Annotated in this window: 194 protein-coding genes, 1 tRNA gene, 2 pseudogenes and 1 riboswitch (1 of these 198 cut by a window edge); of the genes and pseudogenes, 89 read left to right on the plus strand and 108 right to left on the minus strand. The window is 59.6% G+C overall.

Annotated elements, in window-relative coordinates; translation table 11 throughout:
- Window positions 1-133: 133 nt before the first annotated feature.
- The 9 genes from MO767_RS14085 to MO767_RS14125 all read right to left on the minus strand — a co-directional run bounded on the left by MO767_RS14085 (window position 134) and on the right by MO767_RS14125 (window position 9,447).
- On the minus strand, window positions 134-847 hold the full coding sequence (locus MO767_RS14085; protein WP_282480993.1) for an ABC-type transport auxiliary lipoprotein family protein: 714 nt from the start codon (window positions 845-847) through the stop codon (window positions 134-136).
- A 176-nt stretch (window positions 848-1,023) separates the two neighbouring features.
- Window positions 1,024-3,291 (minus strand): DNA topoisomerase IV subunit A, encoded by a 2,268-nt coding sequence (parC, locus tag MO767_RS14090; RefSeq protein WP_282480994.1) that lies wholly within the window; start codon window positions 3,289-3,291, stop codon window positions 1,024-1,026.
- A gap of 7 nt (window positions 3,292-3,298) precedes the next feature.
- Window positions 3,299-3,823, minus strand: a complete 525-nt coding sequence (locus MO767_RS14095; protein ID WP_282480995.1) for a TIGR02281 family clan AA aspartic protease — start codon at window positions 3,821-3,823, stop codon at window positions 3,299-3,301.
- Complete coding sequence (locus MO767_RS14100; protein WP_282480996.1) at window positions 3,820-4,809, minus strand: esterase-like activity of phytase family protein; 990 nt, start codon at window positions 4,807-4,809, stop codon at window positions 3,820-3,822. The genes MO767_RS14095 and MO767_RS14100 overlap by 4 nt, the downstream gene beginning before the upstream one ends.
- Window positions 4,809-6,713, minus strand: a complete 1,905-nt coding sequence (parE, locus tag MO767_RS14105) for a DNA topoisomerase IV subunit B (protein WP_282480997.1) — start codon at window positions 6,711-6,713, stop codon at window positions 4,809-4,811. The genes MO767_RS14100 and parE overlap by 1 nt, the downstream gene beginning before the upstream one ends.
- A gap of 55 nt (window positions 6,714-6,768) precedes the next feature.
- Window positions 6,769-7,377 (minus strand): YqiA/YcfP family alpha/beta fold hydrolase, encoded by a 609-nt coding sequence (locus MO767_RS14110; protein WP_282480998.1) that lies wholly within the window; start codon window positions 7,375-7,377, stop codon window positions 6,769-6,771.
- 88 nt (window positions 7,378-7,465) lie between these two features.
- Window positions 7,466-8,281 carry a 3',5'-cyclic-AMP phosphodiesterase gene (gene cpdA, locus MO767_RS14115; protein WP_282480999.1) on the minus strand — a complete coding sequence of 272 codons (816 nt, stop codon included), beginning with the start codon at window positions 8,279-8,281 and terminating at the stop codon, window positions 7,466-7,468.
- Between the two features lie 105 nt (window positions 8,282-8,386).
- Window positions 8,387-8,839 (minus strand): DUF1249 domain-containing protein, encoded by a 453-nt coding sequence (locus tag MO767_RS14120; RefSeq protein WP_008153350.1) that lies wholly within the window; start codon window positions 8,837-8,839, stop codon window positions 8,387-8,389.
- Entirely contained in the window at window positions 8,830-9,447 is a 618-nt protein-coding gene (locus MO767_RS14125) for an NUDIX domain-containing protein (RefSeq protein WP_149630063.1), read from the minus strand. Before MO767_RS14125 ends, MO767_RS14120 begins: the two co-directional genes overlap by 10 nt.
- Before the next feature lie 228 nt (window positions 9,448-9,675).
- On the opposite strand from MO767_RS14125, the gene MO767_RS14130 reads away from it, so the two are divergent.
- On the plus strand, window positions 9,676-10,422 hold the full coding sequence (locus tag MO767_RS14130; protein WP_282481000.1) for an RsiV family protein: 747 nt from the start codon (window positions 9,676-9,678) through the stop codon (window positions 10,420-10,422).
- Here the strand turns inward: MO767_RS14130 and cytX are convergent.
- Together cytX and thiC are read right to left on the minus strand one after the other, a co-directional pair.
- Window positions 10,391-11,683, minus strand: coding sequence for a putative hydroxymethylpyrimidine transporter CytX (cytX, locus tag MO767_RS14135; RefSeq protein ID WP_282481001.1), 1,293 nt, complete (start codon window positions 11,681-11,683; stop codon window positions 10,391-10,393). The genes MO767_RS14130 and cytX overlap by 32 nt on opposite strands.
- Window positions 11,684-11,849: 166 nt before the next feature.
- Window positions 11,850-13,739: a phosphomethylpyrimidine synthase ThiC gene (thiC, locus tag MO767_RS14140; RefSeq protein WP_282481002.1), complete on the minus strand. Its 1,890-nt coding sequence runs from the start codon at window positions 13,737-13,739 to the stop codon at window positions 11,850-11,852.
- Between the two features lie 163 nt (window positions 13,740-13,902).
- Window positions 13,903-14,008, minus strand: a riboswitch (TPP riboswitch).
- 192 nt (window positions 14,009-14,200) lie between these two features.
- Here thiC and MO767_RS14145 point away from each other — a divergent pair.
- Complete coding sequence (locus tag MO767_RS14145) at window positions 14,201-15,634, plus strand: TolC family outer membrane protein (RefSeq protein WP_282481003.1); 1,434 nt, start codon at window positions 14,201-14,203, stop codon at window positions 15,632-15,634.
- A 99-nt stretch (window positions 15,635-15,733) separates the two neighbouring features.
- On the opposite strand, the gene waaA is transcribed toward MO767_RS14145, so the two are convergent.
- Both waaA and MO767_RS14155 read right to left on the minus strand, forming a co-directional pair.
- The gene (gene waaA / locus MO767_RS14150; protein ID WP_282481004.1) at window positions 15,734-17,011 is read right to left on the minus strand and encodes a lipid IV(A) 3-deoxy-D-manno-octulosonic acid transferase; all 1,278 of its coding nucleotides are present in this window, start codon (window positions 17,009-17,011) and stop codon (window positions 15,734-15,736) included.
- An 11-nt stretch (window positions 17,012-17,022) separates the two neighbouring features.
- Window positions 17,023-17,925 carry a LysR family transcriptional regulator gene (locus MO767_RS14155; protein WP_282481005.1) on the minus strand — a complete coding sequence of 301 codons (903 nt, stop codon included), beginning with the start codon at window positions 17,923-17,925 and terminating at the stop codon, window positions 17,023-17,025.
- Window positions 17,926-18,028: 103 nt separating this feature from the next.
- On the opposite strand from MO767_RS14155, the gene MO767_RS14160 reads away from it, so the two are divergent.
- The 4 genes from MO767_RS14160 (at window position 18,029) to MO767_RS14175 (ending at window position 21,458) form a co-directional block, all read left to right on the plus strand.
- The gene (locus MO767_RS14160; protein ID WP_008146221.1) at window positions 18,029-18,361 is read left to right on the plus strand and encodes a multidrug efflux SMR transporter; all 333 of its coding nucleotides are present in this window, start codon (window positions 18,029-18,031) and stop codon (window positions 18,359-18,361) included.
- A gap of 111 nt (window positions 18,362-18,472) precedes the next feature.
- Entirely contained in the window at window positions 18,473-19,648 is a 1,176-nt protein-coding gene (locus MO767_RS14165; RefSeq protein ID WP_282481006.1) for an FAD-dependent oxidoreductase, read from the plus strand.
- Window positions 19,645-20,457 (plus strand): aldo/keto reductase, encoded by an 813-nt coding sequence (locus MO767_RS14170; RefSeq protein ID WP_282481007.1) that lies wholly within the window; start codon window positions 19,645-19,647, stop codon window positions 20,455-20,457. The genes MO767_RS14165 and MO767_RS14170 overlap by 4 nt, the downstream gene beginning before the upstream one ends.
- A gap of 32 nt (window positions 20,458-20,489) precedes the next feature.
- Window positions 20,490-21,458 (plus strand): metal ABC transporter ATPase, encoded by a 969-nt coding sequence (locus tag MO767_RS14175; protein ID WP_282481008.1) that lies wholly within the window; start codon window positions 20,490-20,492, stop codon window positions 21,456-21,458.
- A gap of 84 nt (window positions 21,459-21,542) precedes the next feature.
- Here the strand turns inward: MO767_RS14175 and hldE are convergent, their stop codons facing one another.
- Window positions 21,543-22,967, minus strand: a complete 1,425-nt coding sequence (hldE, locus tag MO767_RS14180; RefSeq protein WP_282481009.1) for a bifunctional D-glycero-beta-D-manno-heptose-7-phosphate kinase/D-glycero-beta-D-manno-heptose 1-phosphate adenylyltransferase HldE — start codon at window positions 22,965-22,967, stop codon at window positions 21,543-21,545.
- 123 nt (window positions 22,968-23,090) lie between these two features.
- The gene (gene msbA / locus MO767_RS14185) at window positions 23,091-24,893 is read right to left on the minus strand and encodes a lipid A export permease/ATP-binding protein MsbA (protein ID WP_282481010.1); all 1,803 of its coding nucleotides are present in this window, start codon (window positions 24,891-24,893) and stop codon (window positions 23,091-23,093) included.
- Between the two features lie 115 nt (window positions 24,894-25,008).
- Between msbA and MO767_RS14190 the strand changes: the two genes are divergently transcribed.
- Window positions 25,009-25,650 carry a toluene tolerance protein gene (locus MO767_RS14190; protein WP_282481011.1) on the plus strand — a complete coding sequence of 214 codons (642 nt, stop codon included), beginning with the start codon at window positions 25,009-25,011 and terminating at the stop codon, window positions 25,648-25,650.
- 42 nt (window positions 25,651-25,692) lie between these two features.
- On the opposite strand, the gene MO767_RS14195 is transcribed toward MO767_RS14190, so the two are convergent.
- The 16 genes from MO767_RS14195 to glnE all read right to left on the minus strand — a co-directional run bounded on the left by MO767_RS14195 (window position 25,693) and on the right by glnE (window position 44,507).
- Window positions 25,693-26,820, minus strand: a complete 1,128-nt coding sequence (locus MO767_RS14195; RefSeq protein WP_282481012.1) for an O-antigen ligase domain-containing protein — start codon at window positions 26,818-26,820, stop codon at window positions 25,693-25,695.
- A gap of 25 nt (window positions 26,821-26,845) precedes the next feature.
- Entirely contained in the window at window positions 26,846-27,613 is a 768-nt protein-coding gene (locus MO767_RS14200; protein WP_282481013.1) for a glycosyltransferase family 2 protein, read from the minus strand.
- Between the two features lie 39 nt (window positions 27,614-27,652).
- Entirely contained in the window at window positions 27,653-28,609 is a 957-nt protein-coding gene (locus MO767_RS14205) for a glycosyltransferase (RefSeq protein WP_282481014.1), read from the minus strand.
- A complete protein-coding gene (locus tag MO767_RS14210; protein ID WP_282481200.1) occupies window positions 28,606-30,036 on the minus strand; it encodes a PIG-L family deacetylase in 1,431 nt (476 codons plus the stop codon). Before MO767_RS14210 ends, MO767_RS14205 begins: the two co-directional genes overlap by 4 nt.
- Before the next feature lie 8 nt (window positions 30,037-30,044).
- Window positions 30,045-30,941: an antimicrobial resistance protein Mig-14 gene (locus MO767_RS14215; RefSeq protein WP_282481015.1), complete on the minus strand. Its 897-nt coding sequence runs from the start codon at window positions 30,939-30,941 to the stop codon at window positions 30,045-30,047.
- Complete coding sequence (locus tag MO767_RS14220) at window positions 30,941-32,071, minus strand: glycosyltransferase (RefSeq protein WP_282481016.1); 1,131 nt, start codon at window positions 32,069-32,071, stop codon at window positions 30,941-30,943. Before MO767_RS14220 ends, MO767_RS14215 begins: the two co-directional genes overlap by 1 nt.
- Window positions 32,055-33,812, minus strand: a complete 1,758-nt coding sequence (locus tag MO767_RS14225; protein WP_111449307.1) for a carbamoyltransferase — start codon at window positions 33,810-33,812, stop codon at window positions 32,055-32,057. Before MO767_RS14225 ends, MO767_RS14220 begins: the two co-directional genes overlap by 17 nt.
- Before the next feature lie 172 nt (window positions 33,813-33,984).
- On the minus strand, window positions 33,985-34,320 hold the full coding sequence (locus tag MO767_RS14230) for a YceK/YidQ family lipoprotein (protein ID WP_282481017.1): 336 nt from the start codon (window positions 34,318-34,320) through the stop codon (window positions 33,985-33,987).
- A 237-nt stretch (window positions 34,321-34,557) separates the two neighbouring features.
- Window positions 34,558-36,009 (minus strand): lipopolysaccharide kinase InaA family protein, encoded by a 1,452-nt coding sequence (locus MO767_RS14235; protein ID WP_282481018.1) that lies wholly within the window; start codon window positions 36,007-36,009, stop codon window positions 34,558-34,560.
- Window positions 36,009-36,761 (minus strand): lipopolysaccharide kinase InaA family protein, encoded by a 753-nt coding sequence (locus MO767_RS14240; protein WP_282481019.1) that lies wholly within the window; start codon window positions 36,759-36,761, stop codon window positions 36,009-36,011. The genes MO767_RS14235 and MO767_RS14240 overlap by 1 nt, the downstream gene beginning before the upstream one ends.
- Entirely contained in the window at window positions 36,758-37,492 is a 735-nt protein-coding gene (locus MO767_RS14245) for a lipopolysaccharide kinase InaA family protein (protein ID WP_282481020.1), read from the minus strand. The genes MO767_RS14240 and MO767_RS14245 overlap by 4 nt, the downstream gene beginning before the upstream one ends.
- A complete protein-coding gene (gene rfaP / locus MO767_RS14250; RefSeq protein ID WP_282481021.1) occupies window positions 37,492-38,298 on the minus strand; it encodes a lipopolysaccharide core heptose(I) kinase RfaP in 807 nt (268 codons plus the stop codon). Before rfaP ends, MO767_RS14245 begins: the two co-directional genes overlap by 1 nt.
- On the minus strand, window positions 38,298-39,419 hold the full coding sequence (locus MO767_RS14255) for a glycosyltransferase family 4 protein (protein ID WP_282481022.1): 1,122 nt from the start codon (window positions 39,417-39,419) through the stop codon (window positions 38,298-38,300). Before MO767_RS14255 ends, rfaP begins: the two co-directional genes overlap by 1 nt.
- Window positions 39,419-40,480, minus strand: coding sequence for a lipopolysaccharide heptosyltransferase I (gene waaC / locus MO767_RS14260; protein WP_282481023.1), 1,062 nt, complete (start codon window positions 40,478-40,480; stop codon window positions 39,419-39,421). Before waaC ends, MO767_RS14255 begins: the two co-directional genes overlap by 1 nt.
- A gap of 1 nt (window position 40,481) precedes the next feature.
- Window positions 40,482-41,516 (minus strand): lipopolysaccharide heptosyltransferase II, encoded by a 1,035-nt coding sequence (waaF, locus tag MO767_RS14265; RefSeq protein ID WP_033055457.1) that lies wholly within the window; start codon window positions 41,514-41,516, stop codon window positions 40,482-40,484.
- A gap of 51 nt (window positions 41,517-41,567) precedes the next feature.
- On the minus strand, window positions 41,568-44,507 hold the full coding sequence (glnE, locus tag MO767_RS14270) for a bifunctional [glutamate--ammonia ligase]-adenylyl-L-tyrosine phosphorylase/[glutamate--ammonia-ligase] adenylyltransferase (protein WP_282481024.1): 2,940 nt from the start codon (window positions 44,505-44,507) through the stop codon (window positions 41,568-41,570).
- A 383-nt stretch (window positions 44,508-44,890) separates the two neighbouring features.
- Here glnE and aceE point away from each other — a divergent pair, with 383 nt between their 5' ends.
- The 5 genes from aceE (at window position 44,891) to msrA (ending at window position 54,802) form a co-directional block, all read left to right on the plus strand.
- A complete protein-coding gene (aceE, locus tag MO767_RS14275) occupies window positions 44,891-47,536 on the plus strand; it encodes a pyruvate dehydrogenase (acetyl-transferring), homodimeric type (RefSeq protein ID WP_282481025.1) in 2,646 nt (881 codons plus the stop codon).
- Between the two features lie 11 nt (window positions 47,537-47,547).
- On the plus strand, window positions 47,548-49,521 hold the full coding sequence (gene aceF / locus MO767_RS14280; RefSeq protein ID WP_282481026.1) for a dihydrolipoyllysine-residue acetyltransferase: 1,974 nt from the start codon (window positions 47,548-47,550) through the stop codon (window positions 49,519-49,521).
- A gap of 281 nt (window positions 49,522-49,802) precedes the next feature.
- A complete protein-coding gene (locus MO767_RS14285; protein ID WP_282481027.1) occupies window positions 49,803-51,197 on the plus strand; it encodes an alkaline phosphatase D family protein in 1,395 nt (464 codons plus the stop codon).
- Between the two features lie 194 nt (window positions 51,198-51,391).
- Window positions 51,392-54,085 (plus strand): GGDEF and EAL domain-containing protein, encoded by a 2,694-nt coding sequence (locus tag MO767_RS14290; RefSeq protein WP_282481028.1) that lies wholly within the window; start codon window positions 51,392-51,394, stop codon window positions 54,083-54,085.
- Between the two features lie 69 nt (window positions 54,086-54,154).
- Window positions 54,155-54,802 carry a peptide-methionine (S)-S-oxide reductase MsrA gene (gene msrA, locus MO767_RS14295; RefSeq protein WP_134419969.1) on the plus strand — a complete coding sequence of 216 codons (648 nt, stop codon included), beginning with the start codon at window positions 54,155-54,157 and terminating at the stop codon, window positions 54,800-54,802.
- 126 nt (window positions 54,803-54,928) lie between these two features.
- Here the strand turns inward: msrA and rlmJ are convergent, their stop codons facing one another.
- The 9 genes and pseudogenes from rlmJ to putP all read right to left on the minus strand — a co-directional run bounded on the left by rlmJ (window position 54,929) and on the right by putP (window position 67,881).
- Window positions 54,929-55,765, minus strand: coding sequence for a 23S rRNA (adenine(2030)-N(6))-methyltransferase RlmJ (gene rlmJ, locus MO767_RS14300; RefSeq protein ID WP_282481029.1), 837 nt, complete (start codon window positions 55,763-55,765; stop codon window positions 54,929-54,931).
- Window positions 55,766-56,017: 252 nt separating this feature from the next.
- Window positions 56,018-56,341: pseudogene (locus tag MO767_RS14305) on the minus strand (hypothetical protein).
- Window positions 56,342-57,256: 915 nt separating this feature from the next.
- A complete protein-coding gene (locus tag MO767_RS14310; RefSeq protein ID WP_008149669.1) occupies window positions 57,257-57,673 on the minus strand; it encodes a hypothetical protein in 417 nt (138 codons plus the stop codon).
- Window positions 57,639-58,076: a hypothetical protein gene (locus MO767_RS14315; RefSeq protein ID WP_282481030.1), complete on the minus strand. Its 438-nt coding sequence runs from the start codon at window positions 58,074-58,076 to the stop codon at window positions 57,639-57,641. Before MO767_RS14315 ends, MO767_RS14310 begins: the two co-directional genes overlap by 35 nt.
- A gap of 161 nt (window positions 58,077-58,237) precedes the next feature.
- On the minus strand, window positions 58,238-58,612 hold the full coding sequence (locus tag MO767_RS14320; RefSeq protein ID WP_282481031.1) for a hypothetical protein: 375 nt from the start codon (window positions 58,610-58,612) through the stop codon (window positions 58,238-58,240).
- On the minus strand, window positions 58,605-63,272 hold the full coding sequence (locus MO767_RS14325; RefSeq protein ID WP_282481032.1) for an RHS repeat-associated core domain-containing protein: 4,668 nt from the start codon (window positions 63,270-63,272) through the stop codon (window positions 58,605-58,607). Before MO767_RS14325 ends, MO767_RS14320 begins: the two co-directional genes overlap by 8 nt.
- On the minus strand, window positions 63,272-64,009 hold the full coding sequence (locus tag MO767_RS14330) for a DUF4123 domain-containing protein (RefSeq protein ID WP_282481033.1): 738 nt from the start codon (window positions 64,007-64,009) through the stop codon (window positions 63,272-63,274). Before MO767_RS14330 ends, MO767_RS14325 begins: the two co-directional genes overlap by 1 nt.
- A complete protein-coding gene (locus MO767_RS14335; protein ID WP_282481034.1) occupies window positions 63,999-66,017 on the minus strand; it encodes a type VI secretion system tip protein VgrG in 2,019 nt (672 codons plus the stop codon). Before MO767_RS14335 ends, MO767_RS14330 begins: the two co-directional genes overlap by 11 nt.
- A gap of 379 nt (window positions 66,018-66,396) precedes the next feature.
- Window positions 66,397-67,881 carry a sodium/proline symporter PutP gene (gene putP / locus MO767_RS14340; protein WP_282481035.1) on the minus strand — a complete coding sequence of 495 codons (1,485 nt, stop codon included), beginning with the start codon at window positions 67,879-67,881 and terminating at the stop codon, window positions 66,397-66,399.
- Window positions 67,882-68,344: 463 nt separating this feature from the next.
- Here putP and putA point away from each other — a divergent pair, with 463 nt between their 5' ends.
- A complete protein-coding gene (gene putA / locus MO767_RS14345; protein WP_282481036.1) occupies window positions 68,345-72,298 on the plus strand; it encodes a trifunctional transcriptional regulator/proline dehydrogenase/L-glutamate gamma-semialdehyde dehydrogenase in 3,954 nt (1,317 codons plus the stop codon).
- A gap of 260 nt (window positions 72,299-72,558) precedes the next feature.
- Window positions 72,559-74,361 (plus strand): acyl-CoA dehydrogenase, encoded by a 1,803-nt coding sequence (locus MO767_RS14350; RefSeq protein ID WP_282481037.1) that lies wholly within the window; start codon window positions 72,559-72,561, stop codon window positions 74,359-74,361.
- 222 nt (window positions 74,362-74,583) lie between these two features.
- On the opposite strand, the gene MO767_RS14355 is transcribed toward MO767_RS14350, so the two are convergent.
- Window positions 74,584-76,521, minus strand: coding sequence for a methyl-accepting chemotaxis protein (locus MO767_RS14355; RefSeq protein WP_282481038.1), 1,938 nt, complete (start codon window positions 76,519-76,521; stop codon window positions 74,584-74,586).
- A 252-nt stretch (window positions 76,522-76,773) separates the two neighbouring features.
- On the opposite strand from MO767_RS14355, the gene MO767_RS14360 reads away from it, so the two are divergent.
- On the plus strand, window positions 76,774-77,130 hold the full coding sequence (locus MO767_RS14360) for a hypothetical protein (protein ID WP_282481039.1): 357 nt from the start codon (window positions 76,774-76,776) through the stop codon (window positions 77,128-77,130).
- 68 nt (window positions 77,131-77,198) lie between these two features.
- Here the strand turns inward: MO767_RS14360 and MO767_RS14365 are convergent, their stop codons facing one another.
- Window positions 77,199-77,504 carry a cell division protein ZapA gene (locus MO767_RS14365; RefSeq protein WP_282481040.1) on the minus strand — a complete coding sequence of 102 codons (306 nt, stop codon included), beginning with the start codon at window positions 77,502-77,504 and terminating at the stop codon, window positions 77,199-77,201.
- The gene (locus MO767_RS14370) at window positions 77,501-77,731 is read right to left on the minus strand and encodes a hypothetical protein (RefSeq protein WP_008149645.1); all 231 of its coding nucleotides are present in this window, start codon (window positions 77,729-77,731) and stop codon (window positions 77,501-77,503) included. The genes MO767_RS14365 and MO767_RS14370 overlap by 4 nt, the downstream gene beginning before the upstream one ends.
- A 275-nt stretch (window positions 77,732-78,006) precedes the next feature.
- Here MO767_RS14370 and MO767_RS14375 point away from each other — a divergent pair, with 275 nt between their 5' ends.
- From MO767_RS14375 to selO, 4 genes are all read left to right on the plus strand, one after another.
- Window positions 78,007-79,632 carry a methyl-accepting chemotaxis protein gene (locus tag MO767_RS14375; RefSeq protein WP_282481041.1) on the plus strand — a complete coding sequence of 542 codons (1,626 nt, stop codon included), beginning with the start codon at window positions 78,007-78,009 and terminating at the stop codon, window positions 79,630-79,632.
- A gap of 223 nt (window positions 79,633-79,855) precedes the next feature.
- Entirely contained in the window at window positions 79,856-81,598 is a 1,743-nt protein-coding gene (locus tag MO767_RS14380; protein ID WP_282481042.1) for a potassium/proton antiporter, read from the plus strand.
- Between the two features lie 34 nt (window positions 81,599-81,632).
- Window positions 81,633-84,983, plus strand: a complete 3,351-nt coding sequence (mscK, locus tag MO767_RS14385; protein ID WP_282481043.1) for a mechanosensitive channel MscK — start codon at window positions 81,633-81,635, stop codon at window positions 84,981-84,983.
- Window positions 84,984-85,031: 48 nt separating this feature from the next.
- Window positions 85,032-86,495: a protein adenylyltransferase SelO gene (gene selO / locus MO767_RS14390; RefSeq protein ID WP_282481044.1), complete on the plus strand. Its 1,464-nt coding sequence runs from the start codon at window positions 85,032-85,034 to the stop codon at window positions 86,493-86,495.
- Window positions 86,496-86,501: 6 nt separating this feature from the next.
- Here selO and MO767_RS14395 read toward each other — a convergent pair whose 3' ends face one another.
- A complete protein-coding gene (locus MO767_RS14395) occupies window positions 86,502-86,903 on the minus strand; it encodes a helix-turn-helix domain-containing protein (RefSeq protein WP_282481045.1) in 402 nt (133 codons plus the stop codon).
- Window positions 86,900-87,196 carry a type II toxin-antitoxin system HigB family toxin gene (locus MO767_RS14400; protein WP_134419711.1) on the minus strand — a complete coding sequence of 99 codons (297 nt, stop codon included), beginning with the start codon at window positions 87,194-87,196 and terminating at the stop codon, window positions 86,900-86,902. The genes MO767_RS14395 and MO767_RS14400 overlap by 4 nt, the downstream gene beginning before the upstream one ends.
- A gap of 195 nt (window positions 87,197-87,391) precedes the next feature.
- Here MO767_RS14400 and trxC point away from each other — a divergent pair, with 195 nt between their 5' ends.
- Window positions 87,392-87,826, plus strand: a complete 435-nt coding sequence (gene trxC, locus MO767_RS14405) for a thioredoxin TrxC (RefSeq protein WP_282481046.1) — start codon at window positions 87,392-87,394, stop codon at window positions 87,824-87,826.
- A gap of 34 nt (window positions 87,827-87,860) precedes the next feature.
- Here trxC and MO767_RS14410 read toward each other — a convergent pair whose 3' ends face one another.
- Window positions 87,861-88,631 carry a ParA family protein gene (locus tag MO767_RS14410; RefSeq protein ID WP_282481047.1) on the minus strand — a complete coding sequence of 257 codons (771 nt, stop codon included), beginning with the start codon at window positions 88,629-88,631 and terminating at the stop codon, window positions 87,861-87,863.
- 332 nt (window positions 88,632-88,963) lie between these two features.
- Between MO767_RS14410 and MO767_RS14415 the strand changes: the two genes are divergently transcribed.
- From MO767_RS14415 to MO767_RS14510, 20 genes are all read left to right on the plus strand, one after another.
- On the plus strand, window positions 88,964-89,689 hold the full coding sequence (locus MO767_RS14415) for a beta-ketoacyl synthase chain length factor (protein ID WP_282481048.1): 726 nt from the start codon (window positions 88,964-88,966) through the stop codon (window positions 89,687-89,689).
- Window positions 89,665-90,474 carry a lysophospholipid acyltransferase family protein gene (locus MO767_RS14420; protein WP_282481049.1) on the plus strand — a complete coding sequence of 270 codons (810 nt, stop codon included), beginning with the start codon at window positions 89,665-89,667 and terminating at the stop codon, window positions 90,472-90,474. The genes MO767_RS14415 and MO767_RS14420 overlap by 25 nt, the downstream gene beginning before the upstream one ends.
- Window positions 90,455-90,715 (plus strand): phosphopantetheine-binding protein, encoded by a 261-nt coding sequence (locus tag MO767_RS14425; protein WP_008149626.1) that lies wholly within the window; start codon window positions 90,455-90,457, stop codon window positions 90,713-90,715. Before MO767_RS14420 ends, MO767_RS14425 begins: the two co-directional genes overlap by 20 nt.
- Before the next feature lie 9 nt (window positions 90,716-90,724).
- Window positions 90,725-90,979: an acyl carrier protein gene (locus tag MO767_RS14430; protein WP_028622164.1), complete on the plus strand. Its 255-nt coding sequence runs from the start codon at window positions 90,725-90,727 to the stop codon at window positions 90,977-90,979.
- Window positions 90,976-91,521, plus strand: a complete 546-nt coding sequence (locus MO767_RS14435; RefSeq protein ID WP_282481050.1) for a hypothetical protein — start codon at window positions 90,976-90,978, stop codon at window positions 91,519-91,521. Before MO767_RS14430 ends, MO767_RS14435 begins: the two co-directional genes overlap by 4 nt.
- Entirely contained in the window at window positions 91,518-93,200 is a 1,683-nt protein-coding gene (locus MO767_RS14440; RefSeq protein ID WP_282481051.1) for an acyl-CoA synthetase family protein, read from the plus strand. The genes MO767_RS14435 and MO767_RS14440 overlap by 4 nt, the downstream gene beginning before the upstream one ends.
- On the plus strand, window positions 93,193-93,927 hold the full coding sequence (locus tag MO767_RS14445) for a glycosyltransferase family 2 protein (protein WP_282481052.1): 735 nt from the start codon (window positions 93,193-93,195) through the stop codon (window positions 93,925-93,927). Before MO767_RS14440 ends, MO767_RS14445 begins: the two co-directional genes overlap by 8 nt.
- Window positions 93,924-94,865: a glycosyl transferase gene (locus MO767_RS14450; protein ID WP_282481053.1), complete on the plus strand. Its 942-nt coding sequence runs from the start codon at window positions 93,924-93,926 to the stop codon at window positions 94,863-94,865. Before MO767_RS14445 ends, MO767_RS14450 begins: the two co-directional genes overlap by 4 nt.
- Window positions 94,846-96,390, plus strand: a complete 1,545-nt coding sequence (locus MO767_RS14455; RefSeq protein ID WP_282481054.1) for an aromatic amino acid ammonia-lyase — start codon at window positions 94,846-94,848, stop codon at window positions 96,388-96,390. The genes MO767_RS14450 and MO767_RS14455 overlap by 20 nt, the downstream gene beginning before the upstream one ends.
- Entirely contained in the window at window positions 96,383-96,808 is a 426-nt protein-coding gene (locus tag MO767_RS14460; RefSeq protein ID WP_149631049.1) for an acyl-CoA thioesterase, read from the plus strand. Before MO767_RS14455 ends, MO767_RS14460 begins: the two co-directional genes overlap by 8 nt.
- 155 nt (window positions 96,809-96,963) lie before the next feature.
- A complete protein-coding gene (locus MO767_RS14465) occupies window positions 96,964-97,533 on the plus strand; it encodes an outer membrane lipoprotein carrier protein LolA (protein WP_282481201.1) in 570 nt (189 codons plus the stop codon).
- Entirely contained in the window at window positions 97,517-99,856 is a 2,340-nt protein-coding gene (locus MO767_RS14470) for an MMPL family transporter (protein ID WP_282481055.1), read from the plus strand. The genes MO767_RS14465 and MO767_RS14470 overlap by 17 nt, the downstream gene beginning before the upstream one ends.
- Window positions 99,853-101,013 carry a sodium:proton antiporter gene (locus MO767_RS14475; protein WP_282481056.1) on the plus strand — a complete coding sequence of 387 codons (1,161 nt, stop codon included), beginning with the start codon at window positions 99,853-99,855 and terminating at the stop codon, window positions 101,011-101,013. The genes MO767_RS14470 and MO767_RS14475 overlap by 4 nt, the downstream gene beginning before the upstream one ends.
- A complete protein-coding gene (locus MO767_RS14480) occupies window positions 101,000-102,247 on the plus strand; it encodes an NAD(P)/FAD-dependent oxidoreductase (protein ID WP_282481057.1) in 1,248 nt (415 codons plus the stop codon). The genes MO767_RS14475 and MO767_RS14480 overlap by 14 nt, the downstream gene beginning before the upstream one ends.
- Entirely contained in the window at window positions 102,244-102,969 is a 726-nt protein-coding gene (locus MO767_RS14485) for a class I SAM-dependent methyltransferase (RefSeq protein ID WP_282481058.1), read from the plus strand. The genes MO767_RS14480 and MO767_RS14485 overlap by 4 nt, the downstream gene beginning before the upstream one ends.
- Window positions 102,969-103,451 carry a hypothetical protein gene (locus MO767_RS14490; RefSeq protein ID WP_282481059.1) on the plus strand — a complete coding sequence of 161 codons (483 nt, stop codon included), beginning with the start codon at window positions 102,969-102,971 and terminating at the stop codon, window positions 103,449-103,451. Before MO767_RS14485 ends, MO767_RS14490 begins: the two co-directional genes overlap by 1 nt.
- Window positions 103,448-104,644, plus strand: a complete 1,197-nt coding sequence (locus tag MO767_RS14495) for a beta-ketoacyl-[acyl-carrier-protein] synthase family protein (RefSeq protein ID WP_282481060.1) — start codon at window positions 103,448-103,450, stop codon at window positions 104,642-104,644. The genes MO767_RS14490 and MO767_RS14495 overlap by 4 nt, the downstream gene beginning before the upstream one ends.
- On the plus strand, window positions 104,641-105,102 hold the full coding sequence (locus MO767_RS14500) for a hotdog family protein (RefSeq protein ID WP_008149597.1): 462 nt from the start codon (window positions 104,641-104,643) through the stop codon (window positions 105,100-105,102). Before MO767_RS14495 ends, MO767_RS14500 begins: the two co-directional genes overlap by 4 nt.
- On the plus strand, window positions 105,099-105,827 hold the full coding sequence (gene fabG, locus MO767_RS14505) for a 3-oxoacyl-ACP reductase FabG (RefSeq protein WP_282481061.1): 729 nt from the start codon (window positions 105,099-105,101) through the stop codon (window positions 105,825-105,827). Before MO767_RS14500 ends, fabG begins: the two co-directional genes overlap by 4 nt.
- The gene (locus tag MO767_RS14510; protein ID WP_282481062.1) at window positions 105,827-107,053 is read left to right on the plus strand and encodes a beta-ketoacyl-ACP synthase; all 1,227 of its coding nucleotides are present in this window, start codon (window positions 105,827-105,829) and stop codon (window positions 107,051-107,053) included. The genes fabG and MO767_RS14510 overlap by 1 nt, the downstream gene beginning before the upstream one ends.
- 48 nt (window positions 107,054-107,101) lie before the next feature.
- On the opposite strand, the gene MO767_RS14515 is transcribed toward MO767_RS14510, so the two are convergent.
- The 3 genes from MO767_RS14515 to MO767_RS14525 form a co-directional block, all read right to left on the minus strand.
- Window positions 107,102-107,389 (minus strand): addiction module antidote protein, encoded by a 288-nt coding sequence (locus MO767_RS14515; protein WP_007943750.1) that lies wholly within the window; start codon window positions 107,387-107,389, stop codon window positions 107,102-107,104.
- Window positions 107,386-107,691 carry a type II toxin-antitoxin system RelE/ParE family toxin gene (locus tag MO767_RS14520; protein ID WP_282481063.1) on the minus strand — a complete coding sequence of 102 codons (306 nt, stop codon included), beginning with the start codon at window positions 107,689-107,691 and terminating at the stop codon, window positions 107,386-107,388. Before MO767_RS14520 ends, MO767_RS14515 begins: the two co-directional genes overlap by 4 nt.
- A gap of 93 nt (window positions 107,692-107,784) precedes the next feature.
- The gene (locus tag MO767_RS14525) at window positions 107,785-108,687 is read right to left on the minus strand and encodes a LysR family transcriptional regulator (protein WP_282481064.1); all 903 of its coding nucleotides are present in this window, start codon (window positions 108,685-108,687) and stop codon (window positions 107,785-107,787) included.
- 118 nt (window positions 108,688-108,805) lie between these two features.
- Here MO767_RS14525 and MO767_RS14530 point away from each other — a divergent pair, with 118 nt between their 5' ends.
- Complete coding sequence (locus MO767_RS14530; protein ID WP_282481065.1) at window positions 108,806-110,080, plus strand: MFS transporter; 1,275 nt, start codon at window positions 108,806-108,808, stop codon at window positions 110,078-110,080.
- A 156-nt stretch (window positions 110,081-110,236) separates the two neighbouring features.
- On the opposite strand, the gene hemE is transcribed toward MO767_RS14530, so the two are convergent.
- From hemE to MO767_RS14585, 11 genes are all read right to left on the minus strand, one after another.
- On the minus strand, window positions 110,237-111,304 hold the full coding sequence (gene hemE, locus MO767_RS14535; RefSeq protein WP_282481066.1) for a uroporphyrinogen decarboxylase: 1,068 nt from the start codon (window positions 111,302-111,304) through the stop codon (window positions 110,237-110,239).
- Window positions 111,305-111,554: 250 nt separating this feature from the next.
- Window positions 111,555-112,973, minus strand: coding sequence for an FAD-dependent oxidoreductase (locus MO767_RS14540; protein WP_282481067.1), 1,419 nt, complete (start codon window positions 112,971-112,973; stop codon window positions 111,555-111,557).
- A gap of 33 nt (window positions 112,974-113,006) precedes the next feature.
- Complete coding sequence (gltB, locus tag MO767_RS14545) at window positions 113,007-117,452, minus strand: glutamate synthase large subunit (RefSeq protein ID WP_282481068.1); 4,446 nt, start codon at window positions 117,450-117,452, stop codon at window positions 113,007-113,009.
- Window positions 117,453-117,802: 350 nt separating this feature from the next.
- Window positions 117,803-119,398, minus strand: a complete 1,596-nt coding sequence (locus MO767_RS14550) for an AAA family ATPase (protein ID WP_282481069.1) — start codon at window positions 119,396-119,398, stop codon at window positions 117,803-117,805.
- Between the two features lie 10 nt (window positions 119,399-119,408).
- A complete protein-coding gene (gene aroB / locus MO767_RS14555; protein WP_282481070.1) occupies window positions 119,409-120,509 on the minus strand; it encodes a 3-dehydroquinate synthase in 1,101 nt (366 codons plus the stop codon).
- A 151-nt stretch (window positions 120,510-120,660) separates the two neighbouring features.
- Window positions 120,661-121,179 (minus strand): shikimate kinase AroK, encoded by a 519-nt coding sequence (gene aroK, locus MO767_RS14560; RefSeq protein WP_010464421.1) that lies wholly within the window; start codon window positions 121,177-121,179, stop codon window positions 120,661-120,663.
- Window positions 121,180-121,183: 4 nt separating this feature from the next.
- The gene (gene pilQ / locus MO767_RS14565; RefSeq protein ID WP_282481071.1) at window positions 121,184-123,271 is read right to left on the minus strand and encodes a type IV pilus secretin PilQ; all 2,088 of its coding nucleotides are present in this window, start codon (window positions 123,269-123,271) and stop codon (window positions 121,184-121,186) included.
- A gap of 13 nt (window positions 123,272-123,284) precedes the next feature.
- The gene (locus tag MO767_RS14570; RefSeq protein ID WP_282481072.1) at window positions 123,285-123,812 is read right to left on the minus strand and encodes a pilus assembly protein PilP; all 528 of its coding nucleotides are present in this window, start codon (window positions 123,810-123,812) and stop codon (window positions 123,285-123,287) included.
- Window positions 123,809-124,432, minus strand: coding sequence for a type 4a pilus biogenesis protein PilO (gene pilO, locus MO767_RS14575; RefSeq protein WP_282481073.1), 624 nt, complete (start codon window positions 124,430-124,432; stop codon window positions 123,809-123,811). The genes MO767_RS14570 and pilO overlap by 4 nt, the downstream gene beginning before the upstream one ends.
- Window positions 124,429-124,995 (minus strand): PilN domain-containing protein, encoded by a 567-nt coding sequence (locus MO767_RS14580; protein ID WP_046045617.1) that lies wholly within the window; start codon window positions 124,993-124,995, stop codon window positions 124,429-124,431. Before MO767_RS14580 ends, pilO begins: the two co-directional genes overlap by 4 nt.
- Window positions 124,995-126,059, minus strand: coding sequence for a pilus assembly protein PilM (locus MO767_RS14585; protein WP_282481074.1), 1,065 nt, complete (start codon window positions 126,057-126,059; stop codon window positions 124,995-124,997). Before MO767_RS14585 ends, MO767_RS14580 begins: the two co-directional genes overlap by 1 nt.
- A gap of 215 nt (window positions 126,060-126,274) precedes the next feature.
- Here MO767_RS14585 and MO767_RS14590 point away from each other — a divergent pair, with 215 nt between their 5' ends.
- Window positions 126,275-128,719: a penicillin-binding protein 1A gene (locus tag MO767_RS14590; protein WP_282481075.1), complete on the plus strand. Its 2,445-nt coding sequence runs from the start codon at window positions 126,275-126,277 to the stop codon at window positions 128,717-128,719.
- A gap of 265 nt (window positions 128,720-128,984) precedes the next feature.
- On the opposite strand, the gene MO767_RS14595 is transcribed toward MO767_RS14590, so the two are convergent.
- The 3 genes from MO767_RS14595 to rpmE all read right to left on the minus strand — a co-directional run bounded on the left by MO767_RS14595 (window position 128,985) and on the right by rpmE (window position 131,482).
- Entirely contained in the window at window positions 128,985-130,253 is a 1,269-nt protein-coding gene (locus MO767_RS14595) for a malic enzyme-like NAD(P)-binding protein (RefSeq protein WP_282481076.1), read from the minus strand.
- 183 nt (window positions 130,254-130,436) lie between these two features.
- Entirely contained in the window at window positions 130,437-131,237 is an 801-nt protein-coding gene (locus tag MO767_RS14600; protein WP_282481077.1) for a thermonuclease family protein, read from the minus strand.
- Between the two features lie 14 nt (window positions 131,238-131,251).
- Window positions 131,252-131,482 (minus strand): 50S ribosomal protein L31, encoded by a 231-nt coding sequence (rpmE, locus tag MO767_RS14605; protein ID WP_008080648.1) that lies wholly within the window; start codon window positions 131,480-131,482, stop codon window positions 131,252-131,254.
- Window positions 131,483-131,652: 170 nt separating this feature from the next.
- Between rpmE and MO767_RS14610 the strand changes: the two genes are divergently transcribed.
- From MO767_RS14610 to MO767_RS14655, 10 genes are all read left to right on the plus strand, one after another.
- Window positions 131,653-133,872 (plus strand): primosomal protein N', encoded by a 2,220-nt coding sequence (locus MO767_RS14610; RefSeq protein WP_282481078.1) that lies wholly within the window; start codon window positions 131,653-131,655, stop codon window positions 133,870-133,872.
- A 148-nt stretch (window positions 133,873-134,020) separates the two neighbouring features.
- The gene (argS, locus tag MO767_RS14615; protein WP_282481079.1) at window positions 134,021-135,757 is read left to right on the plus strand and encodes an arginine--tRNA ligase; all 1,737 of its coding nucleotides are present in this window, start codon (window positions 134,021-134,023) and stop codon (window positions 135,755-135,757) included.
- 1 nt (window position 135,758) lies between these two features.
- Window positions 135,759-136,463 carry an SPOR domain-containing protein gene (locus MO767_RS14620; RefSeq protein ID WP_033055354.1) on the plus strand — a complete coding sequence of 235 codons (705 nt, stop codon included), beginning with the start codon at window positions 135,759-135,761 and terminating at the stop codon, window positions 136,461-136,463.
- Between the two features lie 296 nt (window positions 136,464-136,759).
- Window positions 136,760-137,290: an ATP-dependent protease subunit HslV gene (hslV, locus tag MO767_RS14625; RefSeq protein ID WP_007899242.1), complete on the plus strand. Its 531-nt coding sequence runs from the start codon at window positions 136,760-136,762 to the stop codon at window positions 137,288-137,290.
- 55 nt (window positions 137,291-137,345) lie between these two features.
- Entirely contained in the window at window positions 137,346-138,686 is a 1,341-nt protein-coding gene (hslU, locus tag MO767_RS14630) for an ATP-dependent protease ATPase subunit HslU (protein WP_149631026.1), read from the plus strand.
- Between the two features lie 45 nt (window positions 138,687-138,731).
- Window positions 138,732-139,112 (plus strand): DUF971 domain-containing protein, encoded by a 381-nt coding sequence (locus MO767_RS14635; RefSeq protein WP_033055352.1) that lies wholly within the window; start codon window positions 138,732-138,734, stop codon window positions 139,110-139,112.
- Window positions 139,113-139,369: 257 nt separating this feature from the next.
- Window positions 139,370-141,049: a class II poly(R)-hydroxyalkanoic acid synthase gene (gene phaC / locus MO767_RS14640; RefSeq protein WP_282481080.1), complete on the plus strand. Its 1,680-nt coding sequence runs from the start codon at window positions 139,370-139,372 to the stop codon at window positions 141,047-141,049.
- Window positions 141,050-141,111: 62 nt separating this feature from the next.
- The gene (gene phaZ / locus MO767_RS14645; RefSeq protein ID WP_282481081.1) at window positions 141,112-141,966 is read left to right on the plus strand and encodes a poly(3-hydroxyalkanoate) depolymerase; all 855 of its coding nucleotides are present in this window, start codon (window positions 141,112-141,114) and stop codon (window positions 141,964-141,966) included.
- Between the two features lie 114 nt (window positions 141,967-142,080).
- Complete coding sequence (gene phaC / locus MO767_RS14650; protein ID WP_282481082.1) at window positions 142,081-143,763, plus strand: class II poly(R)-hydroxyalkanoic acid synthase; 1,683 nt, start codon at window positions 142,081-142,083, stop codon at window positions 143,761-143,763.
- Between the two features lie 27 nt (window positions 143,764-143,790).
- Window positions 143,791-144,408 carry a TetR/AcrR family transcriptional regulator gene (locus tag MO767_RS14655; protein WP_282481083.1) on the plus strand — a complete coding sequence of 206 codons (618 nt, stop codon included), beginning with the start codon at window positions 143,791-143,793 and terminating at the stop codon, window positions 144,406-144,408.
- Window positions 144,409-144,476: 68 nt separating this feature from the next.
- On the opposite strand, the gene MO767_RS14660 is transcribed toward MO767_RS14655, so the two are convergent.
- The 3 genes from MO767_RS14660 to MO767_RS14670 all read right to left on the minus strand — a co-directional run bounded on the left by MO767_RS14660 (window position 144,477) and on the right by MO767_RS14670 (window position 146,264).
- Entirely contained in the window at window positions 144,477-145,307 is an 831-nt protein-coding gene (locus MO767_RS14660) for a phasin family protein (RefSeq protein WP_282481084.1), read from the minus strand.
- A gap of 10 nt (window positions 145,308-145,317) precedes the next feature.
- Window positions 145,318-145,740, minus strand: coding sequence for a phasin family protein (locus MO767_RS14665; RefSeq protein ID WP_282481085.1), 423 nt, complete (start codon window positions 145,738-145,740; stop codon window positions 145,318-145,320).
- Between the two features lie 248 nt (window positions 145,741-145,988).
- Window positions 145,989-146,264 carry a polyhydroxyalkanoic acid system family protein gene (locus tag MO767_RS14670; RefSeq protein ID WP_282481086.1) on the minus strand — a complete coding sequence of 92 codons (276 nt, stop codon included), beginning with the start codon at window positions 146,262-146,264 and terminating at the stop codon, window positions 145,989-145,991.
- A gap of 155 nt (window positions 146,265-146,419) precedes the next feature.
- Between MO767_RS14670 and ubiE the strand changes: the two genes are divergently transcribed.
- The 10 genes from ubiE (at window position 146,420) to MO767_RS14720 (ending at window position 154,609) form a co-directional block, all read left to right on the plus strand.
- Entirely contained in the window at window positions 146,420-147,190 is a 771-nt protein-coding gene (gene ubiE / locus MO767_RS14675; protein ID WP_007948968.1) for a bifunctional demethylmenaquinone methyltransferase/2-methoxy-6-polyprenyl-1,4-benzoquinol methylase UbiE, read from the plus strand.
- A complete protein-coding gene (locus MO767_RS14680; RefSeq protein ID WP_282481087.1) occupies window positions 147,190-147,813 on the plus strand; it encodes an SCP2 domain-containing protein in 624 nt (207 codons plus the stop codon). The genes ubiE and MO767_RS14680 overlap by 1 nt, the downstream gene beginning before the upstream one ends.
- Window positions 147,810-149,414 (plus strand): ubiquinone biosynthesis regulatory protein kinase UbiB, encoded by a 1,605-nt coding sequence (ubiB, locus tag MO767_RS14685; protein WP_282481088.1) that lies wholly within the window; start codon window positions 147,810-147,812, stop codon window positions 149,412-149,414. Before MO767_RS14680 ends, ubiB begins: the two co-directional genes overlap by 4 nt.
- A 79-nt stretch (window positions 149,415-149,493) precedes the next feature.
- Entirely contained in the window at window positions 149,494-149,895 is a 402-nt protein-coding gene (gene hisI, locus MO767_RS14690) for a phosphoribosyl-AMP cyclohydrolase (RefSeq protein WP_282481089.1), read from the plus strand.
- Window positions 149,888-150,220 (plus strand): phosphoribosyl-ATP diphosphatase, encoded by a 333-nt coding sequence (locus tag MO767_RS14695; protein ID WP_007899279.1) that lies wholly within the window; start codon window positions 149,888-149,890, stop codon window positions 150,218-150,220. Before hisI ends, MO767_RS14695 begins: the two co-directional genes overlap by 8 nt.
- Before the next feature lie 25 nt (window positions 150,221-150,245).
- Window positions 150,246-150,518 (plus strand): twin-arginine translocase TatA/TatE family subunit, encoded by a 273-nt coding sequence (locus tag MO767_RS14700; protein ID WP_223519914.1) that lies wholly within the window; start codon window positions 150,246-150,248, stop codon window positions 150,516-150,518.
- 10 nt (window positions 150,519-150,528) lie between these two features.
- Window positions 150,529-150,990: a Sec-independent protein translocase protein TatB gene (gene tatB, locus MO767_RS14705; RefSeq protein ID WP_282481090.1), complete on the plus strand. Its 462-nt coding sequence runs from the start codon at window positions 150,529-150,531 to the stop codon at window positions 150,988-150,990.
- A complete protein-coding gene (gene tatC / locus MO767_RS14710; protein WP_169372009.1) occupies window positions 150,987-151,781 on the plus strand; it encodes a twin-arginine translocase subunit TatC in 795 nt (264 codons plus the stop codon). The genes tatB and tatC overlap by 4 nt, the downstream gene beginning before the upstream one ends.
- Window positions 151,778-152,485 (plus strand): 16S rRNA (uracil(1498)-N(3))-methyltransferase, encoded by a 708-nt coding sequence (locus tag MO767_RS14715; protein WP_282481091.1) that lies wholly within the window; start codon window positions 151,778-151,780, stop codon window positions 152,483-152,485. Before tatC ends, MO767_RS14715 begins: the two co-directional genes overlap by 4 nt.
- 207 nt (window positions 152,486-152,692) lie before the next feature.
- A complete protein-coding gene (locus MO767_RS14720; RefSeq protein ID WP_282481092.1) occupies window positions 152,693-154,609 on the plus strand; it encodes a methyl-accepting chemotaxis protein in 1,917 nt (638 codons plus the stop codon).
- Between the two features lie 106 nt (window positions 154,610-154,715).
- Here the strand turns inward: MO767_RS14720 and mdoH are convergent, their stop codons facing one another.
- From mdoH to hutC, 18 genes are all read right to left on the minus strand, one after another.
- Window positions 154,716-157,286 carry a glucans biosynthesis glucosyltransferase MdoH gene (gene mdoH / locus MO767_RS14725; RefSeq protein ID WP_282481093.1) on the minus strand — a complete coding sequence of 857 codons (2,571 nt, stop codon included), beginning with the start codon at window positions 157,284-157,286 and terminating at the stop codon, window positions 154,716-154,718.
- A complete protein-coding gene (locus tag MO767_RS14730; RefSeq protein WP_282481094.1) occupies window positions 157,279-159,099 on the minus strand; it encodes a glucan biosynthesis protein G in 1,821 nt (606 codons plus the stop codon). The genes mdoH and MO767_RS14730 overlap by 8 nt, the downstream gene beginning before the upstream one ends.
- 320 nt (window positions 159,100-159,419) lie before the next feature.
- Window positions 159,420-159,857 carry a D-aminoacyl-tRNA deacylase gene (gene dtd / locus MO767_RS14735; protein WP_123366967.1) on the minus strand — a complete coding sequence of 146 codons (438 nt, stop codon included), beginning with the start codon at window positions 159,855-159,857 and terminating at the stop codon, window positions 159,420-159,422.
- Entirely contained in the window at window positions 159,854-160,825 is a 972-nt protein-coding gene (pip, locus tag MO767_RS14740) for a prolyl aminopeptidase (protein ID WP_282481095.1), read from the minus strand. The genes dtd and pip overlap by 4 nt, the downstream gene beginning before the upstream one ends.
- Window positions 160,826-160,938: 113 nt before the next feature.
- The gene (locus MO767_RS14745) at window positions 160,939-161,859 is read right to left on the minus strand and encodes an alpha/beta hydrolase (protein ID WP_282481096.1); all 921 of its coding nucleotides are present in this window, start codon (window positions 161,857-161,859) and stop codon (window positions 160,939-160,941) included.
- Entirely contained in the window at window positions 161,859-162,806 is a 948-nt protein-coding gene (locus MO767_RS14750; protein WP_282481097.1) for a choline ABC transporter substrate-binding protein, read from the minus strand. The genes MO767_RS14745 and MO767_RS14750 overlap by 1 nt, the downstream gene beginning before the upstream one ends.
- Before the next feature lie 206 nt (window positions 162,807-163,012).
- Window positions 163,013-163,816, minus strand: coding sequence for an N-formylglutamate deformylase (gene hutG / locus MO767_RS14755; RefSeq protein WP_282481098.1), 804 nt, complete (start codon window positions 163,814-163,816; stop codon window positions 163,013-163,015).
- 10 nt (window positions 163,817-163,826) lie between these two features.
- A complete protein-coding gene (gene hutI / locus MO767_RS14760; RefSeq protein WP_282481099.1) occupies window positions 163,827-165,032 on the minus strand; it encodes an imidazolonepropionase in 1,206 nt (401 codons plus the stop codon).
- A 17-nt stretch (window positions 165,033-165,049) separates the two neighbouring features.
- Window positions 165,050-166,459 carry an amino acid permease gene (locus MO767_RS14765; RefSeq protein ID WP_129439215.1) on the minus strand — a complete coding sequence of 470 codons (1,410 nt, stop codon included), beginning with the start codon at window positions 166,457-166,459 and terminating at the stop codon, window positions 165,050-165,052.
- 110 nt (window positions 166,460-166,569) lie between these two features.
- The gene (gene hutH, locus MO767_RS14770) at window positions 166,570-168,102 is read right to left on the minus strand and encodes a histidine ammonia-lyase (protein ID WP_282481100.1); all 1,533 of its coding nucleotides are present in this window, start codon (window positions 168,100-168,102) and stop codon (window positions 166,570-166,572) included.
- A gap of 126 nt (window positions 168,103-168,228) precedes the next feature.
- Window positions 168,229-169,752 (minus strand): histidine ammonia-lyase, encoded by a 1,524-nt coding sequence (gene hutH / locus MO767_RS14775; protein ID WP_282481101.1) that lies wholly within the window; start codon window positions 169,750-169,752, stop codon window positions 168,229-168,231.
- 164 nt (window positions 169,753-169,916) lie between these two features.
- On the minus strand, window positions 169,917-170,747 hold the full coding sequence (locus tag MO767_RS14780) for a glycine betaine/L-proline ABC transporter ATP-binding protein (RefSeq protein WP_282481102.1): 831 nt from the start codon (window positions 170,745-170,747) through the stop codon (window positions 169,917-169,919).
- Complete coding sequence (locus tag MO767_RS14785; protein WP_282481103.1) at window positions 170,744-171,595, minus strand: proline/glycine betaine ABC transporter permease; 852 nt, start codon at window positions 171,593-171,595, stop codon at window positions 170,744-170,746. Before MO767_RS14785 ends, MO767_RS14780 begins: the two co-directional genes overlap by 4 nt.
- A gap of 70 nt (window positions 171,596-171,665) precedes the next feature.
- Complete coding sequence (locus tag MO767_RS14790) at window positions 171,666-172,634, minus strand: ABC transporter substrate-binding protein (RefSeq protein WP_282481104.1); 969 nt, start codon at window positions 172,632-172,634, stop codon at window positions 171,666-171,668.
- Between the two features lie 69 nt (window positions 172,635-172,703).
- On the minus strand, window positions 172,704-174,176 hold the full coding sequence (locus MO767_RS14795; RefSeq protein WP_282481105.1) for a cytosine permease: 1,473 nt from the start codon (window positions 174,174-174,176) through the stop codon (window positions 172,704-172,706).
- A gap of 44 nt (window positions 174,177-174,220) precedes the next feature.
- Window positions 174,221-175,909, minus strand: a complete 1,689-nt coding sequence (hutU, locus tag MO767_RS14800; protein WP_282481106.1) for a urocanate hydratase — start codon at window positions 175,907-175,909, stop codon at window positions 174,221-174,223.
- 456 nt (window positions 175,910-176,365) lie between these two features.
- On the minus strand, window positions 176,366-176,935 hold the full coding sequence (locus MO767_RS14805) for a HutD family protein (RefSeq protein WP_282481107.1): 570 nt from the start codon (window positions 176,933-176,935) through the stop codon (window positions 176,366-176,368).
- Window positions 176,932-177,642: a histidine utilization repressor gene (gene hutC, locus MO767_RS14810; RefSeq protein WP_177326944.1), complete on the minus strand. Its 711-nt coding sequence runs from the start codon at window positions 177,640-177,642 to the stop codon at window positions 176,932-176,934. Before hutC ends, MO767_RS14805 begins: the two co-directional genes overlap by 4 nt.
- 146 nt (window positions 177,643-177,788) lie before the next feature.
- Between hutC and MO767_RS14815 the strand changes: the two genes are divergently transcribed.
- On the plus strand, window positions 177,789-179,153 hold the full coding sequence (locus tag MO767_RS14815; RefSeq protein ID WP_282481108.1) for a formimidoylglutamate deiminase: 1,365 nt from the start codon (window positions 177,789-177,791) through the stop codon (window positions 179,151-179,153).
- A 120-nt stretch (window positions 179,154-179,273) separates the two neighbouring features.
- On the opposite strand, the gene MO767_RS14820 is transcribed toward MO767_RS14815, so the two are convergent.
- The gene (locus tag MO767_RS14820; protein ID WP_282481109.1) at window positions 179,274-179,843 is read right to left on the minus strand and encodes a lipocalin family protein; all 570 of its coding nucleotides are present in this window, start codon (window positions 179,841-179,843) and stop codon (window positions 179,274-179,276) included.
- Between the two features lie 31 nt (window positions 179,844-179,874).
- Entirely contained in the window at window positions 179,875-180,129 is a 255-nt protein-coding gene (locus tag MO767_RS14825) for a lipoprotein (RefSeq protein WP_033055306.1), read from the minus strand.
- A gap of 30 nt (window positions 180,130-180,159) precedes the next feature.
- On the opposite strand from MO767_RS14825, the gene MO767_RS14830 reads away from it, so the two are divergent.
- Together MO767_RS14830 and MO767_RS14835 are read left to right on the plus strand one after the other, a co-directional pair.
- Window positions 180,160-180,336 (plus strand): hypothetical protein, encoded by a 177-nt coding sequence (locus MO767_RS14830; protein WP_165353246.1) that lies wholly within the window; start codon window positions 180,160-180,162, stop codon window positions 180,334-180,336.
- A 74-nt stretch (window positions 180,337-180,410) separates the two neighbouring features.
- Window positions 180,411-182,303 (plus strand): methyl-accepting chemotaxis protein, encoded by a 1,893-nt coding sequence (locus MO767_RS14835; RefSeq protein ID WP_282481110.1) that lies wholly within the window; start codon window positions 180,411-180,413, stop codon window positions 182,301-182,303.
- Window positions 182,304-182,421: 118 nt separating this feature from the next.
- Here the strand turns inward: MO767_RS14835 and MO767_RS14840 are convergent, their stop codons facing one another.
- The 5 genes from MO767_RS14840 to MO767_RS14860 form a co-directional block, all read right to left on the minus strand.
- Complete coding sequence (locus MO767_RS14840) at window positions 182,422-183,024, minus strand: DUF924 family protein (RefSeq protein ID WP_282481111.1); 603 nt, start codon at window positions 183,022-183,024, stop codon at window positions 182,422-182,424.
- A 3-nt stretch (window positions 183,025-183,027) separates the two neighbouring features.
- A complete protein-coding gene (locus tag MO767_RS14845) occupies window positions 183,028-184,038 on the minus strand; it encodes a class 1 fructose-bisphosphatase (protein ID WP_282481112.1) in 1,011 nt (336 codons plus the stop codon).
- Between the two features lie 160 nt (window positions 184,039-184,198).
- The gene (locus MO767_RS14850) at window positions 184,199-185,572 is read right to left on the minus strand and encodes a DUF3999 domain-containing protein (protein ID WP_282481113.1); all 1,374 of its coding nucleotides are present in this window, start codon (window positions 185,570-185,572) and stop codon (window positions 184,199-184,201) included.
- A complete protein-coding gene (locus MO767_RS14855) occupies window positions 185,569-189,153 on the minus strand; it encodes a DUF2339 domain-containing protein (RefSeq protein ID WP_282481114.1) in 3,585 nt (1,194 codons plus the stop codon). The genes MO767_RS14850 and MO767_RS14855 overlap by 4 nt, the downstream gene beginning before the upstream one ends.
- A gap of 102 nt (window positions 189,154-189,255) precedes the next feature.
- Window positions 189,256-191,706, minus strand: coding sequence for a glycogen/starch/alpha-glucan phosphorylase (locus MO767_RS14860; protein WP_282481115.1), 2,451 nt, complete (start codon window positions 191,704-191,706; stop codon window positions 189,256-189,258).
- A gap of 255 nt (window positions 191,707-191,961) precedes the next feature.
- Here MO767_RS14860 and MO767_RS14865 point away from each other — a divergent pair, with 255 nt between their 5' ends.
- Window positions 191,962-192,405, plus strand: coding sequence for a YkgJ family cysteine cluster protein (locus MO767_RS14865; RefSeq protein WP_123366988.1), 444 nt, complete (start codon window positions 191,962-191,964; stop codon window positions 192,403-192,405).
- Between the two features lie 113 nt (window positions 192,406-192,518).
- Here the strand turns inward: MO767_RS14865 and typA are convergent, their stop codons facing one another.
- Window positions 192,519-194,339, minus strand: coding sequence for a translational GTPase TypA (gene typA, locus MO767_RS14870; protein WP_282481116.1), 1,821 nt, complete (start codon window positions 194,337-194,339; stop codon window positions 192,519-192,521).
- 139 nt (window positions 194,340-194,478) lie between these two features.
- The gene (thiI, locus tag MO767_RS14875) at window positions 194,479-195,933 is read right to left on the minus strand and encodes a tRNA uracil 4-sulfurtransferase ThiI (RefSeq protein ID WP_282481117.1); all 1,455 of its coding nucleotides are present in this window, start codon (window positions 195,931-195,933) and stop codon (window positions 194,479-194,481) included.
- A 330-nt stretch (window positions 195,934-196,263) separates the two neighbouring features.
- Between thiI and glnA the strand changes: the two genes are divergently transcribed.
- The 5 genes from glnA to ntrC all read left to right on the plus strand — a co-directional run bounded on the left by glnA (window position 196,264) and on the right by ntrC (window position 201,745).
- A complete protein-coding gene (glnA, locus tag MO767_RS14880) occupies window positions 196,264-197,670 on the plus strand; it encodes a glutamate--ammonia ligase (protein WP_140668136.1) in 1,407 nt (468 codons plus the stop codon).
- 196 nt (window positions 197,671-197,866) lie between these two features.
- Entirely contained in the window at window positions 197,867-198,376 is a 510-nt protein-coding gene (locus MO767_RS14885; protein ID WP_282481118.1) for a DUF4124 domain-containing protein, read from the plus strand.
- Complete coding sequence (locus MO767_RS14890; RefSeq protein WP_282481119.1) at window positions 198,373-198,996, plus strand: DUF4124 domain-containing protein; 624 nt, start codon at window positions 198,373-198,375, stop codon at window positions 198,994-198,996. Before MO767_RS14885 ends, MO767_RS14890 begins: the two co-directional genes overlap by 4 nt.
- A gap of 230 nt (window positions 198,997-199,226) precedes the next feature.
- Complete coding sequence (gene glnL / locus MO767_RS14895; protein ID WP_282481120.1) at window positions 199,227-200,312, plus strand: nitrogen regulation protein NR(II); 1,086 nt, start codon at window positions 199,227-199,229, stop codon at window positions 200,310-200,312.
- Window positions 200,309-201,745, plus strand: a complete 1,437-nt coding sequence (gene ntrC / locus MO767_RS14900) for a nitrogen regulation protein NR(I) (protein ID WP_046052178.1) — start codon at window positions 200,309-200,311, stop codon at window positions 201,743-201,745. Before glnL ends, ntrC begins: the two co-directional genes overlap by 4 nt.
- Window positions 201,746-202,296: 551 nt before the next feature.
- Here the strand turns inward: ntrC and MO767_RS14905 are convergent.
- Window positions 202,297-202,737, minus strand: coding sequence for a hypothetical protein (locus tag MO767_RS14905; protein ID WP_282481121.1), 441 nt, complete (start codon window positions 202,735-202,737; stop codon window positions 202,297-202,299).
- Between MO767_RS14905 and MO767_RS14910 the strand changes: the two genes are divergently transcribed.
- Window positions 202,736-203,191, plus strand: a complete 456-nt coding sequence (locus MO767_RS14910; RefSeq protein WP_007949025.1) for a tRNA (cytidine(34)-2'-O)-methyltransferase — start codon at window positions 202,736-202,738, stop codon at window positions 203,189-203,191. The two genes, MO767_RS14905 and MO767_RS14910, sit on opposite strands and share 2 nt — an antisense overlap.
- A 121-nt stretch (window positions 203,192-203,312) precedes the next feature.
- On the opposite strand, the gene secB is transcribed toward MO767_RS14910, so the two are convergent.
- The 3 genes from secB to MO767_RS14925 are packed head-to-tail and all read right to left on the minus strand — an operon-like array spanning window position 203,313 to window position 204,515.
- The gene (gene secB / locus MO767_RS14915; protein ID WP_201115337.1) at window positions 203,313-203,804 is read right to left on the minus strand and encodes a protein-export chaperone SecB; all 492 of its coding nucleotides are present in this window, start codon (window positions 203,802-203,804) and stop codon (window positions 203,313-203,315) included.
- A gap of 41 nt (window positions 203,805-203,845) precedes the next feature.
- Window positions 203,846-204,100, minus strand: coding sequence for a glutaredoxin 3 (gene grxC / locus MO767_RS14920; protein WP_008149430.1), 255 nt, complete (start codon window positions 204,098-204,100; stop codon window positions 203,846-203,848).
- A 1-nt stretch (window position 204,101) separates the two neighbouring features.
- Complete coding sequence (locus tag MO767_RS14925; protein WP_282481122.1) at window positions 204,102-204,515, minus strand: rhodanese-like domain-containing protein; 414 nt, start codon at window positions 204,513-204,515, stop codon at window positions 204,102-204,104.
- Between the two features lie 153 nt (window positions 204,516-204,668).
- On the opposite strand from MO767_RS14925, the gene gpmI reads away from it, so the two are divergent.
- From gpmI to MO767_RS14950, 5 genes are all read left to right on the plus strand, one after another.
- On the plus strand, window positions 204,669-206,198 hold the full coding sequence (gene gpmI / locus MO767_RS14930) for a 2,3-bisphosphoglycerate-independent phosphoglycerate mutase (protein ID WP_282481123.1): 1,530 nt from the start codon (window positions 204,669-204,671) through the stop codon (window positions 206,196-206,198).
- 181 nt (window positions 206,199-206,379) lie between these two features.
- Window positions 206,380-207,672, plus strand: coding sequence for a murein hydrolase activator EnvC (locus MO767_RS14935; protein WP_282481124.1), 1,293 nt, complete (start codon window positions 206,380-206,382; stop codon window positions 207,670-207,672).
- A gap of 34 nt (window positions 207,673-207,706) precedes the next feature.
- Entirely contained in the window at window positions 207,707-209,026 is a 1,320-nt protein-coding gene (locus tag MO767_RS14940; protein ID WP_033058280.1) for a S41 family peptidase, read from the plus strand.
- A gap of 1 nt (window position 209,027) precedes the next feature.
- Window positions 209,028-209,810: a divergent polysaccharide deacetylase family protein gene (locus tag MO767_RS14945; protein ID WP_282481125.1), complete on the plus strand. Its 783-nt coding sequence runs from the start codon at window positions 209,028-209,030 to the stop codon at window positions 209,808-209,810.
- Between the two features lie 197 nt (window positions 209,811-210,007).
- Window positions 210,008-211,519, plus strand: a complete 1,512-nt coding sequence (locus MO767_RS14950; RefSeq protein WP_282481126.1) for a serine protease — start codon at window positions 210,008-210,010, stop codon at window positions 211,517-211,519.
- On the opposite strand, the pseudogene MO767_RS14955 reads toward MO767_RS14950, so the two are convergent.
- Window positions 211,500-211,721: pseudogene (locus MO767_RS14955) on the minus strand (amino acid ABC transporter substrate-binding protein); the annotation flags it as partial. The gene MO767_RS14950 and the pseudogene MO767_RS14955 overlap by 20 nt on opposite strands.
- An 82-nt stretch (window positions 211,722-211,803) precedes the next feature.
- On the opposite strand from MO767_RS14955, the gene MO767_RS14960 reads away from it, so the two are divergent.
- Window positions 211,804-213,264: a serine protease gene (locus MO767_RS14960; RefSeq protein WP_282481127.1), complete on the plus strand. Its 1,461-nt coding sequence runs from the start codon at window positions 211,804-211,806 to the stop codon at window positions 213,262-213,264.
- Here MO767_RS14960 and MO767_RS14965 read toward each other — a convergent pair.
- From MO767_RS14965 to MO767_RS14995, 7 genes are all read right to left on the minus strand, one after another.
- Entirely contained in the window at window positions 213,261-214,016 is a 756-nt protein-coding gene (locus tag MO767_RS14965; protein WP_282481128.1) for an ABC transporter substrate-binding protein, read from the minus strand. The genes MO767_RS14960 and MO767_RS14965 overlap by 4 nt on opposite strands.
- 77 nt (window positions 214,017-214,093) lie before the next feature.
- On the minus strand, window positions 214,094-214,864 hold the full coding sequence (hisF, locus tag MO767_RS14970; RefSeq protein WP_007897430.1) for an imidazole glycerol phosphate synthase subunit HisF: 771 nt from the start codon (window positions 214,862-214,864) through the stop codon (window positions 214,094-214,096).
- A 9-nt stretch (window positions 214,865-214,873) separates the two neighbouring features.
- Window positions 214,874-215,611, minus strand: coding sequence for a 1-(5-phosphoribosyl)-5-[(5-phosphoribosylamino)methylideneamino]imidazole-4-carboxamide isomerase (gene hisA / locus MO767_RS14975; RefSeq protein WP_007897434.1), 738 nt, complete (start codon window positions 215,609-215,611; stop codon window positions 214,874-214,876).
- A gap of 42 nt (window positions 215,612-215,653) precedes the next feature.
- Window positions 215,654-215,911, minus strand: coding sequence for a DUF2164 domain-containing protein (locus tag MO767_RS14980; RefSeq protein WP_008024930.1), 258 nt, complete (start codon window positions 215,909-215,911; stop codon window positions 215,654-215,656).
- A complete protein-coding gene (hisH, locus tag MO767_RS14985; protein ID WP_282481129.1) occupies window positions 215,912-216,550 on the minus strand; it encodes an imidazole glycerol phosphate synthase subunit HisH in 639 nt (212 codons plus the stop codon).
- A complete protein-coding gene (hisB, locus tag MO767_RS14990; protein WP_003218037.1) occupies window positions 216,550-217,143 on the minus strand; it encodes an imidazoleglycerol-phosphate dehydratase HisB in 594 nt (197 codons plus the stop codon). Before hisB ends, hisH begins: the two co-directional genes overlap by 1 nt.
- A gap of 263 nt (window positions 217,144-217,406) precedes the next feature.
- Window positions 217,407-219,071: an OFA family MFS transporter gene (locus MO767_RS14995; protein ID WP_282481130.1), complete on the minus strand. Its 1,665-nt coding sequence runs from the start codon at window positions 219,069-219,071 to the stop codon at window positions 217,407-217,409.
- 221 nt (window positions 219,072-219,292) lie between these two features.
- On the opposite strand from MO767_RS14995, the gene MO767_RS15000 reads away from it, so the two are divergent.
- The 5 genes from MO767_RS15000 to MO767_RS15020 all read left to right on the plus strand — a co-directional run bounded on the left by MO767_RS15000 (window position 219,293) and on the right by MO767_RS15020 (window position 223,504).
- Window positions 219,293-219,697, plus strand: a complete 405-nt coding sequence (locus MO767_RS15000; RefSeq protein WP_282481131.1) for an acetyl-CoA sensor PanZ family protein — start codon at window positions 219,293-219,295, stop codon at window positions 219,695-219,697.
- Between the two features lie 78 nt (window positions 219,698-219,775).
- Window positions 219,776-221,992, plus strand: a complete 2,217-nt coding sequence (locus MO767_RS15005; protein WP_282481132.1) for an AsmA family protein — start codon at window positions 219,776-219,778, stop codon at window positions 221,990-221,992.
- Window positions 221,989-223,056: an A/G-specific adenine glycosylase gene (mutY, locus tag MO767_RS15010; RefSeq protein ID WP_282481133.1), complete on the plus strand. Its 1,068-nt coding sequence runs from the start codon at window positions 221,989-221,991 to the stop codon at window positions 223,054-223,056. The genes MO767_RS15005 and mutY overlap by 4 nt, the downstream gene beginning before the upstream one ends.
- Window positions 223,053-223,325, plus strand: a complete 273-nt coding sequence (locus MO767_RS15015) for an oxidative damage protection protein (protein ID WP_008149405.1) — start codon at window positions 223,053-223,055, stop codon at window positions 223,323-223,325. Before mutY ends, MO767_RS15015 begins: the two co-directional genes overlap by 4 nt.
- 103 nt (window positions 223,326-223,428) lie before the next feature.
- Window positions 223,429-223,504 (plus strand) — tRNA-Phe (locus tag MO767_RS15020).
- Between the two features lie 105 nt (window positions 223,505-223,609).
- On the opposite strand, the gene MO767_RS15025 is transcribed toward MO767_RS15020, so the two are convergent.
- Window positions 223,610-224,059, minus strand: a complete 450-nt coding sequence (locus tag MO767_RS15025; RefSeq protein WP_282481134.1) for a carboxypeptidase regulatory-like domain-containing protein — start codon at window positions 224,057-224,059, stop codon at window positions 223,610-223,612.
- Window positions 224,060-224,318: 259 nt separating this feature from the next.
- Between MO767_RS15025 and MO767_RS15030 the strand changes: the two genes are divergently transcribed.
- The 4 genes from MO767_RS15030 to MO767_RS15045 all read left to right on the plus strand — a co-directional run bounded on the left by MO767_RS15030 (window position 224,319) and on the right by MO767_RS15045 (window position 227,333).
- Complete coding sequence (locus tag MO767_RS15030) at window positions 224,319-225,377, plus strand: PDDEXK nuclease domain-containing protein (RefSeq protein WP_282481135.1); 1,059 nt, start codon at window positions 224,319-224,321, stop codon at window positions 225,375-225,377.
- 69 nt (window positions 225,378-225,446) lie between these two features.
- Window positions 225,447-226,421, plus strand: coding sequence for an alpha/beta fold hydrolase (locus MO767_RS15035; RefSeq protein WP_282481136.1), 975 nt, complete (start codon window positions 225,447-225,449; stop codon window positions 226,419-226,421).
- A gap of 37 nt (window positions 226,422-226,458) precedes the next feature.
- Entirely contained in the window at window positions 226,459-226,875 is a 417-nt protein-coding gene (locus MO767_RS15040) for a hypothetical protein (RefSeq protein ID WP_282481137.1), read from the plus strand.
- Between the two features lie 5 nt (window positions 226,876-226,880).
- Window positions 226,881-227,333, plus strand: coding sequence for a hypothetical protein (locus MO767_RS15045; RefSeq protein WP_046045548.1), 453 nt, complete (start codon window positions 226,881-226,883; stop codon window positions 227,331-227,333).
- A 237-nt stretch (window positions 227,334-227,570) separates the two neighbouring features.
- Here the strand turns inward: MO767_RS15045 and gabP are convergent, their stop codons facing one another.
- The gene (gene gabP, locus MO767_RS15050) at window positions 227,571-228,962 is read right to left on the minus strand and encodes a GABA permease (RefSeq protein WP_282481138.1); all 1,392 of its coding nucleotides are present in this window, start codon (window positions 228,960-228,962) and stop codon (window positions 227,571-227,573) included.
- Window positions 228,963-229,178: 216 nt separating this feature from the next.
- Window positions 229,179-229,400, minus strand: coding sequence for a hypothetical protein (locus tag MO767_RS15055; RefSeq protein WP_282481139.1), 222 nt, complete (start codon window positions 229,398-229,400; stop codon window positions 229,179-229,181).
- Window positions 229,401-229,515: 115 nt separating this feature from the next.
- Between MO767_RS15055 and MO767_RS15060 the strand changes: the two genes are divergently transcribed.
- Both MO767_RS15060 and MO767_RS15065 read left to right on the plus strand, forming a co-directional pair.
- The gene (locus tag MO767_RS15060) at window positions 229,516-230,289 is read left to right on the plus strand and encodes an ABC transporter ATP-binding protein (RefSeq protein WP_027922189.1); all 774 of its coding nucleotides are present in this window, start codon (window positions 229,516-229,518) and stop codon (window positions 230,287-230,289) included.
- Window positions 230,290-230,302: 13 nt separating this feature from the next.
- Window positions 230,303-230,686 carry the 5' portion of an ABC transporter substrate-binding protein gene (locus MO767_RS15065; protein WP_282481140.1) on the plus strand. It continues 363 nt past the right edge of the window, so the window shows 384 of its 747 coding nt (coding positions 1-384); it begins with the start codon at window positions 230,303-230,305; its stop codon lies beyond the right edge, outside the window.

Raw genomic sequence — 230,686 nt, forward strand, 5'->3', positions numbered from 1 at the left:
GTTGTCTGGACGGTCGCGGTCAATGTGGGAGCGAGCTTGCTCGCGATGAGGCCAGGACAGACAGCAGAGATCTCCAACCTGCAGAAACAACAAAGCCCGCACATGGCGGGCTTTGCTTTGGATTAATCCAGGCTTAGAACCTGAACACTTCCATATCCGTACGAATCGGCGAAGCCATCGGGATCTTCGGTTGCTTATCCTGTTCTGCCGCAGGCGCCACAGGCTTGGCTGCAGGCTTTTTTGGCGCTTCAGCAATCGGAGGCTGATTAGCCAGCGGCTTGAGCGCCACCGACAACTGGTCGGCCAGACGCTGCAGCAATACACCCTGAGCCTGTACCTGAGCCGCCGTGCCACCGGCATGCTGTTCCTGCAGGTGAACGATGCGGTTATCACGAACCTGGCCACGACGGTCGATCAGACGCCATTGCGCATCAAGGATCGCCGGTTGCGCCTCACCCGAGTCCAGTCGAGTAATCGTCAGAAGAACCTGCACATCCGGCGTGAAGCCCACTGTCGCTGGCGCCAGCACCACGCGCTGGCTGTCCAGATGACCGGCGACCTGACGCAGCAACAGCTGATCGATATCCGACGACAGGCTACCCGCCCAACGACCATCAGCCGAAGCTTGCAGGCTGCCATCCGGCTGTCGCTGCAACAACGTTTCGCGCTGCAGGTAGTCAGCGACCGTTACCGGACCCAGCAATACAGCCATTCCCGCGCTTTGCGCAGGCTGAGCCGGACTTCCGCTGTCCAGCTGATACAGCGACACCGGTTGGTGTACGCTGCAACCCGCCAGGCCAAGAACGCCAGCGAGCATCAAAATAAAAGGAAGGCGCAGAGCAGTCATCGTCCCATCCAGGTGGTTGCCACAAGGCTCGCCACAGTGAAAATACTCAATAAATATGAAGAACGCTCGGCCACGCCGGCGCTTGAAAGGCCATATCATCCGTGAATATGCGTTCCGACTCCAGCGCCAAAGCGTCGATCTACGCGTTAAATCGTAGATCGAGCGCTCTAGGACGCTTAGTTGAGGTTTTCGACGAGCAGCGCATCTACCCTCTGAAAGCCACGTGGCAATTTGTTACCACGACGTCCACGCTCACCTTTGTAGTGTTCGAGGTCGTCTGCTTTCAGTGACAAGGTACGTTTTCCGGCCTGCAACACCAATGTGGCGCCATCCGGCAATACGGCGATGTCCGTGACATATTCTTCGCGGCTGGCGACACGCTCACCGGAGATCCCGATGATCTTGTTGCCTTTGCCCTTACCTAATTGTGGCAGATCGCTGATTTTGAAGATCAGCAGCCGACCTTCGGTGGTCACCGAGGCCAGCCAGTTGTTCTCGCGATCAGCCACCGGGCGCGGAAGTATGACCTTCGAGTTGTTCGGCAAGCTCAGCAAGGCTTTACCCGCCTTGTTCTTGGCCTGGAAGTCTTCACCCTTGACCACGAAACCGTAACCGGCGTCAGAGGCGATCACGTACAGCGAATCGTCTTCCGGCATCAGCACGCATTCGAAGCTCGCCCCTGGCGGCGGCGTCAGACGACCGGTCAGGGGTTCGCCCTGACCACGGGCCGATGGCAGCGTGTGCGCGGCCACCGAATAGCTGCGACCGGTGGAATCGATAAACACCGCAAACTGGTTGGAGCGACCGGGCGCCAAGGCCTTGAAACCATCCCCCGCCTTGTAGGAAAGCCCGGTGGCGTCGATTTCGTGCCCCTTGGCAGAGCGAACCCAGCCTTTTTCCGACAGAACGACGGTCACTTTCTCATTCGGCAGCAGATCGTGCTCGGTCAGGGCCTTGGCTTCTGCGCGCTCGACGATTGGCGAGCGGCGGTCGTCGCCGTAAGTTTCGGCGTCCTTGATCAGCTCGGTGCGTACCAGTTTTTTCAGCTTGGTTTCGCTGCCCAGCAGGGCTTGCAGCTTGGCCTGTTCCTTGAGCAGTTCATCCTGCTCGGCACGCAGCTTCATTTCTTCCAGTCGCGCCAACTGACGCAAACGGGTGTCGAGGATGTAGTCGGCCTGGATTTCGCTCAGGGCGAAACGCTCAATCAGCGCGGCTTTCGGGTGTTCCTCGGTGCGGATGATGTGAATCACTTCATCCAGGTTGAGGTAGGCAATCAACAAACCGTCCAACAGGTGCAGGCGACGCTCGACCTTGTCGAGGCGGAATTGCAGGCGACGACGCACGGTGTTGACGCGGAACTCAAGCCATTCCACCAGCAGCGCACGCAGATTTTTCAGCTGCGGCTTGCCGTCGAGGCCGATGATGTTGATGTTGACCCGGTAGCTCGACTCCAGCTCGGTGCTGGCGAACAGGTGTGTCATTAACGCATCGTGGTCAAAGTTTTTGCGTGCGCCCGGAATGATCACGATCCGGCACGGGTTTTCGTGGTCGGATTCGTCTCGCAGGTCAGCGATCTGCGGGGCTTTGGACGGTTTGGCCTGCATCATGGCCGCGATCTGCTCCAGCACCTTGGCGCCGGAGACCTGATGCGGCAGCGCGGTGACGATGATGTCGCCGTCTTCGATGTGGTAGACGGCGCGCATGCGCACCGAGCCCTTGCCGGTTTCGTAGATTTTCAGCAGATCGGCACGCGGCGTGATGATTTCCGCTTCGGTCGGGTAATCCGGGCCCTGAATGTGTTCGCAGAGCTGTTCGACCGTGGCCTTGGGCTCATCGAGCAAACGCACGCACGCTGTTGCGACTTCGCGCAGGTTGTGCGGCGGCACGTCGGTGGCCATGCCCACGGCGATGCCGGTGGTGCCGTTGAGCAGGATGTTCGGCAAACGCGCCGGCAACACCAGCGGCTCGTCGAGCGTACCGTCGAAGTTCGGGCCCCAGTCCGCAGTGCCCTGCCCCAGTTCGCTGAGCAGCACTTCGGAATAACGCGACAGCCGCGCCTCGGTGTAACGCATGGCGGCGAAGGACTTGGGATCATCCGGCGCACCCCAGTTACCCTGGCCGTCGACCAGCGTGTAGCGGTAACTGAACGGCTGGGCCATCAGGACCATGGCTTCGTAGCAGGCCGAGTCGCCGTGCGGGTGGAACTTGCCGAGCACGTCACCGACGGTACGCGCCGACTTCTTGTGCTTGGAATCGGCGTCCAGCCCCAACTCGCTCATCGCGTAGATGATGCGCCGCTGTACCGGTTTCAGGCCGTCGCCGATATGCGGCAAGGCACGGTCCATGATCACGTACATGGAGTAGTTGAGGTAGGCATTTTCGGTGAAGTCAGCCAGTGACCGGCGTTCTACACCGTCCAGGCTGAGATCAAGGGAGTCGCTCATGCGGGCCTCATTGGTTCGTTGTCTGGCGCAGCAGCATGGTGCCACCGCGCTGGGTAAATTCAAGTTTGTTCAGCGCGCTCATACCGAGCAGCACTTGCTTGCCATCCAGGCCTGGCACGACGAGGGCGCGCACATCACGCAGCACAATGTCGCCCAGTTGCAGCCGGTCGACGCGGGTTCGGTAACCCTGGGTGCGACCGTTGGCTGTGCTCAGGGTCACCCCAGAGCCTTTTTCCAGTTTTAGCCGTTCGGCCATTTCCGCCGGGATCGACACGTCGGTCGCCCCGGTATCGAGCATGAAATCCACCGGCTGGCCGTTGATCTGGCCGCTGGCGACGAAGTGACCCTGTGTGTTGCTGGCCAGTTTCACTTCGATAAAACCTTCGCCCTGCTCAGAGCTGACGACGGTGTTGGGGTTCTGCTGACGCGCCTCCCACTGACCGAAAAAACGCGTCGCCAGAAACAGCGCCGCGCACCAGGCCAGCACCATCAACACTCGACCGGCGCGCTTGCCCGGCGGCTGCTGACTCACGGCTTGGCACTCCAGCCACCTTCAGGTGCGGCAAAGCGCCAGACGATCGGACGCTCCTCGCCATCGGCGCGGGCATCGTTGTTGTTGTCGGTGCCAATCCACGCGCCCTCGGCGTCAACAATCAACGCTTCGGTCAGGCCGTAAGGGTTTGAATAGCGGCGATGCGCCTGCAAGGCTTCATCGGCAAACGACCAGCAGCGCTCGACCTTGGCCGTCACCGGATCACGGCGGCAGATCTGGTAAGCGTTGCGCTCAAGGGTAAACAGCTTGCCGTTGAACAGCGACAGGTCGGCAAAGTCTCGGGACACGGCTTTGGCTCGGGGAAACTGCACCGGCTGCATTTCTTTCCCGGCTTCGCTCAGCAACACACAGCCACCCTCGCAATCCCATACCGTTTGTTTGCGCTTGATCAGCAACAATCCACGGCTTTGACGCTCGGCGGCGAGCCACAATTGATCACCCGCCGGATTGATCGCCAGGCCCTCGAACAGCGCATTGAAGTGCAGCAGCATGCCGCTGGCCCGGGCTTCGCGAATCAGAATCGGCGAGATCTTCAGCCAGGACGATGGCCCAACGGGCGGCACTTGCAGAATCGCGGCATGGGATTCGCTGACGATGTAGCGATTACCGGCGCTGTCGCAGGTGATGCCTTCAAAATCCAGATCCCCGCCACGGACAAAAGACGCCACCCAGGTTCGCGAACGCAAACCCCAAGGCAAACCGCTGTCTGGCACCGGTGGCACGCCGATGCCCACGGCTTCGGCTTGCCATACCCTGTCGCGGGTATCGAGCCGGTAAATCTGATCGTCGTCGCGATCCGACACCGTCCACAGATCCTTGCCGCACTGGGCCAACCCTGACAGGTTGCCGCCGCGCATGCCGTCAACGGGATGCTCGGATAACAGGCGCAGTTCCGGCACCGGTTCGGCAAACACCGAAACCGAGGTCAGAAGTAACGCACACGCCAGGGCAAAGCCAACCCGCATCAGCCAAGAACCTCGGCCAGGTTGCCTTTGGATTCCAGCCAGGACTTGCGGTCACCGGCACGTTTTTTCGCCAGCAGCATGTCCATCATTTCCGAGGTCGCTTCAAAATCGTCCAGCGTCAGCTGCACCAGACGCCGAGTGTTCGGGTCCATGGTGGTTTCGCGCAGCTGCGGCGGGTTCATTTCACCCAGACCTTTGAATCGTGTGACCTGCGGCTTGCCGCGTTTCTTCTCCGCCACCAGACGATCGAGGATGCCATCGCGCTCGGCCTCGTCCAGGGCGTAGTAAATCTCTTTGCCCAGGTCGATACGGTACAGCGGCGGCATCGCGACGTAGACGTGACCGGCATCCACCAACGGGCGGAAATGCTGGACGAACAACGCGCACAGCAACGTGGCGATGTGCAGACCGTCGGAGTCGGCGTCGGCGAGAATGCAGATCTTGCCGTAACGCAGCTGAGCGATGTCCGCCGAGCCCGGATCGACACCGATGGCCACGGCGATGTTGTGCACTTCCTGGCTGGCCAGCACTTCGCTGCCGTCGACTTCCCAGGTGTTCAGAATCTTGCCGCGCAACGGCAGGATCGCTTGAAATTCTTTGTCTCGCGCTTGCTTGGCGGAACCGCCGGCGGAATCACCTTCCACCAGGAACAGCTCGGAACGCATCGGGTCCTGCCCGGCGCAGTCGGCGAGTTTGCCCGGCAGTGCCGGCCCGGCGGTGATGCGTTTGCGCTCGACCTTTTTGCTGGCCTTGAGGCGACGGCCGGCGTTGTTGATCGCCAGTTCCGCCAACAGCATGCCGGTTTCCGGGTTAGCGTTGAGCCACAGGCTGAAGGCATCCTTGACCACACCGGAAACGAATGCAGCCGCTTCACGGGACGACAGGCGCTCTTTGGTCTGGCCGGAGAATTGCGGCTCTTGCATCTTCATCGACAGCACGAAAGCAATGCGTTCCCAGACGTCTTCCGGCGCCAGCTTCACGCCGCGTGGCAGCAGGCTGCGGAACTCGCAAAACTCGCGCATCGCGTCGAGCAAGCCCTGACGCAGACCGTTGACGTGGGTACCGCCCTGCGCCGTCGGGATCAGGTTGACGTAGCTTTCCTGAACGCTGTCGCCACCTTCCGGCAACCACAGCAGGGCCCAATCGACCGCTTCTTTGTTACCGGCCAGGCTGCCGCAGAACGGCTCGTCCGGCAGGCGTTCGAACTCGTTGACCGCGTCGACCAGGTAGGAACGCAGGCCGTCTTCGTAATGCCACTCGACTTTCTCTCCGGTGGCCTTGTCTTCAAAACTGACCAGCAGCCCCGGGCACAGAACGGCCTTGGCCTTGAGCACGTGCTTGAGGCGGCTGATGGAGAATTTCGGCGAATCGAAGTATTTCGGGTCCGGCGCGAAGAATACGCTGGTACCCGTATTGCGCTTGCCGACGGTACCAATGATTTCCAGCTCGGTTTTCTTGTAACCGTCTGCGAAAGTCATCTGGTATTCGTTGCCGTCACGCTTGACGCGCACCCGGACTTCGTTCGACAAGGCGTTGACCACGGAAATACCCACCCCGTGCAGACCGCCGGAGAACTGGTAGTTCTTGTTGGAAAACTTGCCGCCCGCATGGAGTTTGGTGAGGATCAGCTCGACGCCCGACACGCCTTCTTCGGCGTGGATATCCACCGGCATGCCGCGGCCGTCATCGCTGACTTCCAGGGAGTGATCGGCGTGCAGGATGACCTGCACCGAGGTCGCGTGCCCGGCCAAGGCTTCATCGACGCTGTTGTCGATGACTTCCTGGGCAAGGTGGTTCGGCCGACTGGTGTCGGTGTACATGCCGGGGCGTTTACGCACCGGGTCGAGGCCCGAGAGGACTTCGATGGCGTCTGCGTTATAAGAGCTAGCGCTGGGAGTGGCCATGGGGTCTCGTCGTCCGCCTGTAAAAAGAGTGTTCATTGAAAATAGGGGCGAGGACTCACAGTGCAGTGAAATCGATCGCCTGATACAAATCTGCGCCAATACCGGCAAAACTCAGCATTGCCGGAAGTTGCGTGGCAAAACCCTGGAAACTATGGTCGCCGCCGGCCTGGATGCGCAAGGCACAGGCCCGGTAGTACTGCTGGGCGAGGCGATAGTCCAGCGTTTCGTCGCCGGTCTGCAACCACACCTGATACCGCTGCGGGTCCTGGGGCGCCGGCACTTCCAGCTCGGCCAGGGCCGTCACGTGGTCGTGGGTCAACTCCCAGGCCTCATCGGTATACAGGTTTTTCTGAATCCCCAGATACCCGTCGAACATCCGGTGCGGGCTGACGGCGGGGTTGATCAACAGGGCCTTGAGGCCATGGCGCTCGGCCAAGTGAGTCGCATAGTAGCCGCCGAGTGAGCTGCCGACCAGCAGTGGCCGCCCAAGCTCCTCAATCGCCTTGTGTAGCTGACCGATGGCCTCACGCGGATGGTGATGCAAGGCCGGGACGCGCAATTGATCGCTCAAGCCCAGACGTTCCATTACTTGTACCAACTGCGTGGCCTTTTTAGACGAAGGCGCGCTGTTGAAACCGTGGATATAAAGGATCGAACCAGACATTTGAGCTCCCTGTGCGTCGGTAAAGAAGGCGCAGTTTACTGTAGGAGCTGTCGAGTGCAACGGAATGGGGACATCCGCAGGGGTAGTGTCAGTAGCCGTTAGAGCCGTAGTCGACCTGAAAGTCGAAGCCGGTAACGCGTTCCACGCCGGTTTCAATCTGGCCATCCGGCAAAAGTCGCAACCAGCGATACCCCGGCGCCTGGTCACTGACCTTGAAATCATCACTGCCCGGTTCGAACTGAATACACGTCGAAGGCGAGGCAATCAGCCGCACACCCTTGCGAACCTGGTCGATCTCTTGATGCACATGCCCCCATAAAACTGCACGCACCTGCGGAAAACGATCCAGCACTGCAAACAAAGCGTCTGGATTGCGCAATCCAATCGGCTCCATCCACGCACAGCCTATCGACACCGGATGATGGTGAAAGCACACCAGATGATGGCGCTCCGGCGCCTCACTCAACGAACGGGCCAGCAACTGTAGCTGCTCATCTTGCAAATACCCCGGCACCGAACCCGGTACGGCCGAATCGAGCAACGTGACGCGCCAGTTACCGACATCCACCACCGGCTCCAGCAACGCGCTTTGCACGGCAGCTTCGGCCATGATCCGCGGCTCATCATGATTACCGGGAATCCAGCGCGCCGGCGCATCGAGCTGCCGCGTCAGGTCGCGAAACAGCTCATAGGACTCCAGCGTCCCGTCCTGAGAAAGATCGCCACTGGCAATAATCAGGTCGATCTGCGGCTGCTGCAGCCGCACCAGCTCGATGACTTTTTGCAGGCTGTCCCGAGTATTCATGCCCAACAACGTCCCGTCCGTCTCGGCAAACAGATGACTGTCGGAAAGTTGCACCAGCAACGCAGAATCGGCGGTGGTTAAAGTGGATACGCTCGGCAAGGCGTTCTCCCAGGGCTGAATCACGGGATTGGATGAGTGCCGCAATTATGCTGGGGGATGATCAAAAGGGGAAACCTGTGAACCTGACGCAGTTCACATCTACCGCTACCGCACAACCGCGTACTCGTGTCCGCAGGCCAGGCAATGGCTCAGCCATTCACCCAAGAACATATTCAGCTGGGCCTTTTCGTCCGGCTGATGCATTGAGGCATTCGGGTAAGGATAGATGCCGCGAAAGCGTCGTGCATGTTCGGCGCTGACGACTTCGGCCATGCACGCGTCGTGATAGACCTGAACTTCCAGTTGCGGCACCGGCAGCCACGGCAGGCTATGTTCCTGGCGCACTTGCAGGGTTGTGGTGTACGGACAGACCTGCAGCACTTCGAGGGCCAGTACGCCGAGCATCTGATCGCCGTGGGTCACCGCAATGCGCCGCGCCTCAGGCTCGTTGCGCATGTCCGGCAGCAGTCGCATCAGGCGCGCGTAGTTGGCCTCGCAGGAGGCTTGCAGCCCCACGAGGTCGACCCGATAGCGATCGCGCAGTTTGTTTACGACCATAACCCCCTCACTTCAGCGCGGTTCAAAGCTAACCATTGCAAGGCAATGATGCTGGCCGCGTTGGCAATTCGTCCGTCGCGTACGGCCTGTAGGGCATCTTCGAACGCCCAGACCGTGACGCGGATATCTTCTGCCTCTTCCTCCAGCCCATGCAAGCCGCCGACGCCGGTGCTGTCGCAACGTCCCAGGTACAAGTGCACAAATTCATTGCTGCCGCCCGGCGATGGAAAGTATTTGGTCATCGGCCAGAGCGCCCCGAACACAAGCCCAGCTTCCTCCTGCGCTTCGCGGTGAGCAACTTCTTCCGGCACTTCATCTTTGTCGATCAGACCGGCGACCAGTTCGATCAGCCATGGATTGTCAGTCTTGCCCATGGCGCCGACGCGAAACTGCTCGATCAACACCACTTCGTCACGCTGCGGATCGTACGGCAGCACGCACACCGCATCGTGGCGAACAAACACTTCACGATTGATCTCGCGGCTCATGCCACCGGCAAACAATTCGTGGCGCAAGTGCACACGATCGAGCTTGTAGAAGCCCTCGTAGCACCTTTCGCGCCGGACGATATCAACGGCGGTCGGAATGGCGTTGGCAAAATCAGTCATGACAATCCTCTTTACTGCAAATCCGTTACGAGGCTCCTTTTTGTTACTTGCAACCTCGACTTCGCGCCATCCTAACGCGCCCGCGACCTTTGATGCAGCCCCTTTCCAGTCAGCGGGATAGACGGTGAGGGTGAAACCAACTCTAATTAGCTTAGTGGCGAACTGACTGCTTAGTTGAGAGTCGAAGCGGATAACTTTTTGCCTTTCCCTGTTTTATGAAGGACGCCCATGTCGCTTTTTAAAATCGCCTCCATGGCCGCAATCGCCCTGACCCTGGGCGCCTGCCAGAGTTTGTTCCAACCCAACTACCGGACGCCGCTGGAAACCACCCGCGACGCTTCCGAACAGCTGAAACCGGGTTGCACAACCCCTGATTGCCCGCTGGTGAACATCGATACGCTGCGCTTCCCGGCCGAACCACAGCTGGACGGCATTATCGAAAAACGCCTGCTGCAAATGACCCGCACCTCGCCCGATGCCCCGGTAGCGCCGACGCTGGCAGCGTATCGCGAGCAGTTTTTGAGCAGTGCCGGCCCGCGCTACAGCAGTTACCTGCAAGCCAAGGTACGTGAGCAGCATGACGGCTTGGTGATCGTTGAATTTTCCAGCTACCTGGACACCGGCGGCGACCATGGCACGCCGGGCCGCAGCTTCATCAACTATTCGCGCCAGCAGCACAAAGTGCTGACGCTGTCGGATATTGTGGTGCCGGGGCAGGAAGAGGCGTTCTGGAAAGCCGCGCAGGTGGCGCACAACAGTTGGCTGATCAGCACCAAGCTCGATCAGGAGCCGGAGTTTGTGAAGAGCTGGCCCTTCGTCAAAACCCAGAACGTGGCGCTGACGTACGGCGGGGTGATCCTCAAGTACGAAGTGAGCACCATCGCGCCTTACGCGCTGGGTCACGTCGAACTGAAGATCCCTTACCCACGCCTGAACGGCATTATCAAGCCCGAGCTGTTTCCTGGCCGTAACTGAAGGCCCGACCCAGTACGAGTTGCAGCAGCCCTGCCAGAATCAGTGATGGCAGGGTTGCGCCGATGTCCGGATACAGATTAGCCAGCAAATGATAGGTGCTCACCCCGCCCAACCAGGCGAGCAACGCCGGCCAGCGCAATGCGGCTGACGCCACGCGAGCACTGCGTTTGCGCAAGATGAAGTGATCCACCAGCACCACGCCAAACAGCGGCGCAAACACCGAACCGATCAACAGCAGGAAGTTCTGGTACTGGGCCAACGGCGCCAGACACGCGATCAGCGTGCAGATCACGCCAATCGCCAGCGCAAGATGCTCAACTTTCAAGCGCAGCAAAATCCCGCTGGAAACGGCTGCCGAGTGAATGTCGGCGAATGCATTTTCCGACTCGTCCAACAGGATCAGCAGCAGCGGAATCCCGAGGCCGGCACCCGCCAATGCCAACAGCAAGGCATTCACTTCACCGCTCGGCGCAAACGCCAAGGTGTAGGCCACGCCCAGGCTCATCAGCCAGAAGTTACCGATGAAGAAACCCACCGCTGTACCGCCGAACACGTTTTTCGCACGCTTGCCGAAACGCGAGTAGTCGGCAATCAGCGGCAGCCAGGACAGCGGCATAGCAATCGCAATGTCGAAGCCCACGGCGAACGGCATCGAACCATCACCGGCCTGCGCCCACAACGCCGCCAGATCGGCTTTGGCGAACAGGTTCCAGGTCAGCCAGATGCACGCGGCGAGCAGCAACCAGATGCCCCACTTGCGCAGGATCTGACGAACGAATGTCAGCGGACCACTGACGGCCAGCAAGGTCGCCAAACCACCAAAGAACACGGTCCACAGCAGCGGATTGGACAGCAGGCTGCCTTCGCTGAACGCCCGCGCGCCGAGCAGGCTGGCGGCATCACGCATGACGATGATTTCGAACGAGCCCCAACCGATCAATTGCAGCAGGTTCAATACAGCCGGCAGGCTCGCGCCTTTTGCACCGAGGCTGAGTTTGAGCGCGGCCATCGATGACAGGCCGGTGTCGCTGCCGATTACGCCGACCGCGGCCAGCAACAGAACACCGACCAGCGTGCCGAGGAAAATTGCCAGCAGCGAGCCGGACAGGCCCAGACCGGGCGCGAGCAGAGCGCCGGTCTGCAGGACCATCAGGCCAATGCCAAGGGAAAACCACAGGGAAAACAGATCGCGGCCGCCGAAGACACGTTTGTCTGTGGGCACCGCGATATCAGGGGAATAAGTGCTGGGTTGAATGCTCAAGGGTGTTATCTCAGAGGGACATTTGTTGTTCTTTTGATCGCCATCGTCGGATCGCCGCCCGGAGCAAGCTCGCTCCCACAGGGGACTTGCAGCGCTCACAAATCCCTTGTGGGAGCGAGCTTGCTCGCGATGGCGGCGGTGCAAGCACCGCCGACCTCAGGTCAGATCAAACCTTCTTGTACAGCTGACTGCCTTCCTGTTTGAACCGCTCGGCCTGGTCCGCCAATCCCTGGGCGACTTCGGCGTCGACGGTTTCGATGCGCTGGTTGGCCGCGTATTCGCGGACTTCCTGAGTGATCTTCATCGAACAGAATTTAGGCCCGCACATGGAGCAAAAGTGCGCGACCTTGGCCGAATCCTTCGGCAGGGTCTCATCGTGATACGAACGAGCAGTGTCCGGATCGAGGCCCAGGTTGAACTGGTCTTCCCAACGGAATTCGAAGCGCGCCTTGCTCAAGGCATTGTCGCGGATCTGCGCGCCCGGATGCCCCTTTGCCAGATCGGCGGCATGCGCGGCGATCTTGTAGGTGATGATCCCGGTCTTCACGTCATCCTTGTTCGGCAGACCCAAGTGCTCCTTCGGCGTCACGTAGCAGAGCATCGCGCAACCGAACCAGCCGATCATCGCCGCACCGATACCCGAGGTGATGTGGTCGTAGCCGGGCGCGATGTCAGTGGTCAGCGGGCCGAGGGTGTAGAACGGCGCCTCGTCGCAGCATTCCAACTGCTTGTCCATGTTCTCTTTGATCAACTGCATCGGCACATGGCCCGGGCCTTCGATCATGCACTGCACGTCGTGCTTCCACGCGATCTTGGTCAGCTCGCCGAGGGTTTCCAGCTCACCGAACTGCGCCGCGTCGTTGGCGTCGGCAATCGAGCCCGGACGCAGGCCATCGCCCAGCGAGAAGCTGACGTCGTAGGCCTTCATGATTTCGCAGATGTCTTCGAAATGGGTGTAGAGGAAGTTCTCTTTGTGGTGCGCCAGGCACCACTTGGCCATGATCGAACCGCCACGGGACACAATACCGGTCACGCGCTTGGCGGTCAGCGGCACGTAGCGCAGCAGCACGCCGGCGTGGATGGTGAAGTAATCGACGCCCTGCTCGGCCTGCTCGATCAGCGTGTCGCGGAACAGCTCCCAGGTCAGGTCTTCGGCAGCGCCGCCGACTTTTTCCAGGGCCTGATAAATCGGCACCGTACCGATCGGCACCGGCGAGTTGCGGATGATCCATTCGCGGGTTTCGTGAATGTGTTTGCCGGTGGACAAGTCCATGACCGTGTCCGAACCCCAGCGAATGCCCCAGGTCAGTTTCGCCACTTCTTCTTCGATGGACGAACCCAAGGCGCTGTTGCCGATGTTGCCGTTGATCTTCACCAGGAAGTTACGGCCGATGATCATCGGTTCCAGTTCGGTGTGGTTGATGTTGGCCGGAATGATCGCGCGACCGCGGGCGATCTCTTCACGGACGAATTCGGGGGTGATGATTTTCGGCACGCTGGCACCGAAGCTATAGCCGGCGTGTTGCTGGTCCAGCAGGCCGGCGGCGCGCGCCACTTCAAGCTTCATGTTTTCGCGGATGGCGACGTATTCCATCTCGGCGGTGATGATGCCTTTGCGGGCGTAGTGCATCTGGCTGACGTTGGCACCGGCCTTGGCCCGGCGCGGGTTGTTCACGTGAGCGAAACGCAGCTTGGTCAGCTCCGCATCGGCGAGGCGTTCCTGGCCGAAGTTGGAACTCAGACCCGGCAGGCGCTCGGTGTCGCCACGGGATTCGATCCACGACGAACGCACATCGGCCAGGCCTTTGCGCACGTCGATGATGACGTTGGGGTCGGTGTACGGGCCCGAGGTGTCGTATACAACCACTGGCGCGTTGATCTCGCCGCCGAAGTCGGTCGGGGTCACGTCGAGGCTGACTTCGCGCATCGGCACGAGAATGTCAGGGCGGGAACCCTGGACATAAATTTTTTGCGAGCGGGTAAACGGCTGAACCGATTGCTGATCGACTTGGGCCGAATCACTCAGGTTCGTCGTATTTTTTAGTTTTATCGTCATCACGGGCTCTCCAAACACATCCAGGCAGTGGATTTTTGTCGGAGCGAACCTGTAATCGAATGGACGCACGGGCGCTGGGAAAACCAGCAGTGCTGTGCTCAGTGCTCGAGGGGTGTTCGATTGTCGAACAACATCCCGGACGAAGCACAAGAGGACTCGCCGGGTGACGAGAAATCTTGTTCCCTACGCAGGCGCTAACCTGATCAGGTTCAACGGGATCCGAAATTATTCGATCTCAGCCTCATAGCAAGGCACCCCGACAAGAACCCGGTCAGTCTAGACACAACTGGCAAAGAACGCCAACACCGCGGTAAACACCATGATGAATGGCGCAATTGCAGGATTGTTGCCGAACGTGGGCGCAACTACACTCGCCAAGCCATACCGCGCCTTGACGCTGTATGAGCCGCGCCGTAGCCTTGGCGCTCAAATTATCAGCGTAATTTTTTAGGGATGGCCTCATGCTGCGCAAACTCTCACTGGCCCTTGCCGTGTCTTGTGCGTCCAATGGAATGGCCTGGGCAGCAGAAGCGCCCTTATCGACCAAGAACGACCTGGTCAGCGTGTATCAGGAAGCGGTGGACAACAACGCCGATCTCGCTGCGGCCATCGCTCAATATGGCGCCCAGAAAGAAGTCGTGCCCCAGGCCCGCGCCGGGCTGCTGCCTAATCTCTCGGGCGGCGCTGAACTAGCCGCCGTGCGCACCGCGATTGATCAGCCATCGGCGACTGCCAACCGTAACGCCCATTCCTATCAAGCGACCCTGGCTCAACCGCTGTTCCGTGCTGATCGCTGGTTCCAGTTCCAGGCCGCCAAAGACGTTAACGAACAGGCTGCGTTGCAGCTCTCGGCAACCCAGCAAAACCTGATCCTGCAAACTGCCGTCAGCTACTTCAATGTCTTGCGTACCCAAGACAACCTGGCCTCGACCAAAGCCGAGGAAGCCGCGTTCAAACGCCAGCTCGATCAGTCCAACGAACGCTTCGATGTCGGTCTCTCGGACAAGACTGACGTGCTGCAATCGCAAGCCAGCTACGACACCGCTCGCGCCAACCGAATCGTCGCGCAGCGCCAGGTAGATGATGCGTTCGAAGCCCTGATCACCCTGACTAACCGTCAGTACAACTCGATCTGGGGCATTTCGCATACCTTGCCGATCCTGCCGCCAGCACCGAATGACGCCAAAGCCTGGGTCGATACGGCGGCGAAGCAAAACCTCAATCTGTTGGCCAGCAACTACGCCGTCAGCGCCGCCGAAGAAACACTCAAGCAGCGCAAGGCCGGCCATGCACCGACCCTCGACGCCGTGGCGAAGTACGAGAAAGGTGACAACGATGCCCTGGGCTTCAGCAACCCGAATGGCTTCTCCCAACCGTACGGTGGCAACGTCGAGCAAACGACAGTGGGCCTGCAACTGAATATCCCGATCTACAGCGGCGGCCTGATCAGTTCCCAGGTGCGCCAATCGTATGCACAACTCGACCAGTCCGAGCAGCAACGTGAAGCTCTGCGCCGGCAAATCGTCGAAAGCACCCGCAACCTGCACCGCGCGGTGAACACCGACGTCGAGCAGGTGCAGGCGCGCAAGCAGTCGATCATCTCCAACCAGAGTGCGGTGGAAGCGACCGAAATCGGTTATCAGGTGGGTACACGAAACATCGTCGACGTACTGGATGCCCAGCGTCAGCTGTACACCTCGGTGCGCGACTACAACAACACGCGCTACGACTACATCCTCGACAACCTGCGCTTGAAACAGGCCGCGGGCACGTTGAACCCGGGGGATTTGCAGGACCTGGCGCGTTACCTCAAGGCCGACTACAACCCGGATAAAGACTTCCTGCCGCCGGATCTGGCGAAGGCTGCGGCGGAGCAGCTCAAAGCCCGGCCTTAAAAGCAAAAGATCGCAGCGCTGTGACAGCTCCTACATTGGAATGCGTTTCCTTGTAGGAGCTGCCGCAGGCTGCGATCTTTTCGTTACGGGCGCCCCGGTCTATCGGTCGATCAACCGCCCCAACCCATCCAGCAACCGCTGCAACGCACCCTGATTGGTGCGCATCACTTTCAACCCCGCCTCTGCCATCCGCTGCGCATCTCGTGGCAACTCGAACAGCCGCTGCACCGCCAGCGCCAGACCTTCGGCATCCTCCACTTCCTGCAACGCTCCGGCACTGCGCAACTGCGCGGCGATTTCGAGGAAGTTAAACAGGTGCGGCCCACTCAACACCGGTTTGGCCAAAGCCGCCGGCTCCAGCAGGTTGTGCCCGCCGTTCGGCACCAGACTGCCGCCCACAAAAGCGCTGTCGGCCAAGGCATACAGAAACAGCAACTCACCCATGGTGTCGCCCACCAGCACTGAAGTCTGCGCGGTAACCGGGTCGCCAGTGGACCGACGGACCGTGGCGAAACCCTGCTGCCGACACAACTCGAACACCGGGTTGAAACGCTCTGGATGACGCGGCACCAGAATCAGCAACGCATCGGGATGATTGGCCAGTAACTGACGATGAGCCGCCAGCACTACCTCGTCTTCACCTTCGTGCGTACTGGCAGCAATCCACACCGGACGCTCCTGCGCCTGCCATTGCGCACGCAACTCGGCGGCACGCTGAAGCAGTGCCGGGTCGATGGTCAGATCAAACTTGATCGAGCCGGTCACTTCCACAGTTTGCGAACGCGCACCCAAATCGCGGAAGCGCTGGGCCTCGGCCTCGGTCTGCACCGCGAACAGGCTCATCTCGGCGAGCATCGGCTGGGTCAGCTTGCCGAAGCGGCCATAACCCTTGGCCGAACGTTCGGACAATCGAGCGTTGGCCAGGGCCACGGGAATCCCGCGCCTGGCGCACTGATGGATATGGTTCGGCCAGAGCTCGGTTTCCATGATCACCGCCAGTTTCGGCTGGACCCGATCAAGGAATCGCTTCGCTGCGCAAGGCAAGTCGTAAGGCAAATAGCAGTGCTGGATGCGCGGCTCATTGGCGAACAGCGCCTGGATGCGCTCCGACCCGGTCGGGGTCATGCAGGTCACGGTAATGGGCAGCTGTGGATAACGTTGCAGCAATGCGCGAATCATCGGCGCCGCGGCAATGCTTTCGCCCACCGACACCGCGTGCACCCAGATGCCGCCCGTTTTCATCACCGGCAGCCCGAGGGAGAAACGTTCGCCAATGCGCTTGGCGTACGCTGGCGCCTTGCGCGCCCGCAGCCAAAGCCGAATCGCTACCAGTGGCAGCCCCAGGTAAAACAGCGCGGTGTAGAGAGTTCTATTCATGGCGGCGGAGTTTATCGGCTTTTTTCACCGATCGCCTGCAAGTGCACGGCAAAACGTTCCGCCAGCCAACGAGCCGCCGGCCCCAGAGGTTCATCGCGGCGCCAGACCAACTCCACCACCAGCGCTGGCGGGGTCCATTCGCTGACCAGTTCGACCATCAAATCCTGATACGCCGGGTACTGCACCACGTGGCGCGGCAGCCAGGCCCAACCGAGGCCACGCACCAGCCATTCAGCCATCACGTAAAAACTGTCGGCCCGCCAGACTTGCGGGCTGGCCGGCTCACTCCCGGGATAGACACTCGACTGTGTGGACATCAGCAACTGTCGATGCTGCGCCAGTTGCTGGCAATCGACCCGGGGCTGTTTCGCCAGGGGATGGCCGACGCCACACACCGTGACCATTTCGACGCTGCCCAACACCCGCCGCTCGAGCGCTTCGGGAATCTGGTCGTGATAAAACAGCAACCCCAGGTCGGCCCGCCGCTCCACCAGTTTGCGCGCGACATCGCCTTGAGCGGCGCTGGTCAGCTGCACTTCAAGGCTGGGAAATTGTTGAGCCAGGGCTTCGAAGCTTTCGATGATCGGCTGATAGGGCATCGCCTCATCCTGAGCCACACGCAAACGCGCCTCCTGGCCACGCATCATGGCCAGCGCCCGACCGTTCAGGCGTTCGCACTGGCGCAACACTTCCCGCGCCTCATCCAGCAATGCGTTACCGGCCTCGGTGAGTTTCGGTTGGCGGCCGCTGCTGCGGTCGAACAGGCTGACGCCCAGGTCCTCTTCCAGCAGCGCAATCGAACTGCTGACCGCCGACTGCGCCTTGCGTTGATCCCGCGCTACCGCAGAAAACGAACGTTGCTCCGCTACGCTGACAAACAGCCGCAGCTGCTCCAGATTCCATTGTGTGTTCATGGCTCAACCCATCTTCAGAACAGATAGGTAATGACTTTACCGCATCTGGAGAATCTCTAAAATGCCGACCTCAGAAAGCAACACTTCACACGAGGATGCACCCATGACCGCTTACTACTACCTGGCCATTGCCATCTGCGCCGAAGTGATCGCCACCGTTTCGATGAAAGCGGTCAAAGGCTTCAGCACCCCACTGCCGCTGATTCTGGTTATTGTCGGTTACGGCATTGCCTTCTGGATGCTCACGCTGGTGGTGCGCAGCGTTCCGGTGGGCGTGGCTTACGCGGTGTGGGCCGGCATGGGGATCGTGATGGTCAGCGTTGCGGCACTGTTTATCTACGGGCAGAAGCTGGATGTGCCGGCGATGATGGGGATGGCGTTGATTGTGCTGGGTGTTGTCGTCATTCAGCTCTTCTCCAAGACTGCGGGGCATTAAGACCCGAAGCTCCACACACAAGGTTTTGCATTTGCCCTGTTGATCACCGACAAATCCCCTCTTCGTCGAGTCTGTATACTGCGCCCTCGTCTTGAACACTGAGGTCGCTGCATGCCATCCGTTATTTCCACCGACGTACTGATTGTCGGCGCTGGTGTCGCCGGCCTCTGGCTGAATGCGCGCCTGCGCCGCCAGGGTTTTTCGACCGTGCTGGTGGAAAGCGCCAGCCTCGGTGGCGGGCAAAGCGTGAAATCCCAGGGCATCATCCATGGCGGCGCCAAGTACGCACTGCATGGCGCCTTGACCGGCGCCTCGGAAGCCATCGCCGACATGCCTCGGCGCTGGCGTGAAGCCCTGGCCGGTGACGGCGAACTGGACCTGACCGGCGTGCGCCTGCTGTCCGAAGCCCATTACCTCTGGTCCCCCGGCACAATCGCAGGCAACCTCACCAGTTTCTTCGCCAGCAAGGCTGTGCGCGGCCGTGTCGATCAGGTCAAGGGCGAGCAATTGCCGCCCGCCCTGCAAGACAAGCGCTTCAAGGGCAAGGTCTATCGCCTGGCGGAGTTGGTGATCGACGTGCCGGGCCTGATCCAGCGCCTGGCCGATCTGGCGGGTGATGGCCTGCTCGCCGGTCAGAACATCGAACCGTTGCTGGAGGGTGGAAAACTGGCCGGCCTGAAGGTCGACGAGCGCGAGATTCGCGCCCAGCGCATCGTCTTGAGCGCCGGCGCCGGTACGGCAGCGCTGCTCGAAGCGCTGGGATTGAGTCAGCCCGCCATGCAAAGCCGGCCGTTGCACATGATCATCGCCAAAGGCCCGGGCCTCAAACCGCTGTATGCCCACTGCCTGGGCGGCGGCACCAAACCGCGCATTACCGTGACCACCCATCCGGCCGCCGATGGTCAATGGGTCTGGTATCTGGGCGGCGATATCGCTGAAGCCGAAGGTGTCGCCCGCGAACCCGCCGAGCAAATCGCCACCGCGCAGAAAGAACTCGGCCAGTTGCTGCCATGGATCGACCTGAGCACAGCGCAATGGGCCACCCTTCGAGTGGATCGCGCCGAGCCACTGCAATCGGGACTGACCCGTCCTGACAATGCATTCCTTGCCGAAGAAGGCCGGCTGCTGGTCGGTTGGCCAACCAAACTGGCGCTGGCTCCAGACTTTGCTGATCGCGTCATCGCGTCCTTGCAGCGCGACGGCATCCAGCCAAGCCATCCGGCGCCGCTGCCCGACCTGCCAAAACCGCCGATGGGCGTCTCTGCCTGGGAGCAACTGCTGCCATGAGCCAACCGACCTTGCACGACCTGCATCGCCCGCTGGGCAGCACCGGCCTGCTGGTTTCACCACTGGGCCTGGGCACCGTCAAACTCGGCCGTGACCAAGGCGTGAAATATCCCAACGGCTTTCAGATTCCCGATGATGACGAAGCGCGCATGCTGCTAAAACTCGCGCGCGACCTGGGCATCAACCTGATCGACACTGCCCCGGCCTATGGCCGCAGCGAAGAACGCCTCGGTCCGTTGATGCGAGGTCAGCGTCAGGGCTGGGTGATCGTCAGCAAGGTCGGCGAGGAGTTTGCCGACGGTCAGTCGAGCCACGACTTCAGCTCCGCCCACACCCGGCGTTCAGTGGAACGCAGCCTGCAACGGCTGGAAACGGACTTCATCGATCTGGTGCTGGTGCACTCCGACGGCAACGACCTGGCGATCCTCAATGACAGCGAGGTCTACGCAACCCTCGCGGCGCTGAAGAGCGAAGGCAAGATTCGCGGCTTCGGTTTTTCCGGCAAAACCGTCGAAGGCGGCTTGAAGGCTCTGGAACAAGGTGATTGCGCGATGGTCACCTACAATCTGAACGAGCAGAACGAGAAGCCGGTCATTGACTATGCTGCTGCTCACGGCAAAGCCATTCTGGTCAAAAAAGCCCTCGCCAGCGGTCATGTGTGCCTGAGCCCGGGCGTGGACCCTGTTCGCGCCAGCTTCGAGTTGTTGTTTGAACATCCGGGCGTTGCCAGTGCTATTGTCGGGACCATTAATCCGCTGCACCTCGCCCATAATGTCGCGACCGTTGCCCAGGTCCTACGTAGTAACTGATGCCGCCCATGCGGCCTTAAGCAGGAGCCGACATGCCGCGTACGCTCATAAGAAAGAACCCGAGCAACTTCAAGACCCTGCCGTTATTCGTCGAAGCGACTCCCGAAGGCCTGAGTTATCAAAGCGTCGGGATGCCTCTCAATTTCTCCCAGACGCTGCAACGTCGCCGTCCGGTGACGGTGGCCGACACACAGCGATTTTCGCTGGAGCTGGCCAACCTCGGGGTCTCGGTGCGCCTGACCCTGCATTGGCAGAACCGCGATTACTGGGTGTTAGTGCGTCAACGTCGGCAAGACCGTGGCGACGTGGTGCTCAAGCTGATCTCCGGCTACGTGCCCGCCCATGAGCTGAACCTGCCGCTGCACACGGCGATTCAGGAAATTGCCGAAGAGTGCCTGCTGGAAACCCCGGAAGGCTGGCTCGGCGGGCGTTTCAATGACACTTGGCTGCCGGCGCCCTACTCGTCCGCGCTGCATTATCGCGAAGCCCTGCCGTTTCGCCTGACGCCGCTGTCCGGTTCGGCGCGGCCGGTGCGTTGCGCCAAGATGCAGTTGATCGAACGCCCCCGGGCTTACGTGCATTTGCCGACGGCCTCGCTGCAATTGATCTATGACTTGCGCCTGGACGTGCCCAAGGAAGCCAAATCCCTGAGCCTGTTCCATGTCGACGAACGACTGGAAGGCGATCAACTGGTGGCCCGACTCGATCGAAAACGTCCCGACTTGTACTTGATGCCGCTGCAGGACGGCCAGCCGATGGCCGAGCTCTATACCTTGAAAAAGGATCAGCTGTACCCGGCGAGTACTCGCGGGTTGTTCCTGGCAGAGAGTTTTGCCCAGCAGGAAGGCTGGCTGGTGCGGGATGAGCGAATTCGCTGGAAGGATTGGGTGCGGCAGCAGGGCTTGAGCCCGCCGGGCAAAGATTCAGGTTTGGCGCGGTTGCGTGGGAAGGCGAAGCAATTGCTGAAGAAAATTGTGCCGCGTAAGAAAGTCAGCTCTTAAAAGCAAAAGATCGCAGCCTCATTTCACTCGACAGCTCCTACATTGAAATGCGATTCCCTGTAGGAGCTGCGATCTTTTATGACTTCACTCGGACTTGCGGATCTTCTCGACAATCGCGGTCGTCGAGCTGTTTTCCACCAGCCCCAACACTTTCACAGTGCCGCCGTAAGCGGTCACGATGTCCGCACCGACAACCTGCTCGATTCCGTAGTCCCCGCCCTTGACCAGCACATCCGGCTTGACCTCGCGCAGAAGGTTTTCCGGGGTGCCTTCAGCGAAGCTGATCACCCAATCCACCGCACCCAGACCTGCCAGTACGGCCATGCGACGGTCGACGCTGTTGATCGGACGACCCGGGCCTTTGAGGCGGCTGACCGACGCATCGTCATTGACCGCAACGATCAAGCGATCGCCCTGAGCTCGTGCCTGCTCAAGGTAGGTCACGTGGCCGGCGTGCAAAATGTCGAAGCAGCCGTTGGTGAAGACGATCTTCTCTTTGTGCGCACGCGCATCATCGACCGCCAGCAACAGCTGCTCAAGACCCAGCACACCGCGCTCCGAACCTTCTTCACGCTGGATGGCACGACGCAGTTCCGGTGCACTGATGGCTGCCGTACCCAATTTGCCAACCACAATACCCGCCGCCAGGTTGGCCAAGGCCACCGCGTGCGGCAGTTCTTCGCCAGCGGCAATAGCCGCCGCCAGGGTGGAAATCACCGTGTCGCCGGCACCGGTCACATCGAACACTTCACGGGCACGGGCCGGCAGGTGCAGCGCCGGATGATCCGGACGCAGCAGGGTCATGCCGTGTTCGCCGCGGGTCACCAGCAATGCGCCGAGGTCGAGGTCGTGCATCAACTGCGCACCCTTGTTCGCCAGCTCGTGCTCATCGGCGCAACCGCCGACGATGGTTTCGAATTCGCTGAGGTTCGGGGTGATCAGGCTCGCACCCCGATAGATCGAGAAATCCTTGCCCTTGGGATCGGCCAGCACCGGAATGCCACGGGCACGGGCCGCCTGGATCAGCATCTGATGGTTTTTCAACGCGCCTTTGCCGTAGTCGGACAGCACCAGCACCTTGATGCCTTCGAGCAATTCGTCGACTTGCTCGCCCAACGCCAACGCGTCGGTAGCGAAAGGTTCTTCGAAGTCGATACGCAGCAGTTGCTGGTGACGGCTCATGACCCGCAGCTTGACGATGGTCGGCTGGTGCGCGATGCGCTGGAACAACGCCCGTACGCCTGCACCTTCGAGGCTATTGGCCAGGCTGTCGGCGGCTTCATCGTCGCCGGTCACGCCGACCAGCGAGGCCGGGGCGCCGAGGGCGGCAATGTTCAACGCAACGTTGGCGGCACCGCCCGGGCGGTCCTCGATTTGCTCGACCTTGACTACCGGTACCGGCGCCTCAGGGGAAATCCGTGAGGTACCACCATGCCAGTAACGGTCGAGCATGACATCGCCGACCACCAAGACAGGGGCTTGATCGAATCGCGGCATGGACAACTTCATGGAGCAACCCACATACAAAATGAACAGGGGCGCGATATTAACACAGGGTTGGCGTGGGCTTGCGCATGGCATTAATGAGAGGATTTTTTGCGGCCGCCACCCCTCGGTGGCGGCCAGCGGGGGTCAGGCGATACCCGCAGTAACCGGCTCGTCCAGGCCCATCGCATGCAAGCGCGAGTAGTAGCCGTTTTGCGCCAGCAGTTGAGCGTGGGTGCCGCGCTCGACGATTTCGCCATGGTCCATGACCAGGATCAGATCGGCTTTCTCGATGGTCGACAACCGGTGAGCAATCACCAGTGTGGTGCGACCTTTCATGACCTGATCCAGTGCCGCCTGAATATGCCGCTCGGACTCGGTGTCGAGAGCCGACGTTGCCTCGTCGAGAATCAGCAACGGTGCATTCTTCAACAAGGCCCGGGCAATCGCCAGGCGCTGACGCTGGCCACCGGACAGCAACACGCCGTTTTCCCCGACCTGGGTGTCCAGGCCCTGCGGCATCTCCGTGATGAAGTCCATCGCGTATGCATCCGTGGCGGCCTTTTCGATGTCGGCACGTGGTGCGCCGGCCAGGTCACCGTAAGCGATGTTGTTGGCGATGGTGTCGTTGAACAGGGTCACATGCTGCGTCACCTGCGCCACGTGCCGACGCAGATTGCGCAGACGATAGTCTTCGATTTCCACGTCATCGAGCATGATTTCGCCGGTTTCGTGGTGATAGAAACGCGGAATCAGGCTGGCCAGGGTCGACTTGCCGCTACCCGAGCGACCGACCAGGGCGATCATTTGCCCCGGCGCTGCCGTGAAGCTGATGTTCTTCAGCACTTCACGCTCGGTCCCTGGATAGGTGAAGCTCAGGTTGCGCACTTCCAGGTGACCGCTGACGCGATCGCGCTCGACGGTACCCTGGTCAATCTCTGGCTCGACGTCCAGTTGCTCGAAAATGCTCTCGGCACCGGCAACGCCTTTCTGGATTGTCGAGCTGACTTCCGACAGCTGCCGAATCGGCTTGGGCAACAGGCCCGCCGCGGTGATGTAGGCCACCAGGTCACCGGCGGTGGCATCACCGCGCAGGAACAGCACCAGAAACATCAGCACCGCCATGGCGGTATAGATCACCAATTGCAGCATGGGCGTGTAGACCGCACCGGTCTTGGTCATGCGCAGTTGCTTGTCGGTGTTGCCCTGGCTGGCTTCGGCGAAACGACGCTCTTCATAGCTCTCGCCGCCGAAGCTGCGCACTACGCGATAACCCTGGATGGTTTCGGAGGCCACGTGAGTCACGTCGCCCATCGCCACCTGGATTTTCTTGCTCTGCTTGCGGAATTTTTTGCTGGTGCTGCTCACCATAATCGCGATGATTGGCAGGATCGCCAGCATCACCAGGGTCAGTTTCCAGTTCATCCACAACAGGTAAGCAAACAGGAACACCACGGTCAGGCCTTCACGAATGACCACTTTGATGGCGTCCGTGGCAGCACCGGTGACCATGGTCACGTTGAAGGTGATGCGCGAAATCAGGTGCCCGGAGTTATGGGTATCGAAATAACGGTTGGGCAATACCAGCAACTTGTTGAACAGCTCCACACGCAAGTCGTGAACCAGCCCCAACGATACTTTGGCCAGGTAATAGTTACCCAGGAAAGACCCCAGACCTTGCCAGGCGGCGATCAGAATGATCAGCAGCGGCACGGCCATCAGCAACTGCAAGTCTTGCAGATAGGGGACAGTCGGGAAGAGCACCGCTTCGGGGTTGCTCAGGCCATCGACGAAGTATTTGAGAATCCCTGCGAGCATTGGCTGCGTCGAGGCAAAAATCACGAAGCCGACGATACTGATGGCAAACATGCCCCAGTACGGGCGCACATACGACAGCAGGCGCAGGTAAATCTTCAAGCTCGACGGCGCAGGCGAATCAGGGCTGGTCATGAGAACCCGTTGTATGAGAAAAGAGCCCGCGAGTGTAACACAGGCCATTTTAGTCTCTGAGCTGCGGTAACATGGCCGGCTATCCATGCCTCACGGCACCCAACCCGGAGTATTGATGCAAGCGCTTGATCACACCCGATATCTCGCCCTGCGCGAGGGAGCACAAGTCCTTGAAGCGGATGGTTCGGGGGACAAGGTTTTGCGGTTGACGGACGGTTCAATACTCAAACTGTTTCGCCGCAAACGCCTGCTGACGTCGGCCGCGTGGTACCCGTACGCCAAACGCTTTGCCGACAACTGCGATGCGTTGCGTGAACGGCACATCCCCTGCCCGTCGATTCGTCAGGTTTACCGTATTGCGAGTATCGAGCGCGATGCCGTGCACTACGACCCACTGCCGGGCCAGACCCTGCGTCAGCTGCTGGACATCCAGGGCGATGCCGATCCGTTGCGCGGTCAATTGGGGGTCTTCATGGCCACTTTGCATGAGCGAGGGATTTATTTTCGCTCGGCACACTTGGGCAACATCGTGCTCACACCTGAGCATCAGTTGGGCCTGATCGACATTGCCGACATGCGAGTGTATCGCCGTCCGTTGCGCAAGACCCTGCGGCTGCGCAACTTCAAGCATATGGTGCGCTACCCGCAAGATCGGCAATGGTTGCTCGACGGTCGCGGCGAAGTCTTCATGCAGAATTATGCCAAGACCCAGAGCATCTGCTCCCCGGAGGAGCTGAGCGTCGCCCTGCAAAAATGATCTGATGGCCTTCGCCCCCGGGGAGGAGGCGAAGGTCAGGCATTACGCCAGCGCGGGTTGCCGCGCCCTCAGTACGCGAGACAGGATCATCGCGGCGGGCAGCAGCACCAGTGGCCACAACTCGTCAGGGTTACCAATCAGCAAACTGCCATCGAAGTTCAGCATCACCAGCGCACACGCCAGGTACATACCCCACACGTCGCGTAGACGCCAGGCCTGCCAAAGGGAGGCGGCCATCAGCGCTACGAACAACACCAGCGCGACCCCGCCGCTGTACAGTCCCAGCGCTACGAAAATGTTGTGCGGATGCTGAATCGGCATCCAGCCATCGAGTACCTGGGCGGTGTGAAAGCCGATGCCGCAGCCCAATACCCAGCCGCAGTTGCGCCACTCGCCGACCATGATATGGAAAATCTCGATGCGGTATGAATCACCTCGGTTCCAGAGAGACTGGTACCAGGCTTCGTTGTGCACCGCCAGGAACACCAGGCCTAAAACGATTGCGCAAATTACCACCGCACTGCCTACCAGCCGCGGCTTGTGGTAAATGCCGTAAAGCACCCAGAGACCAAACAGGAACACAGCCCCCACAAACGCAGTACGCGTCTGCAGGACGAAGGCTACCGCGAACACCGACAAAACGATGGCCAGGCCAGCCTCGATGTACTTTCGCGTCCTGAGCCAGATTGGCAGCGCCAGCGCCAACGAACAGAACAGCCAAATGCTGGCGTAGATGACGTTCTCCAGGCGTGCCGGAAGCAGGGCCACCCGGCTGCCGACGGCAAATTCACCGGTTGCCCAACCGTAGAGCGCGCTGCTGAAGATGTACAACGTCAGAATCCAGAACTGAGCGCGGACAAACGCCGCACTGCGGAAGAACTGCGGATCGGTGAAGGCACCGACCACCATGACGAACATCAGTACATAGAAGACGTGTTTGTAGAACTGCATCTGCCCTGCAATCGTCGCAGGCACCAGAAACCATAGAATGAACGCCAGCCAACCCCACGCCAGCGGCTCCTTGAGCAAGCCTGCACCGCGCTCCTTGATCAGGAAGACCAGCCCTGGCAATGCCATCAGGGCGTAGAACAGGTTGTTGGTCCACTTCGACGACCAGCCCACCACAAAGCTCAAAAGAAACAGACAGAGCACCGTTCCGAAATACGCCATGGTGTTCTTTCCTGACCGCATGCCGCTAAATTCCATGTAACACCCAACCTATTGCCAGACCCAAGATAAGAGCTGCGATCAGCTTCAGCCGATCGAGACGTTTACGCCGTAATTTGTTCACCCGCTCCTTGGGAACTACCACATGCTCACCGAAACCGGTGTGCAATACCGCGTCATTTTCCAGAATCAACGCATAGCGGTTTTCGCCAGCATACCGACGCGACAGGTCTTTTTCCCCGGAAAATTCGGAATACGGTGCATGCGTCAAGTAATCCGCGCGACGACGCAGCCCTGGATTAAAGGAAAAACCTTGCCACTCGGCTTTTTGCGAGCCAAGTACGTAAAAAGGAATGCCATGGCTGACTTTGCGCTCGCTCAGGAACACGTAAGGACTGTGAACCATCAGGTCATGATTGAAGCTGCGCAGCCACACCTGCAGTGCCTGCGGATCTTCCTCCAGCAGGCATTGGGACTCTTCGATGAACCCTTCGCGGTAAAAGTCCCAATCGTCTTCACAGTGAAAAATCCACGATGTCTGCACTTGAGCATAAGCGGCATCGATAGATCGCAACTGCCCCAGGCGCGGCTTGTTGATGAAGAACTGGGTATGCGCCCTCCAGTGTTCTGGAATACAGGTCTCTACGGCGCTGTCGCCGGAGTCCTCTGTAATGAACACTTTACGGATGGGCGCCGTGTTGAACCGGTCGAACGTCTCGAGGGTACGCTTCAACAGATCGAAGCGACCGCAACTAGTAATTACTACCGAAATGTCGCTAGTCTCGCTGAACAGCATTTATTTGCACCGCACCATTGGTTGGTTAATCGCCCGGCTTCACAGCCCCAGCGACAAGCGTAATTTTTCTTTCCAGCCCAGCGGGACATGCTCGCGCAGCGGCGCACGCAGGGCCTCGACAATCGCATGCCCGACAGCCCGGAACGTGTAACGCTGTTCTACCAACGCCTGGCCGGCCAATGAAATGGCCTCAGTCAGCTGTGGGGACTCGCGCAACACCGCCAGCTTTTCCCTGAGTTCGTCGCGGGTTCGATAGAGCACGATGTTGTGCATATCGACAAACCCCAGCGCGCGATTCTCTGCTTCCCCTTGATCGTAAGCAAACAGCACACAACCACAGGCCATGGCCTCGAAGTTCTTGATCATGTATTCGCCCATGCCGACGTCAGCACTCACGAAGTAACGGATCCGGCTCAACGTCTCGCAGTATTCCTCACCCGACTTGGTGCGGGTGATCAGCAGGTTCTCCACTTCAGCCACGGACTCGAGCATGGCCTTGCGTCCGGCATACGCAACACTATTTAGACTACCGACAAAACCCAGCTCGATATCCCGTTCACGCTGGCAGTTTTGCAACAGCGCCTGATCGTAACCCTTGGGCACGAAATGCGCGTCAAACCCTTCATCACGCAAGCGCTGGCTGACCATGAAGCCCGAGCTGATCACCCGCGCCCAAGGCAGCTTGCGGTAATGGGCGCTGAACTTGCCGGTGTACTTGCACGGGATGTAATTCTGGTACGCATCGTGCTCCAGAATAACCAGATTGGGCAGGGTTTGTATGAACCTCACCTGTCTGATTTCTTTTTTGAACCGCAGAAAAAAAACAATCCGGTCGTAGCGGGTCACATCGACATGCTTGCGAAAATACCCACGCAAGTCGTCCTGCTCCGCGCTGGTCAGCTCGCGCTTGTCGCAGTCGCAGTGCTCGGCAATACCGTCATACAGTCGATCGAGGATCGCTCGCTGCTCTTTCTGCACCAGAAACAGAACTTTCAATTGGTCTCTCTCTTTCCAGACAGCTCTTGGACCCAGAATAATTCGTGGCGTCGCACCGCTTTACGGAAGAACTCGTTTTCGCCGAAAGCCGGCCAGTGTCGGGCCGCCAGACAACGCTGTATCGCCCGGCGAAGTAGACGTTTGAGGGGAAGTCGGGGCTGAAGGTCGTGCATCATGCCCAACGACATAGCCTTGTGCCTCTGTTTTTCGGTCGACAGACAAAGCGCCCAGGGCCGCAACGGTTCGTGATCATTGATCTGTGGTGGCAGTGTCACGCCGGTGCTGGCATCACCCATTGGCCAGCGATCGTTGTCGTGTAGATGATTGGCGTAATGCAACAAGGTTTCGGGTTGCCAGGCTGTACCGTTCAGTGCCTGCATCACCGCTTGCTGTGAGCTTAGATGGTCTGGGTGCGGGTCGAAACGCGGATGTGGCAAAACGATGACCTGGGGCTGGATACGCTCGATCAACTCACTCAGGTCGGCCAAAAGGTTGTTCCAGGACGGTATGCCATCGACGTCACTGCCCAGCGCAAACGGATTGAACCGTCGAAAATATCGGGTATCGCCAAGCTGTGCCTCACGGGAAGCCACGGCCTCGGTCGGCGCGCTTTGCATGGCGGACAATTGCAGGCAGAAATACCCCAACTGAATACAGCGTTCCTGAGGTACGCCGCCCCACAGCGGTACGCTGATGCTGTCCCAGGCGCGAAGCGAGCCTTTCAACCGGGACGCTTCGACGCCATTGAGCCCCATTTGCTGATAGTGCCCGGCCTCGATTTCACCGGCGGTCAAGGTCACGATCCAGCTTTGACTGGCGCTGCTGTACAAACCGAATGCGGCCAACTCGGCATCGTCGGCGTGGGGCGCGATCACCATCACCCGTTGACGGCTGTAATCCGGATGCTCGAACGCCCTGAGCACCGGCTCACCCAGCAGTCGGCAGAAACGCCCACGCAGACGTAACTCACCTTGCGACAGAACCTGCGCCTGACCACTGAGGTTGAGGTAACGCAGGCCGTTCACACCACGCTCGAAGGTTTGTCGGTCCGGGTTATCCCCCCCCGCCAACTCGACCACGGGATCGATGAAGCGTCCCAGCCAGGTGCTTTTTATCCGCAGCGCCAAAACCAGAGTGACGTCGTCGACCAGCATGACGCCGTCGTCCAGGCGCAAACGCTCACCGTCAAGGTGAACCTTGGGCTGCTGGGTGTACGGTGGAAAGCTGTATTGATAATCGTCTTTGGGTGAATAAAACAAATGGTCGGCAAACCATGCCTCGTGGGCAATCCAGCCCAGAACCGCGAGCACCAACGGCAGCCACCAGGTCACCAGCACCCCCATGGCAATCAATAGCACCAGCGCGACGAGCAGACCAATGCGTTTGTTGCGCCGATGGCGCTTGAGCAATTGCTGTTTGCGGTTCATGGGCTGACTCATACGGTGAACACCGGCACAGGATTGCACCAGCGATCCTTGTATTCACGGTCGGCGCGACCGAAAGAAAAGCGCAACGGTTTGTCCAACGCCCGGGCATGCTCCCAGGCGCTTTGCGTATTGAGAAAGCTCAGCACGCTGCCCGGACTGAATTCGCGGGTTTCGGGGTCGACGCCGCCATTGATGTACTCGACGCTGATCCACTGCGGTGTCTCGACACGGTAGACCAATTGAATCGCTATTGGCGCATCGTTGAGGAAAATCACCGAGCCGATCAGCAAATCACGCAGCAACTCGATGACCTCAGCCATGCGCTCGGCCCCCGTCGCCGGGAAACCCCAGCGACGCTGGAACAGGTCGCAATAGATCGCCGCCAGTTCACTGCTGGGAAACTCCGCGACCGGCCGGACCACTCCGCCCGCTTCTTCCAGCAATCGCAATTCACGACGCTGGTTGTAGCGAAATTTCTTCGACAGTTCTTCGGGAGTGCGGGCCATTGCCAACTGTTCGGCCTGCAACTTGATGCCGGTAAAGCGGCCTTCATTCAGTGCCGACAGGTAGCGACCACGATGACGCAGCGGCGCTTGTGCATCGGCAGCGGCCGGCAGGATGAACTCGGCATTACCGAGGTCGAACAAGCCTTTTTTACCGCAGCGCTTGAGCACGTCCTTGGACAACGCGAGGTCGCGGCCCCAGGTCGGGATCGCCGCTTTGACTTCACCGTCTTGCTCCCAGGCCAGATAGCGCACAGGGATGTCGGCCAACTGCGCCAGCCGCTCGACTACCATGGGATGAGTGGCGACACTGCCGCCATAACGTTGCCAGGCCTTGGCATATGTCGAGGCGTCGACTACCGCCCAACCACGTTCGCGCCAGCCTTGAAATCGGTTGAGCATCAGCCCCTCGGCGCCAGTTCGGTAACGTGCGGCAAACGCCAGAAAGCATCGCGCACCGCGCGGTCGGAGAAGCGCTCACGCAAGCGTTCGAGCATCAGCTCGGCACACTGGTGACGTTGCTGCTCGTCCATCGCGGCCAGATGTTGCAGCCCTTGAGCCAAGTGTTCGGCATCGCCCAGCGGGAACAGAATACCGACGCCCTCGACCACTTCCTTCGCCCCGCCACACGCCGTGGCGAGCAAGGGCACGCCGGCAGCCATGGCCTCCAGCAGCACCATGCCGAACGGTTCGTGATCGGAACTCAGTGCAAACACATCGAAGGCACGGAAATAACGTCGGGCTTCAGGTACCTGACCGAGAAACAGCACGCGGTCGCCGATACCCAACTCACGGGCCAGGGCCTTGAGGTCCTGTTCCAATCGACCGGCACCGAGAATCACCAATTGACTGCTGGCCGGCAAACCCGGCAACGCCGCGGCAAAACCGTGCAGCAGCGTGGTCTGATCCTTGTCCGGATGCAGCCGTCCGACATTGCCGACAACCCAGGCATCCGGTGCCAGGCCGAGGGTTTCCCGGGCCTCGCGAACTGATACCTGGCTGTCCTGCAAGGTCTGTACATCGATACGGTTATAGAGCGTCTGAATCCGCGCCGCCGGCCACTTCGGCAGGCAATGACGCATGTCGTCGCGCACGGCATCGGAAACCCCGAGCAGGCTCAGGCGCTTGCGGAAAATATTCGCGAAGAGTTTGCGGGTGCCGCGCTTGTAATCGTCAAACGCGTGATGCACGCCAATCACCGGCAACGACGTGCCGAGCAAGGCGATATAAATAGGCTTGAAACGGTGAGCGATGCAAAAACTGAAATTGCGCGAGGCGGCGATCTTGCGCAGATCGCCGATGGCGCCCAGCTTCAGGCCACGAATGGCCTTGGAGCTGTATTCCATGAACAGCACTTCATCGGAAGCACAGCCCGCGGCAACTTCGGCATCGGCAGTCCCGGTCAGAAACACCGTGGTCACTCGATAACCGGTCCCAGCGAACAGGCTGGCGTACTGCCGGGCGCAGTCCAGAAACGGCCCGTCATAGCCGTGACAGAACTGCAACACATGGCGTTCAGCCGAGCGTGTCATATGCGTCCGCGCCCTCTTTGACCACCAGGATGTCTTCCATGATCAGATACTGTAGATCGGAACCGAAGAACATGTTCAGGGCATCCGTCGGCGAGCAGATCATCGGTTCGCCACGACGGTTGAGTGAGGTGTTCAGCGACACGCCGTTACCGGTCAGCACTTCCAGCGCCTTCATCATGTCGTAGTAGCGCGGGTTGTATTCGCGCTTGAGCACCTGGGCCCGGGACGTACCGTCTTCATGGACGACTTCCGGCACGCGGGTCTTCCACTCTTCCGCCACTTCAAAGGTGAAGGTCATGAACGGCGCCGGGTGATCGACCTTGATCATCTGCGGTGCAACGGTGTCGAGCATCGACGGGCAGAAAGGCCTCCAGCGCTCGCGGAACTTGATCTGGTGGTTGATGCGATCAGCCACGCCAGTCGCACTTGGGCAACCAATGATCGAACGACCGCCCAAGGCGCGCGGACCGAATTCCATGCGGCCCTGGAACCAGGCCACCGGGTTGCCATCGACCATGATTTTGGCGATGTTTTCCGGCATGTTCTCAAGCTTGCGCCATACCGGCTTGCTCGGGTGACGGGCGCACGCAGCGAGCACGTCTTCGTTGGTGTACGACGGGCCGAGGTAGACGTGTTCCATCTTCTCGACCGGTACACCACGGGCGTGGGACACATAGGCTGCCGCGCCGACCGCGGTGCCGGCATCGCCGGACGCAGGCTGCACGAACAGCTCTTTGACGTCATCCCGGGCGATGATTTTCTGGTTCAGCTTGACGTTCAACGCACAGCCACCGGCGAAGGCCAGCTTGCCGGTTTCCTTGAGCACGTCGCCCAGATAATGGTCGATCATCTGCAGCGAGATTTTTTCGAACAGCGCTTGCATGCTCGCGGCGTAATGGATGTACGGCTCGTCGGCGATGTCGCCTTCGCGCTTGGGACCCAGCCACTCGATCAGCTTCGGCGAGAAGTAGAAACCTTTGCCCTTCTCTTTATAACGACGCAGGCCGATGACGTTGGCGTAGTCGGTGTTGATCACCAGCTCGCCGTTCTCGAACGAAGCCAGGCGCGAGAAATCGTATTTGCTGGCATCGCCATACGGCGCCATGCCCATGACCTTGAACTCACCGTCGAGCATCTCGAAACCGAGGAACTCGGTGATCGCGCCGTACAGGCCGCCGAGGGAGTCCGGATCGAAGAATTCCTTGATCTTGTGGATCTTGCCGTTTTCGCCGTAACCAAAAAAGGTCGTGGCGTACTCACCCTTGCCGTCGATCCCCAGGATCGCGGTTTTCTCTTTGAAACCGGAGCAGTGGTAAGCGCTGGAGGCGTGAGCCAGGTGATGCTCGACCGGCTCGATCTTGATTTTCTTCGGATCGAAACCTAATTGCTCGAGGCACCAGACAATCTTGTTGCGATAGCGCTTGTAGCGACGATTACCCATCAGGATCGCGTCGAGCGCACGGTCCGGGGCGTACCAGTAACGCTTGGCATAATGCCAGCGAGCCTTGCCGAACAGGCTGATCGGCGCGAATGGAATCGCTACCACATCAACGTCGGATGGCTTGATGCCGGCCTGCTCGAGGCAGAACTTCGCCGACTCGTAAGGCATGCGGTTCTTTGCATGTTTATCGCGCACAAAGCGCTCTTCCTCAGCCGCCGCGACCAGCTTGCCGTCGATGTACAAAGCTGCGGAAGGATCATGGCTAAGGGCGCCGGACAGGCCAAGAATCGTCAATGCCACAGGGGTCTAGCCTCTTTAGTCTGCATGCAGGCGCAATGCGCCTCAAAGATTAATGTGCCCTCGCAAAGGGCGAGTGGCAGCTAAAGGGCGGGATTATAGCGTAAACATGGCGGGAATGACCCAGCGCATATTGCCTCGCAAAGATGATCCGGGCGAAAGCAGGCGGCACTGCTCATCCGCGGCCTGACCTCCAGTAAATACTGAGATTGCCGTCGGCAGCTTGTCGGTAAACCGTATAAGGCAGGAGGACGGTATCGAAAACACCCGACAGGGTGAAATCCACCAATACGAACGGCAAAAGAATACCCGTAGGATCAGGCGCTGCATTTAATACGCAAAAGTCGTACGCCAAGCCGCTGTAGATACGCGGAATGGACTGACAGTAGGTCTTTTGCTTTCTAAGGCTACGCGCCGTGTCTTCGTCATCCTGCAGCACCGTTACAGCGGTCCCGCAGCCTGATAAAACCAGTGCAAAAGCGCTCAGTAACACCGTCATTTTTATCGTCAAAATCTGCCCTCCGTGAACGTCAGGCAAACTAGCATCACGGTTATTCAGGGCACAGTTCACGGGTTCCCTGTTTCGTGTAGGACAACTCACAAGAACCTGTCCCTAAATCTCGGGTGGCTGTTCTGGCCCCATCGCGAGCAAGCTCGCTCCCACAGTGGTTCTCCGTTGCGACACAGATCCCCTGTGGGAGCGAGCTTGCTCCGGGCGGCGATCCGACGATAGGACCGAAGGTCCGATTCAGGCAGCGCTAGAGATATCTTTAGGCAGACGCTGATCAATGACCTGATACAGCGCACTGCTCTCAGGCCAGTTACGCATGAACCTTGCCCGATCCCGCGCATAGGCCGGGGCGAAGCTGTTGAGCGAGGCATGCTGACACATCGAATCCAGATCAATCAGCGCCCAGCGATCGTGCTGCCAGAACAGGTTATGCCCCTTGAAGTCCCCGTGACTGATCCGCTCGCCAATCAGCTCGGCAAACAAATGATCCAGCGCCAGCAATTCGGCTTCCGGTGCATCACCGCTTTCAACATAAGGCGCAAATCGCTCGATGATGTCCGGCCCCGGTAAATACTCGGTCACCAGATACGCCCGACTGCGCAACCAGAGAAAACGCTTCTCCAGCAACGCCAACGGTTTGGGCGTGGCGATGCCGAGAAACGCCAGGCGATTGCCTTCGCGCCAGGAGTGCCAGGCACGGCTCGGACGCCAGAAGCGTTTGAGCCAGTGGGCAAAGCCTTTGATGTTGTAGCGTTTGATCACCAGCGTACGACCAGCCACCTCGACCTTGCCGACGCTCGCCGCGCCGCCAGTCTTGTACAGATGGCCCTGATCGAGCAGCGCATCGGCCTGCGCCAGCACCGGCAGCATCGCCGTTTCTTCCTCGCGACGAATCGCCCGCAAGCCGAACGCTCCGCGCTGGACACTGAACAGCGTGCAGTCGCGACCGACCTTGATCAGGAAGTCTTTGAGGCGCCAGCTGCGAACTTTGCTGATCTGCTTCTGCAACGCTTCCATGGGCAAGGCATGCTCACCGTTGCTCAGCAGGTAATACACCAGCAATTCTTCGGTATGGGGTTCCAGCGACTTAGGCAGCTGGGCAAAAAACACCCCGAGGTTTTCCAGGACTTTTTGCCGCGAGAGCGGTTGGCCCGGCGTCTCCGTGCGAATTCCGGCACCGTCGATCAAATACAGCCGACCGCCCTGGCGCAGCAGGTTGTCCAGGTGCAGGTCTTCCTGCCACAGACCCTTGCGGTGCAATTGACCAATCGCACCCAGCGCATCGGCCAATACCGCCGATTGCTCATCCGCCAGCATCGGCAGGTGCTCAACCTGCTTCCAGGCATCCCCAAGGCTCTCGGCACCTTCGAGGAAATCGAATAGCAGCCAACCGCCCTCGCCATCTTTCAAGCCATCCGCCAGCAACAACGGCGTGGTCAACCCCTGATCCGCCAGCAACCGCACGCCGTTCAGCTCACGCTGAAAATGCCGCGCCGCTTTGCTGCCGACCAACAACTTGGCCAGAACCGGCCGCCCGCGCCAGACACCGGCACCGACATAGCGCTGCCCCGGCAATACCCGCAACAGACTCAGCAACTGCAGCTCGGCAGGGCCGGCGGCATCGGCCAGTGGAATGTTCAGCGGCAGACGCGGGCTGCGGCCAGCGTTTTTCAGCTCGGACAAACGCATCAGCGCGCCCCCTTATGACTGCGCCGCGCGGTCAGTCGCGCAAGCCAGCTGTCGATCAGAGAACTGTCTTGCGATTGATCCAGATAGGCGGCCAGCAGCTCGCGCAACTGCACTTCGCTCCACTCAGGCGCCCGACGCAGCAACGGCTCCAGGTCTTTGGCCCGATCACGCAGACCAAACAGCAACGGCCGGGTCTTTTCCAGGTCGATCAGCTGGGCCAGGTAACCGTCGCCGGTGGCCTGGAGAAAAATGTGCTTGGGGTAGAAGCAACCGTGAACCTGACGCGCGCCGTGCAGGCAGCGGGCCAATTGCCCACAGGCCTTCAGAATGGCCGAATGCTGGGCCGAGCTCAGGTCCGACCAGCGCTGCAACAGCGAATCCAGGTCATCCCAACCGTCCAGGGCACGGGTCAGCAGAATCGCCCGGACTTCGCCGTCGACTTTGCGCTCACCGAAAAATGCCGCCTTCAGCGCCGGAATACCGAACTTTTCATAGCGACTGATATTGCGAAATTCACGGGCAAAGCTCGGCTCGCCAAAGGGCGCATGCAAGGTGCGCGTCTGGTAGTTGCTCTGGCGCTTGAGGTAGTAGCCATAACCCTCCAGATCCAGCCGAAACACGCTACTCCACCCACCGCGAGCGGTGTTGGGCTCGTCCACCGCCTCGAGCTGCTTGGCCCAGAGTGCGTCAAAGGTGCCTAGGCCGTGACGCTCAAGCAGCGCACGGTCTTCAGCAGCCAGGAAATCAGTCATTCGCGTCCCTCAAAAAATCTCACCACGTGCCGGATCCGTTTTTTGTCGGCGGCATTCAGCCGATCACGCTGGCGATACTGCAGGTAAAAGCGCAGGCGCTGGGTAGCCGACAAGTGATACTTGGCGACCTTGTCCAGACAGGCCAGGTCCTTGGTGATCCGATACTTGAGCCAAAAACCGCGCCAGAAATCACCATTGGGGCAGTCGATCAAAAACAGCCGGGACTCATCGTCGATCAGCAGGTTGCGCCACTTCAAATCGTTATGGGTAAAACGATGTTCATGCATGGTCCGGGTATAACCTGCCAGCTGCCGGCTGACGTTATCGATCCAGGCGCGGTCCGCCAGTTTAGGATCATGCCGCTCGGCCAGGGCCGACAAGTCTTCGGTATGCGGCAGCTCACGGGTGATCATCGCCCCGCGATCGTACGCCGCACCGCGACGCTCCAGGCCCCAGGCCACCACTTCGGCGGTAGGGATGCCCCACTTGGCGAAGCGCTTGAGGTTCTGCCACTCGGCTTTCACCCGAGGCTTGCCCAGATAACGGCGCAGACCTTTGCCGGCACCCACGTAGCGTTTGACGTAATAGTTGACGCCATTGCGCTGGACGCGAATGACCTCGGACAACAGGTCGCGCGTCAGGCGTTCACCCTGAAGCGCAAACACAGCCTCAAGACTGCCGAAATCCTCTGCCAGATCGCTGTACTTAGGCTCCAGTTTCCAACCCGCCATCAGAGCGCATCCCCGTATCGCTGTTTACGGTCGTAGAGTTTGTTGGCCTTGCCTTCGAGCCAGGCGAGCAACCCGGCTTCCTCGCTCAGTATCTGGCGCAGGGGTTGCTGGAAATACCCCTTGAGGAAACGCAATTTGTCGCGACGGGTCAGGCCGATGTCCAGGGCCGAAAAGTACAGCGCCGCCAGATCCTTGTTGCGCCAGCGCTGGGTAATCGTCGGACGCGTCTGGGCGCGGTGCAGGTCGATCACCGAGAGTTTGAAATCATCAGCTGTCACCGGTTTGTCGGTGTGCAGCAGAAAGTGACAGATGTAGCAGTCGCGATGGTTGACCCCCGCGCGGTGCATCATGCCGGTCATACGCGCGACTTCGGCGATCAGTGCACGCTTGAGTGTTGGCTCTGGCGGGTGCTTGACCCAGTCGATGCTGAAATCTTCAAGGCTGACAGTGGGCGCCAACTCTTCGGTGACGATGAACGAATGCTGGTCCGCCGGGTTGCTGCCCTTCTCGCCATAAGCCACGGCGGTCATGGTCGGCACGCCGACTTCTTGCAGGCGCTGGATGGCCTTCCATTCCTGGCCGGCACCGAGCACCGGCAGTTTGGCCGTGAGCAGATTCTTGAAGATCTCGCCCCAGCCAATGCCACGGTGGATCTTCACGAAAAAGCCATTGCCATCGACTTCGGTACGCAGGGTCCGGCGCGCTTCAAGTTCACGGTATACCTCGCCCTGGAGGCCCTCGACTTCAGCGAACGGGTCGCGTCCGGCCCAGAGGCTCTTGAACGGTTCAGCCAGCATCAACTTCATTAAGCGTGCTCCGCCAGAATCACATCGGCCGCGTGCTGCGGCATGCTGTAGAGGTCGGCCGTCTCGGCGAAGGCCAGACCATTGCGGCTCCAGGCCGCCCGTGCTTGAGCGTCGTTCAACATTCCGGTCAGGTACTGGGTCAGCTGCGCCTGATCGAAAGGCTCGTCCAGCACCAGACCGGCGTCGGCCTCGGCGATGTAATGGGCGTAACCACACACCGCACTCACCAGCACCGGCAACCCGGCCACCAGGGCTTCGAGCAACACGGTCCCGGTGTTTTCGTTGTACGCCGGGTGAATCAACAGATCGGCGCCGAGCAGAAAACGCGGGATGTCGCTGCGGCCTTTAAGGAACGTCACGTTATCGCCGAGCCCCAGTGTGGCGCTCTGCATCTGGAACAATTTGGGGTCATCCTGGCCAATTACAAACAGCCGGGTGCGTTTCTTCAGATCGGCGGGCAATGCGGCCAGCGCCTTGAGGCTGCGATCCACACCCTTGGTCTTGAACCCGGAGCCGATTTGCACCAGCAGCAGATCATCGTCTTTCAGGTTGAATTCGCGCCGAAACTCGGCACGGATCTCGGCAGCATTGGCCGGCGCACGACGATCCTGAGAGATACCCGGCGGCAGCAGATGAAAGCGCGCAAGCGGTGTGTCGTAATGCTTGATGAACAGCGGCTGCTGGACTTCGGAAATCATCAGCACTTCGGTCTTGGCATCCTTGGCGAACACCGCGCGCTCGTACTCTGCGAAGTGCCGGTAGCGACCCCAACGACGGTACAGCGAGTTACGCAGGTTCTGCGCCTTGTCTTCGAAGCAGCCGTCGGCGGCGTAGTAGACGTCCAGACCCGGCATTTTGTTGAAGCCGATCAAACGGTCCACCGGACGCTTGGCCAGATCCGCTTCCATCCATTCGCTGAGCTTCTCGTTGCGTCGATGATTGAAGAACGCCTTGACCGGCGCCACCAACACTTCGAAGCCTGGAGGAATGTCGCCCTCCCAGATCAGCGTGTAGACCCGAATCTGATGGCCGCGCTGCTGACATTCCAGGGCGATGCGCATGAAATCGCGCTGCAAGCCCCCGAATGGAAAGTACTTGTACAAGACGAATGCCAATTGCATCAGCGCAGCTCCTCAGCCAGTAACAACGTGCTCAGTCGGGTCGCGACACGCTCGGGATTCAGACGCGTGAAGCACAGGGGCCACTCGCGTTTAAGGTCAAACTGACGGGCATCTTGGGCCGTCGGTTGATACGTACATTTTTTTTGCATACACGGCGCGCAGGGGAAATCGCTGGCGATGTGAATCTGCGCTTTACCGTAGGCACCGGTCAGGCCCGGGTTGGTCGGGCCGAACAGCGACAGCGTCGGCACGTCCAGCGCAGCGGCGAGGTGACCGAGACCGGTGTCCACTGCCACGCAGGCTTGCGCGCCGGCCAGCACTTTGCCGACACCCGCCAGATTCAGCTTGGGCAGCACTTCGACGTGCCTCATGTCTTTGGCGATGCGCTCGGCCCGGGCTTTCTCGATCGGATTACCCCACGGCAGCTTCACCGCGACACCGAGATAGCCAACGCGCTCGGCCAACTCGCGCCAGTAGGCTTCAGGCCAGTGTTTGGTGTCCCACGTGGTGCCGTGCAGGAACACCACGTAAGGATTCTTGCGCGGCAATTCCACCAGTCGCTCGATGTTCAGGCCGTAATCGCCCAAGCCTTTGGGCAGGTCGTAACCCAGCGCCACGGCAAACAACTGACGCACCCGCTCCACCGCGTGTTGCCCACGGGCCACGGCCAGGCGCCGGGAATAGAAGCGTGCGGCGATCGGCTCGCGGGCCGAGTTTTTATCCAGCCCGGCCACCGGGGCTTTGGCGTATCGGGTCAGCAGCGCACTTTTCAGCAGGCCCTGGGCATCGATCACCAAATCATATTTGTTAGCGCGAACGCTTTGCTTGAAGCGCTTCCACTCGCCACTCTTGATGGTCTGCCAGATATTTTTGCGCCAGCGACGGATCGCCACCGGGATCACCTTGCCCACGGCCGGGTGCCAGGTCGGGATTTCGGCGAAGCCCTCTTCCACCACCCAGTCGAACTGGATGCCGGGGATCGCCCGTGCCGCGTCGGTCAGCGCCGGCAACGCGTGAATCACGTCGCCCAGCGAAGAAGTCTTGATCAGCAGTACCCGCAAACTATTTGACCTCGACCACAGTGCCCTGCAACCGCTGCAAGGCTTCGTTCACCGCTTGCGGCATGAGCTGGCGCAGGCAGTTGTAATGACCGAAGCGGCATGTGCGATCAAAGCAGGGGCTGCATTCGATGCCCAGACGCACGATCTCGACGTGCTCGGCCAGTGGCGGCGTGAAACCCGGCGACGTCGAGCCGTAGACTGCCACCAACGGGCGATTCAGCGCAGCGGCGACGTGCATCAGGCCGGAGTCGTTGGACACCACCGCGTCGGCGCAGGACATCAGGTCGATGGCTTCGGCCAGGGAGGTGCCGCCACTGAGGTTCACCGATTCTTCACGCAGACCGGGAATCAGCCGCGAGCGGATATCTTCGCCGACGGCGTGATCGTTTTTCGAACCGAACAGCCAGACTTGCCAGCCTTCGCGGATCTTCGCTTCGGCAACCTTGGCATAGTGCTCGGACGGCCAGCGCTTGGACTCGCCGAACTCGGCACCGGGGCACAGCGCCAACACCGGGCGGTCGAGGGCCAGGCCGAACTTGGCCATTGCCGCTTCGCGAGTGACCGGGTCAATCTGCAGGCTCGGCCGTGGATAAGGTGTCGGCAACTCCGCACCGGACTCGTAAGCCAGGGCCATGAAGCGCTCGATCATCAGCGGGTAACGTTCTTTATCCAGCGTGCGCACGTCATTGAGCAGGCCGTAGCGAAATTCGCCACGCCAGCCGGTACGTTTCGGGATACCGGCGAAGAACGGCACCAATGCCGACTTCAGGGAATTGGGCAGCAGGATCGCCTGGTCGTACTGACCGGCCAGGGATTTGCCGATGCGCCGGCGCGTCGCCAGCTCCAAAGCACCGTGACCGAGCGGAAAGCTCAAGGCCTGGCGTACTTCGGGCATGCGCTCAAGAATCGGCCGGCTCCACTCGGGGGCCAGCACGTCGATTTCGCATTGCGGGTGGCGCTGCTTGAGACACTGAAACAGTGTCTGCGCCATCACCATGTCACCGACCCAACTGGGCCCAACGATCAGAATTTTCATGTGGTTTCCATAAACGAGCCGGGGAGGCTTTATGCCTCCCCGTCTCGAGAATCAGCTTAGCCCCAGCTCGCGCCAGATCCGCATTACCTGCCGTCGTTCGTCCACGAACTGGTCGCCCGGTATCACTCCGGCGTCCTTCTGCAAGGCCTGCCGGTGAGCGGCTGAACGATAGGCTTTATAGGCCTCGCGCAACAGGCTGGCGTCTTCGGCGGGCATCAGCCCTTCCTCCTCCAGCCCTTCCAGAATGCGGATATTGTCAGTCCAGCGCAGCAATGGCGGGTGCGATTCGGACCACGCCAGGGCCGCGTATTGCACCATAAATTCAATATCGACGATACCTCCGGCGTCCTGCTTGAGATCGAACGGCGCCGTGGCCTCGAAGGCATTTGCTCCGGTGCCGGCCGCGGTGCTCTTGCTGCCAAGGTTATCGCGCATTTTGGCGCGCATCTCGCTGACCTCCTGGCGCAAGGTCGCCAGGTCCCGCGGCTTGCCCAATACCGCCGCGCGGACTTTCTCGAACGCCTGGCCGACGTCCGGACTGCCCACCAGCACCCGCGCCCGCACCAGCGCCTGATGTTCCCAGGTCCAGGCTTCATTTTCCTGATACCGGGCAAACGCACCGAGCGAACTCACCAGCAACCCCGACGCGCCGGACGGCCGCAGACGCATGTCCACTTCATACAGCTGACCGGAGTTGGTCTGGGCCGTGAGCAAGTGAATGATCCGCTGCCCCAGCCGAGTAAAAAATTGCGCGCCATCGATAGGCTTCGGCCCGTCGGTTTCCGCCTGCGGATCGCCATCGTGGATAAACACCAGATCCAGGTCCGAACCATGCCCCAGTTCCAGACCGCCGACTTTCCCATAACCGACAATGATGAAGCCGGGATCGCACAAGGTGCCGTCGGTGCGCTGCGGCGTGCCGTATTTGGCCACGGTCTGACGCCAGGCCAGGGCCAGCACTTGTTCCAGGATCGCTTCAGCGAGCCAGGTCAGGTAATCACTGACTTTCATCAACGGCAGGCTGCCGGCGATTTCCGAAGCGGCGACGCGCAAGCGGTGCGCCAGCTTGAAATGCCGCAGGGCTTCCATCTGCTGTTCGAGGTCGTCTTCGGGAATCCGCGTCAGACGCTCGCGCAACTCGGCGGCCAGTTCCGGCGCCAGCGGCGGTTTGAACAGTCGACCTTCGTTGAGCAATTCGTCGAGCAGCAGCGGGAAGCGGGTGATCTGTTCGGCGATCCACGGGCTCGCGGCGCACAAAGTCAACAAACGCCGCAGCGCGCCGGGGTTTTCGGTCAGCAAGACCAGATACGCGGAACGGCGAGCCACCGCTTCAACCAGTGGCAGTACCCGCTCCAGCACCAGATCCGGATTGGCGTGCTCCACAGCCTGAGCCAACAACCGAGGAATAAAGGCATCGAGACGTTCACGCCCCAGTCGTTGCATCGCCCGCAACTGCGGGCTGCTGCGCAAACCGGCCAACGCTTTCAGGGCTTTGGTGGCATCAGCGAAACCGCCCTCTTCCAACTGGCGGCAAGCGGCCTCTTCGTCCTGAGCCTCTTCCCACAACGGCAGCCATTCGCCGCCGACCACCACTTCGCTTTCGGCGCCTTCCTCTTCGTCGGGATCGGCGATCACCTGACCGAAGTGCCACGCCACGCGACCGCGCCAATACATAAGCTGTTCGTGGAAAGCGGTCCAGTCGGCAAAGCCCAACATAAAGGCGATGCGCGCCTGATCCTGAGCGCCGTCCGGCAGCATCTGGGTCTGACGGTCGGCTATCGCCTGGATCGCGTGCTCGGTGTACCGCAGGAATTCGTAGCCTTCGCGCAGCTCACTGATCACCGCCGGCGGCAGGTAACCCTGACCTTCCAGCGTGCTCAGTACTTTTAATAGAGGACGTTGCTGCAAACTCAGGTCGCGGCCACCGTGGATCAGCTGGAACGCCTGGGCGATAAATTCGACTTCACGAATACCACCGGAGCCGAGCTTGATGTTGTCGGCCATGCCCTTGCGCCGGACCTCCTGCTGAATCAGCTGCTTCATGGTGCGCAGCGCTTCGATTGCCGAGAAGTCGAGGTAACGCCGGTAAACGAACGGCCGCAGCATCTCTTGCAATTGCGCACCGGCCACTTGATCGCCGGCCACCACCCGCGACTTGATCATCGCGTAGCGTTCCCAGTCACGGCCCTGATCCTGGTAATACTGCTCCAGCGCGTTGAAGCTCAGCACCAATGCGCCGGCCGAACCGTAAGGCCGCAGACGCATATCGACGCGGAACACGAAACCATCGACAGTCATCGGGTCCAGGGCCTTGATCAGGCGCTGGCCGAGACGAATGAAAAATTCCTGGTTATCCAGCGACCGTTTGACGCCGACGGTTTCGCCGCCCTCGGGATAGGCGAAGATCAGATCGATGTCCGACGACAGGTTGAGCTCCACCGCACCGAGCTTGCCCATGCCGAGAACGACCATCTGCTGTGGCTCGCCACTGCGCCGGCCGGTCGGCACGCCGAACTGCTGGCAATGCCGCGAGTACAACCACTGATAGGCCTGATCGATGCTGGCATCGGCCATGTCCGAGAGGTCGCGGCAGGTCTGGACCAGATCGCACTGACGCGTCAGGTCGCGCCAAATGATCCGCACTTGATGACGGGTACGTTGACGACGCAGGGCGCGACCGAGCTCATCGTCGGTTTCTGCTGCATTCACCGCTGCCGCAATCTGTGCGCACAGTTCGCCGGGCGCAAAACTTCGGTCCAGCTCACCGGACTGCACCAGCTCCAGCAACATCAATGGGTCACGGACACTTTGTTCAATCACGAAGTCGCTGGCAGCGGTGACGCGGGCAAATTGTGCCCAGCTTTCAGGCGTCCAGCCGGCCAGGCCATGGTCGTCGGGAAGTACTGCGACGGCCGTACGGAACGACTGCTCGGCGCGGGTGACAAACGGCAGGAGAATGCCAGGCAGTTCGGCAAGCGAAGGGAGGCTCATGGTCTATCCTTGATCGGCGTGTAGAGGGCTGCATGTAGTGATTCGCGAGAATGCACTACCTGATCGACTGTCGAACAAAGGTTAGAAATAGCTGAAATTTCTTTATTTTTGGCAGACAGCTTCAAGCTTTCACCTTTTCTGGTTGGCAAAAGACCAACCTTAACGATTATTCTCACAACGCAGCTGGAGGCCACAAGCCGCTCATCTGTAGTTTTACTACTCGTATATACATTCGAAAGGCTGAAATGCCCGAAGATTTGTAGTAAAACTACACGCCGCCGGAACAACCTCTCGGCAATCCAAGAATTTATATCGTCTGCCCACAAGGCCAGTCGCAAACTCAGGCAACCGATTCTGGAAGCCTTTCCGCCCTGGAGCAAGCCATGCAAGACCTCGATCCCGTCGAAACCCAGGAATGGCTGGACGCCCTGGAATCGGTTCTCGACAAAGAAGGCGAAGACCGCGCTCACTATCTGATGACCCGTATGGGCGAACTCGCAACCCGTAGCGGTTCGCAATTGCCTTACGCCATCACCACGCCATACCGCAACACGATCCCCGTTACCCACGAAGCACGCATGCCTGGCGACCTGTTCATGGAACGCCGCATTCGCTCGTTGGTACGCTGGAACGCGATGGCCATGGTGATGCGTACGAACCTGAAAGATTCTGACCTGGGCGGTCACATCTCCAGCTTCGCCTCCAGCGCAACCCTGTACGACATCGGCTTCAACTATTTCTTCCAGGCCCCGACCGACGAACACGGCGGCGACCTGATCTACTTCCAGGGCCACACCTCGCCAGGCGTTTACGCCCGTGCGTTCATGGAAGGCCGCATCACCGAAGACCAGATGAACAACTTCCGTCAGGAAGTCGACGGTCAGGGCTTGTCGTCCTACCCGCACCCATGGCTGATGCCTGATTTCTGGCAGTTCCCGACCGTATCCATGGGTCTGGGCCCGATCCAGGCGATCTACCAGGCACGCTTCATGAAGTACCTGGAAGCCCGTGGCTTCATCCCTGAAGGCAAGCAGAAAGTCTGGTGCTTCCTGGGCGACGGCGAGTGTGACGAGCCGGAATCCCTGGGCGCGATCTCGCTGGCTGGCCGCGAGAAACTCGACAACCTGATCTTCGTTATTAACTGCAACCTGCAGCGCCTTGATGGCCCGGTTCGCGGCAACGGCAAGATCATTCAGGAACTCGAAGGCGTGTTCCGCGGTGCTCAATGGAACGTGACCAAAGTCATCTGGGGCCGTTTCTGGGACCCACTGTTGGCCAAAGACGTCGACGGCATCCTGCAACGTCGCATGGACGAAGTCATCGACGGCGAGTACCAGAACTACAAAGCCAAAGACGGCGCGTTCGTTCGTGAACACTTCTTCAACTCGCCAGAACTCAAGGCGATGGTTGCTGATCTGTCCGACGACGAGATCTGGAAACTCAACCGTGGCGGCCACGACCCGTACAAGGTCTACGCGGCGTACCACGAAGCGGTCAACCACAAAGAACAACCAACCGTCATCCTGGCCAAGACCATCAAAGGTTATGGCACCGGTGCCGGCGAAGCGAAGAACACTGCGCACAACACCAAGAAAGTTGATGTTGAAAGCCTGAAGCTGTTCCGCGATCGTTTCGACATTCCGGTGAAAGACGAAGAGCTGGAAAACCTGCCGTTCTTCAAACCAGAACCAAACAGCGCTGAAGCCCGTTACCTGAGCGAGCGCCGCACTGCACTGGGCGGTTTCGTGCCACAGCGCCGCGCCAAAAGCTTCGACATCCCGACACCATCGCTGGATACCCTCAAGGCAATCCTGGACGGCTCGGGCGACCGTGAAATTTCCACCACCATGGCCTTCGTGCGGATCCTCGCGCAGCTGGTCAAGGACAAGGAAATCGGCTCGCGCATCGTTCCGATCATCCCGGACGAAGCCCGTACCTTCGGTATGGAAGGCATGTTCCGTCAGTTGGGCATCTACTCCTCCGTCGGCCAGCTCTACGAGCCAGTCGATAAAGACCAGGTGATGTTCTACAAAGAAGACAAGAAGGGCCAGATCCTCGAAGAAGGCATCAACGAAGCGGGCGCCATGAGCTCCTTCATCGCTGCCGGTACTTCGTACTCCAGCCACAACCAGCCAATGCTGCCGTTCTACATCTTCTACTCGATGTTCGGCTTCCAGCGTATCGGCGACCTCGCCTGGGCCGCTGGCGACAGCCGTACCCGTGGCTTCCTGATCGGCGGCACCGCCGGCCGGACCACGCTGAACGGCGAAGGCCTGCAACACGAAGACGGTCACAGCCACATCCTGGCTGCCACCATCCCGAACTGCCGCACCTTTGATCCAACCTACGGCTACGAGCTGGCGGTGATCATCCAGGACGGCATGAAGAAGATGACCGAACAGCAGCAGGACGTTTTCTACTACATCACCGTGATGAACGAGTCCTACCAGCAGCCAGCCATGCCGGCCGGTGTCGAGGAAGGCATCATCAAGGGCATGTACCTGCTCGAGGAAGACACCCGCGAAGCGGCGCACCACGTTCAGCTGATGGGCTCCGGCACCATCCTGCGCGAAGTTCGCGAAGCGGCAAAAATCCTGCGTGAACAGTTCAACGTCGGCGCTGACGTGTGGAGCGTTACCAGCTTCAACGAGCTGCGTCGCGATGGCCTGGCCGTAGAGCGCAGCAACCGTCTGCACCCGGGCCAGAAGCCTAAACTGAGCTATGTCGAAGAATGCCTGAACGGCCGTCAAGGTCCGGTCATCGCGTCTACCGACTACATGAAGCTGTTCGCTGAGCAAATTCGTCAGTGGGTCCCGTCCAAGGAATTCAAAGTCCTGGGCACCGACGGTTTCGGCCGCAGTGACAGCCGCAAGAAGCTGCGTCACTTCTTCGAAGTCGACCGTCATTTCGTGGTGTTGGCAGCCCTGGAAGCCTTGGCTGACCGTGGTGATATCGAACCTAAGGTGGTGTCTGAAGCCATCGCCAAGTTCGGGATCAACCCGGAAAAACGCAACCCACTGGACTGCTGAGGAGACACTCTGTGAGCGAACTCATTCGCGTACCTGACATCGGCAGCGGTGAAGGTGAAGTAATCGAACTATTTGTGAAAGTCGGCGACCGTGTGGAAGCCGACCAGAGCATCCTGACGCTTGAGTCGGACAAGGCGAGCATGGAAATTCCTGCGCCCAAGGCCGGCATCGTCAAGAGCATCAAAGTGAAGCTGGGCGATCGCCTGAAAGAAGGCGACGAACTGCTGGAGCTGGAAGTCGAAGGTGCCGCTGCGCCAGCAGCCAAGGCTGAAGCGAAACCGGCTGCTGCTCCTGCTCCGGCAGCAGCTGCACCAGCAGCTGCACCAGCAGCTGCACCAGCAGCTGCACCAGCAGCTGCTCCCGCTGCTGCAACTACCCAGCAAGTGCACGTGCCGGACATCGGTTCGTCGGGCAAGGCCCAGATCATCGAGATCCAGGTCAAGGTCGGCGACACCGTCGAGGCTGATCAGTCTTTGATCACTCTGGAATCCGACAAGGCCAGCATGGAAATCCCATCGCCTGCCGCTGGCGTGGTCAAGAGCATCAGCGTCAAGCTCAACGACGAAGTCGGCACTGGCGACCTGATTCTGGATCTGGAAGTGGCGGGTGCTGCGGCCCCTGCTGCTGCCGCGCCAGCCCAGGCTGCTGCGCCTGCTGCCGCTGCTCCAGCGCCAGCCGCTGCGGCTCCGGCTGCACCGGTTGCTGACAGCGTTCAGGACATTCACGTCCCGGACATCGGTTCGGCAGGCAAGGCCAAGATCATCGAAGTCCTGGTCAAGGCCGGCGACACCGTTGAAGCCGACCAGTCGCTGATCACCCTGGAATCCGACAAGGCGAGCATGGAAATTCCATCGCCTGCCGCTGGCGTGGTGGAAAGCGTTTCCATCAAGCTGGATGACGAAGTCGGTACCGGCGACCTGATCCTGAAGCTGAAAGTCAAAGGCGTTGCGCCTGCTGCTGCCCCGGCTCCGGCCGCTGCTGCACCAGCACCTGCGGCAGCCAAGGCTGAAGCTGCTCCTGCAGCCGCCGCTCCGGCACCAGCTGCTGCACCGGCCAAGCCGGGCGCCAAGGTTCACGCTGGCCCGGCTGTACGCCAACTGGCCCGTGAATTCGGCGTCGAGCTGAACGCCGTCAGCGCCAGTGGCCCGCACGGTCGCATCCTGAAGGAAGACGTTCAGGTCTACGTCAAAGCCATGATGCAGAAGGCCAAGGAAGCACCGGCCGCTGCTGCTGGCGCAACCGGCGGCGCGGGTATCCCGCCGATTCCGGTCGTGGACTTCAGCCGCTTCGGTGAAACCGAAGAAGTGCCGATGACTCGCCTGATGCAAATCGGCGCGTCGAGCCTGCATCGCAGCTGGCTGAACATTCCGCACGTGACTCAGTTCGATTCGGCTGATATCACCGACCTGGAAGCGTTCCGTATCGCTCAGAAAGCCGTTGCAGAGAAGGCTGGCGTCAAGCTGACCATCCTGCCGCTGCTGCTCAAATCCTGCGCGCACCTGCTCAAGGAACTGCCGGACTTCAACAGTTCGCTGGCACCAAGCGGCAAAGCGATCATCCGCAAGAAGTACGTGAACATCGGCTTCGCCGTCGACACCCCTGAAGGCCTGCTGGTACCGGTCATCAAGAACGTCGATCAGAAGAGCCTGCTGCAACTGGCAGCCGAAGCCGCTGTGCTGGCCGCCAAAGCCCGCGACAAAAAGCTCACCGCTGACGACATGCAAGGCGCCTGCTTCACCATTTCCAGCCTCGGCCACATTGGCGGCACCGGCTTCACGCCGATCGTCAACGCGCCGGAAGTGGCGATCCTCGGTGTCTCCAAGGCAACCATTCAGCCAGTCTGGGACGGCAAAGCCTTCCAGCCGAAACTGATGCTGCCACTGTCGCTGTCCTACGATCACCGTGTGATCAACGGCGCCGCTGCTGCACGCTTCACCAAGCGTCTGAGCGATCTGCTGGCGGACATCCGCACCATCCTGCTGTAACACCGATCGGCCCTACTTCACCGGAGGGCCCGTCACGTTCCACGTTTTCCGAGCGCCACGCTCGTACCTCAACCCCGCCAGTTTGGCGGGGCTTTTTTTGACTGGAAGAAAGTCACCCAGCGCCCCTTTCCTACACTCGCGGCTTACGTCGCCCACAACTCCAGTCCACTTCCTCTCGATATTTTCTGCGAACCAATAACTAAGCTTAGTTCAACTAATTGCCGTTAGAACCCTTATCAACTTATTTTGCTTAGTTAGCATTACTTCGAATGGATTCGAACATGTTCAAACCAACTGTCGGCCCTATTATTGGCCACACCACAACTAACCACACACGCATCTTTTTGCGTGGCGAACTTCAAAACAATGCACCTGTATTTGCAAGCGTTCGTTATCGTCAACTCGGCGAAGAGCGATGGTCCCAAGGTGTATTTGCAAAGTTGACGATCTTGCGTGATATGTCCGATGTCATCGCACTCAACGACCTTGCCACTGACACCGAATACGAATACCAGGCAGGTTGGTTCAGCCCCATGAGCCCGGTGCACACCGTGGAATCGGTTCAGGAACTGCCGCTGCAATGGCCGCGGGATATCTACCGGTTTCGCACGCAGTCCAGCAAAGCCACGATTCCACGGGCCTATATCGTCGGTTCATGCCGTTACTTGCGCATGACCGCTGGCGTCCCGTCTGCACCGCATCTGGGGGACAGGATTTTCGCCTCGATCACGAATCTGGCGCAGCAGGCTGAACCGCCCATCAGCGCCATGTTGATGACCGGCGATCAAATCTATGTCGATGACCTGAACATCATCGCTCCCGACCGGGAATACAAGGAAATACTCAGTAAGTACCGCGCGGCCTTTTCCCAACCCAACATTGCAAAATTAATGTCCGGCGTGCCGACTTACATGATCCTCGATGATCACGAAATTGAAGACAACTGGCCGACCAACGAAAGTAAGGCCGACACCTATTTATACAAAAACGCCATCGCGGCGTATGAGCTATATCAAGCCAGTCATAGCCCGGCACATGAACTTCTTGCCAGCGGACAAATAAATAGAAAGCTGGAACAGTATTGGTATCAATTCGCCGAAGGCGATATCGAATGGTTTGTCACTGACAGTCGAACCCGACGCAACCTGTCGGCCAATGATCGACGCATCCTCGATGAAGAGCAGGAACAGGTCTTGTGCAAATGGTTGATTCACAGCCCGGCCAGGGTGAAGTTCGTGGTCACCAGCGTGATGTTCTACCCCGACCGCAAAGCCCATGGCGATGACGCATGGAAAGCCTTTCCCGAACAACGTCTGCGGCTGCTGGAGACAATCCGTACACACCGCATCAAGAACGTCTTCTTCGTTTCCGGTGATGTCCACGGCTCTTTGACGAGTCGCCTGACCCACAGCGAAGACCGGGACTTCGAGGTACACACCATCGTCTCCTCCCCCTTGTGCAACAGCAAACTGCTGCCGTACGCCAAGGCATCCACCTTCATCCTCGATCAGCCACTTGCGCGAACGGTCGCGGGCGACTATCAGCATGAACTAACCAGCAACGTGGTCAGCCAGGACAATTTCGCTCATTTGATCGTCGATGCTGAACAGGTTCGGGTCAGCTATCACGACCGGGACGGCAACTTTTTGCAGTCGACCAGCATCCCGCTACGCTGAGCCATTGAGGGCCAAAAACATTACTTTCGGCCCAGCACTGGAGAAATCATCGAGCCGGCCGACATATTCTTATAGCACTTGGCCTTCATGTCTCTTGTCAGTCAGTGTCGCAATGATGCAACCTTGCCGCAGGTAACAGTAAAGAGGGCGAGAGCCCGGCGCGATCAGCCTATTCGAAGCGAGTTTCCCTCCATATGAAGAGCCAACCCGATGCCGCCAGCCGTATGGTGGCCGAGGTAGTGACGCAGTTGCCTGTGCCCTCGCGGCTCGGCATGCTTCGTTTCGAACGGCTGAATGAAGCGAGTTGGGCGCTACTGTTTCTTGATCCCAATTGCGAACGACAGTTCGGCCTGCCGGCGGTGGAGCTCTGTGCTCTGGTCGGCTCGCCCTACGCCAGCCTGATGGAACCCGAAGCGCGCTATCAGCTGCATGACGCGGTACAGCAGCAACTCACCGAAAGCCCGCATTACCTGATCCGCTACACCCTGCACACCGCCGCAGGCGCCTTGAACCTGCTGGAACTGGGCGAAGCCTACAAACAACACAATCGACACCTGCTGCGCGGCTACCTGCTGGTGGTCGACGGCCTGTTCGAGGGCGAGCAACTGCTGCCGGCCCTGGACCTCGAAACCCAGAACTCTCGCCTGCAAATCGCCCTGGAACTCAATCAACGTGCTCAGCAGGAACAGCTTCTGCACCTGGACCGGGTGCGCGCCCAGCAAGACTTGATCCTGCTGCTGACCCGCCAGCGCTATAGCAGCAACAAATCCCTGCAAGAAGCCGCCGAACTGATCACTCGCAGCGCCTGTGACATTTACGAAATCGACTGCGCCAGCCTGTGGAACCTCGAAGGTTCACTGCTCGTGCCGATTTCGGCCTATCACCGCGCCAGCCAGGAATACCTGCTGCCGGAGCCGATTGACGTCAGTCTCTTCCCTGATTATCTGGATGCCTTGCACACCGGCCGCGCCATCGACGCCCACAACGCCATGCGCGACCCGCGCACCCGGGAAATGGCCGAAAGCCTGCGCCTGCGCGATGTGAATGCGATGCTCGACGCCAGCATCCGCGTCGACGGCCAGGTGGTCGGCGTACTCTGCCTGGAACAGACCGGTATGACCCGCGCCTGGCAATCGGACGAAATTGCTTTCGCCGGCGAGCTGGCGGATCAGTTCGCTCAGGTCATCAACAACCATAACCGCCGCACCGCCACCAGCGCCCTGCACCTGTTCCAGCGTGCGGTAGAGCAAAGCGCCAACGCCTTTTTGCTGGTTAATTGCGATGGCGTGGTGGAATACGTCAACCCGAGTTTCACGGCGATCACCCAGTACACCACCGAAGAAGTCCACGGCCAGCGGCTGTCGGAACTGCCGGCACTGGAAAACCTCAGCGAGCTGTTGTTCGACGCGCCCTCGGCGCTGGCCAAGAGCAACAGTTGGCAAGGCGAATTCAAAAGCCGCCGCAAAAACCTCGAACCCTACTGGGGCCAGTTGTCGATTTCCAAGGTTTACGGCGACAACCGCGAGCTGACGCATTACATCGGCATCTACGAAGACATCACCCAGACCAAGCTCGCTCAGCAGCGCATCGAGCGTCTGGCTTACACCGATAACCTGACCAACCTCGGCAACCGCCCGGCCTTCATCCGCAACCTTGATGAACGTTTCGCCCGAGACAGCGATACCCCGATCAGCTTGTTGCTGGTGGACATCGACAACTTCAAGCGGATCAACGACAGCCTCGGCCACCAGACCGGCGACAAACTGTTGATCAGCCTGGCCCGGCGCCTGCGCAACAGCCTGAGCCCGAGTGGCAGCCTGGCGCGGTTCGCCAGTAACGAATTCGCCGTGCTGCTGGACGACACCGATCTGCGTGCAGGCCAACAGATTGCCAATCAATTGTTGGCGACCCTCGACAAGCCGATGTTCGTCGACAATCAGCTGATCAGCGTCACCGGCTCTGTGGGCCTGGCCTGCGCGCCGTTGCACGGTCGCGATCCGCAAACCTTGATGCGCAACGCCGGCCTCGCCCTGCACAAGGCCAAGGCCAACGGCAAACACCAGGTTCAGGTGTTCACCGAAGCGCTGAACGCCGAGGCCAGTTACAAGCTGTTCGTCGAAAACAACCTGCGCCGCGCCCTGACCCAGAACGAGCTGGACGTGTTCTATCAGCCCAAGCTCTGCCTGCGCAGCGGTCGCCTGCTCGGGATGGAAGCCCTGCTGCGCTGGAACCATCCGGAAAAAGGCATGATCCGCCCGGACCAGTTCATCAGCGTCGCCGAAGAAACCGGCCTGATCATCCCCATCGGCAAATGGATCGCGCGCCAGGCCTGCCGCATGAGCAAAGACCTGACCGCCGCTGGCCTGGGCAATCTTCAGGTGGCAATCAACCTGTCGCCCAAGCAGTTCTCCGACCCGGACCTGGTGTCGTCCATCGCCAACATCCTCAAAGAAGAAGCGCTGCCGGCAAACCTGCTGGAACTCGAACTCACCGAAGGCCTGCTGCTGGAAGCCACCGAAGACACCCACTTGCAGCTCGATCAGCTCAAGCGCCTGGGCCTGACCCTGGCCATGGATGACTTCGGCACCGGTTACTCGTCGCTCAGTTACTTGAAAAAATTCCCGATCGACATCATTAAGATTGATCGAAGCTTCATCCACGAAATCCCGGACAACCAGGACGACATGGAAATCACCTCCGCGGTGATCGCCATGGCCCACAACCTGAAACTCAAGGTCGTGGCTGAAGGCATCGAAACCGCCGAGCAGTTGGCTTTCCTGCGCCGTCACCGCTGCGACGTCGGCCAGGGTTACCTGTTCGACCGACCGATCCCGGGCACCGAGCTGATCGAAAAGCTCAAGCGCTACCCGCGTGGCCCGATCGCCTGACAGCGGGGTGACACTCGGGCAAACTGCGTGTCTGACAATTTACATTCAACCTGACTGAGGGGACTGATGATGGTCTTGCGCTCGGAAATCCTGGTGAACAAAAACGTGCTCCCGACTAAAGAACAAGCTCTGCCTGGCCGCGAAACCCCAATGAACCTGCCGGAAAAACACTTCGTCCACGACGCCCCGCTGCTGGGCCCGTTCGCGATGGACGTGGATTTCGCGATCTTCGGCCTGGGCTGCTTCTGGGGCGCGGAACGCAAGTTCTGGCAGCGCGAAGGCGTGGTCAGCACGGTGGTGGGTTATGCCGGCGGCTTTACGCCGAACCCGACGTATGAAGAAGTCTGCTCGGGCCTGACCGGCCACAGCGAAGTGGTACTGGTGGTCTACGAGCCGGCGAAAGTCAGCTACGAAGAACTGCTGAAGATGTTCTGGGAACTGCACAACCCGACCCAGGGCATGCGCCAAGGCAATGACATCGGCACGCAGTACCGCTCGGTGATCTACGCCACCAACCCGACTCAACTGGCTGCCGCCAAGCACAGCGAGCAAGTGTTCCAGGCAGAGCTGACCAAGGCTGGCAAAGGCACGATCACCACTGAAATCGACGAAGCGCCGACGGTCTACTTCGCCGAGGCGTATCACCAGCAATACCTGGCCAAAAACCCTGAAGGGTATTGCGGGATTGGCGGTACCGGCGTGACTTGCCCGATCTGAATCCCAAAAAGCAAAAGATCGCAGCCTCGTTTCACTCGACAGCTCCTACAGAGAAATGCATTCCCCCTGTAGGAGCTGTCGAGTGAAACGAGGCTGCGATCTTTTGATCTTGCTCGTCAATTGACCCTATTCGGCAATCAACCAATCCATCTGCCAACCACCCTGGGTCTGCCCCAGCTTCTTGGACAACCACGGCAGCAACTCACGCAATTCCTCTTCCAGCCCCCACGGCGGATTCGCAATCGCCAGCCCCGAACCATTCAGGCTATTCGGCGTATCCAGCGGATGCACCAGCAACTCCACCCGCAACAACTTCGGCGCGCCCGTACCCGCCAGATCCTGATAAAAACGACGCAACATGCGCTGGTCCTTCACCGGGTACCAGATCGCCGCCACGGTCTGGCGCATCCGGCCGATCGCCTCTTTCAGCGACGCCGCACAGCGCTGCATCTCATCCAGCTGCTCGAACGGCGGATCGATCAACATCACCGCCCGCTTCTCCTGCACCGGCAACATCGCACGCGGCACATGCCAGCCTTCGCCCAGCTGCACCTTCACCCGACGGTCGCCGGCCATGTTGTCCTTGAGCAACACACCGTCTTGCGGGTGTTTCTCATTGAGCATCACCCGATCCTGCGGCCGCGTCAGCCGCCGCGCCAACTCCGGCGACCCCGGGTAATAGCGCAACTGGCCATCCGGATTCATGTCGTGCAGCACCTTCATGTAATCAGCGGTCAACGCCGGCAGATCCGGCTGATCCCACAAACGCGCAATACCTTCCAGGTACTCACCGGTACGGCTCGCCTGATCACCCTGCAGGTCATACAGACCAATGCCGGCGTGAGTGTCGAGATAGGCAAACGGCTGCTCCTTGCGCGACATCAAAGCGATGATGCGGGTCAAAGTCAGGTGTTTGAACACATCGGCGTGATTGCCGGCATGGAAGGCGTGACGATAATTCATGGCTGCTCCTGCGAAGGGCGGGAAGTTTACCTTGTACGGCGGCGAACGTCAGGGCCTCACAGCCGAGCGGCCTATCCCAGCCCCTTTTCGGGCATCACACAAACCCTGTGGCGAGGGGGCTTGCCCCCGCTGGGCTGCGAAGCAGCCCCAAAACCTGCAATCCGGTTATGCCTGACATACCTCAATCCCCGGTTTACGACTGCTGCGCAGCCGAGCGGGAGCAAGCTCCCTCGCCACAAAAGCCGCCCGGCGCTACTCCGAAGACCGAGCCTTCAACCGTCGCCCTAACACATCCAGCACATCACACCCATCCCGCAACGGAATGGCACAGAGCAAAGCAAAATCACTAAGAATGAAGGACTGACACTCGATCGAACCGCGCATGGACAAGTTCTCCATCACTTGGGTGACGGCGCGAATTCGGTAGCTGGCAGCGTCATACAAAACATCCAGCGGCGCTTAGGTGTCGACGAACAGGGTTGGCATGTCGTCGCAATTGCTGGTGAGCGCCATGAAGCGGTTTTTGGGGTGGGGGATTGGTTTTTCGTAGGGTGGATCGGGGTGAAGACTTTTCATTTTTGAAACCTCTGGTAGTAAATGGTCGCTACCATCGGCCTTCCTACAGGCTTGGGTGGCAGCTATACGCGGGGTAGGAATATCGAGACCAGAGAACTCGACCACACCGAAGCGTGCCCGCGCACAGCCGCCGCAACTGATCTTACGGACGCATGTTGATGGCCGCAATTCAGGTGTCGACGCCAAAGCGTCCTCTCTAGTATTGAAGGGTTCCTACACCCCACCACTGAATTTTCAGTGACCACCAGAGACTATCGATGGAGAACATTTCACACCAGTTCATGGAAACCGCTACGAGTTGAAGGAAACTTCCGAAGACCTTGCCCGGAAATCTCGCTCAAAAAAGCAAGCGTGACGAAAGGCCTCACTGACGCTTGGCTTGATTTCGCCACCTGTTGAATCCACCACCTATAGCTGCCGCTCAACAACGACAGATTCGGCCCAGAGTGTGTAAAAACGCTTGCCCGTCTTTTGCCGCCGACTTCAGACGGAGCAGAATGCCAAGCTATCAAGATCGATCTCGGCGTAGCTCCCCAAATCGCCCTTGTAGAGACAAATCTTGGAAACTCCTAACTCGGCCTGTAAGAACTCAACAAGTTTTCTAAGGTTACCGTTTTTAGACATCGTAGTCGGACTTACTACCGTTGCCTGTCCGGGTTCGTCATCGTAAAGTCTGATCAGAAACACATCCTCTTCGTTCTGTATGTCGTGGTTATAACCGCGGTACGCATATCCAACATCGTAGTCGACATCATCAAATCGAGTAGATTTCACTATCTTCAAAGCAGCAGTCCGTCAAATATCACTCATCAACATAAATGGTACGGATTTATTTGTTGAGCAAGGAATTGGAATAACGCGGAAAATCTAGCGCTCATTATTCTGCATTCAGAGCCTTAGTTTAAGTACTAGCCTTCACCAAGTTGAAAAGTCCTCCTGACTCGCTTTATACAGATCATCAACCCACGCTTCGGACAATTTGACGTACACATCCTCAAAAAACGCTTTTGGATCTTTCATTTCATTCCACCCAAGAGGAAGCGAGGAATGAGACCTCGAATCATGTTCCAAAATTTCAGCAAACACACTTGAGTCGCCATCAAGAGCCTCTCTCAACACAAAAAACAAAACAAACTTGTGCCGATAACTCAACGCGGCGAAGCGCTTGACAATAAACCGGGATATTAAAAATTCTCTATCTGAAGGACACTCAGGATCGTACGCCGACAATTCAACCCCAAGACTCTCCTCGCGATCATATATATCGAACCCACCGAGAAAGTGCTCTACACTTGGATTATATGGAACGTTCAGATACGGATGCATCAGCATAAATTTTCTCTATCGGATAAAGCGCTATAGGCTGCAATGTCTCAAAGTCGAATTTCATTTCAAAGGCATTCATCTGAGGAATGAAACGCGGATTGGCTGGATCTAAAGGATTAGGCTCATATCCCTCACCTACATTTTCAGCCTCCATTCTTACTAACAAATTTCCTTTACTATCCTCTCCAGTAAAACGAGACATTTTTCTAGCCTCCCTTGTCATCGCTTCATTAAAAGCATTCAACTGCGCACTATGGCTTATAAACCTAGAGCTTGGAACGGCTCTCCACCTCTTGCTTTCACCATTAAGTTCGCAGCAAGTGGTTTGTTGCTGAATAGCAGAAACCGAACTATCTGCCCAATTCTTATAGATAGCTCGCAGTGTAGAAATCAATTTTTTAATAGGCATAAATAACATCATTTTTCAAAAACCGACCATAACTTGACACAATAGAATACGGACCAAAAAGGGGAACCAAAAAGAGGACGGATTTATTTGTTGCTTTTGTTGGTCTGCCCGCGAATTGAGAATATATCCATCCCCCGTCGCTCAAAAATCCGGCACCAAAATCAGAAAGCCACATCAATACGAATAACATTTATTTTAATAAATTTTTGGTTAAAAAACGGGTAGTCATAATGAATATCTTGAGCATCGAAATCAATAAAAGATCTTAATACAGCACCATCTAAATAGCCCGCCACCACACATGAAAAACTGTCATCCTCCATTTCAACTCCGACATATTCATCCTGACTTACTTCCATGCCGACGCTGTCAGGCAAAACCATTTCAAACTCAACCTCGTAAGTTTTACCGACTTCAATTTTAAATGGACAGTAGTTAATAAAGCATTGGACTATTACACCATTGACAAGCAAAACAACCGCCTCTTCGACGATCTCGTCAATCTCCATGACAAGCGCACTATACTTCTTAGTCATTTACTGGCCTCAACTCGTTATCCTTTGCATCACCGTTTAACATTTTCCAGAAATCTTTTCCACTTTTGACGTGCAGGGTCGTGATATCGCCATTATTATTAGTACCGACAAATGCAAACTTTGTATCACCATTCCTCTGTGAATTTCCCAGCAGTTGCAAATAGGCCACTCTAAATTCTCCTTCATACGGATATTTCACTTTTATGCCTTGGTTCACTACATCACGAGAAATTTGTAGGTATTCCTCTTTGCTCTGAGCGTCGAACTCTTTTTTCCCGTGTTTTTTATAATGAAGGTCAAGCTTTTCATCATTCCTAAAATTTTTAGGACGCGACTTCGCGTTTGGAGTTTTTACCTCACCGCCATCAACAACCGTCTCACTAACATCATCCGGCGCCCTACACCCAGGCTTATTCGGCGGCGGGCAATTCCCGCTCAACCCCAACGGATCAACCCACCCCGTCGGATTCGGCGTGTATTGATACTGATTCAGCCCACCCGCCAACTTCACCGGGTCCGGCGTCAGATAGCGGCCAATCTCCGGATCATAGTACCGATGCCGGTTGTAGTGCAGACCACTCTCGGCATCGAAGTACTGCCCCTGAAACCGTAACGGTTGTTCAAGTTGCTCTCCCCCACCGAACGCAAGGCGGGTGACTTTGCCGTAGGCGTTGTACTTCGCCGACCAGACAATTTCGCCACCAAAATTGGTGAGTTCCTGCGGTGTGCCGAGGTGATCGAGCTGGTAGTAAAACGGGCAGGCCTTGCGTGGGCCTTTGCCGTCGAGCATGGCCAATGGGCGGAAAGTGCCGGGTTCGTAGACGTAGCTGCGGTAATGCTCGCGGCCACTTTCGGCGACGAGGTTGTCGCCTTGCCAGAAGAATTCGGTGGTTTTGCCGTCGACGGTTTTGCTGATGCGGCGACCGAAGGCGTCGTAGCGATATGTCGTACAACGTCCGTCCGGGGTTGTGACGCCAATCAGTCGGTGTTGGCAGTCGTAGCGATACTCGGTGACGAGTTTTTGCGCGGTGCCGCGGCGTTCTCGGATCAGGTTGCCGAAGGCGTCGTAATCGTAGTGACGGTCGCCTTGCATCAGCAGGCGATTACCCAGCACCTTCGCTGCGCCGGGGCGGTCCTGCATCAGCAGGTTGCCGGCCGGGTCGTGGGCGAAGGTTTCCGGTGGGTCGTCGCGGGTGTGGCGGACGCGGGTCAGGCGATTGAGTGGGTCGTACTGATAGCTACGCTGGCCGTGGCGGGTGTCGGCGATGCTGTCGAGATTGCCGTTGGCGCTGTAGGCATAGTCGCGGCGATACAGCGTTTGGTGCTGTTGACTGACAGCGTGGGCCTTCAATCGGCCCTGATCGTCGTAGGCATATTCGCTGAGCAGCTGCCCCTGCTGGCGTTGCTGCTCGCGACCGAAGGCAAATTGGTGACTGGTAAGCCGCGCACCGTTGAGGTCGATGGCCGTGAGTGCGCCGCCCTTGGCGTGGTGGTAGTCGAGTTTGCTGCCGTCCGGCAGGCGCAGGCGATTGAGCTGGCCGCAGGCGTCGTAGCCATAGCGCAAGGTTCCCCAGCCTTGGTGCTCGGTGATCAGGCAGTCTTGCTGGTCGTATTCGAACTCCAGCGGGTGATCGTGACCGTCGTCGACGCTGACCAACCGGCCGAGGCTGTCGTAGCGGTATTCAACCTTGATGCCGCCGGGCAACGTTTTGACCAGCAACCGCCCTGCCGAATCCCGCTCATAAGCCGTCACCAGCTGCGAACCGTCCTCCCCGAACTCGGTTTTCCCCAGCAACTGGCCGTTGAGGTCGTAGGCGTACGCCGTGCGTTGGCCGTCGAATCCGGTTTCCTGTCGGATCAAGCCGTTGGGCGTGTAGTCCAGGAGATATTTTTCACCGGATTCGTTTTCGATTTCCGTGAGCAACAGCTGCGCGTTGTCGTAGCGGTACTTCAGCTGGGTTCCGTCGGGATTGAGGCGGCGGCTGACCAGGTGCAGATCGTCGACGTATTCGTAGCGGGTGACGCGACCCAGTTCATCCCGTTCGGCGGTGATCTTGCCGTAGGCGTTGTAGCTGAACGCGCGGCTGGCGCCTGTAGGAAGCGTGGTCTGGATCAGTCGGCCGACGGCATCCCATTGGTACTGGGTAACGGCGCCGTGTTCGTCCTGACGGGTAATCTGCCGCCCCAGCGCGTCGTAGGAAAACCGCCGCACACCACCATCCGGCAGCGTTTCCTCAACCAATTGCCCCAAGGCGTTCCAGACAAACACATGCCGACTGGTGTCCGGGTAACGGATCGACAGCAGCAGCCCTTTTTCGTCGTAGTGATAGTGGCTGACATGGCCGTCGGGGTCGGTCGCTTCGGTGATGTCACCCTGTGCATTGCGCTGATATTTCCAGACGGCTTTGCCGCGAAACCGTGCGTGCAGGAAACCATTGCGGTACTCGTAGGCCGTCGGTTCATCTTCCGACGGAATCAGCGCGATAAGCCGTCCGACTTCGTCGTAACGGTATTCGGTGACGGCACCTAACGGGTCTTGCTCGGCAAGCAACCGACCTTGATCGTCGTAAGCCTTGAGGTGCTCGCCACCGTCCAGCTCGACCTTGCGCACCAGTCGCGCTTGGTCGTCGTGGACGTAAACCTCTTCGCTGCCGTCGATGTTGTGGACGGTGACAGCGCCCTCGTCATCCCAGACATAACGCGCGTCCATCTGCGCAAACGACGCCCAGTGGCGGATGCATCGGGCCGCCTTGCCGGACCTTTCCCACTCCCAGAAGAAACTCGCCCCACCGGTCAGTTGCCGCTGCAGGATGACGTGCTGATCGTCGTAGTCGTAGCGCTCGCTTTCACCAGCCGCATTGGTTGCTTCGATCAGTTGATCGCGTTCGTCGTAGCTATAACTGACCAGCGTTTGCTCTGTGTGCCAAGCCTCGTCGAGGGTCTGGGCCGGGACAAAAACCTGATAGTCGACGGCGACCAAATGGCTGCGGTCATAGCGCAATCGCAAGGCTCGGCCGGCGCCATTGTCGAGGCGTTTGATGCGGTCTTGCCGGTCGCGGGTGATGCGCAGGCGGTTGTCGTAAGCGTCGCTGATCGTTGTCAGTCGGCCGTTTTGAAAGTGATAGAAGCGCGCATCGTCGCCAGCCTGGGCGAGTATCAATTCTTCGGGTTGATCGCCCAGATAAATCGCCGCCCGCGACAGGCTGTTGTGGATCGCCGGGCGTTCACTGTTTGGCAGCGGGAAAGTGGTGCGACGGTTTTCGTGGTCGATCCAGATGACCGTGTCGCCGTCGATTTCCAGGCGATGGGCAAGGCTGTGACTCCAGCCGAAACCGAGGCTGATATCGATCTCTGCGGCGCTGGTGCGATAGAGCCGGGTGAAGTCGAACGGCAGGATTCCGTCCAGCACACCGTCGGTGAGGGTCAGCAGTTCTTCGCCGGTGACCATCGACACCGGGCATTTATTGGTCGCGGTTTTATCAACGGAATCGGCGCTGTCGCCGTTGGGGTTTTTCGCCTGATCCGGAACGTTGTCGTGGTGTTCGTTTTGCTTGAGCGTGGTGTTGCGCTTGGCATCCCAGCGCAGCTGCATCCGGCCTTTTTTCATACCGGCCGCGATGCCCCTCGCGGCGACTTTTTTGTAGCGGTCGACGTAGCTGATGAAGCTGTTGATGATCGTGAAAATCGCTTTGACGAGGCGCAGAACAGCGCTGAGTAATTGCGCAGCTCGATTCGCCAGCCGCATCGTCAAATAGGCGATACCGGCCCCTGCTGCAGCGAACGTCAGAACGATGCCAATCAGGATGTCGATCAACAGCTGCACCACCACCGTCGACAAGGCTTCGGCGGTTTTGCCGGCGATCTCGCTGGGCGGTAGCATGTCCAACCAGAGACTGGCGGTGCGCAGCAGCAGGCACAGCGCCGCCTCGTCACTGGCCAGCAGTTGGGCTTTTTCCATGACATCCGGAGCGGTTTGCGCGAGGTTCTTCAGCTCTGTGGCGCTCTCGCCCAACCGCTCACCAAACTTCCCGGGATCCTTGAGGATGTCCGAAAGCAGGCCGATGCCGTCCCACACGCCCTCGATTGCCGCCCAACTTCCCGCGAGCATTCCATTGCCTACAGCAACCGAAGACGATTCCGACCACTTCGGCTTGAATGTCTTCCATTCATCTTGCAGCCAGTTTTCGAGCTCATTCGTCAGGCCGTCGTAGGAAGAGAAAAGATCATCGACTTGCTGCGGCGTGACTTCGTGGTGAACGTGAACGCGGTAGAACTTGCCGGGTGTACCGGTGAACGTTCCCTTGCCGTTTTTATCGAGGGTGACCAGCGTCTTTTCGCCGCTATCGCTGGCAATCACATCGACCTGAATATTCCCCACGGGAACGTCATAAACCGATTCGAACTTGCTCTCTATCTCTAGCTTTCCACCCTTCGGGCACTGCACGACGGTGGAGAAAAAGTTGTTGTCGCTACTACCCACTGCAGTGCTGGCATTGCCGAACTTGATGACCCGCTCCATGCCCATCAGCGAAGGCAGATCAGCGGCGCGGCTGGCCTTGTCCGCCGCTTGGCTGAACCAGTGATTGAGCTGCTTACGGTAGAGGGAGAGGGTGTCTTTAAAACCGTCGAGCTCCTGCTCGATACGCACAATCTGATCCATCAGTTCAGCTCCGCCATCAGGTAGTCCACCAAGGCTGTTTTGGGTGCTTGAGGCAGGTCCGGTGTTTCAAGAAAGATCGCGATCTTGTGGCGCAAAACGCTTTCGGAAAACGCCTCAAAAAGATCAGGGCGCTCCTCGCTCAGCCACTTGAGCAAGTTGCTGATTCGGGTGGTTGCGAACTCGGTACCGAGGTGTTTGACCAGCGATTCTGAAACTTCCCACCACGGAAAAACCCGGGAGCTGCTCAGCGCTTGTCCACCGATTTCGAGCGATTGGCCGTTGATCAAACAGCGCCCGATCACCGGCATCAGCTGCGTAGCGTTGACCTCGGCCGACCGAAGAATCGGCAGCAAATAACGCCCGTCCCAGAAGCGGAAAAACACCGCATTACCGTTTGGCAAAAGGACATGAGTGAGGGAGCGAAGATGCTCGATCAACACCTCCTGAGGGGCAGAAGAAACCGCCAGCCAACCCCAGTCGCGAGACTCGGTGTTGGCAACCCACTGCAAAAACTCACTGCCAGCAGCAATGATTCCCACATAAGGCATCACCGGATCCCACTCGGCGTAGGCTGTCTCAGCCCAGATCGGACTGGGTGCTTGAGCGGAGATCGAGCGCTGCCAGGCTTTGAACGGTTCAGCGGCGCTGGCGTTGCTGAAGATCGCGAACAGTTGCTCCGACGCTTGCAGCGGCTGCTGTTCCAGCCAGTCGAGAGGCGACAAGTGATCAGGCTGCACAGACACCGTCCTTGCAGCGCTCGCACTCTTCACAGAACGGTGCATCACCTTTCAGGCTCATGATCTGCGCCGCGCTGAGCAACGCCGCCGGGGCTGCGGCCAGTTTCAACGGCACACCCGGCGAAGTCGGCGCAGCGGCCATGGCTGGCATCAACGCACCCCCCACCTGAATCGGCACGCTGCTGAAGATCCCGCCCGGCCCAATGTTGATCCACTGCCCGCCCGCCTGAATCGTCGCACTGGCCCCGCCGTCGATTACCACTTGCTGGCCGGCGCTGACATGAAATTGCTGACTGGCATTCAACGCCTGGCTGGTCACGCGAATGTGCCGGTCACCGACCACCACCAGGTGATCATCCAGTTTCACCTCGGTCTGGCGCTGACCGTGGGTGATGCGTTGCTCGTCGGCCTTCAGCTCATGACGAGCGGTACCGGCGACGACGATGCTGCGGGTGTTATCGACCTGCACCTGTTGATCACTCAGCACGTGCTGAGTCCAGTTTCGCTGGGCGCGCAGGTAGATTTCCTCGGCGCCTTTGCGATCCTCGATGCGCAATTCGTTGTAACCGCCGCCTCCCGGACTGCTCTGGCTGCGGAAGATGCTGCGGGTTTTGTCGGCGGGCAGGTCGAGTGGCACCGGTGTTGCTGCGTTTGGAAGGCAACCCATCACCAGCGGTTTGTCGGCATCGGCATCGACGAATCCCACCAGCACTTCCATGCCGACTCGCGGGATCATCACGCTGCCATAACGGTCATGCGCCCAGCCGGTGGCTACGCGCAGCCAGCAACTGGAGTGTTCATCGAGCGGACCGTCACGGTCCCAGGCGAGCTGAACCTTGACCCGACCGAACTCGTCGCAATGAATTTCGCTGTCGGCCGGGCCGGTGACCACGGCGGGTTGATAACCGAGCATGCGTGGTTTTTCCGGCCCGAGTGGAGGGCGAAACGAAACGTCCCACGGTATTGCCAGAAAGGTATTGCGATAGCCCTGGAAATCATCCGGATTGTCGCTGGTCACTGACTCTTCCAGCACTTGCGGCTGGCGGCCGCGGTGTTCGATTTGAGTGATCAGCCAGAGGTCATTCCATGCCTGACGCGGATGCTCGGCCAGGTGTAGGAAATGCCCGCTGACCAAGGCCGATTCATCACCGCGTCCCTCAGCCTGACGGAAATCGGCGTTGTGGCGTTCGAGTGCTCGCTGAACCAGATGTTTGCCGTGTTCGCGATCGGTGAATTGACCCGGAAAGTGGTAATCCTCGAGCACCGGTCGCTGTTCGCTGTCTAGGCGGCTTTCAAGTTGCAGGTGAGGTTTTTTGAAGTCGTAGTCGCGGCGGGTCACCGCTGTAGTGCGGGTTTCCAGCCGCACGTTGAAACGTTTGATGGCCAGCGCATCGGCCGCCATTCCGCTACCTGGCAGGTATGGCGTCGGCTCGGGCAGACGAGGGAAAACCGTCTGATCATCGCCGAACACCAGCAGGTGTCCGTCGAGGCTGTGCTGGAAGTGGTAGTGAATGCCGATCTCGGCACACAGCCGCTGGATGAACGCCAGATCGCTTTCAGCGTATTGCACGCAGTACTCGCGTGGCGAGTAGTCGCTGCCGAGCTGAAACTCGAACGAGTCGCGCTGGATGCCGTGGTCCTTGAGGATCTGCGCGATGATCGCCGGCACGCTTTTGTGCTGAAAGATCCGCTGATTGATGCGCTGACCGAGGTAAGCCAATCGCGGTACGAGACTGACTTGATAACCCGTCAGACGTTTCCCGGAATCACTTTGCCCGACCCGAAAAATCTGACCATGAATACCGGAACCTTGTGCATCGAAACTCAGAAACGCCTGACGATGCAGCAGGTTTTCGAGCTCGATGTCCGGTCGCTCGCTGACCAGCTCCAGGTCAAAACGGTAGGGTTGGCTGACGGCTTCCGAGCCCGAGAACTCAAGCACCTTGAGCTCATTCTGGACGCCGTCGATCGTCAGCGTGAAACGCGGTTGATTGGCTGGAGCGAACATCCGATGTGTCTCTGCAGAATGAAGGCGGGCGATTCTGCATGAGCAACAAGGGGTGTTGAGGTAGGGACAGGGAAATCAGATTTGCCCTACTTTTTTAGAGATTTATCCTTCAACAATTAGTGTGTTTGGCTACAGACAATTCCTTCAAAAGCACCACTAACCACTGTGGGAGCGAGCTTGCTCGCGATGGCGTCGGGTCAGTCGACCTAATTATTGAATGATCGACCGCTATCGTCGGAACGCCGCCCGGAGCAAGCTCGCTCCCACAGGGAATAGATAGGGATTCGAGATTTGCGTAAGCCAAAAAAAACGACCCGCCTCCAAAGGAAGCGGGCCGTTTTCGTGTTCGGCGAAAGGTCAGAGCCTCAGCTCATCCCCATCACTTGTTCAGGCGGAAATCTGCCTCGGCAGCGGCGAAGCGCTGAAGCATGCCGCGAGTCGGCTCGCCCATTTTGCTGACGATGTAGATCGCCAGGCTGGCGAAGATGAAACCAGGGATGATTTCGTACAGGCCCAGCAGCTCGAAGTGTTTCCAGACGATCACAGTGATCGCGCCAACCAGGATGCCGGCCAGTGCGCCGTTGCGGGTCATGTCTTTCCAGATCACGGAGATCAGGACCACCGGACCAAACGCTGCACCGAAACCGGCCCAGGCGTAGCTAACCAGACCCAAAACGCGGTTTTCCGGGTTAGCGGCAAGACCGATAGCGATCAGGGCAACCAGCAGCACCATGGCGCGGCCGACCCAGACCAGCTCAACCTGGGAAGCGGTTTTACGCAGGAAGGTTTTGTAGAAGTCTTCGGTCAGGGCGCTCGAGCACACCAGCAACTGGCAGCTCAACGTACTCATGACCGCCGCCAGAATGGCCGACAGCAGTACACCGGCAACCCAAGGATTGAAGAGGATTTTTGCCAGTTCGATAAACACGCGCTCGTGGTTTTCGGTGACAGGCGCAGCCAGGTCCGGGTTCGCCGAGAAGTAAGCGATACCGAAGAAACCTACTGCCACGGTGCCGCCCAGGCACAGGATCATCCAGGTCATGGAGATGCGACGTGCTTTGGCAATCGACTTGACCGAATCCGCGGCCATGAAACGCGCCAGGATGTGCGGCTGGCCGAAGTAGCCCAGGCCCCAGCCCATCAGCGAAATAACGCCGATGAAGGTGGTGTTTTTCAGCATGTCGAAGTTGCTTGCGTCTTGTGCTTCGATGGCCAGGAACGTGGTGTCGATGCCGCCGGTAGCCAGCAGCACGATGATCGGCGTCAGCAACAGGGCGAAGATCATCAGGGTCGCTTGTACGGTGTCAGTCCAGCTCACTGCCAGGAAACCGCCGACAAAGGTGTAGGCAATCGTCGCCGCAGCGCCGGCCCACAGCGCCGTCTCGTAGGACATGCCGAAGGTGCTTTCAAACAGACGGGCGCCAGCCACGATGCCGGAGGCGCAGTAAATGGTGAAGAACACCAGGATCACGACCGCGGAGATGATCCGCAGCAGGCCGCTTTTGTCTTCGAAACGGCTGGAGAAGTAATCCGGCAGGGTCAGTGCATCGCCGTTGTGCTCGGTCTGCACGCGCAGACGCCCGGCAACGAACAGCCAGTTCAGGTAAGCACCGATGATCAGACCGATGGCGATCCAGCTTTCGGAGAGACCGGACATGTAGATAGCGCCCGGCAGGCCCATCAACAACCAGCCGCTCATGTCGGAGGCGCCGGCGGACAATGCCGTCACGACGCTGCCCAGGCTGCGACCGCCCAGAATGTAATCAGAAAGGTTGTTGGTGGAGCGATAGGCCATGAAGCCGATCAGCACCATTGCTGCGATGTAGATCACGAACGTGATCAAGGTTGGATTGCTTACGCTCATTAAGTGTCGCCCTGGCTTTGTTTTTATGTAGCGGCGGCTGGTGAACCGCGCGCAAACGATGACGTTTGACAGACGATTCGGGATCCCGCGCATTTATGACTGATGTTTCCCCAGGAAAGCCATCAGCCGGGTGCACCGGTCTTTTATGGTCGGTTGCACCTTGGGATCGAATGCTATTCAACAAAGCAAATAAGGTGCAACCAGTTTCGCGAGAATAAGTTGCACCCAGTCGGATTTATCCGGAAAAACCCTGTTTTTGCTCCCTTTTAGCGCAGTCCTGGCGGTTTACTAGAAGCAAAAGCACCAAGCAGGAGCGGTACGTTCGTACCGGAATTTATTTCCTGACGAGCTGCGTATTATTCCGACAAAAAAAGGGTTGCACCCGGTTGCACCTCGACGGTTGCACGGCTAATCTTGCCGCCAGCTGATGCCACGCGGTTGTGGCAAACATGAGGATAAAAATATGGCTACCACCACCCTTGGGGTCAAACTTGACGACCCGACCCGCGAGCGCCTCAAGGCTGCCGCGACCTCGATTGATCGCACGCCGCACTGGCTGATCAAGCAGGCAATTTTCAATTACCTGGAAAAACTCGAGGGTGGTGCAACCCTGACCGAGCTGAGCGGTTTGATCAGCAAAGACGCTGACGACGCCGGCGAAGTCCACGCCGACCACGCGCACCAGTGCTTCCTGGAGTTCGCTGAAAGCATCCTGCCGCAATCGGTGCTGCGCGCTTCGATCACCGCCGCTTACCGTCGCCCTGAGCCGGAAGTGGTGCCGATGCTGATCGAGCAGGCTCGCCTGCCGATCGCCATGGCCGAAGCCACCAACAAGCTCGCCGCCTCGATTGCCGAAAAACTGCGCAATCAGAAGAGCGCCGGCGGCCGTGCCGGGATTGTTCAGGGCCTATTGCAGGAATTTTCTCTGTCGTCCCAGGAAGGCGTGGCGCTGATGTGCCTGGCCGAAGCGCTGCTGCGCATCCCGGACAAAGGCACCCGTGACGCGCTGATCCGCGACAAGATCAGCACCGGCAACTGGCACCCGCACTTGGGCAACAGCCCGTCGTTGTTCGTCAACGCCGCCACGTGGGGCTTGCTGCTGACCGGCAAACTGGTCGCCACCCACAACGAAGCCGGCCTGACGTCGTCCTTGAGCCGCATCATCGGCAAGAGTGGCGAGCCGATGATCCGCAAGGGCGTCGACATGGCCATGCGCCTGATGGGCGAGCAGTTCGTGACCGGCGAAACCATCGCCGAAGCCCTGGCCAACGCCAGCAAGTTCGAAGCCAAAGGCTTCCGCTACTCCTACGACATGCTGGGTGAAGCCGCACTCACCGAGCACGACGCCCAGAAATACCTGGCCTCGTACGAACAAGCCATCCACTCGATCGGCAAAGCATCCCACGGTCGTGGGATTTATGAAGGCCCGGGCATTTCCATCAAGCTGTCGGCACTGCACCCGCGTTACAGCCGTGCGCAGTACGAGCGCGTGATGGACGAGTTGTACCCGCGCCTGCTGTCGCTGACCCTGCTGGCCAAGCAATACGACATCGGCCTGAACATCGACGCCGAAGAAGCCGACCGCCTCGAGCTGTCGCTGGATCTGCTGGAGCGCCTGTGCTTCGAGCCGCAACTGACCGGCTGGAACGGCATCGGTTTCGTGATCCAGGCTTATCAAAAGCGTTGCCCGTACGTAATCGACTACGTGATCGACCTGGCTCGTCGCAGCCGTCATCGCCTGATGATCCGCTTGGTGAAAGGCGCGTACTGGGACAGCGAAATCAAGCGCGCCCAGGTCGAAGGCCTGGAAGGCTACCCGGTCTATACCCGCAAGGTGTACACCGACGTTTCCTACATCGCCTGCGCCCGCAAACTGCTGTCGGTGCCGGAAGTCATCTACCCGCAATTCGCCACGCACAACGCCCACACCTTGTCGGCCATTTATCACATTGCCGGTCAGAACTATTACCCCGGCCAGTACGAGTTCCAGTGCCTGCACGGCATGGGCGAACCGCTGTACGAACAGGTTGTAGGCAAAGTTTCCGAAGGCAAGTTGAACCGTCCGTGCCGCGTGTACGCACCGGTCGGGACTCACGAAACACTGTTGGCGTACCTGGTACGTCGCCTGCTGGAAAACGGGGCGAACACCTCGTTCGTCAACCGCATCGCCGACCAGTCTATTTCGATCCAGGAGCTGGTGGCCGATCCAGTGGCCAGCATCGAGCAGATGGCGACGCTGGAAGGCGGCTTCGGCCTGCCGCACCCGCGTATCCCGCTGCCGCGTGATCTTTATGGTGCCGAGCGCGCCAACTCCAGCGGCATCGACATGGCCAACGAACATCGTTTGGCTTCCCTGTCCTGCGCCCTGCTGGCCACTGCTCACAACCACTGGAAAGCCGCGCCGATGCTCGGCTGCGCCTCCAGCACTGAAACCCCTGCGCCAGTCCTGAACCCATCCGATCTGCGTGACGTGGTTGGCCATGTGCAGGAAGCGACCGTCGAAGACGTCGACAACGCGATCCAGTGCGCCCTGAATGCTGCGCCGATCTGGCAGGCCACTCCGCCCGCCGAACGTGCCGCGATTCTGGAACGTGCCGCCGATTTGATGGAAGGCGAGATCCAGCCGCTGATGGGCCTGCTGGCTCGCGAAGCCGGCAAGACCTTCGCCAACGCCATCGCCGAAGTGCGTGAAGCCGTGGACTTCCTGCGTTATTACGCGGTGCAGGCGCGCAACGATTTCACCAACGATGCCCACCGCCCGCTGGGTCCGGTGGTCTGCATCAGCCCGTGGAACTTCCCGCTGGCAATCTTCAGTGGCCAAGTCGCTGCAGCATTGGCTGCCGGTAACCCGGTGCTGGCCAAACCTGCGGAACAAACCCCGCTGGTGGCTGCTCAAGCCGTGCGTTTGCTGCTCGAAGCCGGGATTCCGGAAGGCGTGCTGCAACTGCTACCGGGCCGTGGCGAAACCGTTGGCGCGCGTCTGGTCGGCGACGATCGAGTCAAAGGCGTGATGTTCACCGGTTCCACCGAAGTCGCTCGTCTGCTGCAACGCAATGTCGCGGGCCGTCTGGATGCACAGGGTCGCCCGATTCCGCTGATCGCCGAAACCGGTGGCCAGAACGCAATGATCGTCGACTCTTCGGCACTGACTGAACAAGTTGTCATTGACGTGGTGTCGTCGGCCTTCGACAGCGCCGGCCAGCGTTGCTCGGCGCTGCGGGTACTGTGCCTGCAGGAAGATTCCGCTGACCGTGTCATCGAAATGCTTAAAGGTGCCATGGCGGAATGCCGACTCGGCAACCCTGAGCGCCTGTCCGTGGACATTGGCCCGGTGATCGACGCCGAAGCCAAGGCCGGCATCGAGAAGCACATCCAGGCCATGCGCGACAAAGGTCGCAGCGTTTACCAGGTGGCCATCGCCAACACCGAAGAAGTCAAACGCGGCACCTTCGTGATGCCGACGCTGATCGAACTGGAAAGCTTCGACGAGCTGCAACGGGAGATCTTCGGCCCGGTGCTGCACGTGGTTCGCTACAAGCGCAAAGACATCGATCAACTGATCGGTCAGATCAACGCTTCCGGCTACGGCCTGACCTTGGGTGTACACACTCGCATCGACGAGACCATCGCGAAGGTGATCGACAACGTCAACGCCGGTAACGTCTACGTGAACCGCAACATCGTGGGCGCTGTGGTCGGCGTGCAGCCGTTCGGTGGCGAAGGTCTGTCGGGCACGGGTCCGAAAGCCGGTGGTCCGTTGTACCTGTACCGTCTGCTGTCGACGCGTCCTACCGATGCGATCGAACAATCCTTCGCTCGCGGTGACGCCATCGCGGCACCGGACGTTCGTCTGCGTGACGCCATGAGCAAACCGCTGAAGGCCCTGCAAGCCTGGGCTGACAGCAACAAGTTTGCCGACCTGAGCACCCTGTGCGTGCAGTTCGCGGCGCAATCGCAAAGCGGGATCACCCGCGTTCTGGCGGGCCCGACCGGCGAGCGCAACAGCTACGCCATCCTGCCGCGCGAACACGTGCTGTGCCTGGCGGAAGTCGAAGGCGATCTGCTGACGCAACTGGCGGCGGTATTGGCCGTCGGCGGTTCGGCGGTGTGGCCGGAAGCTGAATTGACCAAGGCGTTGTTCACACGTCTGCCGAAGGAAGTTCAGGCGAAGATCAAGCTGGTTTCCGACTGGAGCAAGGACGAAGTGCTGTTTGATGCGGTTCTGCATCACGGTCATTCCGATCAGCTGCGTACGGTGTGTCAGCAAGTGGCCAAGCGTGCCGGGGCAATTGTTGGGGTTCATGGTTTGTCGCAAGGCGAGACCAACATTGCGCTGGAGCGTCTGGTGATCGAGCGGGCGTTGAGCGTTAACACTGCTGCGGCGGGTGGTAATGCGAGCCTGATGACTATCGGCTAAACCGCAACAAGACCGGGTGCCCGCAACAGGTGCCTGGTTTGCAAAATCCCCTGTGGGAGCGAGCCTGCTCGCGATAGCGGTGTGTCATCCAATACATGTGTCGGATGACACACCGCTATCGCGAGCAGGCTCGCTCCCACAGTTGTTTTGTGGCGTCTGCTAAGTCGGTGCTCTGCACTACCATCACGCTCATCAATCATCCTGTTCAGCCTTTATTCCCACGCCTAGACTCGGTCCATTCCAAAAAAAGGTAGGCCGCCATGTCCGAGACGTTGCTCAGTTCCCGCAATCTGGCTTTCGAGCTGTATGAAGTCCTCGATGCCGAGGGCCTGACCCAGCGTGAGCGTTTCGCCGAGCACAACCGCGAGACCTTCGACGCCGCCATCGGCACCGCCCGCAACATCGCCGAGAAGTTCTTCGCCCCGCATAACCGCAAGGGCGACGAGAACGAGCCGCGCTATGAGAACGGTCAGGCGATTCTGATTCCGGAAGTGAAACCGGCGGTGGATGCCTTCCTTGAAGCCGGTTTCCTCAACGCCGCGCGCAGTTTCGATGCGGGTGGCATGCAACTTCCTACGCTGTTGTCCCAGGCCTGCTTCGCACATTTTCAATCGGCCAACGCGGCGTCCACGTCCTATCCGTTCCTGACCATGGGCGCGGCGAACCTGATCGAAAGTTTCGGCACCGAGGAGCAAAAACAGCGCTTCCTGCAGCCGATGATCCACGGTCGTTTCTTCGGCACCATGGCGCTGACCGAACCGCATGCCGGCTCGTCGCTGTCGGATATTCGTACCCGCGCCGAGCCTGCGTCTGACGGCACGTATCGACTCAAGGGCAACAAGATCTTCATCTCCGGTGGTGATCACCCGCTGTCGGAAAATATCGTGCACATGGTGCTGGCCAAGCTGCCGGATGCACCGGCCGGGGTGAAAGGGATTTCGCTGTTCATCGTGCCCAAGTTTCTGGTCAACGATGACGGCAGCCTGGGCAAACGCAACGACGTGCTGCTGGCCGGTTTGTTTCACAAGATGGGCTGGCGCGGCACCACCTCCACAGCGCTGAATTTCGGCGATAACGGTGAGTGTGTCGGCTATCTGGTGGGCAAGCCGCACCACGGCCTGAGCTACATGTTCCAGATGATGAACGAGGCGCGGATCGGCGTCGGCATGGGCGCGGTGATGCTCGGTTACGCCGGTTATCTGTATTCCCTGGAGTACGCACGCGAGCGCCCGCAAGGTCGCGTGCCGGACAGCAAGGACCCGAACACTGCGCCGGTGGCGATCATTCAGCACGCCGACGTCAAACGCATGTTGCTGACTCAGAAAGCGTACGTCGAAGGCTCGTTCGACCTCGGGTTGTACGCGGCACGGTTGTTTGACGACACCACGACGCTTGAGACTGAAGCTGAGCGCAAACAGGCCCATGAACTGCTGGATTTGCTGACGCCGATCGTCAAATCCTGGCCGTCGGAGTTTTGCCTGAAGGCCAACGAACTGGCGATTCAGATACTTGGCGGCCACGGCTACACCCGCGAGTACCCGGTGGAGCAGTATTACCGCGACAACCGTCTGAACCCGATCCACGAAGGGACTCACGGCATTCAATCGCTGGACTTGCTGGGCCGCAAACTGGCACAGAACGGTGGTGCGGGACTCAAGCAATTGATCCGCCTGATTGCCGATACCGCCGAGCGCGCTCAAGCGTATGAATCGTTGACCGCGCTGCGTGAGCCGCTGGAGAAATTGGTGACGCGTCTGCAAACCGTGACCATTGGTTTGCTGACGGATTTGGGGCAAGGCAAGGTTAATAGCAGCCTGGCGAACTCGGCGCTATACCTGAAAGTGTTCGGGCATACGGTGATTGGCTGGCGCTGGCTGGAGCAGGCGATTCGCGCTGAGGAAGGGTTGGCCAAAGGGAATGTGGCGGATGTGAGCTTCTATAAAGGCAAGTTGCAGGCGGCGCGGTATTTTCTGACGTGGGAAGTGCCGGGTTGCCATCATGAATTGGCGATTCTTGAGGCTCGGGATGATGTGTGCCTTGGGATGCAGGATGAGTGGTTCTAACCAGAGCCCTTTTGTGCTGCTGAAATCCCTTCGCGAGCAAGCCCGCTCCCACAGTTGACCGCGTGTGGGTGCGGGTTTTTTTATGCCTGGGTGAATTGCGAAGCCCGTTCGCGCCGCAGCACTGCAGCCTCTAGCACTTTGCTGTTGACCGCGTTGCCTGATGCATCGCGGATCAAATGTGGGAGCGGGCTTGCTCGCGAAGGGGCCCGCACTGACTACACATCAACTCAGCTTGAAACTGCCCATCTGCCGCGCCAAATCATCCGCCAACCGCTGTAACGTTTGACAATCCTCACGGCAAGCCCTGACCTCCCCGGCGGTGGCACGAGCCAAATCAGAAATCCCCTGCACGTTCCTATTGATCTCTTCCGTCACCGCCGACTGCTCTTCCGTCGCCGCCGCCACCTGATGGTTCATGTCGCTGATGCGCTCGACCTGTCCGGTAATCGCCGTCAACGACGCCCCGGTGCGCTGGCTCGACTCAACCCCCGTGCCCGTCGCCGCTTGCCCGGAATGCATCGACGACACCGCGTTCTCCGCGCCTTGCTTGAGGCTGCCAATCATCTGCTGAATCTCATCAGTCGACGACTGCGTCCGCCGCGCCAACGTCCGCACTTCATCCGCGACTACCGCAAACCCACGCCCCATGTCCCCGGCCCGCGCCGCTTCGATGGCCGCGTTGAGCGCCAACAAGTTGGTCTGCTCGGAAATGCCGCGAATCACTGCCAGCACCTGATCGATGGATGCCACCTGATGGGCCAACTCGCCCACCGCACTGGCAGCTAGGCCAATTTCATCGGACATGCTTTCAATATGCCGGATCGACCCGCCCACCACTTCCCGCGCCTGCATCGCTTCATCGCGGGCAGTTTGGGAAGCCACCGCAGCGTTACCGGCGTTCTGGGCAATTTCCTGCACGGTCAGGCCCATTTCGTGGACGGCGGTGGCGACCATGTCGGTCATTTCCTGCTGACGGCCAGAGCGTTCGGCGGTGTTGTCCACCACCCGCGCCACCTGGCCGACTGCCGTGCGCAAACGCTCGCTGGTGGTCAGCACCTCGCCGATCATGTCGCGCTGGCTTTCCAGGAATCGATTGAAGCCGCGAGCCAGGTCACCCAGTTCATCGGCGCGACTGGAATCTAACCTGTGGGTCAAATCTCCACCACCGCTACCGATGGCTACCAGCGCCGCTGTTACCTGACGGATCGGCCGCACCAATCCACGGGCCAACAACACCACCAGCATCAGGCAAACCAGCGCCACCGCCAGGCCGATGCCGCTACTAATCCACATGGCGCGGCGGGCTTCGGCATAGATCTGCGACTGCGGCACTTCGGCCACCAAGGTCCAGCCCAAATCCCGCAACGGCAGGCTCAATGCCAGAAAATCTTCGCCATCGCGATCGAAGCTGCTGTGGGTGGCAGTTTGTTGGCCCATGACGGCTAGCGCTGCCGGGGCGCCAATCTGTTCGGCCAAGGAGCGTTTGCCGCTGAACTGCGCTTCGGGGTGAACCTGGATCAAACCGTCGGAACGCACGAGATAGACCTTGCCGCGCTCACCGAAGTTGAAGTTGTGGATCAGCTCCGACAGCTCTTTCATGCTCAGGCCAAGCCCGGCAACGCCCACGACTTTGCCGGCCTGCTCGACCTTGAGGTCGATGAACAGCGCCAACTCTCCGGTCGCAGTGTCAATGTCGATATTGAGCGTGCGCGGCTGATTGCTGTCGAGAAACGAGTAGAACCAGGCGTCTTTGGGGTTGGAGCGGCTGAGGGTCCGGTCCAGGCCTTTTTCGGTGAAGTAGTGGTTTGAAGCTGTGCCGACGATCAGCGCGGTAAAGGCTTTGTGCTCGGCGCGGATGCCTTCCAGATAGGTGACGAAGGTGTTGGTCTGGGCGCTGTTTTCACCCCCGGCCAACCAGTCGCGCACCATGCTGTTGCTGGCGATGTCCTTGGCGGCGGTGAGGGGTTGAACGAGGATTCGCTCGATGTCGTTGCGCATCGCTTCGATGCTCGACGGTAGCGCTTGTTCGACCAGATAGCGCTCGGCGAGACGGTTGACCACGAGGGTATAAATGCCAACCACGATCAGAATACTGACCAGCAGGGCGGTGCCCATGCTCAGGATCAACTGCCATTGAATACTGCGTCGCCAGAACTGCATGGAGCACCCCCAAAGAATAAGAGGCTGAAACACTGCAACTGGCGTGCCGATTGTATACAAACCGTTAAAAATTACGCTCACATACAACGATGACTTGAACGCAATCTTATAAAAGAGCGGCGCCCTATCGGCGGAGACCGTCTGTCAGCTGTAATGAAGACCTGTCAACTCTGACAGGTTACAGACTTTGTCTCCCGACTTAGTCTTTCCACTCCGCAGGATCAACTGCCGGGAATGAAAAGGAGCTGGAACATGACTGATGACAAGGGTTCTTCAGTGCCCCAAGCAATGCTCGACAATGATGCGTTTATCAAAGCAGCCAGCGTCGGCGATACAGTCGTAGTAGGTAGCACTACCCAGACTGTGACCAAAAAGCAATTTTCCGAATCCAACGAAATAGTCGTTCGATACTTCGCTGAAATCTTCCTGGCCAACAACACCACTTACAAGACGTCGCAACCGTTCAGTGGCAACGAATACCTTGCCCTGCTGGAGCCTGGCAACCACGTCAAGATCGGCTCGAATACTTACGTCGTCACCAATACGGAATTCGTTAAAGAAGCCAATGGCGCGCAGCTAAGGAAGGTCAACTGGCGCCCGGCAGTTTGAAAAACCGATACGTGGGAGTCTTTTGAGTTGTAGCGCCCCGGATGACCAAGGCGCCTTGATGTGCGGAGTCAGCCTTGCTGGCCGATCGTCTTGGAGATCACTTCAACCGTGGCGCTGACTTGCTCTTGGTAACGGTCGAGTTCCTGCTTGTGCTGTTTCTGCATTTCGATCTGCTGGGAGCACAGATTCATTGCCGCCAGCACCAACAAGCGGTCACCGATCAGTGTCGGGTACTTCTTTTTGGTGTCAGCCAGGGCAGCCTTCAGCATTAACGCGGCGTCCAGCAGGGTTTGTTCTTCCCCGGCCGGCGCCTTGATCGAATAGTCCTCCCCCAGGATCGAGACGACTTTTACCCCTGCGGCGCCGTGATTCATGCGCTGACTGGGCCGGCGCTGACGCGCTCAACCAGGGCCTGGATGCGTGCAGCGGTGGCACCTTGTTTCTCTTCCTGTTCCATCAGGCTCAGCTGCAGGCTTTCGTTTTCATCCTTGGCCTGGGCCAGTTCTGCGCTCAGGGTTTGGTTGGTGCCGAGCAGGGTCTGGTTCTGTTGCACCAGGTCGCTGACCAGCTGTTCCAATTGGCTTAGGGATGCTTCCAACATTTTGATTTTCCAAGCATTTTCAAAGGGCGCGTACGATAAAGAAAAGTCACCACGGATGCCAGGGTTATTGGGGCGCAAGGCCTTGATTTTCCTGGCGGGCGACCTTCCTCGCGAACTTTAAAGACTGTGATTGGCGGATCTGGTTCCTGCACTTCGTCTCCGGAGCGGTTGTGCGGCAAAAACGCGCAGGACCTCAAGACTTTAGTCGTATGACCGATAAGTCACCCATACGTCAGTCTCAGCGCCGCACAGATGCGCTCTTTTCGGTAAACACCATGTCCCTTCGTAATATGAATATCGCGCCACGGGCGTTCCTCGGTTTTGCCCTGATTGGCGGCCTGATGCTGATTCTGGGTGTGTTTGCCTTAAGCCAGATGAGCAAGATTCGCGGCGCCGCCGAGGACATCACCTCAAACAGCGTGCCGAGCATCAAGAGCCTGGATGAGTTCACTCAACTGACCCTGCGCCTGCGGGTGTTGTCCTACCGCTTGCTGGTGAACCGCGAGCCGGACGTCCAGCAAAAGACCATGGAGCTGCTGGAAACCCGCAATCAGCAGATTCGCGCCGCTCAGGCGATTTACGAAAAACTGATCACCAACCCGCAGGAACGTTCGGCCTACGACCAGTACGTGCAGTTGCTCGGCCAGTACCGTCAGATCGAAGACCGCATGAAGACCCTGTCGCGCAACAATCAGGTGGATGAACTGCGCACCCTGCTCAACACCGATTTGCTGACCAACTCCGAAGCGGTCAATGCCGTGTTGAACCGCCTGCTGGAGATCAACACGCAGCAGACCCTCGCCACCAATCAGCAAGCCGCCGACCAGTACTCTTCGGCCTTCAACCTGGTGGTGACGCTGCTGGTGATCGCCACCGGCTTGACGTTGTTGTTCGCTTGGTTACTGACCAACAGCATCACCAAGCCAATCGCCAATGCCTTGAGCGCCGCCGAAGAAATTGCCGAAGGCAACCTGACTCGCCCGATCACAGTCGATGGTGAGGATGAAGCCGGCCGCTTGCTGCTGGCCATGTCGAAGATGCAGGACAAGCTGCGCGACACCCTGCAACGGATTTCCGGTTCCGCCACGCAACTGGCGTCCGCCGCTGAAGAGCTCAACAGTGTCACCGACGAAAGCGCCCGTGGCCTGACCCAGCAGAACAACGAAATCGAACAGGCCGCTACCGCCGTCAACGAAATGACCAGCGCCGTGGAAGAAGTCGCGCGTAATGCCGTCAGCACGTCCGAAGCCTCGAAAAACGCCACCACCTCCGCCGGTGATGGCCGTGACCTGGTGCAGGAAACCGTCAGCGCCATCGAACGCATGAGCGCCGACGTGCAGAGCACCGCGACCCTGATTGGCGACCTGGCCAACGAGTCCCGTGACATCGGTAAAGTGCTGGACGTGATTCGCGGCCTGGCTGACCAGACCAACTTGCTGGCATTGAACGCGGCCATCGAAGCGGCCCGTGCCGGTGAGGCCGGTCGTGGTTTCGCCGTGGTCGCGGACGAAGTGCGTGCCCTGGCGCATCGCACCCAGCAGTCGACCAGCGAAATCGAACGCATGGTCGGCAGCATCCAGAGTGGTACCGAACATGCGGTGGATTCGATGCGCAACAGCACCGAACGCGCCGAGTCGACCTTGAACATCGCCCGTGGTGCAGGCCTGTCGCTGGACACTATTAATAGCGCGATCGTCGAAATCAACGAACGCAACCTGGTGATCGCCAGCGCTGCCGAAGAGCAGGCACAGGTGGCCCGCGAAGTGGATCGCAACCTGGTGAATATCCGTGATCTGTCGGTGCAGTCGGCCACCGGGGCTAACCAGACCAGTGCCGCGAGCAATGAGCTGTCGCGATTGGCGCTGGACCTGAACAACATGGTTGGGCGGTTTAGCCTCTAAACAAAGATCGCGTCACTGCCGAAAAGATCGCAGCCTCGTTTCACTCGACAGCTCCTACAGGTTTACGCACATCCTTTGTAGGAGCTGTCGAGTGAAACGAGGCTGCGATCTTTTGATCTGAAAAAGCTTTTTGACAGCATCACATTTCAACAGGTTAGAATCGCTGGCACGCAGACTGCATGGTCAGTTTGTGCCTGCCTTTCAGCTTTCTGGAGTACTGCCTTTGAATGCGACGACCATCAACAGCCTGTTCTTGATCGGCGCGTTGCTGGTAGGTGCAAGCATTCTGGTGAGCTCACTTTCATCGCGCCTCGGTATCCCGATTCTGGTGATCATCCTCGCGGTGGGCATGTCGGCCGGTGTCGATGGCGCCGGCATTATTTTCGATAACTACCCAACGGCTTATCTGGTCGGCAACCTCGCGTTGGCCGTCATCCTGCTCGACGGCGGTTTGCGCACCCGGGTTTCCAGCTTCCGCGTGGCGTTATGGCCGGCGCTGTCGCTGGCGACGGTCGGGGTGTTGATTACCACCGGGCTGACCGGCATGGCAGCCGCGTGGCTGTTCAACCTGAACCTGATTCAGGGCCTGCTGATCGGCGCTATCGTCGGCTCCACCGACGCCGCGGCGGTGTTCTCGTTGCTCGGCGGCAAAGGCCTCAACGAACGGGTCACCGCCAGCCTCGAGATCGAGTCCGGCAGCAACGACCCGATGGCGGTGTTCCTCACCGTGACCCTGATCGACATGCTCGCCAGCGGCCAGACCGGTCTGCACTGGAGCCTGTTGACCCACCTGCTGCGTGAGTTCGGTATCGGTGCCGTCATCGGCCTGGGCGGTGGCTGGGTCATGCTGCAACTGGTCAACCGTATCCACTTGGCCACCGGGCTTTATCCGATTCTGGTCATTGCTGGCGGATTGGTGGTGTTTGCCCTGACCAACGCCTTGCATGGCAGCGGCTTTTTGGCGGTTTACCTGTGCGGCCTGGTCATCGGCAACCGCCCGGTGCGCAGCCGCCACGGCATTTTGCACATGCTCGATGGCATGGCCTGGCTGGCGCAAATCGGCATGTTCCTGGTACTGGGGCTGCTGGTAACGCCCCACGACTTGTTGCCGATTGCCCTGCCCGCTCTGGGGCTGGCGCTGTGGATGATTCTGTTTGCCCGGCCGTTGTCGGTGATCGTCGGCCTGATGCCTTTCAAGGCGTTCCATGGACGCGAGAAGGCGTTCATTTCCTGGGTCGGGTTACGTGGCGCGGTCCCGATCATTCTGGCGGTGTTCCCGCTGATGGCCGGCCTGTCCAACGCCCAGCTCTATTTCAACCTCGCCTTCTTTATCGTGCTGGTGTCGCTGCTGGTGCAGGGCACGAGCCTGCCGTGGGTGGCGAAGCTTTTGAAAGTGACCGTTCCGCCGGAGCCGGCGCCAATCTCCCGCGCAGCCCTGGAAGTCCACGTCACCAGTGAGTGGGAGCTGTTCGTTTATCGCCTCGGTGCCGAAAAATGGTGCATCGGCTCGCCTCTTCGCGAACTGAAAATGCCCGAAGGCACCCGGATTGCGGCCCTGTTTCGTGGCCAGCAACTGCTCCATCCGTCGGGTAGTACGGTGCTCGAAGTCGACGATTTGCTGTGCGTAATCGGCCATGAACACAACCTTCCGGCCCTCGGAAAACTCTTCAGCCAGGCACCGCAACGGGGCCTCGATTTGCGCTTCTTCGGCGACTTCGTACTCGAAGGAGACGCCCAACTGGCCGCGGTTGCGGCGCTGTACGGGTTGAAAGTCGAAGGCATCGATCCGGACATGTCGCTCGGCCATTTCATTGCCCATAAAGTGGGCGGTGCACCCGTAGTCGGTGACCAGGTGGAGTGGAACAACACCATTTGGACCGTCGCGGTCATGGAGGGGAACAAGATCGGCAAAGTGGGCGTCAGATTCCCCGAAGGAAGTCGCCCGGGTCCGGGACTCTTCCTCTAAACTCCACACTTCGTCTCGTTTTCGATCGGTCTCTATGTCAACCCTGCGCACCTTTTTCATCATGGCCCTGCTGGGCTTGAGTCTTTCTGTCGGTACATTGCAAGCGGCCGAACCGCCGTCCAGCGAAGCCGTGCAGGCGAACCTGGACAAGATCGCCGACCGCAAACTGCCGGAAGCCGATCAGAAAGCCCTGCAGAGCATCCTGCAAAGCACGCTGACACAGCTCAACAACCAGCGTGATTACGAGCAGAAACTGGCCGATCTCAAGCAGCAACTGGCCAGCGCCCCGAAGCAGAACATCGAGAACCAGCGGGAACTGACCAAGCTCAAAGCCTCCAAAGTGCTGCCAGTACCGCAGCGCTATGCCAAAGAGCCTATTCAGCAGCTGGAGCAAATGCTCACCGAGCGCTCCACCCAGCAAAGCGATCTGCAGAAAGCCCTGGCTGACGCCAACAGTCTGGTGATTACTGCCCAGACCCGCCCCGAGCGCGCACAGGCCGAAATTTCCACCAGCCAGACACGCATCCAGCAGATCAACAACATCCTCAAGGTCGGCAAAGACGCCGGCAAGACCTTGACCCCTGAGCAACGCGACCTGCTCAACGCCGAACTCGCAGCACTGAACGCCCTGATCCCGTTGCGCCGCCAGGAACTGGCCGGCAACAATCAACTGCAGGATTTGGGCAACAGCCAGCATGACTTGCTCTCGGAAAAATCCGATCGTCTGGATCAGGAAATCCAGGAGCTGCAAACCCTGATCAACCAGAAGCGCCTGGCCCAGTCCCAGGAGACGGTGACGCAGCAATCCATCGAAGCGCAAAAGTCCGGCGGCAGCACCCTGCTGGCTACCGAAAGCGCGGCCAACCTGAAGCTTTCTGACTACCTGCTCAAAAGTACCGACCGCCTCAACGAAGTCACCCAGCAGAACCTGCAGACCAAGCAGCAACTGGACAACGTGACCCAGAGCGACTCGGCGCTGGACGAGCAAATCAACGTGCTCAAGGGCAGCCTGCTGCTCTCCAAGATTCTCTACAAACAGAAACAGGCCCTGCCACGCCTCAAGCTTGACCGTGACCTGGCCGACCAGATCGCCGACATTCGCCTCTATCAATTCGAAGTCAGCCAGCAACGGGAACTGCTCAGCAACCCGGCGACCTACGTCGACAACCTGCTGTCGACTCAGCCTCCTGAGCAAGTCACCCCGCAATTGCGCAAGAGCCTGCTGGAACTGGCCACGACCCGCGCCGACCTGCTGGAGCGGCTGAACCGCGAACTCAGCGCGGTGCTCAACGAATCCATCACGTTACAACTCAATCAAAAGCAACTGCTCAGCACCGCGCAAAGCCTGCGGGCAACCCTCGATGAGCAGATGTTCTGGATTCCCAGCAACAAACCGCTGGACCCGGAGTGGATGCGCGGCGTGCCGGAGCGCCTGGAGCGTCAGGTCACCACGCTGCCGTGGGCTTCCAGCCTGAGCGAATTAAGTGACGGCCTGACCCAACGGCCGCTGCTGTTCCTGCCCCTGGCACTGTTGATCGGTGCCCTGCTGTGGCGGCGCAAAAGCCTGTATGCCCGACTGAGCAAAGTTCACCAGGACATCGGCCACTTCAAACGCGACAGCCAGTGGCACACGCCGCAGGCGATCCTGATCAACATTCTGCTGGCGATGCCGGTCTCCCTGGGCCTGGCCTTGTGTGGCCTGGCCTTGCAAATCGACGCCCGCGGACAAAACGCGAACATGGGCTCGGCGCTGCTGCAAATGGCCCAGGCTTGGCTAGTGTTCTATACCGCTTACCGGATCCTCGCGCCGGGCGGCGTGGCCGAACTGCATTTCCGCTGGGAAAAACCTCAGGTCGAATTCCTGCAGGGCTGGGTCCGCCGACTCGGGCTGGTGGTCATGGCGTTGGTCGCGGTGGTGGCAGTCGCCGAGCTGCAACCCGCAACCCTGGCCGATGACGTACTCGGCATGCCGGTGGTGCTGACCTGCTACGCGTTGATGGCCTGGCTGCTCAGCCGCCTGCTGATCAGCAGCCCGACTCACCAGAACGCTTCGCTGTTCCGCAAGGCCGTGGGGATCCTGTTCACCGTCCTGCCTGTCGCGTTGTTCGTGGCGGTGTGCTTCGGCTACTACTACACCGCGCTGAAGCTCAGCGACCGGTTGATCAACACCCTTTACTTGCTGATGTTCTGGCTGGTGATCGAGGCCACCTTCGTGCGCGGCCTCAGCGTTGCGGCACGCCGTCTGGCCTACCAGCGCGCCCTGGCCAAACGCCAGGCTGCGAAAGAGGCCGGTGACGGTGAAGCGATAATCGAAGAGCCAACCCTGGACATCGAGAAGGTCAACGAACAGTCCCTGCGCCTGATCCGCCTGGCACTGCTTGGCGGTTTCATCGCGGCGTTGTATTGGGTCTGGTCGGACCTGATCTCGGTGTTTTCGTACCTGGATAACGTCACCCTCTACGAATACACCAGCGGCACCGGCGCCAACATGAGCATGGTGCCGATCAGCATTGGCGACATGCTCGGCGCGCTGATCATCATCGGCATCACCTTCGCCCTCGCGCGCAACTTGCCGGGGTTGCTGGAAGTGTTGGTGCTGTCGAAACTGAACCTGGCTCAGGGCAGTGCGTACGCCACCACTACGTTGCTGTCTTACGTGATCGCTGGTGTCGGTTTCGTTTCGACCCTGTCGACGCTCGGCGTGAGTTGGGACAAGTTGCAATGGCTGGTGGCCGCGCTATCGGTGGGTCTCGGCTTCGGGATGCAGGAAATCTTCGCAAATTTCATCTCCGGGATCATGATCCTGTTCGAACGTCCGGTGCGGATTGGCGACACCATCACCATCGGCAACCTGTCCGGCACGGTGAGCAAGATCCGCATCCGCGCCACCACCATCACCGACTTTGACCGCAAGGACATCATCGTCCCGAACAAAACGTTCATTACCGGGCAACTGATCAACTGGTCCCTGACCGACACCATCACCCGAGTGACCCTCAAGCTCGGTGTCGATTACGGCTCGGACCTGGACCTGGTCAAGGAATTGCTGCTCAAGGCCGCGCGCGATAACCCGCGAGTGCTGAAAGACCCGGAACCCCAAGTGTATTTCCTGAACTTCGGCGAAAGCACCCTCGACCATGAGTTGCGCATGCATGTGCGCGACCTCGGCGACCGTAACCCGGTGCTGGATGAGGTCAACCGCTTCATCAACCGCGAGTTCAAGAAAAATCACATCAACATCTCGTTCCGGCAGATGGAGGTTTACCTCAAGAACATCCAGGGTCAGGAATACAGGATGGTGCCCGTCGAACCAGAAACCAAAACCATCGTGCCGCTGGTAGATGGTAAATCGCCGCAAGAGCCACCACCGGCGAAGCTCGACTAAGCGGCTTATCCCTAGCAGAATGCTCGGACATTCTGCTGGAGATGGCCCTTGAAAGCCCTCGACGAACTGACCTTCGATAATCGTTTCGCCCGCCTGGGCGATACGTTTTCCGCCCACGTGCTGCCCGAGCCGATCGACAACCCGCGCCTGGTGGTGGCCAGCCCTGCCGCCATGGCGCTGCTCGATCTCGACCCTGCCGTGGCCGAAACCCCGGAGTTCGCCGAACTGTTCAGCGGCCATAAGCTCTGGGCTGACGCGATCCCGAGAGCGATGGTCTATTCAGGTCATCAGTTCGGTTCCTACAACCCGCAGCTGGGCGATGGTCGCGGTCTGTTGCTGGGTGAGGTCTACAACGAGGCCGGCGAGCATTGGGACCTGCACCTCAAGGGTGCCGGCCAGACGCCCTTTTCGCGCATGGGTGATGGGCGGGCGGTGTTGCGGTCCTCGATCCGCGAATTTCTTGCCTCCGAAGCGCTGTATGCCCTGAACATCCCGACCACTCGTGCCCTATGCGTGATCGGCTCCGACACGCCGGTGTGGCGCGAGAAGCAGGAACGCGCGGCCATGGTCCTGCGCATGGCGCCGAGCCATGTGCGTTTCGGGCATTTCGAATATTTCTACTACACCAAACGTCCCGAGAAGCAGAAAGAACTCGGCGACCACGTGCTGGCCATGCATTTCCCGGAATGCCTGGAACAGCCGGAACCGTACCTGGCGATGTTTCGCGAAATCGTCGAGCGCAATGCCGAACTGATCGCTAAATGGCAGGCCTATGGTTTCTGCCACGGCGTGATGAACACCGACAACATGTCGATCCTCGGCATTACCTTCGACTACGGCCCGTTTGCGTTCCTCGACGACTTCGACGCCCACTTCATCTGCAACCACTCCGATGACCAGGGCCGTTACTCCTTCAGCAACCAGGTGCCGATCGGCCAGTGGAACCTCAGCGCCCTCGCCCAGGCCCTGACGCCATTCATCAGCGTCGATGCCCTGCGTGAAACGCTCGGCCTATACCTGCCGCTGTACCAGGCCCATTACCTGGACCTGATGCGCCGCCGCCTCGGCTTCACCACGGCCGAAGACGATGACCAGAAACTGCTCGAACACCTGCTGCAACTGATGCAGAACAGCGGCGTCGACTACAGCCTGTTCTTCCGCCGTTTGGGGGAAGAATCACCTGAACTGGCCGTCGCCCGTTTGCGCGATGACTTCGTTGACATCAAGGGCTTCGATGCCTGGGGCGAGCTCTACATCGCCCGGGTGACGCGTGAAGGCGAGGTTGATCAAGAACAACGTCGCAAACGGATGCACGCCGTCAATCCGCTGTACATCCTGCGCAACTACCTGGCGCAGAAAGCCATCGATGCGGCGGAGAGCGGCGACTATGCAGAAGTTCGTCGGCTGCACGCAGTGCTGAGTAATCCGTTCGAGGAGCAACCGGGGATGGAAAGCTACGCGGAGCGGCCGCCGGAGTGGGGCAAGCATTTGGAGATCAGTTGTTCTTCCTGAATCCGATCAGATAAAGGTCTCCACCGACACTCCGAAGCGCTCGGCCAACCAGCGGATCTGCCGCAGGTTGAGCTGACGCTTGCCGCTCAAGATCTCGGATACCACCGATTGGGTGCCGACGCCGGACAGCTCGCTTTGACTCAATCCGTGTTCGCGCATCATGTAGCCGAGAACCTCTGCACCAGAGGCTTCGCGCATGGGGTGATGCTCACGATCCCACTCTGCAATCCAGTCACCGATGATGTCCACCAAGCTCATCAACGGGTGCGACTCATCATCCCCGGTCATCTCAAGCAATTCATCAAGTGCCTGCACCAAAATGTCATAGTCGTCTTCGTTTTTCGGTTTTCGAAGCAATGGCGAGACGAACTCCCAATGCTCGGCAGCTTTTTTGATTAGAACACTCATGCCCTTCCCTCCTTCCATTTACCGCGGTCATATTCGCGGTGATCCAGCACATGCTTTATATAAAGCTTTTGAGACCGATACCTGACAAAAGCGATCAGCCGCAACTTGTTGCCACCGATGTCGAACACATGAAACTCGCCGACTTTGTCAGTCGCGGGGAAAATCGACTTCATCGCCGCGAAATCTCCCGGGTTACTCCCTTTGGCAAGTCGATACCATTGCTCCAGTGCATTGGCTGCCCGCGGCCACTTTTCCTTGGCCTCATGGATTGGTTTTTCGGTGAACACATGCATGCAACATCCTTATCGCATTCTGCTATGGGAGTTAATCACAGATCAAAAATATCGCAAGATGCGATAACTCTGAGCAGACCAACGGTGTCGCTCAGTACGACTCAGCCTAGTTTCATCGCCGGTCGCTGCACGATTGAAAATATGAGTAAACGTCTCCAAATAGAAGTGATCGGCTTCTTTAACAGGATCATCCGCATGACCGACCCACTCCTCATCCCCTGCCCCCACTGCAACGGCCTCAACCGCATCCCCACCGAACGCCTCAACGACCATCCAAAATGCGGTCGCTGCAAAGCCGAAGTTCTGCTGAATAAACCCTTTGAGTTAAAGCAAAGCGATTACCCCAGCCAGATCAAAGGTGATCTGCCGTTGCTGGTGGACGTTTGGGCGGACTGGTGTGGACCGTGCAAGTCGTTTGCGCCAGTGTTCGAGCAGGCGGCGGTGCAATTGGCGGGTAAGTGTCGACTGGCCAAACTGGACAGCGAGGTGAACCAGCAGTTGTCGGCGCAGTTGGGGATTCGCTCGATTCCGAGTCTGATTTTGTTCAAGAACGGCCGGGAAGTGGCGCGTCAGAGCGGCGCCTTCCCGTTACCGCAATTGATGAGCTGGTTGCGTAGCCAAGGGATTTAGAACTATCACAGTGGTTCGGTGTTGTTTGCAGGAATCAGGTGTTTTCGAGGAGGTTGTGCAGATCGACGAATTGCTGCGTCAGCTTATGACGCGGGTCGAGGTGGATCAACGGCGTGTTGGCCTGGTGGGATTCACGCATGCGCACCGAGCTGCACAGATATACCGGTAGCACCGGCAGGCCTTCGGCGATCAGTTCGTCGAGGATTTGCTGGGGCAGACTGGCGCGAGCCTGGAACTGGTTGACGACAATGCCTTCGACTTCCAGCCCTTCGTTGTGGTCTTCCTTCAATTCCTCGATTTCCGCCAACAGGCCGTACAGAGCCTGACGCGAAAAGCTGTCGCAGTCGAAGGGGATCAGCACACGATCAGCGGCAATCAATGCAGATACCGCGTAGAAGTTCAGAGCTGGCGGGGTATCGAGGTAGATCCGGTCGTAATCGCCGTCCAGCTCCTCGAGCAATTTGCGCAGCTTGTTGATCTTGTGCTTGGCCTCAAGCTTGGGCTGCAAGTCAGCCAGCTCGGCAGTGGCCGTGATGACGTGGAGGTTGTCGAACGGGGTTTCGTAGATATCGACCTGGCTTTTTTTGGAGAACGGTCCGGAAGACAGGGTCTGTTTGAAAAAATCGGCGATCCCCATCGGAATGTCATTACCGGTGAGGCCCGTCAGGTACTGAGTGGAGTTGGCCTGGGCATCGAGATCCACCAAGAGGGTGCGATAGCCCTCGTTGGCACTGACCGCCGCCAGATTGCAGGCAATGCTGGATTTGCCTACGCCACCTTTCTGATTGAACACCACGCGCCGCATGTCAAAACCTCCGTGTATCAAAGAATGATCGAGTGTAGTAGTCCACGGCGCTGCTTAGCTACCTCGCCGGCATCGGGACTACACAGTCATCGGCAATCTCTCAATAAAAAAACAACCCGTACCGACAGACATGCCCACCACGACGTGGATAATGGCCATACAACAGTTTTTCCCGGACCAACCAGTACATTTCGCCGAGCAAAATGTAACCAACATTTGCTACACGTCCGCAGCACCGGGATAATGCGCGTCACTCGGCGCAATGCGCAACGTAGGCTCAGCCGCGGTCTTTGCGACTCGACGCGTCAAAGAAGCCCGCAGGGGCGGGATGAATGTCTGTGATCAATTTCAACATCGCCCAATGGCGCGCGTGGGCCCCTGGGCTCGAAAGCGTGGACGATTGGCAGGCCTGGAGCCGACAACCGGTCGTGCTTGCGAGCAGCGATGCCGCACCCGACGTCTCGTTTCTGCCGGCCATGCAGCGCCGGCGACTCAGTCGTCTGGCGCGGATGGCGTTCAGTGTCGGCTGGCCCTTGGCCGATGGCCGCCAAGACCTACCGTTGGTCTTTATTTCTCGCCACGGCGAAACCCCGCGCACCTTCGATATCCTCAGCGATCTGGCTGCCGATCAGCCGTTGTCGCCGACTCAATTCAGCCTGTCCGTGCACAACGCGGTCATCGGCCTGTGGTCGATCATGCGCGGCGAAACCAGCGAAATGACGGCCCTCGCTGCAGCCGGCGACGGCCTTGAACACGGCATGCTAGAGGCCGCGGCTTTGCTTTCCGAGGGCGCTCCCGCGGTACTGCTGATCGTCACCGAAGAGCAACCGCCCGAAGCCTACTCGACCTGGATCGACGACGTGCCATTCCCTTACGCGGTCGGCTTGTTGATCACCCCCGGCAACAACTGGCAGTTGTCCCTGAACAGCGCCGCGGATGAGTTGTCCAAAGCCCACTGGCCCCATGCCCTGAACCTATTGAGTACCCTGCTCGGCCAGCAAACAACCTGCCAACATGCCTGGAAAAATCGTGTATGGACCTGGCAACGCAACCTGTAACCGAAAAAAACCGCGACGCCTATTACTGGCGCCTGCTGGCTACCGCCGCAAGCTTCACCCTGTTCGGGTTGGGCGGGCTGTGCCTGCGGCTGGTGGTTTTCCCGCTGCTGAACTGCCTGCCCGGCGACGCCTGGACACACCGGCGACGAGCGCGGCACACCGTTGCCCGCCTGTTCTGGTTTTTTGTGCGATTCATGGCTCGCACCGGCGTGCTGACTTACGACATCCAGGGCGCCGAAAAACTCGGCCGACCGGGGCAAATGATTATCGCCAATCACCCGTCGTTGATCGATGTGGTGTTCCTGATCGGCCTGGTGCGCCACGCCAACTGCGTGGTCAAGAAAAGTCTCTGGGAGAACCCTTTTACCCGCGGCCCGCTGCACTGCATCGAATACATCAGCAACGACGGCAGCATGGACATGCTCGATGCCGCTGCCGACGCGCTGAAAAGCGGCCAGACCCTGATCATCTTTCCTGAAGGCACCCGCACTCAGCCCGGTCAGGCGCCAGCCTTTCATCGGGGTGCTGCGGCAATCGCTCTGCGCGGTGCGAAAATCCTCACCCCGGTGATCATCAAGGTCAGCCCGACCACATTGACCAAGGCCGAGCCCTGGTATCGGATCCCCAAACGCCGTGTGCACTTCAGTTTCCGTGTCGGGGCCGATATAGACCCACAAGCCTTCGCCTCGCTGGGCCCTGCTCCTCAGGCCTCGCGCAAGCTCAATGACTATTTGCATCATTACTACATTAAGGAGCTCGCCGAAGATGAGCGATCTACACCGTGAAATCAAAGAACTGATCATCGACGCCCTGGGCCTTGAAGACATCAGCGCACAAGACATCGGCGACGACCAGACGCTGTTCGGCGAAGGCCTGGGCCTGGATTCGGTAGACGCTCTGGAACTCGGCCTGGCCATCCAGAAAAAGTACGGCATCAAAATCGACGCCGACGCCAAAGACACACGCAATCACTTCAGCAACGTGGCGAGCCTTGCGGCGTTCGTCACTGCAAAACAGGCAGCTTGAGACCGGACCATGCAAACTCGTGACGACATCTTCAACACCCTGCGCGATGCTCTGGTCGAACTCTTCGAGCTGGAACCCGAGCGCGTAAGCCTCGAATCCAACCTGTATCAGGATCTGGAAATCGACAGCATTGACGCGGTCGACCTGATCGATCACATCAAACGCCAGACCGGCAAGAAAATCGCTGCCGAAGAGTTCAAATCGGTGCGTACCGTCAGCGACGTGGTCGAGGCGGTCTACCGTCTGGTTCAGCCGGCCGCATGAGCCGACTGATCGGCCTCGGCCTGCTGCTGGCGGGCCTGCTGTACCCCTTTGCGGTGTATTTCGGCATGGAGCACTTTGCCCCGTGGCAGTTCGGTCTGCTGCTGGGCAGCCTGTGGCTGGCCCGGGCACTGCTCGGTACGCGCAAGCCCGGCAGTCTGTGGATGGCGATCACCGCGATCACTTTTTGCCTGTTGCTGGCGTTGTTCGACAGCCCGCTGCTGCTGCGCTGGTACCCGGTGCTGATCAGCGCGTTCATGCTCGGGCTGTTTGGCCTGAGCTTGATCGTCGGCCCGCCGATCATCGAACGCCTGGCGCGCTTGCGTGAACCGCAACTGCCGGCCAAGGCGATTGTTTATACCCGCCAGGTGACGGTCGTCTGGTGCGTGTTTTTTCTCTTTAACGGTTTGCTCGCCGCCGCCCTGACCCTCTGGGCGCCGCTAAGTTGGTGGATGTTGTACACCGGACTGATTTCCTACGGATTGATGGGCCTGCTGTTTGCCATTGAATGGCTTATACGACAACGGGTACGAGGCCACCCATGAATTGGATAAAACTTGAGCAACTGTTGCTCAAGGCACAACCGGAACGTGCCGTGACGGCCGAACCGACGCTAAATCATGCACAGCTTTGCGAACAGGCGTTAAGCCTCGCCGCGGGCCTGCAAGCCCAGGGTGTGCGACGTATTGCCGTGCACCTTGAGGACGCCGCCGACCTGGCGATTGCCCTGCTCGGTGCCTGGCGCGCCGGGGTCAGCGTGCTGCTGCCCGCAGACCTGCAAGCCCGGACTCGCCAGCGCTGGTCGACCGAAGTCGATCTGTGGCTGACCGATCAGGCCGATGACGCGCACCTGAGCGATTATCGGCAGCCGCCGTTGATGGCGGCCGCACTGGATCTGGATCGCTGTTCGCTGAGCCTGTGCACGTCCGGCTCCAGTGGCGAGCCCAAGCGCATCGACAAAACCCTGCGCCAACTGGCCAATGAAGTCGAAGCGCTGGAGCGGCTCTGGGGCGCCGATCTTGGGGCGGCTTGCATCATCGGCAGCGTCGCCACTCAACATATCTACGGATTATTGTTTCGAGTGCTATGGCCGCTGTGCGCCGGGCGCTCGATTGTGCGCAAGCAGCTGGCATTCCCTGAAGACCTGCAGCGCGCCAGCCGCGAACACCCGGTGTTCGCCTGGGTCGCCAGCCCGGCGCTGCTCAAGCGCATGGGCGACAACCTCGACTGGCCTGCTTTAAGTGCGGTTCGCCGGGTATTTTCCTCCGGTGGCGCCTTGCCGGCCGAAGCCGCGCAAAGCCTTCAGCAACGCCTGCAGCAATGGCCGACGGAAATCCTCGGCAGCTCGGAAACCGGCGGCATCGCCTGGCGTCAGGGCGACGATCTCTGGCAGCCCTTTGCTGACATTGAATTGAGCCAGGACAGCGACGGCGCCCTGCTCATTGCTTCGCCGTACTTGGCGCCCGGGCATATCGAACACACCGCGGATGCTGCGCGAATCGCTGCCGACGGCCGATTCGAACTGCTCGGACGGCTGGACCGAATCGTCAAACTGGAAGAAAAACGTATCTCGCTACCGATGCTGGAACAGGCACTCATAGCCCACGACTGGGTCGCCGAAGCGCGTCTTGGCGTGGTTCAGGAAAACCGCGCTTCGTTGGGTGCGCTGTTGGTGCTGACCGAGTCAGGCCTGCATGCCTTGCGCAATCAGGGGCGACGCACCCTCACGCAAGAACTGCGTCAGCATTTGAGCCAGCATTGCGAAGCCCTGGCCTTGCCACGACGCTGGCGCCTGCTGCGGCAACTGCCGCTGAACGCTCAGGGCAAACTGCCCCAGGCCACCGTTGAAGCCTTACTGCTGGCGCCGCGTCCAAAGGCGCCGCAAGTGCTGGAACAGGTCGAAGTCGATGGCGAGTGGAGCCTGCAACTGGCGGTACCACCCGACCTCGCTTACTTCAGCGGTCACTTCCCTCAGGCACCGGTATTGCCCGGTGTGGTGCAAGTGGAATGGGCGTTAACGCTGGGTCAGCAATTGATGGACCTGCCGGCAAAATTCGCGGGCATGGAAGTGCTGAAATTCCAGCAACTGGTGCGCCCTGGCGATGAAGTCCAGTTGCACCTGCGCTTCGATCCAACGCGCAGCAAGTTGTATTTCGCCTATCGCAACGAGACCGCAACCTGCTCCAGTGGGCGAATCTTGCTGGAGGCGTCAGGCGATGCATAACCCCTGCGCCGTGGTCCCGGTCTACAACCACGAAACGGCCATCACCACAGTGGTTGATGCGGTGCTCACCAGCGGCTTGCCGTGCATTCTGGTGGACGATGCCAGCAGCCCGCCCTGTGCAAAGGTGCTTGATCAACTGGCCCAGCACGACAAGGTGTTCCTGATCCGACTCGCCGCCAACCAGGGCAAGGGTGGCGCGGTCATGACCGGTTTTCGCGAAGCCTCGCGCCTGGGCTTCAGCCATGCCTTGCAGGTGGACGCCGACGGTCAGCATGATCTGCAAGACGTCCAGACTTTCATCAAACTGTCACGCGCCCATCCCGAGGCGGTGATCTGCGGCTATCCGCGATACGACGCCAGCGTGCCGAAAGGTCGTTTGTACGCCCGTTACCTGACTCACGTCATGGTCTGGATCAACACCCTGTCGTTGCAGATCCGCGATTCCATGTGCGGCTTCCGTGTCTATCCGTTGCCACCGACCCTGGCGCTGATCGATTCGGCGAAGATTGGCAAGCGCATGGACTTCGACTCGGACATTCTCGTGCGACTGGCCTGGCGCAATCTGCCCATGCAATGGCTGCAAACCAACGTCCATTACCCGCTGGATGGTGTCTCGCATTTCCGCCTGTTCCACGACAACGTGCTGATTACGAGCATGCACACCCGGTTGTTCTTCGGCATGTTGCTGCGGGCGCCAGTGATTCTCTGGCGACGGTGGCGAGCATGAGCGCAGACAAGGAACACTGGGCTGACCGCCAGGAGCGCGGCAGCTTCTGGCTGATGAAATTCACCGCACTCTGCGCCAAAGTGCTGGGCCGTCGGCTGTTGAGTCCGCTGCTGTACGGCATCGTTCTGTACTTTTTCCTGTTCGGGCGCAGCGCCCGTCGCAGCGCCTGGCAATACCAGCAGCGACTCGCCGACTGGAGTGGTCGCCACGAATTGCGCCCGACCCAATGGCGAGTCTTCGGCCAGTTCATGGCCTTCGCCGACTCCATGCTCGACAAGCTCGACGTCTGGAACGGCAAGCTGAGCATCGAGCAGATTGAAATCATCGACCCGGCATTGCTGCGCAATCAACTGCGCGGCACCCGCGGGCAGATGCTGGTAGGCGCGCATTTGGGCAATCTCGAGGTCTGCCGTGCGCTGGCCGAGATCGGTGAAAAAGTCACGATGAACGTGCTGGTGCACACCAAGCACGCCGAACATTTCAACCGCTTGCTGGGTGAAGCCGGCGCGACCAATTTGCGGCTGATTCAAGTCAGCGAACTGGACCCGCTGATCATGTTGCAACTCCATGAGCGCCTGGAGCGCGGTGAATGGCTGGCGATTGCCGGCGATCGCGTGCCGCTGCACGGCGGGCGCAGCGTGACGGTGGACTTCCTCGGCCATCAAGCCGCGTTCCCTCAGGGCCCATGGTTGCTGGCCGGTCTGCTGAAATGCCCGATCAACCTGATGCTGTGCCTGAAGAAGCCGACGGGCGACTATCGACTGACCCTCGAACCGTTCGCCGAGGCCGTGGTGTGGAAGCGCAGCGACCGCGAGCAGGTCATTCATCAGTGGGCCTCCCGCTATGCCGAACGCTTGGGTCACTATTGCCTTGAAGCGCCCCAACAATGGTTCAACTTTTACCCTTTCTGGAAGACCGATGACGACGCCAACGCTTGAGCCGGTAACCTTCGGCGAACTCCCTTTGCGCATCGAAGACGTGCTGGCCCTGGCCAACCGTCAGGTGCCGACGCAGTTGCAAGGCGACCCTGCGTACCGCGAGCGTATCGCCAAGGGTGCGCGATTCCTCGACTCCCTGCTGGACAAGGAAGGCGTGATCTACGGCGTGACCACCGGTTACGGCGATTCTTGCGTGGTCGCGGTACCGCTGCATCACGTCGAGGCATTGCCCCGTCATCTGTACACGTTCCACGGCTGCGGCCTGGGCAAACTGCTTGATGCGCAGGCCACTCGCGCGGTGCTGGCGGCGCGTTTGCAGTCGCTGTGCCACGGCGTGTCCGGGGTGCGCATGGAACTGCTGGAACGCCTGCAAGCCTTCCTCGAACACGACATTCTGCCGCTGATTCCGGAAGAGGGCTCGGTGGGCGCCAGCGGTGATCTGACGCCGTTGTCCTATGTCGCCGCGACCTTGTCCGGCGAGCGCGAAGTGATGTTCCGGGGTGAACGCTGGCAAGCGGCCGACGTACACCGCGAACTGGGTTGGGAACCGCTGGTCCTGCGCCCGAAAGAAGCGTTGGCGCTGATGAACGGCACCGCCGTCATGACCGGCCTCGCGTGCCTGGCCTACGCCCGCGCCGATTACCTGCTGCAACTGGCCACGCGCATCACCGCGTTGAATGTGGTCGCCCTGCAAGGCAACCCCGAGCACTTCGACGAGCGCCTGTTCGCCACCAAACCGCATCCGGGGCAGATGCAAGTTGCCGCGTGGCTGCGCAAGGATCTGGCGATCGACGCTCCGACCGCGCCGCTGCATCGCCTGCAAGACCGTTATTCCCTGCGTTGTGCACCCCACGTCCTCGGCGTATTGGCCGACAGCCTGAACTGGCTGCGCTCGTTCATCGAGATCGAGCTCAACAGCGCTAACGACAACCCGATTATCGACGCCGAAGCCGAGCGCGTGTTGCACGGCGGGCACTTCTACGGCGGCCACATTGCGTTCGCCATGGACAGCCTGAAAAACCTGGTGGCCAACGTCGCCGACCTGCTCGATCGTCAACTCGCCTTGCTGGTGGACGAGCGTTACAACCACGGCTTGCCGAGCAACCTGTCCGGCGCCACCGCTGACCGGGCGATGCTCAATCACGGCTTCAAAGCCGTGCAGATCGGCACCAGTGCCTGGACCGCCGAAGCGCTGAAAAACACCATGCCGGCCAGCGTCTTCTCGCGCTCCACCGAATGCCACAACCAGGACAAAGTGAGCATGGGCACAATCGCTGCCCGCGATGCGATCCGTGTGCTGGAACTGACCGAACAGGTCGCCGCCGCCACCCTGCTGGCCGCCAACCAAGGCGTCTGGCTGCGCAGCAAGGCCGAGGATGCACGTCCATTGCCACCGGCCCTGGCCGCCATGCACGAGGAGTTGGCCAAGGACTTCCCGCCGGTCATCGAAGACCGCGCGCTGGAAGGCGAACTGCGCCTGTGCCTGAAGCGTATTGCCGAGCAACACTGGAGGCTGCATGCGTAGCAAGGGAGTGCTTCACACCGATACGGAAATCCTCGTGCCGTTCTTTGATGTCGACACCATGAACGTTGTCTGGCACGGCCATTACATCAAATACCTGGAAGTCGCCCGCTGCGCGCTGCTGGACAAGATCGGCCACAACTACACGGCCATGGTCGAGTCGGGTTACGCGTGGCCGGTGATCGATCTGCAATTGCGTTATGTGCGCGGCGCCGTGTTCGGCCAAAAGCTCAACGTGCGCGCCAATCTGGTGGAATGGGAGAACCGTCTGAAGATCAGCTACCTGATCAGCGATCTGGACACCGGCGAACGCTTGACCCGCGCCAGTTCCGTGCAGGTCGCCGTCGACATGAGCAGCCGCGAAATGCAGTTGGCCTCACCCAAGGTCTTCACCGACGCTGTTGAAAGGATGCTCGCATGAACCTGTTGAAAACCCTCTGTAGCAGCTGCCGAAGCCTGCGTTCGATTGCGCAGCAGTCGCCCTGCGTTTCTCCTGATGCACCACAAGCGCAGGTTTTACGACGGCTTCGCCGCCGAACGCAGCCTCGCGGGCTCGGCAGCTGCTACCTGTTCGTGATGGCGCTGGGGTTTTCTTCGATGGCGCAGGCTTTTGATTTGCAGCAGTTGAGTGATCAACTGGCAAAACCTGACGTGATCCACGGCAACTTCATTCAGGAAAAACACCTGCGCGCCCTGCCCCAGCCGCTGACCAGCAAGGGCACTTTCGTTCTCGCTAAAAACCACGGTTTGCTCTGGCTGCTGAAAACCCCGCTGCAACAGGATTACCGCATCAGCGCCAAAGGCATTGCCCGGCGTGACGCCAACGGTTGGCAAATGCTGCCGAGCAAGAGTGCCGGCGCCGAGCAGAACCGTTTGTTCCTCGCCGTACTGCAAGGCGACAGCAGTGGGCTGCAACGGGATTTCGAGCTTTCACTGAGCGGCGATGCACAGAACTGGAAGCTGACGCTCACCCCGCGTTCCATGCTGCTCAAGCAGGTGTTCACTCAGATCAACATTGCCGGCGGCGAACTGGTGCACAGCATCGAGCTGCTCGAAACCCAGGGCGACAGCACGCTTTTGCGCATGCAGGACAGCACCCGCTTCCAACCGTTGAGCGATGCGGAGCAACATGACTTTGCCGAGTGAACGGAGTCTTCCACGGCTGTTTCTGATCCTGCTGCTGGCGGTGCTCGCGCTCGCCGGTTGGCAATGGCGTGACGGCGCCCCGCTGTCGGCCAACCTGATGGAACTGGTGCCGGGCACGGCGCCAGACGCGCTGGAACTGCGCGCCGAACAACGCATGCAAGAACCGCTGAACCGAGAAATGCTGGTGCTGGTCGGCCACACCGATCGCCAGCAAGCCGTCGCGATGGCACAGAAACTGGGTGAACAGTGGCAGGCCAGCGGTTTGTTCGAAAAGGTCCAATGGAACCTCCAGGCCGACCTCCCGGCGCTGCGCACTCAATTGCTCAATGGTCGACTCGCGATGCTGTCAGCGGCTGACCAGCAGCAACTCATTGAACATCCCGACGCCTTTATCCAACAGCGAGTGCAAGCGCTGTTCGACCCCTTCATCGGTTTCAGTCTGGTGCCGAGCCAGGATGACTGGCTGGGCCTGACCGGACGCATCCAGAACAGCCAGCCGCAACACGGCGCGGTGCAACTGGACATCGGCAGCGGTGCGCTGGTCGCCGATGCCGACGGCAAGAGTTGGGTGCTGCTGCGCTCGCGCACCACGGGCAACGCCTTCGACATGAACCTGCCGCTGCAAGTGGCCGACCTGCTCCAGCACAGCCGTGAAGAAGCCGCTCAGGTAGACGTTCAACTGCTTGCCGCCAGCGGCTTGCTCTATGCGGCCAGTGGGCAAAAGCAAGCCACCCGGGAAATGACCTGGGTCGGTGGCGGCGCCACGGTGGGCATTCTGTTGCTGTTGCTGCTGGCCTTCCGGCGCTGGCGGGTTTTGCTGGCCTTCGTCCCAGTGCTGGTCGGCATGCTCTTCGGCGCGGTGGCCTGCGTGGCGTTGTTCGGCCATATGCATGTGATGACCCTGGTGCTCGGTTCGAGCCTGATCGGCGTGGCGGTCGATTACCCGCTGCACTATCTGTCCAAGAGCTGGAGCCTGAAACCCTGGCACAGTTGGCCGGCCCTGCGCCTGACGTTGCCGGGCCTGACGCTGAGCCTGATCACCAGTTGCATCGGTTACCTGGCCCTGGCCTGGACACCGTTCCCGGCGCTGACCCAAATTGCCGTGTTTTCTGCCGCCGGTTTGCTCGGCGCTTATTTGTCCGCCGTGTGCCTGCTGCCGGCACTGCTCAAGGGCACAGACCTGCGTCCAGCGCAGTGGCCGCTGCGGGTGGCCGAGTATTTGCTGGGGCGCCGTGAAGCGTTGCTCAAGCTCGCGAGCACGCCGGTGCTGCTGGCGCTGCTGATTGCCTTTTGTGTGGGCGGTCTGTTGCAGCTCGACACCAAAAACGACATTCGCCAGTGGGTCGGTGCACCGCAGCAACTGACTGACGAAGCACAAACCATTGCACGCATCACAGGCTATCAACCCACCAGCCAGTTCTTCCTGGTGCGCGCGGCCAATCAGCAGCAACTGCTGGAACGCCAAACCGCGCTGAGCGAGCGGCTGGATCAGTTGGTCAACCTGGAAAAACTCCAGGGTTATCTGTCGCTCAATCAATTGGTCAGCCAACCGACCGAACAGCGGCAAGTGCGCGAAGCGTTGAACAAGTTGCCGCAGTTCTGGCAGCCGCTACTCGATGTCGGCGTGCCGGCCGAGGCGCTGCAAGCAGAGCTCACGAAGTTGCAGGCACTGCCCACCGAAGACATCGACGCAGCGCTGGTCGGCCCATTAGCGGAACCCTATCGCGCGCTGTGGCTGGGACCGACCGATGACGGCGTAGCGGCGATGGTCAGTCTGCAAGGCCTGAACAACCCCTCTCTGCTACGCGTCCAGGCACTGGATTTGCCGGGCGTGGAACTGGTGGATCGCCTCGGGGAGTTGAACAAGGTGTTCGCCGACACCCAGATCAGTGTCGCAGAATTGAAACTCGCGTCCTGCGTGCTGATCGTGCTGGTGCTGATCCTGCCGTTCGGTTTCGGCGGCGCGCTGCGAATCGTCGCGCTGCCGCTGCTGGCCGCGCTGTGCAGCCTGGCCAGTCTCGGCTGGATGGGGCAACCGCTGACGCTGTTCAGTCTGTTCGGCCTGCTGCTGGTGACGGCCATCAGTGTTGATTACGCGATCCTCATGCGTGAACAGGTCGGCGGCGCTGCCGTGAGCCTGCTGGGCACCTTGCTGGCGGCGCTGACCACGTGGCTGTCGTTCGGTTTGCTGGCGGTGTCCAGCACGCCGGCGGTGAGCAACTTCGGTCTGTCGGTGAGCCTGGGGCTGGCCTTCAGCTTCATTCTTGCGCCGTGGGCCGGACACCAGGTTCACGCCGCCCCAGTCACGGAGTCAGCCACATGATGATCGCCGTGTTCTGGGTCATGGCCCTGGCGCTGTTCGCCGTGGCCACCCGTGTCGGTCGACACTTCGGCGTGATCCCGATCGTCAGCCAGTTGTTGCTGGCCACCTTCGGCCTGCCGCTGCTGATGTACTTCTGGATCGAGCCCCAATGGCAATTGAGCGGCGCAACGCTGGTCGCACCGGGCTGGCTGAAAAACGTCTACAGCTTGAGTTTTGCCTTGTTGCTGGGGCACATTCTCAGTGACGTGATCGACCTGCGACTCGACCGTCAAAGCCTGAAAATCGCCCTGCCGAGTTTCTGCATTCCGTTTGCCTGCGGCCTCGCGACAGCGGTGTGGCTGTTACCGCCGCAACCCTGGATCAGTTCGCTGGCGGTCGGCCTGCTGTTCGCCATCACGGCGATTCCGGTGTTGTATCTGTACCTGCGGCACATCAAATACCCGCCTGCCGCTACCCGGCGACTGGTGCAGACCGCGATCCTCATCGACCTCACTTGCTGGACCCTGTTCGCCATCGCCCAGGGCAGCCTGCACCTGAGCAGCCTCCTGCTGCCGCTGGCCGGCGCTTGCCTGCCGTTACTGCTGCGTCTGCTCCGATTGCGCCAGCCGTTGCTGCACAGCGGTTGCTTCTTCGCACTGCTGGTCGTGGCGGAACACTTCAAGCTCAATGCGCTGATTTTCGGCATCGGTTACCTGTTGTGGATGGCCGCGCTCAAAGTGCCGTTGGTGCTGCCGTTGCCGGTGATCTGGATGAGTCACTTGCAGACGTATATCGCGATCCCGCTGATCCTCACGTTCGGCATCGTGCAAATCAACGTCCACGCGGCCATGGCCAGCCTCGGCTGGGTGCAACTGGCGGCCCTGTTGCTGTTCCCGATTGCCAGTAAACTGCTGGGCAACTGGCTGGGCCTCGGCTGGGCCGGCGCCTCGTTTGAAGGCGCCAGTCGCTGGCGGGAAAGTGTCTTGCTGAACATTCGTGGCTTGAGCGAGATCGTCTTTCTCAACCTGTTGCTGCAACAACAACTCATCTGCCCGGCGCTGTACTTCGCGCTGATGGTGATGGGCCTGATCGCGACACTGCTGCCGGCGCTCGTCGGCATGCACCGAACCCCTCTGAACATCGCCGTCCCGGCAAGGAGCCCCCGTGCCAACAGTTGAAATGGAACATCGCCAGGTCGTGGTTATCGGTGCAGGTCCATCGGGCGCCATCGCTGCCGCGTTGCTCAAGCGCAAAGGTCACGATGTATTGATGATCGAACGCCAGCATTTCCCAAGGTTTTCCATCGGTGAAAGCCTGCTGTCCCACTGCCTGGATTTCGTCGAAGAAGCCGGCATGCTCGAGGCGGTGAACGCCGCCGGATTCCAGTTGAAAAACGGTGCGGCATTCGCTTGGGGCGAGCAATACAGCGCCTTTGATTTCGGCGAGACTTTCAGCAACGGCAAGCCGACCACCTTCCAGGTCCAGCGTGCCGATTTCGACAAGCTGCTGGCCGATCAGGCTGCGCTGCAAGGCGTCGACGTTCGTTACGGCGAAGCCATCGTCAGCGTCGATTTCACCCTGCCGAAACCGCAACTCGATGTGCTTCGCGAAGACGGCAGCCAGTACCGTGTCGAAGCCGATTTCGTGCTGGATGCCAGCGGCTACGGCCGTGTGTTGCCGCGCTTGCTCGACCTTGAAGCACCATCGGATTTCCCGGTGCGCCAGGCCGTGTTCACCCACGTCGAAGACCACATCGACAACCCGGCCTTCGAGCGGGAAAAAATCCTCATCACCACCCATCCGATCCACCGCGACATCTGGTTCTGGACCATCCCGTTCAGCAAGGGCCGTTGCTCGGTGGGCGTGGTCGCAGCAGCCGAACACTTCGACGGTCGCATGGAAAATCTGGACGAGTGCCTGCGAGGGTTTATCGCTGAAACCCCAAGCCTGGCCGGAGTGCTGAACAACGCCGTGTGGGATACGCCTGCTCGAACCATCGGTGGCTACTCGGCCAACGTCAAAACCCTCCACGGGCCAGGCTTTGCCCTGCTCGGCAACGCAGCAGAATTCCTCGACCCGGTGTTCTCCTCCGGCGTGACCATCGCCATGCGCTCGGCGAGCATGGCCGCCGGGGTTCTGCATCGCCAACTGCAAGGCGAACATGTCGACTGGCAGACTGAGTTCGCCATCCCGCTCAAGCGCGGCGTCGACACGTTCCGTTGCTACGTCGAAGGCTGGTACGCCGGGACGTTCCAGGATGTGATTTATCACGAGGGCGGCTCGCCGGATATTCGCCGCATGATCAGTTCGATCCTCGCTGGTTATGCCTGGGACGAGCGTAATCCGTTCGTCGCCGAACCCAAGCGCCGGCTGCGGATGCTCTCGGAGCTCTGTGCAAGGGATGCCACATGAGCTACTTGAGCGACACCTACGTCGAAGACACCCGCTTTGGTTTCTGGTTCCTGCGCAGCCACACCTGGCAGCACCATGTTCTGCGAGTGGCAATCGCCGATTTGCGCAGCCTGTTCAGCGAATCACCGCCGAGCAACCCGGTGCTGCTGGATGCCGGTTGCGGTCAGGGCAAATCGTTCCAGTACCTGCGCCAGACCTTTGCCCCCCAGCGCCTGATCGGTCTGGACGCCGACCCTCACAGCCTGCACCTGGCCGGCGAAGAGGCCGTTCGTCAGGGCATGGCGGTGGAGTTGATCGGCAGCGACTGCGCGAGCATCAACGTCCCCGACGCCAGCGTCGATTTGCTGTTCTGTCACCAGACCTTCCACCATCTGGTGCAGCAGGAACAGGCACTGGCCGAGTTCTACCGCGTGCTCAAACCCGGTGGCTATCTGCTGTTCGCCGAATCCACCGAGGCTTACATTGATACTTGGGTGATCCGCTGGTTGTTCCGTCATCCGATGCACGTGCAAAAGAGCGCCGCCGGGTACCTGGAGATGATTCGTCAGCAAGGTTTCGAACTCGGCCCGCAAAACGTGTCTTATCCATACTTGTGGTGGAGCCGCGCCAAGGATTTCGGCCTGTTTGAACGCGTGGGTCTGCGCCGGCCAAAGCCCTTCGGCCAACGGGAAGAAACCCTGGTCAATGTGGTCGCGCGCAAACCCCTTGAAAGGTGTGTTTGATGATCCGTTTTCTGCTTTTGGGTTGCGTCCTGTTGCTGAGCGCCTGTGCCAGCCGGGCGCCGCTGCCCGAGCAAACCCCAAACCTGTCATTGCCGCTGCAATTGCACATCCAGCGTCTGCTGGCCGACCAACGGCAGGACTGGGTGCTGGTGATCCAGCGTGAAGGCCCGGGCATTCGCTGGTCGATGATGGACTTGCTGGGCATTCCACAGGCACGCCAGAAACTGGTCGATGGCGAGTGGCAGGCTGACGGCCTGCTGCCGCCCAATCCGGAAGCGCGAGAGCTGTTCGCCGCGCTGCTGTTTGCGCTGACCCCTAAAGATGAACTGTCGGGCAACTATCCCGCCGCGTGGCAGCATGGCTCGCAACGATCCTTGCCAGCGCACTGGGAAGTCCGCTACTCACAACCCATGAGCTTTGAATTGAACCTGCCCAAAGGCCCGAAATATCAAGTCACGCCGCTCAGCGGGGACGCGCCATGACGGCCTACCTGAATGCCCTCGGGGTGATCTGCGCCCTGGGCCGTGACAAGTCCGAAGTCGCTCGCAACCTGTTTGCCGGTGACTGCTCGGGCATGCGCAATGAGGCTGGCTGGGTGGCGGAACGGTCGTTGCCCGTGGCCGCGGTTCGCGGCGAACTGGCGCCGATCCCGGCTGAGCTTGCGCCGCAAGACACTCGCAATAATCAATTGCTGCTGGAAGCCGCGCTGCAAATTCGCGAAGACATCGATCAGGCGATCCAGACCTACGGCCGCGACCGCATCGGTATCGTTCTGGGCACCAGCACCTCGGGTATCGACGAAGCCAGTCGCGGCCTGGCCCATTACATCCGCGAGCATCAGTTCCCGGCTGATTATGGCTACCAGCAACAGGAACTCGGCGCTCCAGCGAACTTCCTCGCCGACTGGCTGCAACTGAGCGGCCCGGCCTATGTGATTTCCACGGCCTGCACTTCCAGCGCCCGGGCGCTGATGAGTGCTCAGCGACTGTTGGATTTGGGCATTTGCGACGCGGTGCTGTGCGGAGGTGTCGACAGCCTGTGCAAGCTGACCCTCAATGGCTTCTCGGCGCTGGAAGCGGTGTCCGGGCAACGCTGCAACCCGTTTTCGGTGAACCGTAACGGCATCAACATTGGTGAAGCGGCGGCGCTGTTTTTGATGAGCAAACGTGTCGGCGACAGCCAGCCGATTGCCCTGCTCGGCAGTGGCGCCAGCTCCGATGCGCATCACATTTCCGCCCCGGAACCCAGCGGCCGCGGCGCACTGCAAGCGATGCGCAAAGCCTTGAACCGAGCACAACTGCAGCCGCAACAGATCGACTACCTGAACCTGCACGGCACCGCCACCCAACACAACGACGCCATGGAAAGCCTGGCGGTGGCGACGTTGTTCCCGGCGGGGGTGCCGTGTTCGTCGACCAAACCCATGACCGGTCACACCCTCGGGGCGGCCGGCGCTCTGGAAGCGGCGTTCTGCTGGTTGAGCCTCAGTGCAGGCAATCGCGAGCACGCCCTGCCGCCCCACGTCTGGGACGGCCAACCGGATCCCAAATTGCCAGCCCTGAATTGGGTGACCCCGGCCAATCGCCTGACGTCCATTGCACCTCGCTATCTGATGAGCAATTCCTTTGCCTTCGGTGGTAACAACGTCAGCCTGATTATCGGAGACGCCCCATGATTGACTGGCCGATCGCCGAACTGCTGCCGCACGCGGGCGACATGATCTTCATCGAGCAGATCCTGTCGTTCGATGACGAGCAGATTTACACCCGCCTCACGGTCAAGCCCGATGGCCTGTTCAACCGCCCGGACGGCAGCCTGCCGGCCTGGGTCGGCATCGAACTGATGGCCCAGAGCGTCGCCGCCTACGCCGGTTGCCATGCGCGCCAGCGAGGCGATGCGGTGGAGCTGGGGTTTCTGCTCGGCACCCGCAAATTCGAATGCAACGTCGAGCACTTCCCCGCCGGCACGGAGCTGACCATCCACGGCATCCGCTCGCTGGAAGACGACAACGGCATGGGCGTGTTCGAATGCCACATCACCGCCCCCGGCATTCACGCCACCGCTCGTCTGAACGTGTTCCGCCCGCCCCAGGCCGCTCAATACCTTCATGAGACCCAAGGAACCCAGCCATGACTGAATCCGTACTGATCACCGGTTCCAGCCGTGGCATCGGCCGCGCCATCGCTTTGCGTCTGGCCCAGGCCGGGCATGACATCGTGCTGCATTGCCGCAGTGGCCTGGCGGACGCTGAAGCCGTGAAGGCCGACATCGAAGCCTTGGGGCGCAACGTGCGCATTCTGCAATTCGATGTGTCCGATCGCGCCAGCTGCAAAGCCATTCTCGAAGCCGACGTGGAAACCCACGGCGCCTATTACGGCGTGGTGCTGAACGCCGGCCTGACGCGCGACGGTGCTTTTCCGGCCCTGAGCGAGGATGATTGGGACGTGGTAATGCGCACCAACCTCGACGGTTTCTACAACGTGCTGCACCCGGTGATGATGCCGATGATTCGCCGTCGCGCCGCCGGACGGATTGTTTGCATCACCTCGGTTTCTGGGTTGATCGGCAACCGTGGCCAGGTCAACTACAGCGCCTCCAAGGCCGGTTTGATCGGCGCGGCGAAGGCGTTGGCGATTGAATTGGGCAAGCGCAAAATTACCGTTAACTGTGTCGCACCCGGCTTGATCGACACCGCGATGCTCGATGAAAACGTGCCGGTGGAAGAAATGATGAAAATGATCCCCGCACAACGCATGGGCACCCCGGAAGAGGTGGCCAGCGCAGTGAATTTCCTGATGTCGGCGGAAGCGTCGTACATCACCCGGCAGGTTCTGGCCGTTAACGGAGGCCTGTGCTGATGAAGCGCGTCGTCGTCACCGGCATGGCCGGCATCACCTCACTCGGTAGCGATTGGGACACCATCGCCGCTAATTTCGCAGCCAACCGCAGCGGCATACGCCGCATGGACGAGTGGGATCGTTTCACCGAACTCAACACCCGACTGGCGGGCCCCATCGATGACTTCAAAGTGCCGAGCCACTGGACCCGCAAGCAATTGCGCAGCATGGGCCGGGTCTCGCGCCTGGCGGTCGGCGCGGCAGAACAGGCATTGGCCGATGCCGGTCTGTTGGGTGACCCGTCGATCAAGGACGGGCGCATGGGCGTTTCCTGCGGCTCATCCACCGGCAGCACCGACGAGATCAAGGCGTTCGGCAACATGCTGCTCAACTCGGTGGCCGAGGGCCTGAACGCCAATTCCTATGTGCGCATGATGCCGCACACCACAGCGGCGAATATCAGCATCTTCTTCGGCCTCACCGGCCGATTGATCCCGACCTCCAGCGCTTGCACCAGCGGCAGTCAGGGCATCGGTTATGCCTACGAGTCGGTCAAGTTTGGTCGCCTGCCATTGATGCTCGCCGGCGGCGCTGAAGAGCTGTGCCCCACCGAAGCGATGGTCTTCGATGCGCTCTACGCCACCAGCCTGAAAAACGATGCGCCGCAGACTTCCCCACGCCCCTACGACAGCGGCCGCGATGGCCTGGTGATCGGTGAAGGCAGCGGCATGCTGGTGCTCGAAGAACTCGAACACGCATTGGCTCGCGGTGCGCACATCCACGCCGAACTTGTCGGTTTCGGCAGCAACGCCGACGGCCAGCACGCCACCCGTCCAGAACAGGTCACCATGCGCCGGGCCATGGAGCTGGCGCTGGAAGACGCCGGGTTACAGCCTTCGGATATCGGCTACGTGAATGGTCACGGCACGGCCACTGAACAGGGCGACATTGCCGAAACCCTGGCGACCAGCGCGTTGTTCGGCGAGCACATGCCGATCAGCTCGCAGAAGAGCTTCCTCGGTCACACCCTCGGAGCCTGCGGTGCGCTGGAATCCTGGTTCAGCATCGAAATGATGAACCGCGATCTGTACATCCACACCCTCAACCTCGACGACGTCGACCCGCACTGCGGCAAACTCGATTACCTGCGCGGCGAGTTCCGGCAGATGAGCAACCAGTACGTGATGAACAACAACTTTGCGTTTGGTGGGGTTAATACTTCGCTGATCTTTCGGCGTTGGTCGTAACGCCAGAAACGACAAAGGGCGCCTTTCGGCGCCCCCTTTTAATTTGGCTCAGGTACTGGCGTGTAACTTCAATCCTAAAGCTTTCACGACTTTAAGGATGGTACCGAACTCTGGATTCCCTTCACCTGACAGGGCACGGTAAAGACTTTCCCGAGATAGTCCCGCATCCCGCGCGACCTGAGTCATGCCGCGAGCACGTGCAATGGTCCCGAGAGCCTTGGCGATGAATGCTGGATCATCTCCCGCTTCTTCCATACAAGCGTCAAGATAATTGGCCATGTCCTCCTCGGTCTTGAGGTACTCAGCAGAGTCCCAGCGAGTGAATTGTTCGGTCATGGGTTTTGCTCCTGCCAGGATTTAGCAATTAGCCTGGCTTGTTTGATGTCACGGGTTTGGCTGCTTTTGTCACCACCACAAAGGAGGATGACCAACTGGTTGCCTTGTTGCATGAAATAGACCCGATAACCGGGACTATAGTTAATTCGTGCTTCACTCAACCCTTCTCCGATGGCTTTGACATCACCAAAATTCCCTTCGGACATGCGGTCAATTCGCACTTGGATACGCATCCTGGCGCGGCTATCGGCCAGCTTCAATAGCCAGTCAGAGAATGTTGAACTTCGAAGGATCTCCGTCATGCGCCGAGTGTAGCTCTTGAGCTACACGTGCTCAACCAGGAATCCTGATGAGTCGACATTCGGCAGTCTAGTAATTGATCAATTGCGCGGTAGCTATGGCTTCAACGGTTCAACCTTACGCGTCAACAACTCCACAAACGCCTTGGCCATCGGCGACTTCTGATCCTTGCGCTGCACCAGCCACACCGCCGACACCGCCTCCGGATCGAGCAGAGGCCGATAGACCACCCCTTCGATGCGCATCCGCTGATAAGACGCCGGCAACACGGATACACCCAGCCCCGCCGCCACTAGACCAATGATCGTCATCGCCTCGCCCGCCTCCTGAGCGAAGTGCGGACTGAAACCGGCATCCCGCGCCAGGCTGAGCAATTGTGCGTACAGACCACTGCCATAGCTGCGTGGGAAAAATACGAAGGGTTCGAGGGCCAGGGCTGACAGAAACAAGCCTTCCTCACTATCGGTCACCAATGGATGCTTGGAGCTGAGCACCGCCACCAGCGGCTCACGCATCAGCTCCACCACGCTGAGCGAATCAGGCAACCCAAGTGGCCGCATGATTCCGACTTCAATCGACTCATCCACCAACGCATCGGCGACCTGGGTGCTGCTCATCTCCCGCAGGCTCAGGTGCACCGCCGGGAATCTCTGGCGAAACGAAAAAATCGCCTGAGGGATGGTCGAGTTAAACGGAGCTGACGAGGTGAAGCCAATCTTCAGTTCGCCCAACTCACCCAGCTGCGCCCGCCGTGCAACATCCGCCGCCTTGTCGACCTGTGCCAGCACCAACCGCGCCTCTTTCAGAAACAGCCGGCCGGCTTCACTGAGCTCGACCCGACGATTGGTCCGCTCGAACAACCGCGCACCCACCTCCTGCTCCAGCGCCTGAATCTGCTGGCTCAGTGGCGGTTGCGAGATGCCCAGCACCTGGGCGGCGCGGCCGAAGTGCAGTTCTTCGGCAACAGCAATGAAGTAGCGCAGGTGACGCAATTCCATGAATACTCCATTAGGTCGTTAAACCTATCAAACAGGTCGAACAATATATTGGATTGAATCATTAGGCAGCTATATGCTTTTTTCATCGCCTGACCGGCTGCGTCCTCCGAGGTCCGAAGTGAAAACTGCTGTCGCTCCACTTGCCCATGAAGTTCCGCCCACAGCGGTGGACGATGTTGTCGCCGAATTGAAGGAGATCTACATCGAGAAAGGCACGCCGTTGTTCATGCGCACGGTGTTGGCACTGTTCGCCGGCGGCTTCGCAACCTTCGCTCTGCTCTATTGCGTGCAGCCGATGATGCCGCTGCTGTCCCATGAGTACTCTATCAACGCCGCCCAGAGCAGCCTGATCCTCTCGGTCGCCACCGGCATGCTCGCCATTGGTCTGCTAATCACCGGCCCGATCTCTGATCGCGTCGGGCGCAAACCGGTGATGGTCGCCGCGCTGTTTGCCGCCGCGCTCTGCACAATCGCCAGTTCCATGATGCCGAGCTGGCACGGCGTGTTGGTGATGCGCGCGTTGATAGGCTTGTCGTTGAGCGGCTTGGCGGCGGTCGCCATGACGTATTTGAGCGAAGAGATCCACCCGCAGCACATCGGCCTAGCCATGGGTTTGTACATCGCCGGCAACGCGATTGGCGGGATGTGCGGTCGCTTGATCACTGGCGTGTTGATCGATTTCGTCAGTTGGCACACGGCAATGCTGGTGATCGGTGGCCTCGCGCTGATCGCCGCGACGGTGTTCTGGAAAATCCTCCCCGAGTCGCGCAACTTCCGCGCCCGCTCGTTACACCCGCGCAGCTTGATTGACGGCTTCACCATGCACTTTCGCGACGCCGGCCTGCCGTTGTTGTTCCTTGAAGCCTTTGTGCTGATGGGCGCGTTTGTCACGCTGTTCAACTACATCGGCTATCGCCTGCTGGCCGCGCCTTACAACATGGACCAGGCGTTTGTCGGGTTGCTGTCGGTGGTGTACCTGTCGGGGATTTACAGCTCCGCGAAGATTGGCTCGCTGGCCGACAAACTGGGCCGGCGCAAGGTGTTATGGGCAACCATCGTGCTGATGATCGCCGGACTCGCCCTGACCATGCTCACGCCGCTGCCACTGGTGATCATTGGTATGTTGATCTTCACTTTCGGCTTCTTCGGCGCCCATTCGGTGGCGAGTAGCTGGATTGGCCGCCGCGCCATTAAGGCCAAGGGGCAGGCGTCGTCGCTGTACCTGTTCAGCTATTACGCCGGGTCGAGCATCGCCGGGACGGCGGGCGGGGTGTTCTGGCACATGGGTGGATGGAACGGGATCGGGTCGTTTATTGGCGGGTTGCTGGTGATTGCGCTGCTGGTGGCGTTGAAACTGGCGAAGTTGCCACCCCTGGCCGGTGTGAAGGCCTGAATTCGTCCCACCACAAACAACTGTGGGAGCGAGCTTGCTCGCGATGAGGGCTTCACATTCAACATTTTTGTTGACTGATCTGCCGCCATCGTCGGAACGCCGCCCGGAGCAAGCTCGCTCCCACATTAAAGCCGGGTGTCTGTTAACCCGTCACGATCACTCGTGATACTGCGCCGACAGTTCATGCACCGCGCGCAGGAAGGCGCCGGCGTGTTCCGGGTCGACTTCAGGGGTGATGCCATGGCCGAGGTTGAACACGTGGCCGCTGCCCTTGCCGTAGCTGGCGAGGATGCGGCCGACTTCGGTGCGGATGGCTTCTGGCTTGGCGTAGAGCACGGTCGGGTCCATGTTGCCTTGCAGGGCGACTTTGTTGCCGACGCGGTCGCGGGCGTTGCCGATGTCGCAGGTCCAGTCCAGGCCCAACGCGTCAGCGCCGGCGTCGGCGATGCTTTCCAGCCACAGGCCGCCGCCCTTGGTGAACAGGATGACCGGCACTTTGCGGCCTTCGTGTTCGCGGATCAGGCCGCTGACGATTTTGCGCATGTAGGCCAGGGAGAATTCCTGGTACGCCGCCGCCGAGAGGTTGCCGCCCCAGCTATCGAAGATCTGCACCGCTTGCGCGCCGGCCATGATCTGGCCGTTGAGGTAGCTGGTGACCGACTGAGCCAGCTTGTCCAGCAACAAGTGCAGGGCTTGCGGGTTGTCGTAGAGCATGGTTTTGGTCTTGCGGTAGTCTTTCGACGAGCCGCCTTCGACCATGTAGGTGGCCAGGGTCCATGGGCTGCCGGAGAAACCGATCAGCGGCACGCGGCCGTTCAGTTCGCGGCGGATGGTGCTGACCGCGTCCATGACGTAGCCGAGGTCTTTGTGCGGATCAGGGATCGGCAGGGCTTCGATGTCGGCCAGGGTGCTGACGACTTTCTTGAAGCGCGGACCTTCACCGGTTTCGAAGTACAGGCCTTGGCCCATGGCGTCCGGGATGGTCAGGATGTCGGAGAACAGGATCGCCGCGTCCAGTTGTGGGTAACGGTCGAGCGGCTGCATCGTGACTTCGCAAGCGAACTCCGGGTTCATGCACAGGCTCATGAAGTCGCCGGCCTTGGCACGGCTGGCACGGTATTCCGGCAGGTAGCGACCGGCCTGACGCATCATCCAGACAGGCGTGACGTCTACGGGTTGCTTGAGCAGGGCGCGAAGGAAACGGTCGTTCTTCAGGGCAGTCATGTCGGCATCCGGAAAAAAAGTGCGGGCATTTTCTCAGAGCGCGACGCAAAAGGCACGGTTGCAGGTCAGCCTTTTGTCTATCGGGTCAATTTGTCGCGGTGGAACACTGTTTTTGCAACACCACAAACCAGTGTGGGAGCGGGCTTGCTCGCGATGAGGCCATAACATCCAACATCTAAGTTGACTGTTACACCGCTATCGCGAGCAAGCTCGCTCCCACATTTGATCCCATTTCAGGTCAGGATCGGGTTCAGACGCCCAGGTAATCCAGGATCCCTTCGGCGGCATTGCGGCCTTCGAAGATCGCCGTCACCACCAGGTCAGAACCGCGAACCATGTCGCCACCTGCGAAAATTTTCGGGTTGCTGGTTTGGTGTTTATATTTGCCTTGTTCCGGGGCCACAACGCGGCCCTGGCTATCGGTCTGGATGCTGTGCTGTTCGAACCACGACGCCGGGCTCGGACGGAAACCGAACGCGATGACCACGGCATCAGCCGGAATGATCTCTTCGGAACCCGGAATCGGCTCAGGACTGCGACGACCACGGGCATCCGGTTCGCCGAGACGGGTCTCGACCACCTTCACGCCTTCGACGCGGTCTTCGCCAACGATGGCGATTGGCTGGCGGTTGTAGAGGAACTTCACGCCTTCTTCCTTGGCGTTCTTCACTTCTTTGCGCGAGCCCGGCATGTTCGCTTCGTCACGACGATAAGCGCAGGTCACCGATTTGGCGCCCTGGCGAATCGACGTACGGTTGCAGTCCATCGCCGTGTCGCCGCCACCCAGTACCACCACCTTCTTGCCTTTCATGTCGACGAAATCTTCCGGCGACTTTTCAAAGCCCAGGTTGCGGTTGACGTTGGCGATCAGGAAGTCCAGCGCGTCGTGCACGCCCGGCAAATCCTCACCGGCAAAGCCGCCCTTCATGTAGGTGTAGGTGCCCATGCCCATGAACACGGCATCGTACTCTTCGAGCAGTTGCTCGACGGTCACGTCCTTGCCCACTTCGGTGTTCAGACGGAACTCGATGCCCATGCCAGTGAAGACTTCGCGACGATTGCTCAGCACGGTCTTTTCCAGCTTGAACTCAGGGATGCCGAAGGTCAGCAGACCGCCGATTTCCGGGTTCTTGTCGAACACCACCGGGGTCACGCCGCCGCGTACCAGCACGTCGGCACAGCCCAAACCGGCCGGGCCTGCGCCGATCACTGCAACACGTTTGCCGGTCGGTATGACCTTGGACATGTCCGGGCGCCAGCCCATGGCGAACGCGGTGTCGGTGATGTACTTCTCGACCGAACCGATAGTCACCGCGCCGAAACCGTCGTTGAGGGTGCAGGCACCCTCGCACAGACGATCCTGCGGGCACACCCGGCCGCAGACTTCCGGCAGGGTGTTGGTCTGGTGCGACAGCTCGGCGGCCTGAAGGATGTTGCCCTCGGCCACCAGCTTCAGCCAGTTCGGAATGAAGTTGTGCACCGGGCACTTCCATTCGCAATACGGGTTACCGCAACCCAGGCAGCGGTGAGCCTGATCGGCCGAATGCTGGGGTTTGAAGGGTTCGTAGATTTCCACGAACTCTTTCTTGCGTTGACGCAACAGTTTCTTCTTCGGATCTTTGCGCCCGACGTCGATGAACTGGAAGTCGTTATTCAGACGTTCAGCCATTGTTAAAACCTCATCAAACTCTTCAGGCGCATATCACTGCGGATTGGCACGGGTGCTGGAAAGCAACGATTTCAGATTGGCAGCCTTGGGCTTGACCAACCAGAAACGACGCAGATAGTCATCGAGGTTTTCAGCGAGGTTACGACCCCACTCGCTGTCGGTTTCCTCGACGTATTCGTTCAGCACGCGTTGCAGGTGGCTGCGATAGGCTTCCATCGCCTCACCGCTGATCCGCTGGATTTCCACCAGTTCGTGGTTGACCCGGTCAACGAAGCTGTTGTCCTGGTCGAGCACGTAGGCGAAACCGCCGGTCATGCCTGAGCCGAAGTTGTAACCGGTCTTGCCCAGCACGCAGACGAAACCACCGGTCATGTACTCGCAGCAGTGATCGCCCGTGCCTTCCACAACCGTGTGGGCACCGGAGTTACGCACGGCAAAACGCTCGCCCGCGGTGCCGGCGGCAAACAACTTGCCGCCCGTGGCGCCGTACAGGCAGGTGTTGCCGATGATGGCACTGTCCTGAGTCTTGTAGACGCTGCCCTTCGGCGGAACGATAACCAGCTTGCCGCCGGTCATACCCTTACCGACGTAGTCGTTGGCGTCGCCTTCCAGGTACATGTTCAGGCCGCCAGCGTTCCACACACCGAAGCTCTGACCGGCAGTCCCTTTGAAGCGGAAGGTGATCGGCGCGTTCGCCATGCCTTGGTTGCCGTGCTTGCGAGCGATTTCACCGGAGATCCGCGCGCCGATCGAACGGTCGCAGTTGCAGATATCCAGGGCGAAATCGGCGCCGCTCATGTCGTTGATGGCTGAAGTGGCCAGGTCGACCATTTTCTCGGCCAGCAGGCCTTTGTCGAACGGTGGGTTGCGCTCGACCTGGCAGAACTGAGGCTTGTCCGCCGGGATGTGATCGCTGCCCAGCAATGGCGTCAGGTCCAAGTGTTGCTGCTTGGCAGTCTGGCCTTCGAGGATGTCCAGCAGATCGGTACGACCAATCAGCTCTTCGAGGGAGCGCACGCCCAGCTTGGCCAGCCACTCACGGGTTTCTTCGGCGACGTAGGTGAAGAAATTCACCACCATGTCGACGGTCCCGATGTAGTGATCCTTGCGCAGCTTCTCGTTCTGAGTCGCGACGCCGGTGGCGCAGTTGTTCAGGTGGCAGATACGCAGGTACTTGCAGCCCAGCGCGATCATTGGCGCGGTGCCGAAGCCGAAGCTTTCAGCGCCAAGGATGGCCGCCTTGATCACGTCGAGGCCGGTTTTCAGGCCGCCGTCGGTTTGTACCCGCACTTTGCCGCGCAGGTCGTTACCACGAAGGGTCTGGTGGGTTTCGGCCAGGCCGAGTTCCCACGGCGCGCCCGCGTATTTGATCGAGGTCAGCGGCGATGCACCGGTGCCGCCGTCGTAACCGGAGATGGTGATCAAGTCCGCGTAGGCCTTGGCCACACCGGCAGCGATGGTGCCGACGCCCGCTTCTGCAACCAGCTTCACCGAGACCAGGGCCTTCGGGTTGACTTGTTTCAGGTCGAAAATCAGCTGCGACAAGTCTTCGATCGAATAGATGTCGTGGTGCGGCGGCGGCGAAATCAGGGTCACGCCCGGCACTGCGTAACGCAGCTTGGCGATCAGACCGTTGACCTTGCCACCTGGCAGCTGACCACCTTCGCCGGGCTTGGCGCCCTGAGCGACTTTGATCTGCAGCACTTCAGCGTTGACCAGGTATTCCGGGGTCACACCGAAACGGCCAGTCGCAACCTGTTTGATTTTCGAGCTCTTGATGGTGCCGTAACGCGCCGGGTCTTCGCCGCCTTCGCCGGAGTTGGAACGCGCACCGAGGCGGTTCATGGCTTCGGCCAGGGCTTCGTGAGCTTCCGGCGACAGTGCGCCCAACGAGATACCGGCGGAGTCGAAGCGCTTGAGCACCGATTCCAGCGGTTCGATCTCGCTGATGTCCAGCGGCGTGTCCAGGGTTTTGACCTTGAACATGTCGCGAATCATCGACACCGGACGGTTATCCACCAGCGCCGTGTATTCCTTGAACTTGCTGTAGTCGCCCTGCTGCACAGCGGCTTGCAGGGTGCTGACCACGTCCGGGTTGTAGGCGTGATATTCGCCGCCGTGGACGAATTTCAGCAAACCACCTTGCTGGATCGGCTTGCGCGGGCTCCAGGCTTCGGCGGCCAGGGCTTTCTGCTCGGCTTCGATGTCGACGAAACGCGCGCCCTTGATGCGGCTTGGCACGCCACGGAAGCTCAGGTCGCAGACTTCTTCAGACAGGCCAATGGCTTCAAACAACTGCGCACCACGGTAAGACGTGATGGTCGAGATACCCATCTTCGACAGGATCTTCAGCAGACCTTTGGTGATGCCTTTGCGGTAGTTCTTGAACACTTCGTAGAGGTCGCCCAGGACTTCACCGGTGCGGATCAGGTCGCCCAGCACTTCGTACGCCAGGAACGGATAGACCGCCGAGGCGCCGAAACCGATCAACACTGCAAAGTGGTGCGGGTCGCGAGCGGTGGCGGTTTCCACGAGGATGTTGGAGTCGCAACGCAGGCCTTTCTCGGTCAAACGGTGGTGCACCGCGCCGGTGGCCAGGGAAGCGTGGATCGGCAACTTGCCCGGGGCAATGTGACGGTCACTCAGCACGACCTGGGTACGACCGGAGCGCACGGCTTCTTCAGCCTGATCGGCGACGTTGCGGATGGCCGCTTCGAGGCCGACGCTTTCGTCGTAGTTGAGGTCGATGATCGCGCGCTCGAAGCCCGGACGATCGAGGTTCATCAGCGAGCGCCACTTGGCCGGGGAAATGACCGGCGAGCTGAGGATCACGCGCGAGGCGTGTTCCGGCGACTCCTGGAAGATGTTGCGCTCGGCACCGAGGCAGATCTCCAGCGACATGACGATGGCTTCACGCAGCGGGTCGATCGGCGGGTTGGTAACCTGCGCGAACTGCTGGCGGAAATAGTCGTACGGCGTGCGCACGCGCTGGGACAGCACGGCCATCGGCGTATCGTCGCCCATCGAGCCGACGGCTTCGTACCCTTGCTCGCCGAGCGGACGCAGCACCTGATCACGTTCTTCGAAAGTGACCTGGTACATCTTCATGTACTGCTTGAGCTGATCGACGTCGTAGAACGCCGAACCGTGGTCGTTGTCTTCCATGGTCGCCTGAATGCGCAGGGCATTCTTGCGCAGCCATTGCTTGTACGGATGACGCGACTTCAAGCGGTTGTCGATGGCATCGGTGTCGAGGATCTGACCGGTTTCGGTGTCCACGGCAAAGATCTGACCCGGGCCAACGCGGCCCTTGGCGATCACGTCTTCAGGCTGGTAGTTCCAGACACCGATTTCCGAGGCCAGGGTAATAAAGCCGTTTTTAGTGGTGACCCAACGCGCTGGACGCAGACCGTTACGGTCGAGCAGGCACACCGCGTAGCGACCGTCGGTCATTACCACGCCGGCCGGGCCGTCCCACGGTTCCATGTGCATCGAGTTGTATTCGTAGAACGCACGCAGGTCCGGGTCCATGGTTTCGACGTTCTGCCACGCAGGCGGAATGATCATCCGCACGCCACGGAACAGGTCGATACCACCGGTGACCATCAGCTCAAGCATGTTGTCCATGCTGGAGGAGTCGGAACCGACACGGTTGACCAGCGGGCCGAGCTCTTCCAGGTCCATCAAATCGTTGGTGAACTTGGTGCGACGGGCCACGGCCCAGTTGCGGTTGCCGGTGATGGTGTTGATTTCGCCGTTGTGGGCGAGGAAGCGGAACGGCTGAGCCAGCGGCCATTTCGGCAGGGTGTTGGTCGAGAAGCGCTGGTGGAACACGCAAATCGAGGTTTGCAGGCGCTGATCGCTGAGGTCTGGATAGAAGGCGGTCAAATCCGCCGGCATCATCAGGCCTTTATAAATGATGGTCTTGTGCGAAAAGCTGCAGACGTAGTGATCGGCGTCGGCGGCGTTGGCCACGGACGAGCGACGACGGGAGGTGAACAGCTTGACGGCCATGTCCTGATCGCTCAGGCCATCACCGGCGATGAACACTTGTTCGATCTGCGGCAGGCGCTCAAGGGCCAGGCGGCCAAGGACGCTGGTGTCGATCGGCACTTTGCGCCAGCCGACCAGTTGCAGACCAGCGGCCAGGATCTCGCGGTTCATGTTTTCGCGAGCGGCTTCGGCTTTGACCGGGTCCTGGTTGAAGAAAACCATGCCCACCGCATATTGCTTGGGCAGCTCGACGCCGAAGGTTTCCTGGGCGATGGCTCGCAGGAACACATCCGGCTTTTGAATCAGCAGACCGCAACCGTCACCGGTCTTGCCGTCGGCGTTGATCCCACCGCGGTGGGTCATGCAGGTCAGGGCCTCAATGGCCGTTTGCAAAAGGGTATGACTGGGCTCGCCCTGCATATGGGCTATCAGGCCGAAACCGCAGTTATCCTTGAATTCATCTGGTTGGTACAGACCTGCTTTCATAGACACTTTCTCACCAGGCTGCCTCTTGTCGAGGCAAATTTCTTTTCAATTCAACCACTTGCCATCCACGCCGAACGTACGCCAGCTTTGCGGGGGCAAAAGGGAGGTCATTGTACACACCGACACAGAGGCTCACAAATTTGACGACGAAATGTCGCAAATCTATGTCGCATTTGTGAAAGGTTTAAAGCGATCTGCTGTGCTAGTCAAAACTTTTTTAATTTTGACTGCAACGACTCAAAGACTACTGTGACGCAGACACCACAAGGCACGCGGCCTGTAGAGGCGGCATGCACTTGTAGAAATTTTGAGGTGCCGGGAGAGGCGGCCTGGGTAAGGCCGCCGAATCTTCAGCGAGCTGTTGCCAGTTCCTGTTGGACGCTGGCGACAGAGCGAGGCCAAGGTTTACCAGCCTGAACCTTCGCTGGCAAGGCCTTGATGGCGGTAACGGCTGCATCGCGGTTGGCGAAGCTACCGTAAGTGATGACGTAAAGTGGCTTGCCGTTGAGGACTTTCTTGAAATAACGGTACTCGCCGCCCTGCTCCTTGACGAAGGATTGCGCGGCCGCTTCGGAGCTGGTGCCGAGGATCTGCACCACGTAGTTACCCGGCGCTTGCCCTGCGTACCACGTGCCGCCTGCGGCCTTGGCCACGGTGGCTGGTTTCTCGGCAGGTTTGGCAGCAGCAGCGACGGCGGGCTTGGCTGGCGCCGGAGTCGGCTTCACGGCAGGCGCAACCGGGGCTGGCTTGGCAGTCGCGACCTGAGTCGGTGCAGGCACAGGCTTGGCGGCTGGCGTCGGCGCAGGACCGGCCGACATACCTGCTGGAGGCGCGGTGGTGGTCACGGTCGGCGGCGTAGCGCTCGAACCTTCGACCGGCACGCCGTCATCGCCTTCGGTGATGCCACCGGCGGCTTCGGCCAGCGGACCGCGCATGACCGGCTGCGAGTTGCCGACCAGCGGCAATGGCATCGGCTGCGAGTTACCGGCGAATTCGACGGCAGGCGCGCCGCCGCTGTTTGGTTGTGGCGTGCCCTGGCCGAGCGGCAGTTGCGCCTGTTCGTTGGCAGGTGCGCCAGTGGTCGGTGCTTTGCTGCGACCCGGCATCAACCAGGCGGCGGCTACCGCGACCACGACAACGGCGGAAATCGCCAATACGTGTTTCTTCGGCATGTTGAACCCCATACTTGGACGCTTCACCGCTGAGCGGCTGGCAATCATGGCTTCGATCATTGCATCGCGGGCAACCTGGTTGATGGTGCCAGGCCAACCGTCGGAGCTTTCGTGAATATCAGAGATCTGATTCGCGGTGAAAAGTTCGATACCCCGGCCGGCGCCTTCGAGACGCTGGTCCAGATATTCGCGGGTTTCTTCTTCGGTGTAAGGCTGCAATTCGATGACGTGGAAACGCTCTTCCTCGAGGCTCAGCGCCTCCAGCTGAGCAATCAGCGAAGACTCGCCGAACAGGAACACATGCGGGCGACCTTCAGGTGCACCGGCGGCCAGGGCCAGCAAGGCCTCCAGCGCGGATTCGTCGAGCTGCTCGGCGTCATCCACCAGCAAATAGACTTCCTGCCCCGTCAACGCAAGTTGCACCACTTGAGCCAGAATCGCGCCGATCTCGGGCTGGGCGACGTTCAGCGCCTGAGCCACCTGACGCAGCACGCCGGCCGCATCACCGGCACCACGGGCGGAAACCACCACGCTCTGCACAGACTGCTTGTTGGTGCTGGCCACCAGGGCTTGACGCAACAGCGTCTTGCCACTGCCCTGCGGGCCGGTGACGACCAGCAGCAACTGACTGTAGCGTGCCAGGTGATGCAGCTGTCCCAGCACCGGTTTGCGCTGGGCCGGGAAGAATTTGAAGCCAGGCACCCGTGGAGAAAAAGGGTCATGACTCAACTGGTAATGGCCGAGGAAAGCCTCGTCGGCGTGCAAACTAGTCATTGGGATCTTATTAACCTTTAAGCTGAGCCAGAGCGCGGTAATCCGCTCCCAGCGTGGCCTGTAAAACCTCTTTCGGATAATCGTCGGTCACCACCGCTTCGCCCATGTGGCGCAGCAGCACCAGGCGCAAACGACCGTCGATCACTTTCTTGTCAATTGCCATGTGTTCGAGAAAATCGGCTTCAGTCATCTCTTCAGGCGGGATAACCGGCAGGCCGGCACGCTGGAACAGACGAATGCCTCGATCGCGCTCTTGCTCGCTGATCCAGCCCAGGCGCGTGGACATTTCCAAGGCCATTACGGTGCCAGCAGCGACCGCCTCACCATGTAGCCAGACACCATAGCCCATGTGGGTTTCGATGGCATGGCCGAAGGTGTGACCCAGGTTGAGCGTGGCGCGAACACCGGTCTCCCGTTCGTCGGCACCGACCACCGCAGCCTTGGCCGCGCAAGAGCGCTCGATGGCGTAAGTCAGGGCGACCTGATCCAGAGCGCGCAGGCGATCGACGTTTTCTTCAAGCCAGGTCAGGAACGGTTCGTCGCAGATCAGTCCGTATTTGATGACTTCAGCAAGCCCGGCGGACAGTTCGCGGGCCGGCAGGGTATTGAGGGTAGCGGTATCAATCACCACCACATTCGGCTGATAGAAAGCGCCGACCATGTTCTTGCCCAGCGGATGGTTGATCCCGGTCTTGCCGCCCACCGAAGAGTCGACTTGCGACAGCAGCGTGGTCGGGACCTGGATGAAATCGACACCACGCTGGTAGCAGGCGGCAGCAAAACCGGCCATGTCACCAATCACACCACCACCGAGAGCGATGACCGTGGTACGGCGGTCGTGCCGCGCGGTCAGCAGACCGTCGAAAATCAGTTGCAGGGTTTCCCAGGTCTTGAACGCTTCGCCGTCCGGCAGCACCACGGAAACCACCGAGAACTGTGCGAGGCTGCGGGTCAGACGCTCGAGATAGAGCGGCGCAACGGTCTCATTGGAGATGATCGCCACTTGCCGTCCGCGGATATGCGGGGCCAGCAGCTCAGGCTGATCCAACAAACCTTCGCCAATATGAATCGGGTAGCTGCGCTCGCCTAGATCGACCTTGAGTGTCTGCATGTGTCCCCACAGTGAAGATGGAATCAGGCGTCCTGCCTTGAGTTAACGAATGTCCACGGCGTCTGCTGGTGTGACGCCGTTCGGTAGCCATCCGCCACAACCTTGAGCGGCCATGACAGGACGCCGAGGATAGCGCATTTCGCGCTGAGCTTTAACGGGGAGGTAGCTGCTGCAAGCGTTCGAGAATATCGAGCACCACCATTCGCGGCGGCCGCTCATCGGTTTCCACCACCAGATCGGCGATTTCCCGATAAAGCGGATCGCGGATCGCCAGCAGATCCCGAAGGGTCTTGGCCGGGTCGGCAGTACGCAACAGGGGTCGATTGCGATCGCGGGAAGTGCGGCCCACCTGCTGCTCGACAGACGCATGCAGATAGACTACTCGCCCCCCGGCGTGCAGCGCCCGACGATTGGCTTCGCGCATTACCGCGCCGCCACCGGTCGCCAGCACCACGCCATCGCAGCCGCACAACTCGGCAATCATCGCCTGCTCGCGGTCACGAAAGCCCGGTTCGCCTTCCTTATCGAAAATCCACGGGATATTGGCGCCCGTGCGCAATTCAATTTCCTTATCGGAATCTTTGAATGGCAGGCGCAGCTCTTTGGCCAGCAACCGGCCGATGGTGCTTTTTCCAGCCCCCATCGGTCCAACAAGAATCAAATTTCGCACAGAATCAATGACTCACAGCAATCGCCTGGTTATTCATGATACGCGGAGTGAGAAATACCAGCAGCTCGGATTTTTTCTCCGAAACCACGTCACGCCGGAAAAGGCGGCCAAGATACGGCACATCACCGAGAAATGGCACCTTATCTACAACCTTGCTCTGAGTATTTGAGAAAACCCCGCCAATCACGATGGTCTCGCCGTCGTTGACCAGGACCTTGGCATTGACCTCGTTTTTCTTGATCGGCGGCACATCCTGCACCTTGTTCAGGTAGTCCGGTTCGTCCTTGGTGACCTTGACCTCCATGATGATCCGGTTGTCCGGAGTGATCTGGGGCGTCACCTCCAGAGACAGAGAGGCCTCCTTGAACGACACCGAGGTCGCGCCGCTGGAACTGGCTTCCTGGTAGGGAATCTCGGTGCCCTTGAGGATTTTCGCGGTTTCCTTGTCCGAGGTGACCACCTTGGGCTGCGAGACGATTTCGCCGTTGCCGGTTTTCTCCATGGCCGTCAGCTCGAGATCCAGCAGCACATTGTCGGTGATGAACGCGATACCGAGCCCCGAGGTGTTGGCGGCGGTGCCCATGTCGACGAACGGCGAGTTGGTGCTGGTGCTGCCAGGCGTACCGATGGTCGACGAAGCGTCAGCCCCATTGCTGACGCCCGAGGTATTCCAGTTGCCCTTGTTCTGCACCGAACCGCCCCAGCGCACGCCGAGGCTTTTGTCATAGTCGACGTTGGCTTCGACGATGCGCGCCTCGATCATCACCTGACGCACCGGGATATCCAGTTGCGCGACGATACGGCGCAGTTCGTCGAGGCGATCCTGGGTCTGGTAGGCAATGATGTTATTGGTCCGCTCATCCACCGTGATCGAGCCCCGCTCGTCGGCTTTCGCCTCAGCACTGGTCACCGACTGGAACAGCTTGGCGATATCGGCAGCTTTGGCGTAGTTGACCTGCAACAGCTCGCGACGCAGGGGTGCCAGGTCGGCGATTTGCTTCTGCGACTCCAGTTCCTGACGCTCGCGGGCGGAAATTTCATCGGCTGGCGCCACCAGCAAAACGTTACCGATCTTGCGTTTATCCAGGCCCTTGGTTTTCAACACCAGATCCAGCGCCTGATCCCACGGTACGTTCTGCAAACGCAGCGTGATGCCGCCCTGCACCGTGTCGCTGGCCACCAGGTTGAGATTGGTGAAATCGGCGATCAGTTGCAGCACCGAACGCACATCGATGTCCTGGAAATTCAGCGAGAGCTTTTCACCGGTGTAGGCGAAACGCTCGGTGTTGCGCTTCTGCAAGTCATCGACGGTCATCGGCCGGATGCTGACGGTCAGCTTGTTGTCGGTCTGGTAAGTCGAATAATCGAAGGCGCCGCTGGGCTCAATGCTGATCGTGGCCCGATCACCCGTGGCACTGGCGTTGACGAACTGCACTGGTGTGGCGAAATCCTTGACGTCCAGACGGACACGCAACGGTTCAGGCAATTGGGTCTTGGCGAAACCGAGGATGATCTTGCCGTCGCGCTCCTGAATGTCGGGGGCGATGGAAGGATCCGACAGATCGATGACCACATTGCCTTCGCCCTGAGTACCGCGCTGGAAATCCACACCCCGGATGGCCTTGCCCACTGGCGCATAAGCTTTCGCCGGGGCTGGCGTTGCAGTCGCGGCGCGCGGCGTTTTGGGCGCCGGGCTGGAGGCCGTTTTGTTGGCACTTTGGCCGACCACCACGAACAGCGTGTTGCCTTCGACCCGTGCGTTGTACGGAGTCAACTGGGTCAGATTGATGATCAGTCGCGTACGGTCCTTGGCTTCCACCACCGTGGCGCTGCGGGCATTTCCGCCGCCCAGGTCACGATTTTTGCTTTTTAGCTGACTGACGACGCCAGGCAGATCCAGCGCAATCCGTGCAGGCGATTCCGTGGTGTAACCGTGAGGCGGCGGTGGCGGCCCATCGAACGACAACTTCAACTCGACGCGGTCCCCCGGCAGCGCGGCGACATCCAGCGCTTTGAGGTTGGCCGCTAGTACCATCGGCGACAGCAACGCTATCCATAGCGAAATACCGAAGGTTGAGAAAATCCTGTTCATTATTCGAGTTCCACTATGAGTGCTCTTTCAAAGGGATGGTCCGCGGCCGCTCCAGCCAGGCGCCTTCGCCGTCGGGAACGATTTCGACCACATCGACCTGTGAGCCACTGATGGCGACGATCCGCCCATCGTTACGCCCCAGGTAATCGCCGACTTTCAACCGATGCACCCCGCCCGCCCCGCGCAGCAGCGCAAAGGAGCCGGTCGCATTGGCGATCGTTCCGACCATTTCAAACTGCTCGATGTTGAAACCTTCGAGGTACTGCTTGACCCGATCCGGGTCAGGTTTGACGTTGCGCGAGCCGTGTTTCTGGCCGGCCAGATCGACTCTGACCTGTCGGGAAAACGGGCTTCGCAGGTTGGCGGCGCTGTAGGCGAATGTTGGGTAAGACCGAAATGTCGGCGTTGGTTCAATCTTGCCGGGCGCACGCAAACGCATTTCGTTCATGTACGCGTCCAGGTCGCTGAAGTCATTGTCGCTGCCGCAACCGGCCAGGCCGGCGACCAACACAACCATCGAAAAGCAACGAATCGGGCTCATTTTTGCAGCCCCTTGTCGTTGTAGCGGTAGGTCTTGGCGAGGATGCTCATGCGCAACTTCGGACCACCTTCCGGGTTGACCGGCGCAAGGTCGAAGTCATGCAAGGTGACGATCCGTGGCAGCCCGGCCACGCCGCTGACGAAGGTCGCCAGGTCGTGATAGGCACCGGTGACGGTGATCTGGATCGGCAGCTCGATGTAGAACTGCTGCGTGTTCTCCGGCAGCAGTTTGATCTCTTCAAACTCCAGGCCACTGCCCAGGCCGGTGCGAGTGATGTCCTCCAGCAGGCCGGGCACTTCGGTGTCACTGGGCAATTGCCGCAGCAGCACGCCAAAGGAGGTCTCCATTTCCTTCATCTGCTGCGTATACAGCTCCAGATTCGCCGCCATGTGGGCTTTATTGGCGAATTGCTCCTTGAGGGTCGACTCTTCCTCGCGCGTTTGTTCCAGTCGGGTTTCAAGGTCGCTCATCGAAAAGCTGTAGCCCAGGGCCAGCACCAGAATCATCAGCAGGACTCCGGCCAACGCCTTGATCGCTGGCGGCCAGGAACCGATGTTGTTGGTGTCCAGGTCATTGATGTCGATCTTGCGCAGGCCTTCGAACCATTCAGTCAGCCTCATTTGCCGCCCTCCGCAGCGGCGGGCTGAGTCTGACGAACGGTCAGCTGAAAGACGTTGGCCTGATCCAGCTGACCGGCGGTCGTCGCTTTGACTTCCGTGAGGCTGGGCGCATCAAACCAATCTGACGCATCCAGATTGCGCATCAGGTCTGACACACGATTGTTGGACTCCGCCGCTCCTGTGATGGACAAGGACTTGCCGGCCATTTTCACCTCAGTGAAATACACGCCGTCAGGCAGCGTCCGCGCCAGTTGATCGAAAATACGCCCGCTGATCGGCCGGTTGCCTTGCAGGTCCTGAATGATGCGCATGCGCTCGACCAGTTGCTGGCGACGAGCCTTCAAATCGCTGATCTGTTTAATCCGCTCGTCGACGACGGCAATCTGTTTGCCGATGTAGTCGTTACGAGCCACTTGCCGATCGATAGCGCCACTGATGACCTGGTTCGCGATCAGCACCGCGCCCACGGCCCCCACCATCACACCGACCAGCGCCAGCAAAAAGCGTTTGCGGCGCGCTTCACGCTGCTCTTCGCGCCAGGGTAAAAGATTGATCCGCGCCATCAGTCGAAACTCCTGAGGGCCAGCCCGCAGGCGATCATCAGTGCCGGCGCATCGCTGGCCAGGGCACCGGCGTTGACCTTGCTGCCCAGGGTCATGTCGGCGAATGGGTTGGCCACTTGCGTCGGCGTACCCAATCGCTGTTCGATCAACCGGTCCAGCCCCGGGACCGATGCGGTACCGCCGGCCAACAGAATGTGATCAACCGAGCTGTACTGACCGGAGGCGAAGAAAAACTGCAACGAACGCGACACCTGCTGCACCAGCGCATCGCGAAACGGCTGCAACACCTCACTGACGTAATCGTCCGGTAATCCACCCTGCTTCTTCGCCAGCCCCGCCTGCTCGAGGGTCAGGCCATAACGTCGCTGGATTTCCTCCGTCAGTTGACGACCGCCGAACAATTGCTCGCGGGTATAGATGATCCGCCCCTGGTGCAGCACGCTCAGAGTGGTCATGGTGGCGCCGATATCAACCACCGCTACCGTCACACGCTCCTGAGAAGCAGCCAGTTGGCTCGCCAGCAATCCGTAGCAACGCTCCAACGCATAGGCCTCGACGTCGACCACGCGGGCTGTCAGGCCGGCCAGGGCCAGGACCGCTTCCCGCACCTCGACGTTTTCCTTGCGACAGGCCGCCAGCAGCACATTGACTCGCTCGGGGTTGCGCGCAGAAACGCCCTGGACCTCAAAGTCGATGGCCACTTCGTCCAATGGATAAGGGATGTATTGATCCGCCTCGATCTTCAGCTGGTTTTCCATTTCGTCGTCGGAAAGACCGGCGTCCATCTCGATGGTCTTGGTGATCACCGCCGAACCGGCCACGGCCACGGCGACGTTCTTGAGGTTGGTTCTGGCCTTGAGCAGCACGCGCGCGAGTGCCTGCCCTACGCCTTCGAGCTCGGCGATATTTTTCTCGACCACCGCGTTGGTGGGCAAAGGTTCCACCGCATAGGCCTCGACCCGATAGCGGTCGCCTTGGCGGCTTAGCTCCAGAAGCTTGACCGACGTGGAGCTGATGTCGATCCCCAGAAGCGTGTTGGCCTTTTTATTGAAGAGTCCTAGCACTACCAATTCCCTATGACTATCCGTGTCTTACGGACTCTGTAATATCCGTTGCGTTCAAACCACCCGTCTTGACAGCAGCGCAAATGACGCCCTCGACGGAAAAATGCTTATAATGCCCAGCGTTTTTTTCCGGTTTTTACTTCAAGCGCGGGTCGTTCCCTGTTTATCTGAACCCTGATGCCAAATTCATTCTTTGCCCTGGATGTCCAAAAGCCTTGATTCGTCTGCTGAAATTTTTCGGTTGGTCCATCGTCGCCGTTTTCTGCGGACTGCTCCTCGGTCTTAGCGGCGCCTTTCTCTACCTTAGTCCGGGTTTGCCATCCGTGGAGGCGCTGAGAAGCATCCAGTTGCAGATTCCTTTGCGGGTCTTCAGCAGCGACAATAAGCTGATCGCAGAATTTGGCGAAATGCGCCGCACACCAATCCGGTTCGCCGACATTCCCGCCAATTTCATTAATGCGTTACTAAGTGCTGAAGACGACAACTTCGCCAATCACTACGGTGTCGACCCCAGCAGTCTGATGCGCGCGGCCACCCAGTTGGTAAAAAGCGGACACATTCAGTCCGGCGGCAGCACCATCACCATGCAGGTGGCGAAGAACTTCTTCCTGACCAGCGAACGCAGCTTCTCGCGCAAAACCACCGAAATCCTCCTGGCTCTGCAGATTGAACGGCAGCTGACCAAGGACGAGATTCTTGAGCTGTACGTCAACAAGATCTATCTGGGCAACCGCGCCTACGGTATCGAGGCCGCCGCGCAGGTTTACTACGGCAAGTCGATTCGTGATGTCAGCCTGGCGCAGATGGCGATGATCGCCGGCCTGCCAAAAGCCCCTTCGCGCTTCAACCCGCTGGCCAATCCGGCCCGCAGCAAGGAACGTCGCGACTGGATCCTTGGGCGCATGTACAAGCTCGGCAAAATCACCGAAGCCGACTACACCACCGCGATCAACGAGCCGCTGAACGCCAGTTATCACGTGCCGACCCCGGAAGTGAATGCGCCGTACATCGCTGAAATGGCCCGCGCCGAAATGGTCGGCCGTTATGGCAGCGACGCCTATACCGAGGGTTTCCGCGTCACCACCACGGTGCCGAGCAACTTGCAGGAAATGGCCAACACCGCGGTTCACGAAGGGTTGATGACCTACGACCAGCGTCATGGTTATCGCGGCCCCGAGTCGCGCCTGCCGGGCAAGACTCGCGAGGCCTGGACAACCGAGCTGACCAAACAGCGCACCATCAGCAGCCTTGAGCCCGCCATCGTCACCCAGGTCGACAAGACCGGCCTGCAAGTGATGACCCGTACCGGTGACGAACACGTCGGCTGGGACAGCATGAAATGGGCGCGCCCATTCCTCAACACCAACAGCATGGGTGCCAACCCGAAGCAGCCTTCGGACGTCGCCCAGGTCGGCGACCTGATTCGTGTGCAACGCCAGCCGGACAACTCGCTGAAATTCAGCCAGATCCCGCAGGCTCAGGGCGCGCTGGTTTCCCTCGATCCGCAGAACGGTGCCATTCGCGCCTTGGTCGGCGGCTTCGCCTTTGAACAGAGCAACTACAACCGCGCCATGCAGGCCAAGCGCCAGCCGGGTTCGAGCTTCAAGCCGTTCGTCTACAGTGCAGCGCTGGATAACGGCTACACCGCCTCCAGCTTGGTGAACGACGCACCGATCGTGTTCGTCGACGAGTACCTGGACAAGGTCTGGCGTCCAAAGAACGACACCAACACGTTCCTCGGCCCGATCCGCTTGCGTGAAGGCCTGTACAAGTCGCGTAACCTGGTTTCGATCCGGTTGGTGCAAGCCATGGGCGTTGGCAGGACCATCGATTACATCACGCGCTTTGGCTTCAACAAGCAGGACCTGCCGCCCAACCTGTCCCTGGCCCTGGGCACCGCGACGCTGACGCCAATGGAAATCGCCACCGGCTGGAGCACTTTCGCTAACGGCGGCTACAAGATCAGCCCCTTCATCATCGACAAGATCGAAAGCCGCAATGGCGACACGCTGTTCGTCGCCAACCCGCCGAGCGTCCCGAAAGGCAACATCGCCACCGACGGCATCGCCGCTCCTGTCGTGGCCAACGCTTTCACCGTCAACGCAACCCCGGGCGAAGCGCTGACTGCCCAGCCAGCGCCACAAACGCCGGCCGTAGCCGAGCGCATCGTCGATGGTCGCACCACGTTCATCCTCAACAGCATGCTCGAGGACGTGATCAAACTCGGCACCGGCCGCCGCGCCCTGGCCTTGGGCCGCAGCGACATTGCGGGCAAGACCGGTACCACCAACGAATCCAAGGACGCCTGGTTCTCTGGGTACAACGCCGATTATGTGACCACTGTCTGGACCGGTTTCGACCAGCCTGAAAGCCTGGGTCGCAAGGAATTCGGCGGCACCGTCGCCCTGCCGATCTGGATGAGTTACATGGGCGCCGCACTCAAAGGCCTGCCACCCCATACGCAGGCAGAGCCGGAAGGCATCCTCAGCCTGCGAGTCGACCCGGTCAGCGGCCGTGCAGCCACCCCAGGCACGCCAGGCGCCTACTTCGAGCTGTTCAAGGCCGAAGACACGCCACCGTCGGCCAACGAGCTGGGCAACGGCACCGCGCCGGGTAGCCCACTGCCTGCGGATGAAGCGGCGCCGATCGATTTGTTCTGATCGCCTGAAGCTGCAAAAGCCCCGCCTTCGAAAGAAGAGCGGGGCTTTTTTGTATCTGCAATTTCTGTACAGCCTGAAAAACTACTCGCCAGTGATGGCCTCATCGCGAGCAAGCTCGCTCCCACATTGGGCTTGCGAACGACGCAAAACCCTGTGGGAGCGAGCTTGCTCGCGATGAGGCCCTGACAGACAACACAAAAACCACAGGCCAAAAAAAGCCCCGACTCGCAAGAGCCGGGGCTTTCTGTTGAAGCGCTACAACGACTTAGCCGTTGAACACGTCATCCACGCTTTTCAGCGGGTAGTTCTTCGGATACGGCAGGGTCGCTACGCCGGTCTCGATCGCAGCCTTGGCCACGGCATCGGAGATCACGGTGATCAGACGGGCATCCATTGGCTTCGGAATGATGTACTCGCGACCGAATTCCAGTTTGATACCGCCGTAGGCGTCGCACACTTCCTGAGGAACCGGCAGCTTGGCCAGTTCACGCAGGGCGTTGGCGGCAGCCACTTTCATTTCTTCGTTGATGCGCTTGGCGCGAACGTCCAGGGCACCACGGAAGATGAACGGGAAGCCCAGCACGTTGTTGACCTGGTTCGGGTAGTCCGAACGGCCAGTGGCCATGATCACGTCGTCACGGGTGGCGTGAGCCAGTTCCGGGGCGATTTCCGGATCAGGGTTGGAGCACGCGAACACGATCGGGCTGGCCGCCATGGATTTCAGGCCTTCAGCGCTCAGCAGGTTCGGACCGGACAGGCCAACGAACACGTCCGCGCCTTTCAGGGCGTCGGCCAGCGTGCGTTTTTCAGTCGCGTGAGCGAAGACAGCCTTGTACTGGTTCAGGTCGTCACGGCCGGAGTGGATCACGCCGGTACGGTCAACCATGAAGATGTTTTCGATGTTGGCACCCATGCTCACCAGCAATTTCATGCAGGAGATGGCGGCAGCACCGGCGCCCAGGCAGACGATCTTGGCGTCAGCGAGGGTTTTGCCAGCGATTTCCAGGGCGTTGATCATGCCGGCCGCAGTAACGATAGCGGTGCCATGCTGGTCATCGTGGAATACCGGAATGTCGCACTGCTCGATCAGAGCACGTTCGATCTCAAAGCACTCAGGCGCCTTGATGTCTTCCAGGTTGATGCCACCGAAGGTGATGGAGATGCGCTTGACGGTGTCGATGAAGGCTTGCGGGCTTTCGGAGTCGACTTCGATGTCGAAAACGTCGATGCCGGCGAAGCGCTTGAACAGCACGCCTTTACCTTCCATGACTGGCTTGGAAGCCAATGGGCCGAGATTACCCAGGCCGAGAATTGCGGTGCCATCGGAAATGACTGCAACCAGGTTGCCTTTGCCGGTGTATTTGTAGGCCAGTTCAGGATCGCGGGCGATTTCGCGTACTGGTTCGGCTACGCCGGGGCTGTAGGCCAGCGACAGGTCGCGGGCGGTAGCGGTGGCCTTGGTGAGCTCGACACTCAGCTTCCCTGGACGGGGATGGGCATGATATTCGAGAGCGGCAGTTTTCAAATCAGACATATGGGCATTCCGCTTTTTACTGTGGGACAGACGGACCGCCGAGGATACTCGTGTCGCAAAGTCCCTACAAGACTGACTGGTCACCCCTGTCAAGCGCCCGGCCCTACGACTTTGGACCAAGAGCCGCGGAACATAAGGGATAGACTGTTCACAATAAGCATGAAAAATGTCTACAATTTTTTATCACTGCGCTAACTGGAGCATCGCCGGGTCGGTCAATGGCAGAAGCCAGCGTGCTTGTCCTTCTTTCAGTCCGCCGCGCCGCGAACGGTCCAGCACCCACCCACGGGCCTCGATCTGCCTGCCCTTCAGCCGATCGAGATTCGCCACATCGAACTGCCCCAGCAAATTGGGTGCAACGCGCAGTACAACCGAATCCTGCAACTCGATCCAAACCCCGCCGCGATTGCGCTGAACCTTGCTAACCCGACCGCTGAGCACAGCGAAACCGGACGTGTTGATCTGCTCCGCTTTCAGTACAGGGGATTGACGCCACAACCCGAGTCCGGCCTGACGGGCGCTGTGTTCCGCCGCTTGCTGGCAGTCGACCAGATCGACATTCGGCGCGACCGCCACCTGGAAACCAAGTCCTTCAGCGAGCATCTGCGCTTCAAGGTTGGCGCCATCGGCGCTGTAGACGTGCGCCAAGGTGCGGCCGTAATGGTCTTGGCTTTCTTTGCCGGGCAATAAACCGACCCGTCCGTCGCTGGCAGCCACCAGTGCTTCCAGGCGCTGGCGTGCCGCCACCGCGAACGGCTCGTCGGAGCGGCCTTTCTTGCCCAGCTCCGGCGTATTCAAACCGATCATGCGCACGCTGCGGCCATCGCCCAGGCGCAGCGTGTCACCATCCACCACCCGTTGCACCACAACGGATGTCAGCCCGCTCGGCGCCGGGCAGAAGGCCTGGGCACCGGAAAACCAAATCGCAGACACAAAAAAGGCGCCCGCGAGGGACGCCTTTTTCATCAGCAAGGTAAAGCCCATGGGGCTTTGCAACCTTACTCTGCAGCAGCAGGAGCTTTCTTGCCGAAAGCACCAAAACGGTCTGCGAAGCGCTGTACACGGCCGCCAGTATCCAGAGTCTTCTGCTTACCGGTGTAGAACGGGTGGCACTCGTTGCATACGTCAGTACCCAGTGGCTTGCACAGGTTCGAACGAGTTTCGAACTTGTTGCCGCAGCTGCAAGTTACTTCGATGGTTTCGTACGCTGGATGGATATCGGCTTTCATGGTGTATTCCTCAGGCTAGTGTGCCGCCACTCAACACTATTGTTGAATACCGCACATAATTAGGCCGCGGATTCTACCAGACCTTTGCAATCACGCAAGCTGTCGCTTCTACCGACCGTCTGCTAGGCTCCCGGCCTTCTTCACCGTCCCATCATCGAGAAAACCATCGCGTGCCCGACGCCATTTTGCGCCTCGCCCTGCCTTCGCCCCTGCGACGCCTGTTCGATTACCGTGCCCCGGCCGGGATCCTGCGTGCCCAGTTGCAGCCGGGCATGCGCCTGCGGGTGCCGTTCGGCCGACGGGAGATGATCGGGATTCTGGTGGAGGTGACCGATCACAGCGAAGTGCCGGTAGAAAAGCTCAAGCCGGCCCTGGCCCTGCTTGATGCCACGCCGCCCCTGCCGCCAGCGCTGTTCAAACTGTGCCTGTGGACGTCTCAGTATTACCAGCACAGCCTCGGCGACACCTTGAGCTGGGCGCTGCCGGTGTTGCTGCGTCAGGGTGAACTGGCCGAAGCACGGCAGGAGCGCTTCTGGTCCGCCGCGCCCGGCGCCAGCCTTGATGACCCGCGCATCGCTCGCGCTCCGCGACAACGGGAGGCCCTGGCGACCCTGGCCCAACATCCCCACGGCGTCGCCCATCAGTTGTTGAGCAAACTGATGCTGAGCAAGGAGAGCCTGGATTTGCTGCTGGCCAAGGACCTGGTGCAAGTCGAAATCCGCAAGCATGCCCCCGACGCCCGCCACGAACACTGGCTGGCGCAGCCGGAACTGCCGCTCAACCCGGAGCAGCGCGCGGCCTATGAGGCGATTCGCGCAGGCTTCGACAGTTATCACGCGTTCCTGCTGGCCGGCGTCACCGGCAGCGGCAAGACTGAAGTCTATTTGCAGCTGATCCGCGAAACGCTCCAGGCTGGCAAACAAGCGCTGGTGCTGATCCCGGAGATCAACCTCGGCCCGCAGACCCTGGCGCGCTTCGAGCAACGCTTCAATGCGCGCATCGCGTTGATCCATTCGGCGGTCAACGACCGCGAGCGCCTCGAAGCCTGGCTCGCCGCCCGGGACGGTGACGCCGACATTATTATCGGCACCCGCTCGGCGCTGTTCACGCCGATGAAGAATCCCGGCCTGATCATCATCGATGAAGAGCACGACGGCTCCTATAAACAGCAGGAAGGCCTGCGCTATCACGCCCGCGACCTGGCATTGGTGCGCGCACGCCAGGAAAACATCCCGATTGTCCTCGGCTCCGCCACGCCTTCACTGGAAAGCCTGCACAACGCCTACACCGGTCGATATGGACTCTTACGCTTGAACGAGCGTGCCGGTGGCGCCAAACAGCCGCGGTTCCTGCGCCTGGACGTCAAAAGCCGTCCACTGGACAGCGGCATTTCCGGGCCGATGCAGCAAGCCATCGGTCAGACGCTGGCCGCCGGCCAACAAGTGTTGGTGTTCCTCAACCGCCGCGGTTTTGCGCCGACCTTGCTGTGTCATGACTGTGGCTGGATGTCCGAGTGCCAGCGTTGCGATGCGCGCATGACCGTGCATCAGCGCTCAGGCGAACTGCGTTGTCACCATTGTGGCTACGTCGAACGCGTCCCTCGGCATTGCCCCAAATGCGGCAAGGTCGATTTGCGACCCGTCGGCGCCGGCACCGAGCGCGCCGAAGAACGATTGGCGATTTTGTTTCCGGACTTCCCGGTGCTGCGGGTCGACCGCGACAGCACATCGCGTAAAGACGCGATGAATCAGCTGTTCGCGACCATTCAGAAAGGCCAGCCCTGCATTCTGGTGGGCACGCAAATGCTTGCCAAAGGGCACCACTTTCCACGGGTGACGCTGGTGTCGATTCTCGATGCCGACGGCGGGCTGTTTTCCGGCGACTTCCGCGCCAGCGAGCGCATGGCGCAGCTGATCGTCCAGGTTGCCGGGCGCGCGGGCCGGGCTGAAGAGCCGGGCAAAGTGATCATCCAGACGCACCTGGCCGACCATCCGCTGCTGGTGCAATTGACTGAACAGGGCTATTTCGCCTTTGCCGAACAGGCGTTGAGCGAACGTCGCTCGGCGGGGTTACCACCGTTTGCGCACTTGGCGCTGCTGCGGGCCGAAGCGCACAAACCGGGGCAAGCTGAAGGTTTTCTTGATGAGGCGTGCAGCGAGGCCGAGCGTTTGTTGGCCGAACAGAACCTGACCGGGATTGAACTACTAGGGCCGGTGCCGGCGCCGATGGAGCGCCGGGCCGGGCGTTATCGTGCGCAGCTGTTGCTGCAAGCGACGGCACGGGCGCCGCTGCATCGACTATTAAGCAGCTGGCTGCTGGTGCTTGAGCAGATGCCGAGTGGGCGGGCGGTGCGCTGGTCGCTGGATGTCGATCCTGTGGATTTGTATTGATGGGTAGATCGCGATGGCGGCCGATTTGTCACCGCATATCCATAACCTGCCCGCTATAGTTGGCAAGCCCGTCTTCGCAACGGATAATGCCCAGTTTTTCCACTAGCGCATCCAGGCGCCGCCGCGCTTGCGGTCGAAAGAGAACACCATGAAAGACACCATTCGCCAGCTGATCCAACAAGCCATCACCCAACTCGTCAACGAAGGTGTGTTGCCTGAAGGCCTGTCGCCGGCGATCCAGGTGGAAAACTCCCGTGACAAGACTCACGGCGACTTCGCCAGCAACATCGCGATGATGCTGGCCAAGCCGGCCGGCATGAAACCGCGCGACCTGGCAGAGAAAATCATCGCCGCGCTACCGGCTGATGAAAACGTCACCAAGACCGAAATCGCCGGCCCTGGCTTCCTGAACTTCTTCCAGAACACCCAGGCCCTGGCCACTCGCCTGGACGCCGCCCTGGCCGACGAGCACATCGGTGTGCGCAAGGCAGGCCCGGTGCAGCGCACTGTCGTCGACCTGTCGGCACCGAACCTGGCCAAAGAGATGCACGTCGGCCACTTGCGCTCGACCATCATCGGCGACGGCGTGGCGCGCGTACTGGAATTCCTCGGCGACGAAGTGATCCGTCAGAACCACGTCGGCGACTGGGGCACCCAGTTCGGCATGCTGATGGCGTATCTGCAGGAAAACCCGATCACCAGCGACGAGCTGTCGGACCTGGAAAACTTCTACCGTGCGGCCAAGCAACGCTTCGACGAATCCGAAGAGTTCGCTGACCGCGCCCGTGGCCTGGTGGTCAAGCTGCAAGCCGGCGACCCGGACTGCCTGGCGCTGTGGACCAAGTTCAAAGACATCTCGCTGTCGCACTGCCAGAAAATCTACGAACTGCTCAACGTCAAACTGACCATGGCCGACGTGATGGGCGAAAGCGCCTACAACGACGACCTGATCAACGTAGTCAACGACCTCAAGGCCGCTGGCCTGTTGGTCGAAAGCAACGGCGCCCAGTGCGTGTTCCTCGACGAGTTCAAGAACGCCGACGGCGACCCGCTGCCGGTGATCATCGTCAAGGCTGACGGCGGTTACCTCTACGCCACCACCGACCTCGCGGCCGTGCGTTACCGTAGCGGCAAGCTGAAGGCTGATCGCGCGCTGTACTTCGTCGACCAGCGTCAGGCCCTGCACTTCCAGCAAGTGTTCCAGGTCGCGCGCCTGGCCGGCTTCGTGACGCACCCGATGGAAATGGAACACATGGGCTTCGGCACCATGAACGGCGCAGACGGCCGTCCGTTCAAGACCCGTGATGGCGGCACCGTGAAGCTGATCGATCTGCTGACCGAAGCTCAGGAACGCGCTTACACGCTGGTGAAAGAAAAGAACCCGGAACTGCCTGAAGACGAACTGCGCAACATCGCCAAGGTCGTGGGCATTGGCGCGGTGAAATACGCCGATCTGTCCAAGCACCGCACCAGCGACTACAGCTTCAACTTCGACCTGATGCTGAACTTCGAAGGCAACACTGCGCCGTACCTGCTGTACGCCTACACCCGCGTGGCCGGCGTGTTCCGCAAACTCGGCAAGGACTTCAGCGAAGTCGAAGGGCAAATCGTCCTCGAAGCGGCGCACGAACATGAATTGGCGGCGAAGCTCGCGCAGTTCGGCGAAGTGTTGAACAACGTTTGCGACAAAGGCACGCCGCACATCCTGTGCACCTACCTGTACGATGTCGCCGGCCTGTTCTCCAGTTTCTATGAGAACTGCCCGATCCTCAGTGCCGACACTCCGGCGCAAATGCAGAGCCGTCTGCGCCTCGCCGCGCTGACCGGTCGCACTCTCAAGCAAGGCCTGGAACTCTTGGGTCTGGAAACTCTGGAGCGTATGTAAGTTGGCTGCCAAGAAAAAACCAGCACCCAAGCGTGGCGCCAGCCGTTACCAAGCTCCTGCAAAGCAACCGATACCGGGCTGGCTGTGGATGGCCATCGGCCTGACGGTCGGCGCGTTTATCGTGTTCCTGATGAAACTGGAACCGGGCAAGGGCAGCGAGAGCGTCAAGCGCGAGAAGATCGAGCAACAGAAAGCCAAGATCGTCGAGGCCAACAAGACCCCGCCGAGCCCGACGCAACCGGTGAAGCCGAAGTACGACTTCTACACGTTGCTGCCGGAATCGGAAGTCATCGTGCCGCCGGATGCCGTGCCGGAGAAAACCCTGCCGACGCCACAAGTACCGGCCATTCCGACGACGCCGGTTACGCCAGAGCAAGCGGCGAAGATCGATACCGCGCGGGCTCAGGCCGCGCTGGCCGGGATTACCCCGCCGCCAGCGCCACCGGTGTCCAAAGCGGCGCCAGTGACCAAGTTCTTCCTGCAGGCCGGCTCGTTCCGCAAGGAGGCTGATGCGGACAAGGTTCGAGCGCAGATCATCCTGCTCGGTCAGGCTGTGGCGGTTGAATCCGGTACCGTGAAAGACGAAACCTGGTATCGGGTATTGGTCGGACCGTTCAGCAACCGCGAGCAACTGACCACCGCCCAGAAACAACTGGCCGGCAGCGGGTTCAGCAACCTGTTGTTACAACAACGCCAAAGCCGCTGACCCCTATTTGTGGACACCTTAATCTGAGGTCGCCCACAAACCCTATGATGAGGGATTAATCTCTGTGGTGAGGGGATTCATCCCCGTTGGGTCGCGAAGCGCCCCCCCAACCCCCACCTGCGGCGTATCAGATACACCGCGTGCACTCGTTTCGCGACTGCTCCGCAGCCGAACGGGGATAAATCCCCTCGCCACATTCATCGCACGCCATTCGTCCCCCACCGTTGAAATACGCTCCACTACCCCCATATGAGTTGGCATAAGGCATTTTCGCCCCGCTGCGTGGAGACTCTCCCTTGACCACCATCGTTTCAGTTCGCCGCCATGGCAAAGTCGTCATGGGTGGCGACGGCCAGGTTTCTCTCGGCAATACCGTGATGAAAGGCAACGCGAAGAAAGTTCGCCGCTTGTACCACGGCCAAGTGATCGCCGGTTTTGCCGGGGCCACCGCTGACGCCTTCACCCTCTTCGAGCGTTTTGAAGGCCAGCTTGAGAAACATCAGGGCCACCTGGTTCGCGCCGCTGTCGAACTCGCCAAAGAATGGCGCACTGACCGCTCCCTCAGCCGCCTCGAGGCCATGCTCGCAGTCGCGAACAAAGACGCCTCTCTGATCATCACCGGCAACGGCGACGTGGTCGAACCTGAAGAAGGTCTGATCGCCATGGGCTCCGGCGGCGGTTACGCCCAGGCCGCCGCCAGCGCGCTGCTGAAGAAAACCGATCTGTCGGCCCGGGAAATCGTCGAAACCGCCCTCGGTATCGCCGGCGACATCTGTGTATTCACCAACCACACCTTCACCATTGAGGAGCAGGACCTCGCTGAGTAAGCCTGTTTTGGCCACCACGCCACGGCTCACTTTTACCTGAGGACCGCCAATTACTATGTCCATGACTCCCCGTGAAATCGTCCACGAACTCAATCGCCATATCATCGGCCAGGACGATGCCAAGCGCGCCGTCGCCATCGCGCTGCGTAACCGCTGGCGCCGGATGCAGCTGCCTGAAGAGCTGCGCGTTGAAGTCACGCCAAAAAACATCCTGATGATCGGCCCGACCGGTGTCGGTAAAACCGAGATTGCTCGCCGCCTGGCGAAACTGGCCAACGCGCCGTTCATCAAGGTCGAAGCCACCAAGTTCACCGAAGTCGGCTATGTCGGCCGCGACGTTGAATCGATCATTCGTGATCTGGCCGACGCGGCGATCAAGCTGCTGCGCGAACAGGAAATGACCAAGGTTCGCCACCGCGCCGAAGACGCTGCCGAAGAGCGCATCCTCGACGCCCTGCTGCCACCGGCACGCATGGGCTTCAGCAACGACGACGCCGCACCGTCGGCCGACTCCAACACCCGTCAGCTGTTCCGCAAGCGCCTGCGCGAAGGTCAGCTGGATGACAAAGAGATCGAAATCGAAGTCGCCGAAATGGCCGGCGTCGATATCTCCGCGCCACCGGGCATGGAAGAGATGACCAACCAATTGCAGAGCCTGTTCGCCAACATGGGCAAGGGCAAGCGCAAGAGCCGCAAGATCAAGGTCAAGGAAGCGCTGAAACTGGTGCGTGACGAAGAAGCCGGCCGCCTGGTCAACGAAGAAGAGTTGAAGGCCAAGGCGCTGGAAGCGGTCGAGCAGCACGGCATCGTGTTCATCGACGAAATCGACAAGGTCGCCAAGCGCGGCAACACCGGTGGCGTCGACGTGTCCCGCGAAGGCGTACAGCGCGACTTGCTGCCGCTGATCGAAGGCTGCACCGTCAACACCAAACTGGGCATGGTCAAGACCGACCACATCCTGTTCATCGCCTCCGGTGCGTTCCACCTGAGCAAGCCGAGCGATCTGGTGCCAGAGCTGCAAGGTCGTCTGCCGATTCGTGTCGAACTCAAGGCCCTGACGCCTGAAGATTTCGAACGCATTCTCAGCGAGCCGCACGCGTCGCTCACCGAGCAATATTGCGCCCTGCTGAAAACCGAAGGCCTGGTGATCGAGTTCCAGCCGGATGGCATCAAGCGTATTGCCGAGATCGCCTGGCAGGTCAACGAGAAGACCGAGAATATCGGTGCCCGTCGCCTGCACACGCTACTTGAGCGTCTGCTTGAAGAGGTGTCGTTCAGCGCCGGTGATCTGGCCAGCGTCCACGACGACAAGGCGATCCTGATCGACGCCGATTACGTCAACAGCCACTTGGGCGAATTGGCGCAGAACGAAGACCTGTCCCGTTATATCCTGTAGGTCTCATTCTCTACATGGCAGGGCCGCTTGCGGCCCTGAACCAAAATGACGACCCAACTCCCCACCGACATCAAACTGCACAAAGCCTCGAAAACCCTGTCGCTGAAATACGCGTCCGGTGAGGAACATCACCTGCCCGCCGAGTTCTTGCGCGTGCACTCTCCTTCCGCAGAGGTCCAGGGCCACGGCAAACCTATCCTGCAATTTGGCAAGATCGGCGTAGGCCTGACCAAGGTCGAACCGGCCGGTCAGTACGCGCTGAAATTGACCTTCGACGACGGCCACGACAGCGGCCTGTTCACCTGGGAATATCTGTACCAGCTGGGCGTGCGGCAAGAGGATCTCTGGAACGATTATCTTGCCGAGCTCAAAGCCGCCGGAAAAACCCGCGACCCGAACGAATCCATCGTCAAGCTGATGCTCTAGCTCAGGCCTTTCGCTCATTAGAAGGCATTTTCTAATTCCATCTGTTTGAATGCTCCGCTTCCGGGTCGACGATTGGCCTGCTTGCGAAAAAAATTAAACTCGGGTAACCAATGGAGCTGGCAAGGTCCCTGCAGTGCTCTCTGAACTAAAAAGCAGCGATGCAGAATTAACGGTCACCCGAGTAGTAGTACCTGGCATTGGCTGTGGACTGCACAGCTGGACCCAGGTACTCGTCTCAGGACAATGGAGCGTCGTAGATGAGTAACAAGAATAACGATGACCTGAAAGTTCAGGCCTCGGAAAATACCTTGGGGCTGAATCCCGTCGTTGGGCTGCGTAGAAAAGATCTGTTGGGCTCTGCCCGAATGGTGCTGACCCAGGCCATCAAACAACCGATTCACAGTGCAAAGCATGTCGCTCATTTCGGCATCGAACTGAAGAACGTGCTGTTCGGCAAATCCGCGCTGCAACCGACAAGCGATGACCGTCGTTTCGCCGATCCGGCGTGGAGCCAGAACCCGCTCTACAAACGTTATTTGCAAACTTACCTGGCGTGGCGCAAGGAGCTCCACGACTGGATCGGCGAAAGCAACCTCTCGCCCAAGGACGTCGCACGCGGGCATTTCGTGATCAACCTCATGACCGAAGCCATGGCCCCGACCAACAGTGCGGCCAACCCGGCGGCGGTCAAACGCTTTTTCGAAACCGGTGGCAAAAGCCTGCTCGACGGCCTCTCCCATCTGGCCAAGGATCTGGTGCACAACGGCGGCATGCCGAGCCAGGTCAACATGGGCGCGTTCGAGGTCGGCAAGAGCCTGGGCGTCACCGAAGGCGCGGTGGTGTTTCGCAATGACGTGCTGGAGCTGATCCAGTATCGGCCGACCACCGAACAGGTGCACGAGCGCCCACTGCTGGTGGTGCCGCCGCAGATCAACAAGTTCTATGTTTTCGACCTGAGCCCGGACAAGAGCCTGGCGCGCTTCTGCCTGCGCAACAACATGCAGACCTTCATCGTCAGCTGGCGCAACCCGACCAAGGAGCAGCGCGAGTGGGGTCTGTCGACCTACATCGAAGCGCTCAAGGAAGCGGTCGACGTGGTCACCGCGATCACCGGCAGCAAAGACATCAACATGCTCGGCGCCTGCTCCGGTGGCATCACCTGCACCGCCCTGCTGGGCCACTACGCCGCGATCGGCGAGAACAAGGTCAACGCCCTGACGCTGCTGGTCAGCGTGCTGGACACCACCCTGGACAGCGACGTGGCACTGTTCGTCGACGAGCAGACCCTCGAATCCGCCAAGCGCCACTCCTATCAGGCAGGTGTACTGGAAGGCCGCGACATGGCGAAAGTCTTCGCCTGGATGCGCCCCAACGACCTGATCTGGAACTACTGGGTCAACAACTACCTGCTGGGCAACGAGCCGCCGGTGTTCGACATCCTGTTCTGGAACAACGACACCACACGGTTGCCCGCAGCGTTCCACGGCGACCTGATCGAGATGTTCAAAACCAACCCACTGATCCGTCCTGACGCACTGGAAGTGTGCGGCACTCCGATCGATCTGAAGCAGGTCACTGCCGACATCTTCTCCCTGGCCGGCACCAACGACCACATTACCCCGTGGAAGTCCTGCTACAAGTCGGCACAACTGTTCGGTGGCAAGGTTGAATTCGTACTGTCCAGCAGCGGGCATATCCAGAGCATTCTGAACCCGCCGGGCAATCCGAAATCGCGCTACATGACCAGCACCGAGATGCCGGTCAAGGCTGAGGAGTGGCAAGAAAACTCCACCAAGCACACCGATTCCTGGTGGCTGCATTGGCAGGCATGGCAAGCCGAGCGTTCGGGCAAGCTGAAGAAGTCTCCGGGCAGCTTGGGCAACAAGGCTTATCCGGCGGGCGAAGCTGCGCCGGGCACCTATGTGCATGAGCGGTAATTGAAGTAATACACGTGGGAGCGGGCAAGCCTGCTCCCATACACACCTACAGGGCTCCGTGCATGCCGCAACCGTTCATATTTCGTACCGTCGACCTGGATGGCCAGACCCTCCGCACGGCAGTACGCCCCGGCAAGCCTCACTTGACGCCCTTGCTGATTTTCAATGGCATCGGCGCCAACCTGGAGCTGGTGTTTCCGTTCGTCGCGGCGCTGGACCCGGACCTGGAAGTCATCGCTTTCGACGTCCCCGGTGTCGGCGGTTCGTCGACACCAAGGCGACCGTATCGCTTTCCGGGCCTGGCGAAACTCACGGCGCGGATGCTCGACTATCTCGACTACGGGCAAGTCAACGTAATCGGCGTTTCCTGGGGAGGCGCCCTCGCCCAGCAGTTCGCTTACGACTATCCCGAGCGCTGCAAGAAACTCGTTCTGGCGGCCACGGCGGCGGGCACCGTGATGGTGCCGGGCAAGCCGAAAGTCCTGTGGATGATGGCCAGCCCACGACGCTATATCCAACCGTCTCACGTGATTCGCATCGCGCCGATGATCTATGGCGGTGCGTTCCGTCGCGATCCGACCCTGGCCGCCAGCCATGCCGCCAAGGTCCGCTCGGCCGGCAAACTCGGTTACTACTGGCAGCTGTTCGCCGGCCTCGGCTGGACCAGCATTCACTGGCTGCACAAGATCCACCAACCAACCCTGGTACTGGCCGGTGACGACGATCCGCTGATTCCGTTGGTCAACATGCGGTTACTGGCCTGGCGGATTCCCAACGCCCAGTTGCACATCATCGATGACGGGCATCTGTTTTTGATTACCCGGGCCGAAGCAGTGGCACCGATCATCATGAAGTTTCTCGAGGAAGAACGTCAGCGTGCCGTGATGCATCCGCATCCGGCGCCATTTGGCGGCTAATCGGCCCATTGTCGGTCGGCAAGACGTAGCGCCGCGCAACAATCCGCAACAGCGTCTATGGTGTTCTGGTTCGGTGTATCTGTATTTGGCCTGAAGACGAAGGAGTGTTGATTCATGCGCGAAAAACCAGCGAGGGAATTTTTGCCCACTCCCGCCGCGTTCATCAACGCACAGAGTGCGATTACCGGCCTGCGTGGTCGGGATCTGTTTTCCACCCTGCGCAGCGTTGCCGCCCATGGTTTGCGCAACCCGGTACACACCGCCCGACACGCCTTGAAGCTGGGCGGTCAACTGGGCCGTGTACTGCTGGGCGACACCTTGCACCCGACCAATCCGCAGGACAGTCGCTTTGCCGATCCGGCGTGGAGCCTCAACCCTTTTTATCGCCGCAGTTTGCAGGCCTACCTGAGCTGGCAGAAGCAGGTCAAACACTGGATCGACGACAGCAACATGACCCCGGACGATCGCGCCCGTGCCCACTTCGCGTTCGCCTTGCTCAACGACGCCATGGCACCGTCCAACAGCCTGCTTAATCCACTGGCGATCAAGGAGATCTTCAACTCCGGCGGCAACAGCCTGGTGCGAGGTATCAGCCACCTGGTCGACGACTTCCTGCACAACGACGGCCTGCCCAGACAAGTCACCAAGCAAGCTTTCGAGGTCGGCAAAACGGTCGCCACCACTACGGGCTCCGTGGTGTTTCGCAATGAGCTGCTGGAGTTGATCCAGTACAAGCCCATGAGCGAAAAGCAGTATTCCAAACCGCTGCTGGTGGTGCCGCCACAGATCAACAAGTACTACATTTTCGACCTGAGCCCGCACAACAGCTTCGTCCAGTTCGCCCTGAAGAACGGCCTGCAAACCTTCATGATCAGTTGGCGCAATCCGGATGTCCGTCATCGCGAATGGGGGCTTTCGACGTACGTTGAAGCCGTGGAAGAAGCGATGAATGTGTGCCGGGCGATCACCGGTGCCCGTGAGGTCAACCTGATGGGCGCCTGCGCGGGCGGGCTGACCATCGCCGCCCTGCAAGGCCATTTGCAGGCCAAACGGCAATTGCGACGGGTGTCCAGTGCAACGTATCTGGTGAGCCTGCTCGACAGTCAGATGGACTCGCCTGCGACCCTCTTCGCCGACGAACAGACGCTTGAGGCGGCCAAGCGTCGCTCCTATCAGAAAGGCGTGCTGGACGGTCGCGACATGGCCAAGGTCTTCGCCTGGATGCGCCCCAACGATTTGATCTGGAACTATTTCGTTAACAACTACCTATTGGGCAAGGAGCCGCCTGCGTTCGACATCCTTTACTGGAACAACGACAACACACGTTTGCCGGCAGCCTTGCATGGCGACTTGCTGGACTTCTTCAAACACAACCCGCTGAGTCATCCGGGTGGTCTGGAAGTGTGCGGCACGCCGATCGACTTGCAGAAAGTCAACGTCGACAGCTTCAGCGTCGCGGGCATCAATGACCACATCACCCCGTGGGATGCGGTGTATCGCTCGGCCCTGCTGTTGGGTGGCGAGCGACGCTTCGTGTTGTCCAACAGCGGGCATGTGCAGAGCATTCTCAACCCACCCTCAAATCCGAAAGCCAACTTCGTCGAAAGCACGAAGCTGAGCACTGACCCGCGGGCCTGGTATTACGACGCCAAGCCAGTCAACGGCAGTTGGTGGACTCAGTGGCTGGGCTGGATTCAAGAACGTTCAGGCGCGCTAAAAGAAACCCACATGGCGCTTGGCAACCAGAACTATCCACCGATGGAGGCAGCACCCGGTACTTACGTGCGTGTGCGCTGACGTTCAACGAACCATTAAGAAGACTGGATGAAAACCCGCGACCGGATTCTCGAATGTGCTTTGCAGTTGTTCAATCAGAAGGGCGAGCCGAACGTCTCCACCATGGAAGTTGCCAACGAAATGGGCATCAGCCCGGGCAACCTCTACTACCATTTCCACGGCAAGGAGCCCCTGATTCTCGGACTGTTCGAGCGCTTCCAGGCCGAACTGGCGCCCCTGCTCGATCCACCGGCCGATGTGGAACTGGCACCGGAAGATTACTGGCTGTTCCTGCACCTGATCGTCGAACGCCTGGCCCACTACCGGTTTCTGTTCCAGGACCTGTCGAACCTCGCCGGGCGCTTGCCGAAACTGGCCAAAGGCATACGCAACCTGCTCAATGCGTTGAAGCGCACACTGGCTTCGTTGCTCGCACGATTGAAGGCTCAGGGGCAATTGGTCAGCGATACCCAGGCGCTGGGGCAACTGGTGGAACAGATCACCATGACGCTGCTCTTCTCGCTGGACTATCAGCGGATACTGGATCGCGAGGGTGAGGTGAGATTGGTGGTGTACCAGATCATGATGCTGGTGGCGCCGCATTTGTTGCCGCCGATTAAGGTGGCGACAGAGCAACTGGCTTTACAGTACCTCGAAGAGCATTAAGACCTTTTCAGATGCCAAACAAAAACGCCCGACCTTTGCAGGCCGGGCGTTTTCTTGAGCCCTGAAAATCAGGACTGACTGGTTGGCGTCGAAGAAGCTGGCGCGACAGTCGGGGTTACAGCAGAGGTCGGCGCAGTAGCGGAGTTCGATGTGCTGACCGGCGCTGGGGTTGCCGGTTTGGCGGCAGCCACTGCTGGTTTTGGTGCAGCCGCTTTCGCAGCTGCCGGCTTTTTCACCGCTGGCTTCTTCGCTGCGGCAGGTTTGGCCGCTGGCTTGGTAGCGGGTTTGGCCGCTGCAGTTTTGGCAGCCGGTTTAGCGGCTGGTTTTGCTGCTGCTTTGGCCGCTGGCTTAGCTGCTGCAGGTTTCGCTGCGGCAGTTTTGGCCGCTGGTTTGGCAGCCGGTTTAGCGGCAGCTTTAGCCAATGGTTTGGCAGCGGACTTCGCCGCAGGTTTGGCCGCAGCGGTTTTCGCCGCAACAGGCGCCACCTTGGCACCGGTGAGTTTTTCGATTTGCTTGGTCAGGGTATCGACCTTGCTGTGCAGTGCTTTGACTTCATTGCGGCTCGGTACACCCAGGCGCGAAATGGCGCTGTTCAGACGCTTGTCGAAAGCCCCTTCCAGCTCATCCCACTTGCCCAGTGCGCGATCTTTCACGCCGCTGATGCGCGACTTGGCCGACGAAGCAGAGTCCTTGGCAGCATCGACTTTCTTGCCGACAGCGCTCTTGGTGAGCTTCTCGGCTTTCTCGCCGTCTTTAACCAATGTATCGAAGAGTTTGCTGCCGTCAGTGTCGATCTTCGAGTACACGCCTAAACCAGCCAGCCAGATTTTGCGGGAGTAGTCTTCGACTTTCCCGATCCACGAGCTGCCTTCTTTTTCAGTATTCTTTTTACCAGCCATCCCGTTCTCCTTAAGATTTACGCGCGACGCGCTCGAGCAATGCCGTCAGCTCATCGAGCTTGGCAGAGAGTGTCTCAACGTCATGTTTAGACGGAATGCCGATACGATTCAAGGTACTTGCGACACGCGAGTCAAAAGCCTTCTCGACCTTGTCGAGTTGAAGTTCGACCTTGCCTTTGAAAGTGCTCACTTCACTCTTGGCTTCATCGATCTCGGCATTGGCCGCTTCAAGTTTCTCGGCAACTACTTTTTTGCCTTTCTTTTCAACATCTTGACCGGCTTTGATCAACTCTTGAAAGTACTCGCCGCCCTCTTGACCGACCTTGGTGTAGGCCCCCAGGCCTGCCAGCCAGATCTTGCGGGCATAAGATTTAACGTCACTCAGAGCAGTCGTCGAAGCGTCGATTTTTTTCTTCAAAATAACTTTGGCCATGGTGCACCTCACGCGCAGAAGGTTTGAGGAACTGCCCGCGAAAGAGTCGGGCTCAGGCACAAAGTAGTGAGAATAATTAGAAACGGCACCCTAACAACTGACACAAACCCTTGGGCACACCACAAACAAATGTGGGAGCGAACTTGCTCGCGATGAGGGCGTGTCAGTCGACATACATGTTGTCTGACACACCGCAATCGCGAGCAAGCTCGCTCCCACAGGGAATGCATTCGCAAATCTATTGCCGGTCAAGCCAGCGCTTTATCGAGGGCCTTTTCGATTTCCGATTTGATGGTGCCGCTCATGGCCGACATCATCAGGCCCAGTTCGACATCGACCTTGATCGAATCCTCGCCCACATACACCGCGCCTTTCACACCGGAGCGTCTGAGGTTCAGGGTGTCGCCGGACCATTGCGGTTCCAGGCCATATTGATCGAACAGTTTCTGCGCCAACTTGTCGGCCTTCTCGCGGGCCGCTTCCTTACCCAGGCCGTGGGCACGCTCAACACTAATACGGGCCATCAAATGACTCCTGCTTTATGGATACTTTCCTGAAGCATCTTGACCGCTACTGCGGCAAAACGTCCCGGTGGTTACCTATCTTACCTGCAGCCTTGCCAAGACAAAGCAGGCCACCGGGATTAGAATGTCCCGCATTCTCTTCTGGTGACAGCGATATGACTGATCAGCGCAAAGGCAGCGATGCCGAACCCACCACTCACTTCGGTTTCAAAAACGTTCCGGAAAGCCAAAAAGCGGAAAAAGTCGCTGAAGTTTTCCACTCGGTAGCCGCCAAGTATGACTTGATGAACGACCTCCTGTCGGGCGGCATGCACCGTCTGTGGAAGCGTTTCGCGATCGAGCTGTCGGGCGTTCGCACCGGTAACCGCGTGCTGGACATCGCTGGCGGCACGGGCGATCTGACCAAGAAGTTCTCGCACCTCGTTGGCCCGACCGGCCAGGTCGTGTTGGCCGACATCAACGAATCCATGCTCAAGGTCGGTCGTGACCGCCTGCTGGATCTGGGTGTGGCCGGCAACGTCGAATTCGTTCAGGCCGACGCTGAAAAGCTGCCGTTCCCGGACAACCATTTCGACTGCGTGACCATCGCTTTCGGCCTGCGCAACGTTACGCATAAAGAAGACGCCCTGCGTTCGATGCTGCGCGTGCTGAAACCGGGCGGCCGTTTGCTGGTGCTGGAGTTCTCCAAGCCGACCAACGCGCTGATGTCCAAAGCCTACGACGCCTACTCGTTCGCCTTCATGCCCCTGATGGGCAAGCTGATCACCAACGACTCGGAAAGCTATCGCTACCTGGCCGAGTCGATCCGCATGCACCCGAATCAGGAAACCCTGAAGTCGATGATGGTCGAGGCCGGTTTCGACCGCGTGACCTACCACAACATGACCGCAGGCATCGTCGCCCTGCACCGCGGCATCAAACCCTGATGTTGCGGGCCGGCCTGCTCGCCAGCGTTGAACTCGGTCTGAACCGGGTGCTGCGTCTCGACAGCACAGCGCTGCCGCGGCTGGCGCATTTGAGTGGCAAGGTGATTGCCGTCGATTGCCGCAACCCGGCGCTGCAAGTGTTCATCCTGCCCAGCGACGAAGGCCTGATGCTGGCTTCCCACTGGGAAACCGGCGCCGACTGCACCTTGCGCGCACCGGCCTCCAGCCTGTTGAAACTGGCCATGAGCAAGGACAAGACTTCGGTCCTGCATGCTCCTGAAGTCGAACTCGATGGCGACAGCGGCGTGCTGCTGGAACTGGCGGCGATCCTTCAGGACCTTGAGCTGGACTGGGAGTACGAACTCTCGCGCTGGCTGGGACCGGTCGCCACGCAACTGCTCGGCGGCCACCTGCGCAGCCGCGCACGCTTTTATCAGCGAGGGTTCGCCAGCCTGAACCAGAACCTTGGCGAGTACCTGGCCGAAGAATCGCGCACCCTCGTCGGTCAGCGCGAAGCCGAAGCCCGTTTCAGTGAACTGGACCAGATCAAACTCGACCTGGAACGTCTCGAGGCGCGTTTCGAGCGCCTTTCCCGATCCCTCGACCCAAGCGATAACGCATGAAGCTGCTTGCCGTCCGCCGTTTGTTGCGCATCCAGCGCGTTGTGATTCGCTACCGCCTCGATGACCTGTTGTTCGCCCTGCCACTGCCGTGGTTTCTGCTGGCGCTGCGCTACGCGTTGCCGTGGCGCTGGTTCCCGCGCAAGACGCTGGACCTGAGCCGCGGCGCGCGATTGCGCCTGGCGTTGCAGGACCTGGGGCCGATTTTCATCAAGTTCGGGCAAATCCTGTCCACCCGCCGCGACTTGCTGCCGGAAGACATCGCCGATGAACTGATGAAGCTGCAGGACCGCGTGCCGCCGTTCGACTCGCAAGTGTCGATCAAGCTGATCGAAGAACAGCTCGGCAAAAAGATCAGTGAAGTCTTCAGCCGCTTCGACGTCGAACCGCTGGCCTCGGCCTCGGTGGCGCAGGTGCACGCCGCGCAGCTGAAAACCGGTGAAGAAGTGGTGGTCAAGGTCATCCGCCCGGGCCTGAAACCGATCATCAAGCAGGACCTGGCGTGGCTGTTCATCCTCGCCCGCGCCGCCGAAAAGCTCTCGGCCGACGCGCGCCTGCTGCACCCGGTGGACGTGGTCCAGGACTACGAAAAAACCATCTACGACGAACTCGACCTGCTGCGCGAGGCGGCCAACGCCAGCCAGTTGCGACGTAACTTCGACGGCTCGCCATTGCTCTACGTGCCGCAAGTCTATTGGGACTGGTGCCGGCCGAAAGTGCTGGTGATGGAGCGCATCTACGGCATTCAGGTCACCGACCTGACGACCCTGGCCGACCAGCGCACTGACATGAAAATGCTCGCCGAGCGCGGCGTCGAGATCTTCTTCACCCAGGTGTTCCGCGACAGCTTCTTCCACGCCGACATGCACCCCGGCAACATTTTCGTCAGCACCGTGAACCCGTGGAGCCCGCAGTACATTGCGATCGACTGCGGCATCGTCGGCAGCCTGACCCCGGAAGACCAGGATTACCTGGCGCGCAACCTGTTCGCGTTCTTCAAGCGTGATTACCGTCGTGTCGCGCAGCTGCACATCGATTCAGGCTGGGTGCCGGCGGAAACCAAACTCAACGAATTCGAGGCGGCCATCCGCACCGTGTGCGAGCCGATCTTCGAAAAACCGTTGAAAGATATTTCTTTCGGCCAGGTGCTGATGCGCCTGTTCCAGACCGCCCGGCGCTTCAATATGGAAGTGCAGCCACAGCTCGTATTGCTGCAAAAAACCCTGCTGAACATCGAAGGCCTGGGCCGTCAGTTGTACCCGGACCTCGATTTGTGGAACACCGCGCAGCCGTTCCTCGAGCGCTGGATGCGTGAGCGCGTCAGCCCCAAAGCCTTGATCGGCAACGTACAGAGCCAGTTCGAACAACTGCCGCACCTGGCCAACATGGCCCGCGACCTGCTCGAGCGCATGTCCCAGCCCCACGCTTACGACCTGCCGCCACCGTGGCACCGTCGCAAGGACGATTGGTTGCTGCGACTGCTCGGCTGTGCGCACCTGGCCGGCGGTACCATACTCGCTGCCGGTGGGCCGCTGAACGAACTGGGCCATTGGCCGGCCGGCATCATGGTGGCCGTCGGCTTGTATCTGGTCGTTCGCCGATAGCCAGCGCTCCCGCGCGCTGGCACACTGTTTCAACGCCTGCCCGACTAATGAAGTGTCGGGCCCGCTGTCGGAGTCGAAGATGAAAAACTGGCTGGACGAGATCAAGTGGGACGCCGATGGCCTGGTGCCAGCGATTGCCCAGGACCACAAGACCGGGCGCGTCCTGATGATGGCCTGGATGAACCGTGAAGCGCTGGAACTGAGCGCTGCCGAGAACCGCGCCATTTACTGGTCACGTTCCCGTGGCAAGCTGTGGCGCAAGGGCGAAGAGTCCGGCCACTTGCAAACCCTGCATGAGATGCGCCTGGACTGTGACGCCGACGTGATCATCCTGATGGTCGAGCAGATCGGCGACATCGCTTGCCATACCGGCCGTCAGAGCTGCTTCTACCGCGTCTTCGAGAACGGCGACTGGAAAACCGTCGACCCGGTTCTGAAAGACCCGCACGCTATCTATTCCGCAGGACACAGCCATGAGTGACACGTTGACCCGTCTGGCCCAGGTGCTGGAAGAGCGCAAAGGCGCCGCCGCCGACAGCTCGTATGTCGCCAGCCTGTACCACAAGGGCTTGAACAAGATTCTGGAAAAAGTCGGCGAAGAGTCGGTCGAAACCATCATTGCCGCCAAGGATGCCGCCATCAGCGGTGACTGCAGCGATGTGATCTACGAAACCGCCGATTTGTGGTTCCACAGCATGGTCATGCTTGCCCAATTGGGGCAGCATCCACAGGCTGTACTCGATGAACTGGACCGTCGTTTCGGTCTGTCCGGACACGCCGAGAAAGCCTCGCGCCCGTCCGCCTGAACAATTATTAGAGAGGAGCAGCAACATGGGCATTTTTGACTGGAAACACTGGATCGTCATCCTGGTTGTTGTCGTACTGGTGTTCGGCACCAAAAAACTGAAAAACCTCGGCACCGACGTCGGCGAATCGATCAAGGGCTTCAAGAAAGCCATGAACGACGACGAAAAACCGGCCGATCCGACCGCGACGCCGTCCCAACCGGTACCACCGGTTCAACCGCAGACCTCGGTGAACCAGCCGCACACCATCGACGTGCAGGCGCAAAAAGTCGAAGAGCCGATCCGCAAAGACGTGTGAGCACTGACTAATGTTTGGTATCAGCTTCTCTGAACTGCTGCTCGTCGGACTCGTGGCCCTGCTGGTGCTGGGCCCTGAGCGTCTGCCGGGTGCTGCGCGCACCGCCGGCCTGTGGGTCGGCCGTCTGAAGCGCAGCTTCAACGCGATCAAACAGGAAGTTGAACGTGAAATCGGTGCCGACGAGATTCGTCGGCAGCTGCACAACGAGCACATTCTGTCGCTGGAGCAGGAGGCGCGGAAGATTTTCACGCCGACTCAGCAAGAGGCCACACCGGTTCAGCCGGTTGAACCTGTGGCGGAGCAGACGATTCATGCTCCGATTGCAGAAGCTACACCTGCCGCGGCACCGACGGAAACGCTGAAAGCTGTTGAACCGGCGCCGGTTGTCGCGCCCGTAGAACCTGTTGCTCCTGCCGCCGCGCCGACAACGCCGGCTCCTCACGACACCACTTTGCCGCCGCGAGTCTCATGAGCGATCTCCCCGAAAATGACCAGCACATGCCGCTGGTTTCGCACCTCACCGAGTTGCGTACCCGCCTGCTGCGTTGTGTAGCGGCGATCTTCATCATCTTCGCCGGGTTGTTTGCGTTCACCCAGCAGATCTACACCTTCGTCTCCACGCCGCTGCGTCAATACCTGCCCGTGGGCGCGACGATGATCGCCACCGATGTGTCGTCGCCGTTCCTGACGCCGCTGAAGTTGACCATGATGGTCTCTCTGTTCCTGGCGATCCCGGTGATCCTGCATCAGATCTGGGGCTTTATCGCGCCAGGCCTGTACAAGCATGAGAAACGCATTGCGGTGCCGCTGCTGGTGTCCAGCATCCTGCTGTTCTATACCGGCATGGCGTTCGCCTATTACCTGGTGTTCCCGCTGATCTTCAAATTCTTCGCCGCCGCCACCCCGGCCGGGGTGGAAATGATGACCGACATCAGCAGCTACCTCGACTTCGTCATGACGCTGTTCTTCGCTTTCGGCGTGGCGTTCGAGATACCGGTGGCCGTGGTGCTGCTGGTATGGATCGGCGTGGTCAACGTCGCTTACCTGAAGAAAATCCGCCCGTACGTGGTCATCGGCTGCTTCGTGGTCGGCATGATCCTGACGCCGCCGGACATCTTCTCGCAGACCCTGTTGGCCGTACCCATGTGGCTGCTGTTTGAAATCGGCATCCTGTTCGGCAGCCTGGTCAGTAAACGCGGCGAACACCCGGACGACCAGCCGGCCGACGATCACAACGACCAGCCGCCAGCGACTCAACCGTGAACCTGCTGCTGCTCGAAGAGGCCGATTTTATTGCGGCTGACCGGGCGATCCTGCGGGATCGCCGGTTGACGCACATGCAGGAAGTCCACCGTTCCGTTGTCGGCGACAGCCTGCGGGTCGGGCGCATCGGCGGGCTGATGGGCTCGGCTGAACTGCTGCGCCTGGACGCCGATGAAGCCGAACTGCGCGTCGTCCTCGACCAGCCACCGCCGGCCAAGCTGCCGCTGACCCTGGTGTTGGCCCTGCCACGGCCGAAAATGCTGCGTAGGGTGTTTCAGACCGTGGCGGCCATGGGTGTGCCCCGAATCATTCTGGTGAACAGCTACCGCGTCGAGAAGAGCTTCTGGCAAACCCCGTTCCTGGAGCCCGAAGCGATTCGCGAGCAATTGATCCTCGGCCTCGAACAGGCCCGGGACAGCGTGCTGCCGGAAATCGTCATCGAAAAGCGCTTCAAGCCGTTCGTCGAGGACCGGCTGCCGGCCATTACCGATGGCACCCTCGGCCTGGTCGGCCACCCCGGAAATTACCCGGCGTGCCCTCGAGGGCTGGACGAACCGGTAACCCTGGCCATCGGCCCCGAAGGTGGCTGGATTCCTTACGAAATCGACCTGCTGGGCAAGGCCGGCCTGCAACCGGTACAGCTCGGCGACCGCATCCTGCGGGTCGAAACCGCCGTCACTGCGCTGCTCGCACGCCTCTTCTAAAACCAGACACTATCCCTGTGGGAGCGAGCTTGCTCGCGATAGCGGTGGGTCAGTCAACGCATGGGTTAACTGGCAGTCCGCCATCGCGAGTAAGCTCGCTCCCACAGGGAAATTCGTCGCCCCAACCAACGTGTACAGCTACAGATTCCCACTCGCCTGCCGATACAGTTCCCATAAAACCAACGAATGGTTCGAGGGAGTTGCAGCATGTACCGATGGCTAGCCGAGAAACTGGGGAACGTCAGCGTCAATCGCAAACTGAGTGTCGGCTTCGGTCTGGTGCTGCTTCTTACGTTGTTGATCACTTTCACCGGCTGGACCGGTCTGAGCGGCGTGATGAGTCGCGGCGATAAGCTGGGGTTTATTGCCAGCCTCAATGACCTGACCAAAGACCTGCGCCTGGCCCGTAGGGATTACGAAATGCGTCACGGCGAACAAGGCCCCGGCGCGGTCAACGACCTGCTCGGCCAACTCGATACCGGCCTGAAAACCGCACGTACGTTGATCGAACAACCCGCCGACGCGGCCATGATCGACCAGCAACTGGCCGCCGTCAGTGAGTACAAGCAAGCCTTCACCGCCATGACCCAGGCCGGCGCCACCCGCGAAGACGCCCGCAGCAAACTCGGCGCCACCGCCGACAACGCCGTGGCCCGTGTCGCCGAAGTCGAAAAATCCATGCTGCAAGGTGACAGCGTCGCCGATTTCAATAGCGTGATCGACCTGAGCAAACTGATCCAGCAAGCGCGCTTTCAGGTGCGCGGTTACACCTACAGCGGCAAAACCGAGGCCGAGCAACCGGCGCTGGACGCCATCGACAGCGCGTTGAAAAACCTCGAAAGCCTGCCCTCCAAACTGCCGGAGCAGCACATTGCCAACCTGCAACAGGCCACTGACTCGCTCAAGGCCTATCGCGCCGCCGTCAGCCAGTTCCGTGACTCTCAGGTTGCCAGCGCTGCCGCGCTCAAACGCATGGCCGCACAAGGCGACATCCTGCTCGACGTCAGCAAAAAACTCACTGTGTCGCAAACCATCGTCCGAGACACTGACGCCGCGCACGCCAAAAACCTGCTGCTGCTGGCCACCGTCCTGGCGCTGGCCTTCGGCATGCTTGCCGCGTGGGCCATCACTCGCCAGATCGTGATTCCCCTGAGCCAGACCCTCAAAGTGGCAGAGCGCGTTGCTGCCGGCGACCTGACTCAAAACCTTATCTCTGAACGTCAGGACGAACTCGGTCAGCTACAGCGCGCCATGCAAAGCATGACCCTGGGCCTGCGCGAGTTGATTGGTGGCATCAGTGACGGCGTCACGCAAATCGCCAGTGCCGCCGAAGAGCTGTCGGCAGTCACCGAGCAGACCAGCGCCGGGGTCAACAGCCAGAAGGTCGAGACCGACCAGGTGGCCACCGCCATGAACGAAATGACCGCCACCGTGCAGGAAGTCGCGCGTAACGCCGAAGAAGCGTCCGAAGCCGCCCTCGCCGCCGACCAGCAGGCCCGCGAAGGGGACAAAGTGGTCGGCGAAGCCATCGCCCAGATCGAGCGCCTGGCCAAAGAAGTCGGCAACTCCACCGAAGCCATGGGTCATCTCAAACGCGAAAGCGACAAGATCGGCAGCGTGCTCGACGTGATCAAATCCGTGGCCCAGCAAACCAACCTGCTGGCCCTCAACGCCGCCATCGAGGCAGCCCGGGCCGGTGAGGCCGGACGTGGTTTTGCGGTGGTCGCCGACGAAGTCCGCAGCCTGGCCCAGCGCACCCAGAAGTCCACCGAAGAAATCGAAGAGCTGATCGTCGGCCTGCAAACCGGCACCCAGCAAGTGGCGACCATCATGGACAACAGCCGCAGCCTGACCGACAGCAGCGTCGAACTGACCCGCCGCGCCGGTGGCTCGCTGGAAAGCATTACCCGCACCGTCTCGGCGATTCAGTCGATGAACCAGCAGATCGCCGCCGCCGCCGAGCAACAGAGCGCGGTGGCCGAAGAGATCAACCGTAGCGTGCTGAATGTGCGCGACGTGTCCGAGCAGACCTCGGCAGCCAGTGAAGAGACCGCGGCCTCCAGCGTTGAGCTGGCACGGTTGGGGACGCATTTGCAGATGCTGGTGGGGCGGTTCAAGGTCTGAGGTGATGCCATCGCGAACAAGTTCGCTCTCACAGTTGATCGATGTGAACACAACCCGCGCGGGAACGATCATCAGTGCAAAAAAACCCGCTTTCGCGGGTTTTTTGTCAGGCCAACTGAGGTTGCACACTCAACGGCTTGAGCGGCAACAGCGGCGCATGGGGATCGGCTTTCACCGATTTACGCCACGCTTCCAGCCACTCGGAGTGACCTTCGCTCCAGATCTGCTCATGCAAACGACCCAGTGCTACCGGGTCACTGAGCAGTTGCACGCGCTCATTGTTATTCAGACCCTCAGGCCCGGCCTTCAGCGCATGACGAACCCGTTCGACCCGCAGCCATTCGATCGGCTCGGCCTGACGGTGGCGGGACGTCGCCAGCGAGCACGCCAACGCGTTCTGCTGTGGATCGACCACCGCCCGGACGAAGCCGTCGTTCAGCGCATGCCAACGGTTTTCGTGGGTGTACTGGTCGGTCGCCAGCAAGGCCTGTGGCGGATTGTATTCCTCAGGGATCAGGAACAGGCTTTCGTCACGGGACTTGAGGCCCAGGCCGACTCGACTGGAAATCACCGACACCGGAATCGACAGCATCAACGAACCGACGATCGGTACCAGCCACCAGAGGAAGCTCGGGTTCAGCCAGATCACCAACAGGGCCCAGAAGAAGCCCAGCAAGGTTTGCGGACCGTGGCGTTTGACCGCTTCGCTCCATGGCGTGGAGTCGTCGTCACGTTGCGGTGAGTTCCAGGTCGCGGCCCAGCCGAGGAACGCGGCGAGCACGAAGCGGGTGTGGAAAATCATCCGCACCGGCGCCAGCAGCATGGAGAACAGCATCTCCAGCAGCATCGACAGGGTCACCTTGAACTTGCCACCGAACTCTTTCGCGCCCTTGGCCCAGATCAGGATGATGCTCAACAACTTCGGCAGGAACAGCAGCACGACGGTGGTCGAGAACAGCGCGATCGCCTTGTCCGGGTGCCATTGTGGCCACAACGGATAGAGCTGGCGCGGCTCAAGGAAGTACTGCGGCTCCATCAGCGTGTTGACCGCCAGCAGCGCCGTCGACAGCACGAGGAAGAAGAACCACAACGGCGCCGACAAGTAAGACATCACGCCCGTCAGGAACACCGCACGGTGCACCGGGTGCATGCCTTTTACCAGGAACAACCGGAAGTTCATCAGGTTGCCGTGACACCAGCGACGGTCACGCTTGAGTTCGTCCAGCAGGTTCGGCGGCAATTCTTCGTAGCTGCCCGGCAAATCGTAGGCAATCCACACGCCCCAGCCGGCACGGCGCATCAGCGCCGCTTCAACGAAGTCGTGGGACAGAATTGCACCGGCGAACGCGCCTTTACCGGGCAACGGCGCCAGGGCGCAGTGCTCGATGAACGGCTTCATGCGGATGATCGCGTTGTGGCCCCAGTAGTGGGATTCGCCCAACTGCCAGAAGTGCAGACCGGCGGTGAACAGCGGACCGTACACGCGGGTGGCGAACTGCTGCATGCGTGCATACAACGTGTCCATGCCCGAAGCGCGTGGCGCGGTCTGGATGATCCCGGCGTCCGGGGTGGCTTCCATCAAGCGCACCAGACTGGTCAGGCAATCGCCGCTCATCACGGAGTCCGCGTCGAGCACGACCATGTACTTGTAATCACCGCCCCAACGACGGCAGAAGTCGTCGAGGTTGCCGCTTTTACGCTTAACGCGACGGCGACGGCGGCGATAGAAGATCTTGCCGAAGCCCTTGGCTTCACGGCAGACGTCCAGCCAGGCTTGTTGCTCGGCGACGCAGATATCGGCGTCGTTACTGTCGCTGAGGACAAAGAAGTCGAAGCGATCCAGGTTGCCCGTGGCCGCAACCGACTCGAAGGTCGCCCGCAAACCGGCAAACACCCGTGGCACGTCTTCGTTGCAGATCGGCATCACCAGTGCGGTGCGCGCGTCCGTGGGGATCGGCTCGTTGCCGGCGCTTTTACCGGAAATGCGGTATTTGTCGTGACCGGTGAGCAACTCGAGGAAGCCCATCAATGCGGTCCAGAAACCGGCCGACACCCAGCAGAACAGAATCCCGAACAAAATCAGGATGCTGGTTTGCAGTGCATACGGCAGCACTTGCGTGGCCGTTTGCGACAGCGGTTGATGCAGCACTTCGTTCAGGTCGACGAACGACCAGCCCTGGTACGGCATGATGCCTTTCATGTACCAGCCGGCGACGATGGTCTGGCCGAGCATCAGCACCAGCAGAATGTAGCGACGGATCGAACCGACGGTGCGCCAGCGAGCCGCCGGCAGCACATTTTCATCCTTCGGCGGGGCCGGCGGATTGGTGCGACCGGTCAGACGACGCCAGCCACGCACCAGAATGTTGGTGCGCCACGGCTCCGGCACGACTTGGGTCCGACGAATCGGCGGGGTAGCCCGCAGGCAGACCCGGCCGCTGGCGTCGAGCACCAGCATTTCAGCGTCGGCCAGTTCTTCGGCGGTGTTCAGGGTCAGCCGACGACCGACCGAAGCTTGAGCAGCCTCGGTCGGCGCGTCGAACGTCGAGGACGACAGGCGTTCATGCAATTCGCTGAAAGACTGGCAGCCCGCGAGTTCCGCGCGCTGCTCGTCGGTCATCGGTAGATGCGCCAGATACTCGGCAAGAGTCTCTGGCTGTACTTGAGAATTACTCATCGGCAGGCAACTGGTAGCTCCAGGTCTCGGTCAGGACTTCTTCAGTCGGTGCCGATTCCGGTGTGGCTGGGGCCGCCTCGGCAGCGACTGGCTGCTTGGCGTCTTTGTTGTCCTTGTTCTTGGTTTCTACAACTGGCTTGGCGTCGGCCTGCTTGGCCTCAGCTTGTTTGGTTTCCTTGGCTTCCTTGTCCAGCTTCTCCTGCTGCCGGGCGGCAATCTTGTCAGCCTTGGCGACGGAAGAATTGGACGACGGCACCGATGTTTTGGCCAGGTCGGCAGGCACGATGTTCTCGACCAGTGCAGCACGCATCTCGGTAGGCTTGCCCGGATCCTTGATCTTCATCCGTAACGTCAGGCGCCAGCCCTTGGTTTCAGGGTTGTAACGTACGCTGTTCTCGACCAACTCGGCATTCTCGCCAACGCTGACTTGACTGCGAACGTCCGCAGTTTCCGGCAATGCCGCAAGGGACGGGCCTTCGAAGTCCACCAGATAAGCAACGCTACCGTCCGGCTGACGAATCAGGTTGGACTGTTTAACGTCGCCCGTAGAACGCAGGGTCTGTTGAACCCAGGCGCTGTCCGGTGCGTGAAGTGCAGCTTCGTCGATGGTCCAGTGCATGCGATAAGCGACGTCCAGCGCTTGGCCAGGCTCAGGCAGTTTTTCCGGACTCCAGAACGCAACGATATTGTCGTTGGTTTCGTCCGCAGTCGGAATCTCTACCAGATCGACGGAGCCCTTGCCCCAATCGCCTTCTGGTTCGATCCAGGCACTTGGGCGCTTGTCGTAGCGGTCGTCGAGGTCTTCGTAGTGGCTGAAGTCGCGGCCACGTTGCAGCAGGCCGAAACCGCGCGGGTTCTCGATCGAGAAGTTGCTCACCGCCAGGTGTTTCGGGTTGTTCAGTGGGCGCCAGATCCATTCGCCATTGCCGGCATGGATCGACAGGCCGCTGGAATCGTGCAATTCGCGACGGTAGTTCAGCACTTTCGACGGCTGATTGGCGCCGAACAGGAACATGCTGGTCAACGGCGCAACGCCAAGCTTGGTGACCTTGTCACGCAGGAACATCTTGGCCTTGACGTCGACAACGGTATCGCTGCCCGGACGCAGGGTCAGGCGATAGGCACCGGTAGCGCGTGGCGAATCCAGCAGGGCGAAGATCACCAGGTGCTTGTCACCCGGTTTCGGCTGTTGAATCCAGAACTCGGTGAAACGCGGGAATTCTTCGCCGGACGGCAACGCGGTATCGATGGCCATGCCGCGAGCGGACAAGCCATAGGTGTGACCCTTGCCGACAACGCGGAAGTAACTCGCGCCGAGCATGGTCATGATTTCGTCTTGCTTGTCAGCCTTGTTGATCGGGTACAGCACACGGAAACCGGCATAACCCAGTTGTTCGGTGGCTTTAGGATCGAACTTCACGTCGCCGAAATCGAAACGACTTGGGTCGTACTTGATCTCTTCGACGGTGTTAGCTGTGATTTCGTTGATTTTCACCGGCGTATCGAAATGCATACCCTGGTGATAGAACGACAGCTTGAACGGGGTTTTCTGATCGGCCCACTCGGCTTTTTCGGTGAGGAAGCGAATTTTCTGATAGTCCGCGAATTTCATCTCGCGGAACTCGTTCGGCAGGTTACTGCGCGGAGCTTCGTACTTCTGCCCGGCCAGCTCTTTTGCCTTGACCGATACATCATCCAGATTGAATGCCCAAAGCTGACCGGCGCTGAGCAGGCAGAGCAGTGCAGAGCCCGCTACCAGAGCGCTTCGTAACCGTTTGGCAGACAATTTTGCATTACAGGGACTAACAATCACGAGCAACCCTCGCCGAAAACAGATCAAAAAACCAACGGCCAGTTAAAGTGCCCGTGAGGTGTACGGCATGAAAAACCGACCCTACAGACCACTCTTGCCAAGTTGGCGAGCATTGTTCCGACCCCTATGGGGCTAAATGATTCCCCAAGAGGTCCAGGACAAGTCTCTACCTAAGTCAAAATGGACCAACGAACGCTGATCCCCGTAGCGCGCGATTATCTAGTAGGCCGCGTTACAACGCATCAGGGGTAACAAAGTATTTATCGCGAAAAACGCCTGTTTTCAGTCGAAAAGCCCTTAAAAACATGTTTCAAGCGCTTTCAGGTCTGTAACAGGAAGGTTACCGGGCCGTCGTTGACCAGGTGCACCTGCATATCCGCGCCGAATCTACCTGATGCCACAGTGCCATGCACCTGTTTCGCTTTGCCTAATAGATAGTCGAAAAGTTCCTCGCCCAGGGCCGGAGGGGCAGCGGTCGAAAAACTCGGACGCAACCCGCTCTTGGTATCGGCGGCCAGGGTGAACTGTGAGACCAGCAGCAACCCACCGCCTACATCCGCCAGGGACAGATTCATCTTGCCTTCGGCGTCACTGAACACACGATAGTTAAGCAGCTTCTGCAGAAGTTTGTCGGCGCTGGCCCGAGTATCCTCGGGCTCAATCGCCACCAACACCAGCAAACCCTGATCGACGGCGCCAACCACCTCCCCCGCTACCTCGACTCGCGCGCCACGCACGCGTTGCAGCAGGCCCTTCATGCTTCTTCAGGGGCCAGGTCGAGCAGACGATGGGCCATCTGATCGGCGGCGCGAACCAGTGCGTCAGTAATGCCAGGTTCGGAGGCGGCATGGCCGGCGTCACGGATCACCTGCAATTCACTGTTCGGCCAGTTCTGATGCAGTTCCCAGGCGTTATCCAGCGGGCAGATCACGTCGTAGCGACCGTGGACGATCACGCCAGGCAAATGAGCGATCTTGCCCATGTCGCGGATCAGCTGGTTGGGCTCAAGGAACGCATTGTTGGTGAAGTAGTGACATTCGATGCGGGCGATGGACAACGCGCGCTGTGGCTCAGAGAAACGATCGACCACCATCGGGTTCGGGCGCAGGGTGGCGGTCCGGCCTTCCCAGGTGGACCAGGCCTTGGCTGCGTGCATCTGGGCAATCTGATCGTTGCCGATCAGGCGCTTGTGGAACGCCGAGAGCAAGTCTTCGCGCTCGTCCATCGGGATCGGTGCGATGTAGTCCTGCCAGTAATCGGGGAACAGACGACTGGCGCCACACTGGTAGAACCATTCGATTTCCTGCGGACGGCAGAGAAAAATCCCGCGCAGAATCAGACCGTGCACACGCTCCGGGTGGGTTTGCGCGTAGGCCAGCGCCAGGGTCGAACCCCACGAACCGCCGAACAACACCCATTTTTCGATGCCAAGGTGCTGGCGAATCCGCTCAAGGTCGGCGACCAGATCCCAAGTGGTGTTGTTTTCCAGGCTCGCGTGGGGCGTGGAACGACCGCAACCGCGCTGGTCGAAGGTCACAATGCGATACAGGTTCGGATCGAAAAACCGACGGCTCTGGGCATCACACCCGGCGCCGGGGCCGCCGTGGATGAATACAACCGGCAAACCTTCCGGCGAACCGCTTTCGTCGACATACAGCGTGTGGGTTTCATCGACGGCCAGATCGTGCCGGGCGTGGGGTTTGATCTGCGGGTACAAAGTCTGCATTGCGCGCTCCGTAAGGGGTCGAGGTCATCCCTGGGGGGACTTCTATTATTCTGCCGTCCGGCATCATAAACCCGAATTACGCCAATGAGCATGCCTTGCAGAGTCAGAGTTTTTCAGCCCGTTTTTTCAGACAAATAGACGAGCAGCGTTTCATAGAGTGCGTCGACCTCGGCGACCTGCCCCCGAGCCCGCAAACAGCCGTGAACCAACCCCTCCCCGTAATAAAGCGTCGCTGCCACGCCTGCTGCATTCAGTCGCTCGGCGTAGAGCATGCCGTCATCGCGCAGCGGGTCGAATTGCGCTACGGCGATCAAGGCCGGCGGCAACCTACTGAAATCCTCGGCGAGCAACGGCATCGCATAAGCACTTGGCTGTCCGGTGCCGCGCAAGTACAGGGTGTGATAACAATCCAGGTCGCTGCTGCTGAGCAAGGGAGCATCGACGCATTCGCTGCGCGACGGCAATCGGTGATCACCGCCCAGCCCCGGATAAATCAGCACCTGCGCAGCCGGCAATGGCTCGCCCGCATCGCGCAACGCCAGACACAACGCCGCCGCAAGGTTGCCACCGGCGCTGTCCCCGACCACCAGCGTTCGCTCGGGATCGAGCCGGAATGGCCCGGTCCGTAGTGCGCGCCAGACACCCAGACAATCCTCGAACGCCGCCGGAAATGGATGTTCCGGCGCCAACCGATAATCGACGGCGATCACCAGCACGCCGAGTGTCGATGCCAGTTCGGCGCAGATGAAGTCGTGGGAATCCAGATCCCCCACCACCCACCCGCCCCCGTGCAGATAAACAATGCACGGGCAACCGCTGGTCGGTGGCGAAACCGGCGGTTGATAAGACCGCACCGGCACGCCAGCCAATTCAAAATCGACCACATACAGCCCGGCGGGACGTGACGGAGTGAACGCCCGGCACATGTCGCTATAAGCCTGGCGCAAACCACCGAGACTGCTGTCGGTGCTGTTGAAGCTGACGGTTTTCTCGACGAAAGCCGCCATTTGCTCGGATAACGGATAGGAACTCATCAAAGTTTCAAACTGGTCTGAACGGTCGCCACGCCATCCTTGCCATCAAAACTGCTGACACCTGCCAGCCAGCGCTGCAGATCTTCCGGATGGTCGCGCAACCACTGCTTGGCAACATCCTGCGGCGTCTTGCGCTCCATGATCGGCACCATCAACTGGCTTTCCTGAGCAGCATTGAAGGTCAGGTTTTCCAGCAAGCGGTTTACGTTCGGGCAGCGCTGGGCGTAGTCCGGGGCGGTCACGGTGGAGACGGTGGCGGCGCCTTCGTTCGGGCCGTAAACGTCTTCACTGCCGGTCAGGTAGGCGACCTTCATATTGATGTTCATCGGGTGCGGGGTCCAGCCGACGAACACCACGAATTCCTTGCGATTCACCGCCCGCTGAACGGCGGCAAGCATGCCGGCCTCACCCGACTCGATCAGCTTGAAATCCTTCAAGCCAAATTGATTGGTCTCGATCATGGTTTTGATGGTGGTATTGGCGCCACTGCCGGGCTCGATGCCGTAGATTTTGCCGCCGAGTTGATCCTTGAATTTGGCGATATCGGCGAAGGTTTTCAGGCCCGCTTCGGCGACGTACTCAGGTACGGCGAGGGTTGCCTGAGCGTCGGCCAGGCTCGGTTTGTCCATGACTTTCACCTGATTGGCAGCCAGGAACGGCGCGATGTTTTTGTCCATCGCCGGTTTCCAGTAACCGAGGTAGATGTCCAGGCGTTTGTCGCGGATGCCGGCGAAGATGATTTGCTGCACGGCGCTGGTTTGCTTGCTTTCGTAGCCGAGGCCGTTGAGCAGTACGTCAGCCATGCCGCTGGTGGCGATCACGTCGGTCCAGTTGACCACGCCCATGCGCACGGCCTTGCAGGAAGCGTCGTCACTGGCCAGAACACTGGTGCTCAGCAGAGCAGTGCCGCAGAGGATTGAGAGACAGCGGGTGAACAGTCTTTTCATTGGGAGGGTCTCGTGCGGCAGCGGATTATTGTGGGCCGGTGTCTTTGTGCACCGTGCCCAGAACATTACGCAGCGTCGAGAGGGTAAAAGCGAACTGTAGCGACCGAGATTTGCACGGTGGCGACTTGGTAACGAAGTGCTTTACCTGTGGGAGCGGCGGTGCGGCGATCCGACTTGCTCGCTCCCACAGGGTTATGCGGCAAGTTCTAACGTTTGTAGTGCGTTTTGCCCCAGGCCAACAGGCCTTGCAGCAATTCCTTGAGCATCACCTGCGTCGGCGCCGCCAGGTCCGGGCGATAACGAAACGGCTCGAACTCTTCCATGTACGTGCACTGGCCCAACTCCAGTTGCACGGCATGGATGTTCTCGGCCGGGTTGCCGTAATGCCGGGTGATGTGGCCGCCCTTGAAGCGACCGTTCAGCACATGGCTGTAATCGCCGTGGCGCGCGCAGATGGCTTCCAGCTGACTGGCCAGCTGTGGATCGCAACTGGCGCCGTTGAAGGTGCCGAGGTTGAAGTCCGGCAGTTTGCCGTCGAATAGGTGCGGGATCACCGAACGGATCGAGTGCGCATCGAACAGCAATGCGTAGCCAAACTCGGCTTTGAGTCGCGCCAGCTCGCTCTGCAAAGTGCTGTGGTACGGCGTCCAGACTTGCTCCAGATACGTCGCCCGCTCCGCCGCTGACGGCTCATGCCCTTCGCGGAACAACGGAATACCGTCGAACAGCGTTGCCGGGTACAGACCGGTGGTTGCACCGACATACAAAGGCTTGTCGTCAGATGGTCGATTCAGGTCGATGACAAAACGCGAGTACTCGGCGGCCAAGGTGCTGGCGCCCAGCTCGGCAGCAAACTCGTATAGCTGCGGGATATGCCAGTCAGTGTCCGGCAGGCTTTTCGCGTCGGGGATCAACCCGGCTTCGACCGTCGGCGTCAGGCGCAGGCCGGCGTGGGGCATGCTGATCAACAGCGGCACGCGACCTTGTTTGAAGTTCAGAACCTTATCCACAACTGTTCTCCTAAATGCTCACTTCAACGCCGTGACGCACGACGCGTTTTTCCAGGTCACCGCCCAGCCAGTACGACAGGTCGGCCGGACGATCGATTTGCCAGGCGACGAAATCCGCGGCCTTGCCGACTTCCAGCGAGCCATGAGTTTCAGCCATGCCCAACGCCGTAGCGGCATGAATCGTTGCACCCGCCAAGGCTTCTTCCGGGGTCATGCGGAAACAGGTGCACGCCATGTTCAGCATCAAACGCAACGACAGTGCCGGTGAGGTGCCTGGGTTGAGGTCGGTGGCGATGGCTATTTTCACGCCGTGTTTGCGCAAAGCCTCCATCGGCGGCAATTGGGTTTCCCGCAGGAAGTAAAAGGCGCCGGGCAGCAACACCGCGACGGTGCCGGACTTGGCCATGGCGATGGCGTCGTCTTCGGTCATGAATTCCAGGTGATCGGCCGACAGTGCGTGGTAACGCGCCGCCAGACTCGAACCATGCAACGACGACAACTGTTCGGCATGCAGCTTCACCGGCAAGCCGAGTTGTTGTGCGGCGATGAACACCCGCTCGACCTGCGCCGGCGAAAACGCCAGGTATTCGCAGAACGCGTCCACCGCATCCACCAGCCCTTCGGCGGCCAGGGCCGGAAGCATCTCGGCGCAGATGTGATCGATGTAGTCGTCGGCACGATCCACGTATTCCGGCGGCAAGGCGTGAGCGGCCAGGCAGGTGCTGCGCACGCTGACCGGGAACTCGGCGCCGAGACGGCGGATGACCCGCAGGATCTTGCGTTCGCTGGCCAGGTCCAGGCCGTAGCCAGATTTCATCTCTACGGTGGTCACGCCGTCGCGCATCAGGCTCTTCAGACGTTTGGCGGCGCTGGCGAACAGCTCGTCTTCGGTCGCCGCGCGAGTAGCGCGCACGGTGCTGGCGATGCCACCGCCAGCCGCTGCGATTTCTGCATAGCTGACGCCTTGCAGACGCTGCTCGAATTCACCGCTGCGGTTACCGCCGAACACCGTGTGGGTGTGGCAGTCGATCAGGCCCGGCGTCACCCAGGCCCCTTTAAGATCATTGACTGCCAGGTACTCGCCCGACGGCAGTTCAGCGCGAGGGCCGATCCACTCAATGTGCGCCCCTGACGTCACGATGGCCGCATCCTCGATGATCGAGTAGACGCCTTGCGCCATGGTTGCGACGTGGCAGTGTTGCCAGAGAGTTTTCATCCGTGGCCTCCGTTAGGTTATCGATGAGAAAAAGAAGGTTCCCGCTCCACCGGTACTGCCTTCCCTGCCGCCGGTTTCACCCACGTCAGGTAGGCCAGCACCAGCAATACAATCCAGACCACGCCGACGATCAGAGCCGCCTGGGTGTCCGGGAAATAGCCCAACACGCCAAAGATGAACAGCATGAAGGCAATCGCCGCCATCGGCGCATAAGGCCAGAACGGTACCGGGAATTTCAGTTGGGCGACCTGCTCGGCACTCATGGAGCGACGCATGGCCACTTGGGTGAACAGAATCATCAACCAGACCCACACCGTCGCAAAGGTGGCGATAGAGGCGATCAACAGGAACACGTTTTCCGGAATCAAGTAGTTCAGCAGCACGCCCAGCAGCAGCGCGACGCTCATCACCACCACGGTCATCCATGGCACACCGTTGCGCGACAAGCGGGCGAAGCCTTTGGGCGCATGCCCTTGCTGGGCCAGACCGTACATCATGCGGCCAGCGCCGAAGATGTCACTGTTGATGGCCGACACTGCCGCCGAGATCACCACGATATTGAGAATGGTCGCCGCCGAGCTGATTCCCAGGTTGTCGAAAATCTGCACGAATGGACTGCCTTGGCTGCCGATCTGCTGCCATGGAAAGATCGACATCAGCACGAACATCGTCAGCACGTAAAACAGCAGGATACGCAACGGTACGGCGTTGATCGCCCGAGGCAGCACGTGCTGCGGGTCTTTGGCTTCACCGGCGGTCACGCCGATGATTTCAATGCCGCCGAACGCAAACATCACCACCGCAAACGAAGCGATCAGGCCGCCCACGCCATTGGGCATGAAGCCGCCATGGCTCCAGAGATTGCTGATGTCGGTCGCCTGGGCGCCGGGCGCCGTGCTGATGCCGAACAGCATGATGCCGAAGCCACCGAGGATCATCGCGACAATGGCCGCGACCTTGAGCAGCGACAGCCAGAACTCCATTTCACCGAAGACTTTGACGTTGCACAGGTTCAAGCCGCCGACTACCGAAACGATGCCCAGTACCCAGATCCAGCGGGCGACTTCCGGAAACCAGAAGCCCATGTAAATACCGAATGCGGTGACGTCAGCCATGCCGACGATGACCATCTCAAACGCGTAGGTCCAACCGAGGATGAAGCCCGCCATCGGCCCAAGATAAGTGCTGGCGTAGTGGCCGAAAGAGCCCGCTACCGGGTTGTGCACCGCCATCTCGCCGAGGGCGCGCATGACCATGAACACTGCCGCGCCACCGATCAGGTAAGCGAGCAGGACCGCAGGCCCGGCCATTTGAATGGCCGAGGCAGAACCGTAAAACAGCCCGGTGCCGATCGCCGACCCCAGTGCCATGAAGCGAATATGTCGGGCAGAGAGCCCGCGTTTCAAACCTTTTGCTGGCTGTTGCATTGCTCGTCCTTATTTATTCTTATTCGACGCAAAATCGAATCGCGAGCAAGCTCGCTCCCACAGGTTCAGCGCAATCCAATGTGGGAGTGAGCCTGCTCGCGAAGAGGCCATTACAGGCTAGGCAGCAACTTCGCCGAAACCAGCTCGTTCAGGCAACGAGTCGCTAGAAGCTCGCTAGCAGCATTGATGTCCGGTGCAAAGAACCGGTCCTTCTCATAGAACGGCACTTCAGCACGCAGGATGGCGCGAGCCTTTTCCAGCTTCGCCGAGGTCTTAAGACCGTCACGCAAATCCAGACCCTGGCAGGCCGCCAACCATTCCACCGCGAGAACGCCGCGCGTGTTTTCGGCCATTTCCCACAGGCGCTTGCCGGCAGCCGGGGCCATGGAAACGTGGTCTTCCTGGTTCGCCGATGTCGGCAGGCTGTCCACCGAGTGCGGATGGGACAGCGCCTTGTTCTCGCTGGCCAGTGCCGCAGCGGTCACCTGGGCGATCATGAAGCCGGAGTTCACGCCGCCATTGGCCACCAGGAACGGCGGCAGTTGCGACATGTGCTTGTCCATCATCAGCGAGATACGACGTTCGCTCAGGGAACCGATTTCAGCGATGGCCAAGGCCATGTTGTCGGCAGCCATGGCGACCGGTTCGGCGTGGAAGTTACCGCCGGAGATCACGTCGCCTTCAGCGGCGAATACCAGCGGGTTGTCGGAAACCGCGTTGGCTTCGATAGCCAGCACTTCGGCAGCCTGGCGGAACTGGGTCAGGCAGGCGCCCATGACTTGCGGCTGGCAGCGCAGGGAGTACGGGTCCTGGACCTTTTCGCAGTTCTGGTGCGAGTCGGACACTTCGCTACGCTCGCCCAGCAGATCGCGGTAAGCGGCAGCAGCGTCGATCTGGCCTTTCTGGCCACGAGCGGCGTGGATGCGCGCGTCGAACGGCGAGCGCGAGCCCAGCACGGCTTCAACAGTCATACCACCAATGGCCAGGGCGCCAGCAAACAGGTCTTCGCCTTCGAACAAACCGCGCAATGCATAAGCGGTAGAAACCTGAGTGCCGTTGAGCAGCGCCAGACCTTCTTTGGCAGCCAGGGTCAGCGGGGTCAGACCGGCGACTTTCAGCGCTTCGGTTGCTTCCATCCACTCGCCTTTGTAGCGAGCTTTACCTTCGCCCAGCAGCACCAGCGACATATGGGCCAAAGGCGCCAGGTCACCGGATGCACCGACCGAACCTTTCAATGGAATGTGCGGGTAAACCTCGGCGTTGATCAGCGCGATCAGCGCGTCGATCACTACGCGACGAATGCCGGAAAAACCGCGGCTCAGGCTGTTGACCTTGAGCACCATGACCAAGCGAACCAGCGCGTCGCTGATCGGCTCGCCGACACCGGCGGCGTGGGACAGCACCAGCGAGCGCTGCAGGTTTTCCAGGTCTTCGCTGGCGATACGGGTAGACGCCAGCAGGCCGAAACCGGTGTTGATGCCATAAGCGGTGCGGTTCTCGGCGAGGATCTGTTCCACGCAGGCAACGCTGGCTTCGATCTGGGCCGAGGCACTGTTGTCCAGAGTGATTTTGACCGGCTGCTGATAAACATCACGCAGTTGGGCAAGGCTCAGTTGGCCGGGAATCAGGTTTAACGCAGTCATTTCGTGCTCCTTTTGAGAGTTTGTCTTCTCTTAGGTGAATACTCACCAGACGCTCCGGAGTTGTCCGTTGTCCGTCGCGTCTCACCTTCTGGGGAGCCGCGCCTTGGCACGCTGGTGTGGTGGAAATCAGTTCAGGTTCGGTAACACTTTGTGCAGCAAAATCGGGTCTTTCAAAACAGCGGCGGCACTGGCGATGTCCGGTGCCAGCCAGCGATCCTGGTCGTAGGCCGGGACTCGCTCGCGCAGCAGACGCCAGGCGGCATCGGTGCCGGCGCCGAAGCGTTGCTCTTTCAAGAACTCAAACGCCTGAGCCGCCAGCAGGTACTCGATGGCGAGGATCTGCGTGCAGTTTTCCAGGGCGCGATGCAGCTTCAACGCGGCGTTGGTGCCCATGCTCAGGTGGTCTTCTTGCAGCCCCGAAGTGACGTAGTTGTCGAGTACCGCCGGTTGCGCCAACTGACGGTTTTCCGCACACAGCGAAGCGGCGACGTACTGGACGATCATCATTCCGGAGTTCACCCCCGGATTGGCCACCAGGAATGCCGGCAAGCCGCTGACATGCGGGTTGATCAAGCGGTCCAGACGACGTTCGGCGATGGAGCCGATTTCCGCCATGGCGATCGCCAGCAAATCCGCCGCCATCGCGACCGACTGGCCATGCGGGTTGGCTTGGGACATGACGCGGAAGTTGTCCGGCGTGCCCAGCAGCATCGGGTTGTCGGTGACCGAGTTGAGTTCGGTTTCGATCTGCTTTTTCGCGTGCTCAAGCTGATCGCGAGCGGCACCGTGAACTTGCGGAATCGAGCGGATGCTCAATGCATCCTGAGTACGAATGCCTTTGCTGCTGGCAATCACTTCGCTGCCATCGAGCAACGCCCGCAGATTGATGCCGACTTGCTGCATGCCTGGATGCGGTTTGAGCGCGATGATCTCGGCATCGAACGCGGCAATCTGACCGCGCTGAGCTTCGAAGCTCATGGCACCGATCACGTCGGCCCATTGCACCAGACGCGTGGCGTCGGCCAGTGCCAGGCAGCTGAGGCCGGACATGCACGGCGTGCCGTTCACCAGGCACAAGCCATCTTTGGCACCGAGCTGAACCGGTTGCAGACCTTCTTCGGCCAGAGCTTGCTGCGCGGAAACGATCTGCCCGCGATAGCTGACATTGCCGACACCCAGCAACGCAATGCTGACGTGGGCCATATGGGTCAGATAACCCACCGAACCCTGGGACGGCACTTGCGGCGTGATGCCGCGATTGAGCAGCGCCAACAGCGCTTCGACCACCCGGCGATGAATGCCGGATTTGCCGTGGCTGTAATTGACGATGGCGGCGCAGATAATTGCGCGGGTCTGTTCGTCGGCCAATGGTGCACCGACGCCACAGGCGTGACTGAGCAGGGTGTTACGCGACAGCTGGCTGAGTTGCTCATCTTTGAGCGAGACATTGCACAGCGCGCCGAGCCCGGTGTTGACGCCATAAGCGCGCTCACCGCTGACGACGATGCGCTGAACGATGGCCTGGGCATTTTCGATCCGCGCCCAAGTCTGTGGTGACAGCTCAAGCTGTGCGCCATGACGGGCTACGGCGACCACATCCTGCCAACGCAACGGGGCGTCGGCGATAACGATTTTTTCAGCCTGGGACATCTGGAGCCTCATACCAATTCTGCTGATCAATGAAACCCTGTGGCGGGGGGGCTTGCCCCCGTTCGAGCGCGCAGCGGTCGCAAAATTTTTGGGGCTGCTCCGCAGCCCAACGGGGGCAAGCCCCCTCGCCACAATGGATTTTCACCACCTTCCAATCATCAACTTCAAACCACCGCCGCCCGCCGCTGTACGAACCGGTCCACATACTCATCCGCCGGCGAATGCAGGATCTCTCTTGGCGTGCCGACCTGAATCAGGCGGCCATCTTTGAGAATCGCAATGCGGTTGCCGATGCGCACGGCCTCGTCGAGGTCGTGGGTGATGAAGACGATGGTCTTGTGCAGGGTCTTTTGCAGTTCCAGCAACTGATCCTGCATCTCGGCGCGGATCAGCGGGTCGAGGGCACTGAACGCTTCGTCCATCAGGATGATGTCAGTGTCTGCCGCCAAGGCACGGGCCAGGCCCACACGCTGACGCATGCCGCCCGAGAGCTGATGCGGGTATTTGTTTTCGTAGCCCTTGAGGCCCACGGTGTTGATCCAGTGCAGCGCGCGTTCGGAGCACATTTGCTTGGTCTCGCCACGCACTTTCAGGCCGTAGGCAACGTTATCCACCACGGTCTTGTGCGGCAGCAGGCCGAAGCTCTGGAACACCATGCTGATCTTGTGCCGGCGAAATTCGCGCAGTGCTTCCATGTCGTATTGCAGGATGTCCACGCCGTCCACCAGGATCGCGCCGCTGGTCGGGTCGATCAGGCGATTGAAGTGGCGCACCAGCGTCGACTTGCCGGAACCCGACAGGCCCATGATCACGAAGATCTCGCCGGTGCCAATGCTCAGGGACAAGTCGTTCACGCCGACCACACAGCCCGTTTCGGACAGTACCTGATCCTTGGTTTTGCCCTGACCGATCATGGCCAGCGCATCCTTGGAACGGTTGCCGAAAATCTTGAAGACGTTTTTGACTTCGATCTTGCTTACGGTCGCGTTGTTCATTTGCTCACCTCATGCCGTGCCCGACCGTACGCCTGAGTAATGCGGTCGATCACCACAGCCAGAATCACGATCGCCAGACCGGCTTCCAGGCCACGTCCGACGTTGAGGGTCTGAATCCCCACCAGTACGTCTTCACCCAAGCCACGGGCACCGATCATCGAGGCAATCACTACCATCGACAGCGCCATCATGGTGGTCTGGTTGATCCCGGCCATGATGCTCGGCATGGCCAGCGGCAGTTGCACGCCAAACAGTTGCTGCCAACGGTTGGCACCGAAGGCGTTGATCGCTTCCATCACTTCGCCGTCGACCTGGCGAATACCCAGATCAGTCAGGCGGATCAGCGGTGGTGCGGCGTAGATCACGGTGGCGAAAATCGCCGGGACCTTGCCCAGGCCGAACAGCATCAGCACCGGGATCAGGTACACGAAACTCGGCATGGTCTGCATGATGTCCAGCAGCGGCATCAAGATCGAACGCAGGCGATTGCTGCGCGCCGAAAGAATGCCCAGCGGAATGCCGATCATCACCGAAATGATGGTCGCCACCATCATCAGCGCCAGGGTCTGCATCAGCTTGTCCCAGAGGCCGACCGCCCCCACCAGGAACAACAAGCCAACGATCACGGCGGTGGTCACGACTTTGCGGGTCGCGTGCCAGGCAACGCCGGCAACGATTGCCAGCATCAGCCACCACGGCGCCGCACGCAGCATGCCTTCAAGATTGACGATGGCCCACAACAGGGTGTCGGAGATGTGCCGGAACACGTCGCCGTAGTTGGTGACCAGTGAATCGACCCAACTGTTGACCCAGTCGGCGATGGAAAAGGTAAAGCTTTCGGGAAACATAAGAGACTCTCAATCAAGGGGTTGCGATCAAGCACCCGACTGCCGCCCAGGGCAGTCGGAGAGGCTCAACCTACAAGGCCGCGTCGATCTTTTTGGCAGCGTCTTCGCTCACCCATGCGTGCCAGACTTCAGGATGTTCCTTCAAGAAGATCTTGGCCAGTTTTGGCGATTCGATCCGCTCTTTGGTCATGCGCCCCAGGTTTTGGTTGAGGATGTCGATCGGCAGGTTGACCTTTTCCAGCACGGCCACCAGTTCCGGGGCTTGTTCGTGGAAAGTCTTGGACAGGCCGACCTTGATGGTCACGCTCTTGTCCACGCCTGGTTTCTCTTCGAGTTTCACCAGATCAACCTGGCCCATCAGCGGGGTTGGCGACCAGTAGTAGAACAGGATCGGCTCGCCACGCTTGTAGCTCGACAGCACCGCGGCATCCAGTGCTGGACCGGTGCCCGGACGGAAGTTGGTGTAGGTGCTTTCCAGGCCGTAGCTTTTCAGCATTTCGCTGTTATCCAGCTCACAGGTCCAGCCCGCCGGGCAGTTATAGAAACGGCCCTTGGATGGCTCTTCCTGATCCTTGAACACTGCAGCGTATTTGCCCAGATCGGCGATGGCTTTCAGGTCCGGGGCTTTAGGCTCCAGCTTGCGCTTGGCGTCGCCTTCGATCACGTAACGCGGCACGTACCAGCCTTCGATTGCGCCAACCACCGGAGCGCCGACACCGACAACCTTGCCGGCCTTCTCAGCCTTGTTCCAGACTTCGCTGCGGCCGACCCACTCTTCGGCAAACACTTGAATGTCATTGCTGCTCAGGGCGTTTTCCATGGTGATGGAGTTGCCTGGCAGGCTGTCGGTCTTGCAGTCGTAACCTTTCTCCAACACGACTTGCAGCACGTCGGTCAGCAGCATGGCGCTTTCCCAGTTCAGGCCGGCGAACTTCACCGGTTTACCCGACTCGCACCAACCCGCCGCCTGAGTGGCGCCGGCGCTGGCCAGCAGGCCCATGGAAAGCAATGTGGTCAGCAGGGTCTTGTTCGATTTCATTGTAGTGACGCTCCTAATCATGAGTTGGCTTACGGCAGTCAAGAGGCATCCAGCCCTGTCCACGTCCAATCAGGCCTGCGCCGCAGCGCGACCAGCCCCGCTATTTTTAGGTTGTACAACGCTGTCCTGCTCGACCGGCAGGATCAGTTGATCGGGTACCGATCCATGCCATTTTTTTGCGCATACGTAATACAGGGCTGCGGGAAGCACCAGACCGATGATCCAGGAAATATCCACATCACCCAGAGCTGCCACCAGCGGACCGGTATAGAACTTGGTAGAGATGAACGGCAGCTGCACCAGCACACCGAAGACATAGACGCTGATACCGAGGGGGTTCCAACGGCCGTAGCGACCGTTCGGATCAGCCAGCGCCGGCACGTCATAGCGCTCGCGAGTGATGCAGTAGTAGTCCACCAGGTTGATCGCGCTCCAAGGCGTAAAGAACGCCAGCAAGAACAGGATGAAAGACTTGAACGCGCCGAGGAACGAGTGCTGACCGAGCAACGCCATCAGGGTCGCAGTACCGACGATGACCAGCACGAAGACCAGACGCTGCAAGCGCGTTACCTTCAGCTCACCACGGAAACCGCTGATGATGGTCGCAATGCACATGAAGCTGCCGTAGGAGTTCAGCGTGGAGATGGTGACCTTGCCGAACGCAATGCTGAAATACAGCAACGCGGCGGTGGCACCGGTACCGCCCAGACCCACGATGTAGGCCACTTCGTGGCCGGCGAATTGCCCGTTGGCCGAGGCGGCGGCAAACACGCCGAGGATCATCGCCACCTGTGCGCCAATCACCGAACCTGCGCCTGCGGCGAAAAAGGTTTTCACCGAGGAAGTCTTGCTCGGCAGGTAGCGTGAATAGTCAGCCACATAAGGGCCGAAGGCGATCTGCCAGGACGCCGCGAGCGACACCGCAAGCAGGAAGCTGCTCCAGCTGAAGTGGCGGATTTGCAGGAGTGCACCCACGTCCGTCTGGCTCATCAGACGGCTGAACAGATAAACAAAGGCAATCACACCAATGACGCTGGCGACACGGCCGATCCAATGGATCACCCGATAACCGAGCACCGTGACCAGCACGATGACACTGGCGAAGATGAGGATACCGACGCTATCGCTGACGCCAAACAACTGGCCCAGCGCCTGGCCCGAAAGCACGGTGCCCGTCGCAGTGAAACCGAGGTACATCAGACAGACCAGCACGATCGGGATGGCCGCGCCATACACGCCGAACTGTACCCGGCTGGAGATCATCTGCGGCAGGCCAAGCTTGGGCCCTTGCGCGGCATGCAGCGCCATTACGCCACCGCCGAGCAGTTGACCGATCAACAGACCGATCAACGACCAGAACACATCACCGCCCAGCACCACGGCCAGGGCCCCGGTGACAATCGCGGTGATTTGCAGGTTGGCACCCATCCACAGGGTGAACTGGCTCAACAGACGACCGTGTCTCTCCGCTTCCGGGATGTAGTCGATCGAACGTTTCTCGATCAACGGTTTACTGCCTGCACGATCGCTGTTAACAGCCATGATTCAACCTCTGTGGATTGTTTTGTGGGGTTGGCTTTGCGTTGTTATTTACCGGTAATCATCGGCAGGTTCAGGCCCTGTTCCTTGGCGCAGTCGATCGCGATCTGGTAACCCGCATCGGCGTGACGCATGACACCGGTCGCCGGGTCGTTGTGCAGGACGCGAGCGATACGCTCGGCCGCTTCGTCAGTACCGTCGCAGACAATCACCATGCCCGAGTGCTGGGAGAAGCCCATGCCGACGCCGCCGCCATGGTGCAGGGAAACCCAGGTCGCGCCGCTCGCGGTGTTGAGCAGAGCGTTGAGCAGTGGCCAGTCGGACACGGCATCGGAACCGTCTTGCATGGATTCGGTTTCGCGGTTCGGGCTGGCGACCGAACCGGAGTCCAGGTGGTCGCGGCCGATCACGATTGGCGCGGACAATTCACCGCTGCGAACCATTTCGTTGAACGCCAGACCGAGCTTGGCGCGCAGGCCCAGGCCAACCCAGCAGATACGTGCCGGCAGACCCTGGAAGCTGATGCGCTCACGCGCCATGTCCAGCCAGTTGTGCAGGTGGGCGTCGTCCGGGATCAGCTCTTTTACTTTGGCGTCGGTTTTGTAAATGTCTTGCGGATCGCCCGACAGTGCAGCCCAACGGAACGGACCGATACCGCGGCAGAACAGCGGACGGATGTAAGCGGGTACGAAGCCTGGGAAGTCGAATGCGTTCTCGACGCCTTCTTCCTGGGCCATCTGACGGATGTTGTTGCCGTAGTCGAAGGTTGGAATACCCATTTTCTGGAAGTCCAACATCGCTTTGACGTGCACAGCCATCGATTGCTTGGCGGCTTTCACCACGGCAGCAGGCTCGGTCTTGGCGCGAGCGCGGTACTCTTCCCAGGTCCAGCCGGCTGGCAGGTAACCGTTGAGCGGGTCGTGGGCGCTGGTCTGGTCGGTGACCATGTCCGGGCGCACGCCGCGCTTGACCAGTTCTGGCAGAATTTCAGCGGCGTTACCCAGCAAGGCGATGGAAATCGCTTTGCCTTCCTTGGTGTATTTGGCGATGCGGGCCAGCGCGTCGTCGAGGTCGGTGGCTTGCTCATCGACATAACGGCTGTTCAGGCGGAAATCGATGCTGACCTGCTGGCATTCGATGTTCAGCGAGCAAGCGCCGGCCAGGGTCGCGGCCAGAGGCTGAGCGCCGCCCATGCCGCCGAGGCCTGCGGTCAGAACCCAACGACCTGTCAGGTCATCGTTGTAGTGTTGGCGACCGGCTTCGACGAAGGTTTCGTAGGTGCCCTGAACGATGCCCTGGCTACCGATGTAGATCCAGCTGCCGGCGGTCATCTGGCCGTACATGGCCAGGCCTTTGGCGTCGAGTTCGTTGAAGTGTTCCCAGCTCGCCCAGTGTGGCACCAGGTTGGAGTTGGCGATCAGTACGCGGGGGGCGTTGCTGTGGGTCTTGAACACGCCGACCGGCTTGCCGGATTGCACCAGCAGTGTCTCGTCGTCATTCAGGTTGGTCAGGCTTTCGACGATCTTGTCGTAGCATTCCCAGTTACGTGCCGCACGACCGATACCACCGTAAACCACCAGTTCTTTAGGGTTTTCGGCGACTTCCGGGTCGAGGTTGTTCATCAACATGCGCAGCGGCGCTTCGGTCAGCCAGCTCTTGGCGGTCAGCTTGTTACCGCGGGCAGCGCGGATTTCTACGTCACGATACTTGGTAGGTTTCTGGGTATTGTCAGTCACGAAAAAGACTCCTCAGCGATCAATTCAAACCAACCCTGGCAGTGGGCAAGCCAGCCTGTGCGCATCATTGCGCCACAAGCGAATCAGTGGACGCTGCGGAGAGTCTCGGTCGACTCATACGCATACGTCTTTACTTGTACATACAAGCATATGCAATCAAGCGGCCAACTTGCTGGATGAGTGTTCAAGAAAAGTTTTGAAAGGGCTGGAAAGCGCCTGGATCAAGGGTTCTGGCAAAGATGAAATTTTTCGGGGGGATTTTGCGAGGAGGGTTACAGCTGTTACTTGAGCGGGGGTTTGCGCCACGCTGGGGCGTTCGGTAACAAAGTGGTGCGCATTCGGGAACGTTGAAAAGCAAAAGATCGCAGCCTCGTTTCACTCGACAGCTCCTACAAGGTGAACGCCATGTAGGAGCTGTCGAGTGAAACGAGGCTGCGATCTTTTGGGGATTATGAATCAGCGTGCAGTCAGCTCAATCACACAGCATGAGCCATTACTGGAGACTTCCAGCAGGCCGGCGTTACCGTCGAGTTGCAGGCAATCATGCCGCCCCAGTTGTGAGGCGTTGTTACCGACCTTCACTTCAAGCTCGTCGGTGACACTGAACACGAGCACGGTGCCCGCCGAGCTGAAAAACCGCTGCTCGCCGTCCAACCACTGCAATCGCGCGCTGTAACGCTGCGGTGCATAAATCAGGTTGAAGTCGCGAATCGGCCCGCCGAGCAATGTGCAGGAAACCTGGCTCTCGCCGCTAAAGGCAAACGGATCGATCGGTAACAATGGCCGCGTGTCCTGGCCATCAACCCGCAAGGTCATGCCGTCGCCCCGCAATACGGTGATCACCCGCTCATAGCCGGCGAACACCGAGAAGCCGCCCGACTCGCCAATATCAGCAATCGACAGGCGCCAGCCAAATCCATCAAGGCCGGTGCCTGCATCGCGGGTGATTTCTTCGGTACTGCCGCCGCCGTTTTTCCATGGCATGCGTGGGTAATCTATTGCGCGTAGAACCTTGAACTGACTCATTTATGGAACCGACCTTCCAGACGATGACGGGAACCGGGGTGGATCAAACGGGCGGCGGTTACTGGCTGACGACCGGACCAGGTGCGGCGACGAATCAGCAGGCACGGCTCGCCCTTCTCAATCTGCAGCAACTTGCACTCGCTGGCCTCGGCCAGAATCGCCTCGACCACGTGCTCGCCTTCAGTCAGCGGCGCGACCTGGTTCAGATAGGCGTATGGCGTTTGCAGGGTGAAGTCCTGCTTGAGGTAGTCCGGTGCCACCAATGCATTGACGAAACGGTCTTCGATTTGCACCGGGATATCATTTTCGAAATGCACGATCAGCGAGTGAAAGACTTTCTGGCCTTCACGCATGTCCAGCGCCAGGGCGCGCTCGGAACCGGCGGCCTCTTCTTCGAGGGTAATGACCTTGCAGGTGTGGCGATGGCCACGGGAGGCGATTTCGTCGGCGATGTTGTGCACTTCAAACAGCGCAGACTGACTTTTCGGCTCAGCGACAAAAGTGCCGACACCCTGCATGCGCACCAGCAGACCATCGGCGGTCATCTCCCGCAGGGCGCGGTTGATGGTCATGCGGCTGAAACCCAGCTGGTTGACCAGCTCGCTTTCCGACGGAACGCGGTAGTGCGGCGGCCAGTTTCCACTGTCGATTTGCTGGGTGATCATCTGTTTGACGCGGGCGTACAAGGGCGCCGGACTGTCGCCCATGTTCGCGGCCAACGGTGACACTTGGGGCGGAGTCGGCACGGTTAATCCTTGTTCGTTGAAGAGAGGTTGCTAGCTTGCCGGAGTTTACCGAGCAGGCAAACGTCTGTATATGTATATACAAATAACACACGATGGGGTGCTGAACCATGTCCGCCTTCTTTGCCGAACGCGCGCTGCTGCCTAGTGGATGGGCCAACAATGTACGTCTTGAGGTCAACGCCGATGGCGTGTTGACCCGTATCCAGGCCGATTCCAATGCAGATGGCGCCGAACGGCTAAGCGGTCCGCTGCTGCCGGGAATGCCGAATCTACACTCCCACGCCTTCCAGCGCGCCATGGCCGGGCTGGCGGAAGTGGCGGGTAATCCGAATGACAGTTTCTGGACCTGGCGCGATTTGATGTATCGCCTCGTCGGAAAAATCAGCCCGGATCAACTCGGCGTCATCGCCCGTCAGCTGTACATCGAAATGCTCAAGGCCGGTTACACCTCGGTCGCTGAATTTCATTACGTACACCACGACACCAACGGCCACCCTTACGCGGACCCGGCCGAACTGGCGCTGCGCATCAGCCAGGCCGCCAGTTCCGCCGGGATCGGCCTGACCCTGCTACCGGTGCTCTACAGCCATTCAGGTTTCGGCGGCCAGGCCCCGAACGAAGGCCAGCGCCGCTTTATCAACAGCACCGAAAACTACCTCAAGCTTCAGTCGCGCTTGCAGCCAATCCTGGCGCAGCAACCGGCGCAGTCGCTGGGTTTGTGTTTCCACTCATTGCGCGCGGTAACACCGCAGCAGATCAGCGAAGTGCTGGCGGCCAGCGACCAGCAGTGCCCGGTGCACATTCACATCGCCGAACAGCAGAAGGAAGTCGATGACTGCCTGAGCTGGAGCGGCCGCCGTCCGCTGCAATGGCTGTACGAAAACACCGAGGTCGATCAGCGCTGGTGCCTGGTTCACGCAACCCACGCCAACCCGGAAGAAGTCACGCTGATGGCCAAGAGTCGCGCCATCGCCGGTTTGTGCCTGACCACCGAAGCCAACCTCGGCGACGGGATTTTCCCTGCTGTGGATTTCCTCGCTCAGGGCGGGCGCATGGGCATCGGTTCCGACAGCCATGTGTCATTGAGCGTGGTGGAAGAATTGCGTTGGCTGGAATACGGCCAGCGTCTGCGCGACCAACGCCGTAATCGTTTGTATGGCGCGGATCAGCCGATGGTTGGCCGCACGCTGTACGACGCAGCACTGGATGGCGGGGCTCAGGCGCTGAGTCAGTCGATCGGTGCGCTGGAAGTTGGCAAACGTGCGGATTGGCTGGTGCTGGATGGCAACGATCCGTACCTGGCGACGGCCAGTGGCGACGGGATTCTCAATCGTTGGTTGTTTGCCGGTGGCGATCGCCAAGTGCGGGATGTGCTGGTCAATGGCCAGTGGGTTGTGCGCGACGGGCGTCATGCGGACGAAGAAGAGAGTAACCGCGCCTTCACCCAAGTCCTTCGCGACTTGTTGGGCTGAAACCGGAAACCATTGTGGGAGCGAGCTTGCTCGCGATGGGGCCGCCAGATTCAACATTAATGTTGTCTGACAGTCCGCTATCGCGAGCAAGCTCGCTCCCACAGAGTTCTTTACCAGCCTTTAGTTAGAGGTCTTGGCCATCTGCGTTTCGGTCGCGCGCCAGATCAGCCGCGTAGTGTCGTAACCCTGCTGACGTGCCTTGCTCAGCAACTCCTCACGCACTACGCCATTGACCGTCGGGGTCCGTGACAGCAGCCATAGATACTTGCGGCTCGGATCGCCAACAATGGCGGTCTTGTAGTCATCGCTGACATACAACACCCAGTACTCTCCCTTCGCCACACCCGGAATCAGCCGCGAAAACCAGTTATCGAACTCGACCCACAGCTTGTCGGTTTTGCCCGGCTCCTGTGGCCAGGCCACGCCTTTGGCCTCTTCCCATTGCCAGTCTGCCGTCAGGCAGCGATTGAGCACCAACACCTTGCCATCAGGCTTGAGCGTGTAGTGGGCCTCGGATTGCGCGCAGTTGCGCTGGAAATACATCGGCAGGCGAGCCAACTCGTACCAGGTCCCTTGGTACTTCTTGAGATTGACGCTATTGGCGGTTTTCGGTGCCAACGGATCTACGCCAGACGTGGCGCAGCCGGCCAATACCAGGCCGGCTAAAAGGACTATCAATAACCGCTTCATTGTTTTTCTCCCGTGGGCGCATAGCCCCGGATTACTTCAGGCCTTGGCCGGAAAACATCAGCACTTTGTCACCGGCGTACTGCACGCTGATAAAGCTGTTCTTGTCGCCCCAGGTGCAACTGGACATGCCGAGCGCGCCCGAGCAATCGGCGGGTTTACCCAGCAAGGTTTCTACCTCGGCTTTGGGCATGCCTGACGACAACTTCGAGTAGTTTTCCTGATTGATCTTGCTGCAAGCGGCCAACAACACGCAGAACGAAAGCAGGGCGATAGAACGCAGCGACATGGTGTAGCTCCTGGGGCGAAGGGGAATGGCATGGCTGCCAAGCTGAAGCTTAGAAGAGAAAACCCCTGTCTGGTTCCGTGGCCGGCCGGCTATTTTTGGGCCGGTCGTCCGCCTTTCGTGAAATATAAGGAACTTTTGTTTGCTGTTGACCATTTCGTCGGTATTCGCAAAAGCCGCCTAATCTTTGGCGCCGCTCAGTCGACATAAAAGCAGCGCAAAGCCCATGACTGTGGCAAATTGACGCCCCTTTGTTGACCAGCCTCTTCGCGGTAGCTCATTTAATGACCAGAAACATGAAGTTCAGCCACAAGATCTTGTTGGCTGCCGCCCTCGTGGTGGCCGTTGCATTCGCTTGTTTCATCCTCTTCAACGACTACCGCCAGCGGCAAACCCTGCGCAGCAATACCGAATCCTCGATGCAGGAACTCGGTAGCCTGACTACCAGCAACATCCAGACCTGGCTGGAAAGCCGCATGCAGTTGCTGCAATCGCTGTCCCAGCAGATCGCGGTGGACGGGAGCACCCAGGCCAACCTCAAGCGCGCGATAGACCTGCCGGCCTACACCAGTAATTTCCAGTTGAGCTACTTCGGTGGCACCGACGGCGTGATGTTCTCGGTCCCGGCCGGCAATCGTGCGGCGGATTACGACCCCCGTGCCCGTGGCTGGTACAAAGCGGCCAACGGTGCGCAACAGACCATCGTCACCGAACCTTACATCGCCGCGTCGTCGGGCAAACTGGTGATCACTGTCGCCACCCCGGTGAAACATCAGAATCAAATGATCGGCGTCGCCGGCGCAGACATCGACCTGTCCAGCGTCAGCGCGATCATCAACTCGCTGAACTTCGGCGGCCACGGCCATGCGTTTATCGTCGGCGCCGACGGCAAGATCCTGATCCACCCGGATAGCAAACTGGTGCTCAAGAGCCTGACCGACGCCTACCCGAACGGCGCGCCGAACGTCAGCCCGGGCATGAAAGAAGTCGAGATCGATGGCAAGACCCAATTCATCTCCTTTACCCACGTCAATGGTGTGCCCTCGGCAGACTGGTACGTGGCGCTCGTGCTGGATCAGGACACCGCGTTCTCGATGCTCAGCGAATTCCGCTCCTCGGCGATCATCGCCATGGTCATTGCCGTGGTGATCATCATCGCGTTGCTGGGCATGCTGATCAGCTTCTTGATGCAGCCACTGTTGACCATGGGCCGCGCCATGCATGACATCGCCGAAGGCGAAGGTGACCTGACCAAACGCCTGACCATCCACGGCCAGGACGAGTTCGGTGCCTTGGGCACTTCGTTCAACCGCTTTGTGGAGCGTATTCACACGTCGATTCGCGAGGTGTCCTCGGCCACCGGACAGGTCAATGAAGTTGCCTTGCGTGTGGTTGCCGCGTCGAACTCGTCGATGTTCAACTCCGACCAGCAAGCCTCGCGCACCAGCAGCGTCGCCGCCGCCATCAACGAACTGGGCGCCGCCGCCCAGGAAATCGCCCAGAACGCCGCCCTCGCCTCTCAGCATTCGAGCGATGCCCGCGCCTTGGCCGAGGACGGTCAGCAAGTCGTGGATAAAACCATCGCGGCGATGCAGCAACTCTCGGCGAAGATCAGCGATTCGTGCGGCAACATCGAAACGCTCAACAGCAACACCGTGAACATCGGGCAGATTCTGGAAGTGATCACCAGCATCTCCCAGCAGACCAACTTGCTGGCACTCAACGCCGCCATCGAAGCGGCCCGTGCCGGTGAAGCCGGTCGCGGTTTTGCCGTGGTAGCGGACGAGGTACGTAACCTCGCGCACCGTACTCAGGATTCGGCGCAGCAAGTGCAGAAGATGATCGAGGAACTGCAAGTCGGCGCCCGGGAAGCCGTGAGCACCATGACCGACAGCCAGCGCCAGAGCGAAAGCAGCGTCGGCATCGCCAACCAGGCGGGCGAACGTCTGGGCAGCGTGACTCAGCGTATTGGTGAGATCGACGGGATGAACCAGTCGGTGGCGACTGCGACGGAAGAACAAACGGCGGTGGTGGAGTCGATCAACGTCGACATTGCCGAGATCAACACGTTGAACCAGGAAGGAGTGGAGAACTTGCAGGCGACGTTGCGTGCGTGCGCGGACCTTGAGCAGCAGGCGGCGCGGTTGAAGCAGTTGGTGGGCAGCTTCCGGATTTAAGGCGCTTCTGAAGGCCCCTTCGCGAGCAGGCTCACTCCTACAATGAATCTCCGTCACACAGGTGATCTACTGTAGGAGTGAGCCTGCTCGCGATGGCGGCATCAGCAACAACAAAGAATCAGAACCTGGACCCAGGCCCAGAGAGAAACGCCAACTCCTCAGCCGTAGACGCCCTTCCCAACACCGCATTGCGATGCGGAAACCGTCCAAACCGCGCAATCACTTTCTGATGCCGCTCGGCATAATCCAGGTTATCGGCAAACACCGCCCGATCAGCCTCAGGCTGCTGCGCCACCAGCTCGATAAACCGCGAAACGGCTTCGTTCTGCACTGCCCGATTCTCGCAATGCTCAAACACCAGGTAGATGAACACCCGCTGGATCGGCCGTAGCTGCCGATCGAAATCCGCAGCAATGCCTTGCGCCACCAGTGCCTGAGCCCTGAGATCGCCTGTAAAGGATTTGGGAGTGTCGCGAAAGATCATTCGCGGCAGTTGATCGAGCAGCAGCACCAGGGCCAGCCAACCTTCGGGGCGTTGCGCCCACTCGGTCAATCCGCCGGCCAGTGCCTGCTCGACCCAGTCCCCGAAACGCGTCTGCGCTTCGAGGTCCTGGCTGTCACGCTTGCCGAACCATAACTTGCCCTTGTCAGCCGCTATTTCGTGGGGGGATTCGAACGTTCCGAACCACCATTCGAGCAACGGCTGCCAGGGCGCGCTCATGGTTTATTCCTTGTGGTAAGCCGTGACGCGTTCGACTTCTTCTTTCGAACCGAGGAACACGGCGACACGCTGGTGCAAGCCGTCCGGCTTGATGTCGAGGATGCGCTGATGGCCATCGGTGGACGCGCCGCCAGCCTGTTCAACCAGGAACGACATCGGGTTGGCTTCGTACATCAGACGCAGCTTGCCCGGTTTGGACGGCTCGCGACTGTCGCGTGGGTACATGAACAGACCACCACGGGTCAGGATGCGGTGCACGTCCGCGACCATCGCGGCGACCCAGCGCATGTTGTAGTTCTTTTTCAGCGGGCCTTCTTCGCCAGCCAGCAATTCGCCGACGTAGCGTTGTACCGGAGCTTCCCAGTGACGCTGGTTGGACGCGTTGATCGCGAATTCCTGAGTGGAGGTCGGGATCTTGATGTCTTCATGGGTCAGCACGAAGCTGCCCATTTCGCGATCCAGGGTGAAGCCTTTTACGCCGTCGCCCAAGGTCAGCACCAGCATGGTCTGCGGGCCGTAGATGGCATAACCGGCAGCTACCTGCTCGGTACCTGGCTGCAGGAAAGCCTTTTCGTTCAAGGCTTCGTTCTGGCTCAGGTATTCGCTCGGGCAACGCAGCACCGAGAAGATAGTGCCGACCGGTGCGTTGATATCGATGTTCGACGAGCCGTCCAGTGGGTCGAATACCAGCAGGTACGCGCCTTTCGGGTATTTGCCCGGGATCTGGTAGGCATTGTCCATTTCTTCGGACGCCATGCCGGCCAGGTGACCGCCCCATTCGTTGGCTTCGAGCAGGATCTCGTTGGAAATCACGTCGAGTTTCTTCTGCACTTCGCCTTGGACGTTTTCGGTGTCCATGCTGCCCAGAACACCACCGAGGGCGCCTTTGGACACGGCGTGGCTGATTTCCTTGCAGGCGCGCGCCACCACTTCGATCAGGAAACGCAGATCGGCAGGGGTGTTGTTGCTACGGGTCTGCTCAATCAAATAGCGACTCAGGGTAACGCGGGACATGGAAGGCTCCGGTGGAATGGGGGGGCTAAAAACCCGCGCAGTTTAACGCGAGTCGGGGCGCATTTCCTCCTATCAGACGTGTTACACCCAATAGAGTTCATGAGCCCGGTTGAGCGTAGTTCGAAACCGCCCGGATGTGGACCGGGCGTAACTGCGAGTTTCAAGGCTTGACTGGCGGCTTGCGCAACAGACTGAACGCCATCGCGGCCAGAAACAAAACGCTTAGCAGCAACACCGCCCACAACCCGAATTTCTTCCAGTTTGTGTCCATCGTCGCAGGCGTTGTCGCGGTCGACGCTGGCGTGGCCAACGCCCCGCCATCCACTGTAGCCTTGCCCAATGCTGCCAATTTTGCAGCGCTGTAATCCGGAATCAACGTCGACAGCGGCAGGTTCGCCGCCTTCACCGTGGCACTTCCCAGCGCGAGCGTATAAGGCCCTGCTCCGCGCGCCAGGAACACCAGTTGAATGGAGCGCACGGCGAATCGCACAGTCGGTGCCTCTGCCCCCAGACCGCCGCCGCGCTCGTCCACCGTCAGCTTCAACTGCTGAACGGTTTGCCCCGACAGCTGCAATTCGTTCTGCACCACGTCCTGGCCATTCTGGGTCAGGCGGTAGAGCAAACCACTGCTCAGCGCCTGCCACGGCAGGCTGCTTTCCCGACGACCGGACAAGGTCACGGGCGCCAAACTGTTGGGCTGACTCAACTCGACCTGCAAGCGCTCGACATTCAGCCCCATGGGTAATTGCCAGGTGTATTCACCGGCCTTTGCGCTGCTGCCGGCCAGCGGTTGTGACCAGACCAGCGGTAGCGGCAGGCTGCGGGTCTTGGCGCTTTGCAGTTGCGCCGAGGTCAGCGTCGGGGCCGATTGCGGCGTGTTCCACAGCAAGCGCAGATAACGAGCCGACTGACCCGGCAGAGCGACTTCATGTTGCTCAACCTGTTCGTCGGCAAACGTCAGGCGTGCCACCTGCCCTTCGCCCCATGACTGCCAATGCTGCAAGTCGTCGCTGGCTTCGATGGTGAAACGCTGGAAGCCGTCGCGCTCGCTGGTCCAGTCGAGGATCAACTGCTGCAAGGGTGCTTTGATGCTGCTGGCATCGAGCAACCAGCCGCGCAGCATTTCTTCGCCCGCCTCCAGCTGACTGGACGGTTGCACTTCGACCAGCGTGCCGTTGGCGCTCGATTGCACCCGCACGCTCGGAGCGTGCTCAGTGGAGTCCGCCGAGTTGTACAACGGGAACCACTTCACGTCGGTCAGGGTACGATTTTCGCTGGTCTGCGCCGGCGCGCGCGCCAAGGCATACGCCTGAGCCTCACCGGCGGCATTGAACACGCGTACATCGCTGAGATCGGTTTGCCGCGCATTCAATTGCACGTTCAACGGCATTTCGAGGCGATACCACGGACCTTCGCCACTGACCGACAACGGCACCTGTGTGGCGAAGTCCGCCGGTTTTTCCTGAGCACTGGCCGACAGCGCCACACCCAGCGCAACAGCGCCCAACCAGACAAGGTTCAGCTTCTGACTCAAGACGACACTCCTTCAGTTTGCGGAGCCGGTTTTTCAGCCTCCGCTACAGCCTCGGCGCGCTTGGGCGGCAACGGGGCAAAATAGCCCACCACCAACAGCAACACGCCAACGCCGATAAACGACACGATCCGGGCAAGTCCGCCGCGGTTACTCAATTCAACAAAGAACAGTTTGGCCACCACCACACCGATCAGCGCCGCACCGATCAGCCAGACTTCGCGGCGATGACGCAGATGGCCGCCGATCATCAGACTCAGGGCCATCAAGGTCCAGACGATGGACAGACCGGCCTGCACCAGCATGGATTCGAGCAACGCCTCCAGCTCGAACGGCACACCGCCCCAATGATGGGCCGCGCGCATCACCAGCGCCGTGAAGAACACAAACAGCGAGGCGCCAGCGATCAGTTGCGTGGCGTGATCACAATAGTCCTTGCGGACCGACAGTTGCTCCACGGCGCTGCGGGACCACACGTAAACGCCGAACAGCGCAAACAGCAGACCCAACTCCAGCGGGTTGATCAGCGGCACGTAAGGCAACGGCTCCGCGGTGCCGTCGCTGACGACGTTCGCCAGCCAGAACCAGCCGAGCATCAGCAACGCCAGCGGTGCCGCCGCGTACACACGGTATTCGCGCGAATAAGCCGACACCGGCCATGGCCAGGCACGGGGTGCCGCCATCAGCACCAGATACAGGCTCGGCAGAATCGCCCAACCCAACCAGCGCCAGGCGTTGTACTGCTCTGACAACAGCAACAGGCCGTAACGCAGCTCCAGGGCCAACACACCGATCAACAGCCAGCAGCCGAGCACGTGCGCGGTACTGAGGGCGCGCGCCGGCAACATCGGCGCCAGACGCCGCGGGGAAATGAAGTGCACAACGAACACGGCCGCCCATGCCAGCCAACCGACGTTGGCCGCCGGGTGATAACGCGAGTGCCAAGCAGCCAGCAACACCAAACCGGCAGCAGGCATCAGCAAGGTGCAGAGCAAGCCCAGCGATGACCATTTCAGGCGTAGCGCCAATACCGTCCATAGCGCCACGCTCAGCGCCGCGACCGCCAGCAACAACGTCGCTTGCAGATTCAACAGTGCGAAGCGCAGTACTTCACTCACCCACGCCAGCGCCCACCAACCCGCGCCCCACACCAGCGACACTTCGGACAAACGCTGCAAACTCAGCACATCGAAGGCCGAGGCGTGGTTGCCAGGCTGCAAACGCCAGGCGCCAACCATCGCGGCCAAACCCAACACCAGCGGCGTCCAGAAACCACTGTGAGCCAGAGGCTTCAATCCTTCGCTCGCAAGCGGTCCGAGCAAATCAGGCCCGGCCATCAGGAACGCCGCGCCACCGATGACCTGCAACAGCAAACCGAAGACAAAACTCACGCGCTGCTTCAGGTACAGACTCAGCCAGATGATGAACAGACCGCTGGCCGCCCATACCGCACTCGCCGTTTGCCAAGGCAGGACGAACAGCACCGCCAGATTGATCAACACCAGACCGGCCAGCAGCACCACCGACAAGCCGCGCAGCAAACGCACATCGCTTCGGACCATCTCATCGCGCGCTGCCAGCAACATGCCAGCGATCAGCGCCAGGCCGATCAACGATGCGCTCAGCAGGCCGCTCCACCCGGCACTGAACACGGCACCGGACTCACCGCTCGAACCCTGCAGCCGCAGCAGGAACAACGCACCGCCGAGCAACTGCACGGCGAACGCGGTGAACAGGAAGGTGCGCGATTGCAGACGCAGGCCAACAAACAAGGTCGCCAACCCCGCCAACGCCCAACTGATCGCCGTGCCGTGAGTGAAGAAGAACAACGGCGCCAGCAGATAGAGGAAGGTCAGACCGAGGCAGGCCAATACCGGCAGCCCTTTGCGCTCCCATTCCGACGTCTGCTCGGGCAAGGCTTTGCGTAACTGGTAGAAGCTGAACAACAACGCCACGCCAAGCATCAACGCACCGAGCGGCGCACCGTCGAGCAGGCTGCTTTCACCAATCCGCAGTTCACTGATAAACGCCAGCGCCGAGCCCAGTTGCAGCAGCAAGGCAAAGGCTCGGGCCAGCGGTCGTTGCTGACGCAGGCCGAGCCAGAAGATGCCGGCGCCTTCGACGGCCCAGGCAGCAGCGGTCCAGCGCGCATCGAGCCCCAATGGAATTGCCAGGCTGGCAAAGATCACACCCAACGCCAGACAGGTTTCCGCCAGCAGCAACGCTCGTCCGCCCATCAGCAGCCGCGCCAGGCCCATGTAAATCATGCCCAACGCCAACGCGCTGAAGGCTGCGGCAAACTCGAGATGCTGAACCAATGCGAACTGCAAGCCGAAACCCACCAACGGAGGACCGAACAGCATCGTGCCGTCGACGTAATCGCCCTTGCGCGCTGACCAGTGCAGCAGCGCTTCACGGCTGCCATCCGCGGGCGCATCGCTCATTTCCAGCAACTTGCGCCGGGCGAACAGCAGACCGATGGCCAGGTACATCAGGAAAAACACAATCAGAAACGGCTCGGTGCTCCACAACAACTCCGGCATATAGGAACGCAGGCCCCAGGCGAAACCGATGCCGAAGGTGCCGACGAAGCCGATCAGGTTGAGCAGCCGCCAGGCCTTGAACCAGGCGATGGCGAGGATGCCGGCGTTGAGCAAGGCGAAGTAGCTGAACAGCGCGACATGGTTGCCGGCGCCGGTGGAAGTCAGGATCGGCGCAGCAAAACCGCCCAACGCCGCAGCGGCCGCCAGGCCCAAGGCATCCTGAGTGATGGCGAGGATCGCCGAGAACGCTGTCACCGCAACCAGCAGACCTAACGCCGCCGTAGGATCGAGCAGCGGATGCAGGCGCATCGCAGCAAACACGGTCAGGTACAACACCGCGATCCCGGTGCCCTGCAACATCAACGCGTAATGGCTGTTGCGTGTTCTAAGCCACCAACCCAGCCCAAGACCCAATGCCGCTGCCGCGACACCGGCGTAACGCAACTCGATCGGCACCACCATGCCTTCGGTGGCGTAACGCAGAAGGAAGGCCAGGCCGAGAAACAACAACACCACACCGACCCGCAGCACGGTGTTGCCGCCGAACAGCCAGGTGCGTGCGCCGCTGATGGCACGGTCGATGAAGTTCGGGGCGCGCGGGGTGGCAGGTTGTTGCGGCTCGCGGGCGACCGGCTCAGGTTTCCAGGCATCGACGGGCACTGGACGGCTCGCTTCGGCGGCGGCCGCAGTAATCGGTTCCAGTTCGGGAGGGAGTTCCCAGATCAGCTCCGGGGCTTCGACAGGGATTTCGTCGAGAGTGAATTCAGGAGGTGCATCGGCTTCGCTGGCAACTGGCTCACTGGTTTGCGGCGCCTTGACGCCTGACACCTCCAGCAATGCCAGACGTTGCTCGACCGCATTCAGCGCCACCTGCGCCTGTTCAAGCAGCCGGCGCTGCTCGACAGCCTGTGAACCCAAACGGCCAATGCGAATGGCCTGGCCAATACCCAACCCGAGCAGCGCGCCCAGCAGCGCATCGCTTAACGACTCGTCGAGTACCCAGCCCAGCACCAGCCCAATCAGCATGAACATCCATTGCATGGTCGATATCCCTAAACGCAGTGGCCAATCCGGCAAACTGACGCTCAGTATATCGGCCAGGCCCAACAACCGTCGGGCCTTGCTCGCAATTATTGCTAAAAGTTACTCCAATGCCTTCCAGATATCCGTGGCGTACTCGCGAATGGTCCGGTCGGACGAGAACCAGCCCATCCTGGAGGTGTTCAACACCGCCGAACGCCACCACTCCTTCGAATCGTGCCAGTGGGCCTCTACCCGCATCTGCGCTTCCCAGTAAGAGTCGAAATCGGCGCAGACCAGGAAGCGATCGTAGTCGATCAGCGAATCGATCAATCCTGTGTAACGGGAAGGATCATCCGGCGAGAACACCCCGCCGCGTATCGCTTGAAGCACGTCATTGAGCCGATGGGATGCCGCAATATCCGGCGTCGCATTGAACTCATGGTTCTGCTTGCGCGCTTCAACCTGCTGAGCGCTGAGGCCGAAGATGAACATGTGTTCGACGCCGATGCGTTCGCTCATTTCTACGTTGGCCCCGTCCATGGTACCGATGGTCAGCGCCCCGTTGAGGCCGAATTTCATGTTGCTGGTGCCCGAGGCCTCGAAACCTGCGGTGGAAATCTGCTCCGACAAATCCGCCGCCGGAATGATGCTTTCCGCCAGACTGACGTTGTAGTTGGGCAAGAACACTACTTTGAGCAAACCGCGCACCGTCGGGTCGTTGTTCACAACCCGGGCGATGTCGTTGGTCAGTTTGATAATCAGCTTGGCCTGGTGATAACTGGCCGCCGCCTTGCCGGCGAAGATTTTCACCCGCGGCACCCAATCGATTTCCGGCTCGGCGCGAATGGCCTGATACAGCGCAACGGTGTGCAACAGGTTTAGCAACTGACGTTTGTATTCGTGGATCCGTTTGACCTGCACGTCGAACATCGCCGCCGGGTTGACCGCAACGCCAAGCCGCTCGTGAATGATGTACGCCAAGGCTTTCTTGCTGTGCAGCCGCTGCTCGGCGAAGGCTTTGCGGAACGCGGCTTTCTCGGCAAACGGCTCCAGCTCGAGCAAACGCTCTTCGGCGTTGTCCAGCAGATCCGGGCCGAGGGCGTCGACCATCATCGAGGTCAGCTCCGGGTTGGCCTGATAGAGCCAGCGGCGGAAGGTGATGCCGTTGGTCTTGTTGTTGATCCGGTCCGGGTAAATTTTGTGCAGTTCGGAAAACACCGTTTTGCGCATCAGCTGCGTATGCAGGCCGGACACGCCGTTGACGCTGTGGGAACCGAGGAACGCCAGGTTGCCCATGCGCACACGACGACCGTTGTCTTCCTCGATCAGCGACACCGCGCGCAGCACTTCAAAGTCGTGAATACCCTTGGCCCGCAGCGAATCGATGTGCTGGGCGTTGATCAAATAAATGATCTGCATGTGCCGCGGCAGCATCCGCTCCATCAAACCGACCGGCCAGGTTTCCAGCGCTTCGGGCAGCAGCGTGTGGTTGGTGTAGGACAGCGTATCGACGGTGACCTGCCATGCCGCATCCCACGCGACGTCATAGACATCGACCAGCTGACGCATCAGCTCGGCCACGGCAATCGAGGGGTGGGTGTCGTTGAGCTGGATCGCGGCATGATCGCCCAGCGTCAGGACCGAGGTGTGCATGTTGCGATGACGGCGCAGCAGGTCCTGCAAGGACGCGGCGACGAAGAAATATTCCTGACGCAGGCGCAGTTCCTGGCCGGCTTCGGTGCTGTCTGCCGGGTAGAGCACCCGGGAAATACTTTCGGCCCGGGCGACTTCTGCCACGGCGCCCAAATGGTCGCCGGCGTTGAAGCGTTCCAGGTGCAAATCCTCCATGGCCCGGGCGCGCCACAGACGCAGCGTGTTGACGCTCGCCCCGCGCCAGCCGACGACCGGCGTGTCGTAAGCAATCGCGCGAACGGTTTCCGCTGGCGTCCAGACTTGCTTGGACTTGCCCGCTTCGTCGGTGACGGTTTCGACACTGCCGCCGAAACCGATCGGGTAAACGACCTCTGGCCGTTCAAACTCCCAAGGGTTACCGAAATCCAGCCAGTGTTCGGTCTGTTCCTGCTGCCAGCCGTCGACGATGGCCTGGCGGAACAAGCCGTGTTCGTAACGAATGCCGTAACCGTGGCCGGCAATGCCGAGGGTCGACATGCTTTCCATGAAGCACGCAGCCAGACGACCGAGGCCGCCGTTGCCCAGCGCTGCGTCGGGCTCCAGCAGACGGATGCGTTCAAGGTCGACGCCGAGTTCAGTCAGGGCCTCGCGGGCCACGTCAAGCAGGCCAAGGTTGCTCAGGCTGTCGTAGAGCAGACGGCCGATCAGAAATTCGAGGGAGAGGTAATAAACCCGTTTTTGACCTTTGCGGTAGATCTGCCGGGTGTGATCCATCCAGTGCTCGACCATGTGATCGCGCGCCGCCAGGGCAATGGCTTCGAACCAGTCGTGGTCGAAGGCGTGATCCGGGTCTTTGCCCACCGCGTAGGTGAGTTTGGTCAAGACGGCATCGCGGAATGCGGCCACCTCTGCTTCGCGAACAAGTGGTTCTTGAGTCATCGATAGGACCTCGAGCGAGCTTGGAATTGTCTGAGCCTAGACGGTCTGACAGGCCGTTGGAACTCTGGTTCGGCAGTTTTTCCTGATAGTGCGAGATAGCTCGACATTACAGCGTCATGTGCCGGAAAGAATGCAGGGCCCGTGCCGGAATACAGGTGTTATTGGGCGGAATACGAAAAAATCTGGCGAAAGGTTGTTCAAAAATCCACCAGTCCCGGTATGATCGCGCGCCCTGATGCACGCTGGTAACAACCGATGATGAAGTCCAACCTGATCGCCGCCGCGGAGATCGATCGCCTCGATACCTGGGCCAAGTACTCCGCCCCGATGTGTGGTTCGTGCGTTTCCAGCTGCTGCACCCTGCCGGTCGAGGTCAAGATCAAGGATCTGATCCGCATTGGCATCGTCGATGAATTCGAGCGCGGCGAGCCGCCGAAGAACATCGCCAAGCGCCTGCAGAAGGAAGGGATCGTCGAGCGTTACAACCAGAAGTCCGAGATCTTCACCCTTCAGCGCATGAGCAACAACGATTGCCTGTACCTGGATCGTAAGAGCCGTCTGTGCACTATTTATGAAAAGCGCCCGGATACTTGCCGCAACCACCCGAAAATCGGGCCGCGGCCAGGGTATTGCGCGTATAAGCCCAAAGAAGTGGCACGCGAGACCAGCGCCAGTCGCCGCACGCTCGAGAAGTTTTAACCCCACCTCGATCCCCGTAGCAGCTGTCGAACAAGTTGTTACAGCCAGACAAACAAAAACGCCCCCGACCTTGCGGTCGGGGGCGTTTTTTTACGCGCTAACTAAGTCGAGACTCAGTTACCGGCTTTCTTGGCAGCGCGGGTACGCTCGCTTTCGCCCAGGATCTTCTTACGAAGACGGATGGACTTAGGAGTAACTTCGCACAGTTCGTCTTCTTGCACGAACTCAAGCGCTTGTTCCAGGGTGAAACGGATAGGCGGAACCAGAGCGATGGTTTCGTCTTTACCCGAAGCACGCATGTTGTCGAGCTTCTTGCCTTTGGTTGGGTTGACGCCCAGGTCGTTGTCGCGGCTGTTGATGCCGACGATTTGACCTTCGTACACGTCTTCACCGTGACCCAGGAACAGTTTGCCGCGAGCTTGCAGGGTTTCCAGCGAGTAAGTCAGAGCCTTACCGGTAGCCACCGAAACCAGCACGCCGTTCTGACGGCCGGACATGTCGCCGGACTTCATCACGTCGTAACGGTCGAAGATCGAGGTCAGGATGCCTGCACCGGAGGTCAGGGTCAGGAACTCGTTACGGAAACCGATCAAGCCACGTGCCGGGATGTTGTACTCAAGGCGCACACGGCCCTTGCCATCCGGAACCATGTTGGTCAGGTCGCCTTTACGGATACCGATCTGTTCCATGATCGAACCTTGCGATTCTTCCGGCAGGTCGATGGTCACGTTTTCGTACGGTTCGTGCTTGACGCCGTCAACCATGCGGATGATCACTTCCGGACGACCAACACCCATTTCGAAGCCTTCGCGACGCATGGTTTCGATCAGTACCGAGAGGTGCAGCTCGCCACGGCCGGAGACTTTGAACTTGTCGGCGGTGTCGCCTTCTTCAACGCGCAGGGCAACGTTGTAGAGCAGTTCTTTGTCCAGACGCTCTTTGATGTTACGGCTGGTGACGAACTTGCCTTCACGACCGCAGAACGGCGAGTCGTTAACCTGGAAGGTCATCGAAACGGTTGGTTCGTCAACGGTCAGCGGCTTCATCGCTTCGACGTTCAGTGGGTCGCACAGAGTGTCGGAGATGAACAGCGAATCGAAGCCGCTGATGCAGACGATGTCGCCGGCAGCTGCTTCTTCAACGTCAACGCGGTGCAGACCGTGGTGACCCATCAGCTTCAGGATACGGCCGTTACGGCGCTTGCCGTCGGCATCGATCGCCACAACCTGGGTGTTCGGCTTGACGCGACCACGAGCGATACGGCCAACGCCGATGATGCCCAGGAAGCTGTTGTAGTCCAGTGCCGAGATTTGCATCTGGAACGGACCGTCACGGTCAACTTTCGGCGCAGGTACGTTGTCGACGATCGACTGGTACAGCGGGGTCATGTCTTCAGCCATGTCGGTGTGTTCCAGACCGGCAATGCCGTTCAGGGCCGAGGCGTAGACGACTTTGAAGTCCAGCTGTTCTTCGGTAGCACCGAGGTTGTCGAACAGGTCGAAGATCTGGTCCAGAACCCAGTCCGGACGTGCGCCTGGACGGTCAACCTTGTTGATAACCACGATTGGACGCAGGCCGGCTTCGAAAGCCTTCTTGGTCACGAAACGGGTTTGCGGCATAGGGCCGTCTTGAGCGTCAACCAGCAGCAGAACGGAGTCAACCATCGACATTACGCGTTCAACTTCGCCGCCGAAGTCGGCGTGGCCCGGGGTGTCCACGATGTTGATGTGGTAGCCGTTCCAGTTGATGGCGGTGTTTTTCGCCAGAATGGTAATACCGCGCTCTTTCTCCTGGTCGTTGGAGTCCATCACGCGCTCGTCGTTGAGCTCGTTGCGCTCCAGGGTGCCGGATTGACGCAAGAGTTTGTCTACCAGGGTGGTCTTACCATGGTCAACGTGAGCAATGATGGCGATGTTGCGTAGATTTTCGATCACTTGTGTATCTCGATCAGAGGATTCGGTGTGCTGACAAGTCTTGGCAGCGATTTACAGTAGAGTCAGGCCTTGCCGTTACAGCTTGACGGCAGAGTCGGGGGGCCGGTGACGCAGGCCACAGGCATACAGCCCCGGGCTCTTAGCTCGGTCGATAAACGCGCACATTGGCATGCCCCTCACTGAGCAAATGGTGGGCATGCAGGCGACTCATCACGCCTTTGTCGCAATACAGCAGGTACTGGCGAGTAGGGTCCAGTTCCTTGAAACGAGCGTTCAATGCATAAAACGGCATCGTTTGTACCTCAATGCCAACGAGGCCCAGCGGGTCGTCTTCAGCGGCATCCGGATGACGGATGTCGATGACGATCTGACCAGCCAGCGCTTCACTGACTTCTTCGATCTGCAAGTCCTGGCCCAATTCGTCGATCACGCGATCGATCGGCACCAGTTTGGCGTTCTCGAGCGCACGCTCAAGCACTGCCATGTCGAACTGTTGTTCTTCGTACTCCACGCGTGGACGCTTGGCGTGGGTCTTGGGGTTCACCGAGATGACCCCGCAGTATTCCGGCATGTGCTTGGCGAAGTCGGCAGTACCGATTTCGTTGGCCAGGTCGATGATGTCCTGCTTGTGACTGGCGATCAGCGGACGCAAGACCAGCTTGTCGGTCACGCAGTCGATCACGGACAGGTTCGGCAGCGTCTGGCTAGACACCTGGGAAATCGCTTCGCCGGTGACCAGCGCATCGATGTCCAGCCGATCGGCAATACGGGAAGCAGCGCGCAACATCATACGCTTCAAAACCACGCCCATATGACTGTTATCGACTTTACCGAGAATTTCCCCCAGTACTTCCTCGAATGGCACACTCACAAATAACACGCGCTGGGAGCTGCCGTACTTCTTCCAGATGAAGTGCGCGACTTCCATAACGCCCAGTTCATGGGCTCGTCCGCCCAGATTGAAGAAGCAGAAATGGCTCATCAGCCCGCGCCGCATGATCTGGTAAGCAGCAACAGTGGAATCGAAGCCGCCGGACATCAGCACAAGCGTCTGTTCCAAGGCGCCCAGCGGATAACCGCCGATGCTGTTGTGCTGGTTGTGGATCACAAACAACCGTTTGTCGCGAATTTCGAGGCGAACTTCGATTTCCGGCTCTTTCAGCGAGATTCCCGCGGCGCCGCACTGACGACGCAGTTGGCTGCCGACGTATTTCTCGACGTCCATCGAACTGAATTCATGCTTGCCGGCACGCTTGCAGCGCACCGAAAAAATCTTTCCGGCCAACGCATCACCGAAGTGCTGCTTGCACTTGGCGACGATGTCGTCGAAGTCGCCCAGCGGGTATTCGTCGACTTGCAGGAAATGCGCGATGCCCGGCATGCAGCTCAGGCGCTCGGTCATCTCCTTCAGGGCTTTGGGCTCGCTGACGCGGGTTTCCAGCTCGAGATTGTCCCACACACCGTTCACCACCACAGCCGGGTCCAGGTCGCGGAGCACGGTACGGATGTTTTTGGCCAACTGGCGGATAAAACGCATCCGTACCGGGCGGCTCTTGATGGTGATCTCGGGGAAGACTTTTACGATTAGTTTCATGAAAACAGCGCGCGCTTGGCCAGCCGAAAAAGGGGGGCGCGGATTATAGCGGAAATTGCTCAAGGTTTAACCAGTTAATGTGCAGAAGGTTTTGCGCGCACCAAAACAGGTCATTTGTTGAATTTGACGCCACATTACGGGGCGCTATTTCCAGCATTGCTGCGCTTTGTACCTTTATAAGCGTGAAATTGGGGCAAAAAACCCATGGTGGGGCACTGGCATGCAATTTGCTCCCTTGTGAGGCAGGTTGCCTTGGCAGAGTATTCGCGCCGGCATCACCCACATTCTAAGGGCATCCACTACTAAGCCCGAAGCCACCCGGAGGACACTATGTCGAAGTCGGTTCAACTCATCAAAGATCATGACGTCAAGTGGATTGATCTGCGCTTCACGGACACCAAAGGCACTCAGCACCACGTGACCATGCCGGCTCGCGACGCGCTGGATGACGCTTTCTTTGAAGAAGGCAAAATGTTCGACGGCTCCTCCATCGCTGGCTGGAAAGGCATCGAAGCTTCCGACATGATCCTGCTGCCGGACGACAGCACTGCCGTTCTCGACCCGTTCACCGAAGACCCAACGCTGATCATCGTTTGCGACGTAATCGAGCCTTCGACCATGCAAGGCTACGATCGCGACCCACGTGCGATCGCCAAGCGTGCCGAGGAATATCTGAAGTCGACCGGTATCGGCGATACCGTTTTCGTTGGCCCGGAGCCTGAGTTCTTCATCTTCGATCAGGTGAAGTTCAAGTCCGACATTTCCGGCTCAATGTTCAAAATCTTCTCCGAACAAGGTTCGTGGATGTCCGACCAAGACATCGAAGGCGGCAACCATGGCCACCGCCCAGGTATCAAAGGTGGTTACTTCCCGGTTCCGCCGTTCGACCACGACCACGAAATCCGTACCTCCATGTGCAACGCCATGGAAGAAATGGGCCTGGTCATCGAAGTTCACCACCACGAAGTGGCGACTGCCGGCCAGAACGAAATCGGCGTGAAGTTCAACACCCTGGTGGCCAAGGCTGACGAAGTTCAGACCCTGAAGTACTGCGTACATAACGTGGCTGTGGCTTACGGCCGCACCGCGACCTTCATGCCTAAGCCTCTGTACGGCGACAACGGTTCGGGTATGCACGTTCACCTGTCCATCGCCAAAGATGGCAAGAACACCTTCGCTGGCGAAGGCTATGCCGGCCTGTCCGACACCGCCCTGTACTTCATCGGCGGCATCATCAAGCACGGTAAGGCCCTGAACGGCTTCACCAACCCGTCGACCAACTCCTACAAGCGTCTGGTCCCAGGTTTCGAAGCGCCGGTAATGCTGGCCTACTCGGCTCGCAACCGTTCCGCTTCGATCCGTATTCCTTACGTGTCCAGCCCTCGCGCTCGCCGTATCGAAGCTCGCTTCCCGGATCCGGCAGCCAACCCGTACCTGGCTTTTGCTGCCCTGGTAATGGCCGGCCTGGACGGTATCCAGAACAAGATCCACCCTGGCGATGCTGCTGACAAAAACCTGTATGACCTGCCGCCTGAAGAGGCGAAAGAGATCCCACAAGTTTGCGGCAGCCTGAAAGAAGCCCTGGAAGAGCTGGACAAAGGTCGTGCGTTCCTGACCAAAGGCGGCGTTTTCAGCGACGACTTCATCGACGCTTACATCGCTCTGAAAAGCGAAGAAGAAATCAAAGTACGTACCTTCGTACACCCACTGGAATACGAGCTGTACTACAGCTGCTGATCCGGTAGCGCCTGCGCAAGCGGCGTGACAAAAAAGAGGCCTCCTTCGGGAGGCCTTTTTTATGCCTGATCGTTCCCACAGGGGTTTTGAGGTGTTTGGGGGATCTCGGTAAATCATGCCCAAATGTTAACGACTTGGGTCAACCGCCACCCCTGACCTATGCTGCAACCCAACGCCTTCGCTTCCGGTCGATTTTATGGGTCGTGGTTTTCTATTGATGTTGCTGTTGATCGCCCTGCCAGCCGCCGCGCAGATCTATAAGTACACCGACGCCGACGGCAACACCGCCTACAGCAATCAACCGCCCGATGGCGTGAAGGCTCAGCCGGTCGAGTTGCCACCGCTGAACAGGGCTGAGCCCCAAGCCCCGTCTGCGCCACCTGTCGAAGCCACCACTCGCGAACAGCCGCGCAGCGCTTACGCGGTGCTGGAGCTGACCAACTTGCCCACTACCGAAGCGCTGCGTGCCAACAACGGCACCTTCACCATCAACGTTCTGATCAAACCCCGCTTGCAAGGCGCGCATTTATTCAGGCTGTTGCTGGACGATCAACCTTACGGCCAGCCGAGTAACGTTCCGATCCTGCAACTGGTGAACGTCGATCGCGGCACACACAGCCTCGCGGTGCAGGTGATCGATGGAGAGAACATCGTTCAACAAAGTCCCACCGTGACGTTCACCGTACAACGGGTGCACAAGCCGTGAGGCTGTGGTGGCTGCTGATCACCTGCTTGATCGCCCAGCCGGTGACGGCCGAGGTGTTCACCTACGTCGACGCTCAGGGCAATCGGGTCTACACCGACCAGCCAGGTTCCGGCAATGCCAAGCGTGTACCGATGGCAACGACCAATCGCATGTCCGCCAACCCAACCGGTGCTGCGCCGATGACAGCCCCGAAGAAAACCGAAGCCAAAGCGCTTTTCCACTACGACATGCTGAGAATCCTGGTGCCGGAGCCAGACGCCACGGTGCGCAGCAGCGCTGGCGAGATTATCGTCAGCGTCACCAGCGAACCCGGCCTTCAGCGAGGCCATCGCTACCGATTGCTACTGGACGGCCAACCCACCGCAGAGCCCGGACCCAGCCCGGTATTCGCCCTGAGCAACATCGATCGCGGCAGCCATAATCTCTCCGTGGAAATCCTCGACGAGCAGGGCCGCACGGTCGAGCGCACAGCCAATCAGCCGTTCCACATGCTGCGCATCTCCCTCGCGCAGAAGCGTCAGGTCAAACCCTGCGCCCTCGCCGATTACGGCCAACGGCCGGAATGCCCGCTCAAAGACAAACCCGCAGAAGAAAAAAATCCCTTCCTGCGCTTCTTCTAACGCCGCCCAGGTTTGCGCACTATATTGGTGCAACTGGTTGCACCTTACTCACATCCCAGCCCATTTTGGTTCGAAAGTACCCGTCAAAGCTGGCAGAACGCCACGCAAACGAGCGTCAAACGCCTGTTTCAGGCCTTAAACGCTTCTTTTCGGAGCCTTGGTTTGGTTTTTGCATTTTCCTCGTATCGGCGCGTTATTCACGCGCACGCCCTGCTCCAAAAGAGGTCCTGATGACCATTAGCGACGCACTGCATCGATTGCTACTCGACAACCTGACCACCGCCACCATTCTGCTCGACGCCGAACTGCGCCTTGAGTACATGAACCCGGCGGCGGAGATGCTCCTGGCCATCAGCGGCCAGCGTAGCCATGGGCAGTTCATCAGCGAGTTGTTCACCGAATCTCCCGAGGCGCTGAACTCCCTGCGCCAGGCGGTCGAGCAGGCACACCCGTTCACCAAGCGCGAAGCGATGCTCACGGCCCTCACCGGCCAGACGCTGACCGTCGACTACGCGGTAACCCCGATCCTGGCCAACGGCGTCACGATGCTGCTGCTGGAAGTCCACCCTCGCGACCGCTTGCTGCGAATCACCAAGGAAGAAGCGCAACTGTCGAAGCAGGAAACCAGCAAGATGCTGGTGCGCGGCCTCGCTCACGAAATCAAGAATCCGCTGGGCGGTATTCGCGGCGCGGCTCAGTTGCTCGCCCGCGAACTGCCGGAAGAAAGCCTGCGCGATTACACTAACGTCATCATTGAAGAAGCCGACCGTCTGCGAAACCTCGTGGATCGCATGCTCGGCTCCAACAAGTTGCCATCGCTGGCCATGTGCAACATCCACGAAGTGCTGGAGCGTGTCTGCCATCTGGTGGAGGCCGAAAGTCAGGGCTGCATCACTTTGGTGCGCGACTACGACCCAAGCATTCCCGACGTGTTGATCGACCGCGAACAGATGATTCAGGCCGTGCTGAACATCGTGCGCAATGCGATGCAGGCCATCAGCAGCCAGAACGAGCTGCGCCTGGGCCGCATCAGCCTGCGTACCCGCGCCATGCGCCAGTTCACCATCGGCCATGTGCGCCATCGCCTGGTGACCAAGATCGAAATCATCGACAACGGCCCGGGCATTCCCGCGGAGTTGCAGGAAACCATCTTCTTTCCCATGGTCAGCGGCCGCCCGGACGGTACCGGGTTGGGCCTGGCCATTACCCAGAACATCATCAGCCAGCACCAGGGCCTGATCGAATGTGACAGCCATCCAGGCCACACCACCTTCTCGATCTTTCTGCCACTGGAACAAGGAGCCACATCGACATGAGCCGTAGTGAAACCGTGTGGATCGTCGATGACGACCGTTCTATCCGTTGGGTCCTGGAAAAAGCCTTGCAGCAAGAAGGCATGACCACGCAAAGCTTCGACAGCGCCGATGGCGTGATGAGCCGCCTGGCGCGCCAGCAGCCGGACGTGATCATCTCCGACATCCGCATGCCGGGTGCCAGCGGTCTGGACCTACTGGCACGGATTCGCGAACAACACCCACGGCTGCCGGTCATCATCATGACCGCTCACTCCGATCTGGACAGCGCTGTCGCGTCCTATCAGGGCGGCGCGTTTGAATACCTGCCAAAACCGTTCGACGTTGACGAAGCGGTGTCGCTGGTCAAACGCGCGAACCAGCACGCCCAGGAACAGCAAGGCCTGGAAGTCCCGGTCGCCTTGACCCGGACTCCGGAAATCATCGGCGAAGCACCGGCGATGCAGGAAGTGTTTCGCGCCATCGGGCGCTTGAGCCACTCCAACATCACTGTGCTGATCAACGGCGAATCCGGTACCGGTAAAGAGCTGGTGGCGCACGCGCTGCACCGTCACAGTCCGCGTGCGGCTTCGCCGTTCATTGCGCTGAACATGGCGGCGATCCCGAAAGACCTGATGGAATCCGAGCTGTTCGGCCATGAGAAGGGCGCGTTCACTGGCGCGGCCAACTTGCGTCGCGGGCGCTTTGAACAGGCTGACGGCGGCACGCTGTTCCTCGATGAAATCGGCGATATGCCGGCAGACACCCAGACCCGCTTGCTGCGGGTGTTGGCGGACGGCGAGTTCTACCGCGTCGGCGGCCATGTGCCGGTGAAGGTCGATGTGCGAATCATCGCCGCGACGCACCAGAATCTGGAAACCCTGGTGCACGCCGGGAAATTCCGTGAAGACTTGTTCCACCGCCTCAACGTGATCCGCATCCACATTCCACGGTTGTCGGACCGTCGCGAAGACATCCCGACCCTGGCCAAGCACTTCCTCAGCCGCGCCGCGCAAGAACTGGCGGTGGAGCCGAAGCTGCTGAAAAGCGAAACCGAGGAATACCTGAAGAACCTGCCGTGGGGCGGCAACGTGCGTCAGCTGGAGAACACCTGCCGCTGGATCACGGTGATGGCTTCGGGTCGCGAAGTGCACATCAGCGACCTGCCGCCGGAGCTGCTGAACCTGCCGCAGGATTCGGCGCCGGTGACCAACTGGGAGCAAGCGCTGCGCCAGTGGGCGGATCAGGCGTTGGCTCGTGGCCAGTCGAGCCTGCTCGACAGCGCTGTACCGGCGTTCGAGCGGATCATGATCGAAACCGCCCTCAAACACACCGCCGGCCGCCGCCGCGATGCCGCCGTTTTGCTGGGCTGGGGGCGTAATACCCTGACTCGCAAGATCAAGGAATTGGGGATGAAGGTTGATGGTGGGGATGATGATGAAGGGGAAGAAGGCTAAGCAGCCTTTAGCTCTTCGCTAACAGTTACATCCAATCGCGAGCAAGCTCGCTCCCACAGTGGATTTCAGTGTTTTCACGATTGAGTGAACCCCCTGAACCCTGTGGGAGCGAGCTTGCTCGCGATGCTTTTGGGGCCATCGTGCACCGACTGAATGCACCGTGAACCGCAATCGCGCACGGCAACAGATCCGAAATCCCGCCTGCGTTCGCAATCAAACCTCTATCTAAAAAACACGAAAGCCCCGGAATACGGGGCTTTCGGCGTTTCAGCGCGACATTCTGTTTCAACTTGTTAAAACCTGGCACGCCCCCTGCAATAGTCCATTCAGTGATTCAGTTCACTACCCGGTTTCGGGGACCTTGGTACAGGCAGGCCGGGGATTCCCCTCTTTACATCGGGCTCACACCGCACCAGCGACGAGCCCAAGCAGTTTTGGGGCCCTTGATACAGGCAGGTCAGGGGTTCCTTCTTTACACCGGGCTCACGACGCAATGCGCGAGCCCTGCCGTTTTGGGGACCTTGGTACAGGCAGGCCGGGGATTCCCTCTTTTATTGCTCTCGGAGATGGATCTCCAGCCGCCAGCGGTCATCGACCTCGCTACCGGCCCACTCGCCCTGCAGTGGCCGGGCCGCCACCACCGTCAGCAACAACCCCCCATCACTCAAACGCACGCGCCAGTTCACGCTTTTGTCGTTGATTTTGAGCTGACCTTTCTGCGCCTTGCCTTCAGCCTCGAACAGCAGCGCGAGGCTACCGTCGACGAACTCGCCGTGAGCCTTGGGTTCGTTGTTGAACCACACCACCAGCCCATCGTTCGTGACCTCGACCTGCTGCAATTCGCTGGGATCGGGAGTGGTCAGGCGACCGATCATCAGCCCCACCATCACCCCGACAATCGCCAGCGAAGCCATCACTCGCGGGAATAGCTTCGAACGCGGGTCAGCTTCAGGCGTAGAATGCCGGTCATCTTTACCTTCGGAGCCGTGCATGTTTCACGTCATCCTTTTTCAACCAGAAATTCCGCCGAATACCGGCAACGTTATCAGGCTGTGCGCCAACAGTGGCTGCCACCTGCATTTGATCGAGCCGCTGGGCTTCGAGATGGACGACAAGCGCCTGCGCCGGGCCGGCCTCGATTACCACGAGTATGCCACCCTGCAGCGCCACGCAGACCTCGCCAGCTGCCTGGAAAGCCTCGGTCATCCTCGGTTGTTCGCCTTCACCACCAAGGGCTCGCGGCCGTTCCACGACGCCAGCTTCGCCGAGGGCGATGCGTTCCTGTTCGGCCCGGAAAGCCGTGGCTTGCCGGCAGAAGTACTCGATGCCCTGCCCGGCGAGCAGCGCCTGCGCCTGCCGATGCGTGAAGGTTGCCGCAGTCTGAACCTGTCGAACACCGTGGCCGTCGCCGTCTACGAAGGTTGGCGCCAGCTCGGGTTCAAGTAATACCCATAACAAATGTGGGAGCGAGCCTGCTCGCGAAGAGGGCGTGTCGGTCGACATCACTACCGACTGAAACACCGCTTTCGCGAGCAGGCTCGCTCCCACATGGGTGTTGCTGAACCGCTTATTGAACGGTCGGAGTCTCGCCCGCAGCCTGCATGCGTTGCAGTTCTTGTGCGTACAGCGCGTCGAAGTTCACCGGGGCCAGCATCAGCGCCGGGAACGAACCGCGTGTGACCAGGCTGTCCAGGGTTTCGCGAGCGTACGGGAACAGGATGTTCGGGCAGAACGCGCCGAGGGTGTGGCTCATCGAAGCGTCGTCGAGGTTCTTGATCAGGAAGATCCCGGCCTGTTGCACTTCAGCGATGAACGCCACTTCTCCGTTATCACCGTTCTTAACGGTCACGGACAAGGTCAGCACGACTTCGTGGAAGTCGCCTTCCAGAGCCTTTTGACGGGTGTTCAGATCCAGACCGACGCTCGGTTCCCACTGCTGGCGGAAGATTGCCGGGCTTTTCGGGGCTTCGAAGGACAAGTCACGTACGTAGATGCGCTGCAAGGAGAATTGCGGTGCGGTTTCTTCTTCGCTAGCTGCAGTGTTCTGTTGGTCAGTCATCTCAGATCCTTTCTGATCTTGGGGTCTTAGAGGGAAGGCATTCAGGCCTTGAGCATGGCGTCGAGCTTGCCGGCGCGCTCAAGGGCAAACAAATCATCACAACCACCCACGTGGGTGCTGCCGATCCAGATCTGCGGCACGGACGTACGTCCGGCCTTCTGAGCCATGGCGGCACGCACCTGCGGCTTGCCATCGACCTTGATCTCTTCGAAGGCCACGCCTTTGTTCTCGAGCAGGTACTTGGCTCGCGAACAGTAAGGGCAGTAATCGCTGGAATAGACGACGACGTTGCTCATATCACTTCACCAGCGGCAGGTTGTCGCCTTTCCAGCTGGAAATACCGCCGGAGAGCTTGGCGGCGATGAAGCCGGACTTCATCAGTTCGCGGGCATGCGTGCCGGCAGTCTGGCCCATGGCGTCGACCAGGATGATGGTCTTGGCCTTGTGCTTTTCCAGTTCGCCGACGCGAGCGGTCAGTTTGTCGTGAGGAATGTTCAGCGCGCCAACGATGTGACCGGCGGCGAAGTCCTTGGTCGAACGAATGTCGATCACAACGCCCGCGTCCTTGTTGACCAGCCCGGTCAGTTCACCGGTGCTCAGGCTGCGGCCGCCGCCTTGCATCTGATAGGCCAACAGCAAGGCCGCCAGTACAACGAAGATACCCACGAGAATGTAGTGGTTGGTGGCGAATTGAATCAGATGATCAACCATCGAAGGAGGTTCCAGGGCGTTAAAATGTCGGCCAGTATACACAGCCACTATGGTGGGCCAAACCCCGTCCGGCGGTGACGCCGTCGGAACTTCGCTTTAAACTGCCACTCCCTTTTCCATCGCCCTCTATTAACTCAGCCACGAGTGGAATCCATGACTACCACGCCTAAACCTTTGGTCCTGATTATTCTCGACGGCTTCGGTCACAGTGAGAGCCCTGAATCCAATGCCGTGTTTGCGGCGAAGAAGCCCGTACTGGACCGTCTGTGGGCCACCGTGCCGAACGGCCTGATCTCGGGCAGCGGCATGGACGTCGGCCTGCCGGATGGCCAGATGGGCAACTCCGAAGTCGGCCACATGAACCTCGGCGCCGGTCGTGTGGTGTATCAGGACTTCACTCGCGTGACCAAATCGATCCGCGATGGCGAGTTCTTCGAGAACCCGACTATCTGCGCCGCTGTCGATAAAGCCGTCGCTGCCGGTAAAGCCGTGCACTTCATGGGCCTGCTGTCCGATGGCGGCGTTCACAGCCACCAGGATCACCTGGTTGCCATGGCCGAACTGGCTTTCAAGCGCGGCGCCGAAAAAATCTATCTGCACGCCTTCCTTGATGGACGCGACACGCCGCCGAAAAGCGCTCAGTCGTCCATCGAACTGCTGGATGCGGCCTTCCAGGCCCTCGGCAAAGGCCGGATCGCCAGCATTGTCGGCCGTTACTTCGCCATGGACCGCGACAACCGTTGGGACCGCGTATCCCAGGCTTACAACCTGATTGTCGATGGCAACGGCGAATTCAACGCCGCCACCGCTCAGGAAGGCCTGCAAGCCGCGTACGATCGCGGCGAGAGCGACGAATTCGTCAAAGCCACCTCCATCGGCGAACCGGTGAAAGTCGAAGATGGCGACGCCGTGGTGTTCATGAACTTCCGCGCTGACCGCGCCCGCGAACTGACCCGCGTGTTCGTCGAAGACGATTTCAAGGAATTTGAACGTGCCCGCCAGCCAAAACTGGCCGGCTTCGTCATGCTGACCCAGTACGCCGCCAGCATTCCCGCGCCATCGGCCTTCGCCGCGGGCAGCCTGGACAACGTGCTGGGCGATTACCTCGCGAAAAACGGCAAGACCCAGCTGCGCATCGCCGAAACCGAGAAGTATGCCCACGTAACCTTCTTCTTCTCCGGCGGCCGTGAAGAACCGTTCCCGGGCGAAGAACGCATCCTGATCCCGTCGCCAAAAGTCGCCACCTATGACTTGCAGCCCGAGATGAGCGCGCCGGAAGTCACCGACCGCATCGTCGATGCCATCGAAAACCAGCGTTACGACGTGATCGTGGTCAACTACGCCAACGGCGACATGGTCGGCCACAGCGGCGTGTTCGACGCAGCCGTAAAAGCCGTTGAATGCCTCGACCTGTGCGTCGGCCGCATCGTCGATGCGCTGGAAAAAGTCGGCGGCGAAGCGCTGATCACTGCCGACCACGGCAACGTCGAGCAAATGGCCGACGAATCCACTGGGCAGGCGCACACCGCTCACACCACCGAGCCGGTGCCGTTCATTTATGTCGGCAAACGTGACTTCAAGGTGCGTGATGGCGGCGTGCTGGCGGATGTGGCGCCGACGATGCTGATGTTGATGGGCCTGGAAAAACCGGCGGAAATGACCGGGACATCGATTCTGGTGTAACCCGCCCCTCAGACGCCACTAAACCCTGTGGGAGCCCGCTCCCACAGTGGTTTTTTGTGCTTTCGAAGACTAATTACCCCTGCATCCCACTCCAGTTATCACACAACCCCAATTGGGCATTTTTTTTGCCACGCTTGGCGGGCATACTAGGCCGTCCCTTTCCCTGGTGTCGCCCGCCTCTATGCTTCGCGTCCTGATAGCCCTTGCTCTGACATGCCTGCTCCAACCGGCCTTTGCTGACGAGCGCGCGCAAACCCAACAACAGTTGGACGCCACGCGTCAGGACATTGCCGAGCTGAAAAAACTGCTGGGCAAACTCCAGGAAGAAAAATCCGGTGTGCAGAAAGACCTCAAAGGCACCGAGACCGAGATGGGCAAGCTCGAGAAGCAGGTCGAGGCCCTGCAAAAAGAGCTGAAGAAAAGCGAAGCCGAGCTGCAGCGACTCGATGCCGAGAAAAAAAAACTCCAGAGCGCGCGCATTGAACAGCAGCGACTGATCGCCATTCAGGCCCGCGCGGCCTATCAGAACGGCCGTCAGGAATACTTGAAGCTGTTGCTCAACCAGCAGAACCCGGAAAAATTCGCCCGCACCCTTACCTATTACGACTACCTGAGCCAGGCCCGCCTGGAGCAGCTGAAGAATTTCAACGAAACCCTGCGCCAACTGGCCAATGTCGAAAAAGACATCGCCATGCAGCAGGCGCAATTGCTGGTGCAGAAAAGCAGCCTCGACAGCCAGCGCGACGAACTCGACAAAGTCCGCAAGGAGCGTCAGCAAGTCTTGGCCAAGCTCAGCGACGACGTGAAGGTCCGCGATCAGAAGCTGGCAGCCCGCGAGCAGGATCAGGCAGACCTGTCTAAAGTCCTTAAAACCATTGAAGAAACCTTGGCCCGTCAGGCCCGTGAGGCAGAAGAAGCGCGGCAAAAAGCGCTGATCGCCCAGCAGGAAGCCGAAAAAAAGCGTTTACGTGAGGCTCAGGAACAGGCGGATGCCACTGACGCCCCACGTAAACCGGTTAAATCAACACCTGGCGCACTGGTTTCAAGTTCAGGCGAAACCTTCGGCGGCGCTTTTGCTTCAACTCGCGGCAAACTTCCGTGGCCCGTTGATGGTCGACTGCTGGCACGCTTTGGTGAATCCCGTGGCGACGACGCCCGCACCAAGTGGGACGGCGTGATGATCAGCGCCTCCGCCGGCAGCCAGGTGCACGCCGTGCATGGCGGTCGCGTGGTGTTCGCCGACTGGTTGCGAGGCGCCGGGCTGCTGGTGATTCTCGACCACGGCAACGGTTTTTTGAGTCTTTATGGTCACAACCAGACGCTGCTCAAGTCTGCGGGTGACGTGGTAAAAGCCGGTGAGTCCATCTCCACTGTGGGTAACAGTGGCGGGCAGGACACACCAGCGCTGTATTTCGCTATTCGTCAGCAGGGTCACCCGAGTGATCCGGCGCAATGGTGCCGCGCGCAAGGATAGGCGTTGAGTCACCTACATTAGGAGTTCGTTCGACATGCTGCATTTGTCCCGCCTTACCTCGCTGGCCCTGACGATCGCCCTGGTGATCGGCGCGCCTCTGGCGTTCGCCGCTCAACCGGCCCCGGCGGTCGCGCCTGCGGGCACGGCTGCGACCACCAAGGCGCCGTTGCCGCTGGAAGAGTTGCGCACCTTTGCCGAGGTCATGGATCGGATCAAGGCCGCCTATGTCGAACCGGTGGACGACAAGACCCTGCTGGAAAACGCCATCAAAGGCATGCTCAGCAACCTCGACCCGCACTCCGCCTACCTGGGCCCGGAAGACTTCGCTGAGTTGCAGGAAAGCACCAGCGGCGAATTCGGCGGCCTGGGCATCGAAGTTGGCGCCGAAGACGGTTTCATCAAGGTCGTTTCACCGATCGATGACACCCCGGCCTCCAAGGCTGGCATTCAGGCCGGCGACTTCATCGTCAAGATCAACGGCCAGCCGACCCGCGGCCAGAGCATGACCGAAGCCGTGGACAAGATGCGCGGCAAGATCGGCCAGAAAATCACCCTGACCCTGGTGCGCGACGGCGGTACACCGTTTGACGTGACCCTGGCCCGCGCCATCATTCAAGTGAAGAGCGTGAAGAGCCAGCTGCTGGAGTCCGGCTACGGCTACATCCGCATCACCCAGTTCCAGGTCAAGACCGGCGACGAAGTCTCCAAGGCCCTGGCCAAGCTGCGCAAGGACAACGGCAAGAAGCTCAAAGGCATCATCCTCGACCTGCGTAACAACCCGGGCGGCGTGCTGCAAGCGGCGGTGGAAGTGGTCGACCACTTCATTACCAAGGGCCTGATCGTTTACACCAAGGGCCGTATTGCCAACTCTGAATTGCGCTTCTCCGCCACCGGCAAGGACGAAAGCGAAGCCGTGCCAATGGTCGCGCTGATCAACGGCGGCAGCGCCTCGGCCTCGGAAATTGTCGCCGGTGCCTTGCAGGACCAGAAACGCGCGGTGGTCATGGGCACCACCAGTTTCGGCAAAGGCTCGGTACAAACCGTGCTGCCGCTGAACAACGACCGCGCACTGAAGATCACCACGGCACTGTATTACACGCCGAACGGCCGCTCGATCCAGGCTCAGGGCATCGTCCCGGACATCGAAGTGCGCAAGGCCAAGATCACCAACGAGCAGGACGGCGAGTACTTCAAGGAAGCCGATCTGCAAGGTCACCTGGGCAATGGCAACGGCGGCGCCGACAAACCGACCAGCTCCAGTGGCAAAGCCAAGGCGATGCCGCAGGATGACGACTACCAGTTGGCCCAGGCCCTGAGCCTGCTCAAAGGGTTGAGCATCACCTCCGGCCGCTGAGATGCGCCTGCGGTTACTCCTCGGTCTGTTGTGTTGTCTGGCGGGTGTTGCTCACGCAGCGCCCGCCCCTCAAAAGGCCTACATCACTCTGATCATCGATGACCTGGGGCAGAACCTGCCCCGGGATCGTCGCGTGCTCGCCCTGCCCGGCCCGGTGACCACGGCGATCATGCCTGACACACCCCACGCCACCGAATTCGCCCGCGAAGCTCACCGCGCCGGCAAGATCGTCATCCTGCACATGCCCATGGACCCGGCCACCGGCCCGTTCGCCTGGCACCCCGACTTGCCCATCGACGAACTCGAGAAACGCCTGAACGCTGCGCTCAAGGTCGTGCCCTATACCGCTGGCATCAACAATCACATGGGCAGTCGCATGACCTCTCAGACAGCCGCCATGACCTGGTTGATGGCCGACTTGCAACGCCGGCACAAATTCTTCGTCGACAGCCGTACCAGCGCGCAAACCGTGGCGGCCGCCGAGGCACAGAAGATTGGTCTAGCGAGCGTTTCGCGGGATGTATTCCTGGATGACGAGCCCACTGAAGCCGCGATCTTTACTCAGCTACAGACGGCTATCAGCCTGGCGCGCAAACAGGGTTCTGCGGTGATGATCGGGCATCCTTATCCGCAAACCCTGGCGGTGCTGGAGCGCGAGCTGCCCAAGCTCAAGGCTCAGGGCATTGAGTGGATCGATATAAAGTCGATGATCGGACTGCGCGGCAATCGCGCAACGGCCGCGCATGGGAAGGACGGTAATTACCGACTGCCGCAAACCCGGTAATCTCACTGCAATTAGTTAGTTAATTTCAAACTTTATCAGCACCGATAAATGACCACCCCCACTTACCCTCCACTCGCCACCTCTTCACAATCGGACACACATCAACAGATAACACCTCCCCACTTCAATTACACTTCTTTCGCACCACAGCAACATTCAACTTTATTAACATCCACATTCACAACCAAGGATCGGTTATGAATTACAAATCTATTGTACGTACGACTATCCCACTCATAGCACTCACATTCTCCCTGGCCTCTTGCGCTTACACTGTTCCCGAGCCACCGGAGCCCGTCCTGCTCAGTAATGCTGACGGACAATACGCCCACTGGAACGGCATCGGAGAAACATTCAAGGATGGCAACCGCTATTGCACGGCAAGTTTGCTTGATACTCGCGACGCAACGGGTACTTCTACAGGTCCTGCTTACCTATTGACTAATGGGCACTGTACTTCAATCACCTCCGGCACAGCAGCCGATATTCCATACGACGGCCAGGTACAGTTCAACTTTTTCCACGATACGATGGAAGGCGCCAAGCGTTACGACATCCACAAGGTAAACTGGACCAGCCTCGCCAGTTCCGATGTCGCTATCCTGGAACTGACCGACTCGCTGGATACACTGCTGAAGGACGGAATGACGCCCCTCAAGCTAGCGTCTAAAGCGCCTGCAGAACCCCGCCCGATTCAAGTCTTTGGCGCGCCTGGAATCGCCCCCGGCCTCAGGCTGTCAACCTGTACCCTAGAGCCAACGAACACCGCGTTGATCAAGTTCTTCACCGTCCACACCGATTACCAGAAGCACGACTGCAAGGGTATTGCACGAGGCTCTTCAGGGTCTCCCGTTCTTGATGCGGCGACAGGAGAAGTTATCGGTGTATTGTCCGGAACGACTTATGGTATCTCAACGGATGATTTATGTTTCTGGCATGCACTGTGTGGAAATAATCAAAAAAAATCCATCTTGCCTGATCAGGCAAGCCACAGTTTTCCTGTTGACTACCTTTCTTACTGCTTCACCAATGGACGTTTTAATGCAGACGCCCAATCCTGCACAATAAAGCCCGCTTTCAATTTCGAATCCGAAAGAAACGCCGACATCACACTTTATAGAAAACCCGTCGACCACAATGATCAAGCACCTGTCTGGGATGTCGACTTTTCGATGAGTACAGTTTTCTATCGCTTTAAAACAGTACGCGACGCACACGCTTGTTATTTGGCGGATCACTATAGCCACCCGATCAGCACAACCAATGCGAAAGTTGATGCAGAGATCGGTCGAGAGGAAGGTTTGTATTATCTTTGCCTGGTGGGTGTCGAGTCAGCCGAGCAACGACCTAGCGTCGGATTACGCAGAAACACCCAAATACTGACTGCCCGGCTAGTCGAACCAACCTTCGCGACACTACCTGAACCGACTGTCACATTTAGATTCTCAGAGAAATATGTTTCTGTCCGCTGGCTCGAAAAGTATTCCCGTTCCATTTGGACTCGATACTACGATAACGACCTTGGCGAACGTAATTGCTCTGATATAGATCGCAGGGAGTATGCAAAAACAACTTCTGGACTTGCTATTCCACTGGAATCTCTTCCAGTGACGCTTTGCAGTTACTTCGAGGACAGGAATTTTAATACTTCCGAGGTACACACAGTCCTGGTGCAAGCCCCCACAACGGTCACAGATACCGCGCCATGAAGTCGTCCACCATGCCTTCCTGGCGCAGCTGACCGCGCAGTCTGAAACTTGGCGACTATCTCAGTACAGTCTTGAGACCCGTCACACCATCCTGCCGAGCGAGGCAACGGCCGGCAGGATCACCCTTCGCCCAAAGGTCGATCTGACCGTTGACCAGTTTCTTCGCATTGTCCTGATCGCGCACCACCACAGCGCACTCGAGGCAATAACTATCTATATCTCTGGGCACAATGATGCGTGCAAGGATAGGACTCACTCTGAATTTCATCACCCAAGGAATGGCCATGAAATGCATTAATCATCTGTCCGCCTGGGGACTTGCCTGCCTCTTGGCCGCGAGCCCCTCTGCACACGCACGAGACCTGGGAGAAGGCACTGTCAACAACTCAGGTTCAAAAGCCCTTCAAAACAGTAACAACCAATACGTAATCTGGAGCGGCATCGGACGCCTTGCCCTCAGCACCGGCGCGTCCTGCACCGCCGCTCTTCTTGATACCAGAAACAGACAAGGCAAAGCGGTGGGGCCGGCCTATCTGATTACCGCCGGCCACTGCGTTGTCTTTGCGTACGGTACCGCCCGAACGGACGAACCCATCGAAGCGAATATCACCTTCAACTACTTCCATGACACGCCCAAGCATCACATTACCTATCCGGTTCGAATTGCTCGCTGGACCAGCATGGTGGGCACCGACCTGGCGATAGTCGAGGTTGGGACTTCGCTGGAAACCCTTATCAAAAAGGGTATCAACCCACTCAAACTCGCTAGCCATCAGAGCCTCGAAGCCCATAACGTACTCAACCTTGGTGCACCTGCGGGCTATCTAGAGAAAGGGTTACGCTTGAGCGCCTGCTCAGAAGAAACGGCCGGAACCTTCATTGATCATCCAGGCGTATTTTCGCAGGCCATGAAAAACCTCTGCGATTTGCGTGGTGGTAGCTCTGGAAGCCCGATGCTTGATCGCCAGACCAATGAAATCACCGGCATCGTCAGCAAAGTTGCAGCCAGGTTAAAAAAGGAGGCATCGCCTGATTGCACAACGGCAGCCTGTCAGGCGGCCACCGTTAATTACAGCTACCCGGCCAACTTCCTGCATCAGTGCTTTATCGAGGGTGTTTTCGATGTCAATGCGCCGGACTGTTCACTCAAGCCTGTGAATCTTACGGTTACGCAGCCTTGGAACATCAAGCCTTATGTGCACACACAAAAAAACACTGCTGGGCAAATTACGCTACCAACGTGGAATTTCAGGTTTTCGCTTGACGATCCGTTCTATCGCTATAAAGCCGTGCGCAATGCCAGAGACTGTCAAACACGTCGCAACTACAGCGACGCCATTCACTCCGAAGATGCCTACATCAACAACGATATAGGCCCTCAACCCGGTACCCATGCGCTATGCATCATCGGTGCCGCCTCGCAGGAGCAACCACTCACCCAGTCATCGCTGAAAAATGCTTTTACCCACGCGGTGTATTTGACCTCCGCCGAGCCGATGCCCAGCATCAGCCCTGATTACCGTGTCACCTGGGAACTCTTGCATGCGGAATTCATCCACAATTTCTTCTACTCAGCTCCCGCTGACGGTCAGCACTGTGGCGACATTGACGACCCTCGCTACAAGCCTGTTCCCGAGAGCATCACCTTCGCCGAAGAACAATTGCCGGTCATGCTGTGCAGTTACGTTCGCAATCGTTCCGGACATCCGTCATCGATACGCACCGACCTGATTGGACAGCCCTAGAGATACCGCGCCATGATGTCGTCCACCACGCCTTCCTTGCGCAACTGATCCAGCGCGGCCTGAAGCTTGGCGACGATTTCGTCGGACACGTCTTTGTTCAGTGCCAGATAAAGTTGGGCACTGTTGAAACGCAGGACGGTCTTGAGGCCAGTTACACCATCCTGCCGAGCGAGGTAACGGCCGGCAGGATCACCCGTCGCCCAAAGGTCGATCTGGCCATTGACCAGTTTCTTCGCGTTGTCCTGATCGCGCAGCACCACGATGGGCTTGAGCCCCTGTTTGGCCAATGTCTCGGCAATTGCATCGCCCTTGTAGGCGCCGATCTTGTATTTGCGCGCCTGCTCCAGCGACTCAAGGCTGATCTTGCTGTCAGCCTTCGCCAGCATGATCCAGTCGTCCGGGCCGATCGGGCCAACCCACTTGAACAGGTTCTCGCGATCCGGCAACCGCGCCATCACAAATACGCCGTAACCGGGCTTCTCAAGGGCGAGCTTGTAGATTCGCTCCCAAGGGAAACGCAACGTCAGGCTGTAGGTGACTTCGGCGCGTTTGAACATCTCGCGGACGATGTCCACCGCGACGCCATTGATGTTCTCGTCCAGAGCGAAGTTCTTGCCGTTCTTCGCCATGTTGTACGGGGGGAAATTTTCAGTCAGCAGCACCAGACCGGTGTCGGGATTTTCTGCGGCATGCGCTCCATTGATGAGCAATAGAGAAGCGCTGGCGAGGACAAGAAGAAGGCGTTTAAGCATGTCTGGCTACCTAGATCCATGGCGTACCCAAGAGTGCCCTGAGCCCGCCATGATGTCCACTGGCCTGTATCGGTTGTTTAGCGCATCACGATGCCGCGATGAGCCATGTAGGCCTTGGCTTCCTGCACGGTGTATTCGCCAAAGTGGAAAATACTCGCCGCCAACACTGCACTGGCGTGGCCTTCCAGAATGCCGTCAGCCAAGTGCTGCAGGTTGCCGACGCCGCCAGAAGCAATCACCGGAATACCCAATGCATCGCTGATCGCGCGGGTAACGCCCAGATCGAAGCCGTTTTTCATGCCGTCCTGATCCATGCTGGTCAGCAGGATTTCACCGGCACCCAGGCCTTCCATCTTCTTCGCCCACTCGACGGCGTCGAGACCGGTTGGCTTGCGACCGCCGTGGGTGAAGATTTCCCAGCGTGGGGTCTCGCCCGGGCCGGAAACCTTCTTGGCGTCGATAGCAACGACGATGCACTGCGAACCGAAATGCTGAGCCGCTTCACCAACAAACTCAGGATTGAATACCGCAGCAGTGTTGATCGAAACCTTGTCCGCGCCAGCATTGAGCAGATTGCGAATGTCCTGCACGGTACGCACACCGCCACCCACGGTCAGCGGGATGAACACCTGGCTGGCCATGCGTTCGACGGTATGCAGCGTGGTGTCGCGACCGTCGACGCTGGCGGTGATGTCGAGAAAGGTAATCTCGTCGGCACCTTGCTCGTCGTAGCGACGGGCGATTTCCACCGGGTCGCCGGCATCACGGATGTTCTCGAACTTGACGCCCTTGACCACCCGGCCGTTATCCACGTCCAGGCAAGGGATGATGCGTTTGGCCAGCGCCATGGTCAGTCCTCAGCCTTTGTACGAATCGCAGAAAGCTTGCGCTTCAGCGACATCGAGGGTGCCTTCGTAAATCGCCCGGCCGGTGATGGCGCCGATGATGCCTGGCGCCTTGGCGTCGAGCAGCGACTTGATGTCACCCAGATTGTGGATACCGCCGGAAGCGATCACCGGAATCTTCGTCGCAGCGGCCAGGGCGGCGGTGTACGAAACGTTGCAGCCCTGCATCATGCCGTCTTTGGCGATGTCGGTATAAACGATCGCGGATACGCCGTCGGCTTCGAATTGCTTGGCCAGGTCGATGACCTGAATGGTGCTGATTTCAGCCCAGCCGTCGGTCGCAACGAAACCGTCTTTGGCATCCAGACCGACGATCACTTTGCCCGGGAACGCACGGCAGGCTTCAGCAACGAAAGCCGGATCTTTCACGGCTTTGGTGCCGATGATCACGTAGCTCACGCCCGCTTTTACGTAGTGTTCGATGGTTTCCAGGGAGCGAATACCGCCGCCGATCTGAATCGGCAGGTTCGGGTAGCGCTTGGCAATGGCGGTGACCACCTCGCCGTTGACCGGCTGGCCTTCGAAGGCGCCGTTCAGGTCGACCAGATGCAGACGACGGCAACCGCCCTCCACCCACTTGGCAGCCATGCTCACCGGGTCATCGGAGAACACCGTGGAATCTTCCATGCGGCCCTGGCGCAGACGAACACAGGCACCGTCTTTGAGATCGATAGCGGGAATAATCAGCATCTGGCAAACCTTCAAATTCGAGTATTCAGCTTCGCTCGGAAATCAGTTTTTCTCGAGCGCCCACAGGTCGCTTTCGATGCTTTCGAACCTCTCTTTGAGGTGCGTCTGCACATCGAAAATCGCCCTGTTGTAATAGTGCGGAGCAATTTCGCGGGTAAACAGCTCCAGGATTTCAGCCGCCTCGAACGAACCCAGGTCCAGCTCGAAGCGATCTTCCATGAAGCGTTTGATCTTGTGATTGGCCTCGTTCTCCTGCTCAGGAGTGAGGGTCAGGATCGGCGGCTTTTTCTTGACAGCCATTTACCAGCGACCATCCCACGCGGCGAAGTTCTGCAGCAATTGCAGGCCATGGGTATGGCTCTTCTCCGGGTGGAACTGCACAGCGAAACGCGAGCCATCGGCCAGCGCAGCGGCGAAATCGACACCATAGTGACCGCCACCCACCACTTGCCGCGGGTTGCCGGCAGCGATGTAGTAGCTATGCACGAAGTAGAATCGCGCCAGGTCCGGAATGTTGTGCCACAGCGGGTGACTCACCGTCTGCTTCACTTCGTTCCAGCCCATGTGCGGGACTTTCAGGTGTTCGCCGTCTTCGTGCAGGTCTTTGCCGAAGAACTTCACCGCGCCCGGAAACAGGCCGATGCAGTCCACGCCCTCGTTCTCTTCACTGCTGTCGAGCAAGGCTTGCATGCCCACGCAGATGCCGAGGAACGGGCGGTCCTGGCTGACTTCACGCACCAGCGAATCAAAGCCCAGGCGACGGATCTCCGCCATGCAATCGCGAATCGCGCCGACGCCGGGAAATACCACCCGGTCGGCTTCGCGAATCACATCAGCATCGCTGGTGATCAAGACCTTGCCGGCACCAACGTGCTCGAGGGCCTTGGCCACCGAGTGCAGGTTGCCCATGCCGTAATCGATAACCGCGACCGTCTGCATTACAGAACGCCTTTGGTCGACGGCATCTGACCGGCCATGCGGTCATCCAGCTCTACGGCCATGCGCAGGGCGCGGCCGAATGCCTTGAACACCGTTTCGATCTGGTGGTGGGTGTTGGTGCCACGCAGGTTGTCGATGTGCAGGCTGACCAGCGCATGGTTGACGAAGCCCTGGAAGAATTCCTGGAACAGGTCAACGTCGAAACCGCCGACGGTGGCGCGGGTATAAGGAACATGCATCTGCAGGCCCGGACGGCCGGAGAAGTCGATCACCACGCGCGACAGCGCTTCATCGAGCGGCACATAGGCGTGGCCGTAGCGACGGATGCCTTTCTTGTCGCCGATGGCTTTGGCGAAGGCCTGACCCAGGGTGATACCGACGTCTTCCACCGTGTGGTGGTCGTCGATATGCAGGTCGCCCTTGCTGACAATATCCAGGTCGATCAGCCCGTGACGGGCGATCTGGTCCAGCATGTGCTCAAGAAAAGGAACACCGATATCAAATCGGGCCTTTCCGGTGCCATCCAGGTTGATCGAGGCTTTGATCTGGGTTTCCAGAGTGTCGCGCTCGACTGACGCCTTACGTTCGGCCATCACCAGCTCCGCAAAATCATTGGGCGAAAAAGGCAGCCATTATAGGGGCGCGGGCCGGAAACAGAAACACGGGAGGTGATATCACTGACGGACTGAATCCCGTGTTGTCGGGGATAGACATGTCCATACAACTCATTTTGGACACCCCAAAACCAACTGTAGGAGTGAGCCTGCTCGCGATGGGGGCCTCACATTCAACATTTCTGTCGACTGTCAGACCGCTATCGCGAGCAGGCTCACTCCTACAGGGGTACTGCGTTTACTTAGTGGAAGAGGACCGCAGTCTTCTGCAGGGTCACCCAAACACCCCACGCCAACGGAATACCCACCACCAGCCACGCAGCAACCGCCAGCGGCTTGGTGCCCGGCGCCGCTTTCCACTCCAGCGAGGTGCTGCTATCAGCACCTTTGTCGTGGCCCAGCGCCTGTTCGGCCGCCAGTTCAGCGTCGGTCATGAAGTACTTGTCAGCCACCGGACGCACCAGCAGGTTGCAGATGAAACCCAGCACCAGCAGGCCCGCGAGGATGTACAGGGTGATGTCGTAAGCCGCGGCGCGTTCAACGCCGATGCTCAGCTGATACTCACGCAGGTAGTTCACCAACACCGGCCCCAACACGCCCGCCGCCGCCCACGCCGTCAGCAGACGACCGTGGATCGCGCCGACCATTTGCGTACCGAACAGATCCGCCAGGTAAGCCGGCACCGTCGCAAAGCCACCACCGTACATCGACAGGATGATGCAGAACGCCGCCACGAACAGCGCAACGTTGCCCAGATGACCGAGGTTCGGGATCAGCGCGTACAGCGCAAAACCCAATGCGAAGAACACGAAATAAGTGTTTTTGCGGCCCAGGTAATCCGAAAATGAGGCCCAGAAGAAGCGGCCACCGATATTGAACAGGCTCAGCAAACCGGTAAAACCGGCAGCAATCGCAGCGATCGAAGCCAGTTGCGAAGCATCGAGCTGACCGAAAGTCAGGCCGTTACCCAGCAACTTGCCGGCAAACACTTCCTGCAACAGCGGCGAAGCCATGCCGAGGATGCCGATACCCGCCGAAACGTTCAGGCACAGCACCAGCCACACCAGACGGAATTGCGGGGTTTTCCAGGCCACGTTCACGTGGACGTGACGGTGGGTGATCATCGCGTTGGAAGCTTTCTTCGCCGGAGCGGTCCAGCCTTCAGGCTTCCAGCCGGTTGGCGGAACGCGGTAGGACAGTGCACCACCGATCATGAACACAAAGTAGATCGCGGCCATCACCAGGAAGCTCTGCCATACGCCGACGCTGGTTGGCGAAGCGAAGTGGCCCATCAAGGCTGCGGCCAGCGGAGCACCGACCATCGCGCCACCGCCGAAACCCATGATCGCCATGCCGGTTGCCATGCCGCGCTTGTCCGGGAACCACTTGATCAAGGTCGAGACCGGCGAGATGTAACCCAGGCCCAGGCCGATACCGCCAATGACCCCGGAGCCGATCCACATCAGCCATATCTGGTGGGTATAGACCCCCAGCGCTGAAATCAGCAGACCGCCACACCAGCACAGTGCCGATACAACGCCTGCCTTGCGTGGCCCGGCGTGTTCGAGCCAGCCGCCCCAGATGGCGGCCGAGCAACCAAGGAAGATGAAGAACAGGGTGTAGATCCAGCCGAGCATAGAGATCGGCCAGTCACATTGGGACGAGAAGACTTGCGAGATGAAGCTCACGTCCGGCGCGCAGGTCACTGCCTTGGTCACGCCCAGTGCTTTGGACAGTGGCAACCAGAACACCGAGAAGCCGTAGGCCATGCCGATGCAAAGGTGAATGGCCAGGGCGGCCGGTGGTACCAGCCAACGATTGAAACCGGGCTTGGCGATGATGCGCTCCTTGGACAGGAACGCAGGCTGGCCGGCTTTGAGGCCGTCCGCCGTGATGCTCGTGGTCATTGTGTATCCCCCAATTATTAGTAGGGTTCGCCAGCCATTCTTCACCCCCAGCCTTTATGCGCACGCATGACTGTTTTTGAGGTGAAGCTTCATTTTGGTGCGACATCACGTCACAGAAGGACGGACGAACCGGCAGAGGTTACCATCTGCACGTGACAGAAAAACCAAAGTGATATCACCTTTTATGTGTCATCAGTTCTCGTACCACTGAAGGAGCCCTCATGCCGATCATTGTCGAGCCGCTAAACGAAGCCACTTATCAGGATCAGCAGGATTTGCAGAAGATCTACCGCGATGCTCCGGACTGGCTGTTTGCCCCGTTTGCCGGAGATTTTCAGCTGATCGAAGGCTGCCTGCTGGACGGCTCGCTGATCGCGGGCCGCTTCAACGATCGATTGTTAGGTGCGGCACGCCTGCAACGGCACCAGGATGTCTGGCACCTGTCTCAACTCTGCGTACGAAAAATTACCCGTCGTCGTGGCGTGGCTGAGCGCCTGGTGAACGAAGCCCAGAAAATGGCGTCGCAATCGGGCGCGACATTGCGCCTGCTGGCGCCTGCCGGGCATCTGGAGGCGCAAGCGCTGGCGGCCAAACTGAAAATCCCGTTGGATGTAATGCCAACGTGATCGCTGACCGGTCGTCCGCTGCGGAGCGCTATACTCCCCGGCTAAATTTCGAATTCGACTAACTACAAGGACTCGCCCATGAAAGCGTTCGGCAAAATCCTGGGTCTGGTACTTCTCGGGCTGTTGCTGATCATTGTGGCGCTGGGCTTTGCCCTGACCCACCTCTTTGATCCCAACGACTATAAAGACGAGATTCGCCAGATAGCCCGCGACAAGGCCCACATCGAGCTGACGCTCAATGGCGATATCGGTTGGAGCCTGTTCCCGTGGCTGGGCCTGGAATTGCACGAAGCCAGCGTCGCGACCCTGGCTAAGCCCACGGAGCCGTTCGCTGACTTGCAGATGCTGGGCCTGTCGGTCCGCGTGCTGCCGCTGCTGCGCCGTGAAGTGCAGATGAGCGATGTACGCGTCGAAGGCCTGAACTTGCGCCTGACCCGCGACAAGGACGGCCACGGCAACTGGCAAGACATCGGCAAGGTACCGGCGCCGGCCACACCGCCCGCGACCACTGGCGAACCAACGACCGAGACCACCGCCCAAGCGGAAAAACCGGCCCAGCCGATGCGCCTGGACATCGACAGTCTGACCGTCAACAACGCCCGCGTTGAATACAGCGACGAAAAAACCGGCAAGCAATTCAGCGCCGAAAGCATCCAGCTGAGTACCGGCCCGGTGCATGACTCCACGAACATCCCGGTCAAACTCACCGCGTTCCTGGGCACCAACCAGCCGGTCTTGCGTGTCCGTACCGAGCTCAACGGCGAGCTGCGTTTCGAGCGCGCACTACAGCGCTACAAATTCGAAGACATGAAACTCTCTGGCGAAGTGGCCGGCGATCCGCTGCAAGGCAAAACCATGACCTTCGCCGCCCAGGGGCAGTTGCTGCTGGATAAAGCGGCGAACGTCGCCGAATGGACCGGCATCAAGATCTCTGCCAACCAACTGCGCGCATTGGGTGAACTGAAGGTCAACGACCTCGACAAAACCCCGCAAATCAGCGGCGGCCTGTCGATCGCCCAATTCGATCTGGCGAAATTCGTCGACAGCATCGGCCAGACGCTTCCGGCGATGGCTGAAGGCAGCCTGAGCAAAGTCGAACTGGTCAGCCGCCTTGCCGGCACGCCGACCAGCGTGATCCTGGACAACATCAACCTGAAAGTCGACGACAGCACCTTCAGCGGTCGCATCGCCGTCGAGGACTTCGGCAAGCAATCGCTGCGGGCGACTCTCAAGGCCGACACCTTCAACGTCGACCGTTATCTGCCACCAAAATCCTCCGAAGCCAATAGCGCGACACAAGTGCGTCAAGCCGAAGTCGCCAGCACCGAAGCCGATGCCATGGCCGGCGCGGGCAGCACACCGCTGCCGCAAGCGCCGACCAAAGACGCGTGGAGCAACGAGCGGCTGCTGCCGGTGGAGCGCCTGAGCAAACTCGACGTGGACGCTGACCTGACCTTCGGCCAGTTGACCCTCGATAAATTGCCGATCCAGAACGCTGCGCTCAAGGCCACAGGCCAGGGCGGTCTGCTGACACTGGAAAGCCTTCGCGGCGACCTGTACGACGGCAACTTCGACGCCAAAGGTACGCTCGACGTGCGCCAACAGGTGCCGGCGCTGAACATGCAGACAAGCATCAGCAAAGTACCGGTGGAAAAAATCCTCGAAAGCCAGGGTAAAAATCCGCCGGTCAAAGGTCTGGTGACACTCAACAGCAACCTGACCGGCAGCGGCAACAGCCAGAAAGCGCTGATCGAAACCCTCAACGGCAATGCCAGTTTCGTCATCAACAACGGCGTGCTGCTCAATGCCAACCTGGAACAACAGCTGTGCAAAGGCATCGCCACCCTGAACCGTAAATCCCTCAGTGGTGAGCCACGGGGCAAGGACACACCGTTCCAGGAGCTCAAGGGCAACCTGACCTTCCGTAACGGCGTGGCCAGCAACCCGGACCTGAAAGTGCGCATCCCGGGCATGACCGTCAAGGGCGACGGCGATGTCGATCTGCGAGTGCTGGGCATGGACTACCGCGTGGGCATTATCGTCGAAGGCGACAAGAGCGACATGCCGGACCCGGCGTGCCAGGTCGGCGAGAAGTTCGTCGGCATCGAGTGGCCGCTGCGCTGCCGTGGCCCGCTGGAACTGGGCGCCAAGGCTTGCCGCCTCGATAACGAACGCATGGGCCAGGTCGCGAGCAAACTGGCTGGCGATAAAATCAGTGAAAAAATCGACGAGAAGCTTGGCGACAAAGTCAGCCCTGAACTGAAAAATGCGTTGAAGGGGCTGTTCAAGCGATGAGAGCCGAGCAGTTTTCATCGGCGGTGCTGGACTGGTACGACCGCCACGGCCGTCACGATTTGCCCTGGCAACAGGGCATCACCCCGTATCGGGTGTGGGTCTCGGAAATCATGTTGCAGCAGACCCAGGTCAGCACGGTGCTGAACTACTTCGACCGCTTCATGGCCTCGTTGCCGACGGTCGAAGCCCTGGCCGCTGCGCCGGAAGACGAAGTCCTGCACCTGTGGACCGGCCTCGGTTACTACACTCGTGCGCGCAATTTGCAGAAGACCGCGAAGATTGTTGTCGCCGAGTACGGCGGCGAGTTTCCGCGGGATGTGGAAAAACTCACGGAGCTGCCGGGTATCGGCCTGTCCACGGCCGGCGCCATCGCCAGCCTGAGCATGGGCCTGCGGGCGCCGATCCTCGACGGCAACGTCAAACGGGTGCTGGCGCGCTTTACTGCGCAAGAGGGCTATCCGGGCGAGCCAAAGGTCGCCAAACAGCTGTGGGCGAACGCAGAGCGCTTTACGCCGCATGATCGGGTCAACGCCTACACCCAGGCAATGATGGATCTGGGCGCCACGCTTTGCACCCGTAGCAAGCCGAGCTGCCTGCTCTGTCCGCTCGAAAAGGGCTGCGAAGCGCACATGCTCGGCCTGGAGACACGCTACCCGATCCCCAAGCCGCGCAAAGCCGTGCCACAGAAGCGTACGCTGATGCCGATGCTCGCCAACGGCGAAGGCGCGATTCTGCTTTACCGTCGCCCTTCCACGGGCTTGTGGGGCGGTCTATGGAGCCTGCCGGAACTCGACGACCTCGACGACCTGCAACATCTGGCCTCGCAGCATTCGCTGGAGCTTGGCAGCCAACAGGCGCTGCCGAGCCTGGTACACACCTTCAGTCATTTTCAGTTGTCCATCGAACCCTGGCTGGTTCAGGTCCAGGAGGCCGGCCATCACGTGGCCGAGGCCGACTGGCTCTGGTATAACCTCGCCACCCCGCCGCGCCTGGGCCTTGCCGCCCCGGTCAAAACCTTGCTCGAACGCGCGGCCGCCGTATTGAACGCAGGAGAGTTGTCATGACCCGCACCATCATGTGCCGCAAGTACAAAGAAGAACTGCCCGCCCTGGAGCGCGCTCCATTCCCGGGCGCCAAAGGTCAGGACATTTTTGACCACGTCTCGGCCAAGGCCTGGGCCGACTGGCAGAAACACCAGACCCTGCTGATCAACGAAAAACGCCTGAACATGATGAACGCCGAAGACCGCAAATATCTTCAAGGCGAGATGGACAAGTTCTTTTCCGGCGAGGAATACGCCAAGGCTGACGGCTACGTTCCGCCGGCTGAATAATCCCGCTTTTTCGAGGGTCGGAACGTAAGCGACGGTAATAATTAAAATTTTTTTGAAAACTTTCTTGACGACCCCCTGAAAAACCAGTTTAATGCGCCCCGTTGCCCAGATAGCTCAGTCGGTAGAGCAGGGGATTGAAAATCCCCGTGTCGGCGGTTCGATTCCGTCTCTGGGCACCAAATACCGAAAACCCTGAATCGCAAGATTCAGGGTTTTTTTATGTCTGGGATTTGATTACGCCCGGTTTTCAGCATCCGATCTGTGATGCGCGTGTCCCTTCCCGGCTACTCATCGCCATTCCAATGGAAAACCAGATTGCGAGCAGTGCCGCTCCCGACATCGGTTGTTTCACGTCGCTCCACACCATTGCGGGTCGCGACAACGGTGTACTTGCCAGCAGGCAGCTGAACGTAAACCAACGGGCCAGCCTGGCTGAGCGTCAGCACGGTCTGCCCCGGGGTTTTCTGCACAACCACATCAACATCTGGAACGTACTTGCTCTCCGGCCCGATGGAGAATGTCATGTGCAGGTTGTAGCCCTTGGCTTGCTCGATGGCCTTCGACTCATCCTCGCCAATCCCCCCGGACAGGTAACTAATCCCGCTTTGCTGTTGCGGCTGGACTTGTACACCTGAGCTGTCGATGGGCTCGAGACTGGCAGCGTTCAGCATGACGGGAAACATCAATACGCCAACAGCGGCGATAGGCAACAGAAGTGAATGGACGTACTTCATGAGGGCGACTCCCGGGCTCCGCAGAACCCAATCTGTACTCCTGTTAGATTTCCTGCTGAATAGCCAAGTTTTAGATTGATTAGTACTTGGGTTCACTGCGAATCGGACTACACGTTGTATTCCTCAAGCGCGAATTGCCGTCGGCGTGATCCCGCAAAACCAGTCGGACTTTCCTTCCGAATTACCAGCCCCGCCCGGCATCGCTGACCAACCTCCCCCTGCAATCCTCTTCTGCCTTCATCCAGCCGCGGAAGACTTCATGAGCGCACTCAAACCCGATAACACCCAAGACCCACAACTCACCTCACTGCTTGGCAATCTTGGCGAATTGATACGTCAGGCGCGGCAGAAGGTGCTACGTGCGGTCGATACCGTCCAAGTGCAAACCTGTTGGCAGATCGGACGGCATATTGTGGAGCTTGAGCAGGAAGGGGCCCGGCGAGCGGGTTATGGCAAGCAGTTGCTGTCGACGCTGGCGAAAAGTCTGACAGCAGAGTTTGGCAAGGGCTTTGACATCTCCAACCTTCGCTACATGCGCCTGTTCTATCAAGCATTCCCAATTCGTGACGCACTGCGTCACGAATTGAGCTGGACCCACTATCGCAGACTGCTGCGCGTCGATAACGACCACGCTCGCCATTGGTACATGAACGAATCAGCCATGCAGAACTGGTCAAGTCGCGCACTGGAACGCCAGATCAATACGCTCTACTACGAACGCCTGCTGGCAAGCCGCGACCGTTGCGCCGTCAAGCAGGAAGCTGCCACCAACATCCAGAAAACGGACTTACACCCTCGGGATTTCATCAGGGATCCGGTGATTCTGGAGTTTCTTGGGTTGCCCAATGCGGGCTTAGTCCAAGAAAGCGATCTCGAACAGGCACTGATCAATCAGCTTCAGGCTTTTCTGCTCGAACTGGGCAAAGGTTTCGCCTTCATCGCTCGCCAGCAACGCATCAGTACAGAGAGCAAAGACTTCTACATCGATCTGGTGTTCTACAACTACCTGCTCAAGTGCTTCGTCATCTTCGACCTCAAGCGCGGCGTACTGACCCACCAGGATGTCGGCCAGATGGACATGTACGTACGCATGTACGACGACCTCAAGCGCGGACCGGAGGATCGTCCCACCGTCGGCCTCATACTCTGCGCGCAAAAAGATGAATCGGTGGTGCGCTATTCAGTGCTGCAAGGCAACGAACAACTGTTCGCCAGTACCTACAGACTGGTACTGCCGAGCGAGGAGGAACTTCGCACAGAACTGGATCGGGAATGGGCGGTGCTTGAGGAGCGATTACTCAAGCAGAGGCCCCGATAAGCACGGGTGGATTGTTCATAGGCAGCGTGAAGACTATTGTTGGCAGCTACCCGCAAAGGTCAAAAACCGATGAATTTGCAGGACCCGTCCTCGCTGGCCTCCACTCAAATGGAGTTACCGCTGCCAGCCTACGCTCCCGGCGAGCCGTTCAAGGAGCACGCCACAGATGGCTTCACTCTTGGCGGATTCACCTGGCGGCATGCGCTATCGGACTCAAGACGCCCGGTCGTCATCATCAACGCCGCCACCTCAGTCCGCTGTCGCCACTACTCGCGCTTCGCCGATTACCTGTACGCCAACGGCTTCGACGTGATCACTTACGACTACCGTGGCATCGGCGAATCGCGACCCGCGTCGCTGAAAGGGCTTCGGGCTTCATGGTCCGATTGGGGCGCGCTGGACTTTGAGGCGATGCTCAAGCGCGCTCAGCGTGAATTTCCCGGGCAACCCATCGATGTTGTAGGCCACAGCTTTGGAGGCTGTGCAGCGGGCCTCGGAGCTTCCGGGCATATGATTCGACGTCTGGTGACCGTCGGTGCGCAATTCGCGTACTGGCGCGATTACGCGCCCGCCCATCGCTGGCGGATGTTCGGCAAGTGGCACCTGGTGATGCCGTTGATGACATTACTTTGCGGCTACTTCCCCGGCAAACGCCTCGGCTGGCTAGAGGACACCCCCGCTGGCGTGGTTCGCGACTGGAGCATGCCCACCGCGCACTACGAGAAACGCCCCAGCGGTCGCGTCCTTCATGCAAAATCCGGGCGACTGCCCTTCTCATCCGTCACCGCACAAAACCTGGCCATTAGCATCAGCGACGATCCTTACGGCACGATCCCAGCCATCGAACGGCTGCTGGGTTACTTCACCAACAGCACGAACGCCCACTTGCGAATCGCCCCCGAAGACATCGGCGAAAAAGAAGTCGGACATTTCGCCTTTTTTCGTAGCGCATACCAAGCCACACTATGGCCCATTGCATTGTCCTGGTTGCAGACCGGCAAACTGGCCCCCGACACACCTGGGCGGCTAGTGCCACGCAACTGACTGATGCGCCCTCTCAACGAAATACGGAACGACGCCCATGGCATCCGCCAACAAGCAGAACAAACGCGCCACACGCGCCAAAGCCAAGGCCAAGCAGAACCGCACCCAACGGGCCGCCGCGCCGGTCGAGCTGGACCCGAACGACGACCGCATCGACTTCGAATCGGTCGACCTTACCGACCTGTTCAAAGAAATGATCGACGCGGAAAAAATCAGCCAACAAGCTATGTGCGCGGCGTTTCTCGAACACCCGCTGCTCGCGCTGGTGCTGGAGCAGGAAGGCGAAGAAACAGCGACAGACTTTATCGTCGCCGCGCTGATCGAATATCGCCAATGGTCCACCGAAGTCGACGAAGCCGGCGCCTTGGCGTGGATCGAATCACCGGCCTTCCAGGCCGACTACGTGGCGGCGTCCGACGCCATCGCGGCCCAAACACAACCGAAAGCGAACTGAATTTAATGGCATCCCTGAACAAGCAACAGAAACGCGCCAAACGCGCCAAGATCAAAGCCAAGCAAATCAACATCCACGGCAGAAAACCCGCCGCACTGGACGATGACCTGGGTGAAATCGGCGAGCCGATCCCGGAATACACCCTGGCAATGTTCAGCAAAATGCGCGACGCAGAAGCCACCAGCCGCAACGACATGCTGCTGACCCTGCTGTCGAACCTCGCCGGAATCATTAGCGACCATCCAGAACTGCTGGACATGGAAAACGCCGACAACGAAGCCATGGCCGCCACTCACCTGGCCGCCGACATGCTGATCGATTACCGCATGTGGGCCGACGGCATGGACCGCGACACAGCCCAGGCCTGGCTGACGGATCCGCAGTTCATCACTGACTTCGGCACGGCGCTCGACAGCTATCGCGAGTCGCTGGATGCTCAGGAAGAAAAGGCCGAGTAAACACAGGTCAAGCCATAACGCGACCTGTAGCAGCTGGCGAAGCCTGCGTTCGACTGCGAAGCAGTCGTAAAACCTGCGCACGAGGTAATTCTGAAGGACCGCATTGTCTGACTTCACGACTGCTTCGCAGCCGAACGCAGGCTTCGCCAGCTGCTACAAGGTGTGCGCTGCCAGGTAAAAACAAAAACGGCCGCTTGTCATCACTGACAGCGGCCGTTTTGCGTTATGCGGTGCGAATCAGTTCAGCACTACCGCACCCATCTTCTGCAGCTTGCGACGGCGAGCCACAAACAAACCGGCAGCCACCACCAGCAAACTCAGCAGACCGGTCGCGAGGATCTCCACGCGATGCGCTTCCTGGAACAACATGATCGTCAGGGCCGCAACGATGAAGATGATCACCGCGTAGGTCAGGGCCGGGAACAGCCACATGCTGAAGGCGATTTTTTCACCACGAGCCATACGCTGCTTGCGCATACGCAGTTGCGAGATTGCGATCACCAAGTACACCAGCAGCGCGATAGCGCCGGAGCTGGCCAGCAGGAATTCGAACACGGCGGCCGGGGCCACGTAGTTGGCGAAAACTGCGACGAATGCAGCGCCAGTGGACAACATGACGGCCCAGTACGGCGTGCCGCTCTTGTTGGTGCGCTGGGAAACGGCCGGTGCATCACCGCGCTTGCCCAGGGAGAACATCATGCGCGAGGCGGTGTACAGCGCCGAGTTCAGGCAACTGGTCACAGCAACCAACACAACGATGTCGACGATCAGCTTGGCATTCGGGATGCCCATGCGTTCAAGCACAGTCTGGTAGGAGCCGACGCTGGCCAGAATCGGGTCGTTCCATGGCACCAGGGCCACAACGATGAAGATCGACACGAGGTAGAACAAGCCAATCCGCCAGATCACCGAGTTGGTGGCCTTGGAGATTTGCTGGCCAGGGTTCTTCGATTCCGCGGCCGCAATGGTCACGATCTCGGTGCCCATGAAGGAAAACATGGTGGTCAGGATCGCGCCCAACACTGCGCCCATGCCGTTTGGCAGGAAGCCTTGGGTGTCGAACAGGTGCGAAACGCCGCTGACCTGGCTGTTCGGCAGGAAGCCGAAGATCGCCAGAATGCCGAGGCCAATGAAACCGATAATCGCCACGACTTTGACCAGGGCGAACCAGAATTCGAATTCACCGTAGTTCTTCACGCTGAACAAGTTCGTCACCGTCAGCAGCAAGGTGATGATCAACGTGAACGCCCAGATCGCCACATTCGGGAACCAGGCATGCAGGATGGTCGCGGCGGCGTTGGCTTCCAGCGGAATCACCAACACCCAGAACCACCAGTAGAGCCAGCCGATGGTGAAACCGGCCCAGTGACCGATCGCGCGATCGGCATACGTCGAGAAGGAGCCAGTGTCCGGCGATGCGACGGCCATCTCGCCGAGCATGCGCATCACCAGCACCACCAGCATACCGGCGGCGGCGTAGGCCAACAGCACGGCCGGGCCTGCGGCGGCGATGGCATGGCCGGAGCCGACGAACAGGCCGGCGCCGATAACCCCGGCGATCGACAACATGGTCACATGACGCGGTTTGAGCCCTTGTTCGAGGCCATTGGAGCTTGGGGTACTGCTCATTGAAACTACCTTTGTAAGGGGAAGCGATTTGCATCCATCCCGTCTGGCGTTCCTTCTCGTAAAAAGAAAGCAACGGGGCGTTCCGGATTCTGCACGCAATAATTGCGCCAAAATATTTCAGAGTGCCCAAGCATGGGGCTCTCCGCTTGACCGGACAGTCATCGCAAGTCATTGAGATTAATGGCAATTCGCCAGAGCGTTACCCTGCGACCCACTTTAAGAACGAAACGGCGCACCAGAAACACACCCAAAAATATAGCGCCGCACAATAAAAGTGCGGATCAGGAACGTTTGGCCGGTTAGCGCTTCCAACACCCCGTCAAAGCTGGCAACATCGCGCCCTTTTTTACGCGGCACCCGCGTGGCAGCTGGTTCAAACGGCTGTTCGGTTGATAACAGCGCGACAGTCTGCTGTACCGATGCGACAACCTGCCACATACCACCCGTTTACCGCCCGTAGCGCTGTTGGCTGCCATTCAGACGCTATGCTAGCTTGGCCGCCTCGCCAGGAAGGCCACCAACAGCAGGAGCGAAATACTTATGAGGAACGCACATGGCTGAGGCCACGCCCGCGCTTGAAATCCGCAACTTGCACAAACGCTACGGACAGCTTGAGGTGCTCAAAGGCATCTCGCTGACCGCCCGCGACGGCGATGTGATCTCGATCCTGGGTTCCTCCGGTTCCGGCAAGTCCACGTTCCTTCGTTGCATCAACCTGCTGGAAAACCCGCACCAGGGCCAGATCCTGGTGGCCGGCGAAGAACTCAAGCTCAAAGCCGCCAAGAACGGCGAACTGGTCGCAGCCGATGGCAAGCAGATCAATCGCCTGCGCAGCGAGATCGGTTTTGTGTTTCAAAACTTTAATCTCTGGCCGCACATGAGCGTGCTCGACAACATCATCGAAGCCCCGCGCCGGGTGCTCGGCCAGAGCAAAGCCGAAGCCATCGAAGTCGCCGAAGCCTTGCTGGCCAAGGTCGGCATTGCTGACAAGCGCCACGCCTACCCGGCACAACTCTCCGGAGGGCAGCAACAACGCGCGGCCATCGCCCGCACCCTGGCCATGCAGCCCAAGGTGATCCTGTTCGACGAGCCCACCTCCGCCCTTGACCCGGAAATGGTCCAGGAAGTACTTAATGTCATCCGTGCATTGGCCGAAGAAGGCCGCACCATGCTGCTGGTCACCCATGAAATGGGCTTCGCCCGTCAGGTGTCCAGCGAGGTGGTGTTCCTCCACCAGGGCCTGGTAGAAGAGCAAGGATCGCCACAGCAGGTGTTCGACAACCCGCTTTCGGCGCGCTGCAAACAATTCATGTCCAGCAACCGCTAACGGAGCTACCCGCATGCAGAACTACAAAAAGGTCTTCCTGGCAGCCGCCGTCACCCTGGCCTTCAGTGCCGGTGCCATGGCCGAAACCCTGAAGATGGGCATTGAAGCGGCCTACCCGCCGTTCAACAACAAAGATGCCAGTGGCAATGTCGTCGGCTTCGACAAAGAAATCGGCGACGCCCTGTGCGCCAAGATGAAAGTCGACTGCACCGTGGTCACGTCTGACTGGGACGGCATTATCCCGGCCCTGAACGCCAAGAAGTTCGACTTCCTGATCTCCTCGATGTCGATCACCGACGAGCGCAAGCAAGCGGTGGACTTCACCGACCCGTACTACTCCAACAAACTGCAATTCATCGCCAAGAAGGACGTCGACTTCAAAACCGACAAGGCTTCC

This window comes from Pseudomonas sp. UYIF39, assembly GCF_029963765.1.
GTDB lineage: Bacteria > Pseudomonadota > Gammaproteobacteria > Pseudomonadales > Pseudomonadaceae > Aquipseudomonas.

What these genes read in the sequence shown, in the direction of transcription:
- MO767_RS14995 (WP_282481130.1), bottom strand. Translation starts at nt 219,071, where the DNA reads ATGACCACGAGCATCACGGCGGACGGCCTCAAAGCCGGCCAGCCTGCG.
- phaZ (WP_282481081.1), top strand. Translation starts at nt 141,112, where the DNA reads ATGCCGCAACCGTTCATATTTCGTACCGTCGACCTGGATGGCCAGACC.
- MO767_RS14910 (WP_007949025.1), top strand. Translation starts at nt 202,736, where the DNA reads ATGTTTCACGTCATCCTTTTTCAACCAGAAATTCCGCCGAATACCGGC.
- MO767_RS14595 (WP_282481076.1), bottom strand. Translation starts at nt 130,253, where the DNA reads ATGTCTGATTTGAAAACTGCCGCTCTCGAATATCATGCCCATCCCCGT.
- MO767_RS14110 (WP_282480998.1), bottom strand. Translation starts at nt 7,377, where the DNA reads ATGTCTGGTTCGATCCTTTATATCCACGGTTTCAACAGCGCGCCTTCG.
- MO767_RS14240 (WP_282481019.1), bottom strand. Translation starts at nt 36,761, where the DNA reads ATGACTGATTTCCTGGCTGCTGAAGACCGTGCGCTGCTTGAGCGTCAC.
- phaC (WP_282481080.1), top strand. Translation starts at nt 139,370, where the DNA reads ATGAGTAACAAGAATAACGATGACCTGAAAGTTCAGGCCTCGGAAAAT.
- MO767_RS14450 (WP_282481053.1), top strand. Translation starts at nt 93,924, where the DNA reads ATGAGCGCAGACAAGGAACACTGGGCTGACCGCCAGGAGCGCGGCAGC.
- MO767_RS14720 (WP_282481092.1), top strand. Translation starts at nt 152,693, where the DNA reads ATGTACCGATGGCTAGCCGAGAAACTGGGGAACGTCAGCGTCAATCGC.
- MO767_RS14195 (WP_282481012.1), bottom strand. Translation starts at nt 26,820, where the DNA reads ATGGCGTATTTCGGAACGGTGCTCTGTCTGTTTCTTTTGAGCTTTGTG.
- MO767_RS14235 (WP_282481018.1), bottom strand. Translation starts at nt 36,009, where the DNA reads ATGCGTTTGTCCGAGCTGAAAAACGCTGGCCGCAGCCCGCGTCTGCCG.
- MO767_RS14790 (WP_282481104.1), bottom strand. Translation starts at nt 172,634, where the DNA reads ATGAAATCGAACAAGACCCTGCTGACCACATTGCTTTCCATGGGCCTG.
- MO767_RS14160 (WP_008146221.1), top strand. Translation starts at nt 18,029, where the DNA reads ATGACCGCTTACTACTACCTGGCCATTGCCATCTGCGCCGAAGTGATC.
- MO767_RS14445 (WP_282481052.1), top strand. Translation starts at nt 93,193, where the DNA reads ATGCATAACCCCTGCGCCGTGGTCCCGGTCTACAACCACGAAACGGCC.
- glnL (WP_282481120.1), top strand. Translation starts at nt 199,227, where the DNA reads ATGACCATTAGCGACGCACTGCATCGATTGCTACTCGACAACCTGACC.
- MO767_RS15000 (WP_282481131.1), top strand. Translation starts at nt 219,293, where the DNA reads ATGCCGATCATTGTCGAGCCGCTAAACGAAGCCACTTATCAGGATCAG.
- MO767_RS14950 (WP_282481126.1), top strand. Translation starts at nt 210,008, where the DNA reads ATGAATTACAAATCTATTGTACGTACGACTATCCCACTCATAGCACTC.
- MO767_RS14835 (WP_282481110.1), top strand. Translation starts at nt 180,411, where the DNA reads ATGACCAGAAACATGAAGTTCAGCCACAAGATCTTGTTGGCTGCCGCC.
- hutH (WP_282481100.1), bottom strand. Translation starts at nt 168,102, where the DNA reads ATGACTGCGTTAAACCTGATTCCCGGCCAACTGAGCCTTGCCCAACTG.
- parC (WP_282480994.1), bottom strand. Translation starts at nt 3,291, where the DNA reads ATGAGCGACTCCCTTGATCTCAGCCTGGACGGTGTAGAACGCCGGTCA.
- MO767_RS14485 (WP_282481058.1), top strand. Translation starts at nt 102,244, where the DNA reads ATGAGCTACTTGAGCGACACCTACGTCGAAGACACCCGCTTTGGTTTC.
- MO767_RS14355 (WP_282481038.1), bottom strand. Translation starts at nt 76,521, where the DNA reads ATGCAGTTCTGGCGACGCAGTATTCAATGGCAGTTGATCCTGAGCATG.
- MO767_RS14830 (WP_165353246.1), top strand. Translation starts at nt 180,160, where the DNA reads ATGGCTGCCAAGCTGAAGCTTAGAAGAGAAAACCCCTGTCTGGTTCCG.
- MO767_RS14510 (WP_282481062.1), top strand. Translation starts at nt 105,827, where the DNA reads ATGAAGCGCGTCGTCGTCACCGGCATGGCCGGCATCACCTCACTCGGT.
- MO767_RS14365 (WP_282481040.1), bottom strand. Translation starts at nt 77,504, where the DNA reads ATGAATCACGGCGCCGCAGGGGTAAAAGTCGTCTCGATCCTGGGGGAG.
- MO767_RS15040 (WP_282481137.1), top strand. Translation starts at nt 226,459, where the DNA reads ATGGCATCCGCCAACAAGCAGAACAAACGCGCCACACGCGCCAAAGCC.
- MO767_RS14885 (WP_282481118.1), top strand. Translation starts at nt 197,867, where the DNA reads ATGGGTCGTGGTTTTCTATTGATGTTGCTGTTGATCGCCCTGCCAGCC.
- thiI (WP_282481117.1), bottom strand. Translation starts at nt 195,933, where the DNA reads ATGAAACTAATCGTAAAAGTCTTCCCCGAGATCACCATCAAGAGCCGC.
- gabP (WP_282481138.1), bottom strand. Translation starts at nt 228,962, where the DNA reads ATGAGCAGTACCCCAAGCTCCAATGGCCTCGAACAAGGGCTCAAACCG.
- hisI (WP_282481089.1), top strand. Translation starts at nt 149,494, where the DNA reads ATGAAAAACTGGCTGGACGAGATCAAGTGGGACGCCGATGGCCTGGTG.
- MO767_RS14400 (WP_134419711.1), bottom strand. Translation starts at nt 87,196, where the DNA reads ATGCATGTGTTCACCGAAAAACCAATCCATGAGGCCAAGGAAAAGTGG.
- MO767_RS14370 (WP_008149645.1), bottom strand. Translation starts at nt 77,731, where the DNA reads ATGTTGGAAGCATCCCTAAGCCAATTGGAACAGCTGGTCAGCGACCTG.
- MO767_RS14415 (WP_282481048.1), top strand. Translation starts at nt 88,964, where the DNA reads ATGTCTGTGATCAATTTCAACATCGCCCAATGGCGCGCGTGGGCCCCT.
- MO767_RS14815 (WP_282481108.1), top strand. Translation starts at nt 177,789, where the DNA reads ATGTCCGCCTTCTTTGCCGAACGCGCGCTGCTGCCTAGTGGATGGGCC.
- MO767_RS14550 (WP_282481069.1), bottom strand. Translation starts at nt 119,398, where the DNA reads ATGACTAGTTTGCACGCCGACGAGGCTTTCCTCGGCCATTACCAGTTG.
- MO767_RS14665 (WP_282481085.1), bottom strand. Translation starts at nt 145,740, where the DNA reads ATGGCCAAAGTTATTTTGAAGAAAAAAATCGACGCTTCGACGACTGCT.
- pilQ (WP_282481071.1), bottom strand. Translation starts at nt 123,271, where the DNA reads ATGAACAGGATTTTCTCAACCTTCGGTATTTCGCTATGGATAGCGTTG.
- MO767_RS14220 (WP_282481016.1), bottom strand. Translation starts at nt 32,071, where the DNA reads ATGACACGCTCGGCTGAACGCCATGTGTTGCAGTTCTGTCACGGCTAT.
- MO767_RS14965 (WP_282481128.1), bottom strand. Translation starts at nt 214,016, where the DNA reads ATGCTTAAACGCCTTCTTCTTGTCCTCGCCAGCGCTTCTCTATTGCTC.
- MO767_RS14430 (WP_028622164.1), top strand. Translation starts at nt 90,725, where the DNA reads ATGCAAACTCGTGACGACATCTTCAACACCCTGCGCGATGCTCTGGTC.
- MO767_RS14285 (WP_282481027.1), top strand. Translation starts at nt 49,803, where the DNA reads ATGTTCAAACCAACTGTCGGCCCTATTATTGGCCACACCACAACTAAC.
- MO767_RS14455 (WP_282481054.1), top strand. Translation starts at nt 94,846, where the DNA reads ATGACGACGCCAACGCTTGAGCCGGTAACCTTCGGCGAACTCCCTTTG.
- MO767_RS14655 (WP_282481083.1), top strand. Translation starts at nt 143,791, where the DNA reads ATGAAAACCCGCGACCGGATTCTCGAATGTGCTTTGCAGTTGTTCAAT.
- argS (WP_282481079.1), top strand. Translation starts at nt 134,021, where the DNA reads ATGAAAGACACCATTCGCCAGCTGATCCAACAAGCCATCACCCAACTC.
- MO767_RS14925 (WP_282481122.1), bottom strand. Translation starts at nt 204,515, where the DNA reads ATGGTTGATCATCTGATTCAATTCGCCACCAACCACTACATTCTCGTG.
- hisH (WP_282481129.1), bottom strand. Translation starts at nt 216,550, where the DNA reads ATGCAGACGGTCGCGGTTATCGATTACGGCATGGGCAACCTGCACTCG.
- MO767_RS14190 (WP_282481011.1), top strand. Translation starts at nt 25,009, where the DNA reads ATGCAAGCGCTTGATCACACCCGATATCTCGCCCTGCGCGAGGGAGCA.
- MO767_RS14750 (WP_282481097.1), bottom strand. Translation starts at nt 162,806, where the DNA reads ATGAAAAGACTGTTCACCCGCTGTCTCTCAATCCTCTGCGGCACTGCT.
- MO767_RS14660 (WP_282481084.1), bottom strand. Translation starts at nt 145,307, where the DNA reads ATGGCTGGTAAAAAGAATACTGAAAAAGAAGGCAGCTCGTGGATCGGG.
- rfaP (WP_282481021.1), bottom strand. Translation starts at nt 38,298, where the DNA reads ATGAAGTTGATGCTGGCTGAACCGTTCAAGAGCCTCTGGGCCGGACGC.
- tatC (WP_169372009.1), top strand. Translation starts at nt 150,987, where the DNA reads ATGAGCGATCTCCCCGAAAATGACCAGCACATGCCGCTGGTTTCGCAC.
- ntrC (WP_046052178.1), top strand. Translation starts at nt 200,309, where the DNA reads ATGAGCCGTAGTGAAACCGTGTGGATCGTCGATGACGACCGTTCTATC.
- MO767_RS14425 (WP_008149626.1), top strand. Translation starts at nt 90,455, where the DNA reads ATGAGCGATCTACACCGTGAAATCAAAGAACTGATCATCGACGCCCTG.
- pip (WP_282481095.1), bottom strand. Translation starts at nt 160,825, where the DNA reads ATGCAGACTTTGTACCCGCAGATCAAACCCCACGCCCGGCACGATCTG.
- fabG (WP_282481061.1), top strand. Translation starts at nt 105,099, where the DNA reads ATGACTGAATCCGTACTGATCACCGGTTCCAGCCGTGGCATCGGCCGC.
- MO767_RS14315 (WP_282481030.1), bottom strand. Translation starts at nt 58,076, where the DNA reads ATGCCTATTAAAAAATTGATTTCTACACTGCGAGCTATCTATAAGAAT.
- MO767_RS14165 (WP_282481006.1), top strand. Translation starts at nt 18,473, where the DNA reads ATGCCATCCGTTATTTCCACCGACGTACTGATTGTCGGCGCTGGTGTC.
- MO767_RS14290 (WP_282481028.1), top strand. Translation starts at nt 51,392, where the DNA reads ATGAAGAGCCAACCCGATGCCGCCAGCCGTATGGTGGCCGAGGTAGTG.
- MO767_RS14515 (WP_007943750.1), bottom strand. Translation starts at nt 107,389, where the DNA reads ATGACCGAACAATTCACTCGCTGGGACTCTGCTGAGTACCTCAAGACC.
- MO767_RS14700 (WP_223519914.1), top strand. Translation starts at nt 150,246, where the DNA reads ATGGGCATTTTTGACTGGAAACACTGGATCGTCATCCTGGTTGTTGTC.
- MO767_RS14695 (WP_007899279.1), top strand. Translation starts at nt 149,888, where the DNA reads ATGAGTGACACGTTGACCCGTCTGGCCCAGGTGCTGGAAGAGCGCAAA.
- hisB (WP_003218037.1), bottom strand. Translation starts at nt 217,143, where the DNA reads ATGGCCGAACGTAAGGCGTCAGTCGAGCGCGACACTCTGGAAACCCAG.
- MO767_RS14635 (WP_033055352.1), top strand. Translation starts at nt 138,732, where the DNA reads ATGACGACCCAACTCCCCACCGACATCAAACTGCACAAAGCCTCGAAA.
- hslU (WP_149631026.1), top strand. Translation starts at nt 137,346, where the DNA reads ATGTCCATGACTCCCCGTGAAATCGTCCACGAACTCAATCGCCATATC.
- MO767_RS14525 (WP_282481064.1), bottom strand. Translation starts at nt 108,687, where the DNA reads ATGGAATTGCGTCACCTGCGCTACTTCATTGCTGTTGCCGAAGAACTG.
- MO767_RS14310 (WP_008149669.1), bottom strand. Translation starts at nt 57,673, where the DNA reads ATGCTGATGCATCCGTATCTGAACGTTCCATATAATCCAAGTGTAGAG.
- MO767_RS14540 (WP_282481067.1), bottom strand. Translation starts at nt 112,973, where the DNA reads ATGGCTGAACGTCTGAATAACGACTTCCAGTTCATCGACGTCGGGCGC.
- MO767_RS14845 (WP_282481112.1), bottom strand. Translation starts at nt 184,038, where the DNA reads ATGTCCCGCGTTACCCTGAGTCGCTATTTGATTGAGCAGACCCGTAGC.
- MO767_RS14125 (WP_149630063.1), bottom strand. Translation starts at nt 9,447, where the DNA reads ATGACTGATTTTGCCAACGCCATTCCGACCGCCGTTGATATCGTCCGG.
- thiC (WP_282481002.1), bottom strand. Translation starts at nt 13,739, where the DNA reads ATGACGATAAAACTAAAAAATACGACGAACCTGAGTGATTCGGCCCAA.
- parE (WP_282480997.1), bottom strand. Translation starts at nt 6,713, where the DNA reads ATGGCCACTCCCAGCGCTAGCTCTTATAACGCAGACGCCATCGAAGTC.
- MO767_RS14825 (WP_033055306.1), bottom strand. Translation starts at nt 180,129, where the DNA reads ATGTCGCTGCGTTCTATCGCCCTGCTTTCGTTCTGCGTGTTGTTGGCC.
- MO767_RS15060 (WP_027922189.1), top strand. Translation starts at nt 229,516, where the DNA reads ATGGCTGAGGCCACGCCCGCGCTTGAAATCCGCAACTTGCACAAACGC.
- MO767_RS14215 (WP_282481015.1), bottom strand. Translation starts at nt 30,941, where the DNA reads ATGCTCAACCGATTTCAAGGCTGGCGCGAACGTGGTTGGGCGGTAGTC.
- MO767_RS14145 (WP_282481003.1), top strand. Translation starts at nt 14,201, where the DNA reads ATGCTGCGCAAACTCTCACTGGCCCTTGCCGTGTCTTGTGCGTCCAAT.
- MO767_RS15025 (WP_282481134.1), bottom strand. Translation starts at nt 224,059, where the DNA reads ATGAAGTACGTCCATTCACTTCTGTTGCCTATCGCCGCTGTTGGCGTA.
- MO767_RS14670 (WP_282481086.1), bottom strand. Translation starts at nt 146,264, where the DNA reads ATGGCCCGTATTAGTGTTGAGCGTGCCCACGGCCTGGGTAAGGAAGCG.
- MO767_RS14460 (WP_149631049.1), top strand. Translation starts at nt 96,383, where the DNA reads ATGCGTAGCAAGGGAGTGCTTCACACCGATACGGAAATCCTCGTGCCG.
- MO767_RS14495 (WP_282481060.1), top strand. Translation starts at nt 103,448, where the DNA reads ATGACGGCCTACCTGAATGCCCTCGGGGTGATCTGCGCCCTGGGCCGT.
- aroB (WP_282481070.1), bottom strand. Translation starts at nt 120,509, where the DNA reads ATGCAGACACTCAAGGTCGATCTAGGCGAGCGCAGCTACCCGATTCAT.
- MO767_RS14335 (WP_282481034.1), bottom strand. Translation starts at nt 66,017, where the DNA reads ATGTTCGCTCCAGCCAATCAACCGCGTTTCACGCTGACGATCGACGGC.
- MO767_RS14120 (WP_008153350.1), bottom strand. Translation starts at nt 8,839, where the DNA reads ATGGTCGTAAACAAACTGCGCGATCGCTATCGGGTCGACCTCGTGGGG.
- MO767_RS14840 (WP_282481111.1), bottom strand. Translation starts at nt 183,024, where the DNA reads ATGAGCGCGCCCTGGCAGCCGTTGCTCGAATGGTGGTTCGGAACGTTC.
- MO767_RS14945 (WP_282481125.1), top strand. Translation starts at nt 209,028, where the DNA reads ATGCGCCTGCGGTTACTCCTCGGTCTGTTGTGTTGTCTGGCGGGTGTT.
- mutY (WP_282481133.1), top strand. Translation starts at nt 221,989, where the DNA reads ATGAGAGCCGAGCAGTTTTCATCGGCGGTGCTGGACTGGTACGACCGC.
- MO767_RS14765 (WP_129439215.1), bottom strand. Translation starts at nt 166,459, where the DNA reads ATGCAACAGCCAGCAAAAGGTTTGAAACGCGGGCTCTCTGCCCGACAT.
- waaF (WP_033055457.1), bottom strand. Translation starts at nt 41,516, where the DNA reads ATGAAAATTCTGATCGTTGGGCCCAGTTGGGTCGGTGACATGGTGATG.
- MO767_RS14200 (WP_282481013.1), bottom strand. Translation starts at nt 27,613, where the DNA reads ATGCTGTTCAGCGAGACTAGCGACATTTCGGTAGTAATTACTAGTTGC.
- hisA (WP_007897434.1), bottom strand. Translation starts at nt 215,611, where the DNA reads ATGCTGATTATTCCCGCTATCGATCTCAAAGACGGTGCCTGTGTTCGT.
- dtd (WP_123366967.1), bottom strand. Translation starts at nt 159,857, where the DNA reads ATGAAGGGCCTGCTGCAACGCGTGCGTGGCGCGCGAGTCGAGGTAGCG.
- MO767_RS15030 (WP_282481135.1), top strand. Translation starts at nt 224,319, where the DNA reads ATGAGCGCACTCAAACCCGATAACACCCAAGACCCACAACTCACCTCA.
- MO767_RS15005 (WP_282481132.1), top strand. Translation starts at nt 219,776, where the DNA reads ATGAAAGCGTTCGGCAAAATCCTGGGTCTGGTACTTCTCGGGCTGTTG.
- MO767_RS14745 (WP_282481096.1), bottom strand. Translation starts at nt 161,859, where the DNA reads ATGAGTTCCTATCCGTTATCCGAGCAAATGGCGGCTTTCGTCGAGAAA.
- MO767_RS14375 (WP_282481041.1), top strand. Translation starts at nt 78,007, where the DNA reads ATGTCCCTTCGTAATATGAATATCGCGCCACGGGCGTTCCTCGGTTTT.
- MO767_RS14490 (WP_282481059.1), top strand. Translation starts at nt 102,969, where the DNA reads ATGATCCGTTTTCTGCTTTTGGGTTGCGTCCTGTTGCTGAGCGCCTGT.
- mscK (WP_282481043.1), top strand. Translation starts at nt 81,633, where the DNA reads ATGTCAACCCTGCGCACCTTTTTCATCATGGCCCTGCTGGGCTTGAGT.
- MO767_RS14935 (WP_282481124.1), top strand. Translation starts at nt 206,380, where the DNA reads ATGCTTCGCGTCCTGATAGCCCTTGCTCTGACATGCCTGCTCCAACCG.
- trxC (WP_282481046.1), top strand. Translation starts at nt 87,392, where the DNA reads ATGACCGACCCACTCCTCATCCCCTGCCCCCACTGCAACGGCCTCAAC.
- MO767_RS15015 (WP_008149405.1), top strand. Translation starts at nt 223,053, where the DNA reads ATGACCCGCACCATCATGTGCCGCAAGTACAAAGAAGAACTGCCCGCC.
- mdoH (WP_282481093.1), bottom strand. Translation starts at nt 157,286, where the DNA reads ATGAGTAATTCTCAAGTACAGCCAGAGACTCTTGCCGAGTATCTGGCG.
- MO767_RS14420 (WP_282481049.1), top strand. Translation starts at nt 89,665, where the DNA reads ATGGACCTGGCAACGCAACCTGTAACCGAAAAAAACCGCGACGCCTAT.
- hldE (WP_282481009.1), bottom strand. Translation starts at nt 22,967, where the DNA reads ATGAAGTTGTCCATGCCGCGATTCGATCAAGCCCCTGTCTTGGTGGTC.
- grxC (WP_008149430.1), bottom strand. Translation starts at nt 204,100, where the DNA reads ATGAGCAACGTCGTCGTCTATTCCAGCGATTACTGCCCTTACTGTTCG.
- MO767_RS14100 (WP_282480996.1), bottom strand. Translation starts at nt 4,809, where the DNA reads ATGCGGGTTGGCTTTGCCCTGGCGTGTGCGTTACTTCTGACCTCGGTT.
- MO767_RS14470 (WP_282481055.1), top strand. Translation starts at nt 97,517, where the DNA reads ATGACTTTGCCGAGTGAACGGAGTCTTCCACGGCTGTTTCTGATCCTG.
- MO767_RS14570 (WP_282481072.1), bottom strand. Translation starts at nt 123,812, where the DNA reads ATGAGCCCGATTCGTTGCTTTTCGATGGTTGTGTTGGTCGCCGGCCTG.
- MO767_RS14940 (WP_033058280.1), top strand. Translation starts at nt 207,707, where the DNA reads ATGCTGCATTTGTCCCGCCTTACCTCGCTGGCCCTGACGATCGCCCTG.
- phaC (WP_282481082.1), top strand. Translation starts at nt 142,081, where the DNA reads ATGCGCGAAAAACCAGCGAGGGAATTTTTGCCCACTCCCGCCGCGTTC.
- hutH (WP_282481101.1), bottom strand. Translation starts at nt 169,752, where the DNA reads ATGTCCCAGGCTGAAAAAATCGTTATCGCCGACGCCCCGTTGCGTTGG.
- MO767_RS14320 (WP_282481031.1), bottom strand. Translation starts at nt 58,612, where the DNA reads ATGACTAAGAAGTATAGTGCGCTTGTCATGGAGATTGACGAGATCGTC.
- MO767_RS15055 (WP_282481139.1), bottom strand. Translation starts at nt 229,400, where the DNA reads ATGTGGCAGGTTGTCGCATCGGTACAGCAGACTGTCGCGCTGTTATCA.
- MO767_RS14440 (WP_282481051.1), top strand. Translation starts at nt 91,518, where the DNA reads ATGAATTGGATAAAACTTGAGCAACTGTTGCTCAAGGCACAACCGGAA.
- MO767_RS14175 (WP_282481008.1), top strand. Translation starts at nt 20,490, where the DNA reads ATGCCGCGTACGCTCATAAGAAAGAACCCGAGCAACTTCAAGACCCTG.
- MO767_RS14795 (WP_282481105.1), bottom strand. Translation starts at nt 174,176, where the DNA reads ATGGCTGTTAACAGCGATCGTGCAGGCAGTAAACCGTTGATCGAGAAA.
- MO767_RS14465 (WP_282481201.1), top strand. Translation starts at nt 96,964, where the DNA reads ATGGCGCTGGGGTTTTCTTCGATGGCGCAGGCTTTTGATTTGCAGCAG.
- gpmI (WP_282481123.1), top strand. Translation starts at nt 204,669, where the DNA reads ATGACTACCACGCCTAAACCTTTGGTCCTGATTATTCTCGACGGCTTC.
- MO767_RS14170 (WP_282481007.1), top strand. Translation starts at nt 19,645, where the DNA reads ATGAGCCAACCGACCTTGCACGACCTGCATCGCCCGCTGGGCAGCACC.
- putA (WP_282481036.1), top strand. Translation starts at nt 68,345, where the DNA reads ATGGCTACCACCACCCTTGGGGTCAAACTTGACGACCCGACCCGCGAG.
- MO767_RS14435 (WP_282481050.1), top strand. Translation starts at nt 90,976, where the DNA reads ATGAGCCGACTGATCGGCCTCGGCCTGCTGCTGGCGGGCCTGCTGTAC.
- MO767_RS15035 (WP_282481136.1), top strand. Translation starts at nt 225,447, where the DNA reads ATGAATTTGCAGGACCCGTCCTCGCTGGCCTCCACTCAAATGGAGTTA.
- rpmE (WP_008080648.1), bottom strand. Translation starts at nt 131,482, where the DNA reads ATGAAAGCCGATATCCATCCAGCGTACGAAACCATCGAAGTAACTTGC.
- waaA (WP_282481004.1), bottom strand. Translation starts at nt 17,011, where the DNA reads ATGAATAGAACTCTCTACACCGCGCTGTTTTACCTGGGGCTGCCACTG.
- MO767_RS14360 (WP_282481039.1), top strand. Translation starts at nt 76,774, where the DNA reads ATGACTGATGACAAGGGTTCTTCAGTGCCCCAAGCAATGCTCGACAAT.
- glnE (WP_282481024.1), bottom strand. Translation starts at nt 44,507, where the DNA reads ATGAGCCTCCCTTCGCTTGCCGAACTGCCTGGCATTCTCCTGCCGTTT.
- hisF (WP_007897430.1), bottom strand. Translation starts at nt 214,864, where the DNA reads ATGGCGCTGGCCAAACGCATCATCCCTTGCCTGGACGTGGATAACGGC.
- MO767_RS14325 (WP_282481032.1), bottom strand. Translation starts at nt 63,272, where the DNA reads ATGGATCAGATTGTGCGTATCGAGCAGGAGCTCGACGGTTTTAAAGAC.
- glnA (WP_140668136.1), top strand. Translation starts at nt 196,264, where the DNA reads ATGTCGAAGTCGGTTCAACTCATCAAAGATCATGACGTCAAGTGGATT.
- MO767_RS14085 (WP_282480993.1), bottom strand. Translation starts at nt 847, where the DNA reads ATGACTGCTCTGCGCCTTCCTTTTATTTTGATGCTCGCTGGCGTTCTT.
- MO767_RS14600 (WP_282481077.1), bottom strand. Translation starts at nt 131,237, where the DNA reads ATGGGCTTTACCTTGCTGATGAAAAAGGCGTCCCTCGCGGGCGCCTTT.
- hemE (WP_282481066.1), bottom strand. Translation starts at nt 111,304, where the DNA reads ATGACTGCCCTGAAGAACGACCGTTTCCTTCGCGCCCTGCTCAAGCAA.
- MO767_RS14855 (WP_282481114.1), bottom strand. Translation starts at nt 189,153, where the DNA reads ATGCAATGGATGTTCATGCTGATTGGGCTGGTGCTGGGCTGGGTACTC.
- MO767_RS14395 (WP_282481045.1), bottom strand. Translation starts at nt 86,903, where the DNA reads ATGAGTGTTCTAATCAAAAAAGCTGCCGAGCATTGGGAGTTCGTCTCG.
- MO767_RS14860 (WP_282481115.1), bottom strand. Translation starts at nt 191,706, where the DNA reads ATGACTCAAGAACCACTTGTTCGCGAAGCAGAGGTGGCCGCATTCCGC.
- MO767_RS14350 (WP_282481037.1), top strand. Translation starts at nt 72,559, where the DNA reads ATGTCCGAGACGTTGCTCAGTTCCCGCAATCTGGCTTTCGAGCTGTAT.
- ubiE (WP_007948968.1), top strand. Translation starts at nt 146,420, where the DNA reads ATGACTGATCAGCGCAAAGGCAGCGATGCCGAACCCACCACTCACTTC.
- pilO (WP_282481073.1), bottom strand. Translation starts at nt 124,432, where the DNA reads ATGAGGCTGACTGAATGGTTCGAAGGCCTGCGCAAGATCGACATCAAT.
- ubiB (WP_282481088.1), top strand. Translation starts at nt 147,810, where the DNA reads ATGAAGCTGCTTGCCGTCCGCCGTTTGTTGCGCATCCAGCGCGTTGTG.
- msbA (WP_282481010.1), bottom strand. Translation starts at nt 24,893, where the DNA reads ATGACCAGCCCTGATTCGCCTGCGCCGTCGAGCTTGAAGATTTACCTG.
- MO767_RS14255 (WP_282481022.1), bottom strand. Translation starts at nt 39,419, where the DNA reads ATGCAATTGGCATTCGTCTTGTACAAGTACTTTCCATTCGGGGGCTTG.
- MO767_RS14785 (WP_282481103.1), bottom strand. Translation starts at nt 171,595, where the DNA reads ATGTTTCCCGAAAGCTTTACCTTTTCCATCGCCGACTGGGTCAACAGT.
- gltB (WP_282481068.1), bottom strand. Translation starts at nt 117,452, where the DNA reads ATGAAAGCAGGTCTGTACCAACCAGATGAATTCAAGGATAACTGCGGT.
- hutI (WP_282481099.1), bottom strand. Translation starts at nt 165,032, where the DNA reads ATGAAAACTCTCTGGCAACACTGCCACGTCGCAACCATGGCGCAAGGC.
- MO767_RS14210 (WP_282481200.1), bottom strand. Translation starts at nt 30,036, where the DNA reads ATGAACCGCAAACAGCAATTGCTCAAGCGCCATCGGCGCAACAAACGC.
- MO767_RS14980 (WP_008024930.1), bottom strand. Translation starts at nt 215,911, where the DNA reads ATGGCTGTCAAGAAAAAGCCGCCGATCCTGACCCTCACTCCTGAGCAG.
- hutC (WP_177326944.1), bottom strand. Translation starts at nt 177,642, where the DNA reads ATGGGCGACAGTCCGGCGCCCTTGTACGCCCGCGTCAAACAGATGATC.
- MO767_RS14580 (WP_046045617.1), bottom strand. Translation starts at nt 124,995, where the DNA reads ATGGCGCGGATCAATCTTTTACCCTGGCGCGAAGAGCAGCGTGAAGCG.
- aceE (WP_282481025.1), top strand. Translation starts at nt 44,891, where the DNA reads ATGCAAGACCTCGATCCCGTCGAAACCCAGGAATGGCTGGACGCCCTG.
- MO767_RS14865 (WP_123366988.1), top strand. Translation starts at nt 191,962, where the DNA reads ATGATGAAGTCCAACCTGATCGCCGCCGCGGAGATCGATCGCCTCGAT.
- MO767_RS14130 (WP_282481000.1), top strand. Translation starts at nt 9,676, where the DNA reads ATGTCGCTTTTTAAAATCGCCTCCATGGCCGCAATCGCCCTGACCCTG.
- MO767_RS14820 (WP_282481109.1), bottom strand. Translation starts at nt 179,843, where the DNA reads ATGAAGCGGTTATTGATAGTCCTTTTAGCCGGCCTGGTATTGGCCGGC.
- MO767_RS14780 (WP_282481102.1), bottom strand. Translation starts at nt 170,747, where the DNA reads ATGAACAACGCGACCGTAAGCAAGATCGAAGTCAAAAACGTCTTCAAG.
- MO767_RS14960 (WP_282481127.1), top strand. Translation starts at nt 211,804, where the DNA reads ATGAAATGCATTAATCATCTGTCCGCCTGGGGACTTGCCTGCCTCTTG.
- tatB (WP_282481090.1), top strand. Translation starts at nt 150,529, where the DNA reads ATGTTTGGTATCAGCTTCTCTGAACTGCTGCTCGTCGGACTCGTGGCC.
- MO767_RS14475 (WP_282481056.1), top strand. Translation starts at nt 99,853, where the DNA reads ATGATGATCGCCGTGTTCTGGGTCATGGCCCTGGCGCTGTTCGCCGTG.
- MO767_RS14805 (WP_282481107.1), bottom strand. Translation starts at nt 176,935, where the DNA reads ATGAGTCAGTTCAAGGTTCTACGCGCAATAGATTACCCACGCATGCCA.
- secB (WP_201115337.1), bottom strand. Translation starts at nt 203,804, where the DNA reads ATGACTGACCAACAGAACACTGCAGCTAGCGAAGAAGAAACCGCACCG.
- MO767_RS14245 (WP_282481020.1), bottom strand. Translation starts at nt 37,492, where the DNA reads ATGGCGGGTTGGAAACTGGAGCCTAAGTACAGCGATCTGGCAGAGGAT.
- MO767_RS14500 (WP_008149597.1), top strand. Translation starts at nt 104,641, where the DNA reads ATGATTGACTGGCCGATCGCCGAACTGCTGCCGCACGCGGGCGACATG.
- MO767_RS15045 (WP_046045548.1), top strand. Translation starts at nt 226,881, where the DNA reads ATGGCATCCCTGAACAAGCAACAGAAACGCGCCAAACGCGCCAAGATC.
- MO767_RS14680 (WP_282481087.1), top strand. Translation starts at nt 147,190, where the DNA reads ATGTTGCGGGCCGGCCTGCTCGCCAGCGTTGAACTCGGTCTGAACCGG.
- MO767_RS14520 (WP_282481063.1), bottom strand. Translation starts at nt 107,691, where the DNA reads ATGACGGAGATCCTTCGAAGTTCAACATTCTCTGACTGGCTATTGAAG.
- MO767_RS14905 (WP_282481121.1), bottom strand. Translation starts at nt 202,737, where the DNA reads ATGCACGGCTCCGAAGGTAAAGATGACCGGCATTCTACGCCTGAAGCT.
- rlmJ (WP_282481029.1), bottom strand. Translation starts at nt 55,765, where the DNA reads ATGAATTATCGTCACGCCTTCCATGCCGGCAATCACGCCGATGTGTTC.
- MO767_RS14410 (WP_282481047.1), bottom strand. Translation starts at nt 88,631, where the DNA reads ATGCGGCGCGTGGTGTTCAATCAGAAAGGTGGCGTAGGCAAATCCAGC.
- msrA (WP_134419969.1), top strand. Translation starts at nt 54,155, where the DNA reads ATGGTCTTGCGCTCGGAAATCCTGGTGAACAAAAACGTGCTCCCGACT.
- putP (WP_282481035.1), bottom strand. Translation starts at nt 67,881, where the DNA reads ATGAGCGTAAGCAATCCAACCTTGATCACGTTCGTGATCTACATCGCA.
- MO767_RS14155 (WP_282481005.1), bottom strand. Translation starts at nt 17,925, where the DNA reads ATGAACACACAATGGAATCTGGAGCAGCTGCGGCTGTTTGTCAGCGTA.